The sequence below is a fragment of the Amycolatopsis nivea genome (assembly GCF_004522235.1).
In the GTDB taxonomy this organism is placed as follows: Bacteria; Actinomycetota; Actinomycetes; order Mycobacteriales; family Pseudonocardiaceae; genus Amycolatopsis; species Amycolatopsis nivea.
In genome coordinates, this window is sequence record NZ_SDLT01000007.1 from 111,710 (window position 1) to 300,657 (window position 188,948).

A 188,948-nucleotide genomic window follows, 5' to 3' on the forward strand; every position below is an offset into this window, starting at 1 on the left:
AGGTCGTCTTGAGTTCGCTGGTCAGCTGGGCGATGCGGGTGTCGACCTGGTGCGGGTCGTATCCCTTCCGGGTAACAGCAAAGGCGGGGTGCTGCGGCTTCTCGGGCGCGACCATCGGGCCACCTTAGTGATCCGGGCACCTGCGGCACGTACCGCCAAACGGCTGTATTACGAAGCGCGAAACCCGACGTCACGCATGGCATCCTGTCCCCCGACGTACCGCGCGGGCGAACGGGGCAGACGCATGGACCTTTCAGCCATCGCCGCCGACCTGGCCGCGCACTGGCACGTGTACGCGACCATGCCGTTCATCGCGGCGCTCATCGGCTACCTGACGAAACGCGTCGCGATCGAGATGATGTTCCGGCCGCTCGAGTTCCGCGGCATCCGGCCCTTCCTCGGCTGGCAGGGCGTCATCCCGGCCAACTCCCGGCGGATGGCCACCACCGCGGTCGACCTGCTGACCAAAAACCTCCTCGACCCACGCGAGGTCTTCGCCCGGCTCGACCCGGAGGAAATGGTCGCGCAGCTGGAAGAACCGCTGCTGAAGGCGGTCGACGAGGTCACCCGCGAGGTGTTCGAGACCTACCAGCCGCGGTTGTGGGAAATGCTGCCCGCACGCGCGCAGCAACTGCTGGTGGACCGCGTCCGCGCGCAGGCGCCCGTCGTCGTGAAGCGGCTGATGCGGGAAGTGGCGTCGAATGTGGACGAAGTGCTCGACGTCAACGACATGCTGATCAACGCCATGGTCCGGGACAAATCGCTCACCTGCCGGCTGATCCGCGAGGTCGCCGCGCCCGAGTTCCGGTTCATCGCGCGCAGCGGAATCGGCTTCGGATTCGTCATCGGGCTCGTCCAGCTCATCGCGTGGGCGTTCACGAAACAACCGGTGATCATGCCGATCTTCGGTTTCGTCACGGGCTTCGTCACGGACTGGCTCGCGCTCAAAATGATCTTCTACCCTCGCCAGCCGCGCCGGTTCTTGTTCTTCACCTGGCAGGGCATGTTCCAGAAACGCCGCGCACAGGTCGCCGCGGACTACGGCGCGTTGATCGCGGAGGAAGTCCTCACCGCGGGGAACGTGCTGGAAGCCGTCCTCACCGGACCGCGGGCGGACAAGCTGTTCGCGCTCGTCACGCGGGAGGTCCAGCGGACCGTCGACGCGCAGGCGGGCCTGGCGAAACCGCTGGTCGCCCTGGCGGTCGGCGGGCGCGAGTACCAGCAGATGAAGCAGGCCGCGGCGGAGAAGGCCATCGCGTATCTGCCGGAGACCGTGAAGCACGTCGAGAGTTACGCGACCGACGCGCTCGACGTCCGCAACACCATCGTCGAGAAGATGCAGCAGCTGACGCCTCTGGAGTTCGAGGGCATTCTCCGGCCGGCGTTCAAACAGGACGAATGGAAACTGATCGCGGTCGGCGCGGTCATCGGCGGCCTCGTCGGCGAACTGCAGGTGCTGCTCTTGCTCCACTAGTGCGCGGGTTACCGTTCCGTAGGCAACACGGAGGGGACGCGCGTGCACACATTCGCCGAGCACTGGCCGGTGTACGTCTCCATGCCGTTCATCGCGGCGCTGATCGGCTACGTCACCAAGCGCGTCGCCATCGAGATGATGTTCCGGCCGCTCGAATTCGTCGGCCTGCGGCCCTTCCTCGGCTGGCAGGGCGTGCTGCCCGCGAACGCCGAGCGGATGGCGACGACCGCGACCGAAATGCTCACCACCAACCTCGTCGATCCAAAGGAGATCTTCGCCCGGCTCGACCCGGAGCAGGTCGCGAAGGAGATCGAACAGCCGCTGCTGCGCGTGGTCGAGGACGTCACCCGCGAGGTGATGGAGACCTACCAGCCGCGGCTGTGGGAAATGCTGCCGTCCGGCGCGCAGCAACTGCTGCTGAAACGCGTGCAGGCCGAGGCCCCGCGCGCGATCACGAAGATCATGCGCGAGATTTCCCAGAACATCGAGGACGTGCTCGACCTCAAGCACATGGTCGTCACGAACCTGGTGCGCGACAAGGCTTTGCTCAACCGGCTGATCCGCGACATCTCGCGGCCGGAAATGCGGTTCATCGCGCGCTCGGGCCTCTGGTTCGGGTTCATTCTCGGCTGCGTGCAGCTGCTGGTGTGGTCGCTGACGAAGTCGCCGATCGTGCTGCCGCTGTTCGGGCTCGGAATCGGCTGGCTGACCGACTGGCTCGCGCTCAAAATGATCTTCCTGCCGCGCGAGCCGAAACGGTTCTTCGGCTTCTACAACTGGCAGGGCGTGTTCCAGAAGCGCCGCGACGAGGTGGCCGCCGATTACGGCGACATGATCGCGCGCGAGATCATCACCGTGCCGAATCTGCTGGAAGCCGTGCTGCGCGGGCCGAAATCGGACCGGCTGTTCTCACTGATCAGCCGCGAGGTGCAGAAGACGATCGACGCGCAGGCGAGCGTCGTGAAGCCGTTCGTCGCGATCGCGGTCGGCACGAAGCGGTTCCAGGAAATGAAGCAGGTCGCCGCCGCGAAGGCCGCCGAGCGAGTGCCGGACACGATCCGGCACGCGGAGACGTACGCGATCAACGCGCTCGACGTCCGCAACACGATCGTGGACCGGATGCGCCGGCTCAGCCCGCTCGAGTTCGAGCAGCTGCTGCGGCCCGCGTTCCGGCAGGACGAATGGAAGCTGATCGCGGTCGGCGCGGTGATCGGCGGGCTCGTCGGCGAACTGCAGGCGTTGCTGCTCCTCGGTTAGCCCGCGCACGCGATACGGTTTCCTTCCGGAACGGGGGAGGGAGACCCGGTGAACGCGGTGCTGGACGACCTCGCGCGGCACTGGCCGGTGTACGTCTCGATGCTGTTCGTCGCCGCGCTGATCGGCTACGTCACCAAACGCGTCGCGATCGAGATGATGTTCCGTCCGCTCGAATTCGTCGGCATCCGGCCGTTCCTCGGCTGGCAGGGCGTGGTGCCGAAGCACGGCGGCCGGATGGCCGCGATCGCGACCGACCTGCTCACCGCGAACCTGCTCGACATCGAGGAGGTCTTCGCCCGCGTCGACCCGGTGATCATCACCCGCGAACTCGAGCAGCCGCTGCTGCGCGCGGTCGACGGGATCGCCCGCGACGTGCTCGAACAGCATCATCCGCGGCTGTGGGAGGTCATGCCCACGCTCGCCCAGGAACTGCTGATCAAGCAGGTGCAGGCCAGCACGCCGCAGCTGGTGCGGGAGTTCCTGGACGAGGTCCGCGACAACCTGGACGAGGTCCTCGACGTCCGGCACATGACCGTCGAACGGCTCACCCGCGACCGCGCGCTGCTGGTCCGGCTGATCCGCGAGACGTCCCGGCCGGAGATGACGTTCATCGCGCGCGCCGGGATCGTCTTCGGCTTCGTGCTCGGCCTGGTCCAGGCCCTGGTGTGGGCGTTCACCCGGCAGCCGCTGGTGCTGCCGATCTTCGGCGGCGCGATCGGGCTGTTCACCGACTGGCTGGCGATCAAGATGATCTTCCTGCCGCGCGAGCCGGTGCGGCTGGGCCGGGTCATCCTGCAAGGCAAGTTCCAGCGGCGGCGCGCCGAGGTCGCCCGGCAGTACGGCGAGCTGGTCGCCAACGAGGTGCTGACCGTCCCGAATCTGCTCGACGCCCTGCTGCGCGGCCCGAAGTCGGACCGGCTCGTGGCGATGGTCGAACGCGCTGTCGGGCACGCGGTGGACGCGCAGGTCAGCGCCGCGAAACCGGTGGTCGCGCTCGCCGTCGGGGCGCAGCGGCTGCAGGAGATGAAGCACGCCGCGGCGCAGCGGGCGCTGGCCGAGATGCCGTTGACCGCGCGGTACGCCGAGGGGTACCTGACCGAGGCGATGGACGTGGCGAAGATGGTGGAGCAGCGGATGCTCGCGCTGACGCCGCTGGAGTTCGAGGGCTTGCTGCGGCCGGCGTTCCGGCAGGACGAGTGGAAGCTGATCGCGGTCGGCGGCGTGATCGGGTTCCTCGTCGGCGAGTTGCAAGTCCTCCTCATGCTCGGCTGACTTTTCGGCGGTTGTTCGCGCCGGGCTCACTCGAACTGGCTAACCTCAGTGACGTGTCCGAGCCACCGCAGCTGCCCGCAGTCCACGAGGCCTACCTGCCCCGCGAGCACGCGCTGCATCGCCCGCGGCACGGCAAACGGCAGCTGACCGCGCTGGTCAGCGCCCTGTTGTTCTTCGTGACGCCGACCCTGCTGTGGGTCGTCGGGGTCCGGCCGAGCGAGATCGAAAACCACAAGCTCGCCGGGTTCCCCAGCCTTGGCGAAGGCTTCAAGTTCTTCACCAACCTCCCCAAATGGGCGACCGACCAGCTGTCGTTCCGGGCCGGCGCGATCAACGCGGCGAACGGGATCAGCGAGGGCGTCTTCGGCGAGGCCGCTCCGCTCGACCAGGGTTCCGCGTCGAACTCCGGCCCGATCCCGGCTCCGCCGCTGCAGCAGCCCGGCGCGCCGAACACCGGCCCGTCGACGCCGAGCGGACCGGGTTCCAGCCAGGCCGGATACCGCAAGGTCGTGCAGGGCACCGACGGCTGGCTGTACTACGGCTACGACTCCGAAGCGAAGTGCACGCCGACCCAGGACATCGACACCACGATGAAGCGGATCGACGAACTGCGCGCGGCGGTCGAAGCCTCCGGGCGGAAGTTCGTGTTCGTGGTGACGCCGGACAAGACGACGATGGTGCCGCAGTTCCTGCCCGCGAGTTACCCGGGCAAGGAATGTTCGCAGGCCGCCTCGCCGAACGACTGGTACAAGATCACCACCGAAGGCCACTCGCTCGACCTGCGCCCGCAACTCGCCGCCGAAGCGGCCAGGGTCGGCCACCCGATCTACGCCCCCAACGACACGCACTGGCGCGACGAAGGAGGCCTCGTCCTCACGCGCGCCCTCGCCGACACGATCAAGCCGGGCGCGACGAACAGCTGGCTGAGCGCCCCGGACGGCCAGTACGACGCGGTCGCGGACCTGCCGCTGCTGCTCGGCCAAACCGGCGTCAAGACGAACACCCGCTACAACCTGCGCCCGGACGGCGTCACCGACCGCGCGGGGGAATTCATCGGCAGCATCGACCAGCCGGTGCACCGCTCGGCCCCGCCGATCGTCGGCACGATCGACCAGCCGACGCTGGTTTACGGGGACTCGTTCAGCCTCGCGTCGTCGCGGTATCTGGAGGCGGCGTTCACGAACCTCACGTATTTGGCGTATTCGACGGACAAGACGCCGCAGTCGCAGGCGGTGGACCAGTTCGTGAACTCGCACGTGGTGGTGCTGCAGGCGGTGGAGCGGAATGTGGCTGGCGGGTTGGTGCCGTTTACGGATGAGGGCTTTATCGCGGCGGTGAAGACGGCGTTGGCTCAGCATCCGATCCGGTAGCGGACGGACTGGCTTGGCGGTGTGCCAGGAGTGCGGCTAGGTGCTGGTCGCTCCACTCGCGCATGGCGTCGATGACCGGCAAGAGGCTGCGGCCGAGTGCGGTCAGCTCGTAGGTGACGTGGGGCGGGTTGGCCTGGTGATCGGTGCGGGTGATGAGGCCGTCGCGGGCCATGTCGCGAAGGGTTTCGGTCAGGACTTTGGCGCTGCTGGCGCCCAGGGTTTGCTTCAGGTCGCTGAAGCGGCGTGGGCCGTCCAGCAGTGCGACGACGACCATTCCGGTCCACTTTCCGCCGACGTGGAAGGGGAAGGCGGCCATCGGGCACGCCGGGTCCATCCGAGCGTCGGCAGCCATCTCGCCAGCCTCCGGTTTCGTTGAAGTAACCAGTTTCCCGTGGATACCGTCCAGCTCATGGTGCCCGAACAGCGAAACAGCCCGCTCGTGGTTTTCGGCGCTGGCGGCCGAGCCGGGCTTGCCGTCGTCGCGGGCGATCTGACCGACTCGGACAGCGTCTCGAGCGTGGTGCCAGGCAAGGTCGCGGGACTGGTGAACGCGGTGACACCGTTTACTGCCCCGCCCGAATCGTTCGCCGACTTCGACCCCGATTACTACGTGCGCCTAGTCAGGAACCTCGCTCAGGTCGCGCGCGAATCCAGGGTGATCGAAATCGGACTCGCCGCGACTCTGCGCACCGCCAGCGGCCGAGTGTACGAAGACCCCACAGCCTTTCCCGCTTCCTTGCGTCCCTTCGCCGAAGCACGGATGAACGGCCTGGCCTCCTGGCAGGAAACTACAAAGGTGGATTGGCTAGTCATCACACCGCCGCCCGGGTTGTCGCTCGAAGCACCCGCGACCGGCGAGTACCGCCTTCGCGGAGACGTGCTCGATCCTCAAGCAGCGTCGATCCCGTTGTCCTACGCGGACCTCGCGACCGCTGTCCTCGATCAGGTCGAAAAGCCCACCGTCACTCGCCAGCAGGTGACCGTCTACGGCTAACCGACCGGAACCGGGGCCGCTTCCACTGGACTAGTCCGCACTCCGCGTCGGCGGTCGCGGACCCACGCGATCACCCGGCACACCAGATAAATCAAGAACGAAATCGAAGTCACGAACGCACTCACCGGCAGCCCCGGAGCCAGCGACAAGACGATCCCGCCCAGTGCGGCGACCTCCGCGAACACCACCGACAGCACCGTGGCGCGCAAGGGGCTGGCCGTCACCCGGGCGGCGGCCGCGGCGGGGGTCACCATCAGGGCGACCACCAGGAGCGACCCGACCACCTGCACGCTCAGCGCCGTCGCGACACCGACCAGCAGGGAAAACAGCACCGTCAGCGTCTTGACCGGGACCCCGCGCGCCTCGGCCACCGAGCGGTCGACGCTGGCGAACAGGAGCGGGCGGTAGATCATCGCCAGCACCGCGAGCACGGCCGCGGCGGAGATCACCAATGCGGTCAGGTTCGTGCTGTCCACGGTGATGATCTGGCCGGTGAGAATGCCGAACTTGTTCGCTGACCGTCCTTTGTAGAACGACAGCAGCAGGACGCCCATGCCCAAGCCGAAGGACAGGATCACGCCGATCACCGAATCGCGGTCGGCGTCGCGGATTCCCAGGATTCCCAGCAACAGCGCGGCGGCGACAGCACCGGCCAGTGCGCCGTATTCCACTCCGACACCCAGTAACAGGGCACCGGCCGCGCCGGTGAAGGCCAGTTCGGACGTGCCGTGCACCGCGAAGGACATGCGGCGCATCACGATCAGCGGGCCGAGCACCCCGGCCAGCAAGCCGAGCACCGCGGCCGCGATCAGGGCGATGCGGACGCTGTCCAGTTCCGAAATCAGCTCCCACGTCTTGGCGAAGTCGAACATGCCGTCCAAGGCTCAGCCCACTGCTTCCTGCTCGTGGTGATGCGGTTCGTCCTCGCACAGCGCGCTCTGCGCACCGGCGATGTGAATCTGCCCGCCGACGCGCAGCACCTCGATCTTCGTTCCGTACAGATCCGACAGCGTCTCCGAGGTCATCACCTCGTCCGGCTTGCCGATCCGGAACTGGCCGTTCACCAGGTACAGCACGCGGTCGACGAACTGCAGGACCGGGTTGATCTCGTGGGTCACGAACAGCACCGCGGACCCGGCCTCGCGCCGGCGCGCGTCGATCAGTTCGCTGACCGCGCGCTGGTGTGCCAGGTCGAGCGACAGCAGCGGTTCGTCGCACAGCAGAACCGTCGGGTCGCCGACCAATGCCTGTGCCACCCGCAGTCGTTGCTGCTCGCCGCCGGACAAGCGGCCGACTGGCTGTTTCGCGTAGCGCGTGCCGCCGACGGATTCGATTACTGACGCCACTCGGCGTTTCCGTGCCCGCATTCCGGCCAGGCCTGGACCCCAGCGGTGCCCATCGAGTCCCAGCCCGACCAGGTCGACGCCGCGCAGCGTGAGCGAATCGTCGATCGCGCGCTGCTGCGGGATGTAGCCGACCTTGCGGTTCGCCCCTCCCGGACGCCCGCCCGCGATTTCCACCGTGCCCGCCGACAGCGACTGCATCCCCAGCAGCGCCTTGAGGAAGCTGCTCTTGCCGGAACCGTTCGGACCGAGGACGGCCAGGAATTCGCCCGGCTCGACATCGAGGTCCAAACCGGACCAGAGGGTGCGGTCGCCGAAGGCGAGCCCGGCCCCGCGCACGCGGACCGCGGGACCGGCTTCCGGAAGCTGGACGGACATCAGCTGTTCAGAGCCCCCGACAGCGAGTCCACATCCTTGGTCATCCAGTCAATGTAGCCCGTGACGTTCGCCGGGAGCGTCTCGGATACGTCGACCACCGCGACCCCGGACGCCTTCGCGTCGGCGACCGCCTGCTTGGTCAGCGGGGTGACCGTCTGCACGTTGTTGACCAGCGCCTTCACCTGCTTCTCCTTGATCAGCTTGGTGAACTCGGAGACCGCCGCGGCGGGCACGTCGGTCTCGTTCTCGATCGCGTCGGAGAAGGCCTTCGGGGTGGCGTCGGCGATGTTCGCGGTCTTCAGCAGGTAGTGCGCGACGGGTTCGGTGACGACGACCTTCGTGTCCGGGTGCGCGGTGCCCAGCGCGGACGCCTTCTTGATCAGGCCGTCGAGCTGGCCCTTGAAGGTCTTGGCGTTCTCGTCGAACTTCTGCTTCGACGCGGGCTGGATCTCGCCGAGCGCGGCCGCGACCTGGTCGGCGACCTTCGCGACGCCCGGCAGGTCGTACCAGACGTGCTCGTTCTCCTCGCCCGGCTTGGCGATGTCGTAGGCGACCAGTTTCTTCGCCGAGGCCGCCTCGCCGGAGAGCTTGGTGAAGAACTCGTCGTACCCGCCGCCGTTCGCCAGCGTCAGCTGCGCCTTCTTGGCGGCGAGCGCGTCGTCGGCGGTCGATTCGTACGAGTGCGGGTCAGCCGATGGATCGTGAATGATCGACGTGACCTGCACTTTGTCGCCTCCGACGGCGGACGCGACGCTGCCCCAGACATCGGTGGAGGCGACGACCTTCACCTGGTCGCCCGTGCCCCCTCCCGCCCCGGAACCGGACGAGGACGACGTGCTGGAGCACGCGCCGAGCGCGAACACAGCCAAGGCCGACGCGGCGGCGAGGACGCTCGTGGTGCGGCGGGAAGTCATCGGGCACTCCTGGGTCGAACTGCTAATGGAAACCGTTGTCAGATTCACTTTACCCCATCCGAACGGCGAGCCTCACTCCACCGGGTGGCCGCACGCGCTCTTGATCACCGAGCGGATCGAGACGCTCACCACAGGGGTGTCGCTTCTGGAAAACGATCTGAACCGTTACGGTTTGCGGATGGGCCGTCCTATTCGCACCCGGAGGCAGGCGACATTGGCGTCGCTCGCGGCGGAACTCGGGGTGTCCAGGACCACCGTGTCCAACGCCTACAACCGCCCGGATCAGCTCTCCCCCGAACTGCGCCGCAGGGTGCTCGAGACCGCGCGGCGGCTCGGCTACCCCGGCCCGGACCCGGTCGCGCGCTCGCTGCGCACCCGCAAGGCGGGCGCGGTCGGGCTGCTGCTGACCGAGAACCTCTCCTACGCCTTCCGTGACCCGGCCGCCGTCGGCGTGCTCGAAGGACTCGCGCTGGCCTGCGAGGACGCGGGCGTCGGCCTGCACCTCGTGCCGGCCAGCCCTGGTCGCGAGGATCTCGCCGCGGTGCACCGCGCGGGCGTGGACGGGTTCGTCGTCTACTCCGTGCCGGACGACGATCCGCATCTCGCGGCCGTCTTGGAACGGCCCGTGCCGACGGTGATCATCGACCAGCCCCGCATCGAGGGCGTGGACCGCGTCGGCCCGGACGACGCGGCCGCCGTCACCCAGCTCGCCGACCACCTCGTGGCGCTGGGCCACCGGCAGATCGGCGTTCTCTGCATGCGGCTCGGCCGCGAGCGCAACGACGACTTCGTGACTTCCGAACGCCAGAGCGGCGCGCACTTCCACGTGCAGCGCACCCGGCTGGAGGCGCTGGCGACGGCGTTTTCCTCGGCGGGCGTCGACTGGGCGACCGTCCCGGTGGTCGAGCGCTTCGACCACACGGTGGACGACGGCGCCTCTGCCGCACGCCAGCTCCTGGACGCGTATCCGCAGGTCACCGCCCTGGTGTGCACGTCGGACATCCTCGCGCTCGGCGCGCTGGCCGAGGCCGCGCGACGCGGGCTGCGGGTGCCGCTCGACCTCACGGTGACCGGGTTCGACGGCATCGCCGAGGCGGAACGCTCCGGCCTCACGACGGTGCATCAGCCGGTGCTGGAGAAGGGCAAGGTGGCCGGACGGCTGCTGCTCAGCTCCGCCGAGCGGGTCGGGCCGAAGGTGATCACGCTGCCGACCGAGCTGCGGGTCGGGAGGACGTCGGCGCCGCCGCGGACGGTCGAGGAGCCCTGGTTCGGCGGCTGAGCGGTTCACCCCAGCCTTTGCCGTGATTTCCGGCCCACCGCATTGTGTACGCGGGGCCGGGCCGGTTCCATAGTGGGAACCGCCCGCGCAGGCCGAAAGGTGCCCCATGACCTCCATCGACGTGCTGCTCAAGCGTAATCAGGAAATCGGGAACATCGTTCCCGGCGACCGGTCCTCCCCCAAGCCGTCGCTGCAGGTGTCGATCCTCACCTGCATGGACGCCCGGATCCGGGTGTTCGAGATCTTCGGCCTGCTGCAGGGTGAGGCGCACGTGCTGCGCAACGCGGGCGGGGTGGTCACCGACGACATGATCCGGTCGCTCGCGCTCAGCCAGCGCAAGCTCGGCACCCGCGAGGTGCTCATCGTCCAGCACACCGACTGCGGCCTCTCCACGGTCACCGAGGACGAGTTCAAGGACGAACTGGAGACCGCGACCGGGCTGCGGCCGACCTGGGCGGTCGAGGCGTTCCGCAAGGTCGAGGACAGCGTGCGCACCTCGATGGAGCGCGCCCGGCGCAGCGACTTCCTCCTGCACAACGACAACGTGCGCGGATTCATCTACGACGTGAAGGCCGGGAGCCTGACCGAGGTCAAGTAAGGGCCGTCGTATTCAATGGCGGGGTGGCAGTAGACACCGATGTTCTGATCGAGTGGTTCGCCGACGTCGGCCGGGACCTGCCCTGGCGGGAGCCGGACTGCTCGGCGTGGGGCGTGCTGGTCAGCGAAATCATGCTGCAGCAGACGCCGGTCTCGCGCGTCCAGCCGATCTGGCTGGAGTGGATGGCTCGCTGGCCGGTGCCCTCGGCGCTGGCCGCGGAGACCACCGGCGAGGTCGTGCGCGCGTGGGGCAAGCTCGGCTACCCGCGTCGCGCGCTTCGGCTGCACGCCGCCGCCACCGTCATCGCTCAGGAGCACGGCGACGTCGTGCCGTCCGATGTGGACACGCTGCTCGCGTTGCCCGGCATCGGCGCGTACACGGCGCGCGCGGTCGCGGCGTTCGCGTACGGCAAGCGCGCGCCCGTCGTCGACACCAACGTCCGACGCGTCGTCGCGCGTGCCGTGCATGGCGCGGGCGACGCGGGCCCGGCGTCGAATACTCGCGACATGGCGGACGTCGAAGCGTTGCTGCCCGCCGAGGACGCGCCTGCGGCGAAGCTGTCCGCGGCGTTGATGGAGCTGGGCGCGCTGATCTGTACCGCCCGGTCGCCGAAGTGCGCGGACTGCCCGATTTACGCCGAATGCAAGTGGCAGCACAACGGCCGTCCCGAATACGCCGGTCCGGCCAAGCCGGTGCAGAAGTTCGCCGGCACCGACCGGCAGGTGCGCGGGCTGCTGCTGGACGTTCTGCGCGGCGCCGAGGGGCCGGTCGAGAAGGCGCGGCTGGACCTCGTGTGGCACGAATCGGGCCAGCGCGACCGGTGCCTGGATTCGCTGCTCGTGGACGGTCTGCTGGAGCAAACCCGCGACGGGCTGTTCGCGCTTCCCGGGGAACACTGACGCACTACGACGAAAGTCGGCAAAAAGTTGTCACCCCCGGGGCGCCGGGTTAGCTTTCCCCCGTCGCACTTCCGGGCTGAGGAGTTCCGCATGGGGGAAGCATCGCGTCGTGCCGTCTTGAAGGGCGGCCTCACCGTCACTGCCGTGGGCGCGCTGGGCTTTGCCACGGCAAAATCCGCTGCGGCGGTCACCGCTCCGGTCATCCATTCGACAGCCGAGTGGAACGCCCGGCCCGCGTCGGGCGCGATCGTGGTGGAGAACCACAAGCCGACGTACATCGTGGTGCACCACACCGTCGATCCGGGCAACAACACCGACTACTCGCTGGCGCACGCGCTGCAGATCTCGCGGGACATCCAGAACTTCCACATGGACACCCGCGGCTGGATCGACACCGGCCAGCAGTTCACGAACAGCCGCGGCGGCTTCGTCACCGAGGGGCGGCACCGCAGCCTCGAAATCCTGCGCGGCGGGACGCAGCACGTGCAGGGCGCGAACGTCGCGAACCACAACAGCGAATGCCTCGGCATCGAGAACGAGGGCCTCTACAGCACGGTCGACGTGCCGGTCGCGCTGTGGGATTCGCTCGTGCAGCTGATCGCCTACATCGCGCACCAATACGGCATCACGCCCGAGTTCATCAAGGGCCACCGCGATTTCAACTCGACCGAGTGCTGCGGCCAGGTGCTCTACGACCGGCTCCCGGAGCTGCGCAAGGCGGTCGGCCAGCAGCTCGGCCTGTCCGTCGCGCGTCTTGACGCACCGGAGTGGCCGTTGCTCAAACCGGGTGACACCGGGCCGCGGGTGATGACCGCGCAACGGTTCCTGCGCGCCGCCGGGTTCGGCGTGCCCACCGACGGCGTGTTCGGCAAGGCGACCGCGGCCGCCGTGTCCGCGCTGGCCGCTGAGCACGGGCTTTCCCGCGACAGCTGCACCGCGGCTCGCGCCAGCGACGAGTCCGCCTACCTGGGCTCGGACGTCTGGCCGCTGATCGTGCCGGCAGACCGCTCGACCGCCGCGTGGCGCACCGAGCTGGCCCGCTGACCGGGGACGCCTCACGTGTGCCAGCGAGGGCGGCACGCGTGGGGCGTCACAGGCCGGACAGGAACGCCTCCACCGCGCCGCGATAGGTCTCCGGTGCCTCGGCGTGCGGCAAATGCGCCGAACCGGGCACGACCAGGTGCTTCGCGCCCGGTACTCGCGCCGCCACCTCGGCTTGCTGGCCAAGCGGCATCGCGGTGTGCTCGCCCTCGACCAGCAGCAGCGGACAGCGGATACCGTCCACAATGGACCAATAGTCCCGGCGGCCCCATTCGGCGGCGATCTCGTACAGGTTCTCCAGGTCGGCGATCAGGTGATAGCCGTCGTCGCGTTCCTCGACGCACTCGGTGAAGTAGTCGCCCGCGGCACCGAAGAACTCGCGCACGTGGGCCAGCGATTCGAACGGCACCGGCCAGCTCTCGAAGTAGCCCCGCCAGGTCTCGACGGTGCGTCCGCGCTGGTCCGGCGCGAAATCCTCGCTGACCACCGCACGCACCAGCTCCGGGTGTTTCGCCGCGGCGGCCCACGCGTGCAGCCCGCCCATCGAATGCCCGATCAGCACGGACGGACCAACGTCGGCCAGCACGTCCGCGACGTCCTCGGCGAACTGCTCGGTGGTCCACGGACCGGTGTGCGGCGCGCGGCCGTGCCCGCGGGCGTCGAGAGCGCGCACGCGGCCGTACCGCTTGAGCCATTGCGCGACCGGCCACCACGTGCGAGCGCGGCCCATCAGCCCGTGCAACAGCAAGATCGACACGCCAGGGCGTTCGTCGCCGCCGAAGTCGATCAGGCCTGGTCGCATTAATCCTCCCGGGTTTTCCCGGCTACCTCATCACAAATCTGCCCCTAGGGTGAAGGAATGCGCAGCCGTCAGCCCGCCGTCCTCGCCCTCTTCGGCGTGCTTGTGCTGTCCGCGTGCAGCCCTGCCGAACCCGCCGCTCCGCCGCCGCCGATGCATCCCGCACCCGGCGCGAACAGCGCGGGAGACCCGTATTTCCCCGACGACGGCAACGGCGGGTACGACGCTCTGGACTACCACGTCGACGTCAGCTACGACCCGCCGAGCGGCCGCCTCGACGGCGACACCACGGTCGCCGCGAAAGCCACCCAAGACCTCAGCCGCTTCGACTTCGACCTGCGCGGACTGGACGTCGCCTCGGTGGAGATCGACGGGAAACCGGCGAAGTACAGCCGGGAGAAGAACAAACTGGTCGTGACTCCGGCCGAACCGCTGCGGTCGGGCTCGACGTTCCGGACGCGCGTGCGCTATTCGGGTGTTCCGGCGAAAACCCCGCACGACGGCGGATCGGAGAACGGCTGGGCCCGCTCCGAGGACGGCGGCGCGTACCTGGTCGGCGAGCCGCATTCGGCGTCGTTCTGGTATCCGGTCAATGAAACCCCGCGCGACAAGGCGACCTTCACGCTGACCGCGCACGTGCCCACCGGCTGGACGGTGCTGTCCAACGGCCGGGAAAAGGGCACCAGCGCCAAGGACGGCAAAACCACCACGACGTGGGCCGATCCGAATCCGGTAGCCAGCTACCTGACCACGATCGCGATCGACAAATTCACCGTCCAGCGGTCCACGCTCCCGGACGGCACGCCGATCGTCTCCGGCTACGCCCCTGGCGCCGAGGCCCGCGAGGCCACCGGCGACCGGCTGCCGGAGGTGATCTCGTTCCTGGAGAGCAAGTTCGGCAAGTACCCGCAGAGCGCGGCCGGCGGGATCTACCTCGACGAGGACATCCATTTCTCCCTGGAAACGCAAACCCGTCCCACTTATGCGAAATGGGCGGAAATCCTGACCCTGGTGCACGAGAACGCGCATCAGTGGTTCGGCGACTCGGTGTCGCTCAACTCGTGGGCGGACATCTGCCTGAACGAGTGCTTCGCGTCGTACGCGCAGTGGATGTGGGGCGAACGCGAGGGCCAGAACCTGGACGACCGCTACCGCGCGGCCGTCGAGATCACCAAGGGCAGCACGGATTTCTGGGGCCAGAAGCTCGTCGACATGGGGCCGGAGCACCTGTTCGAAGGCGCGTACGACAAGGGCATCCTGGCGGTCCACGCGCTGCGCCGGGAACTGGGCGAGCCGGGATTCGAGAAGGTGCTGCACGAGTGGGTGGGCGAGCACCGCAACAGCAACGCTACGTGGGCGGACTTCGAGAAGCTCGTGTCGAAGGTCGCCGGCCGGGACTTGAGCGGGTTCCTCAACGACTGGTTCCACGGGACGAAACTGCCGTCGGACGCCGATCTCTATCCGGGCGGGTTGCGGCCCTGACTGCCGAGCAACGACCTGGTCAGACTGCTGCGGGAGTCGCGACCGTGCCGACCAGCCCCAGCTGGACGACGTCCGCCGCCTCGTCCGGGCCGACCGCGACCGTCGCGTAGTCCACCGCGCCCAGCTCGTGCTGTTTGGCCGTGACCAGCATGCTGACCAGGGCCGAACCAGCTGGTGGCTACTTGACCCCAACGCGGGATCACTCGCCGACGAAGTCGGTGCCATAAACTCGAGCCATGGCAGTGGTCAAGATCAACGCAATCGAGGTCCCCGAAGGCGCCGGCCCGGAGTTGGAGAAGCGGTTCGCCGCGCGGCTGCACTCCGTCGACAACCAGGAGGGCTTCCTCGGCTTCGAGCTGCTTCGCCCGGTCGCGGGCGAGACGCGCTACTTCGTCTACACGAAGTGGGAGACCGAGGAGCACTACCAGGCCTGGGCGGGCGGTCCGGCGCGCGAGGCGCACGCGGGCGAGCGCAAGAACCCGGTGTCGACCGGTGCGAACCTGCTGGAGTTCGAGGTCGTGCAGGCATCGAAGCCGGGTGAGTGACGAACTCGCCCGCGCCGCTGAGCTGATCTCGGGTGCCGGCGCGCTGCTCGTGTGCGCCGGCGCCGGGATGGGCGTCGATTCTGGTCTGCCCGATTTCCGTGGCGGGGAAGGGTTTTGGCGGGCTTATCCGCCGTACGCCGGGCTTGGGCTGCGGTTCGAGGAGCTGGCCGACCCGCAGCATTTCGCTTCGGACCCGGAGCTGGCCTGGGGTTTCTACGGGCACCGGCTCGACCTGTACCGGAGGACGGTGCCGCACCGCGGGTTCGGTCTGCTGCTCGAACGCGGGCTCGCGAAGCCTGGCGGCGTCCGGGTCTTCACGTCCAATGTGGACGGACAGTTCCAGGCGGCTGGCTTCCCGCACGTCGCCGAGGCGCACGGGTCGATCCACCATCTGCAGTGCCTGGCCGGATGTTCGCGGGAGATCTGGTCGGCCGCGGACGTCGCGGTCGATCTGGACGAGGCGACCATGCGCGCCCGGCCGCCGTTGCCGTCGTGTCCGCGTTGCGGCAGCCTCGCCCGGCCCAACATCCTGATGTTCGGGGATTTCGACTGGGTTCCGGACCGCAGTCAGGAACAGCTCGACGAACTGGCGGCGTGGCGGCGCGCGCACCGTGACGCGGTGGTGGTCGAAATCGGTGCCGGACAAGCGGTTCCGACCGTGCGCCGGTATTCCGAACTCGCCAGCGCGGCCACGGGTGCGCTGATCCGGATCAATCCGCGCGAACCGCAGATCCGCCACGGGCGCGGGATTTCGATCCCCGCCGGCGCGCTGGAGACGCTGGTCAAGCTCGTTTGAGCTCCAGCAACGGGAACGGGCGGCCGTCCGGATCGGTCTCCTGCCTGCCGACTACCTCGAACCCGTGGTGCAGATAGAAGCCGACCGCCTGCGGGTTCTGCTCGTTCACGTCCAGCGTGAGGCCAGGGAAACGGTCCAACGCCGCCCGCAGCAACGCCGACCCGACCCCGCGACCGCGGAAATCGTCGTGCACGAACAGCATTTCCAGCTTTCCCTCGGCGATCCCGGAGAAACCCGCCGCGATTCCGTCGACCTCCGCCACGGTCAGGTCCACTTCCGGGAAGTAGACCGGGACACGCGTCGCGTAGTACTCGACGTCCGACGGCGCCAGGAAATGGTGCGTCGCCTCGACGGCACTGCGCCAGATCTCCAGCAGCCGCGGGTATTCGGCTTCCCCGCTGCTCGGCCGCAAGGTCGTCATGGCAGCTGCACCTCCGCGTAAACCGCCCGGTGATCGCTTCCGGGCACATCGAGCACTTGGTAATCCCGGATCGCGACCCGGCGGTCCACCAGCACGTGATCCAGCGGTACGAGCGGAACCGCCGAAGTCGACCAGGTCGGGATCAGGCCGTCGCCGCGCGCCTCCGCCGCGTCGACGTACCCGCGCGACAGCACCGTCCGCAGCGCGGCGTGGTCGAGGGTCGCGTTGAAATCGCCTGCCACGACACGCAGGCCGTGCTCGCCGATGGCGCGCGACAGGTCCCGCATCTGCTGTTCCCACTGGTAATACCCGGAATCCGGCGAACGCGGATGCGCCGCCACGATCTCCAACGTCGTTCCGCCGCCGAGATCCGCCGCCGCGCCGGGCTGATTCTGAACCGAATCACCGGTGTAATCCTGCTCGGCAAGCGGATATCGCGACACGATGCCCGAACCGTCCACACCGGACGCCGGATGGAGCACGCGGTACGGCAACGTCTGGAAGAGCCCGGCCTTCTCCAGTCCGGACATCGCGGCGGGCGTCATCTCCACCAGGTTCAGCACGTCGACCCGCTGCTCCCGGACCAGCCGCACGAGCGCCGCGGGATCGGCCTGGCCGAGATAGAGATTGGCCGCCAGCACGCGCACCGTCTTCCCCTGCGCCACGGGCTGGTCATCAGACATCACCCGCGGCGCGACGAACACCGCCAGCAGCGCGGACAACGCCAGCGCGACGCCGCCGACCCACCAGCGCCGCAGCACCAGCGCGAGCGCGGCGAGCAGCACGCCGTAGATGACGACGTACGGGGTCAGCGCCAGCAGCGCGGTCAGGTACCAGCTGCTGCCGTCCCAGCCGATCGTGCGCAGCACAGCCACTGTGAACAGCGGCAGTCCGACCAGCACGAGCAGGCCCGTGACCAGCCGGGTTCGCGTCCGCGCCTCCATCACCATGATCCAGAGTATGCCGGGCAGGCGCTGACAGGTCCGTGTCAGCGCCGTGTGCGCGGCTTGCCAGCGCCTCCGTCCACTGTGTGCTTGAGCGACACAGGAGGAGGCGTCATGTCGCACGCGATCCAGGCCGAGGGCCTGGTCAAGCATTTCGGGGAGACGAAGGCGCTGGACGGGGTGGACCTCGAGGTCCCGTTCGGCAAGGTGGTCGGGGTGCTCGGGCCGAACGGCGCGGGCAAGACAACCGCGGTCCGCATCCTGGCGACCCTGCTGAGACCCGACGCGGGGCGGGCCACGGTCGGGGGTTACGACGTGGTCCGCGACCCGGTCCGGGTGCGCGGGCTGATCGGGCTCACCGGGCAGTACGCGTCGGTGGACGAGGACCTGAGCGGCACCGAGAACCTGGTGCTGATCGGGAAGCTGCTGAACCTGTCCCGGGCTGACGCGCGGGCGCGGGCGGCCGAACTGCTGGAGCGGTTCGAGCTGACCGACGCGGCCAAGCGGCCGATCCGGACGTACTCCGGCGGTATGCGGCGCAGGCTCGACCTGGCGGCGAGCCTCGTCGGCCGCCCCGCCGTGCTGTATCTGGACGAGCCGACCACCGGACTCGACCCGCACGCACGCAACGAGGTGTGGGCGGTCGTCCGCAGCCTCGTCGCCGACGGCGCGACGGTGCTGCTCACCACGCAGTACCTGGAGGAGGCCGACCAGCTGGCCGACCGGATCACCGTGTTCGACCACGGCCACGTGGTCGCCGACGGCCGCGCCGACGAGCTGAAGCGGCGGGTCGGCGGGCAGACGCTGCAGGTGCGGCCGACGTCGCTGAGCGACCTCGACGAGGTCGACCGCATCCTGGCCGAGCTCACCGGAGCCCGCCCGGTCCGCGACGACGCCACCGGACTGCTGACCGCGCCGGTCTCCGACCCAGTCCTGCTGTCCACGCTGGTGCGCCGGCTCGACTCGGCGGGCATCACCTCCGACGAACTGGCTCTGCGGCTGCCCAGCCTCGACGAGGTGTTCCTCGCCCTGACCGGACACGCCGCCGAAGAGCCGAAGCCCGAACGCGAACTCGAAGGGAGCCGGTCGTGACCACCGCGACCGCCGTGGCGGCCCCGCCCCGGCACATCAGCCCGGTCCAGGGCGCGAAGCACGCGTTTTCGCTTGCCTGGCGGGGAATCCTGAAGATCCGCAAGAACCCGGAACAGCTGGCCGACGTCACGCTGATGCCGATCATCTTCCTGCTGATGTTCACCTACCTGTTCGGCAACGCGCTGGGCGGTTCGATCGAGAACTACCTGCAGTCGTTCGTGCCCGGCCTGATCGTGATGAACGTGCTGCAGGCCTCGCTGACGGTCGGCACCCAGCTCAACACCGACATCACCAAGGGCGTCTTCGACCGCTTCCGCTCCATGCCGATCGCCCGCTCGGCGCCATTGGTGGGCGCGGTGCTGGCGGACCTCGTGCGGTACGTGGTGTGCCTGACGGTGCTGCTGACCGTGGCGACCGTGATGGGCTTCCGCGTGCAGACCGGTCCCGGGGAGTTCGTCCTCGCGATCCTGCTGGCGATCGCGTTCGGCCTGTGCTTCTGCTGGGGTTCGGTGTTCGTCGGGATGCTGATGAAATCCCCCGGCGCGGCGCAGGGCGTGATGTTCGTCTTCATCATGCCGCTGACCTTCGGCAGCAACGTGTTCCTCCCGACGGCCACGATGCCGGGCTGGCTCAAGGCATGGGCGGACATCAGCCCGGTGAGCCTGATGTCCGACGTGATGCGCGGCCTGCTCAACGGCGGCGCCGCGTACGGCGGCTCCCTGCTGGGCGCGCTGGCGTGGATGGCCGGTGCGGTCGCGGTGTTCTTCCCGCTCGCGACGTGGGCCTACCGCAAGCGGGTCTGAGGGCGTCCCGCACGGGGGTGTGGACGCTGTGGGTGAGTGTCTGTGTCCGGGTTCCACAGCCGGGCACAGACACTCACTTTTTTGTGGCGAGCAGCCGGCGCAGTGCGGTCGGGGTGTGCCCGAGGTGCGCGCGCACCGTTCGGCACAGGTGGGCCTGATCGGCGAACCCGAGGTCGGCGGCGAGGGCGGCCAAGCTGGGTTCGCCCGCCTCCAGCCGGTCCAGCGCGCGGGCCACGCGCACGCGATTGCGGTACCGGGTCAGCGACACTCCCAGTTCGCGGGTGAAGGCCCGGCTGAGCCGGTAAGGCGAGACGCCCAGCAGGGCCGCCAGCGGGATCAGGCCGTCCGCCGCGGGATGATCGTCGCCGATCGCGCGGCGGGCTTGAGCTGCCAGCGCACGGTCGCCTGTCCGGTCGCTGTCCGGGACGGCCGTGGTCACGACCTGCCGGACCACCGCGGCTATCAGGCCGAGCAGTCCTTCGGTCGCTGCGTACTCGGTATCGGCGGCGCGGGTGGCGGCGAGCAGCCGGCGGTGGGCAAGGTCGAGTGTGCCGTCCACGTACAGCGTTGAACGCTCCAGCAGCGGTGCGTCGCCGGCCAGGGTGCGCCAGAACGCGGGCGTCAGGGTGATCGAGGTGCACTTGTCACCGCCGACGGGATGGGCGAAGTGCTCCTCCTCGCCGGGCATCCCGAGGTATCCGACGGTGTGGTCGAGGTCCGCGCAGACCCCGCGGACCCGGCGGCGGAACCCGCCGCGGCGCACGAGCACGAGCCGCACGTCCTCGCGCGGCCGCTCGGCCGACCAGCCGCGGTGATCGTCCCGGCAGTCCGCCGTGCCGACGGCGAACTCCGGGCGCGTGGCGAGATCGACGAAGGAGAGCACGCCCGGAGGCTACGGCGAGGGTCTGACAATTCCGCAAAAATCTTCAAGACGCGAGCGGCTGGGACCGGGCAGGCTGGCACATCCATTGCCACCGCACGAAAAAGGGAGCAGGAGACATGGCGTCCATCCGCGAAGAAGCAGTGATCGAGTCCAGCGCCGACGACGTGTGGGAGGTGATCGGCGACTTCGCCGCGGGTCCCCGGCGGATGGCGCCGGGGTTCGTGCTGGACAGCCGGGCCGAGGAGGACTGCCGGATCGTCACCTTCGCCGACGGCACGGTCGTCCGGGAACGGCGGATCGGCGTTGACCACGACGCCCGCCGGATCGTCTACTCAGTCGTCGGCGGCGACGTCCAGCCCGAACACGACAACGCCTCCATGCAGGTCTTGGCCGATGGCGAGCAGCGGTGCCGGCTGGTGTGGATCCGCGACGTGCTGCCCGACGAACTGGCAGCGCCGATGAGCAAAACGATGTCGGCCGGTCTGGAGGTGATCAAGCGGACGCTCGGTCACCTAGGCTCGCCCGAGTGAAGCCCCCGCGAGATGGCCGGTCAGCCGCTCCCAGTTCCCGGAGCCAATGGCCGCCTTCTCTTCCTCGCTGAACGGCGCCTTCTCCAAAAACGACCGCGCGACACCGCCGCTCGTGTCCAGGTAAGGAAATCCGCCCGGCCGGGTGCCGAAGGTGTACGGATAGTCGGTCGAATAGAGCATCCGATCCGTCCCCACCACCTCCGCCGCCCAGCGCAGGTAGCGTTCGCTGACCGTTCCGCTCCCCGCGATCCAGAAGTTCTGGCGGAAGTAGTCGGCGAGCGGCTGGCGCAGCCCGGCCATTTCCCGCAGGAAGCCGACGTGGTCCAGGTAGAACAAGACCACCTCGCCCCAGTGTCCGGCGATCACCTGCAGTTCGGGGTGCCGGTCGAAGACGCCGGAGAAGATCATCCGCAGGTACTGCACGCCCAGGTCGTAATACCAGCCGAGTCCGGCGGTCGCCAATGCCGCGCCGACGCCGTTGGGCAGTGCCGAGTAGTACGCCTCTTGTACCGCCTGCACCGGCGCTTGGGGATGGAAGTGCAGCGGGACGCGGAGTCGTGCGGCGGTTCCGTAGAGGTCGTCGAATTCCGGGGCATCGGCCAGTTTGTCGCCAGTGCGGCCGTACAGCATCGCGCCGCGGAAACCCAGGCTGACCGCGCGTTCCAACTCCTCAGCGGCGGCTTCGGGCGAGGACGTCGGGAGCGTGGCGAAGGCCTGGAATCGCGTCGGATTGGCGGCGACGATCTCGGCGAGTGCGTCGTTGGCCTCGCGCGCGACGGGCATGGCGTCGGCGGCCGGAAGGTTCTGCACGCCGGGGGTCGACAGGGACAGCACTGCGACGTCGATGCCCTGGTCGTCCATGTCGGCGAGACGTCCCTCGCCGACGTCGTGCAGGCGTCGCGTGACCGGATGGTCGTCGGGATAGCCGTGCGGTTGGAGGCCCGCCTTCGCCCACGCGTCGCGCAGGACAGGCAGGATCACGTGTTCTTCCAGGGCGACGATGCGCATGACAGCTCCTCTGCGTTTCCGGTGATACCCAACGGAGCGTATCACCGGAAACATCAGTGGAAGCAAGTTTTAGTTATCGTCGATAACAGGCGAGCGCTCCGCCCGGACCGCCTCGATCGCCTCCGCCCGGTCCAGCTGCGAGGTCTCGGCCACGAGCGCCTCGTATCGCTCCTCGCCCAGCTCCCGGGTCAGGTTCTCGATCAGCTCCCGGACCTCCGGACTTCCCAGGTCGAACCGGCCGCGCACTACCGCGCTCAGCGCCAGCAGCCGGGCCGACGACTCCAGCCGCCCCTGCTGGTACCGGATCCGCGCCAGCAGTTCGACCATGGCAGCCAGGTCCGGCATGTCGAAGCGCCTCGCCGCCTGCTCGACCACGCCGAACACCGCTGGCTCCGCTTCGTCCGGGCGGCCTTCGGCGAGCAGCAAACCGGCCTCGATGGTGCCGAGCCATTCCGCCTCGAAACCCTCCGGAGTCGGCCAATCCGCGCGCGCCGCCTTCATTTCCCGGAACACCTCGCGCGCCTCGGCGACATTGCGCTCACGGATCAGCAACTCGGCACGGCCGAGCAACACGATCAGGCGCAAGCCGTTGTTGACGCCGGCAGCCGCGTAGCGTTCGGCGGCTTCCATGTCCCGCCACGCGCCTTCCTGATCTCCCGAGCGCGAACGCTCCACCGCCAGCCGCCACCACTGCTGCACGATGTCGTCCCTTGACCGCAGCTCCATCACCAGCCGCAATCCCTCGGTGTACCCGGCGATCGCGCCCTCGTGGTCGCCTGCCTGCGACCGCGCCGCGGCCCGGAACCCGTGCGTCATCCCGAGTCCCCAGCGGTCGCCGACCTCGGCGAAGCCCTGGTGGGCAAGCTCTCGCGCCCGGTCCGCGCTCCCGAGATCGCCGGTGTCGCCGAGGACGAAGCTCTCCGCCCAGTGCCCGGCGGCGCGGCTCCAGACGTCGTCCCGCGCGACGGCCCGGCGGATCTCGCGCAGCGCCAGGTCCCGCTCGCCGTTGAGGTACGCCACGATCGGCAACCCCACCCACAGCCACGGATTCCGGTCCGCGGCGCCGGTCCGCACGCATTCCTCGATCAGGTCGGGGACGTCCACCTTCTCTTGCGGCCCGGCCATGACCCGCATCAGCACCTGGATCAACCGCAGGCTCGCCGCCACGTCCGGCGGCAGCTCGCCGCTCAGTTCGAGCACCTCGTCCACGAACAGCGCGCCCCGCTCGTTCTGGCCGACGATGTTGAGATACCAGAACAATCCGAACAGCAGCCGGGCCGCCGCTGCCGCGGAATCGGACTCGATCGCCGCTCGCAGCGCGGCGTTGAAGTTATCGCTTTCGTGCTCGTACACGTCGATCGCCTGGAGCTGGTCCCGTCCGCGCAGCAACGGTTCGTTGCGGTCGGCCAATTCCGCGTAGTAGGCGACCATCGCCTCCCGCATCCGCTCCCGTTCGCCGGATTCGGCGAGCCGCTCGGTCGCGTAGGCGCGCAGGGTTTCCAACAGGCGGTAGCGCATGCCCACCACGTCCACAATGGACTTCTCCACCAGCGAACCCAGCACGTACACGATGTCTTCCGCGGGCAGTTCCTCGTCCGCGCAGACGTTTTCCACCGCCTCCTCGGAAAAACTCGCCGCGAACACCGCGAGCCTGCGCGCGAGCCGGACCTCCGCGTCGCTCAGCAGGTCCCAGCTCCACTCCACCACCGCGCGCAGCGTGCGCTGGCGCGGCAACGCCGTGCGGCTGCCGGAGGTGAGCAAGCGGAACCGGTCGTCGAGCCGTTCGGCGATCTGTTCGGCGGTCATCGACCGCAACCGCGCGGCGGCAAGTTCGAGCGCCAGCGGCATTCCGTCGAGCCGGCAGCAGATCTGCCGTACCGCGTCCGCTGTGGACTCGTCGAGCCGGAACCCCGGCCGTACCGCCATCGCGCGGTCTAGGAACAGCCGGACGGAATCGAGCGTGCCGACGTCCGAGGGCGGCGCGGCCTCGTCCGGCACCGGCAGCGGACCGAGCGGGCACAACGCTTCCCCGGTGATCGCCAGCGGCTCGCGGCTCGTCGCGAGCACCCGCAACGCCGGCAGCCGGCGCAGCAAATTCTCGGCCAGCTCCGCGGCGGTGTCCACGAGGTGTTCGCAGTTGTCCAGCACCAGCAACGCTTCCGCGCCGCCGAGAGTCTCCACCGCGTGCTCGAACGGATCGACCTGCCGGCGTCGCGCGTCGGTCTCCGTCGTCCGGATGTCGCGGACCTCCAACGCGTTGAGCAGCGCAGTCAGCACGTCTTCCGCGTCCCGCACACCGGCCAGCGGCACGAACCACACCAACCCGCGCGAGTGCGCCGGATGCCGCGAAGCCGCCTCCGTCGCGAGCCGGGTCTTGCCTGCGCCGCCTGGGCCGACAAGCGTGACCAGCCGGGATCCTTCGAGCAGCTCGGCCAGCAGCTTCAGCTCGTCGGTGCGGCCGATGAAGCTGGTCAGCCGCTGCGGCAACCGGTCGACCACCGCGGCGACCGGCGTGTACTCGCCGCGCAGCGCACGCAGATGCACTTCCTGCAGTTCCGCCGACGGGTCGACGCCCAGTTCGTCGGCCAGCGTCGTCCGGATCGCGGAATACGCGGCGAGCGCGTCGGCCTGCCGTCCGGCCGCGGAAAGCGCACGGATTCGCAGGCCGGCCAACCGTTCCCGCAGCGGATGCGCTTGCGCGGCGGCGGTGAGTTCCGCGAGCACGTCCGCGTGCCGTCCCAGCCGCAGCTCGGCTTCGAACCAGTCCTCGGCGGTCTCCGTGCGCCGCTCCTCCAGCAGCGTCGCGGGCGCGGCGGCGAACGGCGCGTCCAGCACGTCCGCGAGCGCCGGTCCGCGCCACAACGCGAGCGCGGCGGCGAGCGATTCGGCGGCGGTGCCGTCCCGGCCAGCGGCAAGCTCCCGGCGCCCCTCGGCGGACAACTGCTCGAACCGGTGAAGATCCACCGCTTCCGGCGGCACCGCGAGCCGGTAACCGCCGTTGACGGACTCCAGCTCGGCCCCCGCGGGCCGCAGCACGCGACGCAGCCGCGAGACCAGCGACTGGAGCGCATTGGCCGCGTCCGCAGGCGGTTCCGCGCCCCACAGACCGTCGATCAGCGCCTCGGCGGGAACCGCGCGGCCGGCGTCGAGCGCGAGCCGGGAAAGGAGCATGCGAAGGCGGGCTCCGCCGATGTCGATCGGCGTGCCGTCCTCCCCCTCCGCTCGCAGCGGGCCCAGCAGCGCGACGCGCATGAGGTCCACCTTTCCAGACAACGCCCTCGCCGTGTCGGGGCCCGACGTAAGTGTGGACTTTCGGGACAAACTGCGGCCAAAGCGGTTACTGCCCGGCTTCCCGGCGCTACGTTGCGGAGGATTCACCCGCAGACACAGGAGCGCCCATGAGAGCACTGCACCGCTGGCATCGCCCGGCAGTGACCGTCGCAGCCACCCTCACCGCATTGACGCTCGGCACTGGGATCGCGTCGGCCGGACCGGCCGGCTGGGACAAGCCCACGCCCGGTTCGGACGGCGCCGGAGACAGCTACTACCCGCAAGACGGCAACGGCGGGTACGAGGTCTCCGACTACGACCTCAGGGTCAACTACGCTCCCGACACCCACCAGCTCGCCGGCGTCCAGACGGTCCACGCGAAGGCGACCCAGTCGCTCAGCTCGTTCGACCTCGACCTGCGGGGCCTCACCGTCGACGCGGTCCGGGTCAACGGCATTCCCGCGAAGTTCACCCGCACCGGCGACCACGAACTGGTGATCACGCCGAGGCTGCCGCTGTGGAAGGGCCTTCCGTTCACCACGGAGGTCGCCTACCACGGCGTCCCGGTCGCGATCGACGACCCGAACCTCGGCAAGAACGGCTGGCAGTTCACCAAGTCCGGCGGCGCGTTCGCGGCCGGCGAGCCGAAGTCGGCCACCACCTGGTACCCGGTCAACGACACCCCGCGCGACAAGGCGAAGTTCCGGCTGTCGATCACCGTCCCGAACGAGTGGGGCGTGATCGCCAACGGCCGCGAGGTCGGCAAGTACCGGACGCGCGCGGGCACCACGCACGTCTGGGCGGAGGACACCCCGACCGCGCCGTACATGACGACGGTCGCGATCGACAAGTGGACCTTCAACCAGCGCAAGCGCGCGGACGGCACCCCGATCGTCAGCGCGTACGCGCCGGGCACCACCGACGCCACGAAGCAGGCCGACGCGCAGCTGCCCGAGGTTCTCGACTTCCTCGAATCGAAGTTCGGCAAGTACCCGGTGGACGCCGCGGGCGGCATCTACCTGACCGAGCCGATCGGGTTCTCCCTCGAGACGATGAGCAGGCCGATCTACTCCGGCCGCGCGGGCAATATCGGCACGATCGTGCACGAGAACGCGCACCAGTGGTGGGGCGACACGGTCGCCGTCGACCACTGGAAGGACGTCTGCCTCAACGAATGCTTCGCGTCGTATGCGACCTGGCTGTGGGCGCAGAAGAACGGCACCGACCTCGACGCCAGGTACCTCGACCAGGTCGCGTCGGCCAGCGATTCGTTCTGGGCGGGCAAGCTGTACGACATGGGTCCCGGCCACGAGTTCACCTACGTGTACTCCAAGGGCCCGGTCATGCTGCACGCGCTCAGCAAGTACATGGGACAGGACGCGTTCGACCAGGTGCTGAAGACCTGGAACCGCCTGCACCACGACGGAAACGCGAGCATGCAGGACTTCCAGAAGTACTGTGAAAAGGTGTCCGGCATGGACCTGCAGGGCTTCTTCGACGCGTGGATTTACGGCAACGGCAAGCCGTCCGACGAGTACCTCTACCCGGGCGACCTGAAGCCGGCCGCCAAGTGACGGTTCTGCTGACCGGGTTCGCGCCGTTCGCATGCGCGGCGACGAACCCTTCTTGGCAGGCGGCTTCGCTGGCAGCGACGCGGCGGACGGACACGGTGGCGGTAGAGCTGCCGTGCGAGTTCGACGCGTCGCTGCCGGCGCTGCGGGCCGCGATCCTGGCGCACCGGCCGAACCTGGTCGTGTGCGCCGGGCTGGCCAGCGGCCGCCAGCACGTCACGCCGGAGCGAGTGGCGATCAACCTGATCGACGCCCGGATCCCGGACAACGCGGGCGCGCAACCGGTCGACGTGCCGGTGGTCGAGGGCGGGCCGTCCGCGTACTTCACCACGCTGCCGGTGAAAGCGGCGGTCGCGGCGATCGAGTCGGCGGGTCTGCCCGCGGCCGTGTCGTACACCGCCGGGACGTACGTGTGCAATCAAGTCTTCTACGGCCTGATGCACCTGATCGCGACGGAGTTTCCCGGACTGCGCGGCGGTTTCGTGCACGTGCCGGAGGAAGCGCGGATGCCGCTGGACTCGATCGCGCGAGCGCTCGAGATCGTGGCGGACACCGCGCTGACCGTGCACGAGGACGTGGCCACCTCGGCAGGCACCCTGCACTGAGTTCTATTCGCCAGGCTGGACGGTCTTCTCGAAGAACTGCACCAGGTCCTGTGGCCGGCGGCTGGTGTGCGACGGGCTGGTGTCCATCACCGTGCCGACGACCGGAATGCCGTCGGCCTGGTAGATCAGCAGCCCGAGCTTCGGCCCGACTCCCGCGACGTAACGGCCGCTCAGCCCGGTGCGAGTGCGCCAGGTGTCGGTCTCGATGCGGCCTGCCATGTCCTTGCGCGCGCTCGGCTCGACCTGGGCGAGGGTGAGCCCTTCGTGGAACGCGACGGTGGTCTTGTCCGGGAAGCGGCATAGCGCGCTGCGAACCGCGCCTAGGGCTTTCGCCAGTTCCGGGTCGTCGGAGCAGGTGGCGCGGGTTTGGATGGTCGGACCGGCCAGGCGGCGGATGCACTTCGTGAGGCCGTTTTCGCCGGGGAGCGCTGGTTGTGAACCAGCGCAGGTGGTGGTGTTCGGCGGGACGACTGGCTGGTTGGCCGCGGGCTTGTCGTCGCCGCGGGTGGCGAGGACAGCGGTCACGATCCCGGCGACGACGAGCACAGTCAGGGCGATCGCGCCGATGATCAGCGGTTTGCGGGACTTCTTCTGGTGCGGCTGCTGCCATCCCGGCGGGGGCGGCATGGGGGCTGGGGGCCGCTGGTTCAGCTGCTGGGCAGGCTGTCGCGGGACAGGCTGCTGCTGCATGGGCTGTTGCTGCACGGGCGGCCAAGATGCCGGTGCAGGCGCGGGCATGGGCGCTGCCGGACGCACGTCCACGTGATGCAAGCCGAACGCGACCGCCGTCTCCGGCTGGTCCTCGGTAGTCGGCACCACGCCCAGCGTCGACCCGACCAGCGAAGCCAGCAACGGCATCCGGCTGGGCCCACCGACCAGATACACGCCCCCGAGCCGATCCGGCGTAAGCCCGGCCCGGGCGATCGTCGCCGCGAGCATTTCCGCACTGCGCAACAGATTCGGCCGAACCAACGCTTCCAATTCGGCGCGGGTGACGAGAACGTCGCCGAACGGATCCGGCATCGGCACCTCAGTGTGCGCGTGCCGGGAAAGACTTTCCTTGGCGTCGCGGACGTCTTGAAGCAACACCCGCCGCAACCGCCGGTCACTGGTCGTCTGCGGACGAAGAAGCCGTTGCCACTGCGCCGGATCCGCATGCGACACGGACCGTCCAATGTGGACCAGCAAGGCTTGGTCGATGTCGAGACTGCCGAGATCCGGCAACCCGTCCTCCGCAAGAACCGCGGTACCCGCGCCGACGACAGCACAGTCGAACGTGCCCGCGCCGAGGTCGTACACCGCGATCGGCCCGCTAGGCGCACCCGTTTCGCGGAGAGTCGCGTAATGCGCCGCCGCCGCGACCGGCTCCGGCACCAACCGCGCCTGAACGAACCCGGCTTTCCCCGCCGCGGCCCGGAGCGTCTGCTGCCGCTGCGCACCCCAGCCGGCCGGATGCGACAACCGCACCTCGTCCGGAACCCCGGAGAGCTGCCGCTCGGCCTCCTCGCCCATCCGCCGCAACACGGCAGCGAACGCGTCGACAACCGGCACCGGCCGATCGCCGAGCAGCAGCTCACCGTCGTCGATCCGCCGCTTGGGATTGGGCTCGAACCGGCTGGGATCCAGCCGAGCCCGCCGCTCCGCGTCCTGCCCGACGACGAGCCGCCCGTCCTCCTCCGCATACACCGCGGAAGACATGGTGACCGACCCGTCAACCTCAATAGCCCGCGGCCCGCGCCCGAAGGCCGCCAAGACGCCGACCGTGCCGGAAGTACCGAAGTCGATCGACAGGACGTCCACGCAGTTCCCCTCCCAAAACCCCATCGCATCGTCTCATGAGCCCTGGTGACAGATATAACTGAAACCAAGTTGCCAAAATAAGTGAAGCTGAGGCACACTTGGGTACGTCAACAGCCGTGAAGCGGAGAGATCATGACACCGACCACCACCGCGCGAGAGTCATTGTTCGCGACCCCGCGCGCCCAGCAGGAGGCACACGCCGCCGCGGAACTGATCGCCGACGCGGGCAGCCAGGTCACGCTCGACGGCGTCGAACTGGGTGGCGAGATCCGCGAACTGCTGCGCCAGATCATCTCCATCGTGGCCGAGGGCGGAACCGTGACCGTCGGCGCGATGCCGGAGGTCATCACCACCACCGTGGCCGCGGAATTGCTCGGAATCTCCAGGACCACGCTGATGAAACACGTCCGCGCCGGCGACCTGCCAAGCACCCGAACCGGCAGCCACACCAAACTTCGCCGCGACGACGTTCTCGCCTTCCGCCGGGAACGACTGCGCAAACAACGAGACGCGTTGAACGACCTGCTCGCGATCGAAGACCAACTCGGCATCGAATAGTCAGAATCGAACAGGAGGGGCCGCCCCGCGAAAATTTCGCCCTCGTATCGTGGTGCGATGCCCACTCGCGTGCTTCCCGATGCCAATGTCCTGCACGCCAGAACGCTCCGAGACTGGCTGCTTCTGCTCAAGGACACGGGAAACGCAAGCATGTTCCACGTTTTCTACACCGAGGACATTCTCGCAGAGACCATCCAGAGCATCCGCAGGCGAAATTCCGGCCTCAGCGGAACCGAGATCACCAAAGTCCGGGACGCGATCGCCGGAACGATGGACGGCCGGATCGACGACTACCCGTCTGGGCAGGACGCTGTTGCTCTGACCGATCCCTTCGATCGGCACATCCACGCAGCCGCCGTCGCCGGATCCTCGATTACGAGATCTACACCTCGAACGAATTCTTCGCGCGCATCGATGATTCGTCGCCGCGAGATCGCGTTCGATATTTAGTCGCGCCTACCCGCGAAAACCTCCGCCGGAAAAGGCGTCTCCCGGTCCTCCAGCAACCGCCCGTAAAAGGCGTTCATCTCCACCGCCACCGCGGCATGGCGAGCCACCACTTCAGCAACCGGCGAGGGCAACGAAAGCTCCCCGGCAGCCGCGCGGCGGACCGCGGTCAGGCGGCTCTCTCGGTCCCACGTCCCGCACACCTCGGTCACCAGCCAGTTCACCAGATACATCGACCCGTAAGCCCGGTCATGCCCCGCATTCAGCTCCGCGAACGCCATCTCCTCCGCGGTCAGATCGAACCGGCGCGCGAAGGACAAGCCGAAATCGGTCAGGACGAACCGGTCGCCGTCGGTCAGGAAGTTCTCGAAGTGGTTGTCGAAGTGCAGAACTCCCTGTGCACGAAGGAACGAGAGCGTCTCGGCGACCTGTTCGGCAAGGCGCTCGATCTGATCCAGATGGCCAGGCAGCCACCGATGCACATCGGTCGGGAAATACTCGCAGAACAAAACAACACTCGACGAAGCATCCCGCAATTCCGTGAGCCGCCTGCGGACCGCTAAGGAACCGCCCCAGTACTCGACATCTTCTTCCAACGGACGGTCTGGCACCCGGCCCGAGGGGACCGGCAGGATCCGCCAATGGTGCAGCAGTGGGAAGTTCTCGCACGCGCCACTGAGGACCCAGCCGTTCGCCATGGTGTGCAGCGCCAGTTCCCGCCACGCCGAGCCCTCCGGCGAACCTAGGCCGTAATGGCAAAAGGCAGGCAGGCCATAGAGATTCGCCGTCGAATGCGGATGCTGCCGCTCCAGTGCGGTGAGCGGCACCCGCTTCGCGAAGACTGGGACTCCATCGACATCCAGCCGGGCGCCGGTGCCGCCGATTCCTTCGGACAGCACCTCGGCGGATTCCAGCCGTTCGGTGAGCTGCCGGTCGCTCAGCAGCGAAAGACCGGCACTCGCCATGGCGTGCCGCGAGATTCTCGAAGAAGACCCCATAACCCGACAATAGAGAAAAGGGCGGCCCCCAAACCTGGGAGCCGCCCTTTTTCCTTGCTTAACTCACTCGTTCTCGGCTTCGCCGTTCTCGGCGGCGCCGATGCTCACCGGCGGAGCGTCGGGAACCGAGGACGGACGCTTCTCCCCGCGGAAGGTGAAGTGCGCCTCGTCGTCGCGGTCTTCCGGGTTGCCGCTCCAGCCCTCGACGTCGACCACGATGATCTGACCCGCTTCGACCTCGCCGAAGAGGATCTTCTCCGACAGCTGGTCCTCGATCTCGCGCTGGATCGTGCGACGCAGCGGCCGGGCGCCGAGCACCGGGTCGAAGCCGCGCTTGGCCAGCAGCGCCTTCGCCTTTTCGGTGAGCTCGATCTCCATGTCCTTGGCCTTGAGTTGCGTCTCGACCCGGCCGATCATCAGATCCACCATCTGGATGATCTGTTCCTGGTTGAGCTGGTGGAAGACGATGATGTCGTCGATCCGGTTCAGGAACTCCGGGCGGAAATGCTTCTTCATTTCCTCGTTGACCTTCTGCTTCATCTTCTCGTAGCGGTTCGTCGAATCCGCTCCGGAGGAGAAGCCGAGGCTCACGGACTTCGAGATGTCCGAGGTGCCCAGGTTCGAGGTGAAGATCAGCACGGTGTTCTTGAAGTCGACCGTGCGGCCCTGACCGTCGGTGAGGCGGCCGTCTTCGAGCACCTGCAGGAGGGTGTTGTAGATCTCCTGGTGCGCCTTTTCGATCTCGTCGAAAAGCACCACCGAGAACGGCTTGCGCCGCACCTTCTCGGTCAGCTGCCCGCCCTCTTCGTAGCCGACGTAGCCCGGAGGGGCGCCGAAGAGCCGCGAAGCGGTGTAGCGGTCGTGGAACTCGCCCATGTCGATCTGGATGAGCGCGTCGTCCTCGCCGAACAGGAAGGACGCCAGCGCCTTCGACAGCTCGGTCTTACCGACACCGGACGGGCCGGCGAAGATGAACGAACCGGACGGGCGCTTCGGGTCCTTCAGACCCGCACGCGTACGGCGGATCGCCTGGGAGACGGCCTTGACCGCGTCCTCCTGGCCGATGATGCGCTTGTGGAGTTCGTCCTCCATGCGCAGCAGCCGGGTGGTCTCCTCCTCGGTGAGCTTGAACACCGGGATGCCGGTCCAGTTGGCCAGCACCTCCGCGATCTGCTCGTCGTCCACCTCGGCGACGACGTCGAGGTCGCCGTCCTTCCACTGCTTCTCCCGCTCGCCCTTCTGGCCGAGGAGCTGCTTCTCCTCGTCGCGAAGGCGCGCGGCCCGCTCGAAGTCCTGCGCGTCGATCGCGGACTCCTTGTCCCGGCGCACGTCGGCGATCTTCTCGTCGAACTCGCGCAGGTCCGGCGGAGCGGTCATCCGGCGGATGCGCATCCGGGCCCCGGCCTCGTCGATCAGGTCGATCGCCTTGTCCGGCAGGAACCGGTCGTTGATGTAGCGGTCGGCCAGCGTCGCGGCCGCGACCAGCGCCGAGTCGGTGATCGAGACGCGGTGGTGCGCCTCGTACCGGTCGCGCAGGCCCTTCAGGATCTCGATCGTGTGCTCGAGCGACGGCTCGCCCACCTGGATCGGCTGGAAGCGGCGCTCCAGCGCGGCGTCCTTCTCGATGTACTTGCGGTACTCCTCGAGCGTGGTCGCGCCGATCGTCTGCAGCTCGCCGCGGGCCAGCATCGGCTTCAGGATCGACGCCGCGTCGATCGCGCCCTCGGCGGCGCCCGCGCCGACGAGCGTGTGCAGCTCGTCGATGAACAGGATGATGTCGCCGCGGGTCTTGATCTCCTTGAGCACCTTCTTCAGGCGCTCTTCGAAGTCACCGCGGTACCGGGAACCGGCGACCAGCGAGCCGAGGTCGAGGGTGTAGAGCTGCTTGTCCTTGAGCGTCTCGGGCACCTCGCCCTTGACGATGCTCTGCGCGAGCCCCTCGACGACGGCGGTCTTGCCGACGCCGGGCTCGCCGATGAGCACCGGGTTGTTCTTGGTCCGGCGGGACAGCACCTGCATGACCCGCTCGATCTCCTTGCCGCGCCCGATGACCGGGTCGAGCTTGCCCTCGCGGGCGAGCACGGTCATGTTGCGGCCGAACTGGTCGAGCACCAGCGAGGAGGACGGGGTGCCCTCGCCGCGGCCGGAACCGCTCTCGGCGGACTTCTCGCCGGTCTGGTAGCCCGACAGGAGCTGCAGCACCTGCTGGCGGACCCGGTTGAGGTCCGCGCCCAGCTTCACGAGCACCTGGGCGGCGACGCCCTCGCCCTCGCGGATCAGGCCGAGCAGGATGTGCTCCGTGCCGATGTAGTTGTGGCCGAGCTGCAGCGCCTCGCGCAGCGACAGCTCCAGCACCTTCTTCGCCCGCGGCGTGAACGGGATGTGCCCGCTCGGCGCCTGCTGGCCCTGGCCGATGATCTCCTCGACCTGCTGGCGCACGCCCTCGAGGGCGATGCCCAGCGACTCCAGCGCCTTGGCGGCGACACCCTCACCCTCGTGGATCAGACCCAGGAGGATGTGCTCGGTGCCGATGTAGTTGTGGTTGAGCATCCGGGCCTCTTCTTGGGCCAGGACGACCACCCGCCTCGCGCGGTCGGTGAACCTCTCAAACATGCGCACTCCCTCGACTGCTGCGTCGGCGGCCCGTAACCTCCGCGGATCGCGTCCGCGGCGGACAGCACCGTGAGACCACTCTAGTAGCCAAGCGGTCGCGCTTGCGTACCACTACGGCAACCGGGCAGCCCCTTCGCACCCGGACGGCGACCCGGTCGGTCACCGCTGCTCATCCGGTTGCGCTGCACCTTTACTCCCTCTCGAACGTACGGGACCGGATCAGGATTCCGCCCCGGCACCCCTGTCCGCTCAGCGCGAACACCCCCGCGCGTCCGGGTGGTCTCACCCCTTGGCCACCCGATTGGCGCAATGCCGCGCCGTAGGTAAGGTTAGGCACACCTAATGCAGGCTGTGCCCAGAACAGGGGGTGGACCGGTGAACCCGCAGCGCTCGCGCGACGACGCCCGCGAGATCGGCGACGGTCTCGCGTCCTCCCTGCTGCGCACCAGCGCCCGGTACGAACTGCGCCGCGACGTCCCCGAGGGCTGGTTCCGCTGCGCTGACCTCCTGGAACAGCCCGAGCTGTTCGCCGAGTGGCGGTCCCGGCTGACCGACTGGCTCCTCGACCAGCACGGCGCGGCACCCGCGCGCACAGCGGCCAGCTACGTGACGTCTTGGTACCTGTACGTCCCCGCGTACGTGGGCGCGCTGCTGCTGCACCACGAGCGCCGGGTGCCGTCACTGAAGCCGGAGCAGCTCGCGTTTGGCCTCGGCCCCGACCGGCCGCATCCCGAGGGCATGGCCGTGCTCAGCGACGCCTTCTACTGCCTGCCCACCGACCCGGGCGGCGTCCGCCCCGAGGCGACCGTCGTCCGCGACGAGCGCGCGCTGGCCGCGGTGCTGCGCGCGCAGTTCGTCGGCCACGCTGCCCGCTTCGTCCGCGCCTACGCCCCCGGCACCCGGCTCGGCCGCCGCATGCTCTGGGCGGCCGCCACAGACGCGCTGGACGGCGCGCTGTGGCGGGTTGGCCGGCAAGGTGGGACAGCCGAGGCCGAAGGCGCTGGCGTCGCGGATGCCGCGCTCGTGCTCGACGCGCAGTACCGCCCGCTGACCTCGGCGTCCACCTTGCGAATGGCGGTCAACGAGGACGGACACCGGGTTTGGGAGCGCCGCCGGGAGAGCTGTTGCTTCTCCTATCTCCTACCCGGCGAGGCGGAATGCGACAGCTGTCCGCGCACCTGCCCCCGATGATCTCCATCGAGTGATATTTCAGGCGTACGGGTCCCGGCCCGTCGCGCCCAGCGCCCGATGCAGCACCGGCGCGGTTTCCGGCACCGCGACTTCCGGGCCGAAGACGCCGCCCTTGCGGGCCTGCTCGCCCATCCCCGCCGCGAACGCGAGGACAACCTCGGCAGTTTCGTCCGGACAGTTCAGCTCCGTGCCGCTCGCCCGCGTCAGGTCCCAGGCGTGCAGGACGAGTTCGCCGAGCACCATGTCACCGACGACCGCGGCGGGCAGCTCGGAACCGCCGAAGGTGATGGTGCCGGTCCACGCCTCCGCCGGGGCGAGCGCGGCGAGCACGTCGTCGGTCATCGCTTCCAACGCCTTCGGCCAGTCGTCGCCGACGAGGGACGCCTCGGCTTCGGTCGGCGCGGGCGGTTCGTAAGGCTCGTGCCGGATCGCGGCGGCCAGCCACGGGCCCCAGTAGAGAAGGTGGTTGAGGAGGCCGCGCACGTCGTAGTCGGCGCACGCGGTGGGCGCGGTCAGCGACGGGGCGGCCGCCGCGACGCGCCGCAGTTCGGCGGCGGCCGGGGCGAGCAGTCCGGAGTGATTCGACATGCTCCCGAGCCAACCACCCGGGTTCGGCGGCCGTCTTGAAATTACGCGACGCACTACTGTTTTCAGCCATGCGGCGGATCCCGAGCGGCATCCTGAACGAGCGGACGGCTCGCACCAAGTTCACGCTGACCCGGCATCCGCCCGCCCCGGAACTGCGCGAATTCGTGGAACACCACTGGATCCTGCGCTGGGACCTGCCCGAACCCCACGACCAGCACGTGCTGCCGAATCTGTCGGTGCACGTGACGTTCTTTCCCGGCGCGTGCGGGGTTTACGGTCCGGCGCACCAGCTTTTCACGCACCGGCTCACCGGACGCGTGCACGGGATCGGGGCGAGGATCCGGCCCGGCTGTTTCCGCCCGTTCCTCGACGCCCCGGTGCGCACCCTCGCCGATCGCGCGGCGGACGTGGCCGAGGTCTTCGGGCCGGACGCCGCGCTCGCGGAAAAATCCATCCGGAATGCGCGGACCGACGCGGAAATGATCAATGCAATCGACAACTTGCTGATCGCACGCCGCCGTCCCATTCCGCGAGCGACCCGGGCGGCCGCCGACGCGGTGGAAACAATCGCCGCGGATCCCGGGATCACCAAGGTCGCGGAACTGGCGGCGGCACTCGGACTGTCCGTCCGGGCGGTGCAGCGGTTGTTCGCCGAGCACGTCGGAACAACGCCGAAGTGGGCGATCCGGATTTACCGCCTCAACGAAGCCGCTCGGTTGCTCGCCGCACCGATCCCGCCGGATTACGCAGATCTGGCGACTCGGCTGGGCTATAGCGACCAACCTCACTTCATCCGCGATTTCCGCGCGGTGACCGGAGCGCCTCCCGCGGAGTACGCGCGCTCCGCTCGCCGGCTGATGTCGGGCACGCCGGACGGCGCAAAGCCGGGAAACTAATCCGGAACGCCAAACGGCCGCCGGGAATGTTCCCGACGGCCGTTTGGCAGGCAGTCCCCGAAGGGGGTCTCCGGTTCGCTAACCGGAGGACCGCATCCGCGAGTTCCGGAAATGCCCGGTCAGTTCTTCTTGTGGTAAGCCTCGACGACCTCCGACGGGATGCGCCCGCGGTCGGAAACCTGGAAACCGTTCTTGCGGGCCCACGCGCGAATCGCCTGGTTCTGCTCGCGGTCGACCGCGGCCGGGCGGGCCGGGGACTTGCCGCCGGCGACCGGACGCAGCGGCGCGCGCTTGCGGCCGCCGGCGCGGCGCGCGTGCTCGACATACTGCGCCAGCGCGTCCCGCAGTTCCTCGGCGTTTTCGCTCGACAGGTCGATCTGGTAGCTCACACCGTCCAAACCGAACTCAACGGTCTCTTCCGCCTCACTGCCGTCGAGGTCGTCGACCAGAGAGACCAGCACCTTCTGTGCCATCTGATTCCTCCTGCGGGGCTTGCCCGAATGATCTGGCTACATGATCTGGTTTCGGGGCAAGCCCCGAGCTACAGAAGTCTTTGACACCCATATTAATACCCGCTTGCCCCGCCGTAGGCAAATCCGCATTGAGAAAATCCGACCGTGCGACGGGGCCGCGACCTATTCAGGGCGTACGAGCGGGAAGAGGATCGTCTCCCGGATACCGAGCCCGGTCAGTGCCATGAGCAGCCGGTCGATCCCCATTCCGACCCCGCCGCTCGGCGGCATTCCGTACTCGAGCGCGCGGAGGAAATCCTCGTCGAGACGCATGGCCTCGCTATCCCCGGCAGCGGCGAGCCGCGCCTGTTCGGTGAGCCGCTGCCGTTCCACGACCGGATCCACCAGCTCGGAGTATCCGGTGGCGAGTTCGAATCCGCGCACGTACAGGTCCCACTTCTCGGCCACGCCCGCGCGGGTGCGGTGCTGCCGGGTGAGCGGAGACGTCTCGAGCGGGAAATCGCGGACAAATGTGGGGGCGTGCAGTCCGTCGCCGACGAGATGTTCCCACAGTTCCTCAACGAGTTTGCCGTGCGCTAGCTTGGGATCCACCTCGATCTCGCGCGCCGCGGCGATCTTGTGCAGTGCTTCGGCGGGAGTATCCGGCGTCACTTCCTCGCCGAGCGCTTCCGAGAGCGACTCGTACATGCCGAGTGTCGTCCATTCGCCGGAAAGGTCGTACTCGGTTCCGTCGGCGAGAGTGACGACCTGGGTGCCGAGCACGTTCTCCGCGGCCTCCTGGATGAGTTCGCGCGTCATCACGGCATTCGTGTCGTAAGTGGCGTACGCCTCGTAGTACTCCAGCATCGCGAACTCCGGCGAGTGCGAGGAGTCGCTGCCCTCGTTGCGGAAGTTCCGGTTGATCTCGAAAACCTTCTCGATGCCGCCGACCACACAGCGCTTGAGGTACAGCTCCGGCGCGATGCGCAGGAACAGCTCGAGGTCGAAGGCATTGGAATGCGTGACGAACGGCCGGGCCGCGGCTCCGCCGTGCAGCGTCTGCAGCATCGGCGTCTCGACCTCGGTGAATCCCCGGCGGTGGAACGACTCGCGCAGCGAACGCATCACGCCGGAGCGCGTGCGCACCACGTCGCGCGCCTTCGGCCGCATAATCAGATCGACATAACGCTGCCGGATTCGCGTTTCCTCGGCCAGCTCCTTGAACGCCACCGGCAGCGGGCGCAGCGACTTCGCCGCGATCTGCCAGCTGTCGGCCAGCACGGAAAGCTCGCCGCGCTTCGAGGTGATCACCTCGCCGTGCACGAATACGTGGTCGCCGAGATCGACAGTGGACTTCCACGAGGCGAGCGACTCGGCGCCGACCTGCGCGAGACTCAGCATCGCCTGCAGTTCCGTGCCGTCGCCCTCACGAAGAGTGGCGAAACACAGTTTGCCCGTATTGCGGAGAAACATGACGCGACCGGTGACGCCGACCGACTGACCGGTGCTGGTGTCGGCTTCGAGACCGGAATGTTCGGCACGGATCTGCGCGAGAGTGTGCGTACGCGGAACCTCTACCGGGTAAGGATCGGCGCCCTCCGCGATTATCCGGTCGCGCTTGTCCCGGCGCACCCGCATCTGTTCGGGCAGGTCGTCATCGGGCAGTGCGTCGGACGCGGGGAATTCGGTCATGGCCATAGCGTACGAAGCCGCTGGTGAACCGCGTCAACCGGATTCCCCTACCGGGGCACTCACGGTATTAGGGTGGTTACTCGTGAGCGATCCCGGCACTGATGCGGAACTGCACGCCCGGCGGGCTTCTTCGTTCGGCGACCAGGCGGGCGCCTACGCCCGGCACCGGCCGGACTATCCCCTGGCCGCACTCGAATGGGGGATGTCCGGAGCAAATCGACCGGTACGTGAGGTGCTGGACCTCGCGGCGGGCACCGGAAAACTCACCGAGGGACTGGCCGGCCTCGGCCGCTCGGTGACCGCGGTGGAGCCCGATCCGGACATGCTCGCCGAACTGTCCCGGCGACTGCCGGACGTTCCCGCGCTGCTCGGCAAGGCCGAGGACATTCCGCTTCCGGACGCGTCGGTGGACGCGGTGTTCATCGGACAGGCCCTGCACTGGTTCGATTTGGCGCCGGCGTTCGCGCAGATCCGCCGGGTGCTGCGGCCGGGAGGGGCCGTCGTGGCGCTATGGAATCACGACGACGAATCAGTGCCGTGGGTGCTCGAATTCGCCCGGATCATCCGCACGGGCATCAGCCGCTACCTCGCCGGCGCGGAACAAACGCTGCGCGCGGACGGCTTCGGCCCGTTCGAACAGGAGCGGTTCGCCCACCAGCACCGCCGCTCGATCGATTCGCTGCTGGCGACCGTGTCCACGCATTCGCATCTGCTCGTCGCTTCGGAGCCGGACCGCGACCGGACGCTCGCGCGAGCCAGGGAGTACCTGGAATCCGTTCCGGAGACGGGAACAGGCGAATTCGACTATCCACTGGTCACGACGGTGATGCGGGCTCGCCGGGGCTGAGCGGCGACCGAAATCACCACCTCGCCGCGGGCCGGGAGTGCTAATTTCGGAAGCGGCGGTGCTCCCGCCCCGGACGAGCGCGTCGTACCCGGTGACGACAAGACGGCGCAGTGAACGCATCCGTCACTGCGAAAGGTTCTCGATCATGGCCTGGCTCGTTCTTGTTGTTTCCGGATTTCTCGAAACCGTGTGGGCCGCGGCGCTCGGCGCCTCGAAAGGCTTCAGCAGGCTCTGGCCGAGCGTGCTGTTCGGCGGCGCGCTGCTGCTCAGCATGTCCGGCCTCGCGTATTCATTGCGCGAAATTCCGCTCGGCACCGGATACGCGGTGTGGGTCGGCATCGGCGCGGTGGGAACCGCGGTGTACGGGATCGTCGCGATGAACGATCCGCTCACCGTCGGTCGGATCACCTGCCTCGTGCTGATTGTCGCCGGGGTCGTCGGGCTGAAACTGTTCCACTGAGGTTCATCCGAGCGCGATCTCCAGCCCGCGCAGCCGCTCCGGCGCGGAAATCACGTCGATCCCGGCAATCAGGTCGCCGTCGAAAACGAACTTGAGGACCACGGCCAGCCTGCCGCGCGGGGCGAGCACCAATCCGGGAACGCCGTCGACCACCGCGACCTGCGTGCTGCGCGCCATTTCCGAAGCGAGCAGCGCGCCCTTGCTGACCGCTCGGACACCGCGCAGCACCACCGGGGCCGCGCTGGTGTCCGAGTGCAGCACGACGTCTGGGTCGAGCACCTTCAGCAGTCCCGCGAAGTCTCCCTCGCGAGCCGCGGCCAGATACGCCTCGACGACCCCACGCCGCTTGCTCGCATCAGCCGGTCCGGCTTCTCCGCCACGCACCCGGCGACGGGCTCGGCTGGCCAGCTGCCGGACCGCCGCCGGATTGCGGTCCAGGATCTGCGCGATGTCCTCGAAGGGCACGGCGAACATGTCGTGCAGCACGAACGCGATCCGCTCGGCCGGGCCGAGGACGTCGAGCACTACCAGCATCGCCAGGCCGACGGAATCGGCCAGCTGGGCTTCTTCGGCGAGGTCCGCGCCGTCGTCGCCGCGGTCGAGGGGGAACGCGTCCAGCGAATCCTCCCGACGGCGTTCGCGCGTGCGCAACAGGTTCAGGCACACCCGCGCGACCACAGTCGTGAGCCAGGCAGGCAAATTCTGCACTGCGGAAAGGTCCGCGCTGTCGACGCGCAGCCAGGCTTCCTGCACCGCGTCGTCGGCCTCGCTCAGCGACCCGAGCATCCGGTAAGCGACTCCGCGCAGCCGTGGACGTTGCTCCTCGAATTGAGCCGCGAGCAGGCTTTTCTCGTCCACGTGTCACATCTCCTTCACGGCCGGGTTCATCCCAGTAGGACACCCCCAGTGCCCAAGCCCAGCGGCACTGTACCCGGAAGGAATTGTCATGACGACGATCTTGGTCACCGGCGGCACCGGAACCCTCGGCAAACTGGTCGTTCCCGCGCTCGGCGACGCGAAGGTGCGCGTCCTCAGCCGCACCGCGAACGGTCCCGACCGGTTCGCGTGCGACCTGATGACCGGCGATGGACTGGCTCCCGCGATCGACGGCGCCGACGTCGTCGTGCACCTGGCGGGCGGTCCGAAGGGCGACGACGTCGCGACGGGGAATCTGGTCCGCGCGGCCGAACGCGCCGGAGTCGGCCATCTGGTTTTCATTTCGGTGATCGCCGCGGACGTGGTGCCGCTGGGTTATTTCCGCCGCAAGCACGAGGCCGAAAAACTCGTCGCCGCGTCGGATGTGCCCTCGACCATCCTCCGCGCCGCCCAGTTCCACGGTTTCTGCCTCAATGCCGTGCAGGCGGTGGCGAAACTGCCGGTCGTGCCGGTTCCCGCGATCAATTTCCAGCCGGTCGAGGTCCGGGAGGTGGCCGAGCGGATCGCACAGCTGGCGCTCGGCGATCCGGCCGGACGGGTACGGGATCTGGCCGGGCCCAAGGTGTACGGCATGGGCGAGCTGGTCGACAAGTTTTTGCGGGCTCGCGGACGACGGCGGCTGAAAATGCCGGTGCGCATTCCCGGCGCGGCCGGAAAGGTCTATCGCGCCGACGGCAACCTCAACCTCGACGCGGACACCGGCGCCCGCACGTTCGAGGATTACCTCGCCGAGCAGATCGGCTAACGCACATTCCGTTCGTACACCAGCCGCAGGCCGAGCAGCGTCAGGTCCGGCACGTGCTCCTTGATGGTCTCGGATTCGCCCAGCACCAACGGGGCGAGCCCGCCGGTGGCGATCACCGTGACCGGTTCTGCGCTGTCGTGCTGCAATTCGCGCACGATCCGTCGCACGAGCCCGTCGACCTGGCCGGCGAAGCCGTACAGAATGCCGGACTGCAGGCATTCCACGGTGTTCTTGCCGATCACCGAACGCGGCGGGACGAGTTCCACCTTCCGCAGCGCGGCCGCGCGGGCGGCGAGCGCGTCCACCGAGATCTCGATGCCCGGGGCGAACGCCCCGCCGAGGAATTCGCCCCGGGCCGAGATCGCGTCGACGTTCGTGGAGGTGCCGAAATCGACCACCACGCACGCGGTGGCGTGCAAATGGTGCGCGGCGAGGGTGTTCACGAGCCGGTCCGCGCCGACTTCCTTCGGGTTGTCCACCAGCAGCGCGACGCCGGTGCGCACGCCGGGCTCGACGACGATCTTCGGCACCCGCGCGTAATAGCGGCCGAGCATCACGCGCAATTCCCGCAGCACCGCGGGAACCGTGGACAGCGCGCTGATCCCGGTGACCGCGTCGGCGTGCGGGCCGAGCAGTCCCCGCATGGTCAGCGCGAGTTCGTCCGCGGTCATCTGCGCGTCGGTGCGCATCCGCCAGTCGCCGAGGAGCTCGGTTCCCTGGTAGAGACCGAGATTGATGTTGGTGTTCCCGACGTCGACAGTGAGCAGCAACGAGGTCTTTCCTTACCGCGGCCCGCGAATCGTCCGCCGTCGATCGGTCAGTTTTCGGCGTGCAGCAACGCGTCGAGCCGGCGCGCGTCCGCGGTTTCGGCCACCGGGAAGGTCATCGTGTCCTCTTCGGGCAGCGTGACCGTGCCGCTCAGCAGGCCCGATCCGTCCGGGGCGTGCGCGGGGTCGTCCCCGCGCTCGACGATCCGGTTGTAATCGTCCACAAAGATCACTCGCGGCCGGTACGCGCGCGCCTCCGCGTCGTCCATCTGCCCGTAGGCGATCAGGATGACGAGGTCGCCCGGGTGCACCAGGTGCGCGGCGGCTCCGTTGATGCCGAGCACGCCGCTGCCGCGCTCGCCGGTGATGACGTAGGTTTCCAGCCGGGCGCCGTTCGTGACGTCCACAATGGACACCTGCTCGCCCTCGAGCAGATCGGCGGCCTCCATCAGGTCCTCGTCGACCGTGACCGAGCCCACGTAGTGCAGGTCGGCCTGGGTCACCGTGGCCCGGTGGATCTTCGATTTCAGCATCGTGCGATACATCGTGGACTCTCCCTATTCCCCTGCGTCCGGATCCCCGCTCGGATGTTCCACGGCTTTTCCGAGCAGCACTCCCGCGTTGTCGATCAGCCGGGTACTCCCCACCCGGGCCGCGACCAGCAACCGCGCCTCACCGTCGACGGGCGCCGGCCCCAAATCGGTTCCCCTCAATTCCAGGTAATCCACTTCCACCTGGGGCCGGGCCGCGAGCGTCTTGCGCGCCATGTCCAGCACGGCCTCCGCTCCGTCCCGTCCGACGTGCGCCCCGGCCGACAAAGCGGCCGACAGCACCACGGCGTCTTCCCGTTGTTCCGGCGTCAGGTAGACGTTGCGCGAGGACAGCGCGAGACCGTCCCGTTCCCGGACCGTCGGCACCCCGATGACGCGGGTGTCGATGTTCAGGTCCGCCACCATCCGCTTGATCAGCACCAGCTGCTGGTAGTCCTTCTCCCCGAAGAACGCGTAATCCGGGCGCAGCAGGTTGAACAGCTTCGCGACGACCGTCAGCACCCCGGAGAAATGCCCGGGCCGCACAGCTCCCTCGAGTTCGTCGCCGAGCGGGCCCGGGTTCACGGTGACCATCGCATTGTCCGCGTACAGGTCCGAAGCCTTCGGCGTGAAGGCCAGTTCGACGCCCGCTTCGGACAATGTCGCCAAGTCGGCTTCGAGCTGGCGCGGGTACGCCTCGAAGTCCTCGCCCTCGCCGAACTGCAACGGGTTCACGAAGATCGACGCGGCGACGACGGTGTTCGGCAGCCGCTTCGCGCGGCGCAGCAGCTCGCGGTGGCCGTCGTGCAGCGCGCCCATGGTGGGCACGAGCGCGACCTTCCGGCCGACGCTGCGCAGGCCCCAGCTCACCTTGCTGATGTGCTCGGGCGGCTGGAACGTGTTGAGCGTTCCGCGCTGGAATTTCGGTGTCGTCACGGGGTCTGTCCTTCAGCGGGGTCGGCGAGAAGATCGGTCAGTTCGCCCGCGGCCGCGGGATCGAGCAGGCCCGCCGCGCGGGACCGTTCGGCCGTGCGCCGGGCCAGCGCCCGGTAGGCCGGGGCGATCTGCGGCGCCCGGTCCGTGAGCACGTCGAGGTGCTTGCGGACGGTGCCGAGATCACCACGCGGGACCGGTCCGGTGAGGGCGCGGTCCCCGTGGCGAAGGACATTGTCCAATGCCGCCGAAAGCAGCGGTGCGACGAGTCGTTCCGGATGCCCGATTCCGGCGCCGCGCAAGGTTTCGGTGCAGTCGGCGACCAGCGTCATCAGGTGATTCGCGCCGTGCGCCAGCGCCGCGTGATACAGCGCCCGCGCGGATTCGGGAACCCGCACCGGTTCGGCGCCCATCTCGACGGCGAGCGCCTCGCCGACGTTCCACGCCGCGTCGTCGTCCGGCGCCGCGGTGACGCCGATGCTTGCCGCGACAAGGCGTTCCAGGTCTTCCTCGCGTCCGGTGAAGGTGAGCACCGGATGCAGCGCGAGCGGCAGCGCACCGGCTTCCGCGACCGGGGCCAGCACGTCGATGCCGTGCGCACCCGAGGTGTGCACCACGATCTGGCCCGCGCGTACCGAATTCGTAGCGACCAGACCACGGACGGTGCCGGCGAGCGCGTCGTCGGGCAACGCGAGCAAGACGAGATCCGCTCTCCGCACGACCTCGTCGGGCGGCAGCAAGGGGACATCCGGCAGCAGCCGTTCCGCGCGGTTCAGCGAAGCCGCGGACAGCCCCGAAGCGGCGACTACGGTGTGGCCTGCCCTGGCCAATGCCGCACCGAGGACACTGCCCACGCGGCCGGCGGAAACGACGCCCACGGCAAGGCGGGCCGGTCGGTTCATGGCGTGCGCCTGTGGACGCTCATGGCTCGAAACTCCTCATGTTCGTTCCAGTCCCGCTCTTTTGTCGCGGGTACCAGACGACGGCGCGAGAGTAGCCCCGACCCGGCGGGATCGAGGTGCCCGGGTGACCAGCTTCACCCGGGGCGTCCAATCGCGCCCGTACCTTATTGGCGTTCGGCTTCCCGCGGTCGCCGTGCCCTCGATTCCCCCGGTGGAGCGCTACTTTTGGCACGGTCGAGCTACCCCGGACGGGGAATGTTCACCGACTGTCGCGATTGTTCGCCAATTGCACCGCATCCGCCCGCGCGTCCCGCAGTGCCTGCAACAACTCTTCCTGCCGCTGCCGGTCCTGCTCGGTGCGCAGCCGAGTACGACGAAGGAATGCGAGCTCGGTCACGCTCGCCTGATACCGGCCCACCGCCCGCGCCGCCGCCCGCCCGGACTGCTTGCGCGCCTGCTTCCGCCATTGCCGCCGCCCAGGAAGACTCGCGAGCAACTCGATCTCCGACGGCGCGATCCACCGCGCAGCCGCCATCTTCGGCAACGCGGCGGCGACAATCCGCTGTTCTCGCCGCCGCTGCAACACGATCACGTAGATCGCGGCGATCAGCAGCGGCAAAATCACGAGGAAGTACAAGGTGAGAAAGGACTTCCCGCCGTTGAGCGTGGCCGCCGCGTTCCAGAGCACGTGCAGGAAGACCCCGGCGAGATACCCGGCGAGCGGCGCGAGAATCCGAACCCACCGCTGCGCGTACCGCGCCGCGATCCCGAACCCGATGCCGGTCATAGCGGTGAACAGCGGATGCGTGAACGGCGAAAGCACCCCACGCACGAGGAAAGCGGCAAGCACGCCGGAGCTGGTCCCGTTGCCGAAGCCGTGGTCAGCGAAGGCGCGGCCGAAGTAGTAGATGTTCTCGGTGAAGGCGAACCCAGCGGCCGCGAACCCCGCGTAGACGACGCCGTCGACGATCCCGTCGAATTCCTCGTTGCGCCGCCAGAAGATCAACAGGACAAAAACGCCCTTCGCGGCTTCCTCGACCAGCGGCGCGGAGACGAGCGCACTCACCTTGCTGCCGTTGCCGCCCCCGAGAAGCAGGTCACCGAACGCCTCGGCCCCGGTATTGATCAACAGCGCGGTAACCGTGGCAATGCAAGCGCCCCAAGCGAAAGCAATCAGCAGCAACTTCGCCGGCTCGGGTTCCCAACGATCAACCCAGAGCAACCCGGCAACCACCACGCCGACCGGCACCAACGCAGCGACCACCCCGATCGCGACCGCCAGCCACCCGACGCGCGCAGTCGCGAGCCCGAAGAGAAAAAGCCCGCACAACGCCACGACGATCAACCCGAGCACCGGAAGGAGCACGGTGATATGCCGCGAACGAGAGCCCGTGGACGCAGACCCAGGCGGCGTGGCAGAAAGGGTGCCGTTCACGAGCGGTCACCATACGCAGGCCCCCCAAGGGATGCCGGTTGGGCGCACCGAGTTCAGCCCTCCGCGCGATGCCTCGTGCCCCTCATCTCGCGCCCCCGAAGTCCGTGAGGGCCACCCTGACGGAATCTGATTCCCCCAGGGTTCCCCTCACTCACCGCGGCCGGTCTGTGAGGGGCTCCTTCACGGACCTGGATTCCCTGAAGGAGCCCTTCACGGCTTTTTGGCGTACGTGAGGGCCACCCTGAGGAACTCTGATTCCGTGAGGGTTCCCCTCACGACCCTCGCGCGCCCCGCCCGCCCCACGCCTGCTCGGGAAGCGCCCCAATGCGGCATTGGTTGCGTCACATGCACCCAACGCCACATTGGTTGCGCCCCACGCACCGAATGCCACATTGGGGCGCAACCCCCACCACGAACGAAACCGCCACCGATGCACCCAACTCGAAGTGCACCCACACCACCCCCGCACCCCGATACGAAGCTCCCCTGCGGTCTGGGGTGGCTTGTCAAGGCATCTTTCCCGCCTTGACAAGCCACCCCAGACCGTCAGCACAATCAAGCTTCGGGGTGCCCCACGCACGCCAGGGCGCAATGTCGCCGCCAGGCGACGAGCCGACGAGCCGAAACAGAACGATCAATCCTCAGCCCGACGCCGACGCCGAGGACTCCCCTCCGTCTTCCCATTAGCCGCAAGCAATTCAGTAACCGACCGCCCAGAAGCGTGATGCCCAGCCGAGGCAGCCTCCTCAGCAGGAGCCTCCCAAGCAGGCGGCTCCCCCTCCGGCCGCCTCCGACGCCCCCCAGACGAAGCCGAAACAGCCTCCCCCTCAGGCCGCCGACGCCGCCCCCCAGTCCCATTGCTCACCGAACTGCGAACCGACTCAGGCAACGTCGGATTAACCGCATCCGCCCCAGGAGCCCCATGCCGCCCAGTAGGCGTGTCCTCCGCCAACGGCGACAAATCCGACCGAGAGAACTGCTCCAACCGAGACGGAGCCCGCTTCTGCGACTCCACCGCGGTTTCCTTCTCCGGCACCGCTTTCTCCGCCTGAGGAGCAGGTTCAGCATGCCGAGCAGGCTCAGCAGGCCGGGAAATAGCAGTCTGCTCAGCAGCTTCCGGCCGCTCCTCCCGCTGCGGCGCAGGCCGTGCCGCCAACCGGGGCACCGGCCGCTCCTCCTTGACCGGCTCCGGCTTGCTCACCGGCGCCACAGTCCGGGTCGGCTGCGCTTCAGGCCGCCGAGGCGTCTCCGCCGCTTCCTTCTGAGGCCGAGGCCGTGGCCCACGCGGCTCCCGAACCCGCTCAGCCTCACGCGGCAACGGCTCAGTCACATTGCGCGCCCCAGCACCGTCCTGCTCGAACGGCTCCGGAATGACGTGCGACCCAGAGTCACCCGCCGAACGGCGCTCAGCTTCATACGGCTCCGGCGCACGATCAGCGCGCGGCTTCGGCGCACCACCCCGAGGCCCACGCTCGACCTGCGGCTCGGGCGCACCACCACGAGCGGGCCGTCCGGCATCCGGCGCTCCATTCCGCGGCTCACGCGCAGCGAAGGCATCCGCCACACTGGCCCGCCCCTCGTGCGGACCCGAGTCGCCGCGAGGCACGAACGCCTCCGCCAGGTTGGCCCGAGGATCGCGACCACCGCGCGGAGCGGGACTCTCCGCTTCGACCTCGTCCTCGAACGGCTCCGGCTCGGCAGGCGGTTCCGGCCGCTTCGGCTTGAGCCGCGGCATCTGCTGCGTACGCAGCTGAGTCGAACGGTCGCCATTCGGCCCGGAACCATTCGGTCCGGAACCATTCAGCCCAGCGCTGATCGAGCCGTTCGCACCGGAAGTCCCCTTGGCGCCATTGGTCTTCGCCGTCCCGTTCGCAGGAGTCCGGCGACGCTCCGCGGGAGCCGCGTCGAGCACCCGGTCCATGAATTCGGTCGGCCGCTCCGGAACATCGACCACCGGCTTCTTCGGAGCAAGCAGCTGAGCCGGTTTCTTGCCATTGCCGTTCTTGCTTTCCGAACCGGCCGAAACGAGCCGCTGCTCGTCGTTCAGCGAGCGCATCCGGGTCGCCTGCGCGGTGAGCGCGACGCGTTCGAGCAGCACCTCGCCGCCGAACAGCGATTGCAGGCTTTCGCGGAGCGCAGCCACTTCGGCACGCAGCGCATCCAATTCTTCGCGCGATTGTGCCTGCGCGGCCTCGCGCGTTTCCGTTTCGAGCTCGAGTTCGTACTCCCGCCGGGCCGCGATCTCGCGTTCCAGCTCGAGTTCGTATACCGCCTGCGCCTCGGCGACCGCGTCCTCGCTGTGCGCCGCGTTCTTGCGGGCCCGGACAGCCAGGAAGGCACCGATCAGGGCAGCCCAGAGCGCCGCGACGATCCCGAGCCGGAGGTACCGGAGGTCGTCGCTGAGCACCAACGCGAGGGTGGCGCCGACGGCGAGGAGCAATCCGACGACAAGCCACGGCCTGCCAGGGCGGCGGCCGTGCGAGTCGTCACCCACGCCAGTCATGCCTGACACCGTACCTTCCGGTGATCCGAATGAGACCTAGTCGGTACTTCGAGCGGCGCCATCGAAGCGTTAACCGGTCGTTCCCTTACGGTCCTCCGGTGGCGTCCGGCAGCAGTGCTCGAGCCACAAACCGGCAGCTACGAGCAGCGCCGACGACACCACCCCGACGACCGCCGACTTGCTGTCGGAGACCGCGGCGACGAGTTCGTCACGTCGCGGGAAAACATAGATGAACGCGGCCAGCCAACCACCGCCGAGGAACGCCCCGGCCAGCGAAGACGCCTTCGCCAGCGCCACCGCCCGCGCGATCCCGACCGCGTTGCCGTGCACCCGGCCGGACTTGATCCGCGACCGGATCGACAGGGCCAACCCCGCCTCCGCGATCGCGAGCACCGCGAAAGTCACCCCGGCGAGCAACGGCAGCTGCGGCAGATCGCCGTAAGCGGCCTGGAACAGCACATAGACCACGGCGAGGCCGAGGACCGCGGCCACGACCAGGTCCCGGGACCGCGTGAAGTGCATGACTCCACCGTACCGAGCCCGTTCTGGCAGGCTTGACTCTCCAGCGACTGGAGACTCCACGATGCCTGACATGCCTGCGACCACGGTCTTCACGATCGGCGAACTGTCCCGGCGCACCGGGCTGCCGGTGAAGACCATCCGGTTCTACTCCGACGAGGGCCTGCTCCCGCCCACACAGCGGACCGGAGCCGGCTACCGGCTGTACGACGCGCACGCGCTCGCCCGGCTGGAGCTGGTGCGGACGCTGCGCGAGCTGGGCATCGGCCTGCCCGACGTGTCCCGCGCACTGGCGCGCGAGACGACGGTGCGCGACCTGGCGACGAGCCACGTCGACGCGCTCGACGAGCAGATCCGGCGGTTGCGGCTGCGCCGCGCGGTATTGCGCGCGGTGCTGAAACGGGATTCCGAGCTGGAGGAAGTGAAACTGATGAATCGCATCGCCCAAATGCCGGACGAGGAACGCCGCCGTTTGGTGGACGAGTTCTGGGCCGAAATGATGGAAGGGCTCGATGTCGATCCCGAGTTCTACGCGCGAATGCAGTCGGCGAAACCGGATCTTCCGGATGATCCGACGCCGGAACAGCTGGAAGCCTGGATCGAGTTCGCCGAACTCGTGCAGGATCCGGGATTCCGGCAGTCCATCCGCACGATGAGCGAGCGGCATTCGTCCGCGCGGGAAGCGGGCGAGTACGAGCAGCCGACCAAGGCTCAGCAGGAAAACTGGGCCGCCTGGATGACCGACGCCCGGTCCGCGCTCGACGCGGGCCACGCGCCGGGCTCCCCGGCCGGACGGGCGCTGGCGGACGCGATCGCGACCGCCTCGGCCCGGCCGGACCAGGACCCGGCCGACCCGGCGGTCCGCAACCGGATGGCCGACGGGATCGCCGTCGGGGCGGATCCGCGCGCCGAGCGGTACTGGCAGTTGCTCGCGACGATCAACGGCTGGCCCGCCATCCCGAGCCGCCAAGAGGAGGTGCAGTTCCTGCTGGCGGCGCTGCGGGCCTCGTAAGCGTTCAAGCCGGTTAGAACCGGCCTAGGCACTCACGACAGCGTCAGGTCGGGCCGCAGGACGACGCCCGCCCGGTCGGCTTCCGGCAGCCGGGCGAGCAGGTCGGCGGCCCGGCCGTGCCCGGGAACCTCGGCGTCCGGGTCGATCTCGAGCCACGGGATCAGCACGCTCGCCCGGTCCGGGGTCCCGGGATGCGGCAGGAGCAGCTCCGGATCGTCGGACGTCACGCCCTGCACTGTCACTATGTCGACATCCAGCGTGCGCGGGCCCCAGCGCAGTTCGCGCACCCGGCCCGCCGCCTGTTCGGCCGCCTGCCCGGCGCGCAGCCACGCCCAGTGGTCGCGCGCCGGGTCGTCGACGATGCACAGCGCGTTCAGGAAATCCGGCTGGTCCTCGACGCCCCAGGCTTTCGTCTCGTACACGCCGGACACGGCGACAAGCGCCGGGCGCACCGCGTCGACCGCGCTGCGCAGGTAGCCGAGCCGGTCGCCGAGGTTGGAGCCCAGCGACAGGACCGCGCGGCTCACCGCTCCCGCCGGACGGTGACCGCGACGTCGTCGAAGGTCAGCGGAATCGGCGCGGACGGCTTGTGCACGGTGACCTCGACGGCGGTCAGCCGATCGTCGCGCATGACCTCGTCGGCGATCTTCCCGGCGACGCTCTCGATCAGGTCGTACGGCTCCCCGGCGACGATCCCCGCCGCCAGTTCGGCCAGTTCGCCGTAGTGCAGCGTCTTGGTCAGGTCGTCCGATGCCGCGGCGGGCCCGAGGTCGAGCCACGCGACGATGTCGATGCCGAATTCCTGTCCGTCGCGCTTCTCGTGGTCGAAGACCCCATGTCGGCCGAACACGCGCAGTCCCGTGAGCGTGATGCGGTCAGCCATCGGCCCGTCCTTGCTGCCAGGCCGCGGCCACCGCCACGGCATCCAGTGAAGCCCCCACCTCGTGCACCCGCACGCCCCAAGCTCCCGCCGCCGCGGCCAGCGCCGAGATCGACGCGGTGGCGACCTCGCGACCGTCCGGCGGCCTCGGCACCCCGTCCTTTCCGGACAGCAGACGGCCGAGGAAACGTTTGCGCGAAGCACCCACCAAAACCGGGAAACCCAAGTCCAGCAACGCATCCAGCCCGTGCAGCAACGCCCAGTCGTGCTCGGCGTGCTTCGCGAACCCGAGACCCGGGTCGAGGACGATCTCGCTCTCGGCAACCCCGGCCGCGATCGCCTCGTCGACCCGCTGCAGCAACTCGCCGCGCACCTCGGCGACGACGTCGGTGTACGTAGCCAGCGCGTTCATGTCCTTGCTGTGCCCGCGCCAGTGCATCAGGACCCACGGCGCCTTGGTCTCCGCCGCGACCCGCCCCATCGCCGGATCGGCGAGCCCGCCGGACACGTCGTTGATCACCTTCGCACCGGCCGCCACCGCGGCTTCCGCGACCGCGGCCCGCGTGGTGTCGACCGACAACACGACGCCCTCGGAAGCCAGTTGCCGAATCACCGGCAAGATGCGCGCGGCTTCGGTCTCCGCGTCGACCCGCGAAGCACCCGGCCGCGTCGATTCGCCGCCGACGTCGATCAGGTCCGCACCGCGCGCCCACATCTCGCGCGCGTGCTCCAGCGCCTGGTCGAGATCGAGGTAGCGGCCGCCGTCGGAGAACGAATCCGGCGTCACGTTCAGCACGCCCATCACGGCGCACCGCCCCGGCCGGGGGATCACCGGCGCCCCCGGATCAACTCGATCGCCTCGGCCCGCGACGTCGCCGACGACCGCAGCATCCCGCGCACCGCCGACGTGGTGGTCCGCGAACCCGGCTTGCGGATCCCGCGCACCGACATGCACAAATGCTCGGCCTCGACGACCACGATCACGCCGCGCGGCTCCAGCCGGCGCACGAGCGCGTCGGCGATCTGCGAGGTGAGCCGCTCCTGCACCTGCGGGCGGCGAGCGTAGAGATCGACCAGCCGGGCGAGCTTCGACAGCCCGGTGACCTTGCCGTCGCCGTTCGGGATGTAGCCGACGTGGGCCACGCCGTGGAAGGGCAGCAAGTGGTGTTCACAGTTGGAATACATCGGGATGTCCGTGACGAGCACGAGCTCCTCGTGCGATTCGTCGAACGTCCGCGCCAGCACCTCGTCCGGATCGGTGTAGAGGCCGGCGAACATTTCCTGATAAGCGCGAGCGACCCGGGCCGGGGTGTCCTGGAGACCGTCCCGATCCGGGTCTTCGCCGCAGGCGAGCAGCAGCTCGCGGACGGCGCGCTCCGCCCGGTCCTGATCGAAGACCGGGCGGATGCCGTCTTTACTGCTTGTCTGATCCGTCGACGTCACGCCGATGCTGCCCCTCGTCCGGCTGCTGGCCGTTCGCGCCGTCGGCGAACCAGCCCTGCTCACGCGGACGGTCTTCGGCGGGGCGCCACGGCTGCTGGCCGCCCGGGGACGTCGCCGGGGTCCAGCCCGGAGGCGCCCCGTAGTTCGGCGGTCCGCTCTGCGCACCGCCCGGGCCACCGGGCTGGTAGCCGCCGCCTGCCGGACCGCCCGGCTGCTGCTGACCACCATACGGCTGGCCCCAGCGGCCGGCGCCGTTCGGCCCGCCCGGACGACCGCCGTTCGCCGGCGGGGCGTACGGGTTCGCGTTCGGGTCCGGAGCCTGGTACGGCGGACCGCCGGGCAGCTCGCCGGCACCCGGGGCCGTGCCGACCGGGGTCGGAGCGGGCTGCAGGGCGGGCTTTTCCTTCTCCGGAGCGGGCGGCGGCCACGGCTCGCCGCGCTCCATCGCCAGCTCGCCCGGGGTCTTGATCGGCGGCTTGTCCGACGGCGTGCGCTCGCCGAACTCGTTGAAGACGGTGATGTGCGGGCGCTTCTCGACCGTCGCGAAGATCCGCTCGAGGTCCTTGCGCTGCAGCGTTTCCTTCTCCAGCAGCTCCATGACCAGGTTGTCGAGCACGTCGCGGTAGGTGTTCAGCACGTGCCACGCCTCGGTGTGCGCGGTCTCGATGAGCTTGCGCACCTCCTCGTCGATCTCGTGCGCCACCTCGAGCGAGTAGTCGGCCTGCCGTCCCGCGGACCGGCCGAGGAACGGGTCGCCCTGCTCCTGGCCGTACTTCACCGCGCCCAGCCGCGCGCTCATGCCGTACTCGGTGACCATCGCGCGGGCGATCTTCGTCGCCTGCTCGATGTCCGAGGACGCACCGGTGGTGGGCTCGTGGAAGACGAGCTCCTCGGCCGTGCGGCCGCCCATCGCGAAGACCAGCCTGCCGATCATCTCCGACCGGGTCATCAGCTGCTTGTCGTCCTCCGGCACCAGCAGCGCGTGCCCGCCGGTACGGCCGCGCGGCAGGATCGTCAGCTTGTACACCGGTTCGATGTCCGGCATCGCCCACGCGGCGAGCGCGTGCCCGCCCTCGTGGTAGGCGGTGATCTTCTTTTCCTTCTCGGAAATGATCCGGCTCTTGCGCGCGGGACCGCCGACCACGCGGTCGACCGATTCCTCGAGCGCGACGTCGGTGATCACGTGCCCGTTCTCGCGGGCGGTGAGCAGCGCGGCCTCGTTCAGCACGTTGGCAAGGTCCGCACCGGACATGCCGACCGTGCGCTTGGCCAGCCCGGTCAGGTCGGTGCCCTGCGCGATCGGCTTGCCCTTGGCGTGCACCTCGAGGATCGCCTTGCGGCCGAGCAGGTCCGGCGCGGACACCGGGATCTGCCGGTCGAACCGGCCGGGGCGCAGCAGCGCCGGGTCGAGGATGTCCGGCCGGTTGGTGGCCGCGATCAGGATGATGCCGCCGCGGGCGTCGAAGCCGTCCATCTCGACCAGCAGCTGGTTCAGCGTCTGCTCGCGCTCGTCGTGGCCGCCGCCGAGGCCGGCGCCGCGCTGGCGGCCGACCGCGTCGATCTCGTCCACGAAGATGATGCACGGCGCGTTCTGCTTCGCCTGCTCGAACAGGTCGCGGACTCGCGAAGCACCGACACCGACGAACATCTCGACGAAGTCCGAACCGGAGATCGTGTAGAACGGCACGCCCGCTTCGCCCGCGACAGCACGCGCGAGCAGCGTCTTGCCGGTGCCGGGCGGCCCGTAGAGCAGAACGCCCTTCGGGATCTTCGCGCCGAGCGCCTGGTAGCGCGCCGGGTTCTGCAGGAAGTCCTTGATCTCGTACAGCTCTTCGACCGCTTCGTCAGCGCCCGCGACGTCGCCGAAGGTGGTCTTCGGCATGTCCTTGTTGAGCTGCTTCGCCTTCGACTTTCCGAAGTTCAGGACGCGGTTCCCGCCGCCCTGCGCGTTGTTCATCATCCACATCAGCAGGCCGAGCACCAGCGCCAGCGGGATCGCGAAGATCAGGATCTGGGTCAGCAGGCTCTGCTGGGTGACCTTGGTGGTGAACTTGATCGGATGGTTCGCCTGGTTGCCGACGTTCGCGCCGAGGAGATCTTTGTAGATGTCATCGGTCGCGCCGCCGGGGAACTGCGCGACGACCTTGTCGGCCTGCTGGCCGTCGATGTCGATCGGCTGCGTGAGCAGCAGTTTGAGCTGCTGCTCCTTGTCCTCGAGGCTCGCTTCCTTGACATGTCCAGCCTTGACCTGCTGCATCGCCGTGGAGATAGGAGCCTGGGTGTAGCCACGATCGCTGTCGAAGATCGTGTTGTAGGCGAACAACGCCAGCAACCCCGCGACGATCCACAGCAGTGGGTTCCTGAGCACGCTCTTCCGGTTCATACGACTCGGCCCTTGCGGCCTCGACCCTCCCTGGTTGGGCGGCTCCTGTGATACCCGCCATCGCGATCTTGACAACCCGTGGGTGCCGCAAGGCACCCGTCCCACCAGGGTACCGTCCGGGCGGGCGGGGAAGCCTGGCGAGCCTCTCGCAGGTCAACGGCCAATCCCGCGCGAGGGTTCCCGTTCCGGGAGGAGACGTCACCCGGCTACCGGGTGTCAACCGCCACCGAAGCCACCATTTCACCCAGCCTGCTCCGCAGCGTGGCCGGGTCCGCCGGGGCGACGGTGACCCATTCCCGGCCGTCCGAACCCGCCCTCGACAAGCTCAAATACCGTCCGGTGGCGGTGTCGAACCAGCCGAGCACACGCGACCGCTGCCGGCTTCCCAGCTGGGACCGGCTGTTCGCTGCGAGCTGACCGCCGCGCTGCCGCGGTTGGCCCGCGATGAGCGCGTAGGTCTCGCGCGGATCGACCGTGGCGCGCTCGCTGAGCGACTGGCGCTTCGCCCGCCGCCCGCCCTTTTCCTCGGACTGCCCGCCGCCCGCGGCGACCGGAACCCGGATCGGCTGGGTGTGCAGCGCCTCGTCCAGCGGAAGCGTGACCGACGCCTCACTGCCGCGCGGACCGCCGGGCAGCAGTTCGACGATCGTGGACACCAGCCCGTCCGCCGGGATCGCGCGCAGCCAGATGCCGTCGGCGTCCTGGATCGCGACCACGCCGGTGCGCTCGTCGCCCGCGGCGAGCAACGCGACCGGATGCGCCTCGAACTGCGGGATGTGCAGCGCGTCAATGGAATGCGGGGCACGCGCGAGCAGCGTCAGCCACTCCTCGACGTCGGGCTCGACCCGGCCGCGCGAGTCGCGGATGCCGCGCGCCTTCAGCTCGGTGTCGACCCGGTGCCGCAGCGACACGCGCTCGTCCTCGGTCGCACCGTGCGAGCGCACGCGCAGCGGGTAGGGCAGCTCGCCCAGCTCCATCGACTCCCACAGGAAGTCGAATGCCAGCGGCGAGAAGAACTCTTGGTGCATCCGGTGCTGCTCACCCTCCGGTCAACGATTTCCGGCCCAGCGTAGCGCCGGATCGGCAGTCTTCAAGCGCCTCGATGCCACTTTGGGTGCATCCCGCGCCCCCAATGTGGCATTGGGTGCGTTCCATGCACCCAATGTGGCGTTCGGTGCATCCTGCGCACCCGATGCCGCGTTCGGTGCATCCCGCGCACCCAAAGTGGCGTTCGGTGCGTCGCATGCACCCAATGTGGCGTTGGGTGCACCCCGCGCACCCAATGTGGCGTTCGGTGCGTCAGATGCACCCAATGCCGCATTGGGGCGGTTTCAGCCGAGCGGGAGCCGAGGCTGGTCAGCGCAGCTCAGTCAACGCGGGTCAGAACGCGCCCGCGCTGGCCTGGTCGGCCACCCCGGCGAGCATTTCGCCTAGCCGGTGCCGCAGGGTCGCCGGGTCGGCGGGCGCGATGGTGATCCAGTCGCGGCCGTCGTGGCCCTGGCTCGCCTGTGTGAAGTACCGGCCGGTTTCGGTGTCGAACCAGCTCAGCACCGTCGACCGGCTGCGGCCGCCGAGGCGGTTGCGGGCGTTCGCGCCGATCTGGCCGCCGCGCAGGCGCTGCTGGGCGTGTAGCCGGGCGAGTGCCTTGCGGTCCTCGTCCACGCTCGCGCGGCCGGACGCGTCGACCTGATTGCCGCGCCGCTGCATGAAGTCGACGCCGGAAGCCCCGACCAGCTGCTCCAGCGGCACGGTGATCGACTTCTCGGTACCGCGCGGGGCTCCCGGCAGGAGCGAGATGATCGCCGTGGCCAGGCCGTCCGGCGCGCACGGGTGCAGGTGCAGTCCGCGCTGATCCTGCACGGCGAAAAGACCGTCGCCGTTCGCGCTGCCCGCGACCGCGAGCAGCGGCTCGCCGTTCGGGTCGAGCAACTGGACGGTGTCGAGGCTGACGTCCGGCGACGCGAGGATGCCGAAGTAGTCCTCGACGTGCGGAGCGGGCCTGCCGCGGTCGTCCGCGAGCCCCCGGTCAGCCAGTGCGCCGAGCGTGCGCGTGCGCAGCGCCGAGCGCTCGTCCATCGTCGCGCCGTGCGAACGGATCCGCAGCGGATACGGCAGCTCGCCCATACCGGCCGACTCCCACAGGAAGTCCACCTCGATCGGCGCGAGCAGCTCCGCGTTCGGCATCGACCAACCCCCTACCCCACGTGTTTGCGAACGCTCGCGGGCGCGTGACCAGTCCGGTCACGCGCCCGCGAGCACTGCGTCAGTTGTCGTCGTCCGACCACGCGCCGATGACCGGCGGCGGGGTGGCCTGGTTGGCCCCGAACGCGTCGTCCGGGTCCGGTTCGATGAGGAACGAAGCGTGCGTGTGCTCCTCGTCCCCTTCGCCCGCGCCGTGCGCGCCAGCTCCGCCCATGCCGCCCATCGGGCTCATGCCGCCCTGCGACTGGCCGATGGTGCCGCCCGCCGGGACGACGCCCTGCTGCTGCGGAGCCGCCGACGCGGCGCTCTGGCCGCTCTGGTGCTCGGACGCCGCGGAGGTCTTGCCTTCCTCCTCCTTGCGCGAACCGCTGCGGTTGCCCTCGCCCAGCTTGCCGCCGGCGAGACCGGCTCCCGCGCCGATCGCGCCGAGGCCGAGCGCGGAACCGAGGCCGCTGCCGCCCGTGGACGCGGGTGCGGGCGCGGCGGCGGCCGGAGCCGCACCGACGCCGGAAGCGGCGCCAACGCCCACCCCGGTGCCGCCGGCGAGCGCGCCGCCCTCGAAACCGGAGGTGCCGTACTTGCCCGAGTCGGCCGAGACGTGCGCCGGGGCGCCGTGTCCGGCGACCGCCGCGCCGCCTGCCGCGCCGTGCGCGCCCACCGTGCCGAAGCTGGCCGGGGAACCGAGCGCGCCGGGGCCGTCGGTGTGGCCGATGTTGTTGACGTTGTTGAACGAGTTGCCGTTGAAGTGCGACGCGGTCGGCTTCATGCCGAGCGAGTCAGGGCCGAAGCTCGGGGTGGAGCTGTCGACCTCGCTCATCGCCTGGGTGTAGGCGTTGAAGAACGCGACCTGCTGCGCCTTGACGTCGTTCGCGGCGTCCGCCTGCGCCTTCTGGTCCGCGGCCAGCGCGGCCGGGCCGCCCGCGAGCGCGGCCGTCATGGCCTGCTTCGGGTCGTAGTCGCGCGGGGCCGGCATCTTCTTGACCTCGGCGGCCGCGGCGGCCTGGCGGGCGAGCCGGTCCGACATCGTGTGCGCGGCGTCGGAAGCCTGCGTGCCCGAGTTGGCGATCGCCACGAGCGCGCCCTGCGCGCCGGCGGCGCCGTGGCCGACCCAGACGTTGCCCAGTTCGGTGATCGCGTTGTACAGGTCGTCGGACGCCTGCTTCAGCTCAGTGCCGTGCTTGGCCCAGTGCTGCCCGGTGGCCTCGGCGGTGCCCGGGTCGTTGTCCGTGGTCGCGCCGATGTAGAGCTGGTGGCTTTCCTGCGCCTGCCAGTTCGGCGGGTTGCCGATGGCGCGGTCGCCGCCCATCTCGAAGCCGCCGGAGCTGCTGCGCGCGGAGGCGACGATGTCGTTGGTCGCCGCGTTCGAGCCCATCGCAACGGCGGAGCCGGGCGCCGGGACCGAGGACGAGGTGCCGTAGCCGGAGGTGGTGTAGCCCGACCCGTCCGGGACGGAGCCGTCCGGGGCCGAGGTGGTGGTGTTCGGTGCCATGACTGCGTGATCCCCCTAGGACGTCAGGCCTTGTTGCGGAACGGGTCGGCGGCGGACTGGTCGATCTCGTGGTAGCGCGCCATCGCCGCGACGATGCCTTCCTCCGCGGCCTGGTACTGGCTGAGCAGGTTCTGCAGCGCGGACGAGTAGGAGTCGCCGCCGCCGTCGGCGCGCTGCACGAACTTGGTCGCCATCGCCTTGCCGACCGGGTTCGCGCCGAGCTTCGGCGGCTGCGCGAGCGTGCCCGCGCTGTGCAGGAGAGCTTCGACCGCGTCGCGCCCGGTCCGGATCTTCTTCAGCACGGTCTGCGCGGCATCCGGGTCGATCCCGACCTGGCCGTTGACAGCGGCGTTCTTGAACGCCGCGGCATCCGCCGAGCTGTTGTTGCCCATCTGCCCTCTCTCCGTTCCCCCGCGCGAGGACCAGCCCGTCGGCTGGTGTCACTCGTCCGCATGGCAATAGGTCTTCGCATAGGTTAACGCACCTGGTCGAGCCCTATGACGCGATTTCGGGCTTCCGGGTTCCGCGGCCGGAAGGATTATCGCGAACCGGACTAACCGGACGTGTAGACGTGCGGATCGAGCGTGCCGATGTAGGGCAGGTCGCGGTAGCGCTCGGCGTAGTCGAGGCCGTAGCCCACGACGAACTCGTTGGGGATGTCGAAGCCGATGTACTTGACCGGCACCTCGACCTTCACGGCTTCCGGCTTGCGCAGCAGCGAGACGACCTCGAGCGAGGCCGGGTTCCGGCTCGCCAGGTTCTTCAGCAGCCAGGACAGGGTGAGCCCGGAGTCGACGATGTCCTCGACGATGAGCACGTCGCGCCCGGCGATGTCGCGGTCGAGGTCCTTCAAGATCCGCACCACCCCCGACGACGAGGTCGAAGACCCGTAGGACGACACGGCCATGAACTCCAGCTGCGTCGGCACCGGAAGCGCCCGCGCGAAGTCGGTCATGAACATGACGGCGCCCTTGAGGACGCCGACCAGGAGGAGGTCGCCCTGGCCGTTTTCCGGGTGGTCCGCGGCGATTTTCGCCGCCAGCTCCGCGATCTTGTCTTTGATCTGCTGCTCGGTGATGAGCACGGAGGCGATCTCGCCCTCGTACACGGGTCATTCCCCTCGGGTGGTGGGTTCGGGTCCGGCAAGCGAGAGCCTGCCACGCCGCCGTCGAGCCTCCAAGTTGCCCGGCAGCCACACCCCGCCCTGACCCCGCCAGCGGGCCACGAGCGCGTCGACCGAACGCAGGTGCGCGTCGGTCAGTTCGCGGACCCCGGAGTCCAGCAGCCACCTGCGGAGAACCCGTCTGCGCAGCGCAGCGGGCTCGGCCGCCAGCACGGCTACGTCGAGGTCGTCTTCGCGGGCCGCGCGCTCGTGAACGCGCGCGGCGAGTGTGTCCAACGCCTCGGTGTCCTCGCGCAGCTGTGCGGCCGTACGGGCTAAAGCTGGAGCGACTCCACCCGACAGCACGTCCTCCAGGAGCGGCAGTGCTTCCGTACGCAGCCGTACGCGAGTGAAGCGGGGATCGGCGTTGTGCGGGTCTTGCCACGGTGCTAGGCCGAGTTCTGTGCACGCCGCGACGGTTTGCGCGCGCGTGATGCCGAGCAGCGGACGGCCCCACGGCGGATCGTGCGGACGCATGCCCGCCAATGACCGTGGCCCGGAACCCCGGCCTAGGCCGAGTAACACCGTCTCGGCTTGGTCGTCTTGGGTGTGGCCGAGCAGTACGAGCCCTTCGCCGTTTGGCAACGCTTCGCGCAGCGCGTGGTACCTCGCGGCGCGCGCGGCTGCTTCAGGACCGCCTTTGCCCACGACGTGTACGGCATGCACTTCGACGACGTCGATGCCGAGGCCCTTCACGACCGTCGCCGCTTCGGCGGCAACAACCGCTGAGTCGGCCTGAAGGCCATGGTCAACGACGAGCGCCCGCGTACGGACGTCTCGATGCCGAAGCACGTACGCCGTCGCCTCAGCGAGCGCTAAGGAGTCCGCGCCGCCTGACACCGCGACGCACACTTCGCCGGGAACAGCGACTGTCGCAAGGAAATCGCGGACCGCTGTCCGGACCGCGGCGAGCGCGCTCACCCGTGCAGGCGCCGCACCCAGGCCGCGGGGTCGGCGATCTCGGCGCGGGTCGGCAACGTGTTCGGCGAGCGCCAAACCTTGTTGAACCCGTCCATCCCGACCGCGTCGACCACGTGCCGCGTGAACTTCGCGCCTTCCTCGTACTGGCGGATCTTCGCGTCGAGACCGAGCACCGCGCGCAGCAGCCGGTCGAAAAGCCCGCCGCCTTGCCGCCGCGCGGTGAACCGCTCCCGGATCTGCTCGACGCTTGGCACGACCTGCGGGCCGACCGCGTCCATCACGTAGTCGGCGTGGCCCTCCAGCAGCGTCGACAACGCCAGCAGCCGGTCGAAAACCGAACGCTCCTTCGGCGACTGCAGCAGCTCCGCGATGCCGCCGCCCTTGCCGCGGTTGCGCAGCGCGTCGGGCAGCCTGCCGACCAGTTCGGCCAGCCCCTCGGTGGAGCTCTCCGCGAGCCCGGACACCAGCCGTTCGACCTCGTCGGCGAAGTAGTCGCGCAGCCACGGCACCGCGGTGAACTGCAGGCGGTGCGTGCATTCGTGCAGGCAGACCCACAGCCGGAAATCGTGTGCGGGAACCTTCAGCGCGCGTTCGGCGGCCACCACGTTCGGCGCGACGAGCAGCAGCTCGCCCTTGTTCTCCGGGCCGCCGAACGGGTCGTACTGACCCAGCACGCGAGACGCCAGGAACGCGAGCAGCAGCCCGGTCTGCACGCCGGCGCCGGACGCCAGGATCGGGCCGAGCGGACCGCCCTGCGCCGCGGGCAGCGCGCGCCCGGTGAGCTCGCCGAGACCGGACGCCGCGGACCGGACCCAGCCCGGCCGGTCGACCACGGTGCCGGGCAGCAGCGGCAGGTCCCGGCCGAGGCCGGTCAGCTCGCGGACGTGCCCCTCCGCCTCGGCGGTCAGCTCCCGCAGGTCGACCACCGCGCGGTCCGCTTCGCCGCGCGCGACCTGCGGGCCGCCGCGCACGAGCAGCGCGCCGGTGGCGGCTGCCCGGTCCCAGTCGACCATGGGCCGCCGTCGGGTCTCGGTTTCCTGGCTCACACCTCCGACGCTACCTTCCGGTACGCGTTTGTGGGCAGCTCAGCCGAACCGGTTCAGCGAGTCGGCTCAGTGCGGGCTACTTGCAGCCGCAGCCCCGCAAGGCCGTCGCCAGCACGTCGAGCGCCGCCTGCCCGGAATTCTTCTCCGAGCCGTTGGACATGAACGCGAAGGCGAGCACGCGGTTGTCGCTGTCGAGCACATACCCCGCGAGGGTGTTGACGCCGGTGAGCGTGCCGGTCTTGGCCCGCACCCAGCCCTTGCCCCCTTGGGTTTCGCCCGAGTGGTAGCGGCCGTGCAGGGTGCCCTCCGGACTGCCCGCGACCGGAAGCCCGGCCAGCAGCGGACGCAGCTTCGGCGTGTTCGGGTCCTTGCCGTCCGGACCGGCCGCCGCGGCGAGCACCTGTGCCAGCAGCCTGGCCGGCACCTTGTTCTGATTGGACAGTCCGCTCGTGTCGAACAGCTGCAGGCCGTTGACGTCGAACCCGTGGTCTGCCAACACCTTCTTCACCGCGGCCGAGGCGCCGGCGAACGACGCTTCCCCGCCGGTGGCCATGGCGACCTGGCGGCCGAGCGAGTCGGCGAGCACGTTGTCGGAGATCTGCAGCAGCGCGTACGCGAGGTCCGGCAGCGGAGCCGACTGGACTTCGCCGAGAACCTTCGCCCCTTCCGGAGCCTTGGCGGGACCGGCTGGGCTCGCGCCGAGCTTGTCCGCGACGAGCTGGGTGAGCGCGGTCCCCGGGTTGCCCGAGCGCATGGTCTCGTCGACCTTCGGGTTGCCGCGGCCGCCGTCGGTCATGGCCGGGACGATCGGGGCGCCGTACAGCGACGGCGCGTCGCCCGGCTCCCAGCCCGGCGCGGTGTTCGGGCCGCTGAAGGCGCTCGCGTCGAGCTGGACCTTCTTGACGTCGCCGCCGGCCTTCTTGACCTGGTTGACGAGGTCGTCGACGTGCGCCGCGCCCGGGTAGAGCGGCGAATCGGTGCCGACCGGCAGCGCGGTCAGCGACGGGTCGCCGCCGCCGACGATGACGACCGTGCCCGGCTGCGCGCCCTGGACGATCTTGGTGGAGATCCGCTTCGTCGGCTCCATCGCGAGCAGCGCCGCGGCGACGGTGAGGATCTTCGTGGTCGACGCCGGGGTCAGCGGGGTGTTCGACGCGTGATCCCACAGCACGGTGCCGTTCGCCGGGTCGATCACACTGCCGCTGAGCTGCGACAACGCGGCCGCCCCGGCGGGACCGGAGAGCTTCGCGGCGACGCCGTTCGCGGACGGCCCCTGACCGGACGTGTCCGGGCCGTGCAGCGCGAGGCTGGCATCGGCGGGGTCGGGCGCGCTGCCCTTCGGCGCGTTCGGCGCCCACGGCAACCCGAGCCGGTTGGACACGGCGGGCACAGCCGACGCCCCACCCGCGGCGGCGAGCAGAAGCAGCACGACGAGCGCCAGGATCAGTGCCTTCCGCCGAGGCTTCTTGCCCTCCGGCCGAGGCGCGTCACCCTGCGGCGGAATCGGCCCGGCACCGGACGGCGGTTCCGGAGGCTGCTCCGCGGCGCGCGGCGGAATCTGCTCCGGACCTGGGCGTTCGGCGAAGCCTTCCGCAGGACGAGGAATGCCGACGGTCGCTTCGGACGGTCCCTGCTGCGCTTCACCGGGGAAACCTTCGGGCGGCCGCGGAATGCCGACGGTCGCCTCCGCCGGGAACTGGCCCCCGGTCGGGTCGATGCGCATCGGCCGCACCTGGCCGCCGCCCGCCGGTGGGACGGTGCCGGGCGCTGGTTCGGGCAGGGCAGGACGGACCGGGATTTCGATCTGCTGCGACCACGACTCGGCTTCGGATTCGTTCCGGCTCGCCTGCGATTCGTCTCCTGGACGGCCGGGTTGAGCGGCGTTGGAGCGGCCCCAGTTCTCCTGCGACTCGTCCCCGGGACGACTGGCTTGAGCGGCGCTCGCGCGGCCCCAGTTCTCCTGCGACTCATCCCCCGGACGACCGGACTGAGCGGCGCTGGAACGCCCCCAGTTCTCCTGCGACTCGTTCCCCTGGCGACCAGGCTGACCCGGGTTGAGCCGTGCGGCGGCGGAACCGGGAGCCGGTTCGCCTCGGAAGCCCGTCCGGTTCTCCTGCGGTTCCTCCCCGGCGCGGCCGGATTGAGCCTGCCCATCGGAACGCGCGCCCCGGAACTCAGGTGCTCCTTCTCCGCCCCGGCCCGACTGGTCCTGGCCCGCGGCGGGACCGGAGTCGTCGCGGAAGGCGGTCCAGCCCTCCTTGGGCGGCTCCTGCCCCTGCTCGTCCCGCGCGACGACCGGCCGGAACGCCGCCCAGCCCTGGCTGTTCTCGCCCGTTCCCGGCGTTTCGTCCCGGAACGCGGCGAACTGCCCCGGCTTCCCGGCGGACTCGGCAGCCTCGGCGGGCCGGCCGGACTGGAACGGGTTCCACCCCTGCCCCTCGTCCGAAGACCCCGCGCCGGACCCAGCGGGCTCGAACAGCGAGTTCCCCGGCTTCCGCGCGGCCTGCCACGCGGGCGACGACTGCTGCTGCCCACCCTGACCAGGCGAAACATTCGGCTGCGCGCGGACCGTCTGCTCCGCGGCCCCCTCCGCGGACGGCCTCGGCTGCTGCTGCGACGCCTGCACCGTCGCCTCGGCGTCCGGACGGCCCGCGTTGTCGCCCGGCCTCGGCACCCCGGCCGTGAACCGGGTCGGCCCCTCCACCGGGACCCACGGCGCCTGCGGTTTCGGCTCCTCCGGCCGGGCGGGCACCGACGCACCGCTCATCCGGTCCGCGAGGTTCGACCGGGGCGGTTCCGGCGGCGTGACGGGAGCGTCCGAGGGCGCGTTGAGCCCGGGGACTTCCTCCGGTTCGACTTTGGGCCGGAACCACGATCCCGGCCCGTCGCCCGGTGTGACGTTCGGCACGGAAAGCTGCGCGGTGGCTCCCGCGTCGCGCTTGGGCAGGGGGAGGCGGGAGGTCGCCCGGTCCGCCTGGGACGAGGTGTCCTCGTCGCCCGTGGGCCACCTCGGCTGGTCGTTTTCCGGCACCCACCACTCCTTCTCACCCGCCCCCGGAGGGGCCAAGGTCACATGCCGTCTGGCCTACATCGGCGCGACCGGCCGACGGGGCGTAGTCCACACTAGTGACGTCAACGAGGTCATTAGGTTGCCGCCCACGAGCGCGTGGGACACCGAGATTCGAGAAGCAGCGAGGACGGCCGTGGAATTCGACGTCACGATCGAAATCCCCAAGGGGGAGCGCAACAAGTACGAGGTCGACCACAAGACCGGTCGGATCAAGCTCGACCGGACCCTGTTCACCGCGACCCAGTACCCGGCCGACTACGGGTTCATCGACGACACGCTCGGCCAGGACGGCGACCCGCTCGACGTGCTCGTGCTCGTCCAGGAGCCGACGTTCCCCGGCTGCCTGATCCGCTGCCGCGCGATCGGCATGTTCCGGATGACCGACGAGAAGGGCCCGGACGACAAGGTCCTCGCCGTCCCGACGAACGACCCGCGTCTCGAGCACCTGCGGGACATTCACCACCTGAACGAGTTCCACAAGCTCGAGATCCAGCACTTCTTCGAGGTCTACAAGGACCTCGAGCCGGGCAAGAGCGTCGAGGGCTCGTCCTGGGTGAGCCGCGCCGACGCCGAGTCGGAGATCGCCCGTTCGTACGAGCGCGAGAAGGACCGCCTCGCCAAGGAAGAGATCAACGGCGAAGAGCACCACTGAGGCAACCGAAAAGGGGCCGTCCACCTGCCTGGTGGACGGCCCCTTTTTACTGCTCGCTCAGCCCGCGAGGGCCAGTTCGCCCGCTTCCTGCTCGGCGCGCTGCTCCATGGCCGACTTGTCCGAGAGCGGCTTCTCCCGCAGCAGCCAGACCAGCGCGAACCCGACGGTCAGCACCGCGCCGCCGATCAGGAACACCGTGCTCATCGAGCTGGAGAACCCTTCGAGGATCGGCCGGGCGAGCACCGGGTCGAGGGTCGACAGGAACGAGGTGTCGTTCACGTCGAGCCCGCCGCCGGCCAGCTGCCGGGCGAACTCCGGGTGCTGCGCCAGCGCCGCGGTGTAGGCCGGGGAGGCCATCGCCGAGCGGACCGCCGCCGCGATCCGGTCGCCGACCGTGCTGAACAGGATCGACAGGAACACCGCGGTGCCCGCCGTGCCGCCGATCTGCCGGAAGAAGGTCACCGACGAGGTCGCGACGCCGATGTCGCGGGGCGTGACGTCGTTCGTGGCGGCCAGGGTCAGCGTCTGCATGGTCGAGCCGAGGCCGAGTCCGAGCACGAACGCGATGGCCATGACCACGCCGAGCGCGGTGTCCACCCCGATCATCGAGAACGAGAAGACCGCCGCGGCCATCAGGCCGAGTCCGGCGACCGCGAAGCCCTTGTACCGGCCGGTCCGGGTGATGATCCGGCCGCTGCCGAGGCTCGCGACCATGATCCCGAGGGTGAGCGGCAGCATCTGCAGCCCGGCCTGGGTCGGCGTCGCGCCCTTGACGATCTGCAGGTATAGCGGCAGCGACATCATCGCGCCGAACATCCCGATGCCCTGGATCACGGTGACCATCGTCGAGACCCGGAACACCCCGCTGCGGAACAGCCGCAGCGGCAGCAGGGCGGCGTCGCCCATCCGGCGTTCCTGGAGGATGAACAGGACCACGCCGAGTGCGCCGACCAGGTACATCGCCAGCGACGCGGGCGAACCCCATCCCCATTCGCGACCCTGCTCGGCGACGAGCAGCAGCGGCACGAGGCCGACCGTCAGCGCGCCCGCTCCGAGGAAGTCGACCTTCTGGTCGACGCGGGTGTGCGGGAGGTTCAGCACCTTGGTCACCACGACCAGCGCGGCGAGCGCGATCGGGACGTTCACCATGAACACCCAGCGCCAGCCGGTGAGGCCGGCGAACGAGTCGAGCCCGGCGAAGAACCCGCCGACGACCGGGCCGGCGACGCTCGAGACGCCGAACACGGCCATGAAGTAGCCCTGGTAGCGGCTGCGTTCCCGCGGCGAGGTGATGTCGGTGATGATCGCCAGCGCGAGCGACATCAGGCCGCCGGCGCCGAGACCCTGGAACGCGCGGAACGCGGCCAGTTCGTACATCGACCCGGCCATCGCGCTCGCCAGCGAACCGGCGAGGAACAGCGAGATCGCGGTCAGGTACATCGGCTTGCGGCCGAAGAGGTCGGACAGCTTGCCGTACAGCGGTGTGGAAAGCGTCGCGGTGATCAGGTAGGCGGTGGTGGCCCAGGCCTGGAGGCTCTGTCCGTGCAGTTCGTCGGCGATGGTCTTCATCGCCGAGGACACAATGGTCTGGTCGAGGGCCGCCAGGAACATGCCGAGCATCAGTCCGGACAGAACCGTGAGGATCTGCCGGTGTGAAAGCCGTCCGTTCGTGGTGGCGCCCCCTTCCGCAGTGGCGGTGTCGCTCATGGTGGTCTCCCTCAGTGCCGTACTAGTTGCTTGTATCTCTCAACTACTTGCTCGCCACAACTGTTCCCGAAAAGCTTGCATTCATCAACCAAATATCGTGTGACGCTAATCTCTCGCCGGGCGATGTCGAGAACGGGCGGACGGCTCCGTCCCTGGCGCGAACGTGGCCGGCAAGGAGCCGCCACCAGCACGGAGGAGAACCACGATGGCCAAGTACCTGCTGCTCAAGCACTACCGCGGCGCGCCGGCTTCGGTGAACAACGTCCCGATGGACCAGTGGACGCCCGAGGAGGTCACCGCCCACATCCAGTACATGCGCGACTTCGCCGACCGGCTCGTGGAGACCGGCGAGTTCGTCAGCGAGCAGGCGCTGTCGCCGGAAGGCACGTGGGTCCGCTTCGACGGCGAGGGCCGCCCGCCGGTCACCGACGGCCCGTTCGCCGAGACCAAGGACGTCATCGCGGGCTGGATGATCATCGACGTCGACAGCTACGACCGTGCGATCGAACTGGCCGGAGAGCTCTCCGCGGCTCCCGGAGCGGGCGGCAAGCCGATCCACGAATGGCTCGAACTGCGTCCGTTCTACGGCGTCACGCCTTCGGTGACCGAGTGAACGAGGAGCTGCTGCGGGAACTCGTGCCCGCGGTGATCGGCATCCTCGTCCGGCGCGGAGCGGATTTCGCGTCGGCCGAGGATGCCGTGCAGGAAGCGCTGATCCGCGCGTTGGACGCGTGGCGGGACGATCCGCCGCGCGACCCGAAGGCGTGGCTCATCTCCGCCGCGTGGCGCCGGTTCCTCGACGCCACGCGGTCGGAGTCGTCGCGCCGGGGCCGGGAAGTGGCGATGGACGCCGAGCCGCAGCCCGGTCCGGCGTCCGCGGTGGACGATTCGCTCCAGCTCTACTTCCTGTGCGCGCATCCGTCTTTGACGCCGTCGTCGGCCGTCGCGCTCACGCTGCGTGCGGTCGGCGGGTTGACCACGAAGCAGATCGCGCAGGCGTATCTGGTGCCGGAAGCGACGATGGCGCAACGGATCAGCCGGGCGAAGAAGACGGTCTCAAGCGTGCGGCTCGACGCGCCCGGCGACGTCGCGACCGTGCTGCGAGTGCTGTACCTGGTCTTCAACGAGGGTTACTCCGGCGAGCTCGACCTCGCCGCCGAAGCCATCCGGCTGACCCGGCAGCTCGCGGCGGGATTCGACCATCCGGAAGTGGCCGGTCTGCTCGCGTTGATGCTGCTGCACCACGCCCGCCGGGCCGCGCGGACGAAACCCGACGGCAGCCTCGTGCCGCTCGCCGAACAGGACCGCGGGGTCTGGGACACCCGGCTGATCGCCGAGGGCGTCGACATCCTCCAGGCGGCGCTGGCCCGCGACCAGCTCGGCGAGTACCAGGCCCAAGCCGCGATCGCCGCGCTGCACGCCGACGCTCTCGCCGCGGAGGAAACCGACTGGGTGCAGATCGTCGAGTGGTACGACGAGCTGCTGGCACTCACCGACAGCCCGATCGTCCGGCTCAACCGGGCGGTCGCGGTCGGCGAGGCGGACGGGCCTCGTGCCGGGTTAAAGGCGCTGGCGGAGCTGGACGACAAGCTGCCGCGGTATCGCGCCGTGGCGGCTTACCTGCACGAACGGGACGGAGATCTGGCGACCGCCGCGCGGCTGTACAGCGAAGCGGCGGAGAAAGCACCCAACATGGCTGAGCGCGCTCACTTGATCAGGCAGGCAGCGCGGCTCAACAACTCGTGAGCGGCGAAGCCGGTTAGAACCGGCTTCGCCACTCACGACGTCACTCGGCGTAACCCGGGATCGGGAACGGCTGCAGGAACTCGCGGATCTCGGCGGCGATCGCGTCCAGCGCGCCGTCCTGCTGCGCGGCCGCGGCGGTCACGGTCCGGTCGATCCAGTCCGCGACCTGCACCTGGTGCTCCGGCTTGAGCCCGCGCGTCGTGATCGCCGACGTGCCCAGCCGGATGCCGGACGGGTCGAACGGCTTGCGCGGGTCGAACGGCACGGTGTTGTAGTTCAGCTCGATGCCCGCGCGGTCCAGCGCCTGCGCGGCGGGCTTGCCGGGCACCGCCTTGTTGGTCAGGTCGATCAGGAGCAGGTGGTTGTCCGTGCCGCCGGAGACGAGGTCGTACCCGCGCTCGACCAGCGCTTCGGCCAGCGCCTTGGCGTTCGCGACGATCGTGTGCGCGTACTCGGAGAACGACGGCTGCTGCGCCTCCCCCAGCGCGACCGCGATGGCGGCCGTCGTGTGGTTGTGCGGACCGCCCTGCAGACCGGGGAACACCGCCTTGTCGACAGCCTTGGCGTGCTCGGCGTCGGAGAGGATCATCGCGCCGCGCGGACCGCGCAGCGTCTTGTGCGTGGTCGTGGTGATGACCTGCGCGTGGCCGACCGGCGACGGGTGCGCGCCGCCCGCGATCAGGCCGGCGATGTGCGCGATGTCGGCCACCAGCACGGCGTCGACCTCGCGGGCGATCTCCGCGAACGCCGGGAAGTCGATGGTGCGCGGGATGGCCGTGCCGCCCGCGAAGATCAGCTTCGGCCGGTGCTGGCGGGCGAGGTCGCGGACCTGGTCGAGGTCGACGCGGCCGGTTTCCTTCCGGACGCCGTAGCGGACCGGCGTGAACCACTTGCCGGTCGCGGACACGCTCCAGCCGTGCGTGAGGTGGCCGCCGTCGGGCAGCGCCATGCCGAGCACGGTGTCGCCCGGCTTCGCGAACGCCAGGTACACCGCGAGGTTGGCCGGGGAGCCGGAGTACGGCTGGACGTTCGCGTGATCGGTGCCGAAGACAGCCTTCGCACGCTCGATCGCCACCTGCTCGACCTGGTCGATGAACTGCTGGCCCTCGTAGTAGCGCTTGCCCGCGTAGCCCTCGGAGTACTTGTTGGTGAGCACGCTTCCGGTGGCTTCGAGCACCGCCTGCGAAACGTAGTTCTCGGACGCGATCAGCCGGATCTTGTCGTGCTGGCGTTTCGCCTCGTCCTCGACGAGCCCGGCGATCTGCGGATCCGCCGAGGACAGTGCGGACAAGGCGGGCTGGTGTGTCATGGCGTACTCCGGCTCTGCAGTGGCCCTCACCCAGGCGCGCGGTGCCGGCCTCGTCGTCGCTCCCCGGTGGTGCTCCACCTCTTGAATGGCGCCAGTCGCTGCTGCGGGACGAAGTTTAGTGCACCGCGCCAGCCCCGTCCGGTCCGCGGGAACGGACGGGAAACGGCTCAGACCTGCTCGAGTCCGCCGCGATGGCGCCGGGCGAGTTCCTGGTAGACCGCCGCGTTGTGGTCGACCCACAGCCGCGCGGAATCGGTGAGCTCCACGAACTTCTTCGCCGGGCTGCCCATCGCGATCGTCTCCGCCGGGACCTCGGTGCCGGGCGTGACCGTCGACCCCGCCGCGACGAACGCGCGCGCTCCGATCACCGCGCGGTCGAGCACCGTGGAACCGTTGCCGATCAACGCCTGTTCGCCGACCGTGCAGTCGTGCACGAGGCACTGGTGCCCGACGGTGACGTTGCGGCCGACCTCGGTCATCTCGGGTCCGGAGTGGATCACCGAGTTGTCCTGGATGTTCGCGCCCTCGCGGATGACGATCGGGCCGAAGTCCGCGCGGATCACCGCGCCGTACCAGACCGAAGCGTCCTTCTCGACGGTCACGTTGCCGATCAGGGTGGCGGTGGGGGCGATCCAGGCGTCCGGGTGGACCTGCGGGCTGACGCCGTCCAAGGAGAACAAAGGCATGCCGGGAGCCTAAGCGGCGTCAGCGGTATCCGGCGAAGCAGAGCGCCTCGATGTCGCCGCGGAGGCTCGCGGACGACCGCGGCCGGACGCGTTGCTGCACCACCGCGCCGAGCAGATAGCTCAGCAGCGCGCGGGCACGGGCGCGCGGATCGTCGACGTCGAGCGGGGCGAGGAGTTCGGCGAACAGTTCGGTGATCGAGGTGAGCATCGCGTCGATCGCCTGCGGGTGCTGCGCGCGGCCCGCCGCGATCCAGTACTCGAACCAGAGGAACGCGCCGCGCGGCCGGTCGGCGAATTCGGCGAGGTAGGCCTCGGTCACCGCGAAAAGCCGTTTGCGCGGGTCGGAGTGCTTGTCCGCGACCTTGCGCAGCCCCGCCGCGAAAGTGTTGATGTGCGCGGCCATCGCCCGGTCGATGAGCACGTCGATGTCGGCGAAGTAGTAGTGGATCGCGCTCTTGGTGAGCGGCCCGGCCTCGGCGATCGCGCGTACCGTGCAGCCGGCGAGCCCTTCGCGGGCGAGGACCTTGCGAGCGGCTTCGACGATCAGTTCCTGTTTCTGCAACTGGTTGGGCGACAGCTGGGTGCTGCGACCGGGTACGGCGCTCACGGTGATCCTCGTTACGTTTGTCAGGACGGCAGCCCTGAATCCTAGGCCAGTCGTCCCAACGTCTTCCGGCGGGTGAAAAACCGGATTGGCCACCCCGGTCCGCGCAGCGGACAATGCCCGGCATGGTGATCTCAGGGGACAAGGGGCTCAGCGAGGCGGCGCGCCGCCAGCTGGAGAAGGAAATCGCGGATCTGCGCGCGCAACGCGAGGCGCTATCGCCGCAGCCCGGCGAGCAGGAACGCACGGGGGACGCCGCCGACCAGGCGGACGTGATCGACCGCGCCGAGGCAGCGGCGCGTCTGGACCGGCAGATCGCCGACGTCACCGCGAAGCTGGAGCACGGCGCGTACGACAGCTCGCTGCTTCCCGACGGCACGCGGGTTTCGCTGCGTTTTTCCGACGGTGACGAGGAAGAGTTCACCGTGGTGACCCTTCCCGGCGAGGACGCGGACGCGATCACCTCGGACAGCCCGCTCGGCCTCGCGCTGGCCAACGCGAAGGCAGGCGAGGAAATCAGCTACCGCACCCCGCGCGGGCAAGCCACCGCGACGGTGCTGAAGCTGACCCCGCCCGCCAACTGACCACAGAGGACAGACAGTGGCCGCCCCGGTTTCCGGGGCGGCCACTGTTATTTGTCGGCGTTGGCCACCGTTTCGGCCTGATAGGCGAACACGCCGTCGGTCTCGACCGCGACGTGCCAGCCGCCGCAGTCCGTGTCCATCCGCTTGTGCTCGCCCGCCGGCCACCAGTCCGCGGTGAGCGTCGGCGCTTTCGCCTCGGCCTTTCCCGGCTTGCACAGCGCGGGCAGGCCGGCGGGACCTGGCTGATAGCGCAGAATCCGTTCCGAACCAGTGGTGCGGATCAGTTCGGTGACCGACTTCGCGTCGTCGGGCACCCACGATGGGAGCCGGGCCTCCGCGTTGGCTTTGCCCTGCTTTCCGGTGTCGTAGGAAACGGCCTTCACGTGGCCGTTCGACTTCTCCTCGATCGAGGCGCCGAGCCCGCACGACGCGACCGTGGCCAGAGCCGCGATCCCGGTCGCGGCCAGTACCGCCTTGTTCCGCACGCTGTTCATGGCTTCCAGTCAACCGAGACCGGCGTGCCCCGCCCTCGTTCTTCCGGTCCTTTGCCGCTGGCCAGTCGGCCGACTCCGTCCCTCACATGAGTGAAATCGCGGATCATTCTTCGCCGTCGAGATGAGCCCGCAGCGCGGCGAGCGGACCGTCCCAGTCCCGCGCGAGCGCGGCGAGGAACTGCTGCGCGACCCGCATCGGCGCGGAATCGAGCCGGTACCGCACGCGGCGGCGCTCACCGGGTTCAGCGGCGACCAGCCCGGCGTCGGACAGCAGGCCGAGGTGCTTGGCGATCGCCTGCCGCGTGATCGGAAGCCGCGCCGCCAGGTCCGTCGCCGTCGCCGGACCGCGTGCGGCCAGTTCGGCGAGGATCGCGCGCCGGGTCGGATCGGCGAGCGCGGCGAACACCTGCTCGGCGACCGCTTCGGAGTCAGCTGCCATCGAGACTGGCCACCAGCTCGTCCAGTTCGCGCGCCCAGCCTTCGACGTGCGAACGGTAGGTCGCCGGGTACTGGCCGTCCGGCAGTTGCGCGAACCCGGATTCGACGACGGTGAGCCGGGTCCCGCCGCCGTCCGCCCGCAGCGTGAACTCGACGTACGTGCGCCGCGGGTCGTCCTCCGGCATCCCGTCGACCTGCCAGGTGAAACCGAACACCGCGGGCTCCTCGACGCGCTCGACCCGGATCTCGGCAGTGCGCTCGCCGATCCACGCGACCCGGCCGAGCCCGCCCGGACGCAGGTCGATCTCGGCCTCGTCGCCGAACCAGGCGCTCAGGCCGTCGGCGGTGGTCAGCGCCGTCCACACCGTCGCGGGCGGCTGTGCCAGCTCGACCGTCCGCTCGATGCGGTCGGGAAACCCCATGTCGTGCTCCTTCCGGACCGAGCCTAGGCAACCACACCTCATTGACGCAACTGAATGGTTGCCATAGTGTTGCAACCGTTCAGTTGCATTACTTGGCGAAAGGAAGACCGATGAACTCCTTCACCACCGAGCTGACCGTCGACCGCACCCCCGAAGAGGTCTTCGCCGCGGTCACCGACGTCCGAGCCTGGTTCAGCAAGACGATCACCGGCACCGCGACCGCGGTCGGCGACGCGTTTTCCTTTGTGGACAAGGGAATCCCGTCGACCCGGATCCGTGTCACGGAGCTCGTGCCCGGCCGCCGCGTCGCCTGGCACGTCGAGGACGCGTACGTCGCCTTCACCGACCAGCCGGACGAATGGACCGACACCCGGATGAGCTTCGACATCTCGCCAGGCCCGAACGGGACCACGTTGCGCTTCACGCACCACGGCCTCACTCCGGACCAGGCTTGCTACCGCGAGTGCTCGCGCGGCTGGACGAGCTGCGTCAACACGAGTCTGCACGCGCTGCTGACGACTGGCGTCGGCGAGCCGATCCCGGAATCCGCTGCCCCGCAACGCAGCTAGGGAAGCTGCAGGTCGGAGGCGTCACGCTTGGCGTGCATCTCCCACAGTGTCTCGGCGATGTCGGCCGGGTCGATCTCCGGAAACTCAGTATTGGGTTCGAGGGCACCGGACAGCAGTGCGGAATGGACGGCGCTGCCCCTGATCATGGCTCCGATCTGGAGCGTCGCCGCGTGCACGCCGTGCGGCGAGATTTCCGCTGACAGGCTCTGGATGTAGTTGCGGGTCGCCGCCATCGCCGGGCCGATGCCGCTCAGGACAGGCGCGGGCTGCGTCGCCGAGACACTCTGGCTGATCAGGATGCTGCCTTCGCCGCGGTCGCGCAGTTCCCCCAAAACCGCCTGGACCAGAGCGATCGGGGTCAAGAAATACAGCTCGAGAAGCTGCTGCATGACTGCCGGGGTCAAGTCGGCGGCGGGAGTGAAACCGTTCAGGTCCAACGGCGCGTACGCCACCACGTCGATCCGCTCGAAGCGGCCGCGGATCTCGTCGACCAACGCGGGAATCTCCGCCGGACGCGACAGATCCGCCGGGAACGCCGCGGCTTCGATGCCCTCCGCGGCCAGTTGATCAGCCAAGGCCGCGAGCCGTTCACGGTTGCGCGCGACGAGGGCGATCCGGAAGCCCTCGCCGCCGAAGCGCCGGGCGATCGCAGGGCCAAGGCCGGTGCCAGCACCGAGCAGAACCAGGGTTTTCGACACGGAACCTCCATAAGTTGATGGTGATCTCAACTTTGACGCCAAGTTGAGACCGTTGTCAACTTTCTCGTCCGCACCTACGATGACCTGGTGAAAACGGAGGGGAAGCCCACGCTGCGCCGAGACGCCCGCCGCAACCAGGAACGGCTTCTCGCCGCGGCGGCGGACGCCTTCCGGGAGAAGGGCCTGACGGTTCCGCTGGAGGAGATCGCGCAGCGGGCGGGCGTCAGCGCCGGGACTCTCTACAACCGCTTCGGCGGGCGGGAAGCGCTGATCGACGCGGTGATGCCGGAACTGGCCGCCGAGCGGATGGACGAGGCGATGCGCCGGGCGGAGGCGGTCGACGACCCGTGGGAATCGTTCGTCACCTACGTGACCGTGCTGTGCGAACAGCAAGCCGACGACCCCGCGTTCCGCGACGCGATCAGCAGGCAACTCCAGGACGCGCCTGAACTGACCGCGCGCTGCACGGCCGAACTCGCGAAGTCGGTCCGGCTGCTCGAACGCGCGCAACGGTCCGGGACGCTGCGCGCGGATGTCACGTCCGACGATTTGATGCTGCTGATCTTCACGAACGCGCTGATCGTGCGCGAGACCGTTGAGGCAACCCCGGACGCGTGGCGGCGCATGCTCTCGTTCAGCCTCGCCGGACTGCGCGCCGATTGTGGTAGCTAGGACGCATGCGAAGATCTTTTTCCCTCAGGGGAATCTCATGAACGATGACGTTTCCCAGAACCTCGTCGTCTTCCGGATCAAAGGCCTCCCCGAACCGGTGCTGACGAGCGCGCCCACTCAGGCCGAGGACGCGGTCGAACAGGCGTGGGCGAGCATCCGGCAGCAGCACAAGGTGCGCGGGTCCGCGGTTTTGGCCGTGTACAGCGAATGGCAGCCCTCGGCGGCCGATCAGAAATTCATGGCCAAGAATTTCCGGAAGGCCGAGTGCACCTACAGTTTCTCCCGGCCGGGTCCCGGTGAATGGGACCGCGCCTTCGCCGAAGCCCGCGCCGTAATGGCCGAAACCGAGCAGCGGAAAAGCGCCGAGGAGATCCTGCCGATCCTCTGGAGCGCCTCCTCGCCGCGCGCCGAACTGCTCGAGGCCCTGCCGCACCGCCCGCTCGTGCCCGGCAAGGTGTCGGTCGCGCTCGCGGTGGTGTCGCGGACCCCGGAGGGCAAGATCGGGATGCAGCACATCACCCGGCACGAGCAGGAGCAGATGGGCGCGCCGCTCGAGAAGCTGTTCGACGTCGGGTTCGGTGCCCTGGTCCGCGGGCTGAAGTTCGAGGTCCGCAGTTCGGGCGAGGACGTGCTGGTCTCGCTGGCCAGGGAGAACCAGCTGGCGGCGTCCGCGCTCGCGCTGCCCGATCTGCATGCCCAGCTGGCACCGCACCTCGGGACCGGAGACCTGATCGTCGGCCTGCCGTGCCCGGACGAGATGTACGTCGCCAGGGAGGGCTCCGACATGGCGGACACCGTCCGGAAGCAGGTGCTCGCTTCGCCGTACGAGACGACAGAACTGGTCCCGTCCGTCCTGCGCCTCGGGTCCGACGGGATGCAGCTGCTCGCCGAACGAAGCTAACTCCCCTAACGGGTGAATCTCGGGATTGCCCATCGAACGAATCAGGCCCCGTCCGAGGTGTCTCGGACGGGGCCTGATTCGTGGAGCCGCCTGGGGGAATCGAACCCCCGACCTATTCATTACGAGTGAATCGCTCTGGCCGACTGAGCTAAGGCGGCATGCCGCTGTGCGACGGTCATCAGTGTAGCGGAGGCGTGGTGCGTCACCTTGCGGGGGCCGCGTCGTTAGGCTCCTATGACTTCGGTCTCACCCCCCGACCCGGCGATCCACTGGAGGACCCGGCACATGCAGCGAAGACTGCCCCGTGCGCTGGCGGTACCCGCAACTGCCGCGTTGCTGCTGCTCCTGGCCGCGCCGGCCGGTGCGCAGGAGATTCCCACGACGCCGATTCCGCAGCCGAACAACCCCTCGCAGCCGCCCGCGTCCGCGCCCATCGGGCCGCAGCCGCTCGGGCACGCGGTGGGCGACGCGGGCACCGCGCTCGGCGTCCTGCGGCTGCTGCCGAACTCGGTCACCACGAGCACGATCCTTCCGGGCTTCGGCCAGACGCTGCCGAAGCAGTCCGCGCTCGAGGCCGGCATGGGCCTGTCCAGCGCGTCGGCGAACTCGGAGGCCTACCTGGCCTACGAGAAGTCGATCGCGCAGTCGTCTCCGTTCGGGCTGGCCGTCGGGGGCCAGGCTCCGCAGACGCCGGGCAGCCTCGTGCAGACCGCGCTTCCGGACAACCCGAAGGAGATCAGCGGGGGCCTGAACGCGCCGCCGAACCCGCTGCTCAACGTCGGGCTGCTCAACGGCACCGCGCACGCCCGCTGGAGCGAATCGCTCGGCCCGTGCGTGGACACGATCGCCGACGCCAGCACGTCCGTCGCGAGCCTGTCGCTGCTGAACGTCATCCCGACGCTGCCGCAGGTCCCGCTGCTCGGCAGCGGCGGGCTGAAGCTGCCGGACGGCACCCAGCTCGCGCAGGGCTTCGACCCGAAGAGCGGGCTGCAGAGCCTCGGCGGCCTGCTGCCCGGCAGCGGCCAGACCCCCGCGACGGGCACCGGTTCGCTGCTGAGCCTGCCGAACACGCTGTCGTCGCGGTCGCAGGTGAAGCTCGTCGACATCCCTGGTTCGAAGAACAAGGCGGTGCAGTCGAGGTCCACGCTGCAGGCGGCGGACATCAACATCCTCAAGGGCACCCCGCTCGAGCTGAACCTCAAGGTGGCCAGCCAGCCGACGCTCACCGTCACCTCCACCGGCGACGCGAAGACGTCCAAGGTGGACTACCAGGCTCCGGTGATCACCATCGCGGCCGGCGGCAAGACGCTGTACACGCTCGACGCGGCGCACCCGACCAAGGACATCCCGATCGGCCTGCCGCTCGCACCGCTGAGCCAGCAGTTCGGCGCGCTGGACAACGTGCCGGTGGTCGGCGGTCTTGTCGCCACCGCGACGAAGGGCCTGCAGCAGCTCGGCGACACCACCGGGAAGGTGCTCGACCTCGGCGTGCTGCGGCTGAGCATCGCGAACCTGGACCAGAAGCAGTCCGAGGCGACCACGCCGTTCAAGGGCTACCAGATCGGCGCGGCCGCGCGGCTGCTCGACCTCCAGGTGCTGCCGACGCAGAAGCTCAAGGAGCTGCTGCCGACGCAGGCAGGCGACAACCTGCCGTCGTCGCTGGCGCAGCTGTCGCTCGGCGAGCAGATCGCCCGCGCGTACGCCCCGACCGGCGGCGTCGTGTGCGGTTCGACGACGACTCCGCCCGCCCCGCCGCAGGGCGGTGCCGCACCGGCCGGTCCGGTGAAGCACCTGGCCTACACGAACGGCGCGTACGACACGGTGCCGCTGTTCTGGACGGGCACGGCGATGCTGCTGCTCGGCGTCGTGATGGTGGCGGCGTTCCCGAACCGGCGGCGTCCCGCGCTGGTGCTGAAGCGGCCGACCGGCGGTCCGGACACGCCGTTCAAGCCGTCGCCGCATCCGCGCGACTGACGCGCTAGGCAAATGAGAACGGCCCCCTCGCTGCTGGCGAGGGGGCCGTTTTCGTTAACGGGTCTGGGTCAGCCTTGGCGAAGCGTGGTGACCATGGCTTCGACCGCGATCCGCGGCTTCACGTTCAGCCCGATCGCCTCGCGGCACTCCAGGACGGCTTCCAGGCGGCGCATCGTCGACTCCAGCGACCAAGCCGCCGCGGCCGAGTTGATCTGCTCGGCGTGGTCGGGATGCGTCAGCGTCGCACCGGAACGCGAAGTCGTCACGAGCACATCGCGGTAGAACCCGGCCAGATCCACCAGGGCGATGTCGAGCGTGTCGCGCTGGGTTCGCGTCGCACGGGACTTCTGGCGCTTCTCCAGCTGCTTCACCGCGGCCTCGGCGGCACGCTTCGCTCCGGCGACGCCCTTGCCGGTGCCGTCGCCGCCCATCGCGGTGCGCAGTTCGGAGCGTTCCTGCTCGTCGCGGCCCTTGCTTTCCTCGCCCGCGTCCGCTTCCGCCGCGCTGATCAGCTGGTCGGCGCTGGTGAAGACATCGTCGGGACGGCGCAGTCCGAGCGGAATCCGCAGCACGGTGGCGCGACGCTGGCGAGCGGCTTCATCAGTGGCGAGGCGGCGCGCGCGGCCGACGTGGCCGTTGCACACCGCCGCGGCCCAGTTGGCGCGCTCGGGCTCGACGCCGTCCCGGGAGATCAGCACCTGCGCGATCGCCTCAGCGGGCGGGGTGCGCAGCGGAACCAACCGGCACCGCGAACGGATGGTGACCGAGACGTCCTCCGGGTGATCCGACGGCGCGCACAGCAGGAAAACGGTGCGGGCGGGCGGCTCTTCCACGGCCTTGAGCAGCGCGTTCGAAGCGCCCTCGGTGAGCCGGTCGGCGTCCTCGATGATCACGACCTGCCACTCGCCGGTCGTCGGCCGGCGCGCCGCCGCCTGCACGAGCGCGCGCATCTCCGCGACCGAAATGGACAGTCCTTCCGGGACGACGAGCCGCACGTCCGCGTGGGTGCCGGCCATCGTCGTCCGGCAGCCGGGGCAAGCGCCGCAACCGGTTCCGGTGCTGCACTGCAGGGCCGCGGCGAACGTGCGCGCGGCGACCGAACGGCCGGAGCCGGGCGGTCCGGTCAGCAGCCAGGCGTGCGTCATCGCCGCTGGCGCGACGGGTTCCCCGGCCACGATCTTGGCCGCCGCGGCCGCCGCGGTGGACAGCGTTTCCACGGCTGGCTCCTGGCCGACAAGCTCAGTCCAGACGCCGATCGGGGTCGTCACCGATCCTCCACTTTGGACACTACGGGCAGTGCGTCCGCACCGTTCTGCGTCGCTTCCGCTTCGGCGGCCGCCGCCTCGGCGACGTCCGCGACAGCCGCGTCCTCGGGCTCTTCCTCCGGCGGTTCCGCGGGGGCGAGCCCGGCGAGCGAGCCGACGAAGACCGACTGGACGGCGCCGCGGACGCGACCCGCGACGTCGCCGTCGGAGCCCTCGGCGTCGACCACCACGTACCGGTCCGGGTCGGCGGCGGCCATCTCGGCGAGCAGCTTCTGCACCCACAGCTGGTCCTTCAGCGGCGGCTGCGGGTCGTCCGGGTGCTCGGAGTCGAGGAGCACGGTGAGGTCGGGGCGGAGCCGTCCGGTGGCCCAGTCGACCAGGCCTTCCAGCTCGTCGCGGTCCAGCTCGCCCGCCGCGGACAGCGACGCGAGCGGGGAGTCGACGAAGCGTTCCATGACGACGACGGACCCGGCGTCGAGCGCGGGCTGGATCTGACGTTCCACCAGCTCGGCACGCACGGCCGCCGCGACGAGCGCCTGCGCCCGCACCCCGGTGAGGGCAGCGTCAGAGACGAGCGTGCGGAAGCGCTGTTCACCAAGCGCCGGGTCGGCGGTGAGGACGACCGGCCGGGTGCCGGTGCCGAGCCAGCGCGCGAGGCGAGCGGCCTGCTCGGCGGTGTTGACCGCGGTGGTGCCCTCGATGGCGATCAGGAAGCCGTTGACGCGGCGCGGGTTGCGACGCAGCGCGTTGCGCAGGTCGCTGAAGATTTTCTCGGTGCGCCGCTCGTCCATCTGCCGGTACGCGATGATCCCGAGCAGCACCGCGAGCAGGCCGCCGCCGAGGATGACCGGACGGGTGCCGTCGACGATGATCGGCGTGCCGAACAGGTTGACGTTGCGCTGCCGGACCAGGCCGATCAGCACCGGCGTGACCACCGTCGCGCCGAACAGCACGATCTTGAGCATCGCCTGGTAGATCGCGTTGATCCGGCCGCGGATCGCGTCCTCGACGCGGGAGCCGATGATCGTGACGCCGGTGAGGAAGGCGGTGCCGGCGCAGATGCCGACGAAGGCGACCGCGCCGACCGAGATCGCCAGGTGCGGCGACAACGCGACGACGCCGAGCGCGAGCCCGGCGAGGACGATCGAGATGCCGAACAGCCGGTCGTGCGGGAGCCGGTGCGCGAGCTTCGGAGCCAGCGCCATGCCGAGCGCGAGGCCGATGAAGACGGCCAACATCAGCAGGTTGAACGCCGCGTCGCCGCCGAGCAGCGACGACGAGTACGGCTTGGCCGCGCCGATGACCGCGCCACCGGCCGCGAACGCGCCGAAGGCACCGATCAGCAGGCCGCGGACGATCGGCGTGCTGCGGACGAACTTCAGCCCGTCGCGCATCATCGCGCCGAAGCCGAACTTCTCCTCGTCGGCCCGCTTGACCTTCTGCTGCGGCAGCGAGTGGACGTCGCGCAGGGACAGCTCGGGGATGCGGGTGGCGACGAGAATGCCGCTGATCAGGTACAGCAGGCCGGTGATGACGACGACGACCTTGGCGATGTACAGGTCGACGCCGGGGCCCTGGAACAGGTGGAACGTGGAGTTCGCGCCCTGGATCAGCGCGTTCGCCCCGGCGGCGGTGATGACGGCGAGGCCGTAGGTCATCACCATGCCGAGCTGGTTGGCGGTCTCGACCTGCTCGGGGCGGCGCAGCAGGTTGGGCACCGCCGCGTCCTTGGACGGGATCCACATGATCGAACAGCAGCCGACCAGGAAGTTCGCCACGAACAGCCACCACGGCGCCCCGACGACCGCGATCGACAGCAGGAACCCGCAGCGCAGCAGGTCGCAGACGACCATGATCTTGCGCCGGTCGAACCGGTCCGCGAGCAGTCCGCCGACCGGCGCGAAGAGCAGGCCGGGCAGCAGCGCGGTGACGATGACGCCGACGAACGCGTAGTTCTGCGCGGAGTAGTTGTCGAGGAGTTTGGTGCTCAGGCTGGTGAGGTTCAGCAGGTTCAGCCAGTCGGCGACACTGCACAGATACGTGACGCCCCACAGCCGACGAAACGGTTTGATCGCCAGCACCCGGCGGGCCCGATGGATCGTGGACGTCCCGCCCGATCCGCCCGGGCCGGTGCCAGGCACCGACCGTACGCCCTCGCTGATACGCCCACCCCACTTGTCACGGCGGAGTCAGGCGACCCCGGCGGATCCCCCGACCGTGTAGCAGCCAGGGTAGTCCCGCCGCGCACGGGAGGAGGGCACGCCCCGTGATATCCGAGGTCAGCGAGTGTCAGCCGAACAGCCCCTTCACACTGCTCACCAGGCTAGCGATGAGCTCGATCGCCACGATTCCGAACACGATGAGCAACACCACAGCGAGCACCACGCCCGCCGTGCTGCTGGACGGACGCCCGAAGCTGGGCATGCTGAGCGAGGGCATCCCACGCCGGCTCTGCCGCTCGGCGAGCTCTTCCTCGATGTCGTCGTCAGCGATCTCGGTAACCCGCTTCGGCCGGGGCCGGGGCACCTTTTTCAGCAGCTGAGGAGCCTTGGTCGGCCAGGTCCGCTGCCGCGGCAGCAACCCGAGCGGAACCAGATCCGGCCGGTCGGAAGGCGGAATCGGATTCGGCGTCTTGACGACTTCTTTTTTCTTGGCTTCCTCTTTGAGCGCGGCCTCGACCATCCGCTTGACCTCTTCGGGGTCATGCTGAACCGGCTTGGCGGTCGGCAGCGGCCGGGGCGCGCGGTTGGACGCCATCTCGAACCCGGACAACGGATCGGAGAACCGCTCGCCCCCGACCTCGCCGACGTCACCGGCCAACGTCCCGTCCCGGTCAGGCCCGGAGGCGGGAAAAAACGGAGTCCCGTCGCTCGTGCTCATGGTGACCACCTCACTACGGAATGTCCGCCGAGTCCAGTGTCGGCGAGAGTACCGGTCCCCGCATCCACCCAATGGCCGCAGAACCACTACTGCCCGCGCCCGGGGGAAGGCGCGCCACCCGGACCAGTGACCTCCTACGGACGGGCTCGGGGAGGGGTTTTGGCGGGGGCAACTGTGGCTTCCGGCGGTGGTGGAGCGGGGTTGATTTTAGGGGGCGTGGATGGCTGGTTGTAGGGGCTGAATGGCCGGTGGGCAGGCAGCGGCATGAGGTCCGCGGCCGAACCGGTTGGCCCGGCCGACCTGGTAGCCAAGCCGTCAGAACGGCACAGCTCGCAGGCAGCCGGGCTGGCGATTCGGCCGAGCTGGCAGGCGGGCGGGTTGGACGACCCAGTCGGGACCAATGAACCGACGTCCGCCCCGGGAAGGCGTCGACCGCGATTGAGCCACGCTCGCCCCAGCCAACCGCGGCCGGAGCCCAGCCTGGATCAGCACCGCTCGGCAGGACCCGTCGCACGCTCAGCCGCCCCAGATCCAGCCGGGCTGGGCCGAACTCAGGCGAACCGCCCCGCGCTCAGCCGCGCTCTCCCGAGCACGACCGGACCGCCCACGCCCAACAGGACCACGCCGAACCCAGCCGAGCTGGCCCGCGCCCAGCCAGGCCCTCCCGAGCGCGACCCCCAGCCGGGCCGAGCCGAGCCCAGTCGGGCGAGCCGAGCTGGGCCGAACTCAGGCGAACCACCCCGCGCTCAGCCAGGCTCTCCCGAGCACAACCGGACCACCCACGCCCAACCAGACCGCGCCGAACGCAGCCGAGCTGGCCCGCGCTCAGCCGGGCTCCCCCGAGCACGACCCGCACCGCCCACGCTCAACCGGACCGCGCCGAGCCCCGCCGGGCCGCCCTGCGCTCAGCCAGGTCCTCCCGAGCACAACCGGACCGCCCACGCTCAGCCGAACCACGCCGAGCCCAGTTGGACCGCATCGGACTCACTCGGGCTCGGGCCGCCCAAGACCAGCCCAGCCTCCTCACCCCTGGTCAAGCATGGCTGCGCACCGCCTCCACAATCCAAGCCTCGGCAGTCCCCCGGGTAGCCGGAGACCACGTCACCACCCATCCGCCTCTGCCGCCGCCTCGCGGGGCGGCTCGGAACTGGTACCTCCCTTGATCGTTGTCCACCAATCCGAACGCGCCGTGCGGATACTCCGCCAGCACCGCGTCCCGCACCGCCAGGTCCACCAGCACCGTTCCCTGCCGGGGCCGGGCGACGGCTTGCCGGATGACGTCCAGGTCTCCCCACGCCGCCCGTGGGATCAGGCCGCTGTCGTCCGTTTCGATGCGCACGGCGGGGCCGGGGCCGGGCGGGCGATCGGGCAGGCCGTCGAACACCCATCCCGGCAGTGCGCTGAGCATCCCGGACCGCAGCCGCGCCCGGCGGCCCAGTTTGCTCATCACCGTGGTGAAGTCCTCGTCTCCGAAGAACCGCACCTCCCACGGCTCCTCGCTCGCCGGGAACACCCCGGTGACCACTCCCCGGATGAACCCGCCGCGCAGCACTCGGTACAGCTCGACCGCCTCGGCGGTCACCTCCCCGTCCGCGGCGAGGCCGAGCGCGGCCATCCCGGCGACGAAGCGCGTGTACTGCTCCACCTCCTCGGCCAAGCCGGCGCCGAGCATCGGCCCGAACGACTGCCGGACCTCCTCGGCGAGGCTCAGTCCCGAAGCCGCTCCGGCGGGCTCCTCCTCGGCCAGCACGGGCGGCACCTCGAAATGCGGGTCGTAGAACTCCATCACCGAAGGCCGCTGCGGCATCTCGGCCCGCAGCGGTCCGATGACCTCGTCGATGACGTCGAAGACGACGGGTGCTGAACTGCTCACCCCGTCATTGAACACCCTGGTACCGACAATTTCTCGAACTTTTGTTCGAGTCAACCCATCCGTGCGCCGAGCGGTCGGTCAGCGCCGGGACACCGGCTCGCCGACACGCATCGTGGGCGCGAGGAAACCGACCGTGACCACGAGGGCGCCGACCACGGCGAGCGTCCAGTGCAGGCCGATCCCGCCGCTCAGGCCGCTGACCAGCACCGGACCGGCGAGGAACCCGAGGTACCCGCACGCCGCGACGGCCGCGATCGCCCGGCCCGGCGCTTCCGGCTGTTTGCGCCCGGCCGCGCTCCACGCGAGCGGCACCATCCCGGACACGCCGAGCCCGACCACGGCGAACCCCACCACCGCGACTACCGGCACAGGAACCGCGACCACCAGCAGGAACCCGGCGACCGTCACCGCCGTAGCGACCCGCATGAACAACACCGCACCGACGCGCTCGACGACCCGGTCGGCCACCGTGCGCACCGCGATCATGGTGATCGAGAACGCGAAGTAGCCCAGCGACGCGACAGCCGCGCTCGCCGTGGTGACCTCCCGGAGGTAGACCGCGCTCCAGTCGTTCACCGTGCCTTCCGCGACGAACCCGCAGAACGCGATCACGCCCAACGGGATCAATGCCTTGCTGGGCAAGGCAAACGCCGCCTCGCCCTGTCCGCGATCAGCACCCGGCAAGAACTGCGTAGCGGCGAAGATCCCGAGCACCAGCAGCACGGCACCAGCACCGGTGAAATGCGCTTCGACCGGCACCCGCCAGACCTCCATCAGCGCCGCGAGACCCGAGCCCGCCAGTCCGCCGATGTTCCAAAACGCGTGGAACCCAGCGAAAATCGGCCGTCCGTAAGCCTCTTCGACGCGCGCGGCGTGCGCGTTCATCGAGACGTCCAGCAGGCTGTTGCCCACTCCGAGCACGACGAGGGCGGCGACGAACAACGGCGCGTCCGGCGCGAAGGCGACGAGCGGCAAACCGCCGCACAAGACCGTGGCCCCGAAAAGAACCCCGCGCCGGCTGCCGATCTTCGTGATCAACGGCCCCGCCGCCAGCAAGGCGACGACCGAACCGGCGGCGAGCCCAAAAAGGCCGATTCCGAGCTCGCCAGCGCTGAGGCCGAGTTTTCCTTGTACCGCGGGAATTCGAGCCGCCCACGAAGCGAATGCCGCACCGCACACCGCGAAAACCACGGAAACCGCGGCACGCGCGCGCTGTGTCTCCCCCATCCATCCCCCTGACACGAGAAAGGGCCACCCGGAGTTTTCCAGGTGGCCCTTCAGATCCTCGTTACTTCGACTTCGTCGCGGTGCTGCTCCGCTTCGCCGGCGCCTTCTTCGCAGTAGTCGACTTCGCCGCCGCCGACTTGGTCGTGGTCGACTTCGTCGCGGTGGACTTCGCCGGTGCCTTGCGCGTGGTCCGCTTCTTCGGAGCCGGGCCCTTCGCGCGCTTCTCCGCCAGCAGCTCGGCGGCGCGCTCCGCGGTGAGTTCCTCGATGCTGTCGGACTTCCGCAGCGTCGCGTTGTACTCGCCGTCGGTCACGTACGGGCCGAAGCGGCCGTCCTTGACCACCATCGGCTTGCCCGACACCGGGTCGTCGCCGAGTTCCTTCAGCGGCGGACGCGCGGTGGCCGACCGGCCGCGCTGCTTCGGCTCCGAATAGATCTTCAGCGCCTCTTCCAGCGTGATCGAGAACAGCTGGTCCTCGGTCTGGATCGACCGCGAGTCCGTGCCCTTCTTCAGGTACGGCCCGTAGCGCCCGTTCTGCGCGGTGATCTCGTCGCCCGACTCCGGGTCCTTGCCCACGACGCGCGGCAGCGAAAGCAGCTTCAGCGCGTCGTCGAGCGTGATCGTCTCGATCGACATCGACTTGAACAGCGAGCCCGTACGCGGCTTCGGCAGCTTCGCCTTCGCGGCCTTCTTCTGCGCCGCCGTTGCGTCCTCAGGCAGCTCCGGCTCAGGCAGCAGCTCCGTGACGTACGGGCCGAAGCGGCCTTCCTTCGCCACGATCTCGTGCCCGCTGACCGGATCGGTGCCCAGCACGCGACCTTCCTGCGGCGTCGCGAAGAGCTTCTCCGCGATCTCCGCCGTCAGCTCGTCCGGCGGCAGGTCTTCGGGCAGGTTCGCGCGCTGCGACTCGCCGTTGACCTCGCGCTCCAGGTACGGCCCGTAGCGGCCGACGCGCACCACGACCTGGTGCCCTTCGGCGTCGCTGAACATCGGGATCGAGTTGATCTCGCGCGCATCGATGCCCTCGACGCTGCCGTCGACCAGCTTCTTCAGCCCGCCGAGCCGGCCGACCGAACCCTCGACGCCGAAGTCGCCGCCGAAGTAGAACTTCGACAGCCATTCGACGCGGTGCTCGTCGCCGCTGGCGATGCGGTCCAGCTCGTCCTCGAGACCGGCGGTGAAGTTGTAGTCCACCAGCCGTTCGAAGTGCCGCTCCAGCAAGCCGATCACCGCGAACGCGACCCACGACGGAACGAGGGCGGAGCCCTTCTTCCAGACGTAGCCGCGGTCCTGGATGGTCTTGATGATCGACGCGTACGTCGACGGGCGGCCGATGCCCAGCTCTTCCAGCTTGCTGACCAGGCTCGGCTCGGAGTAGCGCGCGGGCGGCGACGTGGAGTGGCCGTCCGCGGACAGCTCGGGCGCGGTCAGGCCCTGGTCCTTGACCAGCACCGGAAGCCGGCTCTGCTTGTCGTCGGCCTCGCCGCCGGCCTCGGAGTCGACTGCCTCGACGTACGCCTTCAGGAAGCCGGCGAAGGTGATCGTGCGGCCCGAAGCGGCGAAGGTGCACTCCTCGCCGGTCGTGGCGGTGCCGATGATGCGCACCGACATCGTGGTGCCCTTCGCGTCCGCCATCTGCGACGCGATCGTGCGCTGCCAGATCATCTCGTAGAGCCGGAACTCGTCGGTGTCCAGCTCTTTCGCGACCTGGCCCGGCGTACGGAAGACCTCGCCCGACGGACGGATCGCCTCGTGCGCTTCCTGCGCGTTCTTCACCTTGCGCGTGTACTGGCGCGGCGACGGCGAGACGTACTCCTTGCCGTACAGCTGCGTTGCCTGGCTTCGCGCGGCCGTGATCGCCGACTCCGACAGCGTCGTGGAGTCGGTACGCATATAAGTGATGTAACCGTTCTCGTACAGCTTCTGCGCGACCCGCATCGTGCGCTCGGAGGTGAAGCGCAGCTTGCGGCCCGCCTCCTGCTGCAGCGTCGACGTCATGAACGGCGCGTACGGCTTCCGCGTGTACGGCTTCTCTTCGACGCTCGCGACCTTGAAGTCGCGGTTCTGCAGCCCCTGGGCCAGCGCCCGGGCGTCGGACTCGCCGAGCACGCGGATGTCCGCGGTGTTGCCCTTGAGCTGACCGTTGGAGTCGAAGTCCCGGCCCGTCGCGAGGCGCGCACCGTCGACCGCGATGAGCCGCGAGGGGAACGTACGCGGCGAAGCGTCTTCGCCAGCGTCCATGGTCGCCGAGATGTCCCAGTACGACGCCGAGGTGAAGCGCATCCGCTCGCGCTCGCGCTCCACGACGATCCGCGTCGCCACGGACTGCACGCGGCCCGCCGAGAGCTTCGGCATGACCTTCTTCCACAGCACCGGCGAGACCTCGTAGCCGTAAAGCCGGTCGAGGATGCGGCGGGTTTCCTGCGCGTCGACGAGGTCGGCGTCCAGCTCGCGAGTGGCCGCGGCGGCGGCCTGGATGGCCTGCTCGGTGACCTCGTGGAAGACCATCCGGCGCACCGGGACCTTGGGCTTCAAGGTCTCCAGCAGGTGCCAGGCGATGGCCTCGCCCTCGCGGTCGGGGTCCGTCGCGAGGTAGAGCTCGTCGACGTCCTTCAGCAGCCCCTTCAGCTCGGTGACCTTGGACTTCTTGTCCGGGGTCACGATGTAGAGCGGCTTGAAGTCGTTGTCGATGTCGACGCCGAGCCGGGCCCACGATTCGCCCTTGTACTGCGCGGGGACGTCAGCGGCGCCGCGGGGCAGGTCCCGGATGTGCCCGACGGAGGACTCGACGACGTAGTTGCCGCCGAGATAAGGGGCGATCTTGCGGGCCTTGGTAGGCGACTCGACGATCACCAGCCGCCGTCGATCGGCACCGTTGCCCCCGGCGCCGCTCTTCTTGGTCCGTGTTCCTGCCACGCTGCCCTGCTCTCCACTCATCTCCGCGCCGCCGCAGCGGCGCTCTCACCCCTGCACCAGAGGGGTACTGCGCCCGCGTCTCGACCTGTCAGTGTGCACGTCCCCAGTGTCCGCGCAGCGCCGAGGTGCCCTGACGAGCCGCCGGGCCCTTGCCCGTCGGATCGCCGCTGACCTCGGCGATGTTTCCTTTCCACACCTAGCACGTGATATCGGACACGTGCCGTGCAGGGTAACCGGTCATACCACCGATACCCTCCGTTAGACGGTGGCGGGTCCAAGGACGTCGACGGTTCACTTATTCCTCCCCCCAGCCGAAAGGAACCCACCATGATCCGCCGACTGGTTGGCACCGCGATCGCCATCACGGCGACGTTCGCGCTGGTCACCGCCCCCGAAGCGAGCGCGGCGACCACCACGTTCACCGGTGCCGTGGCGCTGTCCAACTGCTCTGGTTCGGTCGTGAAACCGGCCGCCACGCCGATGGACGCGCCCGCGATGGTGCTCTCGAACGGGCACTGTCTCGAAGACGGCATGCCCGATCCGGGGCAGGTGATCGTCGGGCAGCCTTCGAACCGCTCGTTCGACCTGCTGTCGCCGGACGGGCAGAGCTCGGTGGGCACCGTGACCGCGACCAAGGTCGTCTACGCGACGATGACCGACACCGACATCTCGCTCTACCAGCTGAGCGACACCTACGCCGACATCGAGCAGAAGTACAGCGTGCCGCCGCTCGAACTGGTCAACACCCACCCGCAGGCCGGCACGCCGATCGACGTGGTGTCCGGGTACTGGAAGCAGATCTACTCCTGCTCGATCGACGGTTTCGTGCACGAACTGCACGAGAACAACTGGGTCTGGAAGGACTCGATCCGGTACGTGCCGGGCTGCGCGACCATCGGCGGCACGTCCGGTTCGCCGGTCGTCGACCGCAACACCGGCAAGGTCATCGGCGTGAACAACACGTCCAACGACGACGGCCAGCGCTGCACGCTGAACAACCCGTGCGAGGTCGACGAAGCGGGCAACGTGACCGTGCGGCCGAACTACAAGTACGGCCAGGAGACCTACGGAATCCCGGCCTGCCTGACCCCGGCCAACGAGATCGACCTCAACCAGCAGGGCTGCACCCTGCCGAAACCGTAAGACACGTCCTCGGAAAGGTCCCTCGTCGCTCCGCTGAGCGATGGGGGACCTTTTTCTGCGCGGCTCTACCCCACAGCCTCCAGTAAATACTGTGAAGGGCTCTCCGCCGGAGCACCTCGGCGCGGCTCCCCCGCCGTCCGTTCGCGGCGTTCCCCGGCCGGCGGCAGCTCCGGCCACGCCGCCTCCGCGCCCGCCGGAGGTTCGCCGATCAGCTCCAGCAGACCGGCCAGCCTCCGCCGCCCGCTGACACGCACCGCGGGCTGCTCCGCCTTCGGACCGAGCAACCGGGCCTGGACGCCCAGCGGCGCGAGCACGGCCAGCAGCTCCTCGTGCATTCCTGGGGCCAGCGGATCGACTCCTAGCAAGTAGCCACCAGGTTCGGGACGACCTGCCGCGAGCGCCCACATCCGGAGCATCGCACCGCTCAGCCGGAAGCCGCCGGGCACCGCCTTGCCCGAATCGTCCTCCGCCGGACCGGTGTGTCCCGGCCGCAGCCACTGTTCGGCGAGCCCGAGCAGATCGACCCGGAACGACGTGCGCACCTGCGGACTGCCGCAGTCGGCCACCGCGACCTGCGCGTCCGCACCCCGGCTCCGGCATTCGCGCGCCAGCACCCGAGCCCGCCACGACTCCTCGACCAGCACCGACAGCCGCGCCGCCGTGCGGCCGAACCCGGTGATCTGCCCTTGACAGCACAACAGCCCGGCCAGGTCTGGCAGGCCCGGGCCGGTCGCCTCCGCCGAGAACAGCGAGATCGTCCGATCCACGCCGCGATGATAGAACACAAGTTCGATTAAAGGCGAGCGTCACACCGAGGTTTTTCCCGGGCACACAGTGTTGCCGGTATAGTAATACCAGCATTGGGGGTTCCTTTGTTCGAAGTCGCCGAACGCGTCCGGGTGCGCGCCGAGCTGATCGCCGCGGCCCGCAACGACGCGGACATCGCAGGTGCCGCGCTGGTCGGATCGGCCGCTCGCGGGACCGAGGACCGCTGGTCGGACATCGACCTCGTCCTTCAGCTCGCGGAGAACGCGGACGAACTCGCAGTCGTCGCACGCTGGACTCAGTCGCTCGACGAGAAGTTCGGCGTCGCCGACACCCTCGACGTGACCTCGCGCGAAGGAGTTCGCTACCGGGTCTTTCTCCTCGGCTCCTCGCTCCAGGTCGACTTGTCCTTCTGGCCCCACGAGCTGTTCCGGGCCACGGAGGACGGTTTTCAGCTCGTTTTCGGCCAGGCCAACGAGCCGACCCGCGCCGCGGAACCGGGCAGCGAGCAGGTGATCGGCATGGCCTGGCTGTACGCGCTGCACGCCCGCTCGGCCATCGCCCGCGGACGGACGTGGCAAGCCGTCCTGATGCTCGACGACCTTCGCGACCAGATCATCGCGCTGGAATGCCTGCGGCACGGCTTGAATCCTTGGCACGGGCGCGAAGTCGACCGGCTGCCCGAACCGGTGCTGGCGACGCTGCGAGACGGCCGGGCGGCGTCGGTCAGCTCGGCCGAGCTCGAACGGTCTCGGCAGGCGCTGCTTCAGCACTACCTGTCCGCCGTCGCGCACCATGACGCGGAGCGCGCCGCCGCGCTTCGACGGGCGCTCGATCCTGATCAGCGTGGCGCGGGCGGGACGACCAGCTGCTGACAGCCCGCCGCGCGCTTGCCCGCCGCGGACAGGGCTGGCGTCGCGTCCAAGCCCTTGAGGACGTCGAGCCGGGAAATCTGGTCGATAGCCGATTTGGCGTCGTCCAGCGCCGCTTTCACCGCGGCCGGATTGTCGGCCGCGTCGAGTTTGCCGCGCACCTCGTTCGCCTGCTGCCGCACCGAAGCGAACTGGCCGAGCAAAGCCGTGCGCGCCGGTTCACCGCCGGGCAGCGGCGCGGGACCGACCCGGTGCAACCCGGACACGGTCTGGTCGATGCCGCGGGCGACCGACGCCAGAAGATCGCTCGACGTGCGAGTGGCCTGCGCTGACGAACTCGGATCGATCGAAGGAAGATTCGCCAGCGCACGAACCAGGTGCGTGACCGCCCCGCAGTATCCGTCGGCCCATTTCGCGGCCGGATCGGACTGGCCCGCGGTTTCCGAGTGCCCGCCGGACACGACCTGCTCGGTCGGCGGCGGCGGTTGCCCGCAGCCCGTGAGCCCTATCCCGATTCCTGTTGCCAGCGCGGCTAAACCGGTCCACCGCGGCCGCACCCGCACCACTCCTGTCCGTCGAGATCCGTGTCCTCCGCACGGTACCGACCCGTCAGTAGTCCGCAACTCGCCCCGGGGAGCGGACGCGAACGGGCCCGGCACGCACGAGGCGTACCGGGCCCGAATGGAGCAATGCGTCAGGCTTTCGCCTCCGCCGGAGTCTCCGACATGACGCTGCCGCGCCGCTTGGACACGACGATCGCCGCGACGATCACCGCGACCGCGACGACCGCGATCACGATCCGCCACGTGGTGTCCGCGCCGCCGCCGAGCGTCAGCGTGACCACCGCGGGCGCGATCAGCACCGAGACCAGGTTCATGACCTTGATCAGCGGGTTGATCGCGGGACCGGCGGTGTCCTTGAACGGGTCGCCGACGGTGTCGCCGATGATCGTCGCCTCGTGCGCGTCGGAACCCTTGCCGCCGTGGTTGCCGTCCTCGACGAGCTTCTTGGCGTTGTCCCAGGCACCACCGGAGTTGGCGAGGAAGATCGCCATCAGCGTGCCGGTCGCGATCGCGCCGGCCAGGTACCCGGCGAGCGCACCGGTGCCGAGACCGAAACCGACCGCGATCGGCGCGAAGACGGCCAGCAGACCCGGCGTCGCCAGTTCCCGCAGCGAATCGCGGGTGACGATGTCGACGACCCGGCCGTACTCGGGCCGCGTGGTGCCCTCCATGATCCCGGGGATGTCGCGGAACTGGCGGCGCACCTCGTACACCACCGCGCCGGCGGCACGCGAAACCGCGTTGACCGCGAGACCGGAGAAGAGGAACACGACCGCCGCGCCGACGATCACGCCGACCAGCGTGTTCGGGCTGACCACCTGGTTGACGAACGAGGACACCGCGGTGACCGCGCCCTCGCCGCGTTCGGCCACGGTTTTCGCGATCGCGTCCGAATAGGACCCGAACAGCGCAGTCGCCGCCAGCACCGCGGTGGCGATCGCGATGCCCTTGGTGATGGCCTTGGTGGTGTTGCCGACCGCGTCCAGTTCGGTGAGGATCTGCGCGGCCTTCTCGTCGACGTCGCCGGACATCTCGGCGATGCCCTGCGCGTTGTCCGAGACCGGGCCGAAGGTGTCCATCGCGACGATGACGCCGACGGTGGTCAGCAGGCCGGTGCCGGCCAGCGCCACCGCGAACAGCGCGACGCCGCCGCCGAGCAGGTAAGCGCCGAACACGGCCGCGCCGATCACCAGCGCGGTGTACACGGCGGACTCGAACCCGACCGAGATACCGGACAGGATCACCGTCGCCGCACCGGTTTCCGACGTCTTGCCGACGTCCTGCACCGGCTTGTGCTCGGTGCCGGTGTAGTAGCCGGTGATGCGCAGGATCAGCGCGGCGAGCACGATGCCGATGATCACCGAGACCGTCGCGATCACCGCGGGGTTGCCGGTGTTGTGCGCGTAGCCCTCGCCGAATTCGGCGAAGCTGTTCGGCAGGTACACGAACGCCGCGATCGCCGACAGCACCGCGGAAATGACCGCGGAGATGTAGAACGAGCGGTTGATCGTGACCAGGCCGCCCTCGCCTGCGCGCGCCTTGGTGATGTAGACGCCGATCACCGCGGTGATCACGCCGATGGCGGGCACGATCAGCGGGAAGATCAGGCCGGACGCGCCGAACGCGGAGCTGCCGAGGATCAGCGCGGCGACGAGCATCACCGCGTAGGACTCGAAGAGGTCCGCGGCCATGCCCGCGCAGTCGCCGACGTTGTCGCCCACGTTGTCGGCGATCGTCGCGGCGTTGCGCGGGTCGTCCTCGGGGATACCCTGCTCGACCTTGCCGACCAGGTCGGCGCCGACGTCGGCGGCCTTGGTGAAGATGCCGCCGCCGACCCGCATGAACATGGCGATCAGCGCCGCGCCGAAACCGAAGCCCTCCAACACCTTCGGTGCCTGGCCGGTGTAGACGAGCACCACGACGGCCGCGCCGAAGAGGCCGAGCCCGACGGTGATCATGCCGACCACGCCGCCGGTGCGGAACGCCACGCGCATCGCCTTCTCGCGCCCGCCCTCCTCGCGCGACGCGGCGGCCACGCGCAGGTTCGCCTGCGTGGCCAGCCACATGCCGAGGTAGCCGATGGTGAACGAGAACGCCGCCCCGACGAGGAAGAAGATCGACCGGCCGATCCGTTCGCTCCAGTCGTCCGCGGGAAGCGCGAACAGGAGCAGGAACACGATCACGCCGAAGATGGCGAGGGTGTTGCGCTGCCGCTTCAGGTATGCGGCCGCACCTTCCTGCACTGCCTTGGCGATGTCCTGCATCTTGGCGGTGCCCTGGCCCGCGGCCAGCACCTCCTTGAGCAGTACGTAACCGATGGCCAGTGCGACAAGGGCGACCACGGCGACCACACCGACGATGGTGTAGCCACCCCCGGAGAGCGTGATACCGCCCTCCGCGAGGAACTGCCGGGACATTCGTCCTCCTGGGAACGCCGTTTGGCCAGCGCGGGCCCGTCGTACCCGGCGCGCCTGCGCTGGCGTGGATCTGTGCCGAAGGACACGCTAGCCGTGCAAGCAATGCACGTCTCACATGACGCTCGCCACAGTGGGTGTGGATCGAGGGAGTGTATTGGTAGTGATCTGCGCGTCCGCAATGCGTCCCGGCGACAGCACGTTCGGTAACCTTGTGCGATTGGTCACTGGATCGATCTCGGCCAGGTTTTGTCGGTGCCCTGTGCGAAGCTTCGGCACGTGGTGGGAGAGCGAGGACGGAGGCTGCTGGACCGGGTCACGGCAGGGATCCCGGCGCACGAGAGTCCGGTGACGCACGTGTCCCGGCTGCCGGAACGCGCGGCCCGGCACGAGCCGTGGCCGGAGTGGGCGGAGCCGTCGGCGGTGGCCGCGTTCCGCGCGGCCGGAGTCGAAAAACCGTGGCGGCACCAGGTCGAGGCCGCTTCGCTGGCGCATGCTGGCACGCACGTCGTGGTGTCGACTGGAACCGCGTCGGGGAAGTCGCTGGCGTATCAGCTGCCGGTGCTCAGCGCATTGGCGACGGACGCGCGGGCGACCGCGCTGTACCTCTCGCCGACGAAGGCCCTCGGCGCTGATCAGCTGCGCGCGGTGTCCTCTTTGGACGTCGCGGGCGTACGCGCGGCGGCGTTCGACGGGGACACCCCGATGACAGAGCGCGACTGGGTCCGCGCACACGCGAACTGGGTGTTCAGCAACCCCGACATGCTGCACCGCGGCATCCTTTCGGCGCACTCCCGATGGACGCAGTTCTTCCGCCGGTTGCGGTACGTCGTGGTCGACGAATGCCACAGTTATCGCGGCGTCTTCGGCTCGCACGTCGCGCTGTTGCTGCGCCGCCTGCGCCGGGTGGCGGAGCACTACGGCGCTTCCCCGGTGTTCGTGCTGGCTTCGGCGACCACTGCTTCGCCAGCCTCCTTCGCCACTCGGCTCACCGGTGTGGAGTGCACCGCGGTCACCGATGACGCGTCGCCGCGTGGTGCGCGGACGGTCGCGTTGTGGGAGCCGCCGTTGCTCGACGAACTGACCGGAGAGAACGGCGCGCCCGTCCGCCGTCCGGCTGGCGTCGAGACCGCGCGGATTCTCACCGAACTGGTCGTCGAAGGCGCTCGGTCGCTGGCGTTCGTCCGCTCCCGCCGCGGTGCTGAGCTGACCGCGCTGGGAGCACGCCGTCTTCTGTCCGAAGTGGACCCTCGGTTGGCGGATACCGTTGCCGCGTACCGATCCGGCTATCTTCCTGAAGAGCGGCGCGCCTTGGAGCAAGCCCTGCTTTCGGGTCGACTGCTGGGTGTCGCGACCACGAACGCTTTGGAGCTGGGCGTCGACATCGCCGGCCTGGACGCTGTGGTTCTGGCTGGTTATCCCGGCACTCTCGCGTCGTTCTGGCAGCAATCCGGCCGCGCCGGACGTTCGGGCGACGAAGCGCTCGTGGTGTTCGTCGCCCGAGACGATCCGCTCGACACCTACCTGGTGCACCACCCGGCCGCGTTGCTGGAACGCCCGGTGGAAACCGCGGTCCTGGACCCGACGAACCCTTACGTATTGGGCCCGCAACTCGCGTGCGCCGTCGCGGAGCTGCCGCTCACCGAACCGGAGCTGGAAACCTTCGGCGGCGAGGCCGCCCGCGCGGTGCTGGCGGATCTGGCCGAGGAGAAACTGCTGCGCCGCCGTTCCAGCGGCTGGTACTGGACTTCCCGCGACCGCCCGCACGGGGAGGTCGGCATCCGCGGCTCAGGCGGCGACCAGATCGCAGTGGTGGAAGCGGACTCCGGCCGAATGCTGGGCACCGTCGATCCCGGGTCGGCTTGCTACTCCGTTCATCCCGGGGCGGTGTATCTGCATCAGGGGTCGTCGTATGTCGTCGATGAGCTGGACCTTGAGACGGGCTTGGCGCTGGTGCACGCGGAGGACCCGGACTGGACGACTTCGCCGCGCGAGATCGTGGACATCTCGGTGCTGTCGACCGAAGAACAGTGCCGCCACGGCGGAGTGACGGTGTGCCTGGGCGAGGTCGCGGTGATGTCGCAGGTGGTGGGGTATTTGCGGAGGCGGCCGTCGGGCGAGGTGCTGGACCACACGCCGCTCGACCTGCCAGAACAGAGCCTGCACACGAGAGCGGTTTGGTACACGGTTTCCGGTGAGCTGCTGGAGTCTCCGGGTGGGGGCGGTGGCGGCGAAACTGCTGCTGGGTCGCCGGGGGCCGACGGCACGACGCCAGCTGCCGGGCATTCCGGCGGCACGGATGCGTTGTCGGCGAGCGGCCAGACGACGGGGGCCGGGAGTGCGTCGCCAGCCGCCGGGGGAATTGGCAGTACCGCTGCGGGGGCAGTGGACCGTCATGCGGCTGGAAAGCCGGTGGGGACCGGGGGTGCCTCGTCGGTTGTCGGGGTAACCGGCGAAGTTTCGGGCGATCCGGCGGATGGGCGGGGGCCTGGTGCCGGGGTCGAGATCGGTGGTGCGGTGGGACCGGCGGGGACCGGGGGTGCTGGCAGAGCACCGGGGGGCGCCGGGTTGATTCCGGCGCGCGTCCCCGGTGCCCTGCATGCCGCCGAGCACGCGGCGATCGGCCTGCTACCGCTGTTCGCTACGTGCGACCGCTGGGACATCGGCGGGGTGTCTACCGCGTGGCACGAGGACACCGGGGAGGCGACGGTGTTCGTGCACGATGGGCATCCCGGGGGTGCGGGGTTTGCCGACCGCGGTTATGCCGCGATTGTCCCGTGGCTGGCCGCTACGCGGGAGGCGATCGTCTCCTGCGAGTGCCCGACGGGCTGCCCGTCCTGCGTCCAGTCGCCGAAGTGCGGGAACGGCAACGATCCGCTGGACAAGGCAGGGGCGGTGGCCGTACTGGGAGCCGTGCTCGGGGCGTTGCGTCAGCACGGGGAACAGTGCGGCCACGGTGGAGCGTGAAAACTTTCTTCGGTTGTCGCGTGCTGCCTGCCGGGGTGGAACCGGAAATCAGGCGGCGGTGCTCTCGACCAGCATCGAGGCGTGCTCGTCGGCGAGGGCGCGGACCAGCACGTCCTGCACCTCGGCGGCCGGCGGCAGCTGCCAGCCGCACACCTCGGGCTTCACGCGCCAGTGCACGACGCCGTGCTGGAACGGCGACGGCGGCAGCGGGATGTAGCTGTCCTTGCCGTGCCACTGCACGGAAATCTGCTCGGCGATTTCGGCGGGCAGGTGCTCGGAGGGCTGGGTGAGAAACAGCCACCGGCCGTTCGGCATCGCGACGATCGGGGCCGGGTGCCCGATGGAACGCAGCAGCCGGGCGGCGCGCTTGCCCAGTTCCTGGTCCACCTCGACCGCGTCGAGCACGGTGCCGGTCGCCACGAGCAGGCTGTGCGTGCGGTCGCTGAACCAGCTGGCGACCTCGTGGGCGTGCGAACCGACCAGCTCACGCCAGTCGTCGCGCACCGGCACCGGCCGGCGCCAGGTCAGGTCGTCCCCCTCCGCGGTGATCGGCTCCGGGGTCGCCCCCGGAAGCACCGGCCAGCCGCGCCAAGCGAGGCCGATCGCCTCCGCACGCAATTCGATGCGGAAGGCGTTCCGCCAGCTGTCCGGCCAATTCGCGTCCAACATTGCTTTCCTGCCTTCGAGGTCCGGTTTTCGCGCCGTCCGGGTCGGGGCCGTGGTGGCGCACGTCTCACTAAACGGCAAGTTGCACATTGCGGGGAAGACTCCGCGCGACAACCGGCCGTTACCGAGCGATGAACGCCCAGTAGCCCACTGTCCGGCCGATAACAAGGTGCCGATCACCGGCCGCTGACCCCGCCGTCCAGCCCGCGAGAACGGGCCCACCACGGGATTCGACACTTTCCCGCCTTTTCGCACGCATACTGAGGCATACCCTTGGACCACCCGCTGACCTGCGGGTTTGACCGTTCGGCGTGCGCCAGCGACCGCTGCTCGTGTTCTTCGCCACTCGTCGCCGGTGCCGGAAAGGTCCGGACGAACCGGGGGTTCCGGCGACTGGTCACCGGTCCGGCTCGTCGCCGATGAACGGTTCCGGCGCGCCGCGGAGGACGGTGCGCGGTGACGGGGTTGGCGAGATGCGTGGAGGCGGGTGGCAGGTTGCAACTCCCTTCGGTGGGGTCGGGCGAGGTCGGCCTCGGTGGCAAACCACGCGTTGGACTGGGGCGGGCGAACTGGGCCGGGGTGGATCGCTGAGGCAGTCCTCGGCCCGAGCAATCGAGGGAAAGCGCGGGTGGTCGCGCGGCAGCTCCGCCGAGCGCGACGAGCCAGAGGCCCCTCACGGAGCACGAACACCGGACCGGGCCGCGCGTCGCTGCCTCCCAGCACCGCTACCGGGCCAGCACCGGTAGCGCGCAAGCGTCGCTGCCTGTCAGGTCCGCCACCGGGCCAGCGCTGGTGCCGCGCAAGCAGCGGGCACGGGTGCTCGACCAGACCCACGCGCCGCTCCCGCTGAACACGGCTGCCGGGCCAGCGCCGGTGCCCGCACACGTGGGTCCGTTGCGGAGCATGGCTGCCGACCAGCCCGCGCGTCGCTCCCGCTGAACGCGGCTGCCGGGCTAGCGCCGGTGTCCGCATACGTAGGTCCGTTGCGGAGCATGGCTGCCGACCGGGCCGGAGATCGCTGCCGACGCGGCTGCCGGGGTCGGTGGGAACCCCCGGCTAGGGAGGCAGGTCCACCGGACCGGCGCGGGATTTTGCGGTGGGGGGTGGCAGGCCGGGGATGGGGGTGGTCCTGGAGCGGACTTCGATGAAGGCGTCGCGGTTGTGCCAGCGGCAACTGGTCAGTACTGCGCGTTCGTGGTCGGCTACCTCCTTGGCTCGGGCGCAGGCGACGGTCGGGCCGGCGGCGGCGTGGGCTGCTGCGGCCAGTGCGCCGAGGTCGGCGGCGGCTTCGGTGCGGTGGCGGGTGGTGATGGCTGCGGCTAGCCACCACACCAGGACTGTCACGGCGATCAGGGTGGCGGCGGCTAGGGCCGTCCAGATCGTGGCTACGCCTGCGTCCGCTGGTTGTTTTTGGGTCATGAGGCTGAGGTCGGTTCGATGATGGCGTAGGCGGTTGCGCTCAGGTGGAGAGCGGACAGGGCGTCGGTGGTTACTTCGGCGGTGAGGCCGTCGCCGGTGCGGTGGATGGTGAGGTGTGCGCCGTGCGGGGCAATGGTTTGGACCACTGCGTCGGCGGCTCCTGGCTGTCCGGCCGCGGTCAGGCGGGCGGCTTCGCGGGCGGCGTCCAGGCATCGGAGGTGACCGGCGATCGCGCTGGTGCCCGCTAGCAGGATCGCCAGCACGGCGGTCAGCGCGCCCAGCGACAGAGCGGCTTCTACCGTGACGAATCCGCCGTCCCGGCGACGGCTGGCCATCAGGTGGCCACCGTCAGGGCTTTGTGCACCAGGCCGGCTAACGTCGCGGAGACGGAGTCTCCGCTGAGCAGCACGTAGAGCGCCACGGCGAACGCTGCCGCGGCTACCGTGCCGATGGCGTATTCGGCGGTGGTGGTGCCCTCGTCTCCGGGCAAGAACCACATGGTCGGATTCCCTTTCTGTCGTGGACGGGTTCACAGCAGGCCGCCGATTCGCCCGGCAAGGCCGAGCACTACCGGCAGCACGCCGAGGGCGAAGAACGCGGGCAGGAAGCACAACCCGACCGGCAGGGCCAGGGCGACTCCGGCGCGTTCGGCGCGTTCTTCGGCCTCGACGCCCAGTCCGTCGCGGATGCGGCGGGCCAGGTCGTCCGCGGTCGAGGCGAGGGCCGCCCCGGACCGCGCGGTTCGGGTGGCTGCGACTGCCAGCTCGGCGAAGCCCGTTCGGGCTCGGAGCGGGGCCCAGGCTGGGGTCGGGTCTGCGCCTAGAGCCAGCAGGTTTGCTGTTGCGTGCAGGGCGGTTTCGGTGGCCGGTGGTGCGCCGGGTGCTACGGCTTCCAGGGCGGTCGGGACTGGCATTCCGGCGCGCAGGCAGGCGGCGAGCATGTCCAGGACTGACGCGGAACGGAGTCGTTCCGAGACGTCGTCTGGGTTTTCGGGGTGGCGGGATCGGCGCAGGAGCCACCATGAGCCAGCACCGGCGGCTAGTCCTACCGGGATTCCGGCGAGGACGGTGGCGGATACACCGCAGACGATTGCGGCGGCGGGGTGCCAAACCTCTGGTCGTGGGGCGCGGCGTGGACGGTTGGGCCGGGCTAGGTGTCGTGGCTGCGCGGTGGTTGGCCAGAGCAGCAGCGCGGTGGCGGCGAGGGCGAGGCTCAGGGCGGTCATGGCGCGGACCTGCGGTTGGTGAGGGCTCTGGACCAGGCGGTGCCTGCCCATAGCAGGGCTGCGCCTGCAACCAGAAACGCTTGTCCGATAAGGGTTTCTGTGAGGACGGCGAGCGGGTTGGCACCGACGAGCTGGCCCATTGCCAGGCAGCCGACGGGTAGCACGGTCAGGACTATCGCGCTCATGCGTGGGCCGGCCATCTTTGCGCGCAGGCGGCGGGCGAAGGCGACTTCGGCGTCGACGTCTCGGCGGGCGGCTTTCAGGGCGTCGGCGATGGGCAGGCCGTGGCGGCGGGCGAGGTTCCAGGATTGGGCGACGGCGGGGAGTGCGGGCGAATCCAAGGCTCCGTCTAGGCGGGCGGCGGTGGCGAGGTTGTGGAGTTCTCCGGCTAGTTCCGGGACTGCGTCCGCCGCTGCTTCGGCGGCGGTTACCGGGTGGGCACCGGCGCGGAGTTCGGAGACCATCGTGCGGAGGACTGTCGCGGTGCGTTCAGCGCGGGTCAGGGTTTCGGTGGTTTCCCTTCTGCTGCGCCATTCCTGACGGACGGCGAGGGTGAGCAGGGCGGTGGCTATCGCGGCGCCGATTCCGCCCAGCGGCAGGGCGACGGCGGCGGGGGCCAGCCAGAGTGCCTGCCGGGGTGGGACGGGAAAGCGGAGGTGGCGGCGGGGCGTCGGAAGAAGGCGGTTGGGGGTGGTTGGCCAGCACAGGATTCCGGTGCCTGCGCAGAGGAACGGCCATGCGGAGATCAACGGGGGTCACCTCGATGCTGGAGCGAATGAGCTAGTCGCGGGCGGATTCGGGAGTGGTCAGGGCGGTGAAGAGGGAGCGGCGGTTCGTCCAGTGGCCGTCGCGCCAGACGGGGTGGGTTTTTACTTCTCCGTGGTAGCGCTGGAGCACTGCGACTTCCGTCAGGCGGCGGCCAGCGGACGTTCGGCGCATGTGGAGGATTACGCGGACTGCTGCGGCTAGTTGGCTGTGCAGCGCGTCTCTCGGCAGACCGCCTAGGGCGGCCAGGGCTTCCAGGCGTGCCGGGGCTTCTGCGGGCGAGTTCGCGTGCAAGGTGCAGGCACCGCCGTCGTGGCCGGTGTTCATGGCGTTCAGCAGGGAGCACACTTCTGCTCCGCGAACCTCGCCGACGATCAGGCGGTCTGGGCGCATGCGCAGGGCTTGGCGGACCAACTCTGGGAGTTCGACCGCACCGGCGCCTTCTACGTTCGCTGGTCTGGCGACGAGGCTTACGAACTGTGGATGGGTCGGGCGTAGTTCACCAGCGTCTTCTACGCAGACGATTCGTTCCGTGGGAGCGACCGCGCTCAGCAAGGCGCTCAGGAGCGTCGTCTTTCCGGCACCGGTGCCGCCGGTGATGAGAAAGGCTAGGCGGTGGTTGAGGATTGCTTCGAGGATGTTCCGGGCGGTTGGGTCGATGGAGCCGTGGGCTTCGAGCGCGGCTAGGTCGTGAGTCACCGGGCGTAGGACGCGCAGGGACAGGCAGGTGCCGTTCGCCGCGATGGGCGGCAGGACAGCGTGGACGCGGATTCGGCCTTGGCGGGCGGGGAGCCAGCCGTCGACGTATGGCTGGGCGTCATCCAGACGGCGGCCGGCGGCGAGGGCCAGACGTTGCGCTAGGCGGCGGACGGCGTCCTCGTTAGGGAAGCGGATGGTCGTGTGGGCGAGGCCTGCGGGACCGTCCGTCCAGACCTGGTCGGGGGCGGTGACCAGGACGTCGGTGACCGTGTCGTCCTCCAGCAACGGGGCTAGCGGGCCCGCGCCTACGAACTCGTCTCGGGCTTGGCGGACGGCGGCCAGTACTGCGTCGTGGCTCAGAGCGCCGCCAGCTTCGGCGCGGACGGCTTCGGCTAGGGCGATCGGGTCGGTGCCGCGGCTTTCGCCGGCCAGGCGGTGGCGGACTCGTTCTACTAGGTCGGTGGTCATTTACGCGGCCTGTGCGGTCGTGAGGGGACGCAGGTTCGCCAGCACGGCACGAGCGGCGGTGGCCAACGCGCCCTTCGGGGGCAGGTCGAACTCGCCGGATTCCAAGGTGGCGGCTACTCGGCGTTCTGGGGCCACGTCAGCGATCAAAGGCGGACCCAGCATGCCCGCGGTTTGCGAAGCCGGGACGCCGTCGATGCGGTGTCCACTTGCGACGACTGCGAAACGCTCGGTATGCGGGCGGAGGCGCGTCAGGACTTGTTTCGCTGCCATACAGGCACGGAACTCGACGGGAACGACTAGCACGACCAGATCGGCGGCTGAGGCGACGGCGAGCGTGCCCTCGTCGAAATGGCGGGGTAAATCGCAGACGACGGTTCGGCCGGCGCGGCTGCCCGCGGCGACTACCGCCGACAAAGCGCGAGGACTCGGACCCTCGCCGGAACGGCCGCAGGACAACACGGGGAGCTTGCCGCGACTGGGCAGTGAGGCGATCAGGGACGGGACAGACACCCGGCCGGACAACCGAACTTCGGGCCAGCGCAGGCCTTTCGTGTGTTCCAGGCCCAGCGGGAGGTCCAATCCGCCGCCTAACGGATCGCAGTCGACTAAGAGGGCGGAGTCGGTACGGGCGGCTTCGACGGCGACCGCTGCGGCCAGCACAGAAGTGCCGGAACCGCCTCGGCCGCCGACGAAAGCGATTACTGGGCCTGGTGATTCGGCTGGTGCGTCGGTGACGTCGGCGAACGCACCGGTCAAGCCCGCTTCGTCGTCAGGCAGGCTGAAAACTCGGCGGGCGCCGAGGGCGGCTGCGCGTCGCCAGGTATCGAGACCGGGTGCGCCTTTGCAGACAAGCACGACGCTGTCGCGTGCTGGCATGGGCGGGCTGTCAACCGAAATGTCCTCGTCCAGCACCACGAGCGGAGCTCGCGTCCATCGTCCGCGTGCGGCGGCCAGATCTGGCGCGTGATCGAACTCGCAGCCGACTACCGCGGCGACGCGGCGGATCTCTTCGAACACGGTGCCTTCGCCGGAGACGACGAGCGGTTGTGCGGTGGCCATGTGCCCCTCCCCTGGGTTTCGCGGGCCGGACTTCCACCGTCGCTCCCCGCCCGCCGACACGGCAACGCCCGTTTTTCCGTCATGTGGATAACCCGGGGGTTGTGGACAACTCGGGGTGCGAAATCGATCCAGCACCGCGGAGTGTCCGCCCGCACCCGACAATGCACGGCTCCGCGCATTCGGGCGAGAAAACGATTGCCGCGAAGAACCTCCGGAAAATCGAGAGCAAAGAAGTAAGTTTGCCGCACCGGCACGAGTAAGGGGCGCCGCGGCCGGAGAAAACACCGGAAAGGTAAGCGCGCGGTTAATTGATCTTGCCCGTAAGGCGCGCGGTGAACGACCGAGACAGCCCAGGTCAGGGCCGCAAAAATGGTCCAGACAACGATATCGGGGCAGAAGTGAAAATTGTTCGCCGACGGGAAAACGGGGGAGAATAGAAGGCGGCCCTCGCCAGGGGGGAGGGACGAGGGCCGCCAGGGGGTTCAGCCCCGGGGGGTCGGACTGAACCAGCCCGGTTCAAGACCGGGTCCGTTCACTGTAACTCCGTTAGCTATGAGTTGGCTGTGTGAGTGACACATACGATTCGATAACGGCACCCGAGGCCGTAAGCGAGCCGATGTCATCGATTTTCCGGCCGTCGCCACGACCGGTGTGCTGCCAACAACACGGCGCGGTACGCCTATCCTGATCACGTGGCCGAACCCCGCAGCGAAGAAGCACCCCGGCGCGTAGCCGCCTTCTTCGACCTCGACAAGACGATCATCGCGTCGTCCAGCGCGCTCGCGTTCAGCAAGCCGTTGCTCCGCGAAGGACTGATCAACCGCCGTGCGGCGCTGCGAAGTGCTTACGCGCAACTGGTTTTCTCGCTCGCCGGCGCGGACGCGGACAAGACCGAGCGGATGCGCGCCGAGGTTTCCGCGTTGTGCGCGGGCTGGGATGTCGCGCAGGTTTCCGCGATCGTGCGCGAAACCTTGCACGACGTAGTCGATCCGCTCGTTTACGTGGAGGCGACCGACCTCATCGCACAGCACCTCGACGACGGGCACGACGTGATCGTGCTGTCCGCGACCGGCGAGGAGGTCGCCGCCCCGGTCGCGGAGATGCTCGGCGCGACCCGCTGCGTCGCCACTCGCATGGAGATCGTCGACGGCCGCTACTCCGGCGAGGTCGATTTCTATTGCTACGGCGAGAACAAAGCCGTCGCCGCGAAGCAGCAGGCCGCCACGCACGGCTACGACCTCGCGGACTGCTTCGCCTACACCGACTCCAGCACCGACATCCCCCTGCTGGAGGTAGTGGGTCATCCGCACGCAGTGAACCCCGACAAGTTGCTGCGTCGCACCGCGGACGAGCACGGCTGGCCGGTCCTCGCGTTCGAGCGGCCGATGTCGCTGCGGACGCGGATCCCGGCGAAGTCCGCGGGCATGGTGGCGCTCGGCGTGGGGGCCGTGGCGGCGGGCGCGACCTGGTACAGCCTGAGCCGGCGCCGCCGGTCTCGGGGCGCCGACAACTGAGCACCCGCGTGGCGGTACCAAAACGCCGGTTTCCGCAGCTAGGTCCGTTGCTGTGGGTGGTGTTGTCACCGGATCGAGCCTCTGTACCGGTGCACCCGTACGCGCACTTGAAGTGACCGCGCTCACGGCGTAGAAAGTAGGTGCGGACGTTGATTCGGCCAGGACAGAGGTAGAAGAGAAGCCTCTGTCACCCCGGGCAACCTCCGTGCGCGGACTCCGGGTACCCACGCGCAGCACGCCGCGGGAGGCTCGTCGTCTAGGGACTGCGTACCGGGACGCCGGACGCCGAGTCCATGAAGGTACGACCAGAGTTGCACGCTTGGTCGCCCGAGATGTTCGCGCTGACTGGCGGCGCCCGTTGGCCTCGGCTGACGGGCGCCGCCAGTGTTATGTCGGCACCCCTTGCGCAGCGGACCGAGCCCGGCTCGAAGAAATCCGCGCGCGGCCTGACGTCCTCCCAGGTGAACCCTCTCGTTCCTGCGCTCGGCCGATGGACAACCCCGTATCGCGGTGAGTAGCTTCCCGATACCGGTGCTGCCCGGTGGACGCTTCACGACTCGCGTCCGCACCCGCGGCGGCACGCGACACTGGGAGGCAATTCGTGACGAACCGACTCGCGCGCACGCGGAGGATGCAGGTGTTCGCCGTTCCCCTTGCGGGGGTGCTCGCCGTCGGGGGGTTGAGTTCCTCGGCGTTCGCGGCGCCGAAACAGCCGCAGCAGACACCCCAGCAGACGGCCGCGCAGCTCGACGCCGCGGCCGCACGGGCGCTGCGCGGCATGAGCCTGGAAGAAAAAGTGGGGCAGCTGTTCGTCACGTGGGTGAACGGCAAGTCCGCGGACGAGGTCAACCCGAAGAACCAGACCGACTTCGGCGTCGACACCGCCGCCCAAGCCGTGCAGAAGTACCACCTCGGCGGCGTCATCTACTTCAACAACTCCAGCCGCGACAACTTCGACGACCCGACGCAGGTCGCGAAGCTGTCCAACGGCCTGCAGCGCGCCGCGATCTCCAGCGGCGCGCACATCCCGCTGCAGATCGGCACCGACCAGGAGGGCGGCACGGTCACGCGGATGGGCGCGCCGGCCACCGAGTTCCCCAACTCGATGGCGATCGCCGCCGGCCGGGACACCGGCAGCGCGACCAAGGCCGCCACGATCCTCGGCCACGAACTGCGCGCGGTCGGCATCAACCAGGACTACGCGCCGGACGCGGACGTCAACTCCAACCCGGCCAACCCGGTCATCGGCGTCCGGTCGTTCTCCGGACGACCCGACCTGGCCAGCAGTTTCGTGACCGCGGAGGTCAAGGGCTACCAGGACTCCGGGCCGGCCAGCCAGACCGTCTCGTCCACCGCGAAGCACTTCCCTGGCCACGGCGACGCGGCCACCGACAGTCACACCGGGCTGCCGAAGATCGACCGCTCCGAGGCGGACTGGCGCAAGATCGACGTGCCGCCGTTCAAGGCCGCGATCGCCGCCGGCATCGACTCGATCATGAGCGCGCACATCCAGTTCCCGAGCCTCGACCCGTCCGGTGAGCCCGCGACGCTGTCGAAGCCGATCATCACCGGCAAGCTGCGCGGCGAACTCGGCTACAACGGCGTCGTGATCACCGACTCGCTCGAGATGCAGGGCGTGCGGGAGCTGCACAGCGACGCCGAAATCCCGGTTCTCGCCTTGAAGGCGGGCGTGGACCAGCTGCTCATGCCGGTGCACCTGGACGTCGCGATCAACGCGGTGATCGCCGCGGTGAAGTCCGGTGACTTGCCGATGCAGCGGATCGACCAGAGCGTGCTGCGGGTGCTGAAGCTCAAGCTGAAGCGCGGAATCCTGTACTCGCCGTTCGATAACCCGTCGCAGGTCATGAAGAAGGTCGGCACGCCGGACCACCTGGCTACCGCGCAGGGCATCGCCGACCGGTCGATCACCGCGATCGCCAACGACGCCGGGGTGCTGCCGCTCAAGCAGAAGCCGTCGAGCGTGCTGGTCACCGGCTGGGGCGCGACCACGACGCAAACGCTTGCCGACCGCTTCACCGCGCACGGCACCAAGGCGACCGCGCTGGCCACCGGGCAAACCCCGACCGACACGCAGATCGCCGAGGCAGCGGCGGCCGCGAAGCAGAACGACGTCGTCGTGGTGCTCACCAACAACCTCGGCGGTTTCCCCTTGCAGGGCAAGCTTCTTCAAGCACTCATGGACACCGGCAAGCCGGTGGTCGCGGTCGCCGCGCAGATTCCGTACGACGCCGGTTACGCGAACCCGGTGCCGACCTGGCTCGCTACCTACGGGTACATCACGCCGTCGCTCGAAGCGCTGGCGAAGGTCGTGCTCGGCGAGACGAAGCCCAGCGGGAAGCTGCCGGTCGACGTCCCGGCCGGGGCGGACGTGCACACCGTCAAATACCCCTTCGGACACGGACTGACCTGGTGACTCTCAACCGCAGGAATTTCCTGGCCGTTCCGGCGCTCGCCGTGCCAGTGCTGGCGAGCAGTTCGACAGCGGCACAGGCAGCCCAAGCGACACCCGAAGCACCGCAAGCCGAGTTGGCACGCCGGGTGCTCACCGGTGCCGAACAGCTCGCCGCGCAGGGCTGGCGTCCGCTCGCCGGACGCAAGCTTGGCGTGCTGTCCAACCCGACGGGCGTGCTCGCTAACGGCGACCACATCGTCGACTCGATGGTCGCGGCGGGCGTACGTCCTGTCGCGGCCTTCGGGCCGGAGCACGGCTTTCGCGGCAGCGCGCAAGCCGGTGGCTCCGAAGGCGATTACACCGATCCGCGCACCGGCATCCCCGTGTACGACGCGTACGGCGCGAACGCGACGAAGCTCGCTTCGCTGTTTCAGAAGGCCGGACTGGACACTGTCGTCTTCGACATCGCTGACGTCGGCGCGCGCTTCTACACGTACATCTGGTCGCTGTACACGGCGATGGTCGCCGCAGCGAAGGTCAACGCGGCCTTCGTCGTCCTAGACCGGCCGAACCCCGTCGGCGGACGACTGTCCGGCCCAGTGCTCGACCCGAAGTTCTCGTCCGGCGTCGGGCTGAAGCCGATCGCGCAGCAGCACGGGATGACGGTCGGCGAACTCGCGCGGTTCTTCGCCGCCGAGTTCCTGCCCGGCGAAGGCGTGAAGCTAGCGAAGCTCGAAGTCGTCGAGGTACGCGGCTGGCGACGCGACACCTTCTTCGCCGACACCGGTCTCCGTTGGGTCCTGCCGAGCCCGAACATGCCGACGCCGGACACCGCGCTCGTGTACCCGGGCACAGGCATGTTCGAGGGCACCGTGTTCTCCGAAGGACGCGGCACCACAAGGCCGTTCGAGATCATCGGCGCGCCGGGCCTCGACTGGCGTTGGCGCGAAGAGCTCGAGAAGCTCCACCTGCCGGGCGCGGCGTTCCGCGAGATCTACTTCGTGCCCACCTTCGGCAAATTCGTGAACGAGCCCTGCGGCGGCGTACAGGTCACCGTCACCGATCCGCGCGCCTTCGACGCCATCAGCACCACCGTCTCGATGTTCGTGACGGCCAAGCGCGTCGCGCCCGACAAATTCGGCTGGCGGCCGGACCACATGATCGACAAGCTGTCCGGATCCGCGCGGCTGCGCACCATGGTCGACGCCGGCGCCGGGGTAGACGAGATCACCGGCGCGTGGCGCGCCGAACTCGCCGACTTCGCCCGCAGACGCCGCCCCCACCTGATCTATCGCTGAGGAGAGCGGTCATGCGTGCTAGGAAAGTGCTCGTCGCGACGTTGGCCGTACTGGTCGCGGCCACGACGACCGCGGGAGCAGCCACGATCGACAACCGACACGGCGGCTTCGCCGGGCGTTTCGACCGTCCGCAGCACGGGTTCGCCCCGGCGAGCACGACGCTGCGCGACGGCAGCCCGGGCGAGGTCAACCTCGATCCGCAGCCGATCCGCGACGCCGAACAGTTCCTGAAGAGCTGGACGCAGCCGGACGCCAGCGGGCATCCGCACTTCTCCGGCGCGGTCGGCCTGCTCGCGCACGACGGCGTGGTCGTGGACCGTTACGCCGTCGGCGGCGCGCTCCGGTATGCCGACGCCAAGGGCACCGAACTGCCGCCGGACCAGCAGGTCCCGATGCGCAACGACACCATTTTCGACATGGCGTCGATCTCGAAGCTCTTCACCTCGATCGCCGCGCTGCAGCTGACCGAGCAGGGCAAGCTGGACGTCAACTCCCCGGTCGTGCGCTATCTGCCGGAGTTCGGCGTCAACGGCAAGCAGGACGTCACCGTGCTGCAGCTGCTCACCCACACCTCGGGCTTCGACGCCGACCCGTCACCGTCGCTCTGGGCTGGCTATCCCGACATCCCGTCGCGGCGCAAGGCCATCCTCGACAGCCCGCTCAAGAACGCGCCGGGCAGCACGTACCTGTACTCCGACCTCAACATGCTCACGCTGGGCCTGCTGATCGAGAAGCTGTCCGGCAAACCGCTGGACCAGGTGGTGCACGACCGCATCACCGCGCCGCTCGGCATGGTCGACACCGGCTACAACCCGCCCGCGTCGAAGCTCGACCGCATCGCCGCGACCGAGTACGAGACGACGCCGCCGCGCGGGCTCGTGCGCGGACAGGTGCACGACGAGAACGCCTGGTCGCTCGGCGGCGTCGCCGGGCACGCCGGCGTCTTCTCCACAGCGAACGACATGGCCGTGCTCTCCCAGGCCATCCTCAACGGCGGCAGCTACCGCGGGCACCGGATCCTGCGGCCGGACACCGTCACGAAGATGCTGACGAACTACAACCAGCGCTTCCCCGGCGACGAGCACGGGCTCGGCTTCGAACTGGACCAGCCCTGGTACATGGGCGCGCTGGCGTCGCCGATCAGCGCGGGCCACACCGGCTTCACCGGCACCACGCTGGTCATCGACCCCGAGTCGCGGTCGTTCGCGTTGCTGCTCACCAACCGCGTGCACCCCACGCGCACCTGGGGTTCCATCAACACCGCCCGCCAGGTCTGGGCGACCTCGCTCGCGAAGGCGATGGCCGTGCGGCCGGTCCAGGGTCCCGATGCCTGGTACGCGAGCCTGGGAAACAACGGCGTCGCTACGCTCAGTACCCAACCGCTTCCAGCAGGTGCACCACTGCGCGTGTCCTTCGCCGCTTTCGTCGACACAGAGGGCCCGAGCGACCCGTTGCAGCTCGAATCGAGCACCGACGGGGTTAATTGGCAACCTGTTCCGCTCCAGGCCCGTGGCCCGGGCGCACCCGGCGACGAGACGTCCGCGCTCGGCGGACACGGGCACCGCTCCTGGTGGCGGGTGTCCGCGGAGGTGCCCGCCGCCGCGGCTACCTCGCTCCGGTGGCGTTACAGCACCGATCCGAATTACACGGGACGGGGAGTTTCCCTCGATAGTGTGAAAGTCACCCAACGCGGCCACGTCGTTCTCGATGGTGAGCGAAACCCCGCGGAGCTGGCCTCTTCGGGCTGGAATTTGAGCGCTCGGTAGGCACCCCGCCGCGCATTGCCACCTTCGTGTCCCCACTCAGTGGAACAAGACTCCTTCGCTAGACACACTTAGTTGCCAAGTCGTTAGCTTGAGGTCGTTAACACCGTGGACTCGGTTGGCGACTTTCTTGACAACGATTAATCGCAAACCGAAGTCCGCAGACACGGACGGGTTGTGGTTCTGCCGAAGGATGTGGGTAGCCTTGTCGCAAATGCCAACGGTTAGTAACTTTCCGACGGCGGATGATGCGGGATCCGTAATCAGCAGCGCACCCTCCGAGCACCTCGCAGGTCAGGCGACGGCGCGCGACGCGGATGCGAGCCCCCTGGTCCGCATTCGCTCGCTGCTGCCCGGACTCGCCCGGGCCGAGCAGCGGGTCGCGAAGGTTGTCCTGGAAGACCCGGCCGCCGTCGCGCGCCGCAGCATCACCGAGGTCGCGCTCGCCGCGAACACCTCCGAGACCACCGTGACGCGCTTCTGCAAGGCCGTCGGCGTCGGCGGCTACCCGCAGCTGCGCATCGCGCTCGCCGCGGACACCGCCCGCACCGAGGCGCGCACCTCGCGCAACCTCGGCGGCGAGATCGGCCCCGGCGACGACCTGGCGTCCGTCATCGGCAAGGTCAGCTTCGCCGACGCGCGCGCCGTCGAAGAGACCGCCGACCAGCTCGACGTCGCCGCGCTGCAGAGCGTGATCGACCTCGTCGCCGAAGCCGGCCGGGTCGACGTGTACGGCGTGGGCGCAAGCGCTTTCGTCGCCGCTGACCTGCAGCAGAAGCTGCACCGGATCGGCCGCGTCAGCTTCTCCTGGTCGGACACGCACATCATGCTGACCTCGGCCGCCGTGCTGAAGCCGGGCGACGTCGCGGTCGGCATCTCGCACACCGGCGCGACCACGGACACCGTCGAGGCGCTGCGGGTCGCGCGCGAGCACGGCGCGGTGACCGTCGCGGTCACGAACTTCCCGCGCTCGCCGATCACCGAGGTCGCCGACCACGTGCTCACCACGGCGGCCCGCGAAACCACCTTCCGGTCCGGGGCCACCGCCAGCCGGATCGCCCAGCTGACCGTCATCGACTGCCTCTTCATCGGCGTCGCGCAGCGGCACATGGAGGCGTCGGTCAGCGCCTTGGACGCCACGAGGGACGCGGTCGGCTCGCACCGGCTCGGGGTCAGACCCGACGGTCGTCGTCGTCCGCGGGAAACCGGCAAATGAACCAAGAAGCGAGGATCTGATGTCCGTCCCTTGCCAGACGGTGCACGTCGATTCGCCCACCGAACAACGAAACCCGCGCACGGTGGACATCGATCTGATGTCCACCATGGGGATCCTCGGCGCGATCAACGCCGAGGACCGCCGGGTGCCGGACGCGGTGGCCGCGGTGCTGCCGCAGCTGGCCCGCGCGGTCGACTACGCCGTCGAGGCGCTGCGCGGCGGGGGGCGCGTGCATTACGTCGGCGCGGGCACCTCGGGCCGCCTCGCGACGCTGGACGCGGCTGAGCTCGTGCCGACGTTCAACGTGCCCGGCGACTGGTTCATCGCCCACCACGCGGGCGGTGAGAAGGCGCTGCGGCAGGCCGTCGAGAACGCTGAGGACGACGCGGACGCCGGAGCGGCGGAAATCGCCGGGTCGGTGCGGCCGGGCGATTTCGTGCTCGGTCTCGCGGCCTCCGGGCGCACGCCGTACGTGCTCGGCGCGCTCGCCGAAGCCAGCCGGATCGGCGCGCACACCGGGCTCGTCTCGGCGAACCCGCGCGCCGCGCAACCGGCGGGCGTGGACGTCCTGATCGCCGTCGCCACCGGTCCCGAGGCCATCGCGGGCTCGACCCGGATGAAGGCGGGCACGGCGCAGAAGCTGATCCTCACCGCGTTCTCCAGCGCGACGATGATCAAGCTGGGCAAGACGTACTCGAACCTGATGGTGAGCATGCGCGCGACGAACGCGAAGCTGCGCGGCCGCACCATCCGGATCCTGCAGGAAGCCACCGGCATGACGATGGCCGACTGCTCGGACGCGCTCACCGAAGCGGGCGGCGACCTCAAGGTCGCGCTCGTGCACCTGCTGTCCGGCTGCGACGTCACGCGTTCCGCCGAGGCACTGTCCGCGGCGGGCGGGCACGTCCGCAAGGCGCTCGACTCGCTGCACCTGCGCGCCGGCTGAGCTCTACCCGATTGTCCGTGAAGGGCCCCTTGCGAGAATCTGATTCCCGCAAGGGGCCCTTCACGGTTTTCCGGCGAGCGAGAGGACGGCGATGACGCAACGGCTCACTCGCGGCGACCGGTGGTCGATCGGCGGCATGGCGGCCGTGATCCTGCTGCTCAACCTCGTCGGCTGGGGGTTGCTCGTGCTGGTGGTCGCGCCTGAGCATTACGCGCTCGGTGCGGGCGGCACCTTCGGCATCGGTCTCGGGGTCACCGCGTTCACACTCGGCATGCGGCACGCGTTCGACGCCGACCACATCGCCGCCATCGACAACACCACGCGCAAGCTGATGGCCGACGGGCAGCGTCCGCTGTCGGTCGGGTTCTGGTTCTCCCTCGGGCATTCGACGATCGTCTTCGCGCTGTGCCTGCTGCTGTCGACAGGCGTCCGCGCGATCGCCGGGCAACTGGAGGACGACGGTTCCGCGCTGCACGAGACGACCGGCCTGATCGGCACGTCGGTGTCCGGGGTTTTCCTGTACCTGATCGCGATCATGAACCTGGTCGTGCTCGTCGGGATCGCGCGCGTGTTCGCCCGGATGCGCCGCGGCGAACTGGACGAGGCGGAGCTGGAACGTCATCTCGACAACCGCGGCCTGATGAACCGGCTGTTGCGCGGAGCCACCAAAGCGGTACGGAAGCCGTGGCACATCTATCCGGTGGGAGTCCTTTTCGGACTCGGTTTCGACACCGCGACGGAAATCGGATTGCTCGTGCTCGCCGCGGGTGCGGCCGCGTTCTCCTTGCCCTGGTACGCGATTCTCGTGCTGCCGATCCTGTTCGCCGCCGGAATGAGCCTGTTCGACGCCGCCGACGGCGTGCTCATGAACTACGCATACGGCTGGGCGTTTTCCCGTCCGATCCGGAAGATTTACTACAACCTCACGGTCACCGCGCTTTCCGTGGCGGTCGCGCTCGGCATCGGGACCATCGAACTGGTGACGCTGCTCGCCGAGAAGCTCGGCATCACGTCCGGCCCGCTCGCCGCGATCGCCTCGGTGGACCTCGACTACGTGGGCTTCGCGATCGTCGGACTGTTCGTGATCACCTGGTCGGCCGCGTTCGCGATCTGGAAATTCGGGAGAATAGAGGAGAAGTGGGCCGCGCGGCTGGGTGCCGCCGACTGACACCGCAGGGGGCATCGTGAAGGGACAACTGCCGATACTGGCCAGAGCGCTGGCGCTCGTGTTCCGCCGCCAGACCGACGTGCCGCCGGACGGCGTCGCGATCCACTACAGCCGCGGCATCCGTCCGCTGTTCTGGGTGATGCTGGCGGTCAACCCGGTCGACATCGTGCTGGTCGAGGTCGTGGTGAAGTCGGTTCCGGTGCGGATCGTGTTGCTGGTGCTGGAAATCCTGGGCGCGCTCGCGTTCTTGGCACTCGTCGCGACGCTCTACAAGTACCCGCACGCAGTCAGCGGCGACGGGCTCCGCGTGCGGTACCTGTCCTTCTTCGACCATCGGATCCCGTTGGCCAGCATCGATTCGGTCCGGCAGGCGAGCCGGTCGCTCAAGGAACGCGGCGGGGTCAGCGTGCCCGAAGACGGGGTACTGGCCGTGGGAATCAGCCAGGCGACCAACATCTCGGTCACCCTGTGCGCACCGCGGCTGGTCGACCTCGGCCGCAAGGGCACCGTCGAGATCACTCGGCTCGACCTCTGGGCCGACGATCCGCGAGCCGCCGTCGCGGCGATCCGGGACCAGCTGCCCGCGAGCGTGTGAAGCTGCCGGGAGCGGCGGCGGATCCCCCTGCCGCCGCCCCGGCACCACCCCCAGTACCCCCAGCGCGCCTCAGAACGAGCCGACCGGCTGGCGGATCGCGGCGTTGAGCCGGTTCCACACGTTGATGCCGGCGATGGACAACAGCAGCGACGAGAGCTCCTTCTCGTCGTAGATGTCCGCGGCGGCGTCCCAGACCTCGTCCGGCACCGGGTCCGACCGGTCGGCGAGCCGGGTCACGTGCTCGGCCAGGTCCAGCGCGGCGCGCTCGGCGTCGGTGAAGTACGGCGATTCGCGCCACGCGCCGACGCCCCAGATCCGCTCGTCCTTCTCGCCCGCTTCCTTCATCTCCCGCGAGTGCATGTCGACGCACATGCTGCAGCCGTTGATCTGGCTCACCCGCAGGTGGATCAGGTGGTGCGTGGTCGCGGGCACCGTGCTGTCGTTCGTGGCCTTGCTCAGCGCCATCAGCGCCTTCATGGCGTCCGGCTGAACCTGGATCGGGTGGGTCATCCGAGCCTGCATGGTGATCTCCTCCTGTCACGCCCGCCTCGTTAGGCGGGTCTTGCTGGTATGACCCGGCCCAAGGAGAAGATGTGACAGTGCGGGACGAAAAACAGGACGAGAATTTTTGGGCGGCTCAGTTCGAGGAGCATCGGCCCAGGTTGCGGGCGGTGGCGTACCGGATGCTCGGTTCGTTCGCCGAGGCCGACGACGCCATCCAGGAGACCTGGCTGCGGGTGACGCGGTCGTCGGGAGAGGACGTCCGCAACACCGGCAGCTGGCTGACGACGATCGTGTCGCGGCAGTGCCTCAACATGCTGCGCTCGCGCGCGAGCAGGCGCGAGGACCCGCTGGACATCCGGGTGCCGGACCCGGTCGTGGAGACCGGGGACGGCGTCGATCCGGCGGAACAGGAGGTTCTCGCGGACTCGGTGGGGCTCGCCCTGCTGGTGGTGCTGGAGGCGCTCGACCCGGCGGAACGGCTCGCGTTCGTCCTGCACGACATGTTCGCCGTGCCGTTCGACGAGATCGCGACGATGCTCGACAAGAACACCGCCGCGGTACGGCAGCTGGCGAGCCGGGCGCGCCGCCGCGTGCAGGGGGTGACCCCGGCCGGTCCGGCGGATCGAGCACAGCAGCGCAAGATCGCGGACGCCTGGCTCACCGCTGCGCGCGGCGGCAACCTCGAGGGGCTCGTCGCCCTGCTGCACCCGGACGCTCTGCTGCGCGTCGACACCGGCGGACTCGGCTCGAAGGTCGTGCGCGGCGCGGCCGAGGTCGCGGGCAGCGCGTCGCAGTTCCGCCCGGACGGTCTGGTGTCGCAGTACGCGACCGTCAACGGCGGTCCTGGCTTCGTCGCCCGGCGCGACGGGAAGGCGGTTTCGGTGCTGTCGTTCACCGTGGCCGACGGATTGATCACGGAGATCAACATCCTCGCCGACGTCGAGCGGATCGCGGCGCTGAACTTCTGAGGTCAGCCGAGCCGGTCCAGGGCAGCTACCGCTTCGGCGGGCAGCTGCACCTGGCCGGCCGCGAGGTTTTCGGCGAGATGCGCGGAGCTCGCCGTGCCCGCGATCAGGAGCGTGCCCGCGTAGCGCTGCAACAGCCAGGCCAGCGCGACCTGCGCCGGGGTGCAGCCGAGTTCGGCCGCGACGCCGGTCACCACCGGATTGCCGCGCACGTCCTGGCCCAGCTCGAACGCGGAGCCCAGCGGGAAGTACGGCACCCACGCGATTTCGTGTTCCCGGCACAGCTCCAGCACGGGTTCCGTGGCGCGGTAGAGCACGTTGTAGGAGTTCTGCACACAGACGATCTCGGCTCCGAGCGCGTGCCGGAGCTGGTCGGCGGACACGTTGCTGAGCCCGAGCGAGCCGATCTTTCCCGCGTCGCGCAGGGAAATCAGCTCGGCGAGCTGGTCGTCGATGTCGACGAGCTGGTCGCCTCCCGCGATCAGGCCGGGTCCGGCGTCCGCGCGGCGCAGGTTGACCACGTCGAGCTGTTCGACGCCGAGCGCGGCGAGGTTGGCCTCGACCTGCGCCCGCAGCTGCTCGGGCTGTTGCGCGAGCCGGAGCCCTTGCGCTGATTCCTCGGCCCCGACCTTGGTCACCACGACCAGGTCGTCCGGATAGGGCGAGAAGGCTTCGCGGATCAGGTCGTTGCAGCGGCCGTCGCTGTAGAACTGGGCGGTGTCGAGGTGGTTCACACCCGCGTTGGCCGCCTCGCGCAGCAGTTTCACCTGGTCAGCGCGGTCGGTTCCGGGGCGGCCGAGTTGCATCACGCCGTAGCCGATTCGCGCGACCTCGCGGCCGGCGAGCTTCGCGGTGCCGCCTGGAGCAGTGGTTGCCGTCATGAGGAAAGACTCCTGCCGTGGCATAGTGGAAGATGATGCGGAGGCGCCTCCGTATTTCCACCGTAGCAGAACCGGAGGACCCTCCACTTTGTCGAGCGCCAAGAAACCGCGCGCGGATGCCGAACGCAACCGGCTCCGCCTGCTCGCTGCTGCCCGCAAAGCGTTCGGCGAAGGCGACGAGCCAGTGACGTTGGAGCGCGTCGCGCGCGAAGCGGGTGTCGGCATCGGGACGCTCTACCGTCACTTCCCTTCCCGCGAAGCACTGGTCGAGGCGCTGTACCGGGACGAGTTGGCGCAGGTCGTCGCGAGCGCGCCGAAGCTGCTCGAGAGCGAGAAGCCGCTTCGCGCGCTGCGCCGGTGGATGGACCGCTTCGCCGAGTACGCGAGTACGAAGTACGACATGGCCGACACGCTGCGCGCGATCATCGAGGCGGGCACGGTCGACATGACGCAAGTCCGCGCCGAGCTGACGGAGGCCGTCCAGCTGATCATGGATGCGGGCGCGGCCGATGGCACGCTTCGGACGGACGTCCGGGCGCAGGACGTGGTCGTGACGGTGGTCGGTGCGTGCAGCATGCGGACGCTGCCGGGCGGGCTGGAGCAACTGGACCGGATGCTCGACCTGATCCTCGCCGGAGTCCGTCAGCCGCCGAGTTGATGCACGCGCAGCGCAAGCTGGATCTCCAGCGAGCGTTCGGGCTCGCGCCAGTCCTCTCCCAACAGCACCGCGAGGCGTTCCATCCGTTGCGCGACCGTGTTGACGTGGACGTGCAGGGTTTCCTTTGCCCGCGCCAAATTCCCGCCCGCCGCGTAGTACGCACGCAGCGTGCCGATGAGGTCGGTGCCGCGGCGGGCGTCGTAGTCGAGGACCGGTCCGAGTGTCGCGCGGACGTAGCCGGACAGGTCGGAATGCCTGCCGAGCAGGACGCCGAGGAACCCGAGGTCGGCCATCGCCGCGCCGTCGCCTTCGCGGCCGAGAGCGAGCAGGGTATTAACACACCGAACAGCTTCAGTGTACGCCTGCGCCAACGCTTCCGGACCGCTCGCCGGACCAGCCGCGCCGACGGTCACCGGACAGTCCACAACGGACTTTAACTCGGCCGCGATCCGTGCCGCCGCAGGCTGATCCGGCGCGAGTGCGACAACTTGCTCCGCGTGAACACCGACCAAATCGCCGTATCGCGCACAGGCTGCAGCGAGCCCGCGTCGAGAAATACCGGACGCGTGCGCGACCAAAACCGCGTGCGGTGCCGACAAATCGACGCCCAATCGGCGTGCGCGAGCGACCAACGAGCCCGGGTTACGGGTCGGCGCGGTGAGCAGGTCGGTCAGCAATTCGCCGCGCACTTGATCCTCGGCTTGCGCGACGGAACGACGCAGCAGCAACAGCAAGGCCGTGACAACCGCAGCCCGTTCAAAGAGCCGACGGTCGTCCCCGGCTAGCTCGGGCCGTCCGGAGAGCGTCAGGCTGCCGAGCAATTCGCGGCCTGCCCGCACTGCGCAGACCCAGACGTCCTTTGTGGACACAGCGCGGCCATTGGCGTGCGATGAAGCAACCGCCGCAGCGTCAAAAGCGACCGCAGTACCGGCCAGCAGCCCGCCTTCCTCGTCGTGCACAGCGATCGATCCGCGCAACACTCCGGCCACTTCCGCTGCCACCGCGGGCAAATCCGCGCCGCCGAGCACCAGGTCCATCAACCGGTCATGCGCGTCGTCGGCGCGGCGCATCGTCGCGTTGGCCGCGTTCAGCTCCGCGGCCGCGGAGCGCGTTTCTTCCAGCAGATGCGCGGTGTCCAACGCGATCGCGGCGTGCGCGGCCAGCGACGACAGCAGCGCGACTTCCGCCGTCGAGAATGCCCGCGACGAACGGTCGGACGCGTACAGCACGCCCAACACCTTGCCACCGATCGCCAGTGGCACACCGAGGATCGCCTTCAACCCCTCTTCGCGGACACCCGCGTCGATCGGGTTTGTGTGCCGGAAGCGCTCGTCCTCGAAGTAGTCCGCGGTCGCGTATGGACGCGCGGTTTGCGCTACCAGCCCGCCGAGCCCCTCGCCCATCCCCAGGACAATCTGTTGGAACAGCGCGGAAACCGACCCGTCGGTGACCCGGATGTACGTCTCGCCGTTCGCCTCGTCGTTGAGGCTGAGGTACGAGACGTCCACGCCCAGCAACGTCCGCGCGCGCCGGACGATCGACCGCAGCACCGCGTCCGGATCGCGCAGCCGGGCGAGGTCGCTGGCGGTGTCGAACAACGCGGTCAGCTCGGCTTCCCGCCGCCGGTGCTCGCTGAGCGTCTCGCGGATCCGCAACGCCAGCTCGGTCGCCGAACCGATCGCGGCGGACTGTTCCGCGGACAAGCCCCGGGCAGCGACGTGCGCCAGCTGCTCGCTGCTCGCTCCGGCGGCGAGCAGTTCGAGCAGCCGGCGATACGCCTCGGCAGTGGGGTCCACACCCGTCATGCTGTCATTGAAGCCTGCCGTTCGGCCGCCGTCTCGTGCAGCGACGCGCCGCGCGTCTCCCGGGCGGCGAGCAGCGCGACCAGCGACAACAGGCACATCGCGACCACGTAGACCGAAACCGGCACCGTCGAGTGGTACGCCTCGAACAGCGCAACCGCGATCAGCGGGGCGACCGCACCGGCCGCGATGGACGACAGCTGGCCGCCGACCGAAAGCCCGGTGTAGCGCACGCGCGTCGGGAATTGTTCCGCGAAGAACGCCGCCTGCGGCCCGTACATCGCACCGTGCACGACCAGCCCGATCACCGCCGCGCCGATCACCGAACCTGTCGTGCGCAAGTCGAGCAGCCAGAAGAAACCAAACGACCAAGCGGCCATCCCGACCACGCCGAACAGGTACACCGGCTTCCGGCCGATCTTGTCGGACAGCAAGCCCCACAAGGGAATCGTCACGAAGTGCACCGCCGACGCGACGAGCACCGCGGTCAGCCCGGTCGCCTTCGGCAGGCCGAGCCCGGTGGTCACGTACACGAGAATGAACGCGGTGATCACGTAGTAGGAAACGTTTTCCGCGATGCGCGCGCCGAACGTCACCGCCAGCGCGCGGAAGTGTCCGCGGAAGACGTCGACAATCGGTGCCTGCTCACGCTCGTCCGCGGCAGCCTTCGCCGCGATGAACACCGGCGATTCCGAAACCGCCAGCCGGATCCACAGGCCGAGCACCACCAGCACGCCGGACAGCAGGAACGGAACCCGCCAGCCCCAAGCCTGGAAAGTCGCGTCCGACTGCGCCGATGCCAGGATCGTGAGCACCGCCGTGGCCAGCAGGTTCCCGGCCGGAACGCCGGTCTGCGGCCACGACGCCCAGAACCCGCGCCGCCGGTCGTCGCCGTGCTCGGACACCAGCAGCACCGCGCCGCCCCACTCGCCGCCGAGGGCGAAGCCCTGGATCAGCCGCAGCAGCGTGAGCAGGACCGCTGCGAGCACGCCGACCGCGCTGTAGGTGGGCAGCAACCCCATCGCGAACGTCGAGCCGCCCATCATCAGCAGGCTCACGACCAGCAGTTTCTTGCGTCCGATCCGGTCGCCGAAGTGCCCGAACACGAGCCCGCCGATCGGCCGCGCGAGGAAGCCCACCGCGTAGGTGAGCAAGGCGAGCAAGGTGCCGGTGAGCGGGTCGGCGGTCGGGAAGAACAGCTTGTTGAAGACCAGCGCGGCGGCCGAGGTGTAGAGGAAGAAGTCGTACCACTCGATGGTGGTTCCGATCAGCCCGGCTCCGACGACGCGCAGCAGCTTTTTGTCCATAATGGACTCCACTCCGTTGTGGGGAAAGGGGGATTCAGCCAGCGGTCCAGCCGCCGTCAACGGGAAGCGACGCGCCGGTGACGTGCCCGGCGGACTCGCCGCACAGCCACACCACGAGATCGGCGACGTCCTCGGGTTCGATCAATCGCTTGATCGCGGCCCGGCGCAGCAAAACCTGTTCCAGCACTTCTTCCGGCGGCACCCCGTGCTCGGCCGCCTGCGCTTCGATCTGCCCCGTGACGAGCGGCGTACGAACGTAGCCGGGGTTCACGCAATTACTGGTCACGCCGTGCTCGGCGCCTTCGAGAGCGGCCACTTTGGACAGTCCCTCGAGCGCGTGTTTCGCCGTGACGTAAGCAGCTTTGTACGGACTCGCCCGCACGCCGTGCACGCTGGACATGTTGACGATCCGTCCCCAGCCGCGCGCGTACATCGCGGGCAGGCACTGGCGGATCAACAGAAACGGCGCGGTCACCATCAACGACTGGATGAAAGCGAACCGCTCCGGCGGGAATTCCGGCAACGGGGCGACGTGCTGCACGCCCGCGTTGTTGACGAGCACATCGACGTCCGCGGGCAGCCTCGCCAGCGCCGCCGGGTCGGTGAGGTCCACGACGTGCGCCTGCCCGCCGACCTCAGCGGCAGCCGCCTCCGCCCCGGCGACGTCCACGACGTGCACCTTGGCCCCGGCGGCGCCGAACGCCCGCACGCAGGCCAGCCCGATGCCACTGCCGCCGCCGGTCACCAGCGCGGTGCGCCCGGCGAGGGAACTGTCACTGGTCATGGCCGGAAACAGTAAGTCGCTCCGACCTGGGCGACCATGGGTCAATCCACCACAGAACGCTGATTCTCTATGTGGTCAGCCCACGCTGGAAGCTTAATCTTCGTCCATCACGATCAGCTCGAACCCGTGGCCGTTGCAGGTGGGACACACCGCGTCGAACACGGCACCACCGCCATGGCAGTCCGGGCAAAGGCCGTCGTGCCAACTGGTTCCCGAGACGTCGCAATGCGGCCGCGGGTAATGGGTATCCGGCAGGCAGCATTCCGCGCCGGTTTCGGCGTGTCGCCGACGGCAGAGGTCGCGTCCTCCAGGCTTGATCATGCCTTCAGCATCACACAGCTCGGCCCGGGTCAGCCAGCGGCCGACGAGATGCTCCGCGCCTCGCTCGCCCCGATTTCGAACGCCTCGCAGCAGAAGAGCAGCCACTCGCGCACGCCGTCGGCCGTCCCGCCAGCGAACCCCTGCGCCAGCTCGACATACCGCGGCACCCGCCGGAAATAGGCGACTTCCGGCACCGTCAACGCCTTCGGGTCAAGCCCGGTGGCCACCATCGACAGGCGAGCCGCCGCCCGGGCGACCACCCCGTCCGCCGAACCGAACGGCGACAGCGCCAGCAGCTCGCCGTGCACCACCGCGGTGAGCACCGGCCCGGGCACCGAGGTCGCGCCGGTGACGAGCTGAGCCAGCATCTCCAGCCGCTCGCCGCCGCGCTGCGGACGGCCGAGCTGGTCCGGATCGGACACCACGTCCGACGCGGCCAGCAAATGCAGCCGGGCCACCGTCTGCAACGGAGCCCGCCGCCACGTCGGCAGCAACGACTCCAGCTTCTCCGCGACCCGCAGCGCCCCGGCGAGCAGCGGGTCGGTCACCGAACCGTCTTCCGGCAGTTCGGGATTGGCCCCGTCGATCCCCGCCGAAGCCCGAGCTGCCCGAACCGAAGCCTCCGCCGCGGTTTCCGCGCCGCCCCGCAGGTTCGCGGGCAGCCGGTGCACGGCGAAGACGGCGTCCTGCGCGGCTTTGGCTGCCGCGGCGACGCCGTCGAGCTCCAGCAACGGCTTCAGGGGATCACTCATGCGTCGAGCACCTGCCCAGCCCGCTCCACCACCGGCGGCAGCACCGACCAGGGAAAGTTGATCCACCGGTCAGTCCGCTTCCACACGTATTCGCACTTCACCGTCGAGGCGGGCTTCTCGTAGACCACCGCGCACCGCACGTCCGCGACGTGGTCGGCGCAGAAGTCGCGGACCAGCTTGAGCGTCGCGCCGGTGTCCGCGACGTCGTCGGTGACCAGCACCTTCTTGTGTGTGAGATCCACCACGTTGGGCACCGGCGGCAGCATGACCGGAAGGTCCAGCCGCTGGTCGACGCCGGTGTAGAACTCGACGTTCATCACGTGCAGGTTCTTCACGTCGAGCGCGTACCCGAGCGCGCCGGCGACGAACAGCCCGCCGCGCGCGATGGACAGGATGAGGTCGGGCGCGAACCCGTCCTCGGCCACCGCCTCCGCCAGCTCCCGGCTCGCCGAACCGAACAACTCCCAGGTGAGGTTTTCTCGCTCCTCGGCCATGCGCGCTCTCTTTCTCGGGTGGTCCGCCGAGCATAAGCGGCCGTAAAGTGGACTGCTGAAATGACTGGGAAATGGCACTTCGACACAGCCACTCGTCGCCGTAGCGTGAGCCCGTGACCTGGAGCGAGCACCCCATTCTGTCCGGCCGCCACGTACGGCTCGAACCCCTCGGCCTCGAGCACGCCGCCGGCCTGCTCGAAGCCGGAGCCGACCCGGGCATCTGGGCCTGGCTGAGCCTCCGCCAGCCCGCCGACCTCGGCGAAGCCGAGACGATGGTGAAGGACGCGCTCGCCGACCAGGACCGCCGCCCGTGGGCGCAGATCGACGTCGCGTCCGGCCGCGTCGCCGGAACCACTTCTTATTACCAGGTAGTAGCGAAGCACCGGATCCTCTCGATCGGGCACACCTGGATCGGCGCGGATTTCCAGCGCACGGCGCTCAACACCGAGTCCAAATTCCTCCTGCTGCGCAACGCCTTCGAGGACTGGGGCGCCCAGCGCGTCGCGTGGGAAACCGACAACCGCAACCTCCGTTCGCAACGCGCCATCGAACGGCTCGGCGCGCTGCGCGAAGGGGTGCTGCGGGCGCACCGGATCCGTCCGGACGGCACGACCCGCGACACGGTGCTCTACTCGATGACGGACGCCGAGTGGCCGGGCGCCCGTGCCCGGCTGCTCGCCCGCCTCGGCTGAGCCTCGCCGCACTCCGCTTGGCGCTGTGCGCGCAACGTGGCTGCAACCTTGTCGTAGGCGGACTAACGTCGCTAGCGTTCCCTGAGCCGCGGGTTCGCACTACAGGAGGCTTTGCACCATGACCGAGCAGTCCCCAGCGTTGGACAACCTGCTCACGGAGAGCCGCACGTTTCCTCCCAGCGACGAGTTCGCTGGTCAGGCGAACGCGAAGGCCGATATGTATGCGACGGCGGACGCTGACCGGGAGCAGTTCTGGGCCGGGCAGGCGGAGCGGCTGTCGTGGGACACGAAGTGGTCCCAGGTATTGGACTGGACCAATGCTCCGTTCGCGAAGTGGTTCGTGGGCGGGAAACTGAACGTCGCGTACAACTGCGTGGACCGGCACGTCGAGTCCGGCCACGGGGACCAGGTCGCGATCCACTGGGTCGGCGAACCGGGCGACACGCGCGACATCACCTACGCGCAGCTGAAGGACGAGGTCTCGAAGGCCGCGAACGCGCTGTCGTCGCTGGGCGTCGTCGCCGGGGACGTCGTGGCGATCCAGCTGCAGATGGTGCCCGAGGCGATTTTCGCGATGCTGGCGTGCGCGCGCATCGGAGCCCTGCACAGCGTGGTGTTCGGCGGTTTCTCGCCGACGGCACTGCGCGCGCGGGTGGACGACGCGGCGGCGAAGATCGTGATCACGTCGGACGGCCAGTACCGCCGCGGCAAGGCCGCGCCGATGAAGGCGAACGTCGACGAAGCCTTGCAGGGCGCGGAAACCGTGCAGAAGGTCATCGTCGTCCGGCGCACCGGCAGCGACCTCGAGGGCGAGACGCCGTGGACCGAGGGCCGCGACCTGTGGTGGCACGAACTGGTCGACGGGCAGTCAACCGAGCACAAGCCGGAAGCGTTCGATTCCGAGCACCCGCTGTTCATCCTCTACACCTCGGGCACCACCGGTAAGCCGAAGGGCATTCTGCACACTTCGGGCGGCTACCTGACCCAGACCGCGTACACCCACAATGTCGTGTTCGACCACAAGCCGGGCGAAGACGTCTATTGGTGCACCGCCGACATCGGCTGGATCACCGGACACTCCTACATCGTGTACGGACCGCTGGCGAACCGCGTGACCCAGGTCGTCTACGAGGGCACGCCGAACACCCCGCACGAGGGCAGGCACTGGGAAATCATCCAGAAGTACAAGGTCTCGATCTACTACACCGCGCCGACGCTGATCCGCACCTTCATGAAGTGGGGCGAGGACATCCCGGCGAAGTACGACCTGTCCTCGCTGCGGGTGCTCGGCAGCGTGGGCGAGCCGATCAACCCCGAGGCCTGGATCTGGTACCGCGACAAGATCGGCGCGAACAAGACGCCGGTCGTCGACACGTGGTGGCAGACCGAAACCGGCGCGATCATGATCTCGCCGCTGCCCGGCGTCACCGCCGCCAAGCCGGGTTCCGCGCAGCGCGCGCTGCCGGGCATCTCGGCGAAGGTCGTGGACGACACCGGCACCGAGGTCCCGCACGGCGGCGGCGGGTACCTGGTGCTGGACAAGCCGTGGCCGTCGATGCTGCGCGGCGTGTGGGGCGACGACGAGCGCTTCCGCGACACCTACTGGTCCCGTTTCTCCGAGCAGGGCTACTACTTCGCGGGCGACGGCGCGAAGTACGACGAGGACGGCGACATCTGGCTGCTCGGCCGCGTGGACGACGTGATGAACGTGTCCGGGCACCGGATCTCCACCACCGAGGTCGAGTCCGCGCTCGTGTCGCATCCGACGGTCGCCGAGGCCGCCGTCGTCGGCGCGACGGACCCGACCACTGGACAGGGCATCGTCGCGTTCGTGATCCTGCGCGGCAACGCGGTCGACGGCGGGGATGACGCGGTGCAGGAGCTGCGCAACCACGTCGCGAAGGAGATCGGGCCGATCGCGAAGCCGCGGCAGATCATGGTCGTGGCCGAGCTGCCGAAGACCCGCTCCGGCAAGATCATGCGCCGGCTGCTGCGCGACGTCGCGGAGAACCGGCAGATCGGCGACGTCACCACGCTCGCCGACTCGTCGGTCATGGACCTCATCTCCTCCGGGCTGAACTCCGGCAAGGAGGAGTAAGTTCTTCACCGTCAGGAAGGGACCCTCCCGGCTGGGAGGGTCCCTTCCTGCATTGATCCCCTGAAAGTGCGGGCATCGAACGCATGTTCTAAGATGCCCGCGTACCCAACCCAGATCCGGGCAAGGAGACGACACGAATGTCCGTGGAAGCCTTGACGCACGACGAGGACACTGCGGCCGGGCCGGCGGCGGAGTCATCGCCGCAGGCCGCCGGCACCCCGGAGGCCCCGGAAGTCGCCGAGCCCACCGCCGCTCCCGAAGCTTCGAGCGCCCCGGCGGACGCCCCGAAGCCGGAGTCTTCGCAGGCTGAGGAGACCCCGGCGGTCGAATCGCCGAAGCCGAAGCGCGGCCGCCCGAAGGCCGCGGCGTCGACGGCGAAGAAGACCCGCACCGTGGAGCTCACGCTCACCGTCACCGGCACGGCGGACGGCGAGTGGCAGGCCGAGCTGAAGAACGGCGCCAAGTGGGTCGCGAAGGGCCTTGCCGTTCCGGCCGCGGCGGTTTCGCGTGCGGCGAAGGAACTGCACGACGACCTGTCCGGCCCGATCGACGAGGTCATCAACGCCGCCCGCGAGGCGCAGGCCGCGAAGGTCGCGCAGCTCGAGGCCGAGCTGGAAGCCGCGAAGGCGGCGCTGGCCGAGCTCGACAACTGAGTCAGACCCGGTTCGCCCGGGTCCGGTGTCCACGGTGGCTCCGGACCCGGGCGTTCGTCGTTTCATCCCCCGCAGAAGTCCGTGAGGGCCACCCTGAGGGAATCAGAGTCAATGAGGGTTCCCCTCACGGACCGCTGGTCTCGCGTCTCGGCCCAGGTGGCGCTCCGNGACCGCTGGTCTCGCGTCTCGGCCCAGGTGGCGCTCCGGCAGCCTATTCGCCCGGTCAGGCAAGGCACAATTCATTGAGGATTGCCTTTCTTAACCGAATTCCTGCAATCCGGGAAAATGTCGCGCGGAAACAATTTCCGTGATTCACTGAAGCCGTGACCGAAACGATGGGCGACGCGGTGCACGCGCACGAACCGCACGAGGACCTCGGCGGCAAGCTGAACTGGCTGCGTGCCGGGGTTCTCGGCGCGAACGACGGGATCGTGTCCGTCGCGGGCATCGTCGTCGGCGTCGCGGGAGCCACCACCGACAGCACCACGATCCTCACCGCCGGAATTGCCGGGCTCGTCGCGGGCGCGTTTTCCATGGCCGGCGGGGAATACGTGAGCGTGAGCACCCAACGCGACACCGAACGCGCGCTGCTGCGGCTCGAGAAGCACGAACTGAAAACGATGCCGGAGGCCGAGGAACGCGAACTCGCGCAGATCTACGAGGACAAGGGCCTCTCGCCGGAGCTGGCGAAGCAGGTCGCGCGCGAGCTGACCGACAAGGATCCGCTGCAGGCGCACGCGGAGGCCGAACTCGGCATCGACCCGGACAACCTCACCAGCCCGTGGCAGGCGGCGTGGGCGTCGCTGCTGGCGTTCTCCGTCGGCGCGCTGCTGCCGTTGCTGGCGATCGCCTGGACGTCGGTCAGCGTCCGCGTCTGGGCGTGCGCGCTGGCGGTGGTCGTCGGCCTCACGCTCACCGGGTTCGTGAGCGCGAGGCTCGGCAACGCGCAGGCGGGGCGCGCGATCGTCCGAAACGTCGGCGTCGGCGCCCTCACCATGCTCGTCACTTACTTCGTCGGAGTGCTTTTCGGCACCACCGTGGGTTAGTGCCCGGACCCCGCCCCGCCACCACCCTCAACGGAGCGGCTGCGCCGCGCTAGTGCACACCCTTCATCAACTTGCGGATGAAGGGGATCAGCGCGAGCAACACCACGCCGACCACGATCGCGACGCCGCCGATGATGCTGAAGTACGGCACCTCGTCGTGCGGGTCGTAGGACTGCGCGAGCTTGCCCGACATCGCCGTGCCCAGCGAAACCGACAGGAAGTTCAGCGCCACCATCTGCGTCCGGAACGCCTCCGGCGCGAGCTTCGTCGACAGCGAAAGCCCGACCGGCGACAGCATCAGCTCGGCGATCGTGAACACCAGCAGGATGCCGGCCAGCGCGAGCAGCGGGCTGCCGTTCTGCCCGGTGTGCGCCATCGGCAGGAACAGCAGGAACGCCACGCCCATGAGCACCGTGCCGAGCACGAACTTCATCGGCGTCGACGGCTGCTTCGGGCCGAGCTTCGTCCAGACCGCCGCGATGATCGGGGCGAACACGATGATGAACACCGGGTTGATCGAGTTGACCCAGGACACCGGCATCGTCCAGCCGAACAGGTCGCGGTCGAGCCGCTGGTCGCTGTAGACCGAGACGACCGTCGACTGCTGCTGGTACAGCGAGAAGAACGCGGCGCTCGCGATGTACATCGGGATGAACGACAGCACCCGGCTGCGCTCGTCCGAGGTGATCTTCTTGCTGGACAGGATCGCGACGAAGTAGACCACCGAGATCGCGACGACCACGTAGACCACGACGTCGGCGAGGTTGTCCGGGGTGACCACGCCGGACATGATCAGCGCGACGACCGCGGCGACGATCACCACGGCCACGCCGATCACGAGCACGCGCTGCGAGGACGGCAGCGGGTTCGGCACCTCGGACGCCTTCGCGCCGAGGTTCTTCCGCCCGATCGTGTACTGGATCAGCCCGAGCGCCATGCCGATCGCGGCGAGCCCGAAGCCGAGGTGGAAGCCGCCGTTCTGCTGGGCGAGCCCGGTCAGCAGCGGGCCGATGAACCCGCCGATGTTGACGCCCATGTAGAAGATCGTGAATCCGGCGTCGCGCCGCTCGTCGCCCTCGGCGTACAGCGTGCCGACCACCGAGGTCGCGTTGCCCTTGAGCCCGCCGGACCCGAGCGCGACGCACGCGAGACCGACGCCGACGCCGGTCAGGCCGGGCAGCACGGCCAGCGCGATGTGCCCGATCATCACCACGATGGCGCTGTAGAACAGCGTGCGTTCGGAGCCGAGCAGCCGGTCGGCGATCCACGCGCCGACGACCGTGGCTAGGTAGACCGTGCCGCCGTACGCGCCGACGATGCCGAGCGCGGCGCTCTGGTCGATCCCGAGGCCGCCCTTGTCGGCCTGGTAGTAGAGGTAGATGGCGAGGATGCCCTGCATCCCGTAGAAGGAGAAGCGCTCCCACATCTCCACGCCGAAGAGGTTCGCCAACCCCCTCGGGTGCCCGAAAAATCTGGTGTCGGCCTGGGCGTCGATAGGGGTGCTCACTACTGCCTCGTCCCTGTATTCAACATCGTTGTCGTTCTCTCCTGGCATGCTAGAAGGCGAACAGGTGAACGAAAAACCGGCGTCAGTATGGACTAGACAACTTGGCCGCGGCGACGGGCTGACCTGCGTTTGCGTACGGCTCGGCCAGATGCGAGCGTCATCGGGCAGTCCTGGGTTGCCGTTCGTCACAACGGGCGGTAGTCGGCGACTGCGGACGGTAAACTGGAGATCGGTGTGCCGGGAAGTCTGGTCGGCGGGAGAGCCGCCGTCCCCACAAGGAGTTTTTCGTGACCCCAGCCCGCGCCGTCGCCGAATTCGCCCGTTTCCTCCGCACGGAAACCACTGGCGGGCTGATCCTGCTCGCCGCCACCGCGGTCGCCCTGGTCTGGGCCAACTCGCCGCTCGCGCCCGCTTACGAGGCATTGCGCGACTTCCGGCTCGGCCCGGAGTTCCTGCACCTCAACCTCACCCTCGGCGACTGGGCGAAGGACGGCCTGCTCGCGCTGTTCTTCTTCGTCGCGGGGCTTGAGCTCAAACGAGAACTGGTGGTCGGCGAGCTGTCGCGGTGGCGGCAGGCGGTGCTGCCGGTGATCGCCGCGGTCGGCGGGATGGTCGTGCCCGCGGTGCTCGCGCTCTCGATCGCCTGGGGCACGCCCGGCGTCGACCGGGCGTGGGCGATCCCGGTGGCCACGGACATCGCGTTCGCGCTCGGCGTGCTCGCGCTGACCGCCTCGAACCTGCCGAGCAGCGCGCGGGTCTTCCTGCTTTCCCTTGCCGTGGTGGACGACCTCGGCGCGATTCTCGTCATCGCGATCCTCTTCACCAGCAGTTTCAACCTGATCGCGGCGGCGGTGGCGGTGGTCGCGCTCGGGCTTTACGCCTTCCTGCAGCACAAGCGCGTCCGGACGCCGTGGCTGTACGTGCCGATCGCGCTGATCACCTGGGTCGCGGTGCATTCGGCGGGCATCCACGCGACGATCGCCGGCGTCGCGCTCGGGCTGCTCACTCGCGTCCGCGAGGACGAGGGCGAGGAGGAAGCACCCGCGGTCCGGCTCGAGCACCGCTTGCAGCCGTGGTCAGCGGCGGTCGCGGTGCCGGTGTTCGCCTTGTTCGCCGCGGGGATTTCGGTGAACGGCGACGCGCTGTCGACGGTTTTCACCACCGCGTTGCCGCTGGCTGTCCTCATCGGACTGGTCGTCGGGAAGTTCGTCGGCATCTTCGGGGCGAGCCTGCTGGCGGTGAAGCTGCACGTCGCGGAAAAGCCCAGCGGGATGAGCTGGCGAGACGTGGCCGCGCTGTCCGTTCTCGGCGGCGTCGGGTTCACCGTCAGCCTGCTGATCGCCGAACTCGCCCTGCCTGAGGACATGGCCGAAGTGGCCAAGGCGGCCGTCTTGATCGCCTCCGCGATCGCCTCGCTGACCGCCGCCGTGCTGCTCCTGCGGCGCAGCCGGGTACACGCGAAGGCGGGTTGATCCCGACACTCCCGCCGGTCCGTCGCGCCTCGCGTACGGCCACGTGGCACGATGACCCAGTGAGCAGCCCCAAACACGAGCGCACCAGCCCCGACGGCGTGGGGGCCGTGCCGTACCTGCCCCTGTCCAGCGACGAGGAAGCCGCGGCGAGCGAGCAGTCCATCGGCAAGCTCGTCGGCGACGCCACCCAGCACCTGTCGACGCTGGTCCGCGCCGAAATCGAGCTGGCGAAAGCCGAGCTGGCGCAGGAAGCGAAGAAGGCGCTCAAGGGGACGGTCTTCTTCCTGATCGCCCTCACCGTCTTTCTGTACAGCACCTTCTTCCTGTTCCTGCTGATCGCCGAGGGTCTGTCGGACTGGTGGGGCATCCGCTGGCCCGCGTTCGCGACGGTGTTCGGCCTGATGCTGATCACCGTGGGCGCGACCGCGTTCCTCGGCTGGCGCAAGGTGAAGAAGCTGCGCGCGCCGGAACGCACGATCAGCAGCGTCAAGGAGACGGCCGAGGCGTTCAAGCGCAAGCCGGTCGAAGACGACGACCTGCCCTCGACGCAGGGCTGACGCCAGCCCGCGCGCCGGTGGTGGAGCTGACGCCGGACCCGTCGAGCGTGCGGGTCGACGGGCCGTGGACGCATCGCGACGTCTCGGCCAACGGCATCCGCCTGCACGTAGCCGAATGCGGCGAGGGCCCGTTAGTGCTGCTCCTGCACGGGTTCGCGGGTTTCTGGTGGACCTGGCGACACCAGCTGCCCGCGCTGGCCGACGCCGGTTTCCGCGCGGTAGCGGTAGATCTGCGCGGCTACGGCGACTCGGACAAACCCCCGCGCGGCTATGACGCGTGGACCCTGGCAGGCGACGTAGGCGGCCTGATCAAGACCCTGGGCGCCCGCCGGGCACACCTGGTAGGCCACGCCTGGGGCGGCATGCTCGCCTGGACAGTCGCGGCACTGCACCCCCGCCTGGTGTCCTCGGTGACCGCCATCGGCGCCGCACACCCGCTAGCGTTCAAGTCGGCGGTGAAGCGCACGAGCAGCCAGATCCGCGCCGCAGGCCACCTTTTCCGCTTCCAGGTACCGATGGCCCCGGAAAAATGGCTGGTCCGCGACAACGCGGCGGCAGTGGAAGAACTGTTCGGCAAATGGTCCGGCGAGACCTGGCGCTCCTCCTCGGACTTCACCGAGACCCTGCCGCCGTTCCGCCAAGCCATGCTGGTCCCAGGCGTCGCCCACTCCGCACTGGAGTACTACCGCTGGGCCTTCCGCGCCCAGTTCCGAGGCGAAGGCAGACGCTTCACCGACGCAGTCAACGCCCGCATCACCGCCCCCGTACTGCAGTTGCACGGCGCGGACGACACCTGCATCCTCCCGGAAACCGCACTGGCGTCAGTCCACTGGGCAGGCCCGCACAGCGAACCAAAACTCTGGCCAGGCATCGGCCACTTCCCCCAGCTAGAAGACCCAGACCGAGTAACAAAGTCCGTTGTGGACTTCATCCGCTAACGACAACAACAACCCGCAACAAACCCACCCAACAAGCGAAGCACCCAGCCCCTCCCCCGCACCCCGATACGAAGCTCCCCTGCGGTCTGGGGGTGCTTGTCAAGGCATCTTTCCCGCCTTGACAAGCACCCCCAGACCGTCAGCACAATCAAGCTTCGGGGTGCCCCACGCAACCAGCGCCCGATGTCGCCGCCAGGCGACGAGAACTCAACTAGCGCAAGCCCCAGTCCCCACCCGAGCAGTCTGCGACGAAGCAGCATCAACCTCACTGCGCACCTGATCCGCGGTCAACGTAAACCCGGTATCCGGATCCTCCACCGCAGCCCCAAACACCACCCCGATGACATCCCCGTCAGGAGTAATCATCGGCCCCCCGGAATTCCCGCTCCGCACGGTCCCCCGCACAGTAAACACATCCCGCTGCACAGTACGAGAGTCATAAATATCCGGCCCCCGCAAATTAATCCGCCCCCGAACCCGAGCCGGAGTAGCCGTATAGGGCCCATCCAACGGATACCCCAACACCACCGCATTATCCCCAGCCCGAGCAGTCTGCGGCGCGAACGGCAACACCGGCGCCTTCAACCCAGGCACCGCCAACACCGCAATATCAACCTCCGGATTGAAGTAAACAACCCGAGCCCGATAATCCCCCGAAGTCGACTCAATCCCGACCTCGTCAGTCCCCGCCACCACATGCGCATTGGTCATAACCCGCTGCGGCGCAACCACAAACCCACTGCCCTCAAGCGCCCGAGAACAAGAAGGCGCGTTCCCCCGAATCTTCACCACACTGGGATGCACCCGCTTAGCCACAGCGGACACATTGAGCGAAGTATCCGGCGGCGGCGTATCCGCCGAAGGCGCCTTCTCAAACGGCGACAACGCAGACGGAAACCCAGACGCGTCAAGCAACTTCCGCAGATCACTGGGAAGCCCCTGCGCCTCAGCAGGCATCAGGTCGTTGACCTCACCCAGCACGACCGACGAGTTGATCGACTTAGCCAACCCGGGAATCGCCGACACCGTAGTCAACGGATTAGCGACCAGCCAAGCGACCACGAACACCGCGGCCGCCTGCAAGATCGCACCGAGCGTCTTGTCGATGCCGGAAAGCTTGTCCGGATTGATCTTCTGCCGCAGCTTCCGCCCGACCCACACGCCGAGCGTCTCGCCGAGCACGATCAGGAACACGACCACCGCGAACGCGAAAGCCACCTTGGCGACCGGACTGTCGAAAAGGCTGATCACGAACGGCGCCAGCTTCACCCCGGCCACCGCGCCCAGCGCGACGCCCACGAGCGCGGGCAGCGCGACGATCACGCCCTGGAACGCACCGGAAACCGCGGCCATGACCGCGAGCAGCAGGACGACGACATCGACCCAGTTCACCGCGCCGTCACTCCTCGATAGAACCGTCCCGGGCCGCCGACCGGCCCTGATGTTCGGCCCACGCTACGTCAAGCTCGCGCACATCGCCGGTGTCCCACTCCCGTTCCCAGCCGCCGAGCGAGAGCAGCACGGACAGCAGACCGGCGGTGAAACCCCAGACGAACAGGCCGTCGACGGTGAACGCCGGACCTCGCCACGACGCGTCGCCGCGGCGCACGGTGAACCGGTTGGCCGGGTCGGCGAGGTCGGCCAGCGACACCCGCGCGACCGCCGCCGTCTCGGCCGGATCGACCGCGCGCACCGGCGACGGGGTGTGCCAATGCGCCAGCACCGGCGTCACCGCGAACCTCGACACCGGCACGAACAGCTCTGGCAGCACCGCGACCGGCAGGATCCCCGACGGGTCGACGCCGGTCTCCTCCTCGGCCTCGCGCAGCGCCGTGCCGACCGGGCCGTCGTCGCCGTCCTCCGCGCCGCCGCCGGGGAACGAAACCTGCCCGGCGTGCGAGCCGAGCGTGTCCGCCCGCCGCTGCAACAGGACGTCCGGACCGTCTCCGCCGGGCCGTTCGCCGAAGAGAATGAGCACCGCGGCGGCGCGGGTGAGCAGGTCTTCCGGCGGGCTGAACCGGGTGAACGTGCGGCTGTCGACCTCGCCGGACACCTTCACCAGCGGCCGCAGCCATTCCGGCACGGCTTCGGGTTCGACGAGCGGTCCGGTGGTCATGAGTAGTCCTTCACAGCAGCGCGCACCTGGTCAGTGTTGTCGAACACCCGCGGGTTCGCGATGAACCGGACCTGGCCGTCCGCGGTGACCAGGTACGACGCGGGCAGCGACGAGGGCACCTTGAGCGCGGTGCGGATGGGACCGGTCTGGCCGTCGCCGTCGTAGAGCGACGGCAGGTGCACGCCGAGTCGCTGGAACAGGCCGAGCCCGTCCGAAGCCGGGCTCGCGACCTGCACGCCGACCACGCGCACCGCACCCGGCTCGGCGGCGTACCGCTGCAGCACCGGCAGTTCGGTGCGGCACGGCTGGCACCACGACGCCCACACGTTGACCAGCACCGGACCGCCGCCGAGGACCTTGCCGACGTCCACCCTGGACCCGTCGCCGAGGCAGTCCGCCTCGATCCCGGACAGCTGGCCGACCGCCTTCGCCGCGGCGGGCGGACAAGCCTGGAGCTTCGCCGCCGCGCGCGCCGCGGTGAGGTCGCCGGACGCGGGCGGCGCGGCCGTCGAATCGCCGCCGCGCAGCGTCAGGACGGCGACCAACGCGGCCACCGCCAGCACCGCGACCCCGAGCGCCCATTTGGTGACTGCAGTCACCCGCGCGCCGCCAGCTCGAGAATGTGGTCCTTCTCCGGGCCCTTGACCAGCTTCGCGGCCACCTCGAACTCGGTGGGCCCGGTGCCGAACGACGGGCAGTCCTTCCGCAGCGGACACGCACCGCAGGCCGGTTTCCGCGCGTGGCACACGCGGCGGCCGTGGAAAATCACGCGATTGGAGAGTGACGTCCACTCTTTGCGCGGGATCAGCTCGCCGACCGCGTGCTCGACCTTGACCGGATCCTCTTCCGCGGTCCAGCCCCAGCGCCGCACGAGGCGGCCGAAGTGAGTGTCCACTGTGATTCCCGGCACGTCGAAAGCGTTGCCGAGCACGACATTCGCGGTCTTGCGGCCGACGCCGGGCAGCGTGACTAGGTCGTCCAGTTTCTTCGGCACCTCGCCGCCGTAGCGCTCCACGAGCGCCGCGCCGAGACCCATCAGCGAATTCGCCTTCGCCCGGAAAAACCCGGTCGTGCGCAGGTATTCCTCGAGTTCGGCCCGCTCCGCTCCGGCGTAATCGGCCGCGGTGCGGTACTTCTTGAACAATGCGGGCGTGACGAGGTTCACCCGCACGTCCGTGGTCTGCGCCGACAACACCACCGCGACCAGCAGTTCCAGCGGATTCGTGAAGTCCAGCTCGGCCTTAGCGTCCGGATAAACCTCGTCGAGGCAACGTTTCATCCGCCGGGCGCGTCTCACGAGAGCGAGCCGGCTTTCTTCGCGGTCCGCGCGGGGCCCGTTCGGGACAACAGGGGGCACCCCGATAGCCTACGGGCGAGTCGGACGAGCCGGTCGGGAGCATCCGCCGGTGGACGGCCGAACCGCCAGAGCACCACCTCTGCGGGCCGCGCGTCCGCCCTGAGCGAGGATCTGGAGATCCATGACCGAGTGCGTCACCGAAAACAGCGGAGCTGTGGCATGACCGTGTGGTTCGTGATCTTGGTCCCGCTGGTGATCATGTTCTTCGCGTTGTTCATGGAACGGGTCGAGAGCAGGCTCAAGCACGTCGCGGTTCAGGAGAACGAGGTCGAGGAGTTCCTGGAGCAGGCCCAGCCCAACGAGGTCAGGGCCCTGTACGGGCACGGGATCGGCCGCGCGCTCGAGCTGTTCCGGCTCCGCAGGCTCGGCGGACGGGCAGCCAGGCTACGCGCGCGCAAGGTGCGGAGTTAGGCTGCTCAGTCGGACGTGATCGTTCCAGGCAGCCGCGCCGGGCGCGGCGAGCTGACGAGCGATCTGCCCGACACGCCCTAGACTGACGCGAAAGTGATCGGCGACACTGCCTTCGACCTGCGAAGGAAGTGATCGTTTCTCGACGAGGAGGCACCCGAGGTGGACGAAACCCTGGCCCGTGCGGGCATTTTCCAGGGTGTGGAGCCGGCAGCGGCGGAGGCGCTGGCCCAGACCTTGGAATCCGTGGAGTTCCCCCGCGGCCATGTCATCTTCAACGAGGGCGAGCCGGGCGACCGGCTGTACATCATCCAGTCCGGCAAGGTGAAGATCGGCCGCAAGTCCCCGGACGGCCGCGAGAACCTGCTGTGGATCGCCGGTCCGTCCGACATGTTCGGCGAACTGTCCATCTTCGACCCCGGCCCGCGCACGTCCGGCGCCACGACGGTCACCGAGGTCCGCGCGGTCACCATGGACCGCCCGGCGCTGCGGCAGTGGATCGCCACCCGCCCGGAGATCGCCGAGCAGCTGCTGCGCGTCGTCGCGCGCCGCCTGCGCCGCACGAACAACATGGTCGCGGAGCTGATCTTCACCGACGTCCCCGGCCGCGTGGCCCGTGCGCTGCTGCAGCTGGCGCAGCGCTTCGGCAGCCAGGAGGCGGGCCTGCTGCGGGTCACGCACGACCTGACGCAGGAAGAGATCGCCCAGTACGTCGGCGCGTCCCGCGAGACCGTCAACAAGGCGCTCGCCGACTTCGCGCACCGCGGCTGGCTGCGGCTCGAGGGCAAGAGCGTGCTGATCCTCGACCCGGAGCGGCTCGCTCGCCGCGCCCGCTGATCTTCCCCCGAGTGGGTTAATCCGCACGGGTTTTTCGAAGGCCACCTCCTACTGGGGGTGGCCTTCGTGCGTGCATACCGGGCTGTCCCCCACAAGAGCGGCATCCCGCTCCGGGCCCGTGTCGCCGCCGGCTTCGGCCGCTCCGGCCGGGAAAATGACAAGGAGCCGGGCGCCACCCCCGACGTGGCGCACCGGCTCCTCGCCTGCGCACGGATCATCCCCCGACGACCCGCGCTCCCCGCCCTCCGGACCAGGCCCCGACCCATATGCCGGAGGGAGCTGGGTGCTGCAGTGCTGTCCAGCCCGTAATGGGCTGTCGTTCAACCATCACGGCCAAAACTCACGAATTCAAGGCCATTCACCCTCAAGGACGCCAAGACCGCGTCTTCGTTGCACGAGTTCACGAAGAATCCAGCTGGTGTTATCGGATCGAGACCTTTAGGTCACGCAACCGGGCCGCCACCGCCGCCGGAGCGGGCTGCTCAGCGATCTGGGCGGCCAGCGCCGCCGCGGACGCCCGGTAGGCCGGACCCGCGAGCACCGTCTGGACCGCATCGAGGATTCCGTCGCCGGAGTCGACCGCGATTCCGGCTTCCGCGGCCTGGATCTGCGCGGCGACTTCGAAATGATCAGTCGCCAGCGGCAGGACCACCAGCGGCACGCCGTGCGCGAGCGCGCCTAGGACGGTCGCCGAGCCGCCGTGGCAGACCACCGCGTCGACAGCGGGCAGCAGCTGCGTCTGCGGCACGAACTGCTCGATCCGCACGTGGTCCGGCTGCTGTCCGAACCGGCCGACGTCGCCGTCCCGGCCGATCGTCGCCACGACGTTCACCGGCTCGTCGCGCAGCGCGGCCACCATTCCCTCCAGCACGCCGGGCCGAGCGTTGTGGGTGGTGCCGAGGGTGACGTAGACGGTCCGGTCGTAGGGCAGCCCGTCGAGGACTGCCGGGCGCGGACCGGGCGTCGGCGTCACGCCAGCGGGCTGGAGCGGCCAGCGCGTCGGGTACTCCCAGGCGACGTCAGGCGGGATCAATCCCGTCGGCCAGAAGTCCAGGTACGGCACGCCGTCGCGCGGCGGCAGCTCGTCGAGTCCGCGTTCCCGGACCAGACCGTTGGCGACTTCCCAGGCCCGCTCCATCGTCGCGGCGGACTTCGGCGGACCGATCGCGTGCATCGCGTACGGGACGCCGGACAGGCACGCAGCCATCACGGCCGCGCGTTCGGCGAGGTTGGCGATGACGAGATCCGGCCGCCAGTCGCGGACGAACTCGACCATGGCGTCGAGCCGCGCGGCCGCGCCGAGCCCGACCATGTACTCGGCGACCAGGTGGGAGAGCCGCTCGTCCGCGGTCATCCCGGCCATCTCCTCGCGAGCCCGCTGCCACATCGAGGCCGCGGCGGCGGGGTCGCTCGGCTGCCCCACCGACACCGCCTGCAGACCGGTGTTTTCCAAGTACTGAACGGCTTCCGGACCGGTCACGAACGCGACCTCGTCCCCAGCGGCGCGGGCCGCCTTGGCGAGCGGAAGCATCGGCGCGAGATGGCTGTACCCAGCTCCGGAGGAGAACATCAGCCGCATCGCGCGAGCGTACTGACTGACCCGATCGGGCGTGACCAAGATGACCGGGAAATTACTGGTACCTCCGTACCAATTTCGTCATACTAGTACGCGTGTCCCAGTCTGCCCACTCCGAAGGCCGCACCACGCTCGCCGACTACCGCGCCGCGCTGACCGCCCCTGGCTCGCGCGGCCCGGTGATCGCGTCGATCCTCGCCCGGCTCCCGATCGCGATGATCGGCATTTCCGCGCTGCTGTACGTGCAGCGCGAAACCGGTTCGTTCGCCGCCGCCGGGCTGGTCTCCGCGAGCTCGCTCGCCGGGGTCTCGGTGGGCGCGGTCGTGCAGGGCAGGCTGATCGACCGGTTCGGGCCGAGCCGTCCGCTGCTGGTCGTCGCAGCGGTGTTCGCGCTGTCGATGGCGTCGCTCGCGATCGCGATCGAGGCGCACCTGCCGACGTTCGTGCTGATCCCGCTGGCCGCCGCGACCGGGCTTTCGGAGCCGATGGTCGGCTCGGCGTCGCGGGCGCTGTGGACGAAAATCCTGCCGGAGGGGCCGGCGCGCAACGCCGCGCTGTCCTATGAGGCGATCAGCATGGAGGTCTTCTTCATCCTCGGCCCCGGCATCGCGGGCCTGCTGATCACCGCGCCGTGGGCGGGCACCGGCATGATCGTCGGCGCGATCACCATGGTCACCGGCGCGGTGCTGTTCGCGCTGAACCCGACCGTGCGCGCGTGGGGTCCGGCCCCGAAGGCGAAGACGCCGCTGCTCGGCGCGCTGGCCAGCCCCGGAATGCGGACGCTCGCGCTGGCCGCGCTCGGTTTCGGCATGGTGATCGGGTTCGTGGAGGTCGCCGTGCCCGCCGCTGCGACGGAATCCGGCCACCCCTCGCTCAGCGGTCTGCTGCTGTCCGCGTGGTCGTTGAGTTCGGTGGCGTTCGGCGTGGCCTACAGCCTGCACCCGTGGCCGCGCCGCCTGGGCCTGCGCCTGCCGATCCTGCTGGGCGGCTTCGGTGCTTTCGTTGCCCTGCTTGCGCTTCCGTCGAGCCTGTGGGCGCTGGCACTGCTGATGCTGCTGGCCGGCGCAATGATCACGCCCCAGTCGACGACCCACTCCGCGGCCATCGAGGTCGTCGCCCCGCGCGGCACCGCGGCAGAGGCATTCGGCTGGGTCCTCACGGCGGTGACGCTGGGGCTAGCGGCAGGCCAATCGGTGAGCGGCTACCTGGTCGAACATTCCGGGACGGCTGCTGCGTTCCTGGCGGCTGGCGTGGCGGGTGTCGCGCTGGCAGTGGTGGTGTGGCTGCTGCGCGGGACTGTGCGGGCTGCTTCGCCGGCGCCTGCTGACGGTGCTCTTGTTGGGGTTGCTGGGTAGCTCGGCTCTTCCTACGGCTGGTGTCGCTTCGTCACTGTTGGGGCACCGCTCGAGCCTGCTTGCCCGCCCCTGCGCGACTCGCTTCTATCCGCGGATGGTGCCCGCCTCGCCACGGTCGAGGAACCACCCGAGCCCCCTTGCCCACCTCACCCGGCAGCGCCGCCGGGTAGCCGTTCCCGGGTTTTCTCGGGCCGGGTGGCCCCATCCTCACTGGCGGGTCTCCTCTGTTTCCGCAGCTCAACCACCTTGTCCGCCGTTTTTGTCGGTGGCCGCCGCTACTTTGCGTGGCATGGATCTCACATCCTTCGTGCGGCCGCTGGCGGCGGTCGCGAGCGCCGCGGCCCGACTCCTGTCGAGGCAAGCCCGCCTGCGTTTGCGGGCGAACGCTGACGGCCTCGTCGTGTCCGGGAGCGATCGTGATTTGGCCGTCCAGTTGTCCTGCCCGGCGACGACCCATCTCGACGGCGAGGTCGTAGTACCAGCCGCGCCGTTCGCCGAAACGGTCCGCATGCTGGATGTCGACCAGGTCCGGTTAGCCGTCGAAGGAACCCGCCTCGCGATCCGAACGGACAGTGCCCGCTTCGCCCTGCCTTTGCTGGACCGCGACCTGCTCCACGTGCCGGAACCGCCACCCCTGCTGTCCAAAGTAGACGGTGCGGCCCTCGGCACGGCTTTGCGCACCGTCGCGGGCACCGCCGCCAAGGACGACCCACTCCCGATCTTCACCGGCGTACGAGTGCAATCAATCGGCGGCGAACTGTGCCTGACCGCCTCGGACCGCTACCGCATGGCCGTCGCCCGCCTGCCGCTGCGGGAGGTCCGGGGACCCATCGACGTCCTGGTCCCAGCCACCCTGCTGACCGAAGCCGCCCGCCACAGCGTCGGTGCCATGGGACTGCACGCCGACCCCAGTCACTTCGCCCTGAGCTGGGCAGGAGGCACCGTCACCACAGCGGTCCTGGACGCAGGCTTCCTGTCCGCGGACTCCATCCCGTCCGACGCGGTAGACACAGAAGTCGAGGTAGGTGCCGACGAGCTAGCCGCAGCCATCCGCCGAGTCGGCGTCTACTCCGAAGACCGCCGAGTCCTGACCCTCGAAGTCGGCGACGCCCACCTCCGCCTGGCCAGCGCCCGCCAAGACACCGGCGAGGCAGAAGAACACCTGAAAGCAAACGTTTGCGGCGGCCGAACGTCCCCGTCCTTCCAGGCCCGGTACCTGCTGGACGCCCTAGCCCCGTTCAGCGGAGAACGCGTCCGACTGGCAATCCAGCCAGGGCTGCGAGCGTGCGTCCTGACCCCAGCCGACGAGGACGGACGGGAGGTGGCATTGAAGTACTACTTGATGCCGATGCTGTCCCGGTAACCGGCGAATGCCGACTCGGGCTTCGGCCTGACGGCTGGCTCGCACCGGGCGGGGTGCGAACCGGAGTCGTCACGGGTTCGGCCGCGTGGTGGCGGCCGAACGGCGGGCCAATGCCGGGGCGAGTGGCCAGGCTGGGCGGACTGCACTGAGCCGGGACGAGTCGAGCCGGACTGGGCTGGCCGAGCCGGGCCGAGCCGGGCCGAGCCGGGCCGGGCCGAGCCGGGCTGGGCTGGGCTGGGCTGAGCGGCGCAAAGCGCAGCCGCACCATGCCCACCTCGGGCCAAGTCGCGCTCAGGCGGGCCGTGGTGGGCCAGAAGCCGTCTCGCACGCTGAGCGTGCTCCGGGGCCGGGGCATGTCGCCGTCGGTTGGCCGTGGGCACTTCCGGCGGTCCGCCGTGCGCGGAAGTGCGCGGCGACGGGCCAGACGCCGTCTGCGCCCATGCCACCCCGGCCTGCTCTGGGGCACCCGAGCGAGCCCACAGCCGCCGAGCCGGTGCGGCATGCCCGGGAAACCGCCAGGGCACTAGGGCTAGGGCGCACCCGAGCGAGCCCGCAGCGGCTGGGCCGGTGCCGCGTGCCCGGGAAACCGCCAGGGCGCTCGGGCTCGCCCGAGCGAGCCCAGAGCAGCGGGCCTGTGCGGCACGCCATGGCACTAGGACGACCCGCGGCACGGCACACGCCCGGCGGCAACGGTCTCGCACGCGGAGCGTGCCAGGGCCTGCGCAGCCACCAGCCGCGCGCCTGAAGCATCCCCAGGCTCCACTCAGCGCGCCTGAAACAACCTCAGGCAGCCGACTCCGCAGCCACCGCAGCCTTGACCTCGTCGAAAGTCGGGTTCACCAACGCGGTCGACCCCACGATTACCGTGGGCACCGTCTCGTTGCCGTTCGCTACCTCGCGCACTCGTTCGGCCGCGCCCGGTTCTTCCCAGATGTTGATTTCCCTTACCGGCAAACCGCTTTCCAGCAGGGGGCGGCGCAGGGCTGAGCAGAAGCCGCAGCCTGGGCGCCAGTAGAACTCGACCTCGACGTTGCTCATTGTCCGTCCTCCGAAGACGCCCGTAGATACTCCAGTTGTGCGCGCACGCTCGCCTCGGCCGGTGCCCACAGCGCGCGGTCGACGTCGGCGTACACCACCTCGACCACTTGCCGCGGCGTTGCGTCTTCGCCGAGCGTTCGCAAGGCGGAACGCACCTGATCCAAGCGCTGTTCCCGGTGCTCCAAATACTCCCGCGCGGTGGCGGGCAGGTCCGGCAGCTCCGGGCCGTGGCCGGGCAGGCCTGGGGTGCCGGTCGGGAGTGCGATCAGTTTGCGCAGCGAGCGGAGGTAGTCGCCCAGGTCGTGCAGGACCGTCGTGCCTCGGCCGAGGATTGTGTCTCCGGTCAGGATCTGGCCTCCGACCAGCAGCGACACTGAATCGTCGGTGTGGCCGGGGGTGTGCAGGACGGTGAAGTCCAGGCCACCCGCCGAGAAGGAGTCGCCGTCGGCGAACGCGGGTGCGTCGATGCAGAGGGAAGCGTCGAAGGCTCGTACCGGCGCGCCGGTTTTCGACGCCAACCAGAGGGCGCCTTCGGCGTGATCCGGGTGGTGGTGGGTCAGCAGGATCAGCTCGACCGGACCGACGGCGGCGAGCTTCTCCAGGTGCTCCAGATCGTGGTAGCCGGGGTCGACGACCACGGCGGCCGCGGCGTCGCCACCGCGCAGCACCCACGTGTTGGTGCCCTCCAGGGTCATCGTCGAAGGATTGTTTTCCAGCAGCACCGACGCGGTTTCGGAAACACGGCGCAGCACGCCATAAGCGGGAGCGGTCACTCAGGACTCCGAAGTATCGAGGACAACGCGGATGTTCTCGCCGTCCCGGACCAGGGTCGGCACAGTCTTCACGATCTCGCGCGGCTCGGCGAGCACCGCATCGGCCTGCGAGAACTCGGCGAGTTCGACGAGCGTCAGCCACGTCGGCGGCATCAACGCGCGACGGCCTTCGCGCGCGTCCGCGACTGCCTCGGCGGGCGGTTGCCAGCCGGCGGCAGCGGCTTCCGAGGTCGCGCCGTCCGCGCGCTGGCCTTCAGGCAGCTTCGCGACGAAGAAGCGGGTGTCGTATCTACGCTGTTCTTGCGGCGGCGTGACCCAGTGCGCGTACGGGTGCAGCAGGTCCGCGCGCAACGTGAGACCGGCGTCGGCGAGGAAACCGGCGAGCGAGATTTCCCGTGATTCCAACGCTTTCCGCGCTTCGTGGTACGGCGTGACGTCGGCGACGACCGCGTCCTCGGTCCCGGCCAGCAGCACGCCGGACTCCTCGAACGTCTCCCGAACCGCGGCACAAACGAGAGCGCGGGCGAGGCTTTCGTCGCAGGTGAACTGCTCGGCCCACCACGACGGCGGCGGCCCGGCCCACGCCACGGAGGCGTCGGCGTCGCGCGGATCGACCCCGCCGCCAGGGAACACCGTCATCCCGCCGGCGAACGCCATGCCCATGACGCGGTGCTGGAGGAAGACCTCCACGCCGTCCGAAACGTCCCGCAGCAGGATCACCGTGGCGGCGTCCTTCGGGGTCGCCGGCGGGCCATCCGCGTTGTCCCGGATCGCGATGCCGGGACGGGCGGGGATGTCGAAAACGAATTCACGCGGCCGTTCCACCCGGGCAACATACCTCGCAATCCGTACGCGTCGCGGATTACTTGTGTCACCTCGCGGCAGGAACCCGCACGGACTCGGAGTCGCTCAGGGCGGACTTCCCGAACCGCAACCCGAGCCAGCCCAGAACCGCCGTCGCGCGCGTCCGGTCGGCCGAAAGCCGTGAAGGGCTCCTTGCGGGAATCTGCTTCCCTCAAGGAGCCCTTCACGGAACAACAAGGGGCTCAGGACCAGTGCTGGTCCCCGCCGGAACGGGACGCGCCGTTGAGCCGCAATCGGGCAGCCTCGGCACGCTCGCGCTCAGCCAGTTCCTCGTGCAGCTCGCGCAGCAGCGCGCGGTCGCGTTCGGACAGGCTCGGATCGTCCAGATCCAGCGCGGGCAGCTCGACCACCTCGTGCATGCTCGGCTTGCCCGCGGCGATCTCGCGGCCCTTCTCCGGGTCCTCGGCCAGCGCGCGCCGCAGCTGCGCCACCTCGGACGGGGTCAGGTCCGACGTGCGCTCGGCACGCGTTTCCGACCCGGCCGTCCTTGGCCGCTCCGAAGACGCGGCGGGCTCGGCCGCCGGCTCCGGCATCGACACCGGCTGTGCGGGCACGGCCTGCACGATCGGCACCACCGGCGCGACCGGGACCACCGGCTCGGCGGCGGCTACCGGTTCCGGTTCGGGCTGACGGTGCCCGTGCCGGCTCGGCGCTTCCGAGACCGGTTCGGGGACCGGGGCCGAAGCGGGCGCCGGGGCGCTGCGCTGCGGCGTCGGTTCCGGCCGGTAGTCGGGGGCCGAATGCGTGCTGCCGGTGACCCACACTGGGCTCGCGACGGCGCCCGCGGCCTGGTGGTAATCCGACTGCGGGATCCCCGGACCGCTCACCTCCACGACCGAGCGGATGCCCGCCCGGCGCAGCGCGGTGTCGACCCGGAACGCGACCGCGGGCGGGTTGCCCTCGGGGCCGAGTTCGACCAGCACGACCCGCTGCGGCAGCGCGCCCGGCACACTGCCCGCCGGGGTGTTGCGCCACACCGCGTGCACGGAACGCACGTCGGGCAGCACCTGCAAGGTCCGGTCGAGCGCCTCGGCGAGACCGAACTCCGGCTGGTTGTCGCCCGTGAACCGGTGCGTGTGCATCGGCTCGTGGTCGGTGACCAGCAGGTCGTTCGCGAGCGTCGCGTCCGACCGGCTCATCTCGAGCACCAGCGCCAGCTCGCGCTGTTCGGCCTCGCTCACCGCGATCCGGCCCGCGATCAACGTGCCGGTGGTGAGTTCCACCGCCTCGTCGATGTGGGCACGGGCGATCAGTTCCCGCGCTTCGGTGAGCGCGCTGTCGTCGATGCGGCCCGCCAGGGCCAGCAACAAGTTATGCAGGCGCAGGGGCACCGAGAACCCGTCCATCGGGCCGTCGTGAACCTCCACCATGGCTCTGCTCCTCCCAGCTCGCCTGGCGGCAACGAGCGTTAAGCGGCGACAAGTCGATGACCGGCGCCCGCGGCGCCTACGCAGACCAGCTCGGACTCGGCGAGCGCGGCCCGGTGGTACCCGGGAAGGTCGAAGCGCGGCGGGATGACCTCGACACTCGGTTCCTCGTCCCCCATGACCCGCAGCACCCGCTGCAGTTCACCGGTGAGCCGGGGCTGTCCCGCGGTCGCCGTCACCAGCAGGACTCGCTTCGCCCCGCCCTCGCCGGAAGCGCCGAGGCGCCGCCAGCTCTGCCGTACTTCCCCCACATCCGCGCGTCCACGCAACGTCGCGTGGAGCAAGACGGACACAGAGTCGACGGAGTTCACCCATTCGGGCGCACTCTGCGTGAATGTGTACCTGGTCTCGGTGACGTCGTCTACCCCCAGGGTCGAACTCACCTGGTGCCAGTCGGCGCCGTGCGGGATCAGACCGGCCACGAGCAGGCGGTACTCCGCCTGGTCCAAATCGATCCTGTGCTTGAGCAAAGACCTCGGCAGGGTCCGCGCGAGCGTCCCCATCGCGCCTTCGCCGAGCCAGTCGCGGAACCGCCACAACAGCTGGTCCGGCGTACGGCCGGCGAGCCGCAGCAGCAGTTCGTGCAGGGACTGTTCGATGTCGGGATCCATCACTTCACCTCCACGATCAGTTCGACTTCCACCGGCGACGCGATCGGAAGCTCCGCGACGCCGACGGCAGAACGAGCGTGCACCCCGGCGTCGCCGAAGATCTCGCCGAGCAGTTCGGACGCCCCGTTCACGACCGCGGGCTGGCCGGTGAAGCCCTCCGCGGAGGCGACGAAACCGACCACCTTGACAATCCGGACAACAGAGTCGATGCCGACGAGGGCGTGCACCGCGGCGAGCGCGTTCAGCGTCGCCGTGCGGGCGTGGCCCTTGGCTTCCTCCGGACTGACCTCGCCGCCGACCTTCCCGGTCGCGGCGAGCGCGCCGTCGACGAAGGGCAGCTGGCCGGAGGTGTAGACGTGCGAGCCGGAGCGCACGGCCGGCACATACGCGGCCAGCGGTGCGGCGACTCCGGGCAGTTCGATGCCGAGCTCGGCGAGCCGGTCGCTCCAGGTCAACGCCGCCCCCTCAGCTCTTCGGCCGCTTCAGGTACGCGACGTGCTGTTCGCCGCTCGGGTTGGGCAGCACGGTCACCAGCTCCCAGCCGTCCTCGCCCCACTGGTCGAGGATCTGCTTCGTAGCGTGGATCAGCAGCGGGACGGTGGCGTACTCCCATTTGGTCGCACTCATGACTCGGGAGCGTAACCAAGCGGGCAAGGCCCCTCCGGACCGCCGCCGCCGAAAGCCCGTCACCCGTCCAGGGGAGCGCCTGGTAGGCCGGGTGAGTGTGGGTCAGTTCACATCCGATCGTCGCTCGCTAGCGTGGGCGCGTGGAGACCTGGCGGATCGTCGCGACCGTGCTGCTCGCCGTGGCCGGGGTGCCGCTCGTGCTGGCCGTGATGGCCAAAACGCGGGACCGGGTCAACGATTCGGGCCAGGTGGCGATCGCCGGGGCGGTCACCCTCACCGGGCTGATCGTGGTGGCAGTGCTCACGCTGACCGTGCTGCCCGGCGTGGTGACCTGGATCGTCGTCGCGGTGGTCGCCGCTGCGGTCAGCGTCATGATGCTGGCCAGCTGAGCACCGGTTTAGTGTTGAGGATGTGACCACACCCTCCGCCGGCTGGACCGACGAGCTCGCCAGGGCCCGGCTGCACTTCGTCACCGGCAAGGGCGGAACCGGCAAGACCACGCTCGCCGCGGCGCTGGGTCTCGCACTCGCCCGCAATGGCCGCCGGGTGCTCTTGATCGAGGTCGAGGGACGGCAAGGCATCGCACAGCTTTTCGACACCGAACCGCTGCCGTACGCGGAACAGCGGATCGCGTCGGTCCCGGGCGGCGGCGAACTGCGCGCGCTGCACATCGACGTCGAAGCGGCGCTGCTCGAGTACTTCGAGATGTTCTACAACCTCGGTTTCGCCGGGCGGACGCTGCGCCGGATGGGGGCGATCGAGTTCGCCACCACGCTCGCGCCGGGCCTTCGCGACGTCCTGCTCACCGGGAAGATCAAGGAATGCGTCGGGCGCACCGAATCCGACGGGCGCCACACCTACGACGCGGTCGTGGTCGACGCGCCGCCGACCGGGCGCGTGGTGAAGTTCCTCGACGTCACCAAGGCTCTTACCGACCTCGCCAAGACCGGCCCGATCCGCGGCCAGGCCGACGGCGTCGTCCGGCTGCTGCATTCCGGCGAGACCGCCGTGCACCTCACCACGCTGCTGGAGGAGATGCCGGTGCGCGAGACCGTCGAAGCGGTGGCCGAGCTCGACGGGGCCGATCTGCGGCCGGGCGCCGTGCTCGTAAACCGGGTCCGTCCGCCGCGGCTGCCCGCGCGTTCGGTGACCGCGGCCGCCGACGGCCGGGTGGACGCCGACCGGGTGCGCTCCGGCCTCGCCTCGGCCGGGCTGAACCTGCCGGAGGCGACGCTCGACGCGCTCGTGGAGGAAACCGTGGAGCACGCCGTCCGGGTCGCCGCCGAGCAACGGGCCCGCGAACAGCTCGCCGAGGCCGATCTGCCGACGCTGGAGCTGCCGGACCTCACCGACGGCGTCGACGTCGCCGCGCTCTACGAACTCGCCGAAACGCTGCAGGAACAGGGGGTGCGCTGATGCCCGCCGACCCGACGCTCGACGTGGACGCCCTCCTCGACGACCCGGACAGCCGCGTGATCGTGTGCTGCGGTTCCGGCGGCGTCGGCAAGACCACCACCGCGGCGGCGCTCGCGCTGCGGGCCGCCGAACGCGGCAGGCAGACCGTGGTGCTCACGATCGACCCGGCACGCAGGCTCGCGCAGGCGCTCGGGCTGCGCGAACTGGGCAATCACCCGAAGCAGGTGCGGGTCGAGGGCTTCGAGCCCAAGGGCGAACTGTGGGCGATGATGCTCGACATGCGCCGCACGTTCGACGACATGGTGCGCGTGCACGCCGGGCCTGAGCGGGCCGAGCAGCTGCTGCAGAACCCCTTCTACCAGACCATTTCCACGTCGTTCTCCGGCACGCAGGAGTACATGGCGATGGAGAAGCTCGGCCAGCTCGCGGCGACCGACGAATGGGATCTGATCATCGTCGACACGCCGCCGAGCCGGTCCGCGCTCGACTTCCTCGACGCGCCGACCCGCCTGTCCACCGCGCTCGACGGCCGGATGATCCGGCTGCTCACCGGTCCGGCGAAGGCGGGCGGCTGGGGTCTGCGCAAGGTGGTCAGCGCGGGGTTCTCGATGTTCGCGAAGGCCGTGTCGACGATCATCGGCGGCCAGTTGCTCGCCGACGCGTCGGCGTTCATGCAGGCCTTCGACAGCATGTTCGGCGGATTCCGCGAACGCGCGCGCAAGACCGCCGAACTGCTGCGGTCCTCGGGCACGTCGTTCCTCGTGGTGGCCGCGCCGGAGCCGGACGCGCTGCGCGAGGCGTCCTACTTCGTGGAGCGGCTCGCCGGCGAATCGATGCCGCTGGCCGGACTGGTCGCCAACCGCACGCATCCGGTGCTCGCGCCGCTGTCCGCGACCGAAGCGCTGACCGCTGCCGAGTCAGTGCAGAACGCGCCGCTCGCCGAGGCCGTGCTGCGGCTGCACGCCGACCGCGTCGCGCTGGCCGAACGCGAGAACCGGCTGCTGGCGCGCTTCACCCGCGCGCATCCGGAAGTGCCGCTGACCCGGGTGCCCGCGCTCGCCGGTGACGTCCACGACCTCGAGGGCCTGCGCGACATCGGAGCAAAGCTGACGTCGTGAGCGGCTGTGCGCGAAACACAGCCGCTCACGAGCAGGTTCAGCCCGCCGCGGCGGCCAGCGCGTCCCGCTTGGCCGCTTCGAGCAGGTCGGTCCAGCTGGTCACGTCCGGACGACGGCGCAGCAGGGCGCGCCGCTCCCGTTCCGTCATCCCGCCCCAGACCCCGAAATTGATCCGGCCGTCGAGTGCCTCGGCGAGGCATTCGGTGCGGACCGGGCACCCCATGCACACGGCTTTCGCCCTGTTCTGTTCGGCACCTCGCACGAACAACCCGTCGGGATCAGCGTCCCGGCACGAGGCATCGACCCGCCAGCCAACCTGATTGGTTTGCATACCCCCAGCTCCCTCATCTGGTGTATGGCACCAGCGAAGGCGAAGCTCCCGCTCCCACCCCCGCGAGCGTTTCCCACTGCGCCGCACGTCGGTGACGGCACCTCCCCGGTGCCGCTGCCGCCGTCCGGACCAGCCAGGCTCCCACCCGGGCTGCTCCGTCTGTCGGCATCTACGTGAGACGTTGACGGACTGTAGGGTCCCTCGGTTCCCTCCGTCGAGACCTAGCATGCATTCCGTTACCAAAGGTCACGACACGGGGGCCTGTTAATGATCGCTCGCGGGGGGCGCGCGGGCGTGAGGTCACGAAGGCGACACGGGGCTTCAGTACCCTGGCTTTCGTGCGCAAAACGGATGGTCTTTTCAAGCTCCTCGGCCTGTGCCTGCTGGCAGGGGTGCTGGTCGCCGGGATCATGTTCCCGGTGGTGGGCGCCGCGGGGGTCGTGTCCAACCAGGCGAGCGAAACGGTCGACAAGACGTCGTCCGACCTCGCCGACATCCCCCCGCCGCTGGTGACGACTATCACCGACTCCGGCGGCAAGCCGATCGCGACGCTGTACAAGCAGTACCGGATCCCGGTCCGCCCGGACCAGATCAACCCGGCGCTGAAGTGGGCGCTGCTGTCGGCCGAGGACAAGGCGTTCTACGAGCACCACGGGGTGAACTGGGGACGGACGCTGCGCGCCGCCGTCTCCAACACCGCGGGCGGGGACACGCAGGGCGCCTCGACGATCACGCAGCAGTACGTCAAGAACTACCTGATCAACGTCGTCTACCGCGGCGACAAGAACGGGCAGGCGAAGGCGCAGGAACAGTCGCTCTCGCGCAAGCTCAAGGAAGCCCGGATCGCGATCAACCTCGAGACCAAGCTCTCGAAGGACCAGATTCTCGCTGGCTACCTCAACATCGTCGAGTTCTCCCGGCAGATCTACGGCATCGGAGCGGCAGCGCACGCCTACTTCAACACCACGCCGGAGAACCTGACCGTCCCGCAGGCCGCGCTGCTCGCGGGCATCGTGAACAACCCGATCGTCCTCGACCCGTGGAACCACCCGGACAAGGCGACCAAGCGGCGCAACCTGGTGCTGGACCGGATGGTCAGCAACCAGAAACTGGCGAAGGCGGACGCGGACAAGTTCAAGGCGGAACCGCTCGGCATCGTGCCGGACACCCCGCAGAAGCCCGCGTCGAACTGCACCGGAGCCGGTCCGGAGAACGGGTTCTTCTGCCAGTACGTCCAGGACTACCTGCTCAAGTCCGGGATGACCGAGGACCAGCTGTACACCGGCGGCTACACGATCAAGACCACGCTGGACGAGAAGGCCAATCACGAGGCGAAGGTCTCGGCCGAAACCCAGGTGAGCAAAACCCAGAAGAACGTCGCGAACACGCTTTCGCTGATCCGGCCCGGCAAGGACCGGCACGAAGTGGTGGCGCTCGCGGCGAACCGGGACTACGGGATCGACGCGGATCAAGGGCAGACCACCTACGCGCTCCCGTCCGGCGTGTTCAACACCGGCGGCGCGGGGTCGAGCTACAAGATCTTCACCACCGCGGCCGTGCTGAACCAGCACATCGCGGGGATCTACAGCAACATCCCGGTCGGCAACAGCTACGTCTCGCACGTCTTCACCGGTGGCGGCAACCACTGCCCGGCGACCGGCCCGCCGCTGAACTCGCGCTGGTACTGCGTGGGCAACGCCGGCAACTACGGCGACTCGACCTCGCTGCAGAACGCGCTGGCGACCTCGCCGAACACCGCGTTCGTGGCGCTGGAGGACAAGATCGGCAGCACCGGGCCGGGCATCGACATGGCGGTCAAGCTGGGCATGCGCGAGACGATGGCGAGCAACCCCGGCGGCGGAAAGGTCGACCCGAAGTCGAACGACTCGGGCAAGAACCAGAGCCAGGCCCAGGCTTACGGCCCCAAGCCGAACTATCCGGGCACGGGTGCGTTCACGCTCGGCTTCAGCCCCACGAGCGGCCTGGAACTGGCGAACGTCGCGGCGACCATCCTGAGCGGCGGCAAATGGTGCCCGCCGACCCCGCTGGCGGCGGTGACCGACCGCGACGGCAAGCCGGTGCCGATCAAGGAAGCGGCGTGCGAGCAGGTCGTCCCGGAAGGCCTCGCCAACACCATGGCGGTCGGGATGAGCAAGGATGACCAGCCCGGTGGCACGTCCGCCAAGGCGGCCGAGGGCGTCGGCTGGAACCGGCCGCTCGTCGGCAAGACGGGGACGACCCAGAACAACGGCTCGGCGACCTTCGTGGCGGGCACGCCGCAGATGGCCGGTGCGGCGATGGTGTTCCGTCCGGAAGGCGGCACTGGCGGTATCTGCGACGGCGGCGTCGGCAACGTCTACACCTGCGGCAGGGGCAACATGTTCGGCGGCAATACCCCCGCACGGACCTGGTTCGGCGCGATGAAGAACATCATGGAGGGCCAGCCGGTCGTGCCATTGCCGCCGGAGGATCCGGCGTATACCAACTGAATCCGGTGAAAACGGGGCGGGAGACGCGATCTCCCGCCCCGTTTCGCTTGTCCGGGTTCACCCGTCGTCGTCCGACTGGTCCAATCCACCTCGACCCCGCGAAGCCCCGGTGAAACGGGAGGTCAAGCTCACCGACTGAGCCGGGGCCACCCCTCCGGATGGCCGAACACGTATCCTCGAACATGTGAGCACGCTCGGTAACGCCAGTCCGCCCGGGGGCACCGCGAAGCGGTTTGCCGTAGGGATCATCGCCCTCGGGGCCGCCACTCTCGGTTACGCCGTCGGCATCGAACGCCGTCGCTACATCCTGCGGACCGCCGAGTTGCCTGTGCTCGCGCCCGGTACGCCGCCGTTCACCATCCTGCACGTCTCCGACCTGCACATGCTCCCCGGTCACCAGGCCAAGCAACGCTGGGTCGCCGCGCTCGACGAGCTCGAACCGGACCTCGTCGTCAACACCGGCGACAATCTCTCCCACCGCACCGCGGTCCCCTCCGTGCTCCGCGCGCTCGGCCCGCTGCTGGACCGGCCGGGGCTGTTCGTCTTCGGCAGCAACGACTACTACGCGCCCAAACCCAAGAACCCCGCGCGCTACCTCATGCCGCGCGGCAAAAAGAAGCGCATTCACGGCACCCAGCTGCCCTGGCGCGACCTCCGCGCCGCCTTCGTCGAACACGGCTGGGTCGACCTCACGCACGTCCGCCGCACGGTCGACGTCGGCGGCCGCGCCGTCTTCGCCGCCGGTGTCGACGACCCGCACCTCCACCGCGACCGGTACTCCGACATCGCCGGACCCGCCGACACCACCGCGGCCGTCCGCATCGGCGTCACGCACTCCCCGGAGCCGCGCGTCCTCGACACCTTCGCCACCGACGGCTACGACCTCGTCCTCGCCGGCCACACCCACGGCGGGCAACTCCGCATCCCCGGCTACGGCGCGATCATCACCAACTGCGAACTCGACCGCAGCCGCGCCCGCGGCGCCTCCCGCTGGGGAGCCCGGATGTGGCTGCACGTCTCCGCCGGACTCGGCACCTCCCCCTACGCCCCCGCCCGCTTCGCCTGCCCGCCCGAAGCGAGCCTGTTGACGCTGGTCCCGCGCGGATCCGGGGCCTCCGACCCCCGCAAACCAGCCCCGCGTAAAGCCGCGAAACCCGTCCGCTAGACTTACTCTCGACCCGCTAAGCAGTACCTCGGGGTGTGGCGCAGCTTGGTAGCGTGCCTCGTTCGGGTCGAGGAGGTCGTGGGTTCAAATCCCGCCACCCCGACGCATGAAGGCCGGGTAGTCACGAGATCGCGACTACCCGGCCTTCATAGTTTCGCCGCCTTCCCGGGTTCGCCCGAGGACCGGCAGTGGCCTTGCCCGGCCGGTCCGGAGCTCCCGGCGCAGTGTTCGTCCTTGATCGCCTGCTCCCCGTGCCGATCGCGAAGTCACGATCCGGGCGTACGCGGAAAGCAATTGCCTTTCTGAGGCAGTGCGAAAATGCGCGGCTCAATTTATCGGCCACGGTATCGTGCCGAAATGCCAGACGACAGCCGGAACTTCCGGACTGCGAGAACGGTAATCCTGGTTCTCGGGCTCGCGCTGATCGCATCGGGAATCGCCGCGGTGTGCGGGCTTGTTTTGCGTTGCGCTCGGGGCGATACCCGTCGTTCTCGCGGCAGCGGGTGTGTTCAGCACGTAGCGGTCAACTCTTGCCAGCACTGCTGAAAGTCCCCCACGGCGGCCGTTCTTGCCCAGGACCAGGCGGAACGAGCCGCGGAGGTCAGTTGGTCACGCTCGTTCGCGCCGGATTCCGACAGGGCGACGGCCAGCCGGGATTCCATGTAGGCGGCCAAGGATCGGTAGGACAGGTCTTCCCGAAAACGAGCGCGTTCGACGATGTCGGTGAATCCTGCGTCGGCGACGTGGGCGGCGATAGCGCGGCCCGCGAAAGGGTCTCCGCCCGCGCGGCGGCGCACGAGGTAGTAGCCGCGCAGTGCGGCGTCCACGTTTGCTGTTCTGGGCCGGATTTTCGCGCGGCTCCAGTCCGGCGCGGCCAACGCCAGCCTGCCTCCAGGGCGCAGGATGCGGCGGATTTCGGTCAGAGCCGCGTGCGGGTCGGACAGATGCTCGAAGAGCGAATGAGAGAACACCACGTCGATCGATGAAGCCGCAAAGGGAAGTGCGTAGACCGCTCCAGCCACATAGTCCGCTGTCGACGGCAAAGCCGGTTCCGGTGGACAGACGTCGACGCAGACCACCCGCACGGCCGGGGTCAGGGCACTGAGAAGCGAACCTTGCCCACAACCCAGGTCCAGGACTCGTGCGCCTGGGGTGAAGAGTGATCGGGCGAACGCGGCGCGGTCACTCGCTGTGCGCGTGTTCATCGTCGACAGCGCGTCTTGGGCATAGCCCGGCGCGTAACCCTCCAGCACCCCGCACAGAGTACGGGTGGAAGGTGGCAGGATCGAGGGGTGAGCACGCAGTCAGGCAACCAAAATCCGCCCGCGGTGGTCCCGGACCGCCTGTTCGACGACCCCGAAGCCGAAAAGCGCTGGCTGGCGCGGTTCCACGCGCCGCGCATCTCGGTGCCCGAGTGGGCCCGCGACGCGCCTGAGGCCAACGTGTACGTCTCCAACGCCAGTGGCGTATGGGAGGTTTACGCGTGGGACCGGGCCACCGACAGTCACCGGCGAGTCACCAACCGGCCCAACGGCACCCTGCACGCGACGCCCTCGCCCGACGGAACAGCCATCTGGTGGTTCGACGACACCGACGGCGACGAGTTCGGGTCCTGGCGCACCCAGCCGTTCGACGGCGACAGTTCCGCGGCGGTCAAAGCACTGCCCGATATTCACGACGGATACCCGGCCGGTCTGGAAATCGGCCAGCGAGTGATCGCGGCCGGTGTTTCGACCGACGACGGCAGCGAACTCTTCGCGAAAATCGACGGTGTGACCGAGCGGTTCTATCAGCACGCGGACGACGCGGGGATCGCGTCGATGTCGCGCGACGAAAGCCTGCTCGCCATTTCCCATTCCGAGCACGGGGATTCCCGGCACCCGGCGTTGCGCGTGCTGTCCACTGACGGGTTCGCCACCGTCGCGGAGAAGTGGGACGGCGAAGGAAAAGGCTTGCAGGCACTGGAGTTCTCGCCGCTGCCGGGCGACCAGCGCGTGCTGGTCCTGCACGAACGCCGCGGTCGCGAAGAACTGCTGGTGTGGGACGTGCAGGCGGACACCGAAACCGAACTGCTGATCGATTTGCCCGGCGAGGTCGTCGCGGACTGGTATCCGGACGCACGCGCGTTGCTCGTCGTGCACTTCCATGAGGCGCGTAGTTCGTTGTACCGCTACGACCTCGACACCGGCGAACTGTCCGCTGTGGACACTCCGGCCGGACGGATCGGCGGCGCGGGCGTGCGGCCGGACGGGACCATCGAGTACTCGTGGTCCAGCGCCGCGGAGCCCGCAGCGGTCCGTGCCCGCGCGGCCGACGGCACCGACTCGGTCCTGCTGACGCCGCCGGGCGAGCGCGCGCCGCGTTCGTCGCCGGTCACCGACGCGTTCGTCGAGGGGGTCGGCGGCCGGATCCACGCGCTGGTTTCCCGTCCGGCGAATGCTCCCGAAGGCCCGTTGCCGACGGTGTTTTCGCTGCACGGCGGCCCGCACGCGGCTGACGAGGACCGGTTCTCCGCCTACCGCGCGACCTGGCTGGACGCCGGATTCGCCGTGGTCGAGGTGAACTACCGCGGCTCCACCGGCTACGGCTCGGCGTGGCGCGACGCCATCGAAGGCCGCCCTGGCCTGACCGAACTGGAAGACGTCGCGGCGGTGCACGACTGGGCAGTCGAAAGTGGACTGTCCGATAAGGACAAGTGCGTCGTGAACGGCGCTTCGTGGGGCGGATACCTGACCCTGCTGGCGCTGGGCACCCAGCCGACCCGATGGGCCGCCGGCGTCGCGGGCGTGCCGGTGGCCGACTACGTGGCCGCGTACGAGGACGAGATGGAGCAGCTGCGCTCGTTCGACCGCGCCCTGTTCGGCGGCTCCCCGGCGGACGTGCCCGCGGTGTACCGCGAGTGCTCGCCGCTGACGTACGTGGACGCGGTCGCCGCCCCGGTCCTGATCCTGGCCGGCGACAACGACCCGCGCTGCCCGATCCGGCAGATCGAGAACTACCTGGACCGCCTCGCCAAGCGCGACGCACCCCACGAGTTCTACCGCTACGACGCCGGGCACGGCTCGCTGGTGATCGCCGAGACGATCAAGCAGACGTCCATCGAGGTGTACTTCGCCTTGCGGGCGCTGGGAATGCGCTGACGGTTCGGGCCGCCCAGGGGTCTGCCCGGATCACAGCCCGCGCTTGGCGCCCTTCAACTGCGCCATCGCGGCATCGTCACCCTCGTAAGTCACCTGCACCGCGTCCCGCCCGAAGACGAAAAGCAGCAGTTCCACCGGCTCGCCCACCACCGTGACCACCGGGGCGCCCGACTTCACCGAAGCCGACTGGCCGTCCGGGGTCCGCAGCACCACCCCGACCGGGGACTTGCGCAGGTTCAGCTTCGCCGTCCGCGTCGCGAGCCGCCACGCCGCCCCGTCCCGCGACGGATCGGCCGGGCGCGGGGTCCAATCCGGTTGTGCCCGGCGGACATCCTCGTGGTGCACCAGGAACTCGGCGCTGTTCGTCGCCTCGTCCACCGGGCCGATGGACGTCGGCCAGAACCGGGACGGGCCTCGGCGGACCTGGGCGACCAGGTCGTCCCACGGACGCGCCGCGACGCCGTCCTGCACCTTCTGCGTGTGCCCGGCCAGCGCGGGCACGACGATCCCCGGCATCGCGTCCGGCCGGTGCTCCCGCACGACCAGATGCGCGGCCAGGTCCCGCGTCTGCCAGCCCTCGCACAGGGTCGGGGCATCCGGGCCGAGCTGCTCGAAGAGGTCGCTCAGCGCTTGGCGTTCATCCTTGGCAAGGCCCATGTCAGCTAGGTTACTCGCCAGTTAATGGTGGAAACCGGTCGACGTGGCCGGGTCGTGCTGCGGGGACGGCTGCCGGTTCAGTTCCGGAAGGATCCGCTTCAGGTCGCCGAGCAGCAGGTCAGCCAGGTCGTGGGTGAAGCCGTTGCGGACGACGACGCGCAGGACCGCCAGGTCGGTGCGGTTGTCCGGGAACGTGTACGCGGGCACGAGCCAGCCGCGTTCGCGGAGGCGGCGGGACACGTCGAAGACGTCGAACGAGGTGACATCCGAACGGGTGGTGAAGGCGAATACCGGCAGCTGGTCGCCGCGGGTGAGCAGTTCGAACGGCCCCAGTTTGGAGATCTCCTCGGCCAGGTAGGTCGCCACGTCGCGGGAAGCTTGTTGCACCACACGGAAACCTTCGCGGCCCAGCCGGACGAACGTGTAGTACTGCGCGGCGACTTCCGAACCGGGGCGGGAGAAGTTGAGCGCGAAGGTTGGCATGTCGCCGCCGAGGTAATTGACGTTGAACACCAGTTCCTCGGGCAGCGCCGCCTTGTCGCGCCACACCACCCAGCCGACGCCGGGGTACACGAGGCCGTATTTGTGCCCGGAGGTGTTGATCGACGCGACGCGCGGCAGCCGGAAGTCCCACTCCAGGTCCTCGTCGAGGAACGGGGCGATCATCGCGCCGGACGCGCCGTCGACGTGCACCGGAATGTCCCAGCCGGTTCGCTCCTGCAGCGCGTCGAGGGCGGCCGCGCCCTCGGCGACCGGCTCGTAGCTGCCGTCGAAGGTCGAGCCGAGGATCGCGACGACGCCGATGGTGTTCTCGTCGCAGAGCTTCACCGCTTCTTCCGCGGACAGGTGGTACCGGTCGCCCTGCATCGGCACCAGGCGCGGCTCGACTTCCCAGTACTCGCAGAACTTTTCCCAGCACACCTGGACGTTGACGCCCATCACCAGGTTCGGCTTCCCGGTGCGGCCCAGTTTCGACCAGCGGCGCTTCAACGCCATTCCGGCGAGCATGCACGCCTCGGACGACCCGGTGGTCGAGCAGCCCATGATGTCGGCGGGATCCGGCGCGTGCCACAGGTCGGCGAGGATGTTGACGCAGCGCCGCTCGAGTTCCGCGGTCTGCGGGTACTCGTCCTTGTCGATCATGTTCTTGTCGACGCACTCGGCCATCAGCTCGCGCGCCTGCGGCTCCATCCACGTCGTGACGAACGTGGCGAGGTTGAGCCGCGCGTTGCCGTCGAGCATCAGCTCGTCGCGCACCAGCTGCAGCGCCGTGTCCGGCGGCAGCGAATCGTCCCGCAGCCGGTCGCGCGGCATCGTGAAGTCCGCGGCGAGCGCCGGATTGCTCCCCGCGTACAACGGATTCGTGCCGGTCTTCCGGTCTGCCCGATCTTGTTTCCCCTGATGCAGCACCATGTCAGCGAACCTACTGCCGGGCACCCGCGACGACCACCGGATGAACGAAAAGCCGTCCGCGACAACGGCGGACGGCTTTTCGTCAGGCGGCGCGGGTCAGGCCTGCTGCGCCTGCCACATCCAGTGCGCCTCTTCCAGCGCGCGGGTGATCTCGATGAGCAGGTCCTGCGTCACGAGGTCGCTCTTGTCGGTCTCGTCGATGCGCTTGCGGAGCCGTTCGATCAGCGCCGCGAGCGTGTCGACGATCGCCGCGATGGTCGATTCGACGGACTGCCAGTTGTCCGGGTACTCCGGCGCACCGGAGGTCGCCACGACGGTTTTCGCCTTGCCGTTGGGCGAAACCCCGATCGCGGCGGCGCGCTCGGCCACCTCGTCGACGTACTGCCGCGCGGTCGACACCAGCTCGTCGAGCTGCAGGTGCGCGCTGCGGAAGTTCTGGCCCACTACGTTCCAGTGCGCCTGCTTCGCGATCAGCGAGAGGTCGATCAGGTCGGCGAGCGTCGCCTGCAGCGCGTTGCCGGTGATCTCCTTGTCGGATTCGGAAAGCGGGCTCTTGATCGGGGAAGTGGTCATCTCGGGTGTCCCTCCTCTGTCTTGGGTCAGACGGTGGTGGTCAGCTCCACCTCGATGTTGCCGCGGGTCGCGTTGGAGTACGGGCAGACCTGGTGCGCCTGCTCGACCAGCTGGTCGGCGTCGGCCTTCGCCAAACCGGGCAGCGAAACGTCAAGGCGCACGCCGAGCTGGAACCCGACGTCCTTCTTGAACACGCTCACCGAACCGGTCACCGTCGCGGCGGGCAGCGCGACCTTCGCCTGCCGGGCCACGGCCTGCAGCGCGCTCAGGAAGCACGCGGAGTACCCCGCGGCGAACAGCTGCTCCGGGTTGGTCTTGTCGCCGCCGGGACCGCCCATTTCCTTGGGGATCGCCAGCGACTCGTCCAGCACGCCGTCCGAGGACGTCACGTCGCCGTTGCGGCCTTCTCCTCGCGCGGTCGCGACGGCGGTGTAAATCGGCTCGGCCATGCGTGTTACCTCCTCATCGGGGACGCCTCCGGAGTCAGCGTCGCAATGAGTTCAACGCCCCGCATCCGCGGAACCGTGCCCCGGCATGGCAGTCATCACCCCGGGAATAACCGGGATTCGAGGAGGGGAAACCTCAGCGTGAGCGAAGCAACGCGTGCTCCGCGACCTGCTCCCCGATGAGCCGCAACGTGCGGACGCTCTTCTCGTCGGACGCGCCGCCGCCCTCGTCGAATTTCGTCTCGGCGGAGTTGATCGAACCACCCAGCGGGGTGGACCAGCCGCGCAACGCGTGCGTGATCGTGCGGAGCTGTTCGAGCGTGGTGACCGCGGCCTGCCAGCCGTACGCGACGGCGGCGAGCCCCACCGCGCGGCCGTCGAGGTAGGGGCGGGTGTCCTCGCGGAGGTCTTCGATGTAGTCCAGGGCGTTCTTGACCAGCCCGGACAGCCCGCCGTGGTAACCGGGCGAGACGACGATGAGCCCGTCCGCCTGGCGCACGCCCTCGATGAGCTTCCGCGCGCGTTCGTCCCGCTCCGGGGTCGCGGTGTCGTAGAACGGAAGGACCAGCTCCGGACCGGGGATCAGCTCGGTCACGACGCCGCGTTCCTCGGCGGCGGCGAGCGCGATGCGCAACGCGCGCTCGGATTGCGAGCCCTCGCGCAGCGAGCCGCCAATGCCCAGCACCTTGACCTTTTGTCCCGAAGTCACTTCCGACCTTCCTCCCCACCACCACCCTCAACGGAGTGGCTGCGCCACGCTGGCCTGTTTTGAGGCTAACCCCTCCACCTAACTGGAGGACCAGGATCTGAGACGGAGGCCTGGGTCACACACCGACTGGACCAACGTACCTACTGGCAAGTAACCTCGGCTCATCCGGCGTTCGAGGAGGAACGATGGCCATTCCGCTGCAGATCCGCGCCCAGGCTGCCGCCGCGCAGTTGCTGTTCTGGCTGCCCAGGCCGGTGCGCAGGCTGATCGCCGGAGCACCGCTGCGGCTGGACGGCCAGGAGCTCGCCCTCGACGCCCAGTTGCTGCTGCGGTTGCAGAAGCTCTCCGGTGCTTCGCTGGTCAACGGGTCGGTCGAGCGGTCCCGGGCGCTGCTGGAAGCGAGCCAGCACCTGGTCAACGGCAAACGGATCGACCCGGTCGCGACCCGCGACGTCGCCATCCCGTCCGGCGACGCGTCCCTCGAAGCCACCCTCTACACCCCGGCCGGCCTGCCGGAACCGTCGCCGCTGCTGGTGTTCTTCCACGGCGGCGGATGGGTCATCGGCAGCCGGGCCACGCACGACAACGCCGCGCGCTACCTCGCGAAACACGCCGGGGTCCGGGTGCTGTCGGTGGAGTACCGGCTCGCGCCGGAATGCCCGTTCCCCGGACCGGTGGAGGACGCGCTGGCCGCGTTCGACTACGCGCACGCCAAGGCGGCCGACCTCGGCGCGGACCCGGACCGGATCGCGGTGGGCGGCGACAGCGCGGGCGGCAACCTGTCCGCCGTCGTCGCACTGGAGGCGACCCGGCGGGGCGGACCGGCCCCCGCGTTCCAGCTGTTGATCTACCCGGCGGTCGACTTCACTACGCGACGCCGGTCTCGCGAACTGTTCGGCGAAGACCTCTTCCTCACCGACGAGGCGATGGTGTGGTTCGAGGGGCATTACGCGCCGGAGGGCGTCGACAAAGCCGACCCACGGATGTCGCCTTTGCTCGCGTCTGACCACAGTGGACTCCCGCCCGCCTACATCGTCACCGCGGGCTTCGACCCGCTGCGCGACGAAGGCGAGGCGTACGCGGAAAAACTGCGTGCGGCGGGCGTTCCGGTGGCGGTCAGCAGGCAGGCCGACCTGATCCACGGATTCCTCAACTTCGCCGGAGTGGGGACCCGGTTCCGCGAGGCGATCGCGGAGATGGCGGGCGCGCTGCGGGTGGGGCTCGCCAAGCGCTCGTGAGCGGGGTTGCCGGTTAGGACGGATGCCCGAGCGCGGACACGCTGCGAGCGGGGCACGCCAACCGCTTGTGAGCGGGGTTGTCGGTCAACATTCAACATCCGAACCCGGACATGGAACGGAGCCTGGCGCGGCGAACCGCACCAGGCTCCGGGCCTTTCCCCCTCCCCGTCAGGCCGTTCAGGTCCCAGGCACTGGCACCGGGGCGGGCACCGGCGGGGCCGGCAGCGGTGGCGTCGGCACCGGAAGCGGCGGTACCGGCACTCCGCCGAGCAGCCCGGCCAGCAGGCTGGTGACCGCGGCGAGCAGGCCCTTGACCAGGTCGCTCACCGCCTTGAGCGGTCCGGGCAGGTCCGGCAACGGCGGGATCGGCAGCGGCGGGATCTGCCGCGGCGTCGCAGTCGGGTCGCCGAGGAGCCGGTTGGACTCGTCCGCGCGGACCTTCGCCGCCGACGAGAGTTGCTGGGTTTCGGATTGGACCTGGTAGCGCTTGCCCGCCGCGATGTCGGCGAGCACCGGGCTGAGCCGGGTGAGGTCCGCCCTCGTCTTGGCGACATCGCCGGCGTACGCGACCTTGGTCAGGTCGTCCCGCATCTGCAGTACCTGCGCGGCGACGGCTTGAGTGGCCGAGGACCCCTTGCCGCCCGCCGGGCTCGCGGAGGCCATCCCCGAGGTGCCGACGGCCAGCAGACTGCCCGCGGCGACCACAGCGATGATCCGCCCGATCTTGCCTTTCATTCTTTACCTCCCTGGCCTCTGGGACCTGCCGGGTAAATCGATACCCGCCGTGTCGGCCCAACACCAGCCGATCACCGGATAGGGAGTTTTTCTAACCCTTACGTGCCGAATCCAAGAATCGGGAACCGGCCCGCAATTGATTAACGTGGACGGCTTGCGCGTCCCCCGACGATCACGGACCGCGGACCTGAATCTGACTCATAGTAGCCGGATTGCCCGAACGGCGGCATCGCTCACCCACACAGGCGTAGTTCGTGATCGATTACCTTCATCACCCTGTCGGGACGCGCGATCTCGCTCGTCCGACCGTGGGGGTCCCCCACGCACGCACCGCCGCCCGCATTCGGGTCCGCTCCCCTTTTTCCTGGGGACCTCCGCCGCTTCGACCGGAAAACTCCAAGGTCGGCGCAGAAATGTGAAAAACTGTTCGCGAATGGGCGGCGAGAATGCTTTTCCGTGCTGCCGATGAAGTTATCACCCAGGTCGCGCTCGCATTTTCCGGGTCCGCCGAACGCCTGCACGACACCCGGACGGGTGGCGGGTGCCGCTCAGCGAGTGTGACGAAAAGAAGTTGCACGCTCGTACCAACTCTTGCTCTCATGGGGTACGTGCCTTTTCAGCCTTATCGCCGCGTCCTGAGCGTCCCCGGCCTCCGCCCGTCGATGGCGCTGATGTTCTTCGCACGCGTGCCCATGACGATGACCGGCGTGACGCTGACGCTGTACGTCGTCAGCGGCCTCGGCCGGGGCTACGGCGCGGCGGGCGTCGTCGGCGCGGCGGTCACCTTGGGCATGGCGCTCGGCGCGCCGGTGATCGGGCGCACCATCGACCGGTACGGCCTGCGCCCGGTGGTCGCGGTGTGCGGGTTGTCGTCCACCGCGTTCTGGTTCGCGGCTCCGCACCTTTCGTACGAGGCGCTGGTGGTGTGCGCGCTGCCTGCTGGCGTGCTGTCGGTGCCCGCGGGTTCGCTGGCGCGGCAGATCCTCGCCGCGCTCGTGCCCGCCGACCAGCGGCGCGCGGCGTACTCGCTGGACACGATCCTGGTCGAGGCGTCGTTCATGATCGGCCCGGCGGCCGGGATCGCGGCGATCTCGCAACTGTCGGCGACGCTGACCTTGAGCGGCATCGGCACCATCTTCGGCGTCACCGCGCTGCTGATCTTCCTGCTCAACCCGCCGATCCGGAACGAGGACGAACTCGCCCCGGCCGGCATCGTGCGGCCGCCGCTGCGGTCCTGGCTCACCGGACGGCTGCTGGCGACCCTGCTGATCGCCGCCGGAACGCTGTTCTGCCTGGTCGGCACGGAGGTCGCGACGCTGGCGGCGCTGCGCTCGCACGGCGACGTCGGCTGGACCGGCCTGGTCATCGCGGTGATGTGCGCGGCGTCGATGATCGGCGGCATCGTGCACGGCGCGGTGCGGAAGTCGCTGCCGCAGGGGTTGCTGATGCTGCTGCTCGCGCTGCTGGTGATCCCGGTCGGGCTGGTGACGCAGCCGTGGTGGCTGCTGATGCTCGTGCTGATCCCGACGAACCTGGTCTGCGCCCCGACGCTCGCCGCCACCACGGAGGCGGTCAGCGAACTCGCGCCGCCCGCCGTCCGCGGCGAGGCGATGGGCCTGCAGGACGCGTCGACGCGGCTCGGGCTGGCCGCGGGGAGCCCGGTGGTCGGCTTCGCGATCGACCATTCGAGCCCGGCGTGGGGTTTCGCGGCGGCCGGATTCGGCGGACTGGCGCTGGCGGCGCTGGGGCTGGTGTGGTCGCTACGCCGGAGCTCGGTGCGGACCCCTTCGCTGGCGGCTGCGGTGCGGGCTCGCCGCTGAGCTGTTGCCGGGCGCGGTCCGCGACGCGGACGTCCGTGAAGGGGCCATTCACGGATCTCTGCGAAGGGTCAGGTGCAGGCTTTGCGCAGCCCGTCGAGCTTTTCCAGGTTCCGTTTGGTCCACCGGGCGATCACCCCGGCGTCCTCGAGGTGTTCCTTCTGCACCTGGACGTACGAATCGGCCATGCCGAGCAGGGCGTTCTTGACGTCCTCTTCCTTGACGTCGGCCGCCAGCTCGCGCAGCCGCCGTTCCTTGTCCTGCGCGCGGGCCTTGAGCTTGTCGCCGTCCACCAACGGGTTCAGGTCCGCGAGGCCCAGAGCTTCGGTGCACGTGGAGACCTTGTCCACCGCTGAATTCGTCTGATTGACCGCCGAATCGACCTGGTCGCATCCGGCCAGCAACGTTCCGGCCGCGACCAAGGCGACCGCCACCCCCCAGCTCTTCATGCCATCAGGGTAGCGGCTCCCGCGGGCGCACCGGCGCGATTCGCCCGCGGGAACCCCTCATCCCTTCACGCACACGACCTGCTTGAGGTGAGCGACCACCTCGACCAGGTCGGTCTGCGCCTGGATCACCGTCTCGATGTCCTTGTACGCGGCCGGGATCTCGTCGACGACCCCGGTGTCCTTCCGGCATTCCACGCCCGCGGTCTGCGCGGCGAGGTCGGCGGCGGTGAAGGTCTTGCGGGCCTTCGTCCGCGACATCCGCCGTCCGGCTCCGTGGGACGCGGATTCGAACGACGCGGTGTTGCCGAGTCCGCGCACGATGTACGAGCCCGTCCCCATGCTGCCCGGGATGATCCCGAGATCGCCGGAGCCGGCCCGGATCGCGCCCTTGCGGGTGACGAGCAGATCGACGCCGTCGTAGGTTTCCTCGGCGACATAGTTGTGATGGCAGTTGCCCGTGAGAATGTTCCCGTCGAGAGCGAATGAATGGGTGTCCTCGACTACGGCACAGAACACCTCCTCGATCTCATCGGTGGCACGCACAGCGCGGACTGTCCAGCCACGCCGTTCGACAGCATCGCGGTTGGCTTCCCAACGGGCCCGGTGCTCGTCGTGGATAAAGAACTCGGGCGTGAGATCAGCTCGCGACAGGCCCATCACAAACACCGGAGTGTCGACCGAGCCGAACCCAGTACGAACTCTCCGCCGGATCGGAAGCGTCCAGATACCCAGCGAGTCACACGCTTCCTTGAAGAACACTAGGTGCTGCCTGTTCGCGGACCAGATCGCAGGACGACCTGTCTTGCCTACCTCCCCGTCGGCCGCGAAGTAGCCCGCGAGCCACCCGTAAAGTTCTGCCGGCGGTCCATCGACGCGAGGGTATTCACGCTTCCACTCGCGAGGAAGACCTCCGAGTCGCTTCATCGTCCCAACCACGACTCCCTCAGACCGAAGGGCTTGGACGTCGTCAGCGGTCACGTGCTTCTTCTTCGCCCCAGCGCTGCTGTACGTGTAGTAGTACGTCCGCACGCTCTCTGCTCGGTCAAAGAAGGGCAGAAGAGCTTCGTCCTTCTTCCCATAGAAGTCGGCATGCGCCATTCCGCGACCAGAAATGGATCCATCACCAAAGACGAATCCACGAGCGATCCCTTCGCGGGACGGCATCAGGCCGGGGCTGCGTGCTGGGAACACGTATGCGAGGCGGTCTCCGACCCGGAGACCTTCCGTTGTCGCCTCAGTCCGGTTGTGCGCCGTCTTCGGCCGCAGCAGCCAACGGTGTTCTCGGGTTGTGCGTATCGTCCGCTCCTCTCCGAAGCGACCAATTACCACCTCCCAGATCGGTTGCTGGCCGAAGGACCTCACCGGTGCCTTCACCCACTCGCCACCTTCGGTAAGCACCGTATGCACACCGCCCGACAGCTCCGAGATCGGACGGCTGCCCGCGTCGGTCATAACCATGGTTTCGGCGGCGAAGCACGAAACTGCGTCATCGAACGTCGTCCCCGGGATCACTTCCGCGACCGCGAGCTTCACCAGCGCGACCATCGTCGCCCGGTTCCGTGCCGCGTAGTCCTGTGCCCAGAAAAGGTCGCGCCGGTACGCCTGCATTTCCGGCGTGTCCGCGACGAACACCGACAGGTCGGGGTCCGGCAGATCGCGGTTGTGCGGCAGTTTCCGCGCGATCGCCATGTGCCGCTCAGCGAGTTCCTTGCCGATGTTGCGCGAACCCGAATGCAGCATCAGCCAGACCCGGCCCTCGTCGGAGCCGCCCTGTTCGAGGCAGACCTCGATGAAGTGGTTGCCGCCGCCGAGGCTGCCTACCTGCAGATGCGCGCGCTTGCGCAGGTCCTGGACTCCCTCGTGCAGGTCGCCGAACGACTTCCAGAACGTGTCCCAGCCGCCGACGCCGTGCACCTTCGAGGTGTTGACCGGCGTCTTGTGCAGGCCGAACCCGACCGGCACCGCCGATTCGATCCGCTTGCGCAGCTTGCCGAGATCGTCGGGCAGGTCGCTCGCGGTCAGCGAGGTCCGCACCGCGCTCATCCCGCAGCCGATGTCGACGCCGACCGCGGCCGGGGAGACCGCATCGCGCATCGCGATGACGCTGCCGACCGTGGCGCCCTTGCCGTAGTGGACGTCCGGCATCACCGCGACGCCGTGCACCCACGGCAGGTTCGCGACGTTGCGCAGCTGCCGCATCGCTTGGTCTTCGACCGACGCGGGATCTGCCCACATCCGGATCGGAACCCGCGCGCCGTCCACTGCCGTGTACATGACTTTCCTTTCCCAGAACGAAGTTTGCCCGCTCAGCATCCGGCACTCGAGCCCTGGCGACAACGGGTTTTCGAACACCGGTGCATCGGTGAAACGAAATCGGCGCTTCCGTCGATAACGGCTCGGACGACCGGTTCGCCGAGGGTGCCGGTCTTGGGGAGGATTCCGTTTTTCCATGAGGTACTCATTGCGGGCGACGCTCGCGGTCTTGTTGCTGGCCGGGTTTCCGGTGCTGATGCTCGCCGTCGCCGGGGCGCTGATCTGGCTCGAGGTCGAGGCGTTCCACGGTCATCCGGTCACCGCGATACGGCTCGGCTTCCTCGCCGTTCCCGTGCTGTACGTGCTGGTCACCGCCCTGCTGACGTTCGAGCGGTCGCACGACGACGTCGACGGTGTGCTCGTCACGCCCGGCGAGCAGCCCGAACTGTGGGCGGCCGTCCGCGAGCTCGCTCAGGAGGTCGGCACCCGGCCGCCGGACGAGATTTACCTCGTTCCGCAGGTCAACGCGGCGGTGAACGAGGAGACGCACTGGGCGGGGCTGCGCGTGCGGCGGCGCCGGATGTTCATCGGCGCGCAGCTTTTCGCCGGGATGCGGGTCAGCCAGCTCCGGGCCATTCTCGGGCACGAGCTCGGCCACTACAGCAATCGCCACACCCGCTTCGCCGGCGCGACCTATCGCGGACGGCAGACGATCGGGCGAGTCGTGAACGGACTCAGCTCGGCTGGGTCCGGCCGGCTGGTGCGGCCGATCTTCACCGCGTACGCCGCCGTGTATTTCCAGGTCTCTGCGCGCGTGAGTCAGCAACAGGAACTCGCCGCCGACACCGATTCCGCACGCGTCGCCGGCAGCGCGGCCGCGGCCAGCGCGCTGCGCGAGGTCGAAGTCCTCGACACCGCCTGGTGGGTGTTCCTGAACGACTACGCGACGGTCGCCTGGTCCTCCGGCTATCTGCCGGCGCGGATGACCGAGGGCTACCAGCTGCTGCTCTCCGACGATCAGCGCGCGGAGGAAATGGCTTCCCTGCGGGAAAATCCGCCGTCGCGGCCTGCCTCGAAGTACGACAGCCACCCGCCGATGGCAGAACGGATCGCGCTGCTGGAAGCCGCTCCGGCCGTCCCGGTTCCGCCCGGCGGCGAGCGACCGGCGATGGACCTTCTCCACAACGGACCGGAGCTGCTCGATGCGGTACTGATCACCGGCTTCACGGAGGGAGTGTCCTCGAAGAAGAAGCTCGACTGGGCCAGCCTCGTCGACATCGGCGTGCGCGATTCGAATCAGGCCGAGGCGCTGCGGATCCTCCGCAGCCGCCGTCTCGACGATCTGCTGGACCTGCTCGACGCCGGACGCCTCGAGGAACTCGCCGACCCCACGGCTCCGCCGGAGGCCCGGGCGCGGCCGGAGCGCGAACTCTACCGAGCGCAAGTCCACTTGAGACTGTCCATTGTGCTGCACGCAATGCTCGCCAAAGCCGTTGCGGCACACTGGGAACTGTCTTGGTCTGGACCAGCGAAGCTGGTGCTGGCCGAACCGTACGCCGCCGAACTGGATCCCGCCGTCGGCGCGGCGATCGACGGGGACACCGCTCCGCTCCGCGCGTTGCTCGCCCCGGTTCGTTCCTGAGAGGAAACCCTTTGCTGGGACTGATCAAGCTCTACACCGTTCCGCGGTGCACGCCGACGCGCTCACGAACGTGGCGTGGCAGATCCGCAGCGCGCGGGGGCGAAGTACGTCAGCGCGGAGCAATTCACGGGATTCCAGCGCGCGCCCTGCAGTATTGGTGTGACAAGTGGTTCGGCACCCACGATCTAATGTGGACCTTCGCCGAGGAGGGGACAAGCGCGTCGAAGCCGCGCTCGTCGAACTCCGGCGTGGCCCCTAAGCGGTGGAACAATTCCGCCACCTCGGCCGGAGCGCGTCCGGACGGGTGTGGTCGTACAGCGGTTACGGAGCCATTCACGAATTCCGGACGCACCGCAACCAAGCCTGCCGGCTCGCCAAGCAGCGGGGACCGGTCCCGAACGACCAGTGGTCTCCTGGCCTGGTTCCCGAGCAAGAGGTGGTGTCCGAGGTGATCCCGTCCAGTCCATCCCAGCCGATGCCCGCGTCCGGCGAAAACGCGGAGCAGGAGGTGCGACGAGGAATCCGGTCGATGCGGTGGGCGATCGGCGGCCAGGCCGTGCTCTACCTGGCGCTCGCGGCGTTCGTCGGTTACCTGCTCGGGCTTGGCGGCACGTCGGGCACCGTGACCCTGCCGGTGACGATCCTGGTAATCAACTCGGCGCTGACCAGTGCGTTGGTGGTGTGCGCCGTCCTGCTGGGCAGGCGGCAGCGCGGGGTGATGCTCGCTCTCATCTGGCTCGAGTGCGGGTTCATGGCGATGCTGCTGCTCGGCGCGATCCTGTCGCTGGCCATGAGTTCGGGAGCCGGGGGCGGCGCGCCGGTCGGGCTGATCCTGTGGGGTTTCCTGATGCAGGCGGTGCTGCGCCCGTTGCAGAAGCCGGAGATCCGGGTCGCGTTCGGACTGAAACCGATCAAGCCGCGGCAGAAGAAGAAGTGAAAACTGCCCGGCCCCTGGACAAGGGGCCGGGCAGTTTCAGCGCGAAGCTCAGCGGTTCTGCGCCACCAGCTCGGCGATCTGCACGGTGTTCAGCGCCGCCCCCTTGCGGAGGTTGTCGGCGGAGACGAACAGCGCGAGACCGCGGCCGTCCGGGACACCCGGGTCGGTCCGGATGCGCCCGACCAGGCTCGGGTCGATTCCCGCGGCCTGCAGCGGCGTCGGCACGTCCGCCAGCTGCACGCCCGGCGCGTTCGACAGCAGTTCAGTCGCCCGCTCGACCGACAGCGGCCGTTCGAATTCGACGTTGATCGACAGCGAGTGCCCGGTGAACACCGGCACCCGGACGCACGTGCCGGACACCAGCAGCTCCGGAATGCCCAGGATCTTCCGGCTTTCGTTGCGCAGCTTCTGTTCCTCGTCCGTCTCGAACGTGCCGTCGTCCACAATAGACCCGGCCATCGGCAGGACGTTGAATGCGATCGGCGCGACGTACTTGGCCGGGGCCGGGAATTCGACCGCCGAACCGTCGTGCGTGAGCGAGGCCGCGCGCGAGGCGACAGCGTTCACCTGAGCGGCCAGTTCGTCGACGCCGGCCAGACCGCTGCCGGACACCGCCTGGTAGGTGCTCGCGATGATCCGCACCAGACCGGCTTCGTCGTGCAGCGGCTTGAGGACCGGCATCGCGGCCATGGTGGTGCAGTTGGGGTTCGCGATGATCCCCTTCCGCACGTCCTTGATCGCCTCCGGGTTGACCTCGCTGACGATCAGCGGCACGTCCGGGTCGCGCCGGAACGCCGACGAGTTGTCGACCACGATCGCGCCCGCCTCGGCGAACCGCGGCGCCTGCTCGCGCGACGTCGCACCGCCCGCGGAGAACAACGCGATGTCCAAACCGGACAGATCAGCGGTCGCCGTGTCCTCGACGGTGATTTCCTCGTCGCGCCACGGCAGCGTGCGTCCCGCTGAACGGGCCGAGGCGAAGTACCGGATTTGCTCGACCGGGAAATTCCGCTCGTCGAGCAGCTTGCGCATCACAGCGCCGACCTGGCCGGTAGCCCCGACCACCCCGACGCGAAGACCCTGCGCCATCAGCGACCACTCCCCGCGTAGACGACGGCTTCCTCGTCGCCGCCCAGTTCGAACGCCTCGTGGATCGCGCGCACGGCCTCGTCCAGCTGCGCATCGCGGATCAGCACCGAAATGCGGATCTCCGAGGTGTTGATGATTTCGATGTTCACGCCCGCGTTGGCCAGCGCCTCGCAGAACGTCGCGGTGACGCCCGGGTGCGAACGCATCCCGGCGCCGACGAGCGACACCTTGCCGACGTGGTCGTCGTACAGCACGGACTCGAAGCCGATCTCCGCCTTGATCTTCTCGAGTTCCTTGACCGCCTTGGCCCCGTTGGCCTTCGACAGCGTGAAGGTGATGTCGGTGCGGCCCGAGGACGTGCTGGACACGTTCTGCAGCACCATGTCGATGTCGATCTCGGCGTCGGCGACCACCCGGAAGATCTTGCCCGCGGCACCGGCGTGGTCCGGCACGCCGGTCACGGTGATCTTCGCTTCCGAGCGGTCGTGTGCCACACCGGTGATCAGCGCTTGTTCCACGGGGATCTCCTCGATCGATCCGGCCACCGTGGTGCCCGGCTTGTCGCTGTAAGAAGAACGGACTCGGATCGGCACGCCGTAACGGCGCGCGTACTCGACCGAACGCAGGTGCAGGATCTTCGATCCGCTCGCCGCGAGCTCCAGCATCTCCTCGTACGGGATGGTGTCGAGCTTTTTGGCGTCCGGCACGATCCGAGGGTCGGCCGAATACACACCGTCCACATCGGAATAGATCTCGCAGACGTCCGCGTTCAGCGCGGCGGCGAGCGCCACCGCGGTGGTGTCGGAACCGCCGCGGCCGAGCGTCGTGATGTCCTTGGTGTCCTGTGCCACGCCTTGGAAACCGGCCACCAGCGCGACGTAACCCTGCTCGAGCGCCTCGGTGACGCGGCTCGGAGTGACGTCGATGATGCGCGCGTTGCCATGCACCGAGGTGGTGACCACGCCCGCTTGGGAACCGGTGAACGACCAGGCTTGCGCGCCCTGCGCGGAAATGGCCATCGCGACCAGCGAATTCGAGATGCGCTCACCGGCGGTGAGCAGCATGTCCATTTCCCGCTCCGGCGGAGCCGGGTTCACTTGCTGCGCCAGATCGAGCAGCTCATCAGTGGTGTCGCCCATCGCCGAGCACACGACGACCACGTCGTTGCCCGCCTTCTTGGTCGCGACGATCCGTTCTGCCACGCGCTTGATCCGGTCGGCACTTTCCAGCGACGATCCGCCGTACTTCTGGACCACGAGGGCCACGCCCGAACCTCCTTGACGGGCCGGGGCGTACTCCTTGGAGGGCACCGAGGAGCGCCCACGGCCCTTCATTTGGAGAAGAGCCTACCGGCGCGAACGGCGCTCGCCACCCCATCGAGTGGTCCGCCACGGCCCGTCAGGAGGGTTTGGAAGTAAATTTTCCTTAACGCCAGGGGAAAGCTCGAAGCCCTTCCTCCGGAGTGACGGAGAGCACTCCCCGGCCGTACTACCTTCGCCGCATGCGCAAACCAGCCGAGACGAGCGTCCCCGTCGCGCCGGCCATCGCCGAGCGGTGGAGCCCGCGGGCCTACGACGAGACCGCCGAAATCACCGGCGCCCAGCTGACCGCATTGCTCGAAGCCGCCAGGTGGGCGCCGTCTTTCGGCAACACCCAGCCGGCCCGCTACCTCGTCGGCCGCCGGGGCGATCCGGTGTTCCCCCGCATCCTCGCGACACTCAACTCCGGGAACCAGGCGTGGGCGTTCCGGGCGAGCGCGTTGCTGATCGGCGTGACGGTCACCACGAATGAGAAGGGCGAGGTGCCCTACGCCGACTACGGACTGGGTTTGGCGACCGAGAACCTCGTCCTGCAAGCGGTCGAACTCGGCCTGATCGCCCACCAGATGGCGGGCTTCTCGGCGGACGCGGTCCGCGCGGAGTTCGGCCTCCCGGACGAGGCGGTGGCCCGGGTCGCGATCGCCGTCGGATCTCCCGCCGACCCGTCCGTACTGGACGACCCGCGCCGGATCGAACGGGAACTGGCCCCTCGGCGCCGGCTGCCGCTCGCGGAGTTCGTCTTCGGTGACCGATGGGGGTCTCCGGCACTGTGACCGTTTCGTGAGCAATCTGGGGAACCGGAGTCCCGCCGTTGAGGTCAGATGGACGCCAAACCGGTCAGGCCGCTGATTCGGTGGGATTCTTCTCAAGGAGTGACGAAATGCGTACAGCGATGCCGGTTGCACTGGCGGTTTCCGCGACGGCGATGGCGTTCGCGCTGTCCGGGTGCTCCTCCGAGGACACCCCCGCCCCGCCGATCGCCACTCCGCCCGCTTCGTCCTCCGCGGCCGCACCGTCCTCCTCGGCCGCCGCTCCCGCCGGCGACTCCGCCTCCGCCGACTACACCAAGCAGGGCACGAAGCTGAAGATCGGCGAGAAGGCCGTGGTGCCGTTCAAGTCGCAGAAGATCACCGGCGCGATCGGCGTGACGGTGACCGGCATCGACAAGGGCGTGGAGGCCGACCTGGCCCCGCTGAAGCTCGGCGACCGGGCCAAGGGGATGACGCCGTACTACATCCAGGTCAAGGTCACGAACGAGACCGGCTCGGACTTCTCGTACAGCTCGCTGGGCCTGATGAACGGCCTGCTCGCGGATGGCACCGACGGCCCGCACGTGACGGTGATCGGCAAGTTCGAGAAGTGCGACCGCGGCAACTCCGGCAAGGCGTTCACCACGAAGGGCGCTTCGTACGACAGCTGCGTGCTGGCACTGGCCCCCGCTGGCACGGAGGTCAAGGGGGCTAGCTACACCGCGAGCACGTACCGGGACCTGGCGCCGAACACTGACTACGGCAAGGACGCCGTGACCTGGCAGTCCTGAACCATAGGCGGGGCGCTGGTCGACGCACCAGCGCCCCGACGCGGTGAATTCAAGGCATCGGGCGGTTCCTTGCAAGTTCCTTGAAAAAATTCAAGGAACTTGAGATGTCGCGAGCAGAATTAAAGCCTTTGCTGATAACCTTTAAAAGTGGAGCTAGAGACCTTCCGTCAGTCGCCGATCGGGCACCTCGTACCCATAACCGGCACCGACGGGCGCACCAAGCAACCGTACCGCCACTTCGCGTTTGTTCCTGACCCGCTTCCCACCGAGGTCGCGCTCACCGCCGGAACCTACAAGCTGCTCAGCGAAGCCGACCGGGCGCTTGGCGCGCTGGATGCCCTGACCGATCAGCTGCCCAACCCCGGACTCCTGGTCCGCCCCTCGCTTACCCGGGAAGCGATCAGTACTTCGGCACTGGAAGGCACCTTCGCCCCCTACGCCGATGTGCTCCAGGCGCAGCAAACCAGCAGGGAGCCGGCCACCGCGGAGATCCGAGAGATCCAGAACTACGTCAAGGCCGCGTTCGAGGGTCTGGACCTCATCAGCAAACTGCCCATCTGCCTGAAGGTGGTCTCGAAACTCCAGCAGATCCTCGTCGCCGGCACGCGTGGCGACTCCTACGACGCGGGCCGGCTGCGCGAACGACTGGTCTGCATCGGCGACCGCGGCCGCGGAATCGAACAGTCTCGTTTCGTCCCGCCGCCGAACGGCGACATGCTCCGAGACGGGGTGAGCGCATGGGAAAAGTGGATCAACGCCGAGCAGGAGCTGCCAGCACTAGTGAAGCTGGCACTCGGCCACTACCAGTTCGAAACCCTGCACCCGTTCAGCGACGGAAACGGCCGGATCGGACGGCTGATCATCACCTTGCAGCTGATCGAGGAGAAGATCCTCAAGTACCCGGTGCTGAACTTGTCGTCCTGGCTGGAACCGCGCAGGGAGGATTACATCGACCACCTCCTGAACGTCAGCAAGACAGGTGACTTCGATCCCTGGGTGCGGTTCTTCGCCGAAGCTGTCAAAGCCCGCGCATTGGCCGCGGGAAACACGATCGGCAGGCTCACCGCGTTCTCCCAGGAAGTGAGCGACACGATGCGCGGCCTCGGCGCACGAGGCGCCGTCCAGGATCTCGCGGTGACCATCATCGGGTACCCGATGATGACGATTCCCGAGGTGCAGAACAACCTCGGCGTGTCCTACCCGACCGCGAGCAACGCGATCAAAAAACTCGAGGAAGCTGGCTTCCTGCGCGAGATCACCGGCGGGAACTACGGACGCCAGTACATCTGCGACCGAGTGTTCGACGAACTGGCCGAAAACTGACCAGTCAGGCGCCCGCGCCCCCGACGCGCCGGATGATCTTCGCCAGGATTCCCGACACGATCAGCCAGAACACCGCCGCGATGCCGTAGTTCACCAGAACGCGCAGTTTCGCGTCGCTCGGCGTGAACAGGTCCTTGAAGCCGAGCGACAGTCCGTCGGCCCAGCCGCGGACGAACGAGACGATGCCGTTGCCCTGGTTTGCCTCGCCGATGACGAAAATCACGTGCAGCACCAAGACCGCGGCGAACAGCAGTCCGACCCAGCGCACCAGCGATGCGAGGAAGGACACCCCGCGCTCACGAGTGCGCCGCCAGTCCACCGGGGTGCGCTGGGGCCGCGCCTTCGCCTCGGTTTCCTGCGCTTCTTCCGCGTGCTCGCCCATGCCGGGCAGTCTGGCACGTCGTTTCGCGGCCCGCTACCCGCTAGTAACAGGTATCAGCCACCCGACGTAACAGTTCGATCGCGACGGGCGGCTTTCCTTTCGCGGCGTCGGGTGGTTACAGTGACCCCGTGGCGCGTGAACTCCTGCTTCGCTGCCGCGACGGGGCCTGATCTGACCGGCTCCTCGTCGCGGGGCTTTGTGGTGCCGGTCGTCCGCACCGATCCCTTCAGGAGATTTTCCCGCGATGAGCACCGACCCCCGCACCACTAACTCCCGTCTGCGCACGCCCTCTCGTCCCGCGCCCGCCGGGCAGCCCTCGTGGAACCCGCAGCGCGGCACGTCCATGCCGGTCCACCGTTACCGCCCCTGGTACGACGTCGTCGAGAACATCGACGTACCCGACCGCACCTGGCCGGACAAGCGCATCGACCGCGCGCCGCTGTGGTGTGCGGTCGACCTGCGCGACGGCAACCAGGCGCTGATCGACCCGATGTCGCCCGCGCGCAAGCGCAAGTTCTTCGACCTGCTGGTCCGCATGGGCTACAAGGAGATCGAGGTCGGCTTCCCGGCCGCGTCGCAGACCGACTTCGACTTCGTCCGCGAGATCATCGAAGAGGGCGCGATCCCGGACGACGTGCACATCCAGGTGCTGACCCAGTGCCGCCCCGAGCTGATCGAGCGCACCTTCCAGGCGCTCGAGGGCGCGCCGAGGGCGATCGTCCACATTTACAACTCGACGTCGATCCTGCAGCGCCGCGTCGTGTTCCGCGAGGAGCGCGAGGGCATCAAGAAGATCGCGACGCAGGCCGCCGAAATGGTCGTCGAGCTGGCGGCGAAGCAGCCGGACACCGACTTCCGCTTCCAGTACTCGCCCGAGTCCTACACCGGCACCGAGCTGTCCTACGCGCTCGAGGTGTGCAACGCCGTCACCGAGATCTGGCAGCCGACGCCGGAGAAGCCGGTGATCCTGAACCTGCCGGCGACCGTCGAGATGGCGACGCCGAACGTCTACGCCGACTCGATCGAGTGGATGAGCCGCAACCTGGAACGCCGCGATTCGGTGATCCTGTCGCTGCACCCGCACAACGACCGCGGCACCGGCATCGCCGCCGCCGAACTGGGCTACCAGGCCGGCGCGGACCGGATCGAGGGCTGCCTGTTCGGCAACGGCGAGCGCACCGGCAACGTCGACCTGGTCGCGCTGGGCATGAACCTCTACAGCCAGGGCATCGACCCGCAGATCGACTTCTCCGACATGGACGAGATCAAGCGGACCGTCGAGTACTGCAACCAGCTGCCGGTCCCGGAACGCTCCCCGTGGGGCGGCGACCTGGTGTTCACCGCCTTCTCCGGCAGCCACCAGGACGCGATCAACAAGGGCCTCGACGCGATGAAGGACGCCGCCGACAAGAAGGGCGTCCCGGTCGACGAGCACCCGTGGGAGGTCCCGTACCTGCCGATCGACCCGAAGGACGTCGGCCGCACCTACGAGGCCGTGATCCGGGTGAACTCGCAGTCCGGCAAGGGCGGCGTCGCCTACATCATGAAGGCCGAGCACCAGCTGGACCTGCCGCGCCGGCTGCAGATGGAGTTCTCGAAGGTCATCCAGGCCTACACCGACACCGAGGGCGGCGAGGTCGACCCGGCCACCATGTGGCGCGCGTTCTCGGCCGAGTACCTGGAGTCGAAGACCCCGCTGGAGCTGATCAAGCAGCGGGTCACCGACAACGGCGGCGGCGAGTACGACCTCGAGGCCACGGTGAAGGTCGAGGGCGACGAGCACGAGATCACCGGCCGCGGCAACGGGCCGATCGCCGCGTTCTTCGACGCACTGTCCACTGTGGGCTACGACCTGCGGCTCCTGGACTACAGCGAGCACACGCTGAGCCCTGGCGACGACTCGCGCGCCGCGTCCTACATCGAATGCGCGATCTCCGACCGCGTGTTCTGGGGCATCGGCGTCGACCCGTCGATCGTCACCGCCTCGCTGCGTGCCGTGGTCAGCGCGGTCAACCGGGCCAACCGCTGACCCGAACCTGATCGTCCCCATGCCACATTGGGTGCGTCACATGCACCCAATGCGGCATTGGGGCGGTTCTGGGCGAGGGAGACGAGGATGCGAGCCGAGCGCCTGGTCGCGCTTCTCTTCACGCTGCACCGCAAACGCGCGGGCACCGTCGGGGAGCTGGCCGGCGAGCTGGGCGTGACCGAGCGGACGCTGCGGCGGGATCTCGCCGCGTTGCGCGAAGCCGGCGTGCCGCTCTGGAGTGAACCCGGGCGGCACGGCGGCATCCGGCTCGTCGACGGCTGGCGTTCGCGGCTCGACGGCCTCACCTCGCGGGAGGCCGTCGCGCTGCTGGCCCTCGACGTGCCGGACGCGCTGGCCGGGCTCGGTCTCGGCACCGCCGTGGCCGCGGCGCACGCGAAAGTGTCCGCGAGCATGCCGAAGCAGCTGCAGGAACAGGCCCGGACGGTCGCCGGGCGGTTTCATCTCGACGCCTCGGCCTGGTTCACCTCGCCGGACGACACGGGCGCGCTGCCCGCGGTCGCGAAGGCGGTGTGGACGCAGCAGCGGCTCGACGTGCGGTACCAGCGGCGCGACAAGGTCACCCGGCGGACGCTCGATCCACTGGGCCTCGTGCTCAAAGCCGGGGTTTGGTACCTGGTGGCGCGCGTCGACGCCGACCTGCGGACGTATCGCGTCTCCCGGTTGACGGCGGTCGCCGAAACCGGGGAAACCTTTGCCCGGCCGGAGGAATTCTCGCTCGCTGACTGGTGGCGCGCGTCGTCGGCGGAGTTCGAGAAGATGCCGCTGCCGTTGAAGGTGACGGCTCGGCTCGACCGGTCCGCGGCGGGGGCGTTGCGGCGGGTTTTCGGGCCCGAGCACGTGAACGAGGTGCTGGTGTCGCTCGGCCCGAAGGACGCCGACGGGTGGGCCGAGGCCGAGTTCGCCATGGAGGGCAAGGAAGTCGCCGTCGGACAGCTGGTTTCCCTCGGCCCCGGCGTCGAGGTGCGCACCCCGCCGGAGATCCGCGCCGCGGTCGCGGAATTCGGTCAAGCGCTGGCTGAGCGCAACAAGGATCAGCGGTAGCCGCTGGCGTCGGCGGGCTTTCCGGGTTCCTGCACCTCCTCGATGTACCGCCACGCGTCCGGACGGCTGCCGTCCACGTCGTCGATCTCGTAGACCTTCGCCAGCTGACCGCTGGAAACGGTCTGTCCGGTCCACCGGTGCCGGTCCGCGTCGGCGGCGAGCGCGACGACCGTGCGGCCGGAGAAGGTCGGCGATTCCGAGATCACGAAGTGCGGCTCACGGACGGTCGCGTCGCGCCAGTTTTCCTCGGTGACCTCGAAAATCTCCAGCATCGCCTCCGAACGCAGCCACCCCGGCGTGAACGCGATCGCGGTGCACTCGTGCTTTTTGAGTTCGGCCGCCTCGCCGACCGCCAAGACGTTGATCGCCGCCTTGGCCAGGTAGTACGGCAGTGACGTGCCCTCGCGGTACTTCTGGTTGTACTCGGCGGTGCCGTCGGTCAGTTCGATCACCAGCCCGCCCGGACGGCGGATGACCAGCGGAAACAGATGGTGGCTGGTGATCAGGTGGGCGTCGAGGGACAGCCGCATCATCCGCAGGCTCGCGTCCAGCGAGTGCTCCCAGACCGGTTTGCCCCACTCCAGGTAACGGTCGCCGCCCCAGATCCCGTCGACCAGGATGTCGAGGCCGCCGTGCTCGACGTCGATCCGCTTGGCGAGCGCGGCGACCTCGTCGCTCACCAGGTGGTCGACCCGCAGCGCGGTTCCCTTGCCGCCCGCGGCTTCGATCCGCTCCAGAGTGTCCTCAATGGTCTCCGGACGGTCCACTTCGGACCGTCCGGCCCGCGTCGTGCGACCGGTGACATACACGTGCGCCCCGGCCCGGCCCAGCTCGACCGCAATCGCCCGGCTCGCCCCGCGCGTGCCGCCCGCCACGAGCGCGACCTTGCCCGCCAGTTCCCCGCTCATTTCGTTCGTCCTCTTCTCTCTCGGTGAACCACCAGCGTGCGCGTGAACCCTGACATCCTCTGTCCGGGTTCCGGAAATCTGTGTCCTGGCTGTGCCTTGCTGTGAAGAGCCGGTGATTGGGACTCATCCGGGCTGGCACGACGGTTAATGGAGATATGGACGCTACGACGGCTGGGCTGGTGGTGCTGTTCGTCGTCTCGCTGGTGCCGGTGTTGCCCACCGAGGTGACTCTGCTCGGCATGGGCGTGGCCGCCGCGCAGCACGGGACCTCGCTGGCCGTCGTGATCGCAGTCGCCAGCTTCGGCTGCCTGCTGTCCGACCAGGCGTTGTACGCACTCGGGCGGTTCGGCGGGGCTCGCGTGCTGGCCCGGCTGGGCCGTCGGCGCAAACTGGCCGCCGGGCTGACCTGGCTCGACGGACGCTTGCAACGGCATCCGCGGCCGGTCCTGGTGGTCGCGCGATGGCTGCCTTCCGGCGGCACGATCGGCGCACTGCTGGCTGGCTCGTTGCGGTGGCGGTTCACCGAGTTCCTGACCGCGTCCGCGGTCGGCGTGCTGCTGTGGACGTCGTACGTCGCGTTCCTCGGCTACGCCGGCGGGCAATTGGTCGCCGAGCCGGGACTGAGCCTCGCGTTGTCGCTGACCATCGCGGTGCTGCTGGGCTCGGCGATCACTATCGGGATTCGACGGCACGCAGCGCCGAGTACAACGCCTTGATCAGCGGTTCGTTCTCCGGCGCGGCCGCGGCGGGGAACGGGATCCGGCGGCGGGTGTAGCCGTACGCGACGCCGTTGCGCGGGTCGGCGAACGCCTGCTGGCCGCCCGCGCCGCTGTGTCCGAAGCTGCCCTGGCCCAGCTCGGGGTAGTACTCGCTGGTGGCGTGGAATCCGATGCCGAACGCCTTGTGCTGATGCAACACCACGTCGTCGCCGGTGGACTGGATTTGCGCGAACTCGGCGGAGGTTTCCGGCTTCAGCAGCGGCGGTTCGCCGTCCAGCGGACTGATCGCGGCGGCGTACATCCGGGCCAACCCGCGGGCCGAGGCGACGCCGCCGAACGAGGCCGGGCCGAGCCGCCGGACCTCCGGGAGATTCGGCAGTTCCCAGACCTCCGGACCGTCCGGATGGTGCCGGTTGAACGCGATCCCGTTCAGGCTGTTGGCGGCGGGCGGGGTGATATGCCGTTCGGGGGTAAGGATCATCGGCTCCGCGCTGGCGAATCGCGGCTCCAGTTCGGCGGGGAGGCCGAGGTAGAAGTCCACTGCGTACGGATCGCGGATCCGTTCGGCGAAGTGTTCCTGGATGGTGCGGCCGGTCGCCCGCAGCACGACCTCGCCGCTGAGCGCGCCGATGACCAGCGCGTGGTAGCCGAACGCGGTTCCCGGTCGCCAGAACGGGCGCTGGCGAGCCAGGCGTTCCGCGACGATCCGGTCGTCCGCGAGTTCCGCGCGGGAGAATCCTTCGTCGGCGCCGACCAGCCCGGCTCGGTGCGCCAGGAGTTCCCTGAGCGTGACGTCTGCCGAGAACTCCGGCCAGTAGTGGCGCACCCGCTGGTCAAGGTCCAGCACCCCGTCCTGCACCAGCAGCGCGACGACCAGATGCGCCGCGCCCTTCGTCGCGGAGTAAGCGCCGAGCAGGCAATCGCCGTCGACGCCGGTCCACAAGTCGACTACTCGCTCGCCGCGGTGGTACGCCACCAGCTGGGCGGCTCCGTCGGCGACCGCCGCGAACGTGTCCCGCACCTGTTCGAAACCGGGCCGCACGGTGCCCTCGATGTTTTCCATGCCACGACCGTACTCCTGTTTGTAACCATTGGTCACTAACTCTGTCTCGGTAGAGTCCGCAGCTATGACCCGACCGCGGCCCGGCCGCCCCGCGCAGCTCGATCGCGAGCGGATCGTCGACGCGGCGTTGTCCACGGGAAACCTCGACACCTTGACCATGCGCGAACTGGCGACGCGGCTGGGCGTGACGCATGGCGCGCTCTACCGCTGGGTCGCCAACCGGGACGCGCTGTTCGATCTGATCAGCGAGGTAGTGCTGGAGCGGGTGCTTCCGGCGGAAGGCCCGCCACGCCGGTCTTGGCGGCCGTGGCTCGCCCAGGTCGCGTGGGCGATGCACGACCAGTTCCTCGCGGTGCCCGGTTACGCGACCCGGTTGTCCCGGCCGCACCGGCACAACGCGGATTCGTTCGGCAGGCTGCGCTCGCAGGTGGTCGCCGCGTTCACCAACGCCGGGGTGTCGCCGGAACTGGCTGAGCAGAGCTGGTACATCTTCATCACGTGCACGGTCAGCTGGCTCGCGGTGCGGGAAAACCCGCTCGATCTCGGGCCGGACGCACCTCGGTTTGAGCTATTTCTCGACACGTTGCTGCGTGGGCTTCCCGCCCGGGAACCCGGTTAGGTCGTCAACGCGGCCACTTCGGCACGCAACTCGTCGATCACAGTCGCGACCGCTGGACGATTCACCGCACCAGTACGGCACACCACTTCCACCAACCGCGCCGCGCGGATACCCGCCAGCGGACGGCCCACCAATCCACTGCCGCGTCGAGTGTCCATTGTGTACCGAGGCATCAACGCGATCCCGTGCCCGGCCGCGACAAGCCGTTCGGTGATGCGGAAATCGTTGATGCGCTGGACGATCTGCGGCCGCACGCCGGTGCGCACGGTGAGCGAGCGCAGGACGTCGTCGACCGGGAAGCCGTGGTCCACCGAGATCCAGCGTTCGTCGGCGAGATCGGCGAGTTCGACCCGGCGGCGGCGGGCGAGCCGGTGATCGGCGGGCAGTGCGACGTCCAGCGGTTCGCGCAGCAGCGGGACGACGTCGAGGCGTTCGGTGTCGAATTCGGGCGCGTGCTCGTCGCGGTGGGCGACGACGACGTCGTAGTCGGCGACCAGGCCGGGAACCTGCGGCGGGACCATGTCGACGTCGCGGACGTCGACGTCGAGATTTTCGTACTGGTCGATGCGGCGCAGCAGACCGGGCAGGAGCATCAGGCCCGCGGACTGAAAGATCGCGATCCGCACCCGTCCGCGCGGGGCGCTGCGGTAGGTGGCCAGTTCCGCTTCGGCCCGGTCCAGCGCGGCCAGCACGTCGTCGGCGCGGGCGACCAGCGCGCGGCCCGCGTCGGTGAGCCGCAGCCCGCGGCCGGCCGGTTCGGTGAGCGCGATGCCGACCTCCGCCTGCAACGCGCGCAACTGCTGGGATATCGCCGACGGGGTGCAGTGCAACGCCCGAGCGGCGGCGGTGACGCTGCCCCGATCGGCGAATTCGCGCAGCGTCCGGAGCCTGCCCAAGTCCATCCGCGCAGTGTATGTGAAGCAGCGCTACACAGTCGGTGCAGTTTTTCTCGCTGGTGCTTCAAGGTTTGCCTAGGCAGAGTGGCGGCATGGCCATCCGGGACCGTCTGCTCGCTGTGTTCGTCGCCGTCTTGTGGGGTCTGAATTTCATTGCGATCCACGCCACACTCGGCCAATTCCCGCCGATGTTCGCGGGCGCGCTGCGGTTTCTGCTGATCGCGATTCCGACGATGTTCCTGGTGCCGCGGCCGCGCGTGAAGCTGCGCTATCTCCTCGGTTACGGGCTCGGGTTCGGCACCGGACAGTTCGCGTTCCTCTTCGTCGCGATGCACCTGGGCATGCCGACCGGGCTGGCGTCGCTGGTGCTGCAGGCGTCCGCGCCGTTCACCGTGCTGCTGGGCGCGGTGCTGCTGCGGGAACGCGTCTCCGGACGGCAGCTGGCCGGGATCCTGCTCGCGGTGGCGGGCATGACCGCGATCGCATGGCAGCAGTCCGCCCACGCCGCGCTGGTGCCGGTGCTGCTGACCCTGCTGGCCGCGCTGAGCTGGGCGATCGGCAACCTGAGCATGCGCCGCGCGGAGCCGGACAACCCGCTGCACCTGACGCTGTGGATGTCGGTGGTGCCGCCGCTGCCGATGCTGGCGCTGTCGAGCATCTTCGAAGGCCCCGGTGCGGCGTGGCACTCGCTGGCGACACTCGGCACCAAGACCGGCCTGATCGGCATCGCGGGTCTGGCGTACGTCGTCATTTTCGGGACCGTCGTGGGCTCCGGCATCTGGACCACGCTGATGCGCCGCAACCCGGCGGGCGTGGTCGCGCCGTTCTCGCTGCTCGTGCCGGTGGTCGGGTTGACGGCGTCGTTCTTCATCCTCGGCGAGGTGCCGACGGTACTGACCCTGATCGCCGCGGCGGTGGTGATCGGCGGGGTTTTGCTGGGCTCGCTGCGGAAGAAGCCCGCGGTTACACCGGAGGAACTGCTGCCGGTGTAAGGGTCAGGCGCTGGGGCGAAAAAGTAACGCGGTCAATAAGTCGAGCGAATGCGCGAGTTTGGCTCCTAGCTCGCTGTGCGCCACCGAAGATAGCTGATACGGCCGCAACAACTCGACGATCTCCGCCTGCTTGTGACGTGGCGGCAAGAAGATCGGCATCGACCGGAGCAGATCAGAGTTGAAATACTGCACCGCAGTGCCGACGGCGTTGCGCCGTAGCCACTCTTGCGCGTCAGCTCCGTTCAAGTAGTAGACGAGGTAATGCGGATCGACGGCCGGACCCGGCCGGAACCCGACGCACCCCGGTCCAAGCAGCCAGCCGGCTTCGCTAGGCCGCACCAACCCGAACCGCCCAAGCGTGCCTGCCCGTGCGCTGACAATGTCTCGGTCCGCCAGCCGGTATCTGACATACCTTGCAACTAATGCTTCGGGAACGAGGTCGAGCTCGCCGTAGTTGACCTGGTGGTTCCGAATATTGCGAGGCAGGACTAACGGCGTACCCGGGCTCTCGCCTTGCCGCTTCACGCTGCCTGGGCCGGGAATAACCTCGCACACTTCACCGAGGCGCACCTGTTCCCCGGTCACCTCCGCCCGGCCCGAAGAGAGCACGGTAGCCGCAGTCGCCTCAAGACCGTCGTTCAGCCGACGTACCTGCTCAGTCAACTCGGCCAACTCACGGCGCGCTGTGGCAAAGGCAGCAGCCGGGCTGTCTTCCCTGCGCCCAGTCCTCCTGGAAACGTACCGTGCGGGCTGAACGTTGTAGTCGTCCTGCTCAAGCTCCGAATAGGGAACCGCGAGAGAGTAGCCTGGACTGCCGCGAAAATTGCCCTTCCGCGAAGTCGACCAGCGGCGGTGTTCAGCGACCACTCGATCGATCGCCGCCGTTGTCAACCGTCGCGCGGACCGGTCGACCTCCGTCTCGTCGCGGGCATCGATGAGCAGCACTTCATCGCTGAACACGCTGTGTCCGGGAGCCCGCAGAAGCCAAAGAGTCACCGGAATTGCGGTGAAACGGAAGAGCCGGGCAGGCAATGCGATGACGCATTCTACGATGCCGCCCTTGATCAAAGCACCTCGAATATGCGCCTCGTTCTTGCTTGACGCAGCTCCCGACGGCATGATCACCGCCGCCCGGCCACTTGGCGCGAGTTTCGCGGCGACATGTTGCAACCACGCGAAGTTCGCGTTCTTCTCTGGCGGCTCACCCCACTGCAAGACCTCCTTGTCCAACTCAGCCGACTTGAGGTTGAACGGCGGATTGGCCAGGATCCGGTCAAAGGTCAGCCCCGGGAAGCTGTCCTTCTCCACCGCGAGCCCGGGCTCGCCAAGTTCTGCCTCGACCCCATGCAGAGCCAAGTTCATCCAGGAAGTCGACCAGGACCACTGGTCGCCGGCCTTGCCGAACACCTCGATGGGAACATCTGCGAGAACGCCAGCTATTCGCTCTGCGGCGACAGTCAACAACTCGCCCGATCCACAAAAAGGGTCATATGCCGAGCGCACCGACTCGTCACCGAGCAGATCGACCATGAGCCGCGCGACCTCGGGCGGCGTGAACTGCCCTCCGCTTCGGCCTGATTGCCGTCGGGTGAGCCCGAGAAGCGCTGAGCCCAACTGTCCTGCGTTATCCTTCGCCGAAAACCGATTCACGAAGTCGACTACATCCCGAAGTGCCGGGTTCGATGATTCAAGCACACGCGTGAACAATAATCGGTCTGGCGCACCAGGGACCGGCACGGAGATGCGACGGAGCACCTCCTGCGCTTCCGGCCAGGTTCTGGTAGCGGTCACCGCGTTCCAGTCCGACGGCTGAGCGAAACGCAAGTACACCAACCCGAGCAGGTAGTCGAGGGCCGCGGAACGGTCAAGCGAGTCGCGCATTGACTCAACCATCTCCCACAGCCGGTCAGCCAAGTCAGCTTCGGTTACCGGCCTGGTACGCACCGTGCTCGCATCGGACAGTTTTTCGGGACCGAGGTTTCGAAGAAGACGATCACCATAGGTGTAGCCGTCCGGCTCGCTGTCTTTCCGTCGGTGAACCGGAATCCGACGCTCCTTCAACCACTCAGCGACCGCCGAGATCTCGAACAGTTCCTTTCCGTCGATTTTGTGCGGCGGAGGAAAGTCCGGCGAACGCGACCGCCAGTTGCTGAAAGCGCTCGCGTTGACCTCCGCTAGCTTCGCCAGATCCGCCGCGGACCGCATACTCTCCAGGAGGCTCATCGACGTTCTCCTCCCAGTTCGGGTCGTCGGGCAAGGATTGTTTCGACCTGGTCGCGCCTTCGCAGATGCACCAACACCTCCGGGCACACGCAGCGGATCAGCCGGAGAATAGTCGCGTGGTCAGCCTCTAGGTGCCGATGATGGATGGGCTCGTAGTGCATGATCCGGTTCCGGAACCTGCGCACCTCGTCCAAGTCGCGGTACAAGGCCGACCTCGGCTGCTTGCGGTGCGGAAAGGCGCGGTGCAGCCACGGCTCCCACAGTGACCGGTGGTACTCCTTGCCCACCAGCCACACCCAGAACCCGAAGGAAAGCTCGGCAACTAGATCGTCGGGCGTGACCGGTCGGCGCTGCCGGAGCTGCCGCCGAACCTTGTCGGCGGCCTTGCCGACCAACGCGTAGTGATGGTCTTCCAGCGGGGCAACCTCCCACCAGTCCGATCGGCCGAACTTTTCCACCAGCTGCCGGTGCAAGGCGTTGCGCAATGCAAGTTCCAGGCAGTGCAACGCGGGGTAGAACGCAGCTGACACTTCCACGTTCCACCAGTAGAGTTCGATCGCTGTCGCGCAGTCCCCATCCGCCTCGCGCAAGTACGGCCGGAACCGCGTCGGCGACAAAGTCTCGTCGATCCACCGGTGCTGAACATCCATCTCTTCGTACCCCCTCATGGCAGCACGAAGATGTGCTACTGTGGTTTTTGTACGCCCCGGGTCGCCCCTGCTTAGCATGCCGCCCGGGGCATAGCTCTATTTACGGCCGCACTTCGTCGCTTGAGGCAGCCGGACTCCCTCGCGGTCTTCCCTAAGGCTAGCGGCCTGTCGCCGCTCGCGCAAGCATTCCAGATACACAGATTTTGTGAACTGCCGAGTGACGGCACGGTACACCAACCTGTGAACAAGCGGCCTTGCTACGAACGGGGGCCGAACGCAACCCGGCTGGGCCCCGCGCGTTCGCGCAGAACCCAGCCGGGTTACTGGCCCCAAGCCACATCAATCGGCCAGGGAAGTTCTTCAGTCGATTCAGGCGACCGCGTCGTTCTTCTCCTCCGACGACGCGGACGAGGCCGATCCCGCCGCGTGGCGGGCCATGCGCTTCTTCAGCACCAGCGTCACCACGATGCCGATCACCAGCGCCGCGCCGAGACCTGCCCACTGGAAGCCCTTCAGCCACTTGTCGGCGACCACGCCGAGGTAGTAGATGAGCGCCGTCGTCCCGCCCGCCCAGACGATGCCGCCCAGTGCGTTCGCGATCAGGAAGCGCGGGTAGTGCATGTTCAGCGACCCGGCGAGCGGGCCGGCCAGGATGCGCAGCACCGCGACGAACCGGCCGAAGAACACGGCCCACATGCCGCGTTTGTGGAACATTTTTTCGGCGCTCGCGATGTGGTCGGGGCCGAAATGTTTCGGGAATTTCCGGCCGGCCCAGGCGAAGAGCCGTTTGCCGCCCTTCTTGCCGATCAGGTACCCGATGCTGTCGCCGATGATCGCGCCCGCCGACGCCAGCACGCCGATCCACAGCGGGTTCAGCCCGCTGTGCGACGACGCCAGCAGCGCCGCGCTCACCAGCACGATCTCCCCCGGCAGCGGGATGCCCAGGCTTTCGACCATCACCACCAAGCCCACCAACAGGTAGACCGACAGCGGAGGGATCGCCTCCAGCACGTGGTCGATGTTCACTGCCAACCCCCTTGTGATTCGTGCCTGGTCTCCGCAGAGTACCCAGCTGACGAGCGTTCTCGCGTCCGCCTGGAGTCGGGGGTGGGGTCCGTCTTCAGGCAGGGGTTTTTCAGGGTTTTTCCGACATAACACGCAAAGCGCGCGATTCGAAGTACTCGCGTTCCGGCAGGCTCGAGGTGCGCTGGGCGGCCCGGAGGTAGCAGTCGCGGGCGCCTCGCGCGTCGCCGGACCGTTCGAGGAGATCGGCGCGGACCACGTCGGCGCGGTAGTGGTCCAGGTGCTCGGACGCGTCCAGTTCGGCCAGCGCGACCACAGGGCCTTCGACGCGGGCGAGCGCTACCAGGCGGTTGAGGGTGACCATCGGGCCGGGCGCGAGCTGCCGCAGGAGGTCGTACAACATCAGGATCTGCGGCCAGTCGGTGTCGTCGGCGGTCGGGGCTTCGTCGTGCACGGCGGCGATCGCGGCTTGCAGTTGGTACGGGCCGACGGGGGTGTTCGCCAGCGCGTGTTCGATGAGTGCGCTGCCTTCGGCGATCGCGGACGCGTCCCAGAGCGAACGGTCTTGTTCGGCCAGCGGCACGGGCACGCCGTCCTGGCCGGTGCGGGCGGGACGGCGGGCGTCGGTGAGCAGCATGAGGGCGAGCAGACCGGCGACCTCGCCGTCAGCAGGCAGCAGCGCGTGCAGTTGCCGGGCGAGCCGGATGGCCTCGGCGGTCAGTTCGACGCGGTTCACCTCGCTGCCGGAGCTGGCGGTGTGGCCCTCGGTGAACACCAGATACAGCACTTGCAGTACCGCGGCGACGCGTTCCGGCAGTTCATCCCGGGGTGGGAGGGCGAAATCCGCACCGCGCAGCTTCTGTTTCGCGCGGCTGATCCGCTGACCGATCGTCGGCTCCGGAACCAGGTACGCGCGCGCAATCTCGGCGGTGGTCAGGCCGCCGACGGCACGCAATGTGAGCGCCACCTGCGACGGGCGGGTCAGCGCGGGATGGCAGCAGAGCAACAGCAAGGTGAGGGTGTCGTCTTGCTGCGGCACGAGTTCGAAGGACGGCGGTTCCAGCGCGGCCACCGTCTCCTCACGACGGATCCGCGCGGCTTCGTTGCGCCACATCTCGATCCGCCGCCGAGAAGCGGTCGTGATGAGCCAGGCCTTCGGATTGTCCGGGACCCCGTCCTTCGGCCACTGCACGGCGGCGGCGAGCAGGGCCTCCTGCACGGCGTCCTCGCATTTGCCGAAATCGCCGTAGCGGCGCACGAGCGCGGTCAGGACCTGCGGGATGAGGTCGCGCAGGAGGCCGTCGATCACAGCTCGAAGTCCACGTCGCCGGTCAGCCCCATCACGGGCCGCACCTCGATCGTCGCGAACGGCGCCTCCGGGATCCGCGCGGCGATCTCCAGCGCACGGGCCTCCGAATCGCATTCCAGCAGGTAGAACCCGGCGAGCTGTTCCTTGATCTCGGCGAACGGGCCGTCGGTGGTGCTCACGCCGTCGGTGCTCACGCGGACCTGCTTCGTCAGCTCCGGCGCGGCCAGCCGCTCGGACACGATCCGCTCGCCGGTGCCCGCCAGCTCCTCGTGGAACCGCTGGTAGGCCCGCAGGCCCTCGGCCTTCTGCTCGTCGCTCATCCCCGCCCAGGCCGCGCGCGACGCCGGGTTGCCGTAGATCAGGACCAGATACTTCATCGGGAGCCTCCTCGAAAAGTTTTTCCACCCCAGATGTCGAAGCCGGACCGGCGGCTTCGACGTCCCGGACGAACACCTAGTCCGGGAAAAGGAGACCACAAAATGTCCGAAAACGAGATCCGCGACCTGCTGGCCGAGCGCACCGCCGCGATGCACGCGAAGGACCCGAAGCGAGTCGTCGCGAGCTACACCGAGAAGGCGGTCAAATTCGACCTCGCCCCGCCGCTGCGCACGACCGGCGCGTCCGCGGAGCACGTCGCGCAGTGGATGAGCACCTTCGACGGGCCGATTTCCTACACGTACCACGACGAGGAGATCACGGTGTCCGGCGATCTAGCGATGGTGGCGGCGCTGACGAAGCTGACCGCGACGCCGCAGGGCCACAACGAATCGTTCACGCTCTGGTTCCGCACCACGTTCGCCTTGCGGCGCAACGGAAACGGCTGGCTGATCGCGCACGAGCACAACTCGACGCCGTTCCACATGGACGGTTCGTTCCGCGCTGCCGTCGACCTCCAGCCCTGAAAAGCCGTGAAGGACTCCTTGAGGGAATCTGACCTGGATCCACCG

181 protein-coding genes, 2 tRNA genes, 2 pseudogenes and 1 riboswitch (1 of these 186 cut by a window edge) are annotated in these 188,948 nt (G+C 69.0%); of the genes and pseudogenes, 77 read left to right on the forward strand and 108 right to left on the reverse strand.

From position 1 onward, the window contains the following. Positions 1-115, reverse strand: partial view of a coiled-coil domain-containing protein gene (locus tag EIZ44_RS10660; RefSeq protein WP_134728456.1) — the 5' end (the start) only. 1,751 nt of this gene lie to the left of the window's left edge; only the first 115 of its 1,866 coding nucleotides appear in the window; its start codon is at positions 113-115; the stop codon falls past the left edge of the window. Between the two features lie 129 nt (positions 116-244). On the opposite strand from EIZ44_RS10660, the gene EIZ44_RS10665 reads away from it, so the two are divergent. The 4 genes from EIZ44_RS10665 (at position 245) to EIZ44_RS10680 (ending at position 5,373) form a co-directional block, all read left to right on the forward strand. After that, positions 245-1,474 carry a DUF445 family protein gene (locus EIZ44_RS10665; RefSeq protein ID WP_037808184.1) on the forward strand — a complete coding sequence of 410 codons (1,230 nt, stop codon included), beginning with the start codon at positions 245-247 and terminating at the stop codon, positions 1,472-1,474. An 81-nt stretch (positions 1,475-1,555) separates the two neighbouring features. Next, positions 1,556-2,731: a DUF445 domain-containing protein gene (locus EIZ44_RS10670; protein ID WP_051171477.1), complete on the forward strand. Its 1,176-nt coding sequence runs from the start codon at positions 1,556-1,558 to the stop codon at positions 2,729-2,731. Positions 2,732-2,779: 48 nt separating this feature from the next. Beyond that, positions 2,780-4,003 carry a DUF445 domain-containing protein gene (locus EIZ44_RS10675; protein ID WP_134728457.1) on the forward strand — a complete coding sequence of 408 codons (1,224 nt, stop codon included), beginning with the start codon at positions 2,780-2,782 and terminating at the stop codon, positions 4,001-4,003. Positions 4,004-4,056: 53 nt separating this feature from the next. Then, positions 4,057-5,373, forward strand: coding sequence for an alginate O-acetyltransferase AlgX-related protein (locus EIZ44_RS10680; protein WP_037808193.1), 1,317 nt, complete (start codon positions 4,057-4,059; stop codon positions 5,371-5,373). Here the strand turns inward: EIZ44_RS10680 and EIZ44_RS10685 are convergent. Continuing rightward, positions 5,327-5,725 (reverse strand): winged helix-turn-helix transcriptional regulator, encoded by a 399-nt coding sequence (locus tag EIZ44_RS10685; RefSeq protein WP_134728458.1) that lies wholly within the window; start codon positions 5,723-5,725, stop codon positions 5,327-5,329. The genes EIZ44_RS10680 and EIZ44_RS10685 overlap by 47 nt on opposite strands. Before the next feature lie 57 nt (positions 5,726-5,782). On the opposite strand from EIZ44_RS10685, the gene EIZ44_RS10690 reads away from it, so the two are divergent. Then, positions 5,783-6,367, forward strand: coding sequence for an NAD(P)-dependent oxidoreductase (locus EIZ44_RS10690; protein ID WP_134661971.1), 585 nt, complete (start codon positions 5,783-5,785; stop codon positions 6,365-6,367). Here the strand turns inward: EIZ44_RS10690 and EIZ44_RS10695 are convergent. The 3 genes from EIZ44_RS10695 to EIZ44_RS10705 are packed head-to-tail and all read right to left on the reverse strand — an operon-like array spanning position 6,364 to position 9,002. Next, the gene (locus EIZ44_RS10695; RefSeq protein WP_037808196.1) at positions 6,364-7,248 is read right to left on the reverse strand and encodes a metal ABC transporter permease; all 885 of its coding nucleotides are present in this window, start codon (positions 7,246-7,248) and stop codon (positions 6,364-6,366) included. The two genes, EIZ44_RS10690 and EIZ44_RS10695, sit on opposite strands and share 4 nt — an antisense overlap. A gap of 3 nt (positions 7,249-7,251) precedes the next feature. Next, the gene (locus EIZ44_RS10700; RefSeq protein WP_037808198.1) at positions 7,252-8,088 is read right to left on the reverse strand and encodes a metal ABC transporter ATP-binding protein; all 837 of its coding nucleotides are present in this window, start codon (positions 8,086-8,088) and stop codon (positions 7,252-7,254) included. Further along, a complete protein-coding gene (locus EIZ44_RS10705) occupies positions 8,088-9,002 on the reverse strand; it encodes a metal ABC transporter solute-binding protein, Zn/Mn family (protein ID WP_043827170.1) in 915 nt (304 codons plus the stop codon). Before EIZ44_RS10705 ends, EIZ44_RS10700 begins: the two co-directional genes overlap by 1 nt. A 178-nt stretch (positions 9,003-9,180) precedes the next feature. Between EIZ44_RS10705 and EIZ44_RS10710 the strand changes: the two genes are divergently transcribed. The 4 genes from EIZ44_RS10710 (at position 9,181) to EIZ44_RS10725 (ending at position 12,822) form a co-directional block, all read left to right on the forward strand. Next, positions 9,181-10,281, forward strand: a complete 1,101-nt coding sequence (locus tag EIZ44_RS10710) for a LacI family DNA-binding transcriptional regulator (RefSeq protein ID WP_037809317.1) — start codon at positions 9,181-9,183, stop codon at positions 10,279-10,281. A gap of 106 nt (positions 10,282-10,387) precedes the next feature. Then, the gene (locus EIZ44_RS10715; RefSeq protein WP_134728459.1) at positions 10,388-10,879 is read left to right on the forward strand and encodes a beta-class carbonic anhydrase; all 492 of its coding nucleotides are present in this window, start codon (positions 10,388-10,390) and stop codon (positions 10,877-10,879) included. 23 nt (positions 10,880-10,902) lie between these two features. Beyond that, positions 10,903-11,778 carry an iron-sulfur binding domain-containing protein gene (locus tag EIZ44_RS10720; protein WP_037808207.1) on the forward strand — a complete coding sequence of 292 codons (876 nt, stop codon included), beginning with the start codon at positions 10,903-10,905 and terminating at the stop codon, positions 11,776-11,778. 90 nt (positions 11,779-11,868) lie between these two features. Beyond that, positions 11,869-12,822, forward strand: coding sequence for a peptidoglycan recognition protein family protein (locus EIZ44_RS10725; RefSeq protein WP_134728460.1), 954 nt, complete (start codon positions 11,869-11,871; stop codon positions 12,820-12,822). A 46-nt stretch (positions 12,823-12,868) separates the two neighbouring features. Here EIZ44_RS10725 and EIZ44_RS10730 read toward each other — a convergent pair whose 3' ends face one another. Further along, entirely contained in the window at positions 12,869-13,621 is a 753-nt protein-coding gene (locus EIZ44_RS10730) for an alpha/beta fold hydrolase (protein WP_199817286.1), read from the reverse strand. Positions 13,622-13,678: 57 nt separating this feature from the next. Here EIZ44_RS10730 and EIZ44_RS10735 point away from each other — a divergent pair, with 57 nt between their 5' ends. Further along, entirely contained in the window at positions 13,679-15,100 is a 1,422-nt protein-coding gene (locus tag EIZ44_RS10735) for a M1 family metallopeptidase (RefSeq protein WP_134728461.1), read from the forward strand. 19 nt (positions 15,101-15,119) lie between these two features. Here EIZ44_RS10735 and EIZ44_RS45880 read toward each other — a convergent pair whose 3' ends face one another. Next, the gene (locus EIZ44_RS45880; RefSeq protein WP_276323725.1) at positions 15,120-15,251 is read right to left on the reverse strand and encodes a hypothetical protein; all 132 of its coding nucleotides are present in this window, start codon (positions 15,249-15,251) and stop codon (positions 15,120-15,122) included. An 85-nt stretch (positions 15,252-15,336) separates the two neighbouring features. Between EIZ44_RS45880 and EIZ44_RS10740 the strand changes: the two genes are divergently transcribed. Continuing rightward, a complete protein-coding gene (locus EIZ44_RS10740; RefSeq protein ID WP_037808215.1) occupies positions 15,337-15,645 on the forward strand; it encodes an antibiotic biosynthesis monooxygenase family protein in 309 nt (102 codons plus the stop codon). After that, complete coding sequence (locus EIZ44_RS10745) at positions 15,638-16,441, forward strand: SIR2 family NAD-dependent protein deacylase (protein WP_134728462.1); 804 nt, start codon at positions 15,638-15,640, stop codon at positions 16,439-16,441. Before EIZ44_RS10740 ends, EIZ44_RS10745 begins: the two co-directional genes overlap by 8 nt. Here the strand turns inward: EIZ44_RS10745 and EIZ44_RS10750 are convergent. Together EIZ44_RS10750 and EIZ44_RS10755 are read right to left on the reverse strand one after the other, a co-directional pair. After that, positions 16,428-16,862: an acetyltransferase gene (locus EIZ44_RS10750; RefSeq protein WP_134728463.1), complete on the reverse strand. Its 435-nt coding sequence runs from the start codon at positions 16,860-16,862 to the stop codon at positions 16,428-16,430. The genes EIZ44_RS10745 and EIZ44_RS10750 overlap by 14 nt on opposite strands. Further along, positions 16,859-17,812 (reverse strand): endonuclease/exonuclease/phosphatase family protein, encoded by a 954-nt coding sequence (locus tag EIZ44_RS10755; protein ID WP_134728464.1) that lies wholly within the window; start codon positions 17,810-17,812, stop codon positions 16,859-16,861. Before EIZ44_RS10755 ends, EIZ44_RS10750 begins: the two co-directional genes overlap by 4 nt. 108 nt (positions 17,813-17,920) lie before the next feature. Between EIZ44_RS10755 and EIZ44_RS10760 the strand changes: the two genes are divergently transcribed. Together EIZ44_RS10760 and EIZ44_RS10765 are read left to right on the forward strand one after the other, a co-directional pair. Further along, positions 17,921-18,898 (forward strand): daunorubicin resistance protein DrrA family ABC transporter ATP-binding protein, encoded by a 978-nt coding sequence (locus EIZ44_RS10760; protein WP_037809320.1) that lies wholly within the window; start codon positions 17,921-17,923, stop codon positions 18,896-18,898. Continuing rightward, positions 18,895-19,701 carry an ABC transporter permease gene (locus EIZ44_RS10765; RefSeq protein WP_134728465.1) on the forward strand — a complete coding sequence of 269 codons (807 nt, stop codon included), beginning with the start codon at positions 18,895-18,897 and terminating at the stop codon, positions 19,699-19,701. The genes EIZ44_RS10760 and EIZ44_RS10765 overlap by 4 nt, the downstream gene beginning before the upstream one ends. Before the next feature lie 73 nt (positions 19,702-19,774). Here EIZ44_RS10765 and EIZ44_RS10770 read toward each other — a convergent pair whose 3' ends face one another. After that, a complete protein-coding gene (locus EIZ44_RS10770; RefSeq protein ID WP_134728466.1) occupies positions 19,775-20,584 on the reverse strand; it encodes a helix-turn-helix domain-containing protein in 810 nt (269 codons plus the stop codon). Between the two features lie 116 nt (positions 20,585-20,700). On the opposite strand from EIZ44_RS10770, the gene EIZ44_RS10775 reads away from it, so the two are divergent. Beyond that, the gene (locus tag EIZ44_RS10775) at positions 20,701-21,114 is read left to right on the forward strand and encodes an SRPBCC family protein (RefSeq protein WP_134728467.1); all 414 of its coding nucleotides are present in this window, start codon (positions 20,701-20,703) and stop codon (positions 21,112-21,114) included. Here the strand turns inward: EIZ44_RS10775 and EIZ44_RS10780 are convergent. After that, complete coding sequence (locus tag EIZ44_RS10780) at positions 21,097-22,122, reverse strand: amidohydrolase family protein (protein ID WP_134728468.1); 1,026 nt, start codon at positions 22,120-22,122, stop codon at positions 21,097-21,099. The genes EIZ44_RS10775 and EIZ44_RS10780 overlap by 18 nt on opposite strands. 69 nt (positions 22,123-22,191) lie before the next feature. Continuing rightward, positions 22,192-25,374: an AfsR/SARP family transcriptional regulator gene (locus tag EIZ44_RS10785; protein ID WP_134728469.1), complete on the reverse strand. Its 3,183-nt coding sequence runs from the start codon at positions 25,372-25,374 to the stop codon at positions 22,192-22,194. Between the two features lie 146 nt (positions 25,375-25,520). Here EIZ44_RS10785 and EIZ44_RS10790 point away from each other — a divergent pair, with 146 nt between their 5' ends. Together EIZ44_RS10790 and pcp are read left to right on the forward strand one after the other, a co-directional pair. Then, positions 25,521-26,966 carry a M1 family metallopeptidase gene (locus tag EIZ44_RS10790; protein ID WP_134661984.1) on the forward strand — a complete coding sequence of 482 codons (1,446 nt, stop codon included), beginning with the start codon at positions 25,521-25,523 and terminating at the stop codon, positions 26,964-26,966. Next, positions 26,963-27,568 carry a pyroglutamyl-peptidase I gene (gene pcp, locus EIZ44_RS10795; RefSeq protein ID WP_134728470.1) on the forward strand — a complete coding sequence of 202 codons (606 nt, stop codon included), beginning with the start codon at positions 26,963-26,965 and terminating at the stop codon, positions 27,566-27,568. Before EIZ44_RS10790 ends, pcp begins: the two co-directional genes overlap by 4 nt. A 3-nt stretch (positions 27,569-27,571) precedes the next feature. Here pcp and EIZ44_RS10800 read toward each other — a convergent pair whose 3' ends face one another. Continuing rightward, positions 27,572-29,368, reverse strand: coding sequence for an Hsp70 family protein (locus EIZ44_RS10800; RefSeq protein ID WP_134728471.1), 1,797 nt, complete (start codon positions 29,366-29,368; stop codon positions 27,572-27,574). A gap of 132 nt (positions 29,369-29,500) precedes the next feature. Here EIZ44_RS10800 and EIZ44_RS10805 point away from each other — a divergent pair, with 132 nt between their 5' ends. Continuing rightward, on the forward strand, positions 29,501-29,926 hold the full coding sequence (locus EIZ44_RS10805; RefSeq protein WP_134728472.1) for a helix-turn-helix domain-containing protein: 426 nt from the start codon (positions 29,501-29,503) through the stop codon (positions 29,924-29,926). Between the two features lie 57 nt (positions 29,927-29,983). Beyond that, positions 29,984-30,376 (forward strand): hypothetical protein, encoded by a 393-nt coding sequence (locus EIZ44_RS10810; RefSeq protein WP_134728473.1) that lies wholly within the window; start codon positions 29,984-29,986, stop codon positions 30,374-30,376. On the opposite strand, the gene EIZ44_RS10815 is transcribed toward EIZ44_RS10810, so the two are convergent. Then, complete coding sequence (locus tag EIZ44_RS10815) at positions 30,373-31,371, reverse strand: protein kinase family protein (protein ID WP_134728474.1); 999 nt, start codon at positions 31,369-31,371, stop codon at positions 30,373-30,375. The two genes, EIZ44_RS10810 and EIZ44_RS10815, sit on opposite strands and share 4 nt — an antisense overlap. Positions 31,372-31,434: 63 nt before the next feature. Then, positions 31,435-33,984, reverse strand: a complete 2,550-nt coding sequence (locus EIZ44_RS10820) for an ATP-dependent Clp protease ATP-binding subunit (RefSeq protein ID WP_037808241.1) — start codon at positions 33,982-33,984, stop codon at positions 31,435-31,437. 375 nt (positions 33,985-34,359) lie between these two features. Here EIZ44_RS10820 and EIZ44_RS10825 point away from each other — a divergent pair, with 375 nt between their 5' ends. Further along, positions 34,360-35,175, forward strand: coding sequence for a (2Fe-2S)-binding protein (locus EIZ44_RS10825; protein WP_134728475.1), 816 nt, complete (start codon positions 34,360-34,362; stop codon positions 35,173-35,175). Between the two features lie 18 nt (positions 35,176-35,193). Here the strand turns inward: EIZ44_RS10825 and EIZ44_RS10830 are convergent, their stop codons facing one another. After that, a complete protein-coding gene (locus tag EIZ44_RS10830; RefSeq protein WP_134728476.1) occupies positions 35,194-35,763 on the reverse strand; it encodes a TIGR03086 family metal-binding protein in 570 nt (189 codons plus the stop codon). Positions 35,764-35,831: 68 nt separating this feature from the next. Here EIZ44_RS10830 and EIZ44_RS10835 point away from each other — a divergent pair, with 68 nt between their 5' ends. Continuing rightward, positions 35,832-36,659, forward strand: coding sequence for a helix-turn-helix domain-containing protein (locus EIZ44_RS10835; protein WP_134728477.1), 828 nt, complete (start codon positions 35,832-35,834; stop codon positions 36,657-36,659). A gap of 119 nt (positions 36,660-36,778) precedes the next feature. Here the strand turns inward: EIZ44_RS10835 and EIZ44_RS10840 are convergent, their stop codons facing one another. Together EIZ44_RS10840 and lysS are read right to left on the reverse strand one after the other, a co-directional pair. Then, positions 36,779-37,132 (reverse strand): histone-like nucleoid-structuring protein Lsr2, encoded by a 354-nt coding sequence (locus EIZ44_RS10840; RefSeq protein ID WP_037354752.1) that lies wholly within the window; start codon positions 37,130-37,132, stop codon positions 36,779-36,781. A 162-nt stretch (positions 37,133-37,294) separates the two neighbouring features. Then, a complete protein-coding gene (lysS, locus tag EIZ44_RS10845) occupies positions 37,295-38,803 on the reverse strand; it encodes a lysine--tRNA ligase (RefSeq protein WP_134728478.1) in 1,509 nt (502 codons plus the stop codon). 82 nt (positions 38,804-38,885) lie between these two features. Between lysS and EIZ44_RS10850 the strand changes: the two genes are divergently transcribed. Both EIZ44_RS10850 and EIZ44_RS10855 read left to right on the forward strand, forming a co-directional pair. Then, positions 38,886-39,650: a class I SAM-dependent methyltransferase gene (locus EIZ44_RS10850; protein ID WP_240691267.1), complete on the forward strand. Its 765-nt coding sequence runs from the start codon at positions 38,886-38,888 to the stop codon at positions 39,648-39,650. Between the two features lie 49 nt (positions 39,651-39,699). Next, positions 39,700-39,762: riboswitch (guanidine-III (ykkC-III) riboswitch) on the forward strand. A gap of 33 nt (positions 39,763-39,795) precedes the next feature. Then, the gene (locus EIZ44_RS10855) at positions 39,796-40,110 is read left to right on the forward strand and encodes a DMT family transporter (protein ID WP_037808251.1); all 315 of its coding nucleotides are present in this window, start codon (positions 39,796-39,798) and stop codon (positions 40,108-40,110) included. Between the two features lie 3 nt (positions 40,111-40,113). Here EIZ44_RS10855 and EIZ44_RS10860 read toward each other — a convergent pair whose 3' ends face one another. Then, a complete protein-coding gene (locus EIZ44_RS10860; protein ID WP_134728480.1) occupies positions 40,114-40,968 on the reverse strand; it encodes a sigma-70 family RNA polymerase sigma factor in 855 nt (284 codons plus the stop codon). Positions 40,969-41,056: 88 nt separating this feature from the next. On the opposite strand from EIZ44_RS10860, the gene EIZ44_RS10865 reads away from it, so the two are divergent. Beyond that, positions 41,057-41,791 (forward strand): SDR family oxidoreductase, encoded by a 735-nt coding sequence (locus EIZ44_RS10865; RefSeq protein WP_134728481.1) that lies wholly within the window; start codon positions 41,057-41,059, stop codon positions 41,789-41,791. On the opposite strand, the gene EIZ44_RS10870 is transcribed toward EIZ44_RS10865, so the two are convergent. The 7 genes and pseudogenes from EIZ44_RS10870 to EIZ44_RS10900 form a co-directional block, all read right to left on the reverse strand. Then, positions 41,788-42,561 (reverse strand): type III pantothenate kinase, encoded by a 774-nt coding sequence (locus EIZ44_RS10870; RefSeq protein WP_037808260.1) that lies wholly within the window; start codon positions 42,559-42,561, stop codon positions 41,788-41,790. The two genes, EIZ44_RS10865 and EIZ44_RS10870, sit on opposite strands and share 4 nt — an antisense overlap. Before the next feature lie 47 nt (positions 42,562-42,608). Further along, positions 42,609-43,103: an aspartate 1-decarboxylase gene (panD, locus tag EIZ44_RS10875; RefSeq protein ID WP_043827144.1), complete on the reverse strand. Its 495-nt coding sequence runs from the start codon at positions 43,101-43,103 to the stop codon at positions 42,609-42,611. Positions 43,104-43,115: 12 nt separating this feature from the next. Next, complete coding sequence (gene panC, locus EIZ44_RS10880) at positions 43,116-44,024, reverse strand: pantoate--beta-alanine ligase (RefSeq protein WP_037808266.1); 909 nt, start codon at positions 44,022-44,024, stop codon at positions 43,116-43,118. Further along, positions 44,021-44,935: pseudogene (locus tag EIZ44_RS10885) on the reverse strand (Rossmann-like and DUF2520 domain-containing protein); the annotation flags it as partial. The gene panC and the pseudogene EIZ44_RS10885, both read right to left, overlap by 4 nt. 247 nt (positions 44,936-45,182) lie before the next feature. Next, complete coding sequence (locus EIZ44_RS10890) at positions 45,183-46,289, reverse strand: PrsW family intramembrane metalloprotease (protein WP_134728482.1); 1,107 nt, start codon at positions 46,287-46,289, stop codon at positions 45,183-45,185. A 703-nt stretch (positions 46,290-46,992) separates the two neighbouring features. Further along, positions 46,993-48,861 carry a DUF6779 domain-containing protein gene (locus EIZ44_RS46075; protein ID WP_134728483.1) on the reverse strand — a complete coding sequence of 623 codons (1,869 nt, stop codon included), beginning with the start codon at positions 48,859-48,861 and terminating at the stop codon, positions 46,993-46,995. A 69-nt stretch (positions 48,862-48,930) separates the two neighbouring features. Continuing rightward, positions 48,931-49,383, reverse strand: coding sequence for a DUF3180 domain-containing protein (locus EIZ44_RS10900; protein ID WP_037808270.1), 453 nt, complete (start codon positions 49,381-49,383; stop codon positions 48,931-48,933). A gap of 70 nt (positions 49,384-49,453) precedes the next feature. Here EIZ44_RS10900 and EIZ44_RS10905 point away from each other — a divergent pair, with 70 nt between their 5' ends. Then, positions 49,454-50,392, forward strand: coding sequence for a helix-turn-helix domain-containing protein (locus EIZ44_RS10905; RefSeq protein ID WP_167754082.1), 939 nt, complete (start codon positions 49,454-49,456; stop codon positions 50,390-50,392). A gap of 32 nt (positions 50,393-50,424) precedes the next feature. On the opposite strand, the gene folK is transcribed toward EIZ44_RS10905, so the two are convergent. The 13 genes from folK to dacB form a co-directional block, all read right to left on the reverse strand. Next, the gene (gene folK, locus EIZ44_RS10910) at positions 50,425-50,919 is read right to left on the reverse strand and encodes a 2-amino-4-hydroxy-6-hydroxymethyldihydropteridine diphosphokinase (RefSeq protein ID WP_134728484.1); all 495 of its coding nucleotides are present in this window, start codon (positions 50,917-50,919) and stop codon (positions 50,425-50,427) included. Then, on the reverse strand, positions 50,916-51,275 hold the full coding sequence (gene folB, locus EIZ44_RS10915) for a dihydroneopterin aldolase (protein ID WP_037808275.1): 360 nt from the start codon (positions 51,273-51,275) through the stop codon (positions 50,916-50,918). The genes folK and folB overlap by 4 nt, the downstream gene beginning before the upstream one ends. Further along, complete coding sequence (gene folP, locus EIZ44_RS10920; protein ID WP_134728485.1) at positions 51,268-52,074, reverse strand: dihydropteroate synthase; 807 nt, start codon at positions 52,072-52,074, stop codon at positions 51,268-51,270. The genes folB and folP overlap by 8 nt, the downstream gene beginning before the upstream one ends. Before the next feature lie 26 nt (positions 52,075-52,100). Continuing rightward, on the reverse strand, positions 52,101-52,715 hold the full coding sequence (gene folE / locus EIZ44_RS10925) for a GTP cyclohydrolase I FolE (protein WP_037808279.1): 615 nt from the start codon (positions 52,713-52,715) through the stop codon (positions 52,101-52,103). Beyond that, entirely contained in the window at positions 52,687-55,098 is a 2,412-nt protein-coding gene (gene ftsH / locus EIZ44_RS10930; protein WP_037808281.1) for an ATP-dependent zinc metalloprotease FtsH, read from the reverse strand. The genes folE and ftsH overlap by 29 nt, the downstream gene beginning before the upstream one ends. 206 nt (positions 55,099-55,304) lie before the next feature. Further along, positions 55,305-56,126 (reverse strand): ESX secretion-associated protein EspG, encoded by an 822-nt coding sequence (locus tag EIZ44_RS10935; protein WP_134661998.1) that lies wholly within the window; start codon positions 56,124-56,126, stop codon positions 55,305-55,307. 352 nt (positions 56,127-56,478) lie between these two features. Next, positions 56,479-57,282: an ESX secretion-associated protein EspG gene (locus tag EIZ44_RS10945; protein WP_043827135.1), complete on the reverse strand. Its 804-nt coding sequence runs from the start codon at positions 57,280-57,282 to the stop codon at positions 56,479-56,481. Between the two features lie 79 nt (positions 57,283-57,361). Continuing rightward, positions 57,362-58,672 (reverse strand): hypothetical protein, encoded by a 1,311-nt coding sequence (locus EIZ44_RS10950; protein WP_134728544.1) that lies wholly within the window; start codon positions 58,670-58,672, stop codon positions 57,362-57,364. Between the two features lie 140 nt (positions 58,673-58,812). After that, the gene (locus tag EIZ44_RS10955; RefSeq protein WP_043827134.1) at positions 58,813-59,181 is read right to left on the reverse strand and encodes a hypothetical protein; all 369 of its coding nucleotides are present in this window, start codon (positions 59,179-59,181) and stop codon (positions 58,813-58,815) included. Positions 59,182-59,342: 161 nt separating this feature from the next. After that, positions 59,343-59,897, reverse strand: a complete 555-nt coding sequence (gene hpt / locus EIZ44_RS10960; RefSeq protein ID WP_037369179.1) for a hypoxanthine phosphoribosyltransferase — start codon at positions 59,895-59,897, stop codon at positions 59,343-59,345. Positions 59,898-59,900: 3 nt separating this feature from the next. Continuing rightward, positions 59,901-60,872 carry a tRNA lysidine(34) synthetase TilS gene (gene tilS / locus EIZ44_RS10965; protein WP_037808286.1) on the reverse strand — a complete coding sequence of 324 codons (972 nt, stop codon included), beginning with the start codon at positions 60,870-60,872 and terminating at the stop codon, positions 59,901-59,903. After that, positions 60,869-61,885, reverse strand: a complete 1,017-nt coding sequence (locus tag EIZ44_RS10970) for a zinc-dependent metalloprotease (protein ID WP_037808288.1) — start codon at positions 61,883-61,885, stop codon at positions 60,869-60,871. Before EIZ44_RS10970 ends, tilS begins: the two co-directional genes overlap by 4 nt. 109 nt (positions 61,886-61,994) lie before the next feature. Next, positions 61,995-64,949 (reverse strand): D-alanyl-D-alanine carboxypeptidase/D-alanyl-D-alanine endopeptidase, encoded by a 2,955-nt coding sequence (gene dacB / locus EIZ44_RS45095; protein ID WP_240691268.1) that lies wholly within the window; start codon positions 64,947-64,949, stop codon positions 61,995-61,997. A gap of 172 nt (positions 64,950-65,121) precedes the next feature. Between dacB and EIZ44_RS10980 the strand changes: the two genes are divergently transcribed. After that, entirely contained in the window at positions 65,122-65,640 is a 519-nt protein-coding gene (locus tag EIZ44_RS10980; protein WP_037369183.1) for an inorganic diphosphatase, read from the forward strand. Positions 65,641-65,697: 57 nt separating this feature from the next. Here EIZ44_RS10980 and EIZ44_RS10985 read toward each other — a convergent pair whose 3' ends face one another. Further along, on the reverse strand, positions 65,698-67,347 hold the full coding sequence (locus EIZ44_RS10985; RefSeq protein WP_037808290.1) for an MDR family MFS transporter: 1,650 nt from the start codon (positions 67,345-67,347) through the stop codon (positions 65,698-65,700). 205 nt (positions 67,348-67,552) lie between these two features. Between EIZ44_RS10985 and EIZ44_RS10990 the strand changes: the two genes are divergently transcribed. Further along, positions 67,553-67,960 (forward strand): YciI family protein, encoded by a 408-nt coding sequence (locus EIZ44_RS10990; RefSeq protein WP_037808293.1) that lies wholly within the window; start codon positions 67,553-67,555, stop codon positions 67,958-67,960. After that, positions 67,957-69,093, forward strand: a complete 1,137-nt coding sequence (locus tag EIZ44_RS10995) for an RNA polymerase sigma factor (protein WP_134728487.1) — start codon at positions 67,957-67,959, stop codon at positions 69,091-69,093. The genes EIZ44_RS10990 and EIZ44_RS10995 overlap by 4 nt, the downstream gene beginning before the upstream one ends. Positions 69,094-69,133: 40 nt before the next feature. Here the strand turns inward: EIZ44_RS10995 and glyA are convergent, their stop codons facing one another. The 3 genes from glyA to EIZ44_RS11010 form a co-directional block, all read right to left on the reverse strand. After that, positions 69,134-70,402 (reverse strand): serine hydroxymethyltransferase, encoded by a 1,269-nt coding sequence (glyA, locus tag EIZ44_RS11000; protein ID WP_037808297.1) that lies wholly within the window; start codon positions 70,400-70,402, stop codon positions 69,134-69,136. A 167-nt stretch (positions 70,403-70,569) separates the two neighbouring features. Continuing rightward, complete coding sequence (locus EIZ44_RS11005; RefSeq protein ID WP_043827126.1) at positions 70,570-71,088, reverse strand: gamma carbonic anhydrase family protein; 519 nt, start codon at positions 71,086-71,088, stop codon at positions 70,570-70,572. Between the two features lie 19 nt (positions 71,089-71,107). Continuing rightward, a complete protein-coding gene (locus EIZ44_RS11010) occupies positions 71,108-71,695 on the reverse strand; it encodes a TetR/AcrR family transcriptional regulator (protein WP_037808304.1) in 588 nt (195 codons plus the stop codon). A gap of 122 nt (positions 71,696-71,817) precedes the next feature. Between EIZ44_RS11010 and EIZ44_RS11015 the strand changes: the two genes are divergently transcribed. Further along, positions 71,818-72,276 carry a GreA/GreB family elongation factor gene (locus tag EIZ44_RS11015; protein WP_037808306.1) on the forward strand — a complete coding sequence of 153 codons (459 nt, stop codon included), beginning with the start codon at positions 71,818-71,820 and terminating at the stop codon, positions 72,274-72,276. A 47-nt stretch (positions 72,277-72,323) separates the two neighbouring features. Here the strand turns inward: EIZ44_RS11015 and EIZ44_RS11020 are convergent, their stop codons facing one another. The 3 genes from EIZ44_RS11020 to EIZ44_RS11030 form a co-directional block, all read right to left on the reverse strand. Beyond that, the gene (locus EIZ44_RS11020; RefSeq protein WP_134728488.1) at positions 72,324-72,770 is read right to left on the reverse strand and encodes a hypothetical protein; all 447 of its coding nucleotides are present in this window, start codon (positions 72,768-72,770) and stop codon (positions 72,324-72,326) included. Positions 72,771-72,873: 103 nt separating this feature from the next. Next, a complete protein-coding gene (locus EIZ44_RS11025) occupies positions 72,874-73,209 on the reverse strand; it encodes an ArsR/SmtB family transcription factor (protein ID WP_134728489.1) in 336 nt (111 codons plus the stop codon). Continuing rightward, entirely contained in the window at positions 73,199-73,630 is a 432-nt protein-coding gene (locus tag EIZ44_RS11030; protein ID WP_134728490.1) for an SRPBCC domain-containing protein, read from the reverse strand. Before EIZ44_RS11030 ends, EIZ44_RS11025 begins: the two co-directional genes overlap by 11 nt. A 110-nt stretch (positions 73,631-73,740) precedes the next feature. Between EIZ44_RS11030 and EIZ44_RS11035 the strand changes: the two genes are divergently transcribed. Further along, on the forward strand, positions 73,741-74,199 hold the full coding sequence (locus EIZ44_RS11035; protein ID WP_037808312.1) for an SRPBCC family protein: 459 nt from the start codon (positions 73,741-73,743) through the stop codon (positions 74,197-74,199). Here EIZ44_RS11035 and EIZ44_RS11040 read toward each other — a convergent pair. Next, complete coding sequence (locus tag EIZ44_RS11040) at positions 74,196-74,897, reverse strand: SDR family NAD(P)-dependent oxidoreductase (RefSeq protein WP_134728491.1); 702 nt, start codon at positions 74,895-74,897, stop codon at positions 74,196-74,198. The two genes, EIZ44_RS11035 and EIZ44_RS11040, sit on opposite strands and share 4 nt — an antisense overlap. An 87-nt stretch (positions 74,898-74,984) precedes the next feature. On the opposite strand from EIZ44_RS11040, the gene EIZ44_RS11045 reads away from it, so the two are divergent. Then, entirely contained in the window at positions 74,985-75,569 is a 585-nt protein-coding gene (locus EIZ44_RS11045) for a TetR/AcrR family transcriptional regulator (RefSeq protein ID WP_167754083.1), read from the forward strand. A 37-nt stretch (positions 75,570-75,606) separates the two neighbouring features. Then, positions 75,607-76,470, forward strand: a complete 864-nt coding sequence (locus EIZ44_RS11050) for a hypothetical protein (protein WP_134728493.1) — start codon at positions 75,607-75,609, stop codon at positions 76,468-76,470. An 81-nt stretch (positions 76,471-76,551) separates the two neighbouring features. On the opposite strand, the gene EIZ44_RS11055 is transcribed toward EIZ44_RS11050, so the two are convergent. After that, positions 76,552-76,628 (reverse strand) — tRNA-Thr (locus tag EIZ44_RS11055). Between the two features lie 127 nt (positions 76,629-76,755). On the opposite strand from EIZ44_RS11055, the gene EIZ44_RS11060 reads away from it, so the two are divergent. Further along, positions 76,756-78,444, forward strand: coding sequence for a hypothetical protein (locus EIZ44_RS11060; protein WP_051728625.1), 1,689 nt, complete (start codon positions 76,756-76,758; stop codon positions 78,442-78,444). A gap of 68 nt (positions 78,445-78,512) precedes the next feature. On the opposite strand, the gene EIZ44_RS11065 is transcribed toward EIZ44_RS11060, so the two are convergent. From EIZ44_RS11065 to topA, 6 genes are all read right to left on the reverse strand, one after another. Beyond that, a complete protein-coding gene (locus EIZ44_RS11065; protein WP_043827121.1) occupies positions 78,513-79,712 on the reverse strand; it encodes a DNA polymerase III subunit delta' in 1,200 nt (399 codons plus the stop codon). Then, positions 79,709-81,850, reverse strand: coding sequence for a bifunctional MFS transporter/dTMP kinase (locus tag EIZ44_RS11070; RefSeq protein ID WP_134728494.1), 2,142 nt, complete (start codon positions 81,848-81,850; stop codon positions 79,709-79,711). The genes EIZ44_RS11065 and EIZ44_RS11070 overlap by 4 nt, the downstream gene beginning before the upstream one ends. Positions 81,851-81,998: 148 nt before the next feature. After that, the gene (locus EIZ44_RS11075) at positions 81,999-82,589 is read right to left on the reverse strand and encodes a hypothetical protein (RefSeq protein ID WP_238603950.1); all 591 of its coding nucleotides are present in this window, start codon (positions 82,587-82,589) and stop codon (positions 81,999-82,001) included. Positions 82,590-83,622: 1,033 nt separating this feature from the next. After that, positions 83,623-84,477 (reverse strand): ESX secretion-associated protein EspG, encoded by an 855-nt coding sequence (locus tag EIZ44_RS11080; protein ID WP_043827118.1) that lies wholly within the window; start codon positions 84,475-84,477, stop codon positions 83,623-83,625. Positions 84,478-84,540: 63 nt separating this feature from the next. After that, complete coding sequence (locus tag EIZ44_RS11085; RefSeq protein ID WP_167754085.1) at positions 84,541-85,689, reverse strand: MFS transporter; 1,149 nt, start codon at positions 85,687-85,689, stop codon at positions 84,541-84,543. A gap of 61 nt (positions 85,690-85,750) precedes the next feature. Beyond that, complete coding sequence (gene topA, locus EIZ44_RS11090) at positions 85,751-88,627, reverse strand: type I DNA topoisomerase (RefSeq protein ID WP_200864158.1); 2,877 nt, start codon at positions 88,625-88,627, stop codon at positions 85,751-85,753. A 306-nt stretch (positions 88,628-88,933) separates the two neighbouring features. Here topA and EIZ44_RS11095 point away from each other — a divergent pair, with 306 nt between their 5' ends. Then, positions 88,934-89,749: a S1 family peptidase gene (locus tag EIZ44_RS11095; protein WP_037808335.1), complete on the forward strand. Its 816-nt coding sequence runs from the start codon at positions 88,934-88,936 to the stop codon at positions 89,747-89,749. Positions 89,750-89,814: 65 nt separating this feature from the next. Here the strand turns inward: EIZ44_RS11095 and EIZ44_RS11100 are convergent, their stop codons facing one another. Next, complete coding sequence (locus EIZ44_RS11100) at positions 89,815-90,516, reverse strand: hypothetical protein (protein WP_134728497.1); 702 nt, start codon at positions 90,514-90,516, stop codon at positions 89,815-89,817. Positions 90,517-90,609: 93 nt separating this feature from the next. Between EIZ44_RS11100 and EIZ44_RS11105 the strand changes: the two genes are divergently transcribed. Beyond that, positions 90,610-91,389, forward strand: a complete 780-nt coding sequence (locus EIZ44_RS11105; protein ID WP_240691269.1) for a nucleotidyltransferase domain-containing protein — start codon at positions 90,610-90,612, stop codon at positions 91,387-91,389. Here the strand turns inward: EIZ44_RS11105 and EIZ44_RS11110 are convergent. Then, entirely contained in the window at positions 91,356-91,943 is a 588-nt protein-coding gene (locus EIZ44_RS11110; RefSeq protein WP_037808339.1) for a hypothetical protein, read from the reverse strand. The two genes, EIZ44_RS11105 and EIZ44_RS11110, sit on opposite strands and share 34 nt — an antisense overlap. A 137-nt stretch (positions 91,944-92,080) precedes the next feature. Beyond that, a complete protein-coding gene (locus EIZ44_RS11115) occupies positions 92,081-94,366 on the reverse strand; it encodes a sodium-translocating pyrophosphatase (protein WP_037808341.1) in 2,286 nt (761 codons plus the stop codon). Positions 94,367-94,642: 276 nt separating this feature from the next. Here EIZ44_RS11115 and EIZ44_RS11120 point away from each other — a divergent pair, with 276 nt between their 5' ends. Further along, a complete protein-coding gene (locus EIZ44_RS11120) occupies positions 94,643-97,330 on the forward strand; it encodes a DEAD/DEAH box helicase (protein ID WP_167754086.1) in 2,688 nt (895 codons plus the stop codon). A 48-nt stretch (positions 97,331-97,378) separates the two neighbouring features. Here EIZ44_RS11120 and EIZ44_RS11125 read toward each other — a convergent pair whose 3' ends face one another. The 8 genes from EIZ44_RS11125 to ssd form a co-directional block, all read right to left on the reverse strand. Beyond that, positions 97,379-97,999: a bifunctional DNA primase/polymerase gene (locus EIZ44_RS11125; protein ID WP_037808345.1), complete on the reverse strand. Its 621-nt coding sequence runs from the start codon at positions 97,997-97,999 to the stop codon at positions 97,379-97,381. A 1,053-nt stretch (positions 98,000-99,052) separates the two neighbouring features. Further along, positions 99,053-99,415 (reverse strand): Rv3654c family TadE-like protein, encoded by a 363-nt coding sequence (locus EIZ44_RS11130; RefSeq protein ID WP_134728500.1) that lies wholly within the window; start codon positions 99,413-99,415, stop codon positions 99,053-99,055. Next, positions 99,412-99,750 (reverse strand): TadE family type IV pilus minor pilin, encoded by a 339-nt coding sequence (locus EIZ44_RS11135; protein WP_134662025.1) that lies wholly within the window; start codon positions 99,748-99,750, stop codon positions 99,412-99,414. The genes EIZ44_RS11130 and EIZ44_RS11135 overlap by 4 nt, the downstream gene beginning before the upstream one ends. After that, the gene (locus EIZ44_RS11140) at positions 99,750-99,914 is read right to left on the reverse strand and encodes a DUF4244 domain-containing protein (RefSeq protein ID WP_078561018.1); all 165 of its coding nucleotides are present in this window, start codon (positions 99,912-99,914) and stop codon (positions 99,750-99,752) included. The genes EIZ44_RS11135 and EIZ44_RS11140 overlap by 1 nt, the downstream gene beginning before the upstream one ends. Positions 99,915-99,944: 30 nt before the next feature. Continuing rightward, positions 99,945-100,355: a type II secretion system F family protein gene (locus tag EIZ44_RS46250; RefSeq protein ID WP_439098591.1), complete on the reverse strand. Its 411-nt coding sequence runs from the start codon at positions 100,353-100,355 to the stop codon at positions 99,945-99,947. 281 nt (positions 100,356-100,636) lie between these two features. Further along, positions 100,637-101,389, reverse strand: coding sequence for a type II secretion system F family protein (locus EIZ44_RS11150; RefSeq protein WP_134728502.1), 753 nt, complete (start codon positions 101,387-101,389; stop codon positions 100,637-100,639). A gap of 31 nt (positions 101,390-101,420) precedes the next feature. Beyond that, a complete protein-coding gene (locus EIZ44_RS11155; protein ID WP_134728503.1) occupies positions 101,421-102,572 on the reverse strand; it encodes a TadA family conjugal transfer-associated ATPase in 1,152 nt (383 codons plus the stop codon). Further along, complete coding sequence (gene ssd, locus EIZ44_RS11160) at positions 102,573-103,631, reverse strand: septum site-determining protein Ssd (RefSeq protein ID WP_037808353.1); 1,059 nt, start codon at positions 103,629-103,631, stop codon at positions 102,573-102,575. Between the two features lie 692 nt (positions 103,632-104,323). Between ssd and EIZ44_RS11165 the strand changes: the two genes are divergently transcribed. The 8 genes from EIZ44_RS11165 (at position 104,324) to EIZ44_RS11200 (ending at position 114,544) form a co-directional block, all read left to right on the forward strand. Continuing rightward, a complete protein-coding gene (locus EIZ44_RS11165; RefSeq protein ID WP_043827107.1) occupies positions 104,324-105,145 on the forward strand; it encodes an HAD family hydrolase in 822 nt (273 codons plus the stop codon). Positions 105,146-105,776: 631 nt separating this feature from the next. Next, on the forward strand, positions 105,777-107,579 hold the full coding sequence (locus EIZ44_RS11170; protein WP_167754092.1) for a glycoside hydrolase family 3 protein: 1,803 nt from the start codon (positions 105,777-105,779) through the stop codon (positions 107,577-107,579). After that, the gene (locus EIZ44_RS11175) at positions 107,576-108,856 is read left to right on the forward strand and encodes an exo-beta-N-acetylmuramidase NamZ family protein (protein ID WP_134728504.1); all 1,281 of its coding nucleotides are present in this window, start codon (positions 107,576-107,578) and stop codon (positions 108,854-108,856) included. The genes EIZ44_RS11170 and EIZ44_RS11175 overlap by 4 nt, the downstream gene beginning before the upstream one ends. 11 nt (positions 108,857-108,867) lie before the next feature. After that, the gene (locus EIZ44_RS11180) at positions 108,868-110,622 is read left to right on the forward strand and encodes a serine hydrolase domain-containing protein (RefSeq protein ID WP_134728505.1); all 1,755 of its coding nucleotides are present in this window, start codon (positions 108,868-108,870) and stop codon (positions 110,620-110,622) included. Positions 110,623-110,833: 211 nt separating this feature from the next. Next, positions 110,834-111,835, forward strand: coding sequence for a MurR/RpiR family transcriptional regulator (locus EIZ44_RS11185; RefSeq protein ID WP_037808359.1), 1,002 nt, complete (start codon positions 110,834-110,836; stop codon positions 111,833-111,835). 16 nt (positions 111,836-111,851) lie between these two features. Then, the gene (locus EIZ44_RS11190) at positions 111,852-112,781 is read left to right on the forward strand and encodes an N-acetylmuramic acid 6-phosphate etherase (RefSeq protein WP_106961109.1); all 930 of its coding nucleotides are present in this window, start codon (positions 111,852-111,854) and stop codon (positions 112,779-112,781) included. Positions 112,782-112,872: 91 nt separating this feature from the next. Further along, a complete protein-coding gene (gene nicT, locus EIZ44_RS11195) occupies positions 112,873-113,949 on the forward strand; it encodes a Nickel transporter NicT (protein WP_043827102.1) in 1,077 nt (358 codons plus the stop codon). 16 nt (positions 113,950-113,965) lie between these two features. Next, positions 113,966-114,544, forward strand: coding sequence for a hypothetical protein (locus EIZ44_RS11200; RefSeq protein ID WP_134728506.1), 579 nt, complete (start codon positions 113,966-113,968; stop codon positions 114,542-114,544). 69 nt (positions 114,545-114,613) lie between these two features. On the opposite strand, the gene EIZ44_RS11205 is transcribed toward EIZ44_RS11200, so the two are convergent. Further along, complete coding sequence (locus EIZ44_RS11205; RefSeq protein WP_238603934.1) at positions 114,614-115,054, reverse strand: carboxymuconolactone decarboxylase family protein; 441 nt, start codon at positions 115,052-115,054, stop codon at positions 114,614-114,616. Positions 115,055-115,137: 83 nt separating this feature from the next. Here EIZ44_RS11205 and EIZ44_RS11210 point away from each other — a divergent pair, with 83 nt between their 5' ends. Next, positions 115,138-116,016, forward strand: a complete 879-nt coding sequence (locus tag EIZ44_RS11210; protein WP_134662034.1) for a sigma-70 family RNA polymerase sigma factor — start codon at positions 115,138-115,140, stop codon at positions 116,014-116,016. 2 nt (positions 116,017-116,018) lie between these two features. Here EIZ44_RS11210 and EIZ44_RS11215 read toward each other — a convergent pair whose 3' ends face one another. Further along, complete coding sequence (locus EIZ44_RS11215) at positions 116,019-116,894, reverse strand: aldo/keto reductase (protein ID WP_205673104.1); 876 nt, start codon at positions 116,892-116,894, stop codon at positions 116,019-116,021. A gap of 88 nt (positions 116,895-116,982) precedes the next feature. On the opposite strand from EIZ44_RS11215, the gene EIZ44_RS11220 reads away from it, so the two are divergent. Further along, on the forward strand, positions 116,983-117,552 hold the full coding sequence (locus tag EIZ44_RS11220; protein ID WP_134728508.1) for a TetR/AcrR family transcriptional regulator: 570 nt from the start codon (positions 116,983-116,985) through the stop codon (positions 117,550-117,552). On the opposite strand, the gene EIZ44_RS11225 is transcribed toward EIZ44_RS11220, so the two are convergent. From EIZ44_RS11225 to EIZ44_RS11250, 6 genes are all read right to left on the reverse strand, one after another. Then, complete coding sequence (locus EIZ44_RS11225) at positions 117,537-119,357, reverse strand: helix-turn-helix domain-containing protein (protein ID WP_134728509.1); 1,821 nt, start codon at positions 119,355-119,357, stop codon at positions 117,537-117,539. The two genes, EIZ44_RS11220 and EIZ44_RS11225, sit on opposite strands and share 16 nt — an antisense overlap. Beyond that, a complete protein-coding gene (locus tag EIZ44_RS11230; RefSeq protein ID WP_134728510.1) occupies positions 119,354-120,661 on the reverse strand; it encodes an MFS transporter in 1,308 nt (435 codons plus the stop codon). The genes EIZ44_RS11225 and EIZ44_RS11230 overlap by 4 nt, the downstream gene beginning before the upstream one ends. Positions 120,662-120,695: 34 nt before the next feature. Beyond that, complete coding sequence (locus tag EIZ44_RS11235; protein WP_134728511.1) at positions 120,696-121,445, reverse strand: 3-hydroxybutyrate dehydrogenase; 750 nt, start codon at positions 121,443-121,445, stop codon at positions 120,696-120,698. Positions 121,446-121,538: 93 nt separating this feature from the next. Continuing rightward, a complete protein-coding gene (locus EIZ44_RS11240) occupies positions 121,539-121,766 on the reverse strand; it encodes a hypothetical protein (RefSeq protein ID WP_134662040.1) in 228 nt (75 codons plus the stop codon). A gap of 29 nt (positions 121,767-121,795) precedes the next feature. Next, positions 121,796-122,518, reverse strand: coding sequence for a Fic family protein (locus EIZ44_RS11245; RefSeq protein ID WP_134728512.1), 723 nt, complete (start codon positions 122,516-122,518; stop codon positions 121,796-121,798). Further along, positions 122,515-123,012: a phosphoribosyltransferase gene (locus tag EIZ44_RS11250; RefSeq protein WP_037808373.1), complete on the reverse strand. Its 498-nt coding sequence runs from the start codon at positions 123,010-123,012 to the stop codon at positions 122,515-122,517. The genes EIZ44_RS11245 and EIZ44_RS11250 overlap by 4 nt, the downstream gene beginning before the upstream one ends. A 113-nt stretch (positions 123,013-123,125) precedes the next feature. Between EIZ44_RS11250 and EIZ44_RS11255 the strand changes: the two genes are divergently transcribed. The 4 genes from EIZ44_RS11255 (at position 123,126) to EIZ44_RS11270 (ending at position 127,501) form a co-directional block, all read left to right on the forward strand. Further along, complete coding sequence (locus tag EIZ44_RS11255; RefSeq protein ID WP_134728513.1) at positions 123,126-123,704, forward strand: GNAT family N-acetyltransferase; 579 nt, start codon at positions 123,126-123,128, stop codon at positions 123,702-123,704. A gap of 118 nt (positions 123,705-123,822) precedes the next feature. Continuing rightward, positions 123,823-125,802, forward strand: coding sequence for an acetate--CoA ligase (gene acs, locus EIZ44_RS11260; protein ID WP_037808375.1), 1,980 nt, complete (start codon positions 123,823-123,825; stop codon positions 125,800-125,802). A gap of 137 nt (positions 125,803-125,939) precedes the next feature. Continuing rightward, positions 125,940-126,455 carry a DUF6319 family protein gene (locus EIZ44_RS11265; RefSeq protein ID WP_043827095.1) on the forward strand — a complete coding sequence of 172 codons (516 nt, stop codon included), beginning with the start codon at positions 125,940-125,942 and terminating at the stop codon, positions 126,453-126,455. A gap of 323 nt (positions 126,456-126,778) precedes the next feature. Further along, positions 126,779-127,501 carry a VIT1/CCC1 transporter family protein gene (locus EIZ44_RS11270; protein ID WP_037808379.1) on the forward strand — a complete coding sequence of 241 codons (723 nt, stop codon included), beginning with the start codon at positions 126,779-126,781 and terminating at the stop codon, positions 127,499-127,501. A 49-nt stretch (positions 127,502-127,550) separates the two neighbouring features. Here EIZ44_RS11270 and EIZ44_RS11275 read toward each other — a convergent pair whose 3' ends face one another. Beyond that, a complete protein-coding gene (locus EIZ44_RS11275; protein ID WP_134728514.1) occupies positions 127,551-129,008 on the reverse strand; it encodes a peptide MFS transporter in 1,458 nt (485 codons plus the stop codon). 287 nt (positions 129,009-129,295) lie between these two features. On the opposite strand from EIZ44_RS11275, the gene nhaA reads away from it, so the two are divergent. The 3 genes from nhaA to EIZ44_RS11290 are packed head-to-tail and all read left to right on the forward strand — an operon-like array spanning position 129,296 to position 131,975. Beyond that, a complete protein-coding gene (gene nhaA / locus EIZ44_RS11280) occupies positions 129,296-130,480 on the forward strand; it encodes a Na+/H+ antiporter NhaA (RefSeq protein ID WP_134728515.1) in 1,185 nt (394 codons plus the stop codon). A gap of 59 nt (positions 130,481-130,539) precedes the next feature. After that, positions 130,540-131,037 carry a phage holin family protein gene (locus EIZ44_RS11285; protein WP_134728516.1) on the forward strand — a complete coding sequence of 166 codons (498 nt, stop codon included), beginning with the start codon at positions 130,540-130,542 and terminating at the stop codon, positions 131,035-131,037. 20 nt (positions 131,038-131,057) lie between these two features. After that, positions 131,058-131,975 carry an alpha/beta fold hydrolase gene (locus EIZ44_RS11290; protein ID WP_037809338.1) on the forward strand — a complete coding sequence of 306 codons (918 nt, stop codon included), beginning with the start codon at positions 131,058-131,060 and terminating at the stop codon, positions 131,973-131,975. 207 nt (positions 131,976-132,182) lie between these two features. On the opposite strand, the gene EIZ44_RS11295 is transcribed toward EIZ44_RS11290, so the two are convergent. Genes EIZ44_RS11295 through nth form a run of 4 tightly spaced genes read right to left on the reverse strand, consistent with a single transcriptional unit; the run spans position 132,183 to position 135,370 of the window. Beyond that, the gene (locus tag EIZ44_RS11295; RefSeq protein ID WP_037808384.1) at positions 132,183-133,367 is read right to left on the reverse strand and encodes a MarP family serine protease; all 1,185 of its coding nucleotides are present in this window, start codon (positions 133,365-133,367) and stop codon (positions 132,183-132,185) included. Between the two features lie 7 nt (positions 133,368-133,374). Further along, the gene (locus EIZ44_RS11300; RefSeq protein ID WP_037808385.1) at positions 133,375-134,091 is read right to left on the reverse strand and encodes an NUDIX hydrolase; all 717 of its coding nucleotides are present in this window, start codon (positions 134,089-134,091) and stop codon (positions 133,375-133,377) included. Next, on the reverse strand, positions 134,088-134,690 hold the full coding sequence (locus EIZ44_RS11305; RefSeq protein ID WP_037808386.1) for a TlpA family protein disulfide reductase: 603 nt from the start codon (positions 134,688-134,690) through the stop codon (positions 134,088-134,090). Before EIZ44_RS11305 ends, EIZ44_RS11300 begins: the two co-directional genes overlap by 4 nt. Continuing rightward, the gene (gene nth / locus EIZ44_RS11310; RefSeq protein WP_134728547.1) at positions 134,687-135,370 is read right to left on the reverse strand and encodes an endonuclease III; all 684 of its coding nucleotides are present in this window, start codon (positions 135,368-135,370) and stop codon (positions 134,687-134,689) included. The genes EIZ44_RS11305 and nth overlap by 4 nt, the downstream gene beginning before the upstream one ends. Positions 135,371-135,607: 237 nt before the next feature. On the opposite strand from nth, the gene EIZ44_RS11315 reads away from it, so the two are divergent. Then, the gene (locus EIZ44_RS11315) at positions 135,608-135,859 is read left to right on the forward strand and encodes a hypothetical protein (RefSeq protein WP_037369289.1); all 252 of its coding nucleotides are present in this window, start codon (positions 135,608-135,610) and stop codon (positions 135,857-135,859) included. 159 nt (positions 135,860-136,018) lie between these two features. Then, positions 136,019-136,693 (forward strand): Crp/Fnr family transcriptional regulator, encoded by a 675-nt coding sequence (locus EIZ44_RS11320; RefSeq protein WP_009084463.1) that lies wholly within the window; start codon positions 136,019-136,021, stop codon positions 136,691-136,693. A 421-nt stretch (positions 136,694-137,114) separates the two neighbouring features. On the opposite strand, the gene EIZ44_RS11325 is transcribed toward EIZ44_RS11320, so the two are convergent. Next, a complete protein-coding gene (locus EIZ44_RS11325) occupies positions 137,115-138,272 on the reverse strand; it encodes a glycosyltransferase (RefSeq protein WP_134728517.1) in 1,158 nt (385 codons plus the stop codon). Positions 138,273-138,364: 92 nt separating this feature from the next. Between EIZ44_RS11325 and EIZ44_RS11330 the strand changes: the two genes are divergently transcribed. Both EIZ44_RS11330 and EIZ44_RS11335 read left to right on the forward strand, forming a co-directional pair. Further along, the gene (locus tag EIZ44_RS11330; RefSeq protein WP_134728518.1) at positions 138,365-139,624 is read left to right on the forward strand and encodes an MFS transporter; all 1,260 of its coding nucleotides are present in this window, start codon (positions 138,365-138,367) and stop codon (positions 139,622-139,624) included. 289 nt (positions 139,625-139,913) lie between these two features. Then, on the forward strand, positions 139,914-140,987 hold the full coding sequence (locus EIZ44_RS11335) for a DNA polymerase III subunit beta (protein WP_134728519.1): 1,074 nt from the start codon (positions 139,914-139,916) through the stop codon (positions 140,985-140,987). Positions 140,988-141,770: 783 nt separating this feature from the next. Here the strand turns inward: EIZ44_RS11335 and EIZ44_RS11340 are convergent. The 7 genes from EIZ44_RS11340 to sp36 all read right to left on the reverse strand — a co-directional run bounded on the left by EIZ44_RS11340 (position 141,771) and on the right by sp36 (position 146,327). Further along, a complete protein-coding gene (locus EIZ44_RS11340) occupies positions 141,771-142,025 on the reverse strand; it encodes a glutaredoxin domain-containing protein (protein ID WP_037808395.1) in 255 nt (84 codons plus the stop codon). After that, a complete protein-coding gene (locus EIZ44_RS11345) occupies positions 142,022-142,798 on the reverse strand; it encodes an MBL fold metallo-hydrolase (RefSeq protein ID WP_134728520.1) in 777 nt (258 codons plus the stop codon). The genes EIZ44_RS11340 and EIZ44_RS11345 overlap by 4 nt, the downstream gene beginning before the upstream one ends. Beyond that, positions 142,799-143,623 (reverse strand): NUDIX hydrolase, encoded by an 825-nt coding sequence (locus EIZ44_RS11350; protein ID WP_134662048.1) that lies wholly within the window; start codon positions 143,621-143,623, stop codon positions 142,799-142,801. It lies immediately after the preceding gene. Between the two features lie 221 nt (positions 143,624-143,844). Further along, a complete protein-coding gene (locus EIZ44_RS11355) occupies positions 143,845-145,032 on the reverse strand; it encodes a hypothetical protein (protein WP_037808398.1) in 1,188 nt (395 codons plus the stop codon). Between the two features lie 38 nt (positions 145,033-145,070). Next, positions 145,071-145,700, reverse strand: a complete 630-nt coding sequence (locus EIZ44_RS11360) for a hypothetical protein (protein ID WP_037808399.1) — start codon at positions 145,698-145,700, stop codon at positions 145,071-145,073. Further along, positions 145,700-146,155: a RidA family protein gene (locus tag EIZ44_RS11365; protein ID WP_037808400.1), complete on the reverse strand. Its 456-nt coding sequence runs from the start codon at positions 146,153-146,155 to the stop codon at positions 145,700-145,702. Before EIZ44_RS11365 ends, EIZ44_RS11360 begins: the two co-directional genes overlap by 1 nt. A 10-nt stretch (positions 146,156-146,165) precedes the next feature. Beyond that, positions 146,166-146,327, reverse strand: a complete 162-nt coding sequence (sp36, locus tag EIZ44_RS11370; protein ID WP_020664158.1) for a Sp36 family protein — start codon at positions 146,325-146,327, stop codon at positions 146,166-146,168. Between the two features lie 140 nt (positions 146,328-146,467). On the opposite strand from sp36, the gene EIZ44_RS11375 reads away from it, so the two are divergent. From EIZ44_RS11375 to bagB, 3 genes are read left to right on the forward strand one after another with little or no spacing between them, the layout of a single operon-like run. After that, positions 146,468-146,716 carry a hypothetical protein gene (locus EIZ44_RS11375; protein ID WP_037808403.1) on the forward strand — a complete coding sequence of 83 codons (249 nt, stop codon included), beginning with the start codon at positions 146,468-146,470 and terminating at the stop codon, positions 146,714-146,716. A 22-nt stretch (positions 146,717-146,738) separates the two neighbouring features. Continuing rightward, positions 146,739-147,743, forward strand: a complete 1,005-nt coding sequence (gene bagA, locus EIZ44_RS11380; protein WP_037808405.1) for an ATPase BagA — start codon at positions 146,739-146,741, stop codon at positions 147,741-147,743. Next, entirely contained in the window at positions 147,743-148,861 is a 1,119-nt protein-coding gene (gene bagB, locus EIZ44_RS11385; RefSeq protein ID WP_037808406.1) for an ATPase BagB, read from the forward strand. The genes bagA and bagB overlap by 1 nt, the downstream gene beginning before the upstream one ends. Positions 148,862-148,898: 37 nt before the next feature. Here the strand turns inward: bagB and EIZ44_RS11390 are convergent, their stop codons facing one another. Then, the gene (locus EIZ44_RS11390; RefSeq protein WP_020664154.1) at positions 148,899-149,192 is read right to left on the reverse strand and encodes a WhiB family transcriptional regulator; all 294 of its coding nucleotides are present in this window, start codon (positions 149,190-149,192) and stop codon (positions 148,899-148,901) included. 338 nt (positions 149,193-149,530) lie between these two features. On the opposite strand from EIZ44_RS11390, the gene EIZ44_RS11395 reads away from it, so the two are divergent. The 3 genes from EIZ44_RS11395 to EIZ44_RS11405 all read left to right on the forward strand — a co-directional run bounded on the left by EIZ44_RS11395 (position 149,531) and on the right by EIZ44_RS11405 (position 152,949). Beyond that, entirely contained in the window at positions 149,531-151,681 is a 2,151-nt protein-coding gene (locus EIZ44_RS11395; protein WP_134728521.1) for a transglycosylase domain-containing protein, read from the forward strand. Between the two features lie 184 nt (positions 151,682-151,865). Continuing rightward, positions 151,866-152,846: a metallophosphoesterase gene (locus EIZ44_RS11400; RefSeq protein WP_439098592.1), complete on the forward strand. Its 981-nt coding sequence runs from the start codon at positions 151,866-151,868 to the stop codon at positions 152,844-152,846. A 29-nt stretch (positions 152,847-152,875) separates the two neighbouring features. After that, positions 152,876-152,949, forward strand: a tRNA-Pro gene (locus tag EIZ44_RS11405). A 406-nt stretch (positions 152,950-153,355) separates the two neighbouring features. Here EIZ44_RS11405 and EIZ44_RS11410 read toward each other — a convergent pair. After that, positions 153,356-154,099: a methyltransferase domain-containing protein gene (locus EIZ44_RS11410; protein ID WP_037808415.1), complete on the reverse strand. Its 744-nt coding sequence runs from the start codon at positions 154,097-154,099 to the stop codon at positions 153,356-153,358. Between the two features lie 39 nt (positions 154,100-154,138). Between EIZ44_RS11410 and EIZ44_RS11415 the strand changes: the two genes are divergently transcribed. Then, the gene (locus EIZ44_RS11415; protein ID WP_134728522.1) at positions 154,139-155,986 is read left to right on the forward strand and encodes a S9 family peptidase; all 1,848 of its coding nucleotides are present in this window, start codon (positions 154,139-154,141) and stop codon (positions 155,984-155,986) included. A 30-nt stretch (positions 155,987-156,016) separates the two neighbouring features. Here the strand turns inward: EIZ44_RS11415 and EIZ44_RS11420 are convergent, their stop codons facing one another. The 5 genes from EIZ44_RS11420 to EIZ44_RS11440 form a co-directional block, all read right to left on the reverse strand. Then, a complete protein-coding gene (locus EIZ44_RS11420; protein WP_134728523.1) occupies positions 156,017-156,643 on the reverse strand; it encodes a TIGR03085 family metal-binding protein in 627 nt (208 codons plus the stop codon). 21 nt (positions 156,644-156,664) lie between these two features. Next, the gene (gene gad / locus EIZ44_RS11425) at positions 156,665-158,056 is read right to left on the reverse strand and encodes a glutamate decarboxylase (protein WP_134728524.1); all 1,392 of its coding nucleotides are present in this window, start codon (positions 158,054-158,056) and stop codon (positions 156,665-156,667) included. Positions 158,057-158,152: 96 nt separating this feature from the next. Next, on the reverse strand, positions 158,153-158,629 hold the full coding sequence (gene dps, locus EIZ44_RS11430) for a DNA starvation/stationary phase protection protein Dps (protein ID WP_037808424.1): 477 nt from the start codon (positions 158,627-158,629) through the stop codon (positions 158,153-158,155). A gap of 26 nt (positions 158,630-158,655) precedes the next feature. Further along, a complete protein-coding gene (locus EIZ44_RS11435) occupies positions 158,656-159,078 on the reverse strand; it encodes an organic hydroperoxide resistance protein (RefSeq protein WP_009084505.1) in 423 nt (140 codons plus the stop codon). A 133-nt stretch (positions 159,079-159,211) separates the two neighbouring features. Further along, complete coding sequence (locus EIZ44_RS11440; RefSeq protein ID WP_205673106.1) at positions 159,212-159,784, reverse strand: NADPH-dependent FMN reductase; 573 nt, start codon at positions 159,782-159,784, stop codon at positions 159,212-159,214. Between the two features lie 185 nt (positions 159,785-159,969). Between EIZ44_RS11440 and EIZ44_RS11445 the strand changes: the two genes are divergently transcribed. Then, positions 159,970-161,022 carry an alpha/beta hydrolase gene (locus EIZ44_RS11445; protein ID WP_134728525.1) on the forward strand — a complete coding sequence of 351 codons (1,053 nt, stop codon included), beginning with the start codon at positions 159,970-159,972 and terminating at the stop codon, positions 161,020-161,022. Between the two features lie 177 nt (positions 161,023-161,199). Here EIZ44_RS11445 and EIZ44_RS11450 read toward each other — a convergent pair whose 3' ends face one another. Next, positions 161,200-161,757 carry a hypothetical protein gene (locus EIZ44_RS11450; protein WP_037808428.1) on the reverse strand — a complete coding sequence of 186 codons (558 nt, stop codon included), beginning with the start codon at positions 161,755-161,757 and terminating at the stop codon, positions 161,200-161,202. Positions 161,758-162,428: 671 nt separating this feature from the next. Here EIZ44_RS11450 and EIZ44_RS11455 point away from each other — a divergent pair. After that, on the forward strand, positions 162,429-163,577 hold the full coding sequence (locus EIZ44_RS11455) for an MFS transporter (protein WP_037809344.1): 1,149 nt from the start codon (positions 162,429-162,431) through the stop codon (positions 163,575-163,577). 68 nt (positions 163,578-163,645) lie between these two features. Here EIZ44_RS11455 and EIZ44_RS11460 read toward each other — a convergent pair whose 3' ends face one another. The 3 genes and pseudogenes from EIZ44_RS11460 to EIZ44_RS11470 form a co-directional block, all read right to left on the reverse strand. Then, positions 163,646-164,023, reverse strand: coding sequence for a DUF8711 family protein (locus EIZ44_RS11460; protein ID WP_037808429.1), 378 nt, complete (start codon positions 164,021-164,023; stop codon positions 163,646-163,648). Between the two features lie 57 nt (positions 164,024-164,080). After that, positions 164,081-165,481, reverse strand: coding sequence for an RtcB family protein (locus tag EIZ44_RS46080; RefSeq protein WP_338081059.1), 1,401 nt, complete (start codon positions 165,479-165,481; stop codon positions 164,081-164,083). Between the two features lie 15 nt (positions 165,482-165,496). Continuing rightward, positions 165,497-166,297, reverse strand: a pseudogene (locus EIZ44_RS11470) (RtcB family protein); the annotation flags it as partial. A gap of 175 nt (positions 166,298-166,472) precedes the next feature. Here EIZ44_RS11470 and EIZ44_RS11475 point away from each other — a divergent pair. After that, positions 166,473-167,918 carry a M48 family metalloprotease gene (locus EIZ44_RS11475; protein WP_134728526.1) on the forward strand — a complete coding sequence of 482 codons (1,446 nt, stop codon included), beginning with the start codon at positions 166,473-166,475 and terminating at the stop codon, positions 167,916-167,918. Positions 167,919-168,180: 262 nt separating this feature from the next. Next, the gene (locus tag EIZ44_RS11480; protein WP_134728527.1) at positions 168,181-168,855 is read left to right on the forward strand and encodes a hypothetical protein; all 675 of its coding nucleotides are present in this window, start codon (positions 168,181-168,183) and stop codon (positions 168,853-168,855) included. Between the two features lie 48 nt (positions 168,856-168,903). Here the strand turns inward: EIZ44_RS11480 and EIZ44_RS11485 are convergent, their stop codons facing one another. After that, positions 168,904-169,944 (reverse strand): aspartate-semialdehyde dehydrogenase, encoded by a 1,041-nt coding sequence (locus tag EIZ44_RS11485; RefSeq protein WP_037808435.1) that lies wholly within the window; start codon positions 169,942-169,944, stop codon positions 168,904-168,906. Beyond that, positions 169,944-171,209: an aspartate kinase gene (locus EIZ44_RS11490; RefSeq protein WP_037808437.1), complete on the reverse strand. Its 1,266-nt coding sequence runs from the start codon at positions 171,207-171,209 to the stop codon at positions 169,944-169,946. Before EIZ44_RS11490 ends, EIZ44_RS11485 begins: the two co-directional genes overlap by 1 nt. Positions 171,210-171,445: 236 nt before the next feature. On the opposite strand from EIZ44_RS11490, the gene EIZ44_RS11495 reads away from it, so the two are divergent. The 3 genes from EIZ44_RS11495 (at position 171,446) to EIZ44_RS11505 (ending at position 174,126) form a co-directional block, all read left to right on the forward strand. Next, positions 171,446-172,036 (forward strand): nitroreductase family protein, encoded by a 591-nt coding sequence (locus EIZ44_RS11495; protein ID WP_037808439.1) that lies wholly within the window; start codon positions 171,446-171,448, stop codon positions 172,034-172,036. Between the two features lie 107 nt (positions 172,037-172,143). After that, positions 172,144-172,803: a hypothetical protein gene (locus EIZ44_RS11500; RefSeq protein ID WP_134728528.1), complete on the forward strand. Its 660-nt coding sequence runs from the start codon at positions 172,144-172,146 to the stop codon at positions 172,801-172,803. Positions 172,804-172,950: 147 nt separating this feature from the next. After that, positions 172,951-174,126, forward strand: a complete 1,176-nt coding sequence (locus tag EIZ44_RS11505) for a Fic family protein (RefSeq protein ID WP_037808443.1) — start codon at positions 172,951-172,953, stop codon at positions 174,124-174,126. 4 nt (positions 174,127-174,130) lie between these two features. On the opposite strand, the gene EIZ44_RS11510 is transcribed toward EIZ44_RS11505, so the two are convergent. Next, on the reverse strand, positions 174,131-174,508 hold the full coding sequence (locus EIZ44_RS11510) for a hypothetical protein (RefSeq protein ID WP_037808446.1): 378 nt from the start codon (positions 174,506-174,508) through the stop codon (positions 174,131-174,133). Positions 174,509-174,752: 244 nt separating this feature from the next. On the opposite strand from EIZ44_RS11510, the gene leuA reads away from it, so the two are divergent. Both leuA and EIZ44_RS11520 read left to right on the forward strand, forming a co-directional pair. Beyond that, positions 174,753-176,537, forward strand: a complete 1,785-nt coding sequence (leuA, locus tag EIZ44_RS11515) for a 2-isopropylmalate synthase (protein ID WP_043827063.1) — start codon at positions 174,753-174,755, stop codon at positions 176,535-176,537. Between the two features lie 87 nt (positions 176,538-176,624). Then, the gene (locus tag EIZ44_RS11520; RefSeq protein ID WP_134728529.1) at positions 176,625-177,599 is read left to right on the forward strand and encodes a helix-turn-helix transcriptional regulator; all 975 of its coding nucleotides are present in this window, start codon (positions 176,625-176,627) and stop codon (positions 177,597-177,599) included. Here EIZ44_RS11520 and EIZ44_RS11525 read toward each other — a convergent pair. Next, complete coding sequence (locus EIZ44_RS11525) at positions 177,590-178,507, reverse strand: SDR family oxidoreductase (protein WP_134728530.1); 918 nt, start codon at positions 178,505-178,507, stop codon at positions 177,590-177,592. The two genes, EIZ44_RS11520 and EIZ44_RS11525, sit on opposite strands and share 10 nt — an antisense overlap. Before the next feature lie 155 nt (positions 178,508-178,662). On the opposite strand from EIZ44_RS11525, the gene EIZ44_RS11530 reads away from it, so the two are divergent. Continuing rightward, positions 178,663-179,223: a DedA family protein gene (locus EIZ44_RS11530; protein WP_134728531.1), complete on the forward strand. Its 561-nt coding sequence runs from the start codon at positions 178,663-178,665 to the stop codon at positions 179,221-179,223. Here EIZ44_RS11530 and EIZ44_RS11535 read toward each other — a convergent pair. Continuing rightward, entirely contained in the window at positions 179,180-180,289 is a 1,110-nt protein-coding gene (locus EIZ44_RS11535; protein WP_134728532.1) for a serine hydrolase domain-containing protein, read from the reverse strand. The two genes, EIZ44_RS11530 and EIZ44_RS11535, sit on opposite strands and share 44 nt — an antisense overlap. Positions 180,290-180,353: 64 nt before the next feature. Between EIZ44_RS11535 and EIZ44_RS11540 the strand changes: the two genes are divergently transcribed. After that, positions 180,354-180,908, forward strand: a complete 555-nt coding sequence (locus tag EIZ44_RS11540) for a TetR family transcriptional regulator (protein ID WP_134728533.1) — start codon at positions 180,354-180,356, stop codon at positions 180,906-180,908. Here EIZ44_RS11540 and EIZ44_RS11545 read toward each other — a convergent pair. Continuing rightward, positions 180,905-181,810 carry a LysR family transcriptional regulator gene (locus tag EIZ44_RS11545; RefSeq protein ID WP_037808463.1) on the reverse strand — a complete coding sequence of 302 codons (906 nt, stop codon included), beginning with the start codon at positions 181,808-181,810 and terminating at the stop codon, positions 180,905-180,907. The two genes, EIZ44_RS11540 and EIZ44_RS11545, sit on opposite strands and share 4 nt — an antisense overlap. A gap of 86 nt (positions 181,811-181,896) precedes the next feature. Between EIZ44_RS11545 and EIZ44_RS11550 the strand changes: the two genes are divergently transcribed. Then, positions 181,897-182,796, forward strand: coding sequence for an EamA family transporter (locus EIZ44_RS11550; RefSeq protein ID WP_134728534.1), 900 nt, complete (start codon positions 181,897-181,899; stop codon positions 182,794-182,796). Positions 182,797-182,799: 3 nt separating this feature from the next. Here EIZ44_RS11550 and EIZ44_RS11555 read toward each other — a convergent pair whose 3' ends face one another. The 5 genes from EIZ44_RS11555 to EIZ44_RS11575 form a co-directional block, all read right to left on the reverse strand. After that, positions 182,800-185,019: an N-6 DNA methylase gene (locus tag EIZ44_RS11555; RefSeq protein ID WP_134728535.1), complete on the reverse strand. Its 2,220-nt coding sequence runs from the start codon at positions 185,017-185,019 to the stop codon at positions 182,800-182,802. Continuing rightward, positions 185,016-185,609 carry a hypothetical protein gene (locus tag EIZ44_RS11560; protein WP_240691270.1) on the reverse strand — a complete coding sequence of 198 codons (594 nt, stop codon included), beginning with the start codon at positions 185,607-185,609 and terminating at the stop codon, positions 185,016-185,018. The genes EIZ44_RS11555 and EIZ44_RS11560 overlap by 4 nt, the downstream gene beginning before the upstream one ends. Positions 185,610-186,038: 429 nt before the next feature. Then, a complete protein-coding gene (locus EIZ44_RS11565; RefSeq protein ID WP_134728537.1) occupies positions 186,039-186,695 on the reverse strand; it encodes a DedA family protein in 657 nt (218 codons plus the stop codon). A 109-nt stretch (positions 186,696-186,804) separates the two neighbouring features. Continuing rightward, positions 186,805-188,001 (reverse strand): RNA polymerase sigma factor, encoded by a 1,197-nt coding sequence (locus EIZ44_RS11570; protein WP_134728538.1) that lies wholly within the window; start codon positions 187,999-188,001, stop codon positions 186,805-186,807. Continuing rightward, positions 187,998-188,378: a YciI family protein gene (locus EIZ44_RS11575; protein ID WP_037808470.1), complete on the reverse strand. Its 381-nt coding sequence runs from the start codon at positions 188,376-188,378 to the stop codon at positions 187,998-188,000. Before EIZ44_RS11575 ends, EIZ44_RS11570 begins: the two co-directional genes overlap by 4 nt. A 102-nt stretch (positions 188,379-188,480) precedes the next feature. Between EIZ44_RS11575 and EIZ44_RS11580 the strand changes: the two genes are divergently transcribed. After that, the gene (locus EIZ44_RS11580; protein WP_205673108.1) at positions 188,481-188,903 is read left to right on the forward strand and encodes a YybH family protein; all 423 of its coding nucleotides are present in this window, start codon (positions 188,481-188,483) and stop codon (positions 188,901-188,903) included. Positions 188,904-188,948: the final 45 nt, after the last annotated feature.

Coding starts and splice junctions, on each gene's coding strand:
- EIZ44_RS10665 (WP_037808184.1), top strand. CDS start 245: ATGGACCTTTCAGCCATCGCCGCCGACCTGGCCGCGCACTGGCACGTG.
- EIZ44_RS10670 (WP_051171477.1), top strand. CDS start 1,556: ATGCCGTTCATCGCGGCGCTGATCGGCTACGTCACCAAGCGCGTCGCC.
- EIZ44_RS10685 (WP_134728458.1), bottom strand. CDS start 5,725: ATGGCTGCCGACGCTCGGATGGACCCGGCGTGCCCGATGGCCGCCTTC.
- EIZ44_RS10690 (WP_134661971.1), top strand. CDS start 5,783: ATGGTGCCCGAACAGCGAAACAGCCCGCTCGTGGTTTTCGGCGCTGGC.
- EIZ44_RS10700 (WP_037808198.1), bottom strand. CDS start 8,088: ATGTCCGTCCAGCTTCCGGAAGCCGGTCCCGCGGTCCGCGTGCGCGGG.
- EIZ44_RS10705 (WP_043827170.1), bottom strand. CDS start 9,002: ATGACTTCCCGCCGCACCACGAGCGTCCTCGCCGCCGCGTCGGCCTTG.
- EIZ44_RS10710 (WP_037809317.1), top strand. CDS start 9,181: ATGGGCCGTCCTATTCGCACCCGGAGGCAGGCGACATTGGCGTCGCTC.
- EIZ44_RS10715 (WP_134728459.1), top strand. CDS start 10,388: ATGACCTCCATCGACGTGCTGCTCAAGCGTAATCAGGAAATCGGGAAC.
- EIZ44_RS10725 (WP_134728460.1), top strand. CDS start 11,869: ATGGGGGAAGCATCGCGTCGTGCCGTCTTGAAGGGCGGCCTCACCGTC.
- EIZ44_RS10730 (WP_199817286.1), bottom strand. CDS start 13,621: ATGCGACCAGGCCTGATCGACTTCGGCGGCGACGAACGCCCTGGCGTG.
- EIZ44_RS10735 (WP_134728461.1), top strand. CDS start 13,679: ATGCGCAGCCGTCAGCCCGCCGTCCTCGCCCTCTTCGGCGTGCTTGTG.
- EIZ44_RS45880 (WP_276323725.1), bottom strand. CDS start 15,251: ATGCTGGTCACGGCCAAACAGCACGAGCTGGGCGCGGTGGACTACGCG.
- EIZ44_RS10740 (WP_037808215.1), top strand. CDS start 15,337: ATGGCAGTGGTCAAGATCAACGCAATCGAGGTCCCCGAAGGCGCCGGC.
- EIZ44_RS10750 (WP_134728463.1), bottom strand. CDS start 16,862: ATGACGACCTTGCGGCCGAGCAGCGGGGAAGCCGAATACCCGCGGCTG.
- EIZ44_RS10755 (WP_134728464.1), bottom strand. CDS start 17,812: ATGGTGATGGAGGCGCGGACGCGAACCCGGCTGGTCACGGGCCTGCTC.
- EIZ44_RS10760 (WP_037809320.1), top strand. CDS start 17,921: ATGTCGCACGCGATCCAGGCCGAGGGCCTGGTCAAGCATTTCGGGGAG.
- EIZ44_RS10775 (WP_134728467.1), top strand. CDS start 20,701: ATGGCGTCCATCCGCGAAGAAGCAGTGATCGAGTCCAGCGCCGACGAC.
- EIZ44_RS10780 (WP_134728468.1), bottom strand. CDS start 22,122: ATGCGCATCGTCGCCCTGGAAGAACACGTGATCCTGCCTGTCCTGCGC.
- EIZ44_RS10785 (WP_134728469.1), bottom strand. CDS start 25,374: ATGCGCGTCGCGCTGCTGGGCCCGCTGCGAGCGGAGGGGGAGGACGGC.
- EIZ44_RS10790 (WP_134661984.1), top strand. CDS start 25,521: ATGAGAGCACTGCACCGCTGGCATCGCCCGGCAGTGACCGTCGCAGCC.
- EIZ44_RS10805 (WP_134728472.1), top strand. CDS start 29,501: ATGACACCGACCACCACCGCGCGAGAGTCATTGTTCGCGACCCCGCGC.
- EIZ44_RS10810 (WP_134728473.1), top strand. CDS start 29,984: ATGCCCACTCGCGTGCTTCCCGATGCCAATGTCCTGCACGCCAGAACG.
- EIZ44_RS10815 (WP_134728474.1), bottom strand. CDS start 31,371: ATGGGGTCTTCTTCGAGAATCTCGCGGCACGCCATGGCGAGTGCCGGT.
- EIZ44_RS10820 (WP_037808241.1), bottom strand. CDS start 33,984: ATGTTTGAGAGGTTCACCGACCGCGCGAGGCGGGTGGTCGTCCTGGCC.
- EIZ44_RS10830 (WP_134728476.1), bottom strand. CDS start 35,763: ATGTCGAATCACTCCGGACTGCTCGCCCCGGCCGCCGCCGAACTGCGG.
- EIZ44_RS10835 (WP_134728477.1), top strand. CDS start 35,832: ATGCGGCGGATCCCGAGCGGCATCCTGAACGAGCGGACGGCTCGCACC.
- EIZ44_RS10840 (WP_037354752.1), bottom strand. CDS start 37,132: ATGGCACAGAAGGTGCTGGTCTCTCTGGTCGACGACCTCGACGGCAGT.
- lysS (WP_134728478.1), bottom strand. CDS start 38,803: ATGACCGAATTCCCCGCGTCCGACGCACTGCCCGATGACGACCTGCCC.
- EIZ44_RS10855 (WP_037808251.1), top strand. CDS start 39,796: ATGGCCTGGCTCGTTCTTGTTGTTTCCGGATTTCTCGAAACCGTGTGG.
- EIZ44_RS10865 (WP_134728481.1), top strand. CDS start 41,057: ATGACGACGATCTTGGTCACCGGCGGCACCGGAACCCTCGGCAAACTG.
- panD (WP_043827144.1), bottom strand. CDS start 43,103: ATGTATCGCACGATGCTGAAATCGAAGATCCACCGGGCCACGGTGACC.
- EIZ44_RS46075 (WP_134728483.1), bottom strand. CDS start 48,861: ATGACTGGCGTGGGTGACGACTCGCACGGCCGCCGCCCTGGCAGGCCG.
- EIZ44_RS10900 (WP_037808270.1), bottom strand. CDS start 49,383: ATGCACTTCACGCGGTCCCGGGACCTGGTCGTGGCCGCGGTCCTCGGC.
- EIZ44_RS10905 (WP_167754082.1), top strand. CDS start 49,454: ATGCCTGCGACCACGGTCTTCACGATCGGCGAACTGTCCCGGCGCACC.
- folB (WP_037808275.1), bottom strand. CDS start 51,275: ATGGCTGACCGCATCACGCTCACGGGACTGCGCGTGTTCGGCCGACAT.
- folP (WP_134728485.1), bottom strand. CDS start 52,074: ATGGGCGTGCTGAACGTGACGCCGGATTCGTTCTCCGACGGCGGCCGC.
- ftsH (WP_037808281.1), bottom strand. CDS start 55,098: ATGAACCGGAAGAGCGTGCTCAGGAACCCACTGCTGTGGATCGTCGCG.
- EIZ44_RS10935 (WP_134661998.1), bottom strand. CDS start 56,126: ATGCACCAAGAGTTCTTCTCGCCGCTGGCATTCGACTTCCTGTGGGAG.
- EIZ44_RS10945 (WP_043827135.1), bottom strand. CDS start 57,282: ATGCCGAACGCGGAGCTGCTCGCGCCGATCGAGGTGGACTTCCTGTGG.
- EIZ44_RS10950 (WP_134728544.1), bottom strand. CDS start 58,672: ATGGGCTCGAACGCGGCGACCAACGACATCGTCGCCTCCGCGCGCAGC.
- EIZ44_RS10955 (WP_043827134.1), bottom strand. CDS start 59,181: ATGGGCAACAACAGCTCGGCGGATGCCGCGGCGTTCAAGAACGCCGCT.
- EIZ44_RS10970 (WP_037808288.1), bottom strand. CDS start 61,885: ATGGTCGACTGGGACCGGGCAGCCGCCACCGGCGCGCTGCTCGTGCGC.
- EIZ44_RS10985 (WP_037808290.1), bottom strand. CDS start 67,347: ATGAGCGACACCGCCACTGCGGAAGGGGGCGCCACCACGAACGGACGG.
- EIZ44_RS10990 (WP_037808293.1), top strand. CDS start 67,553: ATGGCCAAGTACCTGCTGCTCAAGCACTACCGCGGCGCGCCGGCTTCG.
- glyA (WP_037808297.1), bottom strand. CDS start 70,402: ATGACACACCAGCCCGCCTTGTCCGCACTGTCCTCGGCGGATCCGCAG.
- EIZ44_RS11005 (WP_043827126.1), bottom strand. CDS start 71,088: ATGCCTTTGTTCTCCTTGGACGGCGTCAGCCCGCAGGTCCACCCGGAC.
- EIZ44_RS11015 (WP_037808306.1), top strand. CDS start 71,818: ATGGTGATCTCAGGGGACAAGGGGCTCAGCGAGGCGGCGCGCCGCCAG.
- EIZ44_RS11020 (WP_134728488.1), bottom strand. CDS start 72,770: ATGAACAGCGTGCGGAACAAGGCGGTACTGGCCGCGACCGGGATCGCG.
- EIZ44_RS11025 (WP_134728489.1), bottom strand. CDS start 73,209: ATGGCAGCTGACTCCGAAGCGGTCGCCGAGCAGGTGTTCGCCGCGCTC.
- EIZ44_RS11030 (WP_134728490.1), bottom strand. CDS start 73,630: ATGGGGTTTCCCGACCGCATCGAGCGGACGGTCGAGCTGGCACAGCCG.
- EIZ44_RS11035 (WP_037808312.1), top strand. CDS start 73,741: ATGAACTCCTTCACCACCGAGCTGACCGTCGACCGCACCCCCGAAGAG.
- EIZ44_RS11050 (WP_134728493.1), top strand. CDS start 75,607: ATGAACGATGACGTTTCCCAGAACCTCGTCGTCTTCCGGATCAAAGGC.
- EIZ44_RS11060 (WP_051728625.1), top strand. CDS start 76,756: ATGCAGCGAAGACTGCCCCGTGCGCTGGCGGTACCCGCAACTGCCGCG.
- EIZ44_RS11075 (WP_238603950.1), bottom strand. CDS start 82,589: ATGAGCACGAGCGACGGGACTCCGTTTTTTCCCGCCTCCGGGCCTGAC.
- EIZ44_RS11085 (WP_167754085.1), bottom strand. CDS start 85,689: ATGGGGGAGACACAGCGCGCGCGTGCCGCGGTTTCCGTGGTTTTCGCG.
- topA (WP_200864158.1), bottom strand. CDS start 88,627: ATGAGTGGAGAGCAGGGCAGCGTGGCAGGAACACGGACCAAGAAGAGC.
- EIZ44_RS11095 (WP_037808335.1), top strand. CDS start 88,934: ATGATCCGCCGACTGGTTGGCACCGCGATCGCCATCACGGCGACGTTC.
- EIZ44_RS11115 (WP_037808341.1), bottom strand. CDS start 94,366: ATGTCCCGGCAGTTCCTCGCGGAGGGCGGTATCACGCTCTCCGGGGGT.
- EIZ44_RS11125 (WP_037808345.1), bottom strand. CDS start 97,999: ATGTTGGACGCGAATTGGCCGGACAGCTGGCGGAACGCCTTCCGCATC.
- EIZ44_RS11130 (WP_134728500.1), bottom strand. CDS start 99,415: ATGACCCAAAAACAACCAGCGGACGCAGGCGTAGCCACGATCTGGACG.
- EIZ44_RS11135 (WP_134662025.1), bottom strand. CDS start 99,750: ATGGCCAGCCGTCGCCGGGACGGCGGATTCGTCACGGTAGAAGCCGCT.
- EIZ44_RS11140 (WP_078561018.1), bottom strand. CDS start 99,914: ATGTGGTTCTTGCCCGGAGACGAGGGCACCACCACCGCCGAATACGCC.
- EIZ44_RS46250 (WP_439098591.1), bottom strand. CDS start 100,355: ATGCTCGCCGCCTGCCTGCGCGCCGGAATGCCAGTCCCGACCGCCCTG.
- EIZ44_RS11155 (WP_134728503.1), bottom strand. CDS start 102,572: ATGACCACCGACCTAGTAGAACGAGTCCGCCACCGCCTGGCCGGCGAA.
- ssd (WP_037808353.1), bottom strand. CDS start 103,631: ATGGCCACCGCACAACCGCTCGTCGTCTCCGGCGAAGGCACCGTGTTC.
- EIZ44_RS11170 (WP_167754092.1), top strand. CDS start 105,777: ATGCAGGTGTTCGCCGTTCCCCTTGCGGGGGTGCTCGCCGTCGGGGGG.
- EIZ44_RS11180 (WP_134728505.1), top strand. CDS start 108,868: ATGCGTGCTAGGAAAGTGCTCGTCGCGACGTTGGCCGTACTGGTCGCG.
- EIZ44_RS11185 (WP_037808359.1), top strand. CDS start 110,834: ATGCCAACGGTTAGTAACTTTCCGACGGCGGATGATGCGGGATCCGTA.
- nicT (WP_043827102.1), top strand. CDS start 112,873: ATGACGCAACGGCTCACTCGCGGCGACCGGTGGTCGATCGGCGGCATG.
- EIZ44_RS11205 (WP_238603934.1), bottom strand. CDS start 115,054: ATGACCCACCCGATCCAGGTTCAGCCGGACGCCATGAAGGCGCTGATG.
- EIZ44_RS11215 (WP_205673104.1), bottom strand. CDS start 116,894: ATGACGGCAACCACTGCTCCAGGCGGCACCGCGAAGCTCGCCGGCCGC.
- EIZ44_RS11225 (WP_134728509.1), bottom strand. CDS start 119,357: ATGACGGGTGTGGACCCCACTGCCGAGGCGTATCGCCGGCTGCTCGAA.
- EIZ44_RS11230 (WP_134728510.1), bottom strand. CDS start 120,661: ATGGACAAAAAGCTGCTGCGCGTCGTCGGAGCCGGGCTGATCGGAACC.
- EIZ44_RS11235 (WP_134728511.1), bottom strand. CDS start 121,445: ATGACCAGTGACAGTTCCCTCGCCGGGCGCACCGCGCTGGTGACCGGC.
- EIZ44_RS11240 (WP_134662040.1), bottom strand. CDS start 121,766: ATGATCAAGCCTGGAGGACGCGACCTCTGCCGTCGGCGACACGCCGAA.
- EIZ44_RS11245 (WP_134728512.1), bottom strand. CDS start 122,518: ATGAGTGATCCCCTGAAGCCGTTGCTGGAGCTCGACGGCGTCGCCGCG.
- EIZ44_RS11250 (WP_037808373.1), bottom strand. CDS start 123,012: ATGGCCGAGGAGCGAGAAAACCTCACCTGGGAGTTGTTCGGTTCGGCG.
- acs (WP_037808375.1), top strand. CDS start 123,823: ATGACCGAGCAGTCCCCAGCGTTGGACAACCTGCTCACGGAGAGCCGC.
- EIZ44_RS11265 (WP_043827095.1), top strand. CDS start 125,940: ATGTCCGTGGAAGCCTTGACGCACGACGAGGACACTGCGGCCGGGCCG.
- EIZ44_RS11300 (WP_037808385.1), bottom strand. CDS start 134,091: ATGACCACCGGACCGCTCGTCGAACCCGAAGCCGTGCCGGAATGGCTG.
- nth (WP_134728547.1), bottom strand. CDS start 135,370: ATGAAACGTTGCCTCGACGAGGTTTATCCGGACGCTAAGGCCGAGCTG.
- EIZ44_RS11315 (WP_037369289.1), top strand. CDS start 135,608: ATGACCGTGTGGTTCGTGATCTTGGTCCCGCTGGTGATCATGTTCTTC.
- EIZ44_RS11325 (WP_134728517.1), bottom strand. CDS start 138,272: ATGCGGCTGATGTTCTCCTCCGGAGCTGGGTACAGCCATCTCGCGCCG.
- EIZ44_RS11335 (WP_134728519.1), top strand. CDS start 139,914: ATGGATCTCACATCCTTCGTGCGGCCGCTGGCGGCGGTCGCGAGCGCC.
- EIZ44_RS11340 (WP_037808395.1), bottom strand. CDS start 142,025: ATGAGCAACGTCGAGGTCGAGTTCTACTGGCGCCCAGGCTGCGGCTTC.
- EIZ44_RS11355 (WP_037808398.1), bottom strand. CDS start 145,032: ATGGTGGAGGTTCACGACGGCCCGATGGACGGGTTCTCGGTGCCCCTG.
- EIZ44_RS11360 (WP_037808399.1), bottom strand. CDS start 145,700: ATGGATCCCGACATCGAACAGTCCCTGCACGAACTGCTGCTGCGGCTC.
- sp36 (WP_020664158.1), bottom strand. CDS start 146,327: ATGAGTGCGACCAAATGGGAGTACGCCACCGTCCCGCTGCTGATCCAC.
- bagB (WP_037808406.1), top strand. CDS start 147,743: ATGCCCGCCGACCCGACGCTCGACGTGGACGCCCTCCTCGACGACCCG.
- EIZ44_RS11390 (WP_020664154.1), bottom strand. CDS start 149,192: ATGCAAACCAATCAGGTTGGCTGGCGGGTCGATGCCTCGTGCCGGGAC.
- EIZ44_RS11420 (WP_134728523.1), bottom strand. CDS start 156,643: ATGGGCCTTGCCAAGGATGAACGCCAAGCGCTGAGCGACCTCTTCGAG.
- gad (WP_134728524.1), bottom strand. CDS start 158,056: ATGGTGCTGCATCAGGGGAAACAAGATCGGGCAGACCGGAAGACCGGC.
- dps (WP_037808424.1), bottom strand. CDS start 158,629: ATGACCACTTCCCCGATCAAGAGCCCGCTTTCCGAATCCGACAAGGAG.
- EIZ44_RS11435 (WP_009084505.1), bottom strand. CDS start 159,078: ATGGCCGAGCCGATTTACACCGCCGTCGCGACCGCGCGAGGAGAAGGC.
- EIZ44_RS11445 (WP_134728525.1), top strand. CDS start 159,970: ATGGCCATTCCGCTGCAGATCCGCGCCCAGGCTGCCGCCGCGCAGTTG.
- EIZ44_RS11450 (WP_037808428.1), bottom strand. CDS start 161,757: ATGAAAGGCAAGATCGGGCGGATCATCGCTGTGGTCGCCGCGGGCAGT.
- EIZ44_RS11455 (WP_037809344.1), top strand. CDS start 162,429: ATGTTCTTCGCACGCGTGCCCATGACGATGACCGGCGTGACGCTGACG.
- EIZ44_RS11460 (WP_037808429.1), bottom strand. CDS start 164,023: ATGAAGAGCTGGGGGGTGGCGGTCGCCTTGGTCGCGGCCGGAACGTTG.
- EIZ44_RS46080 (WP_338081059.1), bottom strand. CDS start 165,481: ATGGTTATGACCGACGCGGGCAGCCGTCCGATCTCGGAGCTGTCGGGC.
- EIZ44_RS11475 (WP_134728526.1), top strand. CDS start 166,473: ATGAGGTACTCATTGCGGGCGACGCTCGCGGTCTTGTTGCTGGCCGGG.
- EIZ44_RS11485 (WP_037808435.1), bottom strand. CDS start 169,944: ATGGCGCAGGGTCTTCGCGTCGGGGTGGTCGGGGCTACCGGCCAGGTC.
- EIZ44_RS11495 (WP_037808439.1), top strand. CDS start 171,446: ATGCGCAAACCAGCCGAGACGAGCGTCCCCGTCGCGCCGGCCATCGCC.
- EIZ44_RS11500 (WP_134728528.1), top strand. CDS start 172,144: ATGCGTACAGCGATGCCGGTTGCACTGGCGGTTTCCGCGACGGCGATG.
- EIZ44_RS11510 (WP_037808446.1), bottom strand. CDS start 174,508: ATGGGCGAGCACGCGGAAGAAGCGCAGGAAACCGAGGCGAAGGCGCGG.
- leuA (WP_043827063.1), top strand. CDS start 174,753: ATGAGCACCGACCCCCGCACCACTAACTCCCGTCTGCGCACGCCCTCT.
- EIZ44_RS11520 (WP_134728529.1), top strand. CDS start 176,625: ATGCGAGCCGAGCGCCTGGTCGCGCTTCTCTTCACGCTGCACCGCAAA.
- EIZ44_RS11525 (WP_134728530.1), bottom strand. CDS start 178,507: ATGAGCGGGGAACTGGCGGGCAAGGTCGCGCTCGTGGCGGGCGGCACG.
- EIZ44_RS11530 (WP_134728531.1), top strand. CDS start 178,663: ATGGACGCTACGACGGCTGGGCTGGTGGTGCTGTTCGTCGTCTCGCTG.
- EIZ44_RS11535 (WP_134728532.1), bottom strand. CDS start 180,289: ATGGAAAACATCGAGGGCACCGTGCGGCCCGGTTTCGAACAGGTGCGG.
- EIZ44_RS11540 (WP_134728533.1), top strand. CDS start 180,354: ATGACCCGACCGCGGCCCGGCCGCCCCGCGCAGCTCGATCGCGAGCGG.
- EIZ44_RS11545 (WP_037808463.1), bottom strand. CDS start 181,810: ATGGACTTGGGCAGGCTCCGGACGCTGCGCGAATTCGCCGATCGGGGC.
- EIZ44_RS11550 (WP_134728534.1), top strand. CDS start 181,897: ATGGCCATCCGGGACCGTCTGCTCGCTGTGTTCGTCGCCGTCTTGTGG.
- EIZ44_RS11555 (WP_134728535.1), bottom strand. CDS start 185,019: ATGAGCCTCCTGGAGAGTATGCGGTCCGCGGCGGATCTGGCGAAGCTA.
- EIZ44_RS11575 (WP_037808470.1), bottom strand. CDS start 188,378: ATGAAGTATCTGGTCCTGATCTACGGCAACCCGGCGTCGCGCGCGGCC.
- EIZ44_RS11580 (WP_205673108.1), top strand. CDS start 188,481: ATGTCCGAAAACGAGATCCGCGACCTGCTGGCCGAGCGCACCGCCGCG.